This window comes from Paraburkholderia xenovorans LB400 (assembly GCF_000013645.1).
GTDB lineage: Bacteria > Pseudomonadota > Gammaproteobacteria > Burkholderiales > Burkholderiaceae > Paraburkholderia > Paraburkholderia xenovorans.
The window spans coordinates 2,641,827-2,872,512 of the sequence record NC_007952.1 but is presented as its reverse complement, the minus strand read 5'-3'; the positions used below and the strand labels follow the sequence as shown (position 1 = coordinate 2,872,512).

The window sequence follows — 230,686 nt, the reverse complement described above, 5'->3', positions numbered from 1 at the left end:
TCTATCCGATCCTGATCGTCGTTCTCGGTCTGAATCGCTGGCCGCTGGTGGGCATCGGCTTTCTGTTCGCAGTTGTTGCGATGGCGGTGAATACGCTCAACGGTCTGGAACGCGTCCCGCGCGTGCTGCTGCGCACGGCTCGCGTGTGCCGCCTGAATACCTTCGATGAAATCCGTTTGATCACGTTGCCGTCGAGCCTGCCGTTCGTTTTCACCGGTATCAAGCTCACGGTCGTCTATGCGTTCATTGCGGTGGTGGCGGGCGAATTCGTGCTGTCGGGCTCGGGCTTCGGTTATCAGATCGCCTTCGCCTACAACAACTTCGACAATCCGACCATGTACGGGTTGATGGTGCTGATGCTGGCGTTCGTCAGCTCGCTCAACGCGTTGCTGCGCACGGCGGAAGCGCGGCTATACCGGCGCATCCGCAGGGAGGTCGCATGAGCACGATCGTCGTTGCGCACACCGTCAAGCCGCGGCACACGCGACGCTGGCTGGACGGCGTCGTGCTGATCGTCGTGCTGGCCGTGCTGTGGCAGGTACTCAGCGAACTGCTCGGCCCGGACGCGATCACGACTCCGTGGCGCACGCTCGAACGTGCGGTGCATATCGTCAGCGATCCGGATTTTCCAGCGAGTCTCTACGTCACCGCATTCGCGTTCGGCTCCGCGTTCCTGATCTCGGCGATCGGCGGCGTATGTCTGGGCATGTTGCTCGGCGCGCGCAAACTTGCCGGCGATGTAATGGAGCCGCTGATGATGGGCTTCTACTCGATTCCCAAAGTCACGCTATATCCGGTCGTATTGCTCGCGTTCGGTCTGGGCCTGTGGGCCAAAATCGTGTTCGGCGTGATGCACGGGATCGTGCCGATCACGATCTTCACCATGAACGCCGTGCGCAATATGCCGCCGATCTATACGCGCGCGGCGCGGACCTATCGTCTGAGTCCTTTTGCGTTCGCGCGTCACGTGCTGCTGCCCGCGTGCGTGCCGGAAGTGGTCGCCGGCTTGCGCATCGGCTTTTCGCTGACGCTGCTCGGCACGCTGATTGGCGAAATGTTCGCGTCGCAAAGCGGCATCGGACACATGCTGATGATCGCGATGAACCGCAGCGAGACCAGCACGATCATGGCGCTCGCGCTGATGCTGTTTGTTTTCGCCACGCTCGTCAATCTGCTGTTGCTCGCGTGGCAGCGGCATCTTACCCATAGCACCTGAGCAGGAGAGTTCGATGAGCACTTCCGGGAAGCTGAAAGCGATTCTCAAGAGCGGGCGCTTCGTCGTCGCGCCCGGCGTATTCGATATGTTCTCGGCGCGGGTCGCCGACCGCCTGCCGTTCGAAGCGCTGTACATGACTGGATATGGCGTGTCCGGCTCATATCTCGGCGTCGCGGATGCGGGCCTCGTCAGCTACGCAGATATGGTGGGACGTGCGCGGCAAATTGCCGAGGGCACCGGCAAGCCGCTGATCGCGGACGCCGACACGGGTTTCGGCGGCTTGCTCAATGTGCGGCATACGGTGCGCGGTTACGAAGCCGCGGGCGTGCAGGCGATCCAGATGGAAGACCAGGTGATGCCGAAAAAATGCGGCCACACCCAGGGCCGCCAGGTGGTGCCGCTGAACGACATGCTGAAGAAAATCGAAGTCGCACTCGAAGCGCGCCGCAGCGACGACATGCTGATCATCGCCCGAACCGACTCGCGCACCACGCTCGGCCTCGACGAAGCGATCAGGCGCGGCAAGGCGTTCGCGCGTGCAGGCGCGGACATCGTGTTCGTCGAGTCGCCGGAAAGCGCCGAGGAATTCCAACGGATCGGCGGCGAGCTCGCCGACAGCGGCGCATGGGTATTCGCCAATATGGTGCCGACCGGGCGCTCGCCGGTCGTACCGAGCGGCACGCTGAAGGAATGGGGCTTCAATATCGCGATCTATCCTTCGATCGGCATGGCGGCGGCTACCGCTGCGCTGGATAGCGCCTATCGTCATCTGCTCGATCACGGCGACTCGCTCGAACTGCAGGTGCCGTCCTTCACGATGGACCAGCTGCATGAACTGGTCGGCTTTCCGGAGGTGTGGGAGTTCGAGAAGCGTCACGCACAGAGCAGCGAGACGGCATCATGAATGCGCCGCGCACGCTGTTCGACAAGCTGTGGGACAGCCACACGATTGCGAATCTGCCGGGCGGCGCCGATCTGTTGCAGGTGGATCGCAATCTGATGCATGAGTTGACCGGCGTCGAAGCGGTACGTGTACTCGAAGCCCGCCATTTGCCGGTCAGCAACCCCGAGTTGACGTTCGCGACGCTCGATCACGTGATCTCCACGCGCCCCGGCCGCGAGGCGGGGGATGCCGACTGGAGCACGACAATGGTCGACACGCTGCGCGAACAGGCGGCGCAGCACGCCATTCCCCTGTTCGATATTGGCACCGAAGGCAGGCAGGGCATTGTCCACGTGATCGGACCGGAGCTCGGTTTGTCGCTGCCGGGCACGCTGATCGTCTGCGCCGACAGCCATACCTGCACTCACGGGGCATTGGGTGCGCTCGCGTTCGGCATCGGTTCGACCGAACTGGTGCATGTGCTGGCGACGCAAACCGTACGCCAGAAGAAGCCCAAAACGATGCGCATACGGTTTAAAGGCAGCGTTGCCGAGGGCGTCACGGCCAAGGACATGATCCTTTACGTGATCGGCGCGCTCGGCGCCGGCGCGGGCACCGGCTACGCGGTCGAGTTCGCCGGCGAGGCGGTCGAAGCGCTCTCGATGGAAGCACGTTTGACGCTGTGCAATCTGACGATCGAACTCGGCGCCAAGTTCGGCCTCGTCGCGCCGGACGAGACGACCTTTGCCTATCTGCGCGGACGTCCGTATGCACCGCAAGGCGCGAGCTTCGAGGCGGCGCTGGAAGACTGGCGCCGCTTGCCGACGGATGACGGTGCGCACTTCGAGCGCGAAGTGGAGATCGACGCCGCGGCGATCGCGGTGCAGGTCACCTGGGGCACGAGCCCCGAACACGTGATCGCGATCGACGCTGCCGTACCGGACCCGGGCAACGAGTCCGATCCCGCGCGCCGTGAAGCGTTGCAACGGGCGCTCGATTACATGGGCGTGCATGCGGGGCAGCATCTGGATGAACTGGCGGTCGATCGCGTGTTCATCGGCTCGTGCACCAACAGCCGCATCGAAGACTTGCAGGCGGCCGCGCGCATCGTGGCGGGCCACCATGTCGCCGAGGGTGTGACCGCATGGGTGGTGCCGGGGTCGCTGAGCGTTGCGCGAGAGGCGGAGGCGCAGGGCCTTGCACAGATATTCCGCACGGCCGGCTTCGAATGGCGCGAGCCCGGCTGCTCGATGTGCGTCGGGGCGAACGGCGACGTGGTGGGGCGTGGCGAGCGTTGCGTATCGACATCGAATCGGAACTTCGTCGGCCGTCAGGGGCCGGGCGCGCGCACGCATCTGGCGAGTCCGGCCGTGGCTGCGGCCAGTGCGCTGGCTGGTCACATTGCCGCGCCGGTGTCGTACGCGGGAGCCGCATCATGAAAGCGTTCACGATGGTCAAAGGCCCGGCCGCGTCGTTACCGCGCAATAACGTCGACACGGACCTGATCATTCGCATCGAAAGGATTTCGCAACTTGTGCGAGGCCAGCTCGGCCCGTGGCTGTTCGAGACGCTGCGTTATCGCGAAGGCGGTCCGGAGCAGGGAGAACGCGAAGATTTCGTGCTCAACCAGCCGGCATTCCGGCACGCGTGCATTCTGCTCGGCGGTGTGAACTTCGGTTGCGGCAGTTCGCGCGAAATGGCCGTGTGGGCGCTCGAAGAGTTCGGCATCCGCTGCGTGATCGCGCCTTCATTCGGCGACATTTTCTTCGCCAACTGCCTGCAAAACGGGCTGCTGCCGATCTGTCTCGACGCTGCGTCGATCGGAACACTCGCTGCGGTCGCCGCTGACGGCACGCCGCTCGAAGTCGATCTGCGCACCCTGCAAATCCGCGCGGACGGACTTGAACCGATGCCGTTCGAGTTCGACGCCGCGCGCCGGGCGGTTCTGCTCGAAGGACTCGACGAGGTCGATCAGACGTTGCGTCTGGCCGACGATATCGACGCGTTTCGCCGCACGGACCGCGCCAAACGCGCGTGGGCTTACATGCCGCGATAGGCCGCCGCTTGCGCCGGACGCGAATGGTCGCCTTCGACGCGGACGTTGAAGATCGACCGATCTGACTTGACAGGGAGAAGCACTGTGAGCCGTTCTGCACGTTTCAGGGAGTTGTTGAAGTCGCCGCCTTTTGTTTGCCTCGGCGCGCACGATGCCGTGACCGCGATGCTCGCCGAACAGGCGGGCGCCAAAGCGATTTACGTGAGCGGGTTTGCTGCATCGGCAATCGTGGCCGGGCAGCCGGATGTCGGATTGTTGACGCAGACGGAGATGTTCGAGCATATCCGCCGTATTTGCCGGGTTACATCGCTGCCGGTATTCGCCGATGCCGACACCGGTTACGGCGGCATTCTCGACGTGCAGCGGACGATCCGCTTGTGGGAAGAAGCAGGCGCTTCGGTGCTGCATCTGGAAGATCAGGCGGTGCCGAAGAAGTGCGGCCACTTTGCCGGCAAGCAGGTGATTCCAAAAGAGGAGATGCAGGCGAAATTGCGGGCCATGCTCGCCGCGCGAACCGATCCCGACTTCTTCGTGGTCGCGCGAACCGATGCGATTGCCGTGACGGGTCTGAACGATGCGATCGAGCGGCTCGCGGCCTACGCCGAAGCCGGCGCCGATGGTTTGTATGCGGACGCGCCGGAAAGCATCGAGCAGATGCAGGAAATGGTGCGCAGGTTGAAGCCGCTCGGCAAGCCGATTCTGTTCAACATGGCACGCTCCGGCAAGAGTCCGTATCTGACGCTCGATCAGGTGTACAAACTCGGTTTCGACTATGCGCTGTGCCCCATCGAACCGATGTTTGCGATGCATAAAGCAGTCAAGGAGATGATGGAAATCTTCATGCGCGAAGGCTCGACCGATTCAGTCGCGGACCGGATGACTTCCTTCGAGGATTTCAACCGCTTTGTCGGCCTCGACGAAGCGGTGGCCGAAGAGGCGTCGTTCAACGTCGTGGCCGCACCACCTCGGAGTAAGGCCGACGCTGCCTGAAAATGGGTTGTACCGTCGGCAAGCACGCTTCTGCTTCTGTCAGACCATTCACCGCTTCAACTGAACAGGCCCTCTCCACGGCGACGTGAAGGGGGCCTGTTTCCAATTGCGGACATCTCGCGCGTCCTACAGGTAGGTCCCGCTAATCCGTCCTTCGAAGATGGCGGTGTTGATTTCAAAGTCGTCGACGTGCGCTTGCGAGCCGCCGTCGACAGTGACGACGACGGAACGGCCGCCGTGCACAGTTTCCATTTGCGCGGCAGTGAGCGTCGTTTCGTCATGGGTGTGATCCGCAGAGCGCGGCAGGTCTTTGACGACGAGTGAGGATTTCATGGCGTTACTCCTGAAGGTGAATGAGCGAGCACAGTGCGGTGCTCAGCCATTCTTCTGCAAGGGGTATGCCAATTTGCACGCGATGGGCGAGGAAATCGTATGCGGGGCGGCAACGCAAGACCAGCAAGGCAGAGACGTCATGCGTTCGCCGAACAGGACGCCCGGTCGACGTGACGTAGGACGGAAGTGTTCGGCGAGGTCCGACCAACCGCGTGCGGGTTGTCGGCTTGCACCGCTCCACGCGCCACGAAAGCAAACGGCACGCGTGCGTGACGCGTGCCGCTGCGGTGAATATGCGGCTCGTGAGCCGCGCGTGCTACGGTTTGCGCTGCATGGCCGCTCGGGCAATCGTCTGGTGCGCCGCGGGGAACCCGGGCGGATATTCGACGACGCGTGCCGAAGCCGGCACCAGCGGCACGGCCACATTCAGCCGCGCGCCGATACGAGCGCCGCCGACGATGGCCGCCATTGCCTGACGGTCGAGTTCCACACTGTCGGTGAGGTCCTTGATGATGAGCTTTGCCATAGTGACTCCAGGAAAGAAAGCGAGCGGCATGCTGGCGTGAATCGCCGGCTGCCGCCCGGGTATGTCGAGAAATGTGCTGAGGTCTCCTCGCACAATCAGTATAGGAAATCCGCGCGCCGCTCGCCGGCCGATGACGACCGGCCGGCCGTAGCGAGGCCCCCCGGCCCCCGCTACGTCGAGCGGTTACACGCTGGCGTAGTTGGCGCCCCAGAGCGACGGGCTGACGTTCAGGTGCAGCGGCACGAAACCCGCGCCGATCACGCCGACGTTGTTGAGCGCGGCGACGTTGACGTATTGCATCTGGTTGAGGTTCTGGTTGACCGAGACGTTGACGTTGGCGATGCCGCTGAGGCCAGCCACCGGGGGCAGGCCAGGCACGCTGCTGCCGGTGCCGCCGGCCACCGCCGACATGGCGCGGCGGTCGAGCTCGCGGGTGCCGGCCAGATCGCGAATCATGAGGGATGACATGGTGCTTCTCCAAAGGTGCGCGCAGGACGCGGGTAAGCGGCGGGAAGTGAGGCGCAGCGGGAAGCCGTGCGCCTCGCCGCGTCACGTATTACACGTGGATGTTGTTGCTCGTCGAGAGGTAGGGGTTGACCGTCGAGCTGATGCCGGAGGCGAACGCGACGTTGTTGCCGTTGGCGTTCTGGAGGTTCAGTTCGTTGTTGATGAGCTGGGTGGCGTCGACCTTCTTGCTGTTGTTCGGAGCGAAGACGGGGCTGAAGTTGTAATAGGAGGTGGAGGGGCCGAAACCGCCGCGCACGGCGCTCATGGCCTTGCTGTCGAGTTGTTCGGTGATGGACAGGTCTTTGATGGTCAGCGTGTTCATGGTGAATCTCCTGGAGGTAAGGGTCGGGGTGTTGAGGCTGGTTGCGAGCAACTTGTCTGCTCGGTAGTCACTAATGCACGGGCTGTGCCAGATTTATTCAAGGCTCCTGATAAATTTTCTGGAGGCTTTCTGCATAAGGCTTTCGGGGTACGGTGCCGGACTGCTGAAGACGTGATGCCTTGCCTGCGAGATGACCCGCTGACGGCTTGCGCCCGACAGACCACGGCACGCTGTTGGATATCACACGACACCCGTTCACAGCGCACGCAGCGGGCCAATCCTGGTTTGCGAAAGCACGGACCTGGAGCTAGTATCGAAGCGGCACATGTAACTGGTTACGACAGGTTCTCTATCGGCCGAAGAGGCTCGGGTCGCGTGCGATCCGGTCCAACGGCAGCGGCGGTGCTTCGCACAAATGGCTAGCCTTGCGCGTGTGATTCACGACTTTCAGAACGGCGAGCTGTCCCGTGACGAGTTCGTGGCTCAACTCGACAGCACGTTGACCACCGAAGGACTCGGCCCCACGCAGCTGCTGGACATGCTTGGCGCAGCACATCGCAAAGCGCCGCTACCCGACGATCTCTATGTGGAAGTGCGGCGGCGCATCGAGCAGTTGCGCGTCTCGAACGTGGCGGCGGGCGGCGAGGAAACCGGCATCCAGACCACGCTCGACATTCCGTCGCGGCGTGAGGCGAGCGCAGGCAGCGCACCCAATGCCAATGCGGCGGGATCCGACCAGATCAAAGGCACCGGCGATACATTGAACAACCGTTTCGTGCTCGAAGAATGCCTTGGCGTCGGCGGTATGGGCACGGTGTACAAGGCGCTCGACCTGCGCAAGCTCGAAGCCTCGGATCGCAAGCCATACCTAGCGATCAAGGTGCTCAACGTCCAGTTCCGCGGCAACCCGAATTCGCTCGTCGCATTACAGCGCGAGGCACGCAAGGCGCAGGTGCTCGCGCATCGCAACATCATCACGGTGTACGACTTCGACCGCGACGGGCCGATCGTTTATCTGACTATGGAGTACCTGTCCGGCAAGCCGCTCAGCCAGTTGCTGCGCACGCCGGGCTATCAGGGCATGCCGGTGCGCGCGGCACTGCCGATCGTGCGCGGCATGAGCAGCGCGCTTGCTTATGCCCACGAACGCGGCTTCGTGCATTGCGACTTCAAGCCCGCCAATGTGTTTCTCACAACGAATGCCGAAGTGAAGGTGATCGATTTCGGCATTGCTCGCGTGTTTCAGCGTCCGGAAGAGGAGAGCGACGCGACCGTCTTCGATCCCGGCAGCCTCGGCGCGTTGACGCCCGCCTACGCCAGCCCGGAAATGATCGAGCACCGCGAGCCGGACCCGCGCGACGATATCTATGCACTTGGCTGCATTACGTATGAGCTGCTGACGGGACATCATCCGTTCGACCGGTTGTCGGCGACGCAGGCCCGCAATGCCGATTTCAAGCCGCAGCGGCCCGCCAATCTTGACGCGAAACAATGGCGTGCGCTGCGTGCCGCGTTGTCGTTCGATCGCAATACGCGCATGCCGAGCGTGGAGCGCTTCATCGCCGAGTTCGATAACGAAGCTCGCGCGGAAAAGTCCGGCACGCTGGCGAAGGTGGGGCTCGCGAGTTTCGCGGTGGTGTGTGCCGCGGCAGTCGGCGTATTCGCGTTCCGCTCGGCGCCGAACCGGCAGCACGGGCCACAGGCTGAGGCGGGCGCTTCGCAGAGTCTGGCGGAGCAGGCGGCATCTTCGTCTTCGTCGCTGTCGTCTTCGGGTGACGCGGTGTCGGCGCCGGTTGCCGCGCAGCCTGCGACACCTCCGGCAAGTCCTGTTGCGGCGGCGTCCGCTATGCCACCTGCGCCGCCGCCCGTACCCAAGCCGGCGCTGACCCTCGCCGCCGTCATGCCTGCGCTAATGCAGGTGCCCTGCTCCGCTTTGGCCGCTTCGGTACAGGATCACTCGCTGACGGTGCGCGGTTACGTCTCGCAGCGCTACGGCGCGGCGCATCTGAAGGACACGCTGGCCGCGCTGCCCGGTGTCGATACGCTGACGCTGGCAGTCGAACCGCTCGCCGACGACAAGTGCGACACCATCAAAACGCTCGCGCCGTACTGGGTTGACAACATGCAGGCCGGCCACGTTGCGGCCTTGCACGTGAGGCCGCCTGGCGGTCAATTGAGCGACGGCGACCCGCTGGTCGTCGACGTCGCCACGCCGGGCTATGACTCGTATGTGAATTTGGACTACTACCAGCTCGACGGCAGCGTCGTGCACATGGTGCCGAGCCCGCGCGCGAAGGACAATCAGGCGCCGCCGCATTACACCGCCACCATCGGCAGTGCCGGCGACTGGATCATTTCAAAGCCGTTCGGATCGGAGATGGTCGTGCTGCTGATTACGCCTGCCCCGCTATTCGACAAGCCGCGGCCCGAAAGCGAATCGCGCGCCGATTATCTGCACGCGCTGGACACACGGCTCGCGCAGATCGGCAGCAAATATGGCCGCGATCATATCGTCGCCGATTTCGCGCCGATTACGACGAAGCCTCGCTTGCCTTGAGCGGGAGCGTGGAGCGTCGGCATGGTCTGCCGTGAGCCGGCGGCGGATCTGACGAGCCGCCGAGGTCACTTCAGGTCCTTGACGACCCGAAAGCCATCCTGCGACTGGCGCACGCCCGAGCTGTACTTGAAGCGTGTCGCGCTGAGCATATAGCCGCCGCCTTCGCGCCACGAACCGCCGCGAATCACGCGCATGTCGCAGCCAGGGTTGTCCCATGCGTGGCCATCGGCGGGCGCGCCCTGGTAGGAGTTGTGCCAGCAGTCGGCGGTCCATTCCCAGACGCTGCCGTTCATGTCGTACAGCCCGAGCGGATTCGGTGCGAACGAGCCGGCTGCCTCAGGTCCTTCCTTGTGCCACGGGTCGCCGCAGTCCTTGCAGTTGGCGTTGCCCTTGCGCATCTGGTCGCCCCACCAGTAGGCGGTCGTGGTGCCGCCGCGATCCGCGTATTCCCATTCCGCTTCGGTGGGCAGGCGGTACGGTTTGCCGGTGGTCCTGCTCAGCCATTTCACGTATTGCTGCGCGTCGTCCCAGCTGAGGTCGCGCGCCGGCGCGGCTTTGCTGGTGTTGCTTTCGGGCGTGAGCTTCTGGCAGGCATTGGCGGCGACGCACGCGTTCCACTGATCGACCGTCACTTCGTACTTGCCGATAGCGAACGGTGCGCCGATGGTCACGTGATGAACGGGCTTTTCGGAAGGATCGTCGGTACTGCTGCCCATCGAGAACGAACCGGCGGGCACGGCGATCATGATCGGACAGGTGGCGCAGTCGCGGCTTTCACCGGCAACCGGCGCATGCGTGACGGGCTTCTGCGCAACCGTCGCCGCGGGTGGCGTGGCCGGCGCGGGAGCGCTTGCGGTGGGTTTGAGCGCTGGTGCACTGGGCGGTGGCGTTGGCCGCGCGGCTTGTGGAGCCGGTGCAACTGACGGCGCAGCAGGCGTGGCCGCAGACGGCGCATTCGATGTGGCCGCCGCGCGTAAGCGGTCGATACGTGCATGAGCGAGCGTGGCAAAGCGGCCGTTCGGATAGGCCTTCAGATACGCTTCATAGTCGGCCGGGTAGTTGCTGTCCTTGATCGAATTCCAGAACGTGATTTCGTATTGTTCGCTGCTGTCTTTCGGCAGAATGCCCCGGCTATGCAGCGTGACAAGAGGATTATCACGAATGGCGGACGTTGCATCGGCCATCAGCAAGGACTGAGGAACGGAAGAAGTAAGCCACGGCGTTTGCTCACCGCCAGTCACGTCGCGCACCTGCGTCGCGACGCGTTGCAACAGATCCGCCAGGGTTTGCGAGGGAGCGCTGTAGAGCGCGTGCAGCCATGCATTCGTATAGACGCCATGAAGCGTGCCGTCTGCTGCAAAACCGCCCGGTGCGGTTGCGTACGCAACCACCGTATTGTCCGGAAGCGCTGACGTATCGCCGGTCACGTCCGCCGAAAACGGATTGTTCAGACAGGTATCGAGAATCACGAGATTGAGCCGGCTGTCGCGCGGCGCACGCATTGCCTGCAATATGGCGTTCAGATCGACGCCGTTGCTCACGACCGCAGCCGGCGAGCGAGCATCGATTCCTGCCGGGATGAGCAATGTTTGCGGGCCGATCCGCATGCCGTGCCCCGCGAAATAAAAGAGACCGACACCGCCGTGCTGCAAGCGCGCATGGAACTCGCCGATGACCTGCCGCATCTGCCGCGGCGTCGCATTCGTGCGCATGATGACGTCGAAGCCGAGCGTTTGCAGCCTGTCACGCATAGCTTCGGCATCGCGCGGGGCGTTCTCCCGCAGTGCATCCACCTGCGCGTCATTACGGTCCGTGCGGTTCGTACCATATGCGCCATTACCGATCACCAGCGCGATACGTGGAGAAAGCCGCTTGCCACGCTGTTCCGCGAACGGAGTGAGCGCCACAGCGCCCATCTTCTCCGCGCTCGCGCCTTGCCCGGCAGTATCACGTTGCGGCGCCGCATTCGCACTGCCCCAATGCGCCTGAATCGCCCCGGCCATGCACACCAGCATGAATATTCGCCACATCTTCACATCCTGTTTGTTCCGGACAGAACATAGGCATTCGAGGACCGCGCCACTCGCAGCAGTTGCCGGAGTCAATCGCGCGAAGCATCGAAGCCGCTATCGACCATCCATCTGCAACCTCTTAATAACGATAGCACGCGCTTTGCGCGTCACAACTGTCGGCGTGCCCCGAATGCGTCATACGGTTAACGAGTGTGGCGTATCTTTTTGGCAAGTTACGTCCTAAGCTAATTCACAAAGTGAGGCGGCGCGTCGTTTTAACCAAGGGCGGCCGTCCAACCGCGCGAGCGCCTGCGACACACAGCCGGAACGCCCGGCCTGCCTCGTGCAGCCGCGGTGGCCATGACCACTCTTCGGGAGAGTGCGCTATGCGAAGAAGAACCGTTACCCCCGTTGTTCTCGACGTGCATCATGAATCGAATGCGCATCGCGAGGCACGGCGCAAGGCGTTGCGCGCGACGCTCCTCCTCGTGGTCGGCAACATGTTGCCGGGCGCCTTCGCGCTCGCCGATCAAACGGCTTCGCCGCCGGGCGCCGAGGAGTACATCATCTGGCCGCCGGACGGCGCCGTGATTCACGGCGGCAAGCTGTGGGTTCGCATGGGACTGCGGAACATGGGCGTGTGCCCGAAGGGCGTCGTATTCCCGAACTCCGGCCATCACCATCTGTTGATCGACACCGATCTGCCGGCGCTCGACCAGGAAATCCCATCGGATCGCAATCACCTGCACTTCGGCGCGGGCGAGACGGACGCACGTATCGAATTGCCGCCGGGCAAGCACACGCTGCAACTGATTCTCGGCGATCACAACCACGTGCCGCATGTACCACCCGTGTATTCAAAAAAGATCACCATCACCGTGCTAAAAGACTAGCGCGATCCGTTCGTCCAAAGCGGGTCCGTGAGAACGGAGAGACCTTCATGTACAAGATCATCGCGGTCGCGGCGCTCGCCATCTCGGCGGCATGGGCTTCGCCGAATGGCGCCATTGCGGGTACGACACCGGCACCGGCGGGCGCCTATGCGTATATCGGCTATCCCAACGACGGCCAGGTCGTACCGGCCAACAAGCCATTCAAGGTGTGGTTCGGCCTGCGATACATGGGCGTGGCGCCCAAGGGCGTCAAGTATCCGAACACCGGCCACCATCATTTGCTGATCGACACTGACTTGCCGCCAATGGATCAGGAGATTCCGTCCGATCGCAATCATCTGCATTTCGGCGCGGGCGAAACAGAGACCATGATTCAACTTCCGCCAGGCAAGCACACGTTGCAGCTGTTGATGGGCGACGACATGCATGTCCCGCACAATCCGCCGGTGTACTCGAAGAAGATCACCGTCATTGCGCGATGACGCAACGCGCGGCGTGACGCTCCAGCGTCCCGGTGTTACGCCGCAACCAACAGCTTCGCGCGGTTTGTTGGCTGCGATCCACCATCTTCCGCGCGGCGTTTGACCGCTCCGTTTCAGATCCGTCCGCCCGCCAACCGTGTAACCCTTTATCTACAGCGCTCCGGAGAATTTCTTAGGATAGGAAAGCAACTCTGGCACAGCCCATGCATTAGTGACACTCGAGCAGACAAGTTGCTCGAACCCAACCGCAAACTGTGCAGTATTCCCTTCCAGGAGATTTACCATGAACACGCTGACCATCAAGGACCTGTCCATCACCGAACAACTCGACAGCAAGGCCATGAGCGCCGTGCGCGGCGGAACGGGCTTCCATCCGTCGTCGTCGTACTTCAACTTCATGCCGGTGTACGCGCCGAACAACAGCAAGACTGTCAACGCCACCCAGCTGATCAACACGCAGATGGACATCCAGAACGCCAATGGCAACAACGCAGCGTTCGTCGCCGGCGTCACGACCACGATCGATCCGCACGTGAACGCAAGCAACAACATCAGCGTGCACTGAACGGCGCAGGCCGCCGCGGAGGCCCTGGTGCCTCCGCGGCTCCCGAAGCCTGCTCGTGAAAAAGATTTCGCAGCCAATCGTTCTTTCCACGCGACCCCCGCGTCACCGCCCGATTCCCGCGCCGATCTTCCCGCATTGCTTCGATGGTGAAGCTGCGCCGGAGATGCTTTACTTGAAGGGCGCGTTCTCCTCGTGCAACGAAGTGGGCGTCATCGGAGACCATCGTGTCAGCGTTGCCTTCATCAGTTCGTCAGCGCCTGTTCCGCAAGACCTCGGCGCTGCGCTGCGTTTGCGCGGTTACGGCGTGCGTGCTCTCGCTGTCGGCCTGTATCGATGTCAGCATGCCCGACTACAAGCGTCCCGACACGCCAGCCAAGGCGTCCTGGTCGGATCAGAAGGGCGCACCCGTATCCGCCGCCGCGACGATCGAACCCGACTGGTGGAAAGGCTTCCACGATCCCTATCTCGACACGCTGATCGCCAAAGCGATTGCCGGCAACTTCGATATCAAGGTGCTGGCCGCGCGTATCGACGTGGCCGGCACGCAGATTGGCGAAGCCAAAGCGGGCGCGTTGCCGACGATGGATCTCGGTGCCGGCGCCGATTTCGAAAAGACCACGCATCAAACCTTCGCCAGGCAGTACAACGTGGCGACGCAGGTGAACTGGGATATCGATATCTGGGGCAAAGTCGAAAAAGGCGTGCAGGCGCAAAAGGCGGAATTTCACGCCAGCGAGGCCGACTGGCGCGCCGGTTACCTCGAACTGGTATCGAATGTTTCCAGCACCTATTTCCAGATTCTGCAATTCGACGACCAGATCGAGCAGCAGCAGAAAACACTCGAAACGAACCGCCAGATCCTCACGATTTACGACGGCCAGCGCCGCAACGGCCTCGTGCCGCAAACGCAGGTATTGCGCCAGCAGGCGGAGATCAACCGCCTGACCAATCAGTTGCTCGATCTGCGCCGTTCGCGCGCGCTCGCCAACAACGCGCTGTGCACGCTGATCGGCGTGCCGGCGGGCGAGTTCCAGATGCCCAAGGGGCATTTGCAGCAGCGCGTGCAACTGCCGCCCGTGCCAGATGGCCTGCCCGCGCAACTGCTGGCGCGGCGCCCCGACGTGGTGGCCGCCGAGTTCAGGGTGCTGGAGGCCTACGACCTTGTGGGCCAAGCCAAGCTTGCCCAACTGCCGAGTATCAGCCTGACAGGGCACGGCGGCACAGCGAGTTTCGCGCTGACCGATCTGCTGAAATCGTTCACGTACGGCTTCATGCCCAGCATCAACATCCCGCTGCTCGATCCCGGCGTGCGGGCGCATGTGAAAGTCACGCAAGCGCAGTCGACGGTCGCCGAACAGCAATATCGCGTGGCGGTGATGGGCGCGTTCGAGGAAGTGGAAAACGCACTCGTCAATGTGAATTCGCACAAGCAACAGCGCGTGGAGTTGCAGCAGGAGGTGTCGCGGTTGCAAATCGTGGCGGACCAGATCCAGTCGCAATTGCGGCTCGGCGTGGTGTCGCAACTGGAGGTCTTCGAAACCGAGCGGACCTTGCTGGATGCGCAGCAGGAACTGCTTGCCAACCATCAGCAGATTCTGTCCGACACGGTGCTGCTTTATAAGGCGCTGGGCGGCGGCTGGCCGAGCGTCAATGTTCAGGCAGAAGTAAAGGAACACTGAGCTAATCCGCAACGTGGCGCGCGGCAGGGGGTATTTCGGCTGTATCTGACGCACCCGTTGCCTTCATAACCGACGATCGGAAAATTGACACTCGCCATGCGTGACTTACAATCTTTAAGGAGCCCGCTCATGCACGGCTCACTCGAACAATATCTTTCCGCCGTAGTCCTTCGTCCCGTTTCCGCTGCGCATCCGGCGCAACGGGTAAACGCTTAGTGATCCAGATAAAATGGCCGCCGGCGAAGCTCCGATTGCTGAGATGCGCGCGACTGAAGACGCTGCGTTCGACGTGGTGTTGTCGCCGGCTGCGTCCGCGCAACGTCCCGCGCTCTACGCCATCCGGATCGTCGACAACCTGTTCGCAATCGGGCGCAGCGAGGCACCCTTTACCGACTATCCGGCGGAACAGATCGCCCGTCTGTCGCGCCGTCATGCGCGGATTTTCACGGAACACGGCGCGGTGTACGTGGCCGATCTCGGCAGCAAGAACGGCACGACGGTGAATGGCGTCGCGGTGCGGCAAACACCGGCACGCGTGCGCGCCGGCGATGAACTGTGCTTTGGCGGCGAACTCTGCTACCGGGTCAGCATCGAGCCGCGCGCGCGTATCGTCGCGGCCGCCGGCTCGCCCATCCCGCCGGGACTGCTGCTGGTGCCGCAGCGGGACGACCTCGGCCTGCAACCCATCGAGGTGCAGGCGTTTCCGTTTCTTGTCAGCAAGTCGGACGACGTGTTTTCGCGCTACAAGGACCGCTATCCGCATCAGGTCAATTACATTTCGCGGCGTCACGCGCATATCTTTCTGAAGGGCGGCGAGCTTTACGTCGAAGATCTGGGCAGCACCAACGGCACATTCGTCGGCGGAAAGCGGCTGGACGAATCCGCGCTGCCGCTCGTAGAGGGAGACGTCGTTGCATTTGGCGGAGATCACTTCGTCTACAGGGTGACGCTGCAGAAGCCCCCTGAAGTCGAGCCCACCGTGACCCAGCTATTCCTCAATCCGGCCGCCGCCGAAGCGGCCGATCCCGACAAGACCACGTTCGTCGGCGCCGCGCATTCCTTCCTCGATATCTTTTGCGTCGATCCCGGCTTGCAGCGCGAAGACGAAGTCAACGAGGCGGCGCAGCCTATTTCCGCGCATGCGAAACGCGATACGCCGACAGGTACGGAAAAAAGAGCGAACGGGACAAACGGTGCGAACGGTGCGAACGGAGCCGCACATGCGGGAGCGGCGAAACGCAGGCCGCGCCGTTGGCGTCTGGTCGCGGGCGAACTCGGCAAGGCCTTTGCGATCGGCGATCGCGCGAGCGTGCGGCGCATTGCGATTTGGGGCGGCGTCGGCGTGGTGGCGCTGATTGCAATTGCATCGACGCTATATATGCGTGGTTCGTCGGAGCGCGAGTTGAAGAACCTGCTGGCCAGCGGCGATTACAGCAGTGCGGTGGCCACGGCAACGGGTTATCTGGCGAGCCATCCCGCGGACACGAAAGTCAGCGCGCTCGCGAGTGAGGCGTTGTTGAAGGCGAAACTCCCCGACTGGCTGAACGCGCTGGAAAAGGCACAGTTCGATCAGGCCGATGCACTGCTCAAAGAAATGAAGTCGTTGAGCGCGAACAATGCGGATGCGGCGTCGCTGATTGGCGAATTGCAATGGGTCGGTGATCTGGAGCGCTTCGTGGCGGGACGCGGCGGCATGGATGCGCCGATTCGCATGTACACGGACGAGGGCACGATCGGCAACCTCCTGCAACGCTGGGAAGACGACGCGAAGAGTCACCAGCGCGCGCTCGACCGCATCGCTTCCTATGTACCCGTATTCGCCGACCCTTATGCGCAGGCGCTGAGCCATCTGCGCAAACTCGAAAGCGACGACTCGGTCTACCTCGCCGCGATCGATCGCCTGAACGGGACGATTCGCACCGAACTGGCGCGCGACAAACCCGACGCGCTGCCGCCCGTGCTCGACGATTACGCGCAGCGCTATCCGCGTCTCGCTGGCATTGACCGGGTGCGTCAGGATTTGCGCCAATACACGGACCTGCTGAATGCCGCGCTGAGCCGGCAATTGGCGCCGTTGCTCGCCATGCTGAAATCGGTGCATTTCGGCACGCCGCCTTTTCAGGCGCAGTTTCAACAACTGGCGGCCAGCCGTTTGCCTTCCGCTGATGTGATTGCGCGCCACGACGCGGTGACGGCGGCATGGCAGCGCGGCGACTCACAGCAGGCGCTGGCAGGTTTGCGGGCCATGCCCGCCGGGCCGTGGTCCGATGTGCTCGCCACCGAACTGGTGCGCAAGAAAGCCCTTCTCGATCAATACGCGAATCTGCAAAAGACGCGCGGCGACAAGGATTACGACCAGCGCCTGCTGTCGTTCTACGCGAGCCTCGATCCGGCAACGGACGTGTGGTTCCTGCAGTCGATCCAGAAAGACGTAGCCGCGTTGCACGACAAGGCACTGGCGCGTGCGCAAGATCTGCTGTTGCGCGCGCAGAGTCTGTGGAAACAATATCGCGCCGGTGGATCGATCGGCGGCACGCAACGTCTCGAAGGCGGTATTTCATCGGGATTTCGCAGCGAGGCGCGTCTGCTTTCCGATGCGCAAACGTCGGCGCAACAGGGCATGCGCATCTACACGCAACTGAAGGCCGATCATCCCGCCGACTTCGACCGTCTGCTTGCGGATATCGAAGCCGAAGCGAATTTGCAGCGCCGTTCGCTGACGGAACTGCGCATGGTGCTGGATCCCGGGCTTCTGAAAGCGAAGCTGGCATTGATCGGAGGCGAGCAGAGTGAAGCGCGACAGTCACCCTAGACCGTTGTCGGAGGCGCTGGAAGATCACAGCGTCGAGGGCATTGCGATTCTCACGGCGGAGCCGGTGAGGATTGCGCGCGCGCTGATCTGGGCGATGGTCGCGCTGGTCGTGGTCGGCCTGTTGTGGTCGTTCGTGGGGCGTGCGGATGTGATCGTCAGCGCGCAAGGCACCCTGTCGCCGGAATCGGAGGTGCGCCGGATCTATGCGCCGATCGACGGCGAGCTTGCCGATCTGTATATCGCCGAGGGGCAACCCGTATCGAAAGGCGATGTGCTGGCGCGGTTGAATGCGCGCGGTGCGATCGAGGCCGCCAGCAATGCATTGCAAGCGCAACTCAAGCTGGAAGACGCCGAGCGCGACTGGAAGCAGTTCCCCGAGAAGAAAGCGCTGATGGAGCGTAAGGCGGCCGCGCTCAAGGCGCAGATGGAGGTGGAAGCACGCCAGCACGAAAATCGCGTCTCCGAAGGCACGACCAAACTGGCGGAAGGGCAGAAAGCCGAACTCGACGAAGCGCGCAGCGTGCTCGACAATGCCCGTCGCACGCGTGAAGCGGCACGTCAGGAATTGGACCGCTATTCGCGGCTGTTCGCGCAGCCGGGCGGAGGCGGTATCGCCGAATTGCAGGTGGAGCAGAAACGCACTGCGGCGATGGAAGCGGATAACGCGTACCGTGTCGCGCAATCAAAACTCGCGGAGCTGGATTTCCGCCTGAGCCACGAATACGCACAGGCGAATGCGCAATTGGAAACCAGTGGCCAGCAGACCACCGACCTGCAGCTTCAATACGATTCGGCGGTGCGCGACATTACCGACGCGGAAGACAAGTTGCGCCTGCAACTGCAAAGCGCGCGGCTGGTGTCCGAGGCGGCCGCGCGGATTCGCTTCGAGAATATCGACAAGGACAATTTTCTGCTGATCCTCGCGCCGGTTTCGGGCGTCATTACCGACGTGACGTCGACGCAGCGCGGCGACAAGATTCAGGCGAACGCGCCGCTCGGCGGCATTGCGCCGAAAGACGCACGGCCCGTGCTGAAAATAGAAATTGCCGAACACGATCGGGCTTTCCTGCACGAAGGCCTGCCGGTCAAGCTGAAATTCAATGCGTTTCCCTATCAGCGCTATGGGCTGATCAACGGCACGCTGGCCTATATTTCGCCGGCCACCAAGCCGTCGTCGACGGACAAGCAGCCGGTCTACGAAGGCCGCGTCACGCTCGACAAGGATTACTACCAGATTGCCGACACGCGCTATCCGTTGCGCTACGGCATGACGGCAAGCGCCGAGATCGTGGTGCGCGAGCGCCGCCTGATCGACCTGGGTCTCGATCCGTTCAGGCAGGTGGCGGGTTGACCGCGCGGATCACACGTCAATTAAAGGAGCGGATGAAATGACCGCGATAGTGCGAATCGATGACGAAGTCGTGGACGTGGGCGAGTTCATTCGTCTTCTGAAACTGACCGGCCAGTTCGAAAGCCTGATCGAGCAGATCGTGCGCGACAAGCTCACGGTTCACGCGGCGAAGAAGCAGGGCATAACCGTGAGCGCCGACGAAATCCAGCAACGCGCCGATCAATTCCGCCGCGTGCGCGGCTTGCATCGCGCGACGGATATGAATCAGTACCTCGACGCGCTCAACGTCAGTCTCGACGAGTTCGAGGCTTTCATTACCGACGGGCTGTATCAGGAGAAGATGCTCGACGAGATCGGCAACGAGGCTGCGATCAAGGATTACTTCGCGCTGAATTCGCCGAAGTTCGACGCGATCGAGGTGAGTCATATCGTGCTCGACAGCGAGGGCAAGGCGAAGGAAATGATTTCGTATCTGCACGACGATCCCGACAGTTTCGCCGACATGGCGCGCGAGCACTCGATTGCGGACACGCGCGAGGCGGGCGGCGTGATCGGCAAGGTGCTGCGCGGCTCGTTGAAGCCCGATATTGAAGCGAAGATTTTCAACGCGGCGGTGGGCGACCTGCTGGGGCCCTTTCCATCGGCGGATCGCTCATGCTTCGAGATTTTCGCCGTCACGGCCAAATATCCCGCGACGCTGGACGCCGACGTAGCCGCAGAAGTCAGACGGCTGCTGCGCGAAAGCTGGCTGATCGCACGCGCGCAGGAACACGTGATCGAAGCGCGTTAGCCCCGTCGCGCGCCGCACGCCGCATTGAAACAACGCCACGACACGCCGATTCGAGGTCCGCAAGCACATGGATGCACCCCAGACCGCGCCTTCCGCAGCCGAGTTTCTGACCTCGGTGGAAATTCTTTCGCCGTTTTCGCGCGACGAGATCGAGCGCCTTGCCGACTATGCGCAAGCGCGCTTCTATTCGTTCGGCGAAACGGTCTGCTCCGCGGGTGAGACGGCCGACGGGCTATACGTGGTTCGCTCGGGCTCCGTGCGAATTTTCACGGAGGAGCACGGCAAGGAAACCAGCATGGGGGTGCGCAAATCGGGCGAGATCTTCGCCGATATCGCGATGTTGCGCGCCTATGTTCACGAAGCGTCGGTGCGGGCGTCGGCGAAAACCGAGTTGCTGTTCATTCCGCGCGCCGCGATCGAACCGGTGATCGCCGGCAATCAGGCCGCGCTGGCGTTCGTCGCCAGTTATGTGGCGATCAACTCGGCGGGCGGTTTCGTCGCGCAACTGTTCGATCTGCGCGGCAAGCTGAACAAGGCGGAACTCGAAGAGTATGTGCGCAGCGTTGGCGTGAAACGGGTTGCGGCGGGCAAGGAGATTCTCAAGCAGGACGGACGCGAGGACCGGCGGCTGTATGTGGTGCGGCAGGGCGAAGTGCGTATTGTCCGGCATGAGGAAGGTCATGACTACACGCTCGCCACGCTCGGCGAAGGCGAGATATTCGGCGAGAAAGCGTGCCTGATGCGCCAGGAGCAGATGGCCTCGGTTGTCGCGACGGCCGATACGCGGCTACTGGTGATTCCCGAGCGCACGGTCCATTTTATTCTCGAACGCAATCCGAAGCTGCGCGAAGTACTCGACGAGCGGATCCGTTACGGCGACCGTGAATTGCAGCGGCAAAAGCGGCTCGAACAACGGCGCAAGCTGCCGCTCATGCTCGATCTGCAGACCAAACCCGAGTTCGGCGAGAAGGTCATCAAACGCTTCGCGCTGGTGGAACAGGCCGAAGAAATGGATTGCGGCGCGGCGTGCCTTGCGATGATATGCCGCCACTACAGCATTCCGATGACGCTCGGCAAATTGCGCGAACTCGCCAACGTCACCACTCAGGGCGCCACGCTCGACAGTCTCGCGCGAGCGGGTGAATCGCTCGGCTTCACGGCGCGCGGCGTGCAATGCACGTTCGATTCGTTGCGCGGCTTCGATCTGCCGTTCATCGTGCACTGGGAGGGTTACCACTATGTGGTGGTATACGGGCTCTCCAAAGATTATGTGTGGGTGGCGGACCCGGCGGTCGGCTTCAGGAAGATGACCGTCGAAGATTTCGAACGCGGCTGGAGCGGCACCTGTCTGCTGTTTACCGGCGGGCCGAATCTGCTGCAAATGTCTGCCGCGCGTTCACCGTGGATTCGTTTTGTCGGCTACCTCACGCCGTACAAGAAGATTCTCGGCCACCTGTTTCTCGCCACCTTCGTGATTCAGGTATTGGGCGTGATTCCGCCGCTGATTATCCAGAACATTCTGGACGGCGTGATCGTGCATCAGAATGTCAGCCTGCTGCATCTGCTGATTGGCGGCTTGATTATTGCCAATGTCTTTTCGCAATTGATGTCGTCGATTCGCGCCTATCTGGCCAATTTCATGGTGCGCAATATGGACTTCGCGATGATGTCGCAGTTCTTCAAGCACACCCTGTCGCTGCCATTCTCGTTCTTTGCCAAGCGCAAGACCGGCGACATTTTCGCGCGCTTCCAGGAGAATCAGACGATCCGCGCTTTCCTGACCGAATCCACCGTCACCACGGCGCTGAACCTGCTGATGGTGTTCATCTACTTCACGATCATGTTCGTCTACAACGTGAAGATGACACTGGTGCTGATTGCGTTCATCATTCCGATCATGGCGCTGACCGCGATCGCCACGCCGAAGATCAAGGGCTATGCGCGCGAAGTGTTCACCGCGTCGACCGAATCGAAGTCGTTTCTGATGGAAGCCCTCGCCGGCGTGGAGACCATCAAGGGCATGGGTATCGAACGGCCGGTGCGCTTGCGTTGGGAGAAGAAGTACGCAAAGGCGCTCGAAGTGCAATATCGCGCGCATGCGTTCAACATTCTCGTGGGACTCGGCAGTCAGTTGCTGAATGCGGCGACGACGATTGCGATTCTCTGGGTCGGCGCGAATCTCGTGCTGGCGCGTGAAATGACGATTGGCCAATTGATCGCGTTCAACGCATTCATGGGCAGTGTACTGGGTCCGTTAATGGGCCTGGTCGGCTTGTGGAGCATGCTGAACGATGCGGGCGTGGCAATGGAACGCCTTGGCGATGTGCTCGATATCGAACCCGAGCAGAAGCCACAGGATTTGCCCTCGCGTGTGATGCTGCCCGAACTCCAGGGCGAAATCAGTCTGAGCGGCGTTTATTTCCGTTACGGCGAAAACGACTCGGCCTACGTGCTCGAAAACATCAGCTTCGACATCAAGCCGGGTGAACTGGTGGCGATCGTGGGGCGCAGCGGTTCGGGCAAGACCACGCTCGCCAAGTTGCTGGTCGGCTTCTACACGCCGACCGAGGGCAAGATGACGATAGACGGCTACGATCTCGGCGTGGTCGATAAAGCCTATTATCGCGCGCAGATCGGCTATGTGATGCAGAGCAACCTGCTGTTTTCCGGCACGATTGCCGAGAATATCGCGAGCGGCGACGATGCGCCCGATCGGCGCCGCATCGAGGAAGTGGCGAAGATGGCCGACGCGCACGCGTTCATCAGCAAGATGCCGCTTGGCTACGAGCAGATTGTCGGCGAGCGCGGAATCGGCTTGTCCGGCGGGCAGATCCAACGGTTGTGCATTGCGCGGGCGCTGTATCACGATCCGCGACTACTGGTATTCGACGAAGCGACTTCGGCACTGGACTCGCAATCGGAAAGCAATATTCTCGGCAATATGCACGACATTCTGAAAGGCCGCACGGCGGTGATCATTGCGCACCGGCTCAGCACGATCATGCGTGCGGACAAGATTCTCGTGCTGTACGAAGGGGCGATTGTGGAACAGGGCCGTCACGAAGAGCTGATTCAGCGCGGCGGCATGTATTACCAGCTGGTCCAGAAACAGTTGAGTGCGTGATGATGAAGATACTCGACCAGATTGAAGAGGCCAGCCCCGCGATTTCGTATGCGGGGCTGATCGAGCGGATCGAGATTTTGCGCTCCACGTTGCGCTGGTCGTCGCGGCTGGAGCGCGCGGACGTCGACAAACTGCTGCGGCAAGCCACCTCGCTGCGCGACGAAGTGATGCAACTATCGCACAAGGAGCGCTTCGTGCAGGCGGCAGTGGCCGCCGAGCCGCAGGAGCGCGTCGATCAATCGCGCGGTGCGCGGCGCAAAGCACTGCTCGAACGCAGCTTCATTTTCGAAGGGACGTTCGGCGACAATCCGCGTTTGCTCGAATCGCTCGAAATTGCCGAAAAAGCGGCGCCGACCGATCTACCCGTGCTGATCGACGGCGAAAGCGGCACCGGCAAGGAACTGATGGCGAAGGTGATTCACGCCAACGGCTCGCGTGCCGACAAACCGTTCATTTCCGTGAATTGCGGCGCGATTCCCGACAATCTGCTGGAGTCGGAACTGTTCGGGCATCGCAAAGGCGCGTTCACGGGGGCTTCAAACGACCGCAAGGGGAAATTCGAAAGCGCGCATACAGGTACCATTTTTCTCGACGAGATCGGCGAGTTGCCGCTCGCCGGCCAGGTGAAGCTGCTGCGCGTGCTGGAAGCGCATGAGATTCAGCGCGTCGGCTCAGACGAAACGATTGCGGTGGATACGCGCATCGTCGCGGCGACCAATCGCAATCTGCGGCAACTCAGCGAAGAGGGCAAGTTTCGCGAGGATCTGTTTTACCGGCTCAGCGTGATTCATGTCACGCTGCCGCCGCTGCGCGAGCGTCGCGATGAAATTCCATTGCTGATTGCGTGGTTCGGCGATGAAGCGGCCGGCACGTTGAAGCGCAGGCCTGTGCGGATGACGCCGCGTCTGCGGGACTTTCTGCTGAACTATGCATATCCGGGCAATATCCGCGAACTGCGCAACGTGATGTATCGCGTCTCGTGTCTGGCCGGCGATATGGCCGATATCGATCACTTGCCGCTGGACATGCGGCCGGCGGCGCCCGGCTCTGCCGCGTCGTTCAACGCACCGGGCGCAACCGGGCAGGAGCCAATCAGCGTGACGAACCTGATGTCGCTGAGCGACGCCAAGCGCGCCGCCAGCGACGACGCCGAAAAGGCCTTTCTCGAACGCGGCCTTCGCGAAGTGAGCGGCACGGTTGCGGAACTGGCCCGCCGTATCGACATGAACCGCTCGCATCTGCAGATGCTGCTGAAGAAGCATGGTCTGCATTCAAAGGATTTTCGCAACCGTAATCAGCCGGCCGCGACCAGGAACGGCGCGGACGATCACGACGACGAAGAAGGCGAGACGTAAGTCCGCAGCGCGAAGACGATGCGCTCAGGGTGCCGGGTTCAGCAGGGTTTTGTCAGATGCGTTGGGATCTTCGGCGCGCACGACCACGGCGGTGATGTTGTCGCGGCCGCCGCGCGCGAGCGCCAGGTCGACGAGTTCTTCAGAGGCGTTCGCGCACGCCGCGTTGCTCAGCACGGCGAGTATGTCTTCTTCGCTGACCTCGTTGCTCAGGCCGTCGCTGCAGAGAAGGAAGACGTCGCCGTCCACGACTTCGATGGCATCGTCGTCGAGCTCGAGCACGTCTGTCGCGCCTACAGCGCGCGTAATCATATGCTGCGCCGGATGGTGCCGCGCCTCTTCCTCTGTAATCACGCCGAGCGACTTGAGCGCTTCGACCTGACTGTGATCGCGTGTGAGCTGCCGCAAGCTGCCTTCGCGTAGCAGATACAGGCGGCTGTCGCCGGCCCACACATAGCCGCAGAAGCGGTCGCAGGCGAGCAGCACCACGACCGTGCTGCCAATCCTTTGCACCTGGCGGCGCGCGGCTTCTTCCCGCAGTTGACGATTGGCGCTTTGCAGGCGCGCGCGCGCGTCGGCGACGAAGGCCTTCATGCTGACCGGCGAGGTAAGCCGGCCGAGCGCATCGATCACCAGACGGCTCGCCAGATCTCCGACCGCGTGCCCGCCCATGCCGTCGGCGACGGCCCAGCGTCCTAGCCCGGACTGGTCGAGGCAGGCATCTTCGTTGATTTCGCGGACGCGTCCGGCGTCGGAACGCGCGGACGACGTCCAGCGAAATTGGCTCGCACAGGTCACAACATTTACACCGTATCGTTTCTGCTGCGTGCGTCGGGGGCGACAGTGATGTTCGAGTTCGCGCCGGCGTTGCGTACGTCGATGGACTGGAACGTGTTGATCATCTGGTTAGCATAGAAGTTGTTGGTCACGTCGTACAGGTTCACGACAGGTCCAATGCTCGGCGTATTGCGGACATAAGGCTGGATCCAGCCGTACACCCACGGTGCGCCACCGCCGCCGCGAATCGCTGTCATCGCTTTACGGTCCAGCGCGAGGTTCAGCGAGAGGTCGTTCACTGTGATAGAAGCCATGTCGTTCTCCGGTTGGCCGCGTGTGTAACGCGCGCGGTGACGCGCGGTTTGAATGAGTCTGGGCGATATGGTGCAAGTGCCATGCCAATTCGCGGACGATTCGCGCGGTTTGGCGTGAAGCCTTGATTGCCGGGCGATTCCGCGTGCTTGCATATCCCGCGCATGGTGAGGCGCGTAGTCATGGGTCGGCTGGCGCCCAACAAGCTCGGGATTGAACCGATACTGCGCCCAACACATGGAGGCGTTTCACCCGTCCTCTTTAATCGACGCGCTCCCACCTCGCGCAGCCGTGACGAATGAGCGCCCTACGCCAACACTTCGGCCGACATTCTGTCGGCTGGCAACGGACACTCATTGCATCCGCAACGATCCAATTTCCCGCGAAACCCTTTAAATAAAGGCTTCCGCGCGCATGGCCCGGATGATGCAAATAACCTCGCAGCAGTGTTGGAAATCGAAGCGAGGCCAGCCATGAACACAAACCCTCTTCAGACGAGCAGCGAAAGCAGCGAAGACCGCCGCGACGCCGCGTCCACCATCGACCTGCCGATCGGCGCACATCTCGTCACGCAACGTCGCGGTTACGAACACCACGGTATCTATGTGGGCAATGGCCGCGTGGTTCATTACGCGGGCTTTGCGAGTTCAGCGCATCGCGGCCCGGTTGAGGAAGTGGAACTGGAACGCTTCGCCGCCGGCCACCCGCTGTCGATCCGTCCGACTCCGTCCGCCCGCTACGTCGGCGATGAAGCCGTGCGGCGCGCCCGCTCCCGCCTCGGCGAAAACCACTATCGCCTGCTCACCAACAACTGCGAGCACTTCTGCTCGTGGTGTCTGCTCGGCGAAAGCCGTAGCGAACAGGTGCATTGCTGCCTGCGCCATCCGCGCACCGGAATGCATGCGCTGGTGTGCCTCGTGAAGGCTTTCGTGGAAAGCAGTGCGAAGGGCGCTCAGGGTTCCGTGCAGATGGCGTGAACGGGCATCCCCCTCATTTCAGTGATACAGGTATTCAAGGAGAACATCATGGCTGCCGCAGAAAAGAGCTTGCATTGGGCTGTGGATAAATGGCTCGCGCCAACCCCGTCGATGCCCGCACGTGTCGTGCAGTTCTGCCACCGCGCATCGCAACATCAGCGCTATGTGTGCGTGGAAGCGTTGCGGCCAGGCGGGCTGCTGTCGATCTTCTTCTTCCGTCATGACGACGGCTCGTGGAATGTGTTCCCGCCGCAAGCCGAACGGCCCGCAATGAACGGCCATCGCCGCACGGCGCTTTGCTAGCCGGTTAATTCGGCGCCTGGGCGGCCGCTTCCTTGATGATCCACTGATTGAACAGCAGCATCGCCGGCGTCATGGGTTTGCCCTTCAACCATGTCAGCCAGTAACTGCCGGCGTGAACCTCCACCTCGAACGGGCGCACCAGCCGGCCTGTGTTGATCTCGTGATCGAACATCAATGCGGGTGCAAGCGCGATACCCGCGCCCTGCATCGCCGCTTCCACCATCAATCGTGACGAATCGAATACCGGCCCGCGAATCGGCCGCGGTGGAATGCCGGCGGCCGCGAACCAGCTCATCCAGTCGTCGGCGCGATAGGAGCGCAGCAAGGTCTCGTTGGCGAGGTCCTCCGGCTTGGACAGACGCGCGGCGATCTCCGGCGTGCACAGCAGCGCGAGCGGCGCGTCGAGCAGGCGGCTCGCGAGCGAACCGGGCCACGTGCCGTCGCCGAAGCGGATCGCGAAGTCGAGGCCTTCGGTCGCGAGATCGACCAGATTGTTGTTCGTCAGCAGGCGCAGTTCCACGAACGGATGCGCGTCGCGAAACGACTTCAGGCGCGGCATCAGCCAGCCCACCGCGAACGTGCCCACTACGCCGACCGTCAGCACCTCGTGAAAGTGGCCGCCTTCGAATTGCTTGAGTACGGCTTCGATGCGATCGAACGCATCGGTCAGCACCGGACGCAGCGCGAGACCTTCATCGGTCATGGCAAGGCCGCGCGGCAGACGCTTGAAAAGCGCGGTGCCGAGGCGCTCCTCCAGGGTTCTGACCTGCTGGCTGACGGCGGCCTGGGTGACGTTCAGTTCGAGCGCCGCGCGCGTGAAACTCAGATGCCGCGCGGACGATTCGAAAGCGCGCAGCGCGTTCAGCGGAAGATACGGTCTCATGGCGAAGGCATAAGATTTTTTGTGAGTTGGCTAACTTATCATCGTTTGTCAGCGGCCGGCCGAATTCCGATAGCCTCGCTCCATCCGTTCCGCCGATCTAGCCGGCCCGTGAGATACGTGAGGCGGCCGGCGCCTGCGGTACGGGCCGCGAACCGGCGGCCGCGGTGACGATGGCGGGAATCAGCTTGCCGTGCACCAGCAAACCCAGCGTCTTCACCACCAGAATCGCGATGATCAGATTCGCCGCGACGAACAGAACCGGCGCGGCCCATTCGAGCGGACCCGTCGCGCCTCGTTCGACCATCCGAAGGACCATCGTCGGCAGTGCTGCCACGCCGAAGCTGAAGGCCCAGTAACCCGGCACGAAAGCCCGTTGGCGAATCCACGGCAGCAGACGCAACAGCAGAAGCGCCTGATACAGGCCGTAACCGAGCAGGGCCAGGGCGAACAGGTCGGGCGTGCCGCTGCTCAGGCTCAGATAGGTCACGCCGCCTACCACCGGCGGCGCGAGTTGCACGCCGAGCAACGGGCGCAATGCGTCGGGCAGCGGTTCATGCACGGCGGCGCGGTGCAGGATCAGCGATTCGATCGCCAGCCACGACAGCAAACCCGCACCGAAAAAAAGCCCGCCCAGTTGATGGAACCCGAAGGCGGCCGCAGCCGTGCCCGCCACGAAGCTCGGTGCCACGGTCGGCAGATAAATGGCAGGTGTCACCAGTTCGGGCTGGCGGCCGCCCTGCCAGAGCCGTCCATGCAAATACACGCCGAGCGCGAGTTGCGCGACTATGGCCACGCCGAACAGCGCGAGCGCCAAAGCATGCGCGTAGGGCTGGAGAAGCTGCGCGGCGAGCAGAGTCGAAACGGGGCCGAGCGCCGCAAACGACGACTGCACAGGATGCTGCATTTCCGTGCGGGCTTCGGCGGCATGCGTCAGCCACTTCTGGCCGTATGCGGCCAGAATCACCAGCCACACGACGAGTGCGGCCGCTGTCGTCAAGGTGCCGATGGCGGCCGGCAGATGCCAGAGCCTGATCGCTACGCGCCACAAGTTGGCGAACGCCAGCGCGCCCACCGCGATACCGAAGAAAGCAACTGGAATCGTCCCACGATTGCTGTTCATCACCGATCCTCCGAAAATTGCGTCGCGCTCCCGTGTTCCGGCTTCGCGCGATCGATGACGTACTGTAAAAGGCGGGGGTGGAACGCGGAACGCTGGGCGCGCTCAACAAATGGCGCGATCGTCTCAAGATGCCGGAAGCGGTATCGGCAGGAGGGTTTGCGCCGCGTTGCGTTGCGTTTGGTCGCGGCTTTCGGCGAGGTCCGGCGCCGCTTTATACGGCCATGCGCTGAAGCATCGCCAGCAGCGTGTCGAACGAAAGCGGCTTGCGTGCGTATTCGATGGTCGGATTCGGCTGCACGGGGATATCCGCGGCCGCGCTGCAAAGAATGATCGGAATGGTGCGCAGATCGGGATCGGCGTTCAGCGCCGCGCACAATTGCAGCCCCGACATGACCGGCATCATGCAGTCCGACACGATGATGTCGGGCCGGGTCTTGCGTATCTGTTCGAGTGCGGCTGCCCCGTTCGACGCGATCAGCACGGTGTAGCCGTGGCGCTCCAGCAGCAGCCGCCACACCGTGAGGATGTCGAACTCGTCGTCCACGACCAGGATGGTTTTCATGGGCGGCTACGTATTTCGCCGCGGTGGCAGCGTGGCCGACAGGCCTGTTGCCGGGTACGCGCCGGTGGGGCTCCCCAGGTTTTCGACCACGTCGAGACCGTGAGACGAAATCACGAGCTCTCGCAGGGAAGTGTCGTGGGCGCTTTCACGCTGCTTGACCACGGAAATCATGCGCCGCAGACCGGCCTCCGTTTCGGCGTAGCGCAGCAGCAGCAGATTTTCAGTCAGCGCGGAGACCCGCACGCTCTTCGCATGGCCGGGGTCGGCGTAAAGCGGCAGTTCTTCTGTCAGCAAGGTGGTGACGCAGGCTTCGCGAAGCTGATGCAGGAGTGCATTCAGGAACAGGCCGAAGCGCTCGGTGCGCAACGCCGAATCGCGGAAACCTTCCACGCCGTCAATGACGATGCGCGACGCGCCGATCTTCCTGACCGTGGCGAGCACGGTGGCCGCGAGTTCGTCGACGGCCAACTCGATGGCCGGCTGCCACTGGATCGCGAGCCGGCCGTCTTCATGCGCTTCGGCGAGCCTGATCGATACGGCGTCGGCTTTGCCGATCAACCGCTGGGGTCCTTCGTAAAAGCCGAGATACACACAGCGTTCGCCGCGCGCGATGCCGGCAGCGAGAAATTGCAGACATAGCAGCGTTTTGCCGACGCCCGACGGTCCTATCAGGGTAGTCGTGGAGCCTTGCGCAAAGCCGCCGCCGAGCAGGGCGTCGAGATGCGGCAGGCCGAAACCGAGGCGCGTTTTCAGATCCACCGGACCCGGCTGTCCCGCGCTTTGTGCTTCGATACGCGGGAACATCAGGAGCCCGCTTTCGGCAATGCGGAAGAAATGCTTGCCCATCAGGTGATTGCGCGCGCGCATCTTGTGGACTTCGATTTCGCGCGCGCGGCGCATGCCGTCGCTGTACCGGTTCAGCTCGATCAGGCCGTCGACCAGCGTATGTTCCGGATGCGGTTCGTTACCGGAGAGCGGGGCGAGCAGCAAGGTGGTGCAATCCATAGCCGCGACCAGCGCGTTCAGCTCATGAATGAACTTCGACAGCGACAACTCGGTTTCGCTGAATTCGCGCGCGCTGCGAAAGCCGTCGATGATCATCAGGCTCGGGCGGTAGTCGTAAATGCTCGAGGCGATCAGCTTGAGGAAGCCGTCGAGACCGTCCTGCATCAGTTCGTGATAGCCGGACACGAACAGCATCTGCTGTGCGACCGCGTTCTCGTCGAAGAAGCTCAGACCCTTGAGATGCCCGAGCAGCTTGTCGTGCGATTCGGCGATCAAGGTCATATACAGCACCTTCTCGCCCTGGCTTACACGATGAAAACCAATCTGGCTCGACAGAATCGTCTTGCCGGCGCCCGCCATGCCTTCCAGCAGGTAGACGCCGCCGCGGACCAGACCTCCGCCCAGGATCTCGTCGAAACCGGGGACGCCTGTTTCGACATTGGATCGGGAAGACGCCGGAGATTCGTGGATAGTCATTGTCGAAGTGTCATTCAAGGTGTGCAGAAGCGACCGTTCGTCCCCGAACCGTCTGTTGCTCAAACTACATACGCCAGCAATTCGCGTTCCTACTGCGGGACGGCAACGCCGCACATCGGCATGGATGCCGGGGATTCTACCTGGCGGCGGCCGGCTTGGCGAACGGCAATAACCGGGCGGCGCATGCGGGACGTGCGGCGAATGGGCGCGACGGCCCGAGCTGAGCGCCGGCATGCGGGCAAGTCTTTCAATCCACGTAAGGTGACGGGAAGAAGCGCCGCGCCGTATACAATGCGGCAGCGCCAGATTCGTGGCCGCTTTTCGCCAATCCTGACCTGATCCCATCCATGCCGAATCCGACCCGGGCCTTTCTTCTCGGCCCGCTCCTGAAAGGCGTTTCACGCTCCTTCTACCTCACGCTGCGCGTGCTGCCCGCCGGGATGCGCGACCCAATCGGACTTGCCTACCTGCTGGCGCGTGCGGCCGACACGATTGCGGATACCTCGCTGATCGCGCCGCAACGGCGGCTTACCCTGCTGCTGTCGCTGCGTGAACAGGTGAACGGCGCAACGGACGACGCCGCGCTGTTTCAGCGCATGGCCGCCGAAGTGGCGGGGCAGCAGGTCCAGTCGGATGAGAAAGTCCTGCTCGAATCGCTCGGCCCCGCGCTCGACGTGCTGTCGCAACTGAACGAATTCGACCGCAAGGCAGTGCGCGAGATCGTATCGACGCTGACCGAGGGCATGGAATTCGACCTTCGCACCTTCCCCGACGAACGTTCCGGCCAGATCGCGGCGCTGCGCGAATATGACGAACTCGACCGCTACACCTATCTGGTGGCGGGTTGCGTGGGCGAATTCTGGACCACGATGACATACGCGCACATGCCGGGCACGCTGAAGGAACGGGCCGACGTCATGGCGCGGCGCGGCGTGCGTTTCGGCAAGGCGCTGCAGATGACCAACGTGCTGCGTGATTGCGGCAAGGATTTGCGGATCGGCCGCTGCTACCTTCCACAAACCATGCTCGACCGATATGGTCTGAGCCCGCAAGACCTGCTGCGGCCGGACAACTCCGTGCGTGCCAGGCCGCTGATGATCGAGCTTCTGCGCAAGACCGTGGATCATTTCCGCGAGGCCCTCGACTATACGCTGGCCATTCCCGCGTCTGCCGTACGGCTGCGTCTCGCGAGCTTGTGGCCGATTCTGATCGGCCTGGAGACGCTGATCCTGCTGGCGGACAACGACGCCTGGCTCGATCCGCAGAAAGTGTCCAAGGTGCGGCGCAACAAGGTGTATCAGATCATCGCTTCGTCGCTGTTGCTGGTGCCTTCGAATGGACTGGTGCGCCACGCGGTCGAACGGAGAATCAGGCAGATCGAAGCGCGTTTCTGAACCTCGTTTCTGAACCTCGTGAACCGTTTGCGGCTCGATGAAAAGCCTTCGCCGTATCCCGACGGATAGTCCGTCTGTCTCATAGGCAATGTGGGCGAACGTACCGAATAAAAGCAGGGTGAGCCGTAGTTTGGTGGACAACTTCTCTGTCCAGTCCAGACTCACATGGCGCTCACCGGCAAACAGCATTGCGACACTTTGGACCTGATCCGCGCACTGGCGGCGGGCGCGGTATGCGTGAGTCATCTGCGCAATCTCATGTTCGTCGATTACCGTTCGAGTGCCGGAATCGGGCTGGCGGGCAAGGCGTTTTATTTCGTCAGCAACTACGGCCACACCGCGGTGATCGTGTTTTTCCTGCTGAGCGGATACTTCGTGGGCGGATCGGTGTTGCGCCAGGCCGAGGCCGGAACATGGAACTGGCAGCGCTATCTGACCGAGCGCATGTCGCGCTTGTGGATCGTGCTGATTCCCGCACTGCTGCTGACGATGTTCTGGGATCGCATGGGCATCGCGCTGGCAGGCGGACCTTTCTATCTCGGCACCGAAGGTACGTTCGATCAGCAGATCAACGTCGCGTCGCATCTCGGCGCGGCAACGCTGGCCTGCAATCTCGCGTTCCTGCAGACCCTGGCGTGCGGTACTTATGGCTCCAATGGGCCGCTGTGGAGCCTTGCCAACGAGTTCTGGTATTACCTCTGGTTTCCAGCGTGTTTCGTGCTATTGCGCCAGCGCCGCGGATTCGGCGCTTTCGCCGCGGCGGCATTCGCACTCGCCACGATGATTGCGTTTCCATCGCTTCTGAGCGGGTTCGGACTATGGCTGCTCGGCGTCGTCCTGGTGGTGCTGGAAAAGCGCTTTCCGGCGCGCCGCGCGCGTACGGGCTTGCCCTGGTTCACGCTCGCGAGCGGTGCAGTGTTTGTCGCGGCGCTGGTGTGCTCGCGTTTGTTCGTGTGGAGTAACGACTGGATCGTCGGCGTGCCGTGCTTCATCTTCCTGCGCTGCATTCTCTGGGAAAACGTCCGGCTGCATCCGGCGCCGCTGTCGCGTATCGCGATACGGTTTTCCGGGTTCTCGTATTCACTGTATCTGACGCATTTCTCGTTCATTCTATTCGTCGCGGCGGTCGGATTCGGGCAGCGGATCCAGTTCGATGCCCGTGGCGCACTGGTGCTGCTGGGCATGCTCGCCTTGTGCTACGTGTATGCCTATGCCGTTTATCTGCTATTCGAGCGGAACACCAAACGCGTGCAGCGGAGCATCCAGAAGTTCCGTTTTTTGCGCGCAACGCCGGCTCAGGTCGCTCCGCATGGCGGATCGCGCGGAAGCATTGGCTGATTTAATCTGCATCATGGAATAGCGTCCGATCGGGAAACCCCCAGGACCACGCATCCGGGGTTCGCGTTAGTCTGCTCAAAAGAGGAGGCGAACCATGAGACAAGCGTTCAATATTGCCGTCGTGCTGCTGCTCGGTTATCTGATGGCGGATAGGGCGTTGATGCGCGCGCAAGCGGGGGAAATGGGGACGATAACGTGCCATCAGGGCGCCGAGCTGGTCAAATCGGACGCGCTGAAAAAAGGCTTTGGAGACACTGGTGCCAGCAGTCAGGGCGAGAATTTCCTGTCGAGCTGTCTTGTCACCGGGCGCGGCCAGGTGGGCGATCTGGTCGCTCGTGACTGACGCGGTCCGCGGGCCCAATATCTGAAACGGGCCTGTCACCGCCTGTTGCCGAGGCCGTTGCGATATTCACGGAGGCGCCGCCAAACCGCACGCCAGGAAAAAGCGCCCGGACCGTGAAGGTCCAGGCGGAAGTCATCGGAAGCCCGATGACGGAGGTAAGGAATACACAACTGGCCCGCGATCGGGAACACTCGGTCGCGGGCCAGTTCTTTGAATCAGTGCGCGCATGGCATCTGCGCGCTGAGCGCCCTCGCCCTGCACAAGTCTTGGTGCCTGCGCGGGGCCGGGCCGCTGAACAGCAGGTGACGGCTGGGTTACCGCTTGATTACCTCATAGCCGCCGCCTCGTTGCCGCGTGGCCACTTTGCCGCTTAGTTGCCGCTTGGTTGCCGCTTAATTGCCAAAGTAGACCGATTTCGGGCCATTCGCGGGAACCGGGCGACCTGCTTGCGATGCGCCACTCACCACACCGCCGAAACCACTTTCCGCTGCCTGCGCAGTGCCGTTCTGAGCGGCGACGCGAGCTTCGGCAGCCTGAATGTCAGCCGGATAGTACGGGTCGTCGCGGCCCGGTTGATAGCCTGCCTTTTCGAGTTGAATCAATTCGGCGCGCACCTGAGCGCGGGTCACGGGCTGGTTGGACTGCGCAAACGAAGCCATAGGAGCGGCGAGCACAGCGGCGATAACAACAGCTTGAATGAGCGATTTCATGATGAACTACCTCCAGTTCGGTTTTTGTCGTGCTACGAGCGTTCTCGTTCGTAGTCAGTGATTGCATTCTAGTTTTGCGACCTGGAGAGAGTAATCACCGTTTCAGGTAATGTTTGTTGCTGGATCTGAGACAAAGCGACTTCAACAGACGATGCACACAGCGAGCCAATCCTCGCCGCGTGCATCGTCCGGACTGCGGAACGGCAGTCAGTTACCCGAAAAAATCGGACCCTGTGCACCCGGCGCGAACTGCTGGAACATCTCGGCATGCGACGGCGCGGGAGCCGCTTGTGAACGGGGTGCCGAAGTTGCGGGCTCGCGCAGCGTGACCGCGCTGTCCGGCGTAATGGGCACACTGGGCTTGGCGAGCAGTTCGGTCTTGCGCATCGATCCGATCGACGTGCCGAAGTAGTAACCGATGATGCTGATCCACGCCGTACCCAACGCGCCGACGATCACGTTGACGAGATCCTTGTTCGGCCCCGGCAGTGGCTGGAAGGCCATGAGCAGCAAAATACCGAAGAATCCCGCAGTCACCGCCATAGCAAGCACCTTGGGCACCCAGTCCTTGTTGGAGATTCCCATTGCGCGCGCGTCGGCCCGATCGGCGGCCTGGATGCGCGCCATGTCGCTTTCGTGTGCGAGGCCTGCCTGGGCGGCGGTCACCATCAACTGTTGCAACTGCAACGAGTTCGCGCTCTCTGCCTGGCGGATCTTCTCGAGCGCGCCAGGATCGTTCAACGCGGGCTCGACGAAAGTGGGATCGCTCGGCGTTCCGAGTGCGTGTGAAATGATCGACGCGGCGGCTGTCACGCCGAGGCCGACTGGACCACCCACGAGTCCGGCGAGAAGCGGGGCGGTGCTACCAATGTTCGAGGCTACTTTTGACCAGTCCATTATGCTGCTCCCAGGAGAAGATTCGAGGCCATTCTGTCTGTCCATCCACGGCTGAAATTGGGCCATGCATGCAGGTTGCGCAGGTAACGCAGGCGATAAGCGGCAAAGCGCATGACAAACTTCAGCGGGTCAGCGCTTTTGACCGCGTCCAGTGTGTCCGGGCCGAACTTGCCGTCTTCTTTCGCGCCGGACGCCTTTTGCATCCACAACACCACCAGGCCGCCGTTGTAATTGGCGTCGAATATCTGGAAGGCTACTCGCGCGTCGAGTTCGTCGAGGTGCAACGGATCCCAGTACTTCTGTTTGGCAATCTGTTTCGCGGTATCCAGAGGCAGATCTTTCATGGCGCCGGTATAACCCTGGCTGCGCGCCACGCGCGCCGTCACGCCCCACATGGTTTCACCGCCAGGGTCGTGCGGATTGAAGGAGTACCCACCTTCATTTCCGATCAGCGCCTTGAATGCATCATCGAAGTTGTCCATCGACCATCTCCTCTTCCACTGTGTGTACTACTGCGAAGGTAAAAGTGCTTGTGAGCCGGGCCATTTATGTGGCGGTCCATCCGGTACTGCCGACTGCTCTCAAGCGGTTTGAAACGGAAGTGCTGCGGGGGGATTCGAAACGGGTCTGACCTGTCCATCGGGTTTGGATGTGTCGGGGCGGTCGCCTTCCTGAACCGCCCTGGCGATCCGCGCCAGATGACTTTCCCGCGCCGAGACGCTCCCTGCGTCGAGTTGCTGCGCTTGCGCATATTTGCGCGAGGCGCCGAGCAGATCGCCTTTGCGATCCAGTGCCCGGCCCCATTCCGCGTATGAGGGCGCCAGATCGGGGCGCAGTGCGACCGCGCGGGAGAGCTTTTCGATCGCTTCGTCGTAGCGGCCCACGGTGACGAGCGCTTCGCCCCAATCGTGCAGGTTGTCGACGGAGTCCGGCTTCATGCTGCCCGCCTGCCTGAACGCGTCGAGTGCTTCGGAATAGCGATTCGCATGCAACAGCACGTCGCCGAGAAGACGCAGGTTTTCAGCCGTCTTCGACTTCTCGCTCGCACCCGCTCGTAATGCTGCGAGCGCGTCGTCGATGCGATGCTGCTGTTCGAGCGCAATGCCGAGGCTTGCGCGCAGCACCGCCGAATGCGTGTACACGGTCAGCGCTTCTCGGGTTTGCTGTTCGGCCTCTTTGGACAGGCCTTGATTGGCAAGCAACCACGCCTTGCCGGCCAGCGCCCATTCGCCTTGCTCGGAGGCGGGCAGTGCCAGCACCTCGTCATAGATCGAGACGATCTCGCCGTAATTGCACTGCGCGAGCGAGCACCTGGTTTTCTGCACTTGCGAATAGAGATGGCTGGCGAGAATATTCGGCTCGGCGAGGCGCATGGCTTTGACCGCAATGTCATGCACGAACTTTTCCAGATCGCGCCCTTCGAAAGGCACCATGCTTTCGCGGGAATTGAAGGGTCCGCCCTCTATCTGCACATGGGCTATGTAGGAGTCCGCGCTGTCGTTCACCTTGGTGATGCCGACGTGAACGACAACATCCGTGCGCTTGATGACGCCTTTGATGAAGCGCACCGTCGTCGCATACGACATTTCCTGACCGGGGATCTGTATGTCCGGTTGCGCATCGTTATCGGTCATGGTGTCGTGAGGAATCGACTCGGCGTCCTGGCCGATCGCTCTCATCGAAGACATGATGCGTTCCGCGAGAAAGTTCGACGTATAGCCGCGCTCCACCAGCGACTGCGGTGTTTCGACGGGCGGCACCAGCAATTGCCGCGTGAGTACGCCGCGCACGACGAGGCAGAGGAAACCGATGGTGAGTACCGCGAAGAACCACGGCAAAACATACGGCCACAATTGCTTCGGACCTCGCCCGATGAAACCGGCGGTCCGCAACCCGAGCGGCACGAATCCGGTCGCAAAGCGGCGGGTTCGAGTGCGATGCTTCGAACTGCTCTCCGCGGGAAAAGACCGGCTTCGCCAATTCACTGGCCGGCGCTGACTTTGCACACTCGACATGACGCACCTCGATTCACCTGATGTTGGTAAGTGCACGACTGGGTGGCGCTTATTACGCATCGACCGTGCCACTGCGCACAGTGCCTTGTGCGGCGGGGCTGTATGCTATTGCGGCGCGTGTGGGAGCGGAAATGTGTTGCGTGCGGACCAACGAACGGTGATTGCCAGTTTGTTGGTGGAAGACAGGCGGCGGGGAATTAAAGCTGCAGATCTGTCAGCTTCTGCGAAGCGCACCAGAGCTGTGCGTTCAACGTACTTCGTGTTTTTCTTTCCGTACAAAAAAATGCCGTTCAGCTTGTGACTGAACGGCATTCCATTTTCCCATAAGCCGGCTTCTACACGGCCTGGATAATCCGCTTAAACGGCAGCCGGCCTCCATTTCAACAACCGCTGTTCGACCGCGGTCAACAGATAGTCCGCCGCCAGTGCGACCACAGCCAGCACGATCATCGCCGCGAATACGCCACTCGCGTTGAATGCGCCCTGCGCGGTGGAAATGAGCAGACCGATACCCTGCTTCGAGCCGAGAAACTCGCCCACCACCGCACCGACCAACGCAAAACCGAAGCTCACGTGCAAGCTGGCGAGAATCCAGCTCAACGCTGAAGGAATCACCACCGAGGTCGTTACCTGACGGCGCGATGCGCCGAGAATCTGCGCATTCGCGATCATGTAGCGGTCGGCTTCACGCACGCCCTGGAAGGCATTGGCGAACACGACGAAGAACACCATCACCACTGCCAGTGCCACCTTCGACGCCATGCCCAGACCCAGCGCAATCACGAACACCGAGCCGAGCACCACGCGCGGAATGGAGTTGGCGATCTTGATGTAGAGACTGAATACGTCGGACAGCAGCTTGTTACGGCCGAGCACGATGCCGCAGAACACACCGGCCACCGAGCCGATAATGAAACCGAGGCCGGTTTCTTCGAGCGTGACCCACACCTGGGTGAGCAGCGGGCCTTGCGAGGTACCGTTCACAAACCAGTCGACGATCTGGTCGAAAATCGCACTCGGCATCGAGAAGAAGAACGGGTCGATCCACTTCAGGCGCGCGGATAGTTCCCACCCGCCGAGTACGACCACCAGCACGACGATACGCAACGTGATCACGAGCGCGTGGCGCTGGCGGATACGCTTTTGCGCCACGCGTTCGACTTGCGCGAGCGACGCGGCGTCGATGCCCGAAGGCATCATCTGTTGAGAGGTAGTAGACATGTTTGCCGTTCCTTGATTAACCAATCTGCACTTCTTCGCGCAGGTCGTGCCAGATGTCGCGCGAGATTTCGATGAAACGCGGGTCGTAGCGAACCTCCGATGTCACGCGCGGACGCGGCAGATCGATCTCGTACACTTTCTTCAACGTTGCCGGGCGCGCGGTCAGCACGAATACGCGGTCGGCGAGCGCAATCGCTTCTTCCAGATCGTGCGTGACGAATACCACCGAGCCGGCACCCCCCCACAATTGCAGAAGTTCGTCCTGCATCAACGTGCGTGTCTGCATGTCGAGCGCCGAAAACGGCTCGTCCATCAACAGGATTTCCGGCTTGTTGATGAAGGTTTGCGCAAGCGCCACGCGCTTTCTCATACCGCCGGACAGTTGATGCGGATAGTGCTTGCCGAACTTGTCGAGGCCTACGCGGCGCAACCATTCGTTGGCTTCGTCATACGCGGCCGATTTCGAGCGGCCGCGATACAGCGGGCCCGCTGCGACGTTGTCGAGCACCGAGCGCCACGGGAAAACGGCATCGGCCTGAAACACGAAGCCGATGCGCGGATCGATGCCGTCCACCGGCGCGCCCATCACGCGTACTTCGCCCGTGGTGGGCTTCAGCAGGCCGGTAATCATGCTGAGTGTGGTGGACTTGCCGCAACCCGTCGGGCCGACTACCGCGACGAATTCGCCGCGCGCCACGGACATGCTGAAGTCGCGCAACGCGATCGTCGCCTTGCCATCCGGAGAAATAAAACGGCACGATACGTTGCGCATCTCGATGGCTGGCGTATCGCGTGACATGGGTTGATTCATCGGCTGGTGCCTCGCTGTTCTCGTGACGTTGATTTAGGAGCGTTACTTCGCCGCGGTCCTGACCGCCGCCGACAGGTAGTCGTTGCTGTAGGTCTTGGCGAGATCGATATGCTTACCCTTCACTGAGGGATTGAACGCCGACAGCACCTTCAATACCGTGTCCGGACCGTCGGCGGGCATCTTGCCGTCTTTCGTGAACATCGGCAGCGACGCCTTCAGCGCGCCGACGTACAGGTCTTTATTGTTGCCGTAGTAGTCCTTCGGCATCTTCGCGGCGATTTCTTCCGCGCTGTGGGTCGCGATAAAGTTCAGCGTCTTCGCGAAAGCATGCGAGAGCTTCGCGGCCTCGTCCTTGTGCGACTCCGCCCACGCGCGTTGCACGTAGAAGCTCGAAGCCGGATAGGTGCCGCCGAGGGCGGCGCGCGTGCCTTCCAGCGTGCGCATGTCGACCAGCACTTTGGCGTCGCCGGTTTTCAGCAACTGCGAGACAGTCGGCTCGGTCGTCATGCCCGCCTCGATGCGGTTCTGCTTGATAGCCGCGATAAAGCTATTGTCCGCGCCAACCGGCAGCAGTGTGTATTGTGTGGACGGCACGCCCGCGCGTTGCGCGAGGTATTGCGTAAGGAAGCTGGTCGACGAGCCGAGTCCGGTCACGCCGAGCGTTTTACCCTTCGAGTCGGCCATGCTTTTGAAGGTATCGGCGGCTTTGGTGGAGACCATTTCCACTTCACCCGGCACCTGCCCGAACACCACCAGCGCCTGGACCTCCTTGCCCTTGCTCTGCAGGTCGATGGTGTGGTCGTAAAAGCCCACTACGCCTTGCACCGCGCCCGCGAGCAGTTCGTTTTCCGCGTCGACGCCGGCCGGTTGCGAGAGGATTTCGACGTCGAGGCCCTCGTCCTTGAAGTAGCCGAGTTGTTCCGTGAGTTTGGCGGGCAGATAGATGATCTTGGTGGCGCCGCCGACCATGATCGTGAGCTTTTCCGCGTGAGCGGCAGCCGAAGCGGCTGCAAGGGCAAACGCAACACCTGACACAACGGCAATCTGGCGCAAGGTACGCATGAAGCAGTCTCCTTAGGTTTGGTCGCCGCTGGGTGATGCATGCGGCGCTTTCTGGGTGAATGACGGCGATTATAGAAATTGGAAACCTTCTGGTAGCTTTCTGGGCCGGGGGCAAATCATGGGTGTTAACCCGAAACCTCGCCGCGACCTCGCCAAAATCTCACCCCAACGCCCGCCCCAAACTCCGCAACGTATGCCGCAAACCACAGAGGAAGCGCGCAAACCCCTTGTTTTACGGCACAATCGACGGCCTGACTTTTGCCGCTCCCGCCATGAAGCTGCTGCTTATCGAAGACAACCCCACGCTGGCGCACTGGCTCGCGAAGATGCTGGAGCAGGAGGCGTTCGCGCTCGACGCCGTGCAGGACGGCGACGCGGCCGACCAGTTGCTGCGCACCAACCACTACGATGTGATCCTGCTCGACCTGAATCTGCCCAAGCTGTCGGGCAAGAACGTGCTGCGCCGTTTGCGCCAGCGCGGCGATGCGACGCCGGTGCTGATTCTGACGGCGAGCGGCTCGATCGACGAAAAGGTGGAACTGCTCGGCGCCGGCGCGGACGATTACCTGGTCAAGCCGTTCGAAGTGCGCGAGCTGATCGCGCGGATCAAGGTGGCGATCCGGCGGCAGTCGCCCTCAAAGGCGAGCGAAGTAGTATGCGGCGATCTGGCGTTCGACATCGATACGCGGCAGTTCACACTCAAGGGCGCACCGCTGAACGTTACGCCGCGCGAGCGCTCGGTGCTCGAAACGCTGATTCTGCGACTGGGCAAAACCGTCACGAAGCCCGCGCTGGTCGACGCGATCTTCACGCTCGCAGACGAGCCGAGCGAAGACGCCGTGGAAATCTATATTTCGCGTCTGCGCAAGAAACTCGACGGCAGTTCCGCGGCTATCGTCACGCTGCGCGGGCTCGGCTATCTGCTGCGCAAGAAAGAAGATGACCAATAGCTTGCGCATGCGCCTGTTGTGGTGGCTGCTCGTGCCACTCGCGTTATATGTGTTCGTGACCGGCAAGGCCGAATACGACAACGCGCGGCGCACGGCGGATCTGGTGCAGGACAATCAGTTGATCTCATCGGCGCGCATGATCGCGGGCGAAGTGGAATGGGTAGATGGTTTCCTGCGCGTGGATGTGCCGCCCGCCGCGCTCGAAGTATTCGTATCGCCTTACCGCGACCAGGTGTTCTACAGCGTGAGTGTCGACGACGGGCGTCTGCTCGCCGGCACGCCTGATTTCCCGGTGCGTCCGGTGCAGGCACCGGACACACCGGATCATTACGACACGCATCTGCAGGGGCATTCCGTGCGCGCTGTCGGCCTCGTGCGCCTCATGTACGACAACGGCGCGACGCGCCGCGTGCGCGTGACGGTCGGCAAGACGGTGCGCTCGCGCGACGCGATGGCCCAGCAGTTGTGGCAACCGCAACTGGTGCGGCAGATCGAGATGATCGTGCTCGCGGTCGCCTTGGTCTGCATCGGCCTGACCTTCGAATTGCGACCGCTGATGAAGGTGAAAGAGGATGTGGCGGACCGCGATCCTATGCAGCTCGAGCCGATTCGTGTCGAGCGTCTGCATACGGAATTGCGGCCGATTGTCGAAGCGATCAATCAGTGCATTTCGCGGCTTGGTGTTCAGGTGGCTGCGCAGCGCCGCTTTATCGCCGACGCCGCGCACCAGTTGCGCACGCCGCTTACGCTGCTCGGCACGCAATTGCAGTTCGCGCGCCAGCAGGACGGTTTGAATCCCGCGCTCGATGAAGCACTGGCTGCGATGCACCGCAGTAACCGTTCTATGGTGGGGCTCACGAACAAGCTGCTATTGCTCGCGCAAGCCGAGGCCGCCGACACCACCCAACTCGCCGTGGAAACGGTGGACCTGGTGCCGCTTGCCCTGGAAGTAGTGGAAGATCTCGCGCTGCTTGCGCAGGCCCGCGACATCGATCTGGGGGCCGAACTGAACGGACCCGCACCGGTTGCGGGACATCGTGGCCTGCTTCAGGCGCTGATCGCGAACCTCGCCGAGAATGCGATCCGTTATACCAGCAGTGGCGGCCACGTCACTGTCGGCGTGGATGGCGACGGCGATACCGTCACCGTCTGTGTGCTGGACGACGGTCCCGGTATTCCGGCCGAATCGCGCAGCCGTGTATTCGAGCCGTTTTTCCGGGCGTCGACGGATACGGAAGGCACCGGGCTAGGCCTCGCCATCGTGCGCGAAATTGCGGACGCCCATCACGGCGAGATCACGCTGAAACCCGGCGCGGGCGGTAAAGGCGTGCATATCAGCGTGTCGTTTCCGCGAGTTGCGGTTGAGCAGCCGCAGATAGCTTAAAGCGATACGTGTTTGCGTGGGTACTCCAGTATTGGTTTCGCACGGTCGGCGCGAGCGTGCGAAACCTGTCAAACCGTATGCAGTATGTGACGGCGACAGATGCGGTTTCTTATGCGTCAGGACATTTCCAGTTTGATATGGCATCCGAAACAAATGGAAAAATGCCGATCAGAAACTCGACAATTCCTGACCGCACATTGGAAGAAGTTTATTCACCTGATCCAGCACTCCCGTCTTCTTCCAGGTCATATACCTAAGATAACAAGTTTGCTGTGGTGGAAAATTGGAAGGAAGCCGATGCCATTTCTCTTTCTTCTGCTGTACCCACAGTATCGCGTTGAGAATCTCGCGATCGCTGCGGCGGGGCCGCCCGCGCGTGGAACGAAGATCGGGAAAGAGACTCTGGACGCGAGCCCAATCGTCGTCAGAGAGAGGGATTTGTAGCATTGGCCACCCGGAAATACAGTGTGAGGAATGAGCAGTGTTGTCCGCCGCATTTTGTGTCGATACTAGTAAATCTTCTTTGAGCGGTCAAATTGTCTTGTTGCGTTGCGTCCCGGTAGATTGTTCTGCATTTCGCTGGCTCGACTATTGACTTGCCTGAATTGTCGAGCCGCGAAATCGTCAATCGGCATTCGCATGCGTTCGTGACGAATCGCGGGTGTGCGGTGCAACGTAACGTGATGTGGAATGCTACGTAACGCGCGGTATTGCGCAAACGTTTGGCAAAGAAAACCATCTTTCTCGAAGCGCCTATCTGATAGCCGCAACGCGGCGCAAGTCGGCTATTTCCGGCATTTCATCCTGTGTTTCACGCACTGGTCGAATCGCCTGGCACGGCATGTGCATAAAGCAACGGAATTAAAAGACGAATCTGTCATGCACACGCTCGACTATGCAAAACCTGAACTGCTCACCTTCACGAAATGCGACTTGCATCTCCCTCAAAACCGGCTGGATGCTGCCGGCAGCGCTTCTGTGGAATTGAATGAATCCGAAAGCCGAGTCCGGCAGGGGTTGAGCGCGGGTGAATTTCATCTCGTGTTTCAGGGCGCTTATCGCGCGGCAAGCGGGACCTTGGCGCGACTGGAAGCGCAACTTCGCTGGAAGCACCCGGATTATGGCCTGCTGCTTCCAGCCCTTTTCATGACGGCGCTCGGCCATCCGCAACTTGCGTTGGACATGGCCTTGTTCGTCGTGGATGGCGTATGCCGCGAGCTACGTGGCTGTCTCGCTGCGAATCTGCCATTGCCGCCGGTTGCGATCGCGATGCCGGCACACGTGGCACTGCACGAATCGTTCGCTGGCGAGGTCGCGCGCGTGGCCGACTCTTATGGCGTGCCGCCCCGGCTGTTTGAAATCGAAGTTTCAGACAGCGCGGAAGCGGCAAAGCTGCTTACCCTACGCACGCTGACTGAGAGTCTTCGAGATATCGGTGTCAGCATTACGCTCGGCAACTGGGGCAATGGCGGGTCGTCGATGGCGCTACTCGGCGGGCTCGATGTGGATACCGTCACGATCGCGCGTGAATTGATGGCGACAGTGCCACGTGATGCGCGTGCAGGCACTGTGATGACGGCGCTGATCGATCTGCTTCACGCGCTGGATGTGCGAGTAGTGGTGAGCGGTGTGGACACCGAAGAACAATTGCAGTGGTTGAGACGGTGGCCGGAGGTGTTGGTGCAGGGGGCTTTGGTGTCGCGGCCGCGAGTGGGGTTGGCGGGTGTGTTGGAGCCACGGCGTTGAGGCGACGTTCGCGGCGCAGCGGGGAACCAGTGAACCTCGTGTGTTCATAGCTTTCTGACCTTGCAACCTGATTTCCGCGCGTCTTTTCAGTGTTCGTCTTCCAACCGTTTAAATGTCGATTCGAAGCGTGCTCTCAGCAACATAAGTGCAAACCGGTTGTTTGTGACGAAATAGCGCTTCCACATGCGCCTCGGCTCCTGCGCAACCCGATAGGCCCATTCGAGGCCATTGCGTTGCATCCATTGCGGAGCCCGACGTACCTTGCCAGCAACGACATCAAAAGTGCCGCCAACACCCATCACGAAATCGACGCCGAGCCGATCCTGCCAGCGGTTGATAAAACTTTCCTTCTTTGGCGATGTGATTGCCACAAAGAGAAGCCTCGCACCGGATTTCCGGATCTTCTCAACTACCGTCTCCTCGTCATCCCAGAAATATCCGTGATGATAGCCGGCGATCAGCAAGCCAGGATGTCGCATTGTTGCAACGGTGGCAGTGTGTCCCACCACTTCCTCAGTCGCCCCCAGGAGAAATACGGGCAGACCTCGCATTGCTGCCAGTTGCAAGAGACGTTCGAAAAGATCAACTCCCGCTACTCGCTCCGGCACGGAATGGCCCAATAGTCGCGCTCCCCAAACGACGCCCATGCCATCGATGTTTACGATATCGCACGCGCGAACCGATGAATAAAGCACGCTGTCCGTCTGCATGTTGACCAGCTTTGCGACATTAACCACAACATGCTGCGTGAATTGTTGAGCCTCGATACGGTCGCCGATAACCCTGACGGTTTCCTGCATGGTGGCGATGTCCATCGGGCATCCAAAAAGCTCGATCCGTTTCATTGTGCGCACCCCTGAGAATATTCAATCGTCTCTTTGCCGCTTTCGACCTGAACCCTGTTTGCATAAGTTTCTATTGCATAGAACGCCCACGCCTGTGTCCACCGCAGATAGTTGATTCGATTTTTCGTCAGTCTTCCCCTTTGGTACATGAAGCGGCGCTCACGTGGCATATAGAGCGTTTCTACGGAGCGTTCAAAGACTTTAGTCGCCAATCGATGATCTTCATTGGATGCGCCCACTTTCAGCAGGGTGAGCAATGCTTGCGCGACCGAATGGGTATCGAGCGGCCAGACGGCGTGGTCGTAATATTTAACGGTGCCGTCTGGCAAGAAGAAATTCCGCCGGTAATAGTCCATACCGGCACGGATGGCGTTGTCGAACTCGTCAGTTCCGGCCGCTCGTTGTAGCGCCGACAATGCTTCCAGGTTGTAGCCGGTATGAAAACCATCCACGAACGAATGATGATCACGCGTACCGTATCGCCACGCGCCATCCTCACGCTGCATTGCCACCGAGAGGCGTGCAGCACTAAGCGCACGATGCATGAGCGTGTTGTCTCCCACTCGACTCGCGGTCTCTCCAACAACTGCGGCCGCCCAAAGGTTGGCGTTGTGCACGAAAGCGGGTTCACCAGGAATGTACGCATAATAGCCATCGCCTTTCCGGTAAAGCGAGTCTACGAAAAGACCAGCGTCTGTTGCCGCGTCTATGAACCGTTGATTACCTGTTCTATCTCCGAGTGCAGTAAGTCCTCGCGCGATATAGCAAGTGGTGATCGCATTGGGCGTGCCCCGAGGCACAAAAAAAGCACGCGCGGCCCAGTCAAAGTGATAACCCCAGGCATTGTGCCTCCATTCACTCCTGTCACAGCGCTGGCCTAAAAGCCATTCAGCAAGCCGAGCGGCTTCGGGAATTTCCCATCCGTCGCCTGTTCTTCGCTCACGCTCCAGAAGCCCAAGGATGATTAGCGCAATGCCTTTGGGGTTGCGGCGACGCGCGATGCCGGCAAGCGGGCGCAAGTTTACGGGGCTGCGTTTGTGAAGCTGCAACCAGGCGATCTTCGCAAACGGAAGAGAGCCTAGACCTAGCTTCTCAAACAGGACGCTGTTGAGGCCGTCGAAGGGGTCGTATCCTGCATAGTCGGTCGCCCGACATTGCATAATGAGTGCGTCAGCAAGCGAGCCGGCGTCGAGACGGGGAGTCATTGGTTCACCTTTCCACGCACGGAGATGGAGACAGGTCCATAGAACAGTCCAGTCTCGCTAACCTTCGAGCGAAAGGTTTGCCAACTTGGCTTATAGACACCAAGCTTCAAGTATGCGTGGCGTTCCTCGGGATACGCATTCTGGTGACCACGGGATGCAAATACTTGCTGACCGTTCTTCCATAATTCCGTTTTTGCTCGCTCTCCTGTCGAATCAGGTCGATAACATAGAAGCCAGTGCACCCATTTGCCGCGGTCCGCGTCCGCACCGTGCAAAAGAATGTTGTGGCTTTGCCTGGTATCGAGGCCACCGCGTTCGGAAAACAGGTAATCACTTCCTTGAAGCTGCAGCATGATGGGCGGGGAACCTACCCACGTATCCGTCTGGTGGATCTGCATAATGATCTGCATCTGCTCGTCGTCGAATACAAAATCGGCGGGTAACAGGGTTGACCATTCTATGCGGTACTCGTGTCCGGAAACGATTTCCGCGGCCCGAGCGAACACCAATTCACCGCGCGGAGTTCCATTCGCAACATGAGAGTAATCTTCGCCACGTTGGATGTTGACTTTGACCGCATGCCGATCTGGGGACAGCGGATCATTGACTACTACGAGGTCTCGCGCGTTCGAGCTTTGAATGTCGATCGCGGGATCGAAACCGTGCGCCCAATTGGTGGAAAACAAGGTGTGAAAAGCAGGAAGCCGTTGAGTTGGGATTTCACTGGTTTGCTCCACGGCGCAAGCTGAACATAAAGATAAAGCTGCTGTCAGCAGATAGCGTTTTACATTCATGGTTCACCTACCCCACGCGCAGCAATGTTTTGATAGCACTGAACGTATCGATCGACGATCAACGACGCTCGAAAACAGGTTTGAGCGCGTGTAAGTCCTGCACAACCCATATGGAGCGCACGCTCGGGATCGTCAACCAGTTTGCGGAGCGCCTCAGCAAGCGCCTGCGGATTGTGTGCGTCGACCAGATATCCGCTGACACCGTCCTCAACAAGGTCAAGAAAACCACCCAGGCGCGTGCCTACAACCGGCCGACCGCAAAACATCGCTTCGAGTGTAGCGATGCCGAACGATTCAAAGTGGCTTGGCATGCAGAACAGATGCGCGCCGCTATAAAACGCGAGTTTTGCGTTGCCGTTGAGCCATCCTTCGAAGATTACGCGGTCGGCTATCCCGTGCGCTGCGGCAATGCGCTTCCAGCGCTGCGTGTCACCGGTTCCAGCAATCCGGAGTTCGATATCCCGTCCTTTCCGGGTCAAGTCAGCAACGGCCCGAAACAGATCATCTAGCCCTTTCGCTTCGCTCAGGCGGCCGGCAAAAGCAATATACGGCCTCTGGTTTACAAGGAGGGGAGGTGCGGGGACGCTGTGCTCCGCATCAAGCGCCATATTCCCGAGGACATGGACCTTATCGGTGTGACGCCAGCGCTGTAGCCACCTCGCTATAGGTGTTGACACGGTGATAACACAGTCGGCCTTACGGATGAATGTTTCGGCTAACTGACGAGTCAACCAGTCCGATCGATTGAAGAAGCGCTCGAAGTTACCGGAATGAAGATGAAATACGGTGCGCTTGCCAGACAGCAGCGACACAAGGAAAAGCACGAATTTTCGATAGAACGATCCCCGTTCCGAGACGTGGAAATGCACGACATCGGCTCGGCTGGCGGCTCGCACAAAGCAAGGGACGTCAATCAGGCCGAACGCCAGCAACCCGCCGATACTTCGAAACGCGCGTGTTTCGAAGAATGAAATGAATATTCCCGCCCGCTCGAACTGGTTTCGCTGCGCTGCCAACTGGGAAAGCACTGACGCGATGCCGCCTTTCTGGCCATGCCCGGGCCCAACCTGAAGGATGTGAACATTCATCGCAAGGCCCCGTGACGATCTTGCACCATCAACGCAGTTCGATTGAGCGAGCGACTATTTTGTGAGAACAGATACATGAGCATCAACGCTGAGAAGACGTAAGATGCGGAAACGAACGACATCGAGAAGATATTGTCGAAGCAGAAAGCGCCGACCAAAAATAGCCAGATTCGCCTGCTTCGACTTACTTGCCCATAGAACACCATAAAAGCGAGCCACAAGACTGCGCCCAGTACGCCGAGCTCAACGAATAGATGTGGATAAAACGTGTCGGTGGTCGTGAGGGTATTTCCAAGGCCGTACCAGTTGAAGTGGTAGATGCTGTAAAGGGGGGAGTGATATTTGACAGAGGCCGGCCCGCCGAATGAGCCGAGACCTTCTCCGAAAACGTTGCCTTTCATCAAAGACTGGAACATGACGCGATATGACTCCGCTCGCGCCGAGTTACCCGCTACGACGTAGAACGATAGCTTGGTCATTGCGATCCTGACTAATGAATCAAGTAGTCCGGACATCAGCGCGAACAACAAGACGCCGATCCCGGACAAAGCCGCAATGACAGATCGCACGGTGAGCTTTCGTTGGACGACAAAATATACGGCGATCGTAGCAAAAATTTTAAAAGAGACACCCAGCAGTGCGAATGTCAGGAACACCCACGCCGCGCGCTTTGACCATCGCGTGGGCTGGTAGTGACGACATAGAAGAAACGCACAGAAGTTGATAAAACTGAATTCCGAAAAAAAACCTATCCATCCTTGCGCTCGCAAATACAAGCCAGAATCGAATTTCACCGGGAGAAACAGGGGAAGTTTTAGCGCATATGCTACATAAAAATAGCATTGGAACAGGTCGTTGCTTAGCACCACAGCAAAGAACATGAAGATTACCGGCGAAAGTCTGGCTCTATAGGCGAACATTGACACCGTGATCGCCATCGGCGCGAGAAATCGCAAAAACTCTTCTCCACCGGCGTTGATGTTAAAAGTGCGCCACATCGCTAGATACAGTGTTAGCAGGATGGGCAAAATCAATGCGATTAGCTTGTGAAAGCTCGGACGCAGCAGAATTGCAGTGGACAGCAAGGCGAACGCGCCCAGCTTGACGAACTGGGATCCGTCCATTTCGAGTGAAAGAAGCGTGTCGCTGATGCAAAACAGAAGGTAGGAGAACGATATCGCCCATGCACCAACGGAATGCCATCCGGTCAACTGCGAATTTCGATGTAACGACATTGATATCGTACTGGCGTTCATCGGGGCGCTCCATGGCTTTGCGGGTGTAACTGGCCGTTGGTATTGGGATCTGTTGCCAGTCTGCAAAAGTTCGAGTATTGGCGATAAACCACGCGGGCGCGATTTTGCACCAGCCAATTGCGCCATACTGTCACCGCGATCGCCGAGCAGAGAATCATCGTGAAGCCTGGTTGCCCACCGTATGCGTAACAGGCAACCACGAGCAATGCAAAAACCGACGTGGTGATGACGTTGATCTTCGCCGTCGCGGCACCCTGCTCGAACACCATCATGACGCTGCTGTTTGCGATGCCCATCATGCTGACTGCGCACTGCACTGTGAGCAGTAATCCCGCCACGACGGCGCCTGTCTGATGCGTAACACCGTGTATCTGCGCGGTGGCCAACAGCAGGACAAGAACGACGTTGCAGCCCAGCGTCGCTCCGTTGCACCAGCCAATGCTGCGGCTCATCATGCGAAGTGACTCGTCGAGGGAGGCAGCGGCTGCCTTGCGCTTGGCAAGGTCTGCCAGTTGCGTCATCGAAATCGCTCGCGGCAGAAGCATCCCAATCGCAGTGACCGAAGAAAGCAGGGAAAGCAGGCCGGCGAATGCCGCCCCACACATTACCGTCGCAGCCGGCACGAAGATCAACGCGATTCCGCCCGACAGTAAGTTCGTAAGACCGAACTGAAGCCCCTTACTGTCCAGTCTCCTTGGCAGCATCTGCAGCGCAGGCCGACCTATTCCCGCGAACATCGCAATCGCAATCGTGCCAAGGGCCGCAGCGAGCGCGCTCGCGGCAGAGAGGCCGCCGCGCTGACAGGCGGCCAGCATGACACCTGAGCCGACAATCAATGCGATGTCGAAAGCGATCGCGGCGCGATAACGTTTTAAGGCAACAAAGTAGTGACGTGCAACCTGATAAGCTGTCCAGCCCCACAGCAATGCTAGAAACGCGGGAAGATCAAACGGGATCACTTTGGACGTGGCAAACGCCAGGCCAAAAAGGGTGCAGACAACAGTCGTGACAAAACTCATGACAGCGACGCCATAGAACGCTGCAATGGCGCCGCGTTGGGTCGTAGCCGCGGGCACGCGCACTAATATCAGCGTCGCCCATCCGATTGCGGTGAAAAAGCAGACCATCTGCGCGATAGACATGCTTGACGCTGTCCGTCCGAGTTCCGCCAGCGAATAGACATGCTGAACCGCGAAGAAGACAACAACCCGGTACAGTCCGGGCAACCCGGTACAGATCAGGGCTTCAACGCGTTGAACCGATACGGCGCCGGCCAGAGCATCGATCCTGGGACGGCGGCGCATCGTGCTTGCCTTTGTATGCTCCGTCACGCGAAAAGCCCCCGCGTATCGACCAGAAGCTTCGACTGCAAGCGTCGCCGGTTGATATCCTTGAATTCGCGATGATCGACGAGGAGCAGGACGATATCCGCAGCCTCAATAGCGCTCGCGAGGCTGGTTAGCTCCACTTTGCCGCGAAGCGCGTCCGGAAGAACCGACACGTTGGGCTCGACCACGACAATATCCGCTACCTTCTCATCGGCGAGTTGATTGACGATGTCTATTGCCGGGCTTTCGCGCAAATCGTCGATATTGGCCTTGAATGCCAGTCCAAGGCAGGCAATCACGGGCGCCTTGAAGCGCGCGGCCAAACGCTTTGTCTGGTCGATCACGTAATGAGGTTTGCCGTCGTTCACGCCGCGAGCAGCCCGAATCAGTTTGGCCTCTTCAGGCGCTGAGTCGACGATGAACCACGGATCGACGGCAATGCAATGTCCTCCGACACCCGGACCAGGCTGGAGAATGCTCACGCGAGGGTGGCGATTGGCAAGTCGAATGAGCTCCCACACGTTGATATCGAGCCGATCGCAGATCATCGACAGTTCATTTGCGTACGCGATGTTGATGTCGCGAAATGCATTTTCGGAAAGTTTGCACATTTCAGCGGTGCGTGCGTCCGTCAGAATACAGTCGCCCTGAACGAAGATCTGGTAGAGCTCGCGAGCCAATTCGCCGCATCGGCGAGTCATGCCGCCGATCACACGGTCATTCTGTACCAACTCGCGGATAACGTGTCCCGGAAGCACGCGTTCCGGACAGTGTGCAATGCGGATGTCGGACTGCTCACCTGAATGCTGGGGAAAGGTCAGATCGGGGCGACATTCGGCAAGCCATGCGGACATCTTTTCGGTCGCTCCCACGGGCGAGGTCGACTCGAGCACGACAATATCGCCTTTTTTGAGCGCTGGCGCGATCGAACGACTCGCCGCCTCTATGTAGCTCAGATCAGGTTTATTCCCGTCGCAAAACGGTGTTGGAACAGCGATAAGAAATGCGTCGGCCGGTTCCGGCGTTTGGGTCGCGCGCAGATATCCCTGTGTCACGGCAGCGTGAACCAGCATGTCCAACTCTGGCTCGACGATATGGATCTCACCTTTGTTAATCGTATCGACCGCACGCTGCGATACGTCTACGCCGATAACCTTCTTTCGGCGTGCGGCAAATGCCGCAGCGGTCGGCAAACCAATGTAACCAAGTCCAATAATGGAAACGACATCGAATGGCATAGCGTTGGTCTCGTCGCTGGATAAGTTCTAATGGAAACAACTGCGGGCCCATGGTGGTCCGCCCGACACCCGGTGCTACCGATAAAGCGTCGGCGCTTTCCTCGCTTGCCGTGCCATTGCGCGACGGCACGCTTTGGCGTGACTTATGGCGAGGTGGCCGCTTATTTCATGTGTCAGTCGCGTTACTCAGGTACGCATAGCCGCCATAGTCTCCATACTGCGCGGAGCGCAGGCTTGGCCTGAAACCGTTAAAGACGATCCCGGTGATCTTCGCCCCGACACGCTCGATTCGTTTGGCGGATTCGAGAAGTTCGCCACCGCTGGTCATGCCCGAACGTGCTGCTAGAAGAACGATCCCCGCGAAGGGCGCGAAGACCGTCGCATCCGTGACCGGCAGTACCGGTGGTGCGTCGAGAAGAACGATGTCGTATCGGCTCGATACCTCTGCCAGAATATTGGCGATGCCGCCGGAAGACAGCAATTCGACCGGCTGCGCCATCAGCGGACCGGTAGCAAGCAAATCCACGTTCCGAGACACGTCTTTGATGATTGCCGCGTCCAGCGGCATGTCATCCCTGAGAACGTTGGAGAGGCCGACTTTGCCGGACACACCGAACTCGGCAGCCAGATGTCCGCGGCGCAGATCGACGTCCATCAACAGCACGCGCTTCTTTGACATTCCCAGCAGAGTTGCCAGATTCGCGGAGGTGAACGATTTACCAATGCCGACCGAAGGGCCGGTCATCAGAATGACGTTGTTCTTCGGGTTCTCCAGCAGCGCGAACTGCAACGCGGTGCAGAGACTTCGAATGGCTTCGACTGCCGGTTCCTGCGGTCGAGCCAATGCAAGGATCGACGGACCGCGCCGGCCGCCTCGCTCCCTGACTCGCGTCAACTGGCGCTGGGTGTCGCTTAGCGGAATAGTGGCAATGACGTCGAGAGACAGATCACGCTCGATATCCACGGGATCAGTCAGGCCGCCGAACAATGTTGAACGTGCCAGTGCAAATCCGACTCCGCCAAACAGGCCGATAACGGTTGCCAGGACAATAACAAGCGCTTTCTTTGGCTTCGTTGGTTTGTCGGCGACCAATGCGCGGTCGATCACGCGTACGTTTCCGATCTTGCTTGCGGTGGCGAGTTGCAGTTGTTGAACGCTGTTGAGCAATCCAACATACAGACTCGTTTGAACAGTTACGTCACGATTCAGCCGGACAATATTTTGCTGATCATCCGGTAGCCGCTGGATCGATTCGTTGAAGTTGTCGATATGCGCGCGCGCGGCGGCGATCTGTTGATCCAGTGCAAGCACGGCGGGATACTGGGCGCTGTAGATCGTTGCGAGTTCCTTACGCTTCTGCTCGAGCTGGAACAGACTGGATTGCGCCTCGACGGCCTGTCCCAACACGGCCTTTGCCTGCTCGCTGAGATCGACGACTTTATGGTGGTTCTGATACACATTGAGGCGGTCTTCGGCCAGCCGCAGGGTATGCTCTATTTCCGGAAGTTGACTCTTCAGAAAGACGAGAGACTTCTCTGCCGCCGCCGCCTTGCGGTCGGCATTTTGCGCGACGTAGTTTTCCGCGATCCTGTTCAAGACTGTGGCCGCTCGTACGGGATCCTCATCGTCATAAGTCACGCCAATGACGCCGGACTGATCCTTGCCCATTTCCGAAATCACGAGGTCTTTCCGCAGCTGTTCCAGGACCTGAATCCGGGAATAGCGCTTCAGCTCAAATTTCGCGTTCTCGCTGGCGTTCAACTGCGACACCAGTAGCTTGACTTGTCCAGAAGGAGTGTTCACTGCCAGGGGAACTCCGACTTCACCCGTGACATCGGCATCGAGATCGCTGCCCGAAAGCCGATATCGGTTGTTACCTAGCGCGGTGACGGAGAACTTGTCTTCTTCGAATTCGCGAGGCACGTCGAATTGATCGACCCCTATGGTTTCCGAGCCCCACGCATATCCGCCCAGACCAAATATCCCCGGGTGCGACAGCGAGTTTCTGTGCTTCGCGATAAATGCCCCGAAAAGGGGGAAATATTTAGGCTTCGCGTCGATGTAAAGGTGCAGCTCATCCACCATGTTTGCGGTGACAAGCCGTGAGTCGAGGATCTGCATTTCGCCGTCGTCGGTCGATTTGATGTCGAACAGGGAGGTCAATCCGCTCATCAGATTGCCGGCCGCTGCACCTGCCAGGTCAGAGTTATCTTCCACCTGAACCGTGATATCACCACGATAAATCGGCGTAGCCAGGAATGCGTACATGACTCCAAAAACCATGCACACGATGGTGACCGTGGCTATCAACTTCTTGTTCTTGAAAATGACATCGATAAGTGCACGGATGTCAATTTCGTCCTCGTCGCGGGAAAATTGATTTTTCATTTTGTTGTAGGTTCGTATTTCAGCGGTTTATTGGCGCGATTCAGGCACTCGTCATGTTATGTACGCTGACCCCGTGACAGGTCGGCAATGCGTCGCGTCCAATCCAGAACGCTTCGTTCAATCAATGTCATCGCCTGGTCGTATATGCGCGCTGACCGGCCAAACGGGTCTGGCACATCGACGTGCTCTGCCTCCGCCAATCGATAGACACGGCCGCGGGTAGTGGGGTAGAACTTTTCGATTGCCTGCTTCTGAGCCAATTCCATGACAAGGATCAGGTCGGCTGCGCCACACAATCGTTCGTTGAGACGCCGTGATGTGTGTGAGGACATATCGATCCCTCTATCTGAGAGCAGGTCTCGCGCGAAACGGTCGATCGGCGCACCTTTTGCGGCTGAAAGACCGGCCGACGTCACTTCGATGTCGGACAATTCCCGCTGTAAAAGACCTTGCGCCATCGGGCTGCGACAGAGATTGCCTTCACAGACTATGAGTACCGTATCGATCATTTCGTCACAATCGCCGTAGTTAGGCCAGCATTGATGGCGGGAAGCAGCAGACTCAACACGCGGCTGAAACGCACGAGGCCGTTGCCGTCGACGTACACAACGTCTTTCGGTTGCAATTCGAATTGATTTGCCAGGATCATTGATACGGGCGAGTGTGCGTCCAGATGAAAAACCTCCGCCTGCGAATCTGTCGCCCCTCGTATCACATACAGCTGCGCTGCGTCCGCACTGGCTGTGTTCAGACTGCCGGCCTGCGAAAGGGCGTCGCTTAACGTGAGCTTGCCGCTTTTCATCGGTACCGCCGTTACGGGCTTGTTGACTTCACCCATGACGAACACACCGTTGTCGTCGCGCGATACCACGCGAAGGAGATCTCCGTTCTTGAGCAGAATATTGGATGGGTTCTGATCGCTCTCGAGCATCTTTGAGAGGTTGAGACGATATGAAATTCCGTTGCGCACGAGAACCATCCGGCTTTGGTCGGCAGTCGTGCTAAAGCCGCCGGCACGATTGATTGCCTCATAGAGTGTCAACGGAATGTCGTTGACTGGCACAGCGCCAGGGGTCCTGACTTCGCCGTCCACATAAATTTGCTTGGCGCGAAATGACGTGACCCGAACGGTGAGTTGCGGTTTGATGAAGACTTTCGACAACTCTGCATAGACCGCTTGCTGGGCCTGTTCGACGCGAAGGCCGGCAACATGAATCGAACCGGCGTACGGAAACTGAATGTTTCCGCCGTTGTCGACAACAAATCCTTGGGCCGGATCGAATGGTCTGGAGTTATTCTGGTTCTGCGTTCCTAATGCGGCCGCCAATTCGGGGTGATCCCAGACGGTAATCTGCAGTACGTCTCCCGCGCCGAGCGTATACGGACCGGACTGTCCAGATAGTTCACGCGTCTGATCCGTGCTTGTCTGGTCAGAGGACTCGCGCAGCTTTCTGATCAGTGCGGTATTGATGTCGACGATCGGAATCTGCAGTTCCGTTTGCTGACCTTGGGTGTCGCTATTACCCGTTGGCAAGGTTGCGGATGTGGGCATCCGCATACCGGGAGCGGCCGCGCATGCCGCCAGCGCGCAGCAGAGTGCGACGCACAGGACTCCACGCGCGTACCTGTGATATCGGCGCCACGCGCTGTTTCCAGAAGATGTCTTCGAATGTCCCATAAGTTAAACCCTCGTACCTATCGATTATTTTTTCGGTGAGCTGGCTGGGCTCGCCGATGTACCAACTGACGTGATTCGCAAGACGCGCGAGTCGTTTGTGGTCGTTATTGCGCGGCTGGAATATGTCAGGTTCCATTAATACGCATTGCGATGTATCAACCCGCGTACTACGGTTGCCAGAACGATGCGCATGTCCAGCCCGAACGACCAGTTCGTCAGGTAATACAGGTCATGCTCGACGCGCTTCTGCATTTTCTCGACACGATCGGTTTCACCACGGAAACCGTTCACCTGTGCCCATCCTGTGATTCCCGGTTTGATCCGGTACCGGTGGATGTATCCGTGAACGATGGTCCGGTAGAGGTCGTCGTGTTCAATGGCATGTGGGCGTGGTCCGACTACCGACATGTCGCCTCTTAGCACATTGAGGAATTGCGGCAATTCGTCCAGACTCGTCCGCCGCAAGAAGGCGCCGATTCGGGTAATGCGTGGGTCGTTGCGTGATGCCTGCTTGATGACGCCAGGCTCGGACGCGTGCACTCGCATCGTCCGGAACTTATAGATCTTGAATACCCTTCCGTCGGCTCCCTTTCTCTTTTGAACGAAGAAGACGGGGCCGGGCGACGATAGCTTCACGGCGACTGCGACACAGATCATCAGAGGGGCGAGACAGAGCAACGCGGCGAGGGAAAATGCCCGATCGAATACCTCTTTCTTCAGTAACGCATGCGATGACAGAGGAGACGCGACGAGATTGATAGCCGGCACACCAATGAGATCGATGACGCTGCCATCGAACAGAGCAAGACTGCTCACATCTGGAAGGAAGCGAATGTTGACCAGATCGTCGCGGAATTCGTGCAGACAACGCGAAATCATGCTTTCTTCCGACAGCGGAAGCGCAAGCCAGATCTCCTGAATATTCTCGACTCGAACGAACCTGGAGAAATCGGTGAAATCATCGAACAGTTGTATGTTCGGGACGGGGCATTCGGCAGCTCGCTCAGCGCCTGGGTGCAGGTCGAATGCGGCCGCCACCCGGAAACCGCTAGCGCGCGCTGCGAGGATGCCGCGCATCACCTGCCGGCAATGCGATCCGCGGCCAACAACCGCAACACTACGCAAATTCAGTCCTGCATTGCGTACATGGCGCAGCAACGCATAAGTCGATGATCGGGCGACGATTAGCGCTGCGCCGGTCGTGCCGGTCCAGTAGGCGAACCAGAGTCGCGATATAAAATCCGTTCTATGCAGCGCAAACATCAGAACCAGCCCGCAGCCTTGCACGACTAGCCATGCGAGACAGATCTGGCCGATCATGCGAAGCATGGAGCGGCCTCGCCACGATTGATAGACACCAAATACTGGAAACAGCGCCAAAGCGAAGGCCGCGGCAAATGCGATGAAGCCGGTGTCGACGTGATCCCCAGTCAGATTCTCGAAACGGATCTGCGCCGCCGCGACTGCGCCGCCGACGATCAGCGAGGTGTCGAGGACTCGCGCCAGCAGCCCTTGGAAGCCGGCTGACTTCTTGTTCTCATATGCAATTGATATGGCGTCCATGCTATGCCCGTGTCCTATACGCTTTATTGGCGCACATCGCGCCCCCGGAAATAACCCGTCCCGTAAGGGGAGAGGTTTGTTTTTAGTATTCCTCTATTTAGGGAAACTGGATTGCCGGCAAAGTCGTGGATCTAAATAAATAATTCGCAGGGAATGGTTCGGTTGCTTGCTGATCGGTTACGCGATAGCGATAGCTCAGGAACAGCACGGTCCGTGCGCTGCGTGCCCGCGCAAAACGACGCCGCTCGTTGGTCGGAGGCGCGTTGCCTCGCTCGATGCTTTCCCTTGGCGCGAGTCGCTAGAGGACCGGCCCACCCCGAGCCGGATCGAGCTGTTGAAAGAGACAATCATTTTTGCTTCCCCCGTTTCCTTTAGCTTGTGTCTTTTGTGTAGCGATAGGGTTAAAGCAGCAAATATGCCAGGCGTCGGATCGCGTTCGGAAAGTTTTTCATCTTGTTGCGGATTCAAGCCCGGCAACGGATTCGGGATCGTGCGCGGTCATCGAAAATGGTCAAGGTCGTGGTTCTGGAGAGGCTGTAACGTAACGGCGCGCCGTAACGTCCCGGCTTTAAATCGGCCTTGAATCGACCTTGAAGCGGCAGACGAGAGCCGGCGGCTTCGCCGGCAATTGTGGTCCTGTTGAGGTGGCGAGACGCCCTTTGTGGCGTCCGCCGCATTACTTCGTCGTAGTACCTGTGCCGCCCGTGCCACCGGTTGCGCCGCCGCTGGCATTGCCGGGAAGGGGTGAAGCCGCGCCTGCCGAAACAGCCGCCGCGGCAAGTGATGCCACTGGCTGACCATCGCCGGTAATCGCGCCGGCTGCGAGTAAGGCGTCGAGGTCGGAGTCGGCGCCTGGCTGTCCTGGCGTAAAGGAAACGGTGAGGAACGACGACGATGAGAGAGTGATGCCGTACATCGTTTTCAACAGCTGAGCGACTTTTTCCTCGGCGTTTGCAATGACGGTCGAGTTGGTCAAGGCGGACTGGTACGAGGAATTTGACGTGATGCCGGCGAGGAGGCCATCCACAGTTGTTCCGAGCTGACCTGCAAGATAGCTCAAAAGCAACTGCGTCAACGGCGTCACATTGTATGTACCAGTGCCCGCAGCGAAGGAATGGATAGTGATTGCGCCGCTCGATGCCGTGATGGAACAGGGGCCGTCGAAATTGAATGCGGCCTTATACGCACCGTTCGCATTGGCGGTGGCGCTGCCTGTCCCATTCTTGCAAGCCAACTGGACGCTTGCGTTCGCCAGCGGTGCTCCGACAGCAGCAGTGCCGCTGACCGAGCCCAGCGCGGGGTTGCCTCCGCCACCGCAGGCGGTCAGGGCGGCAGCCGCCAGGAAAAGAGACCCGAAATGCAGAGTGGGCGACGTTGCAGCTTTAAGAAGTTTCATCGTTTTTCTCCAGAATGGAAATTACTCGTGACCAACTTGAGGTGCCCCTTGTCTTTCACCGGTGCCCTGCCCACTGCTCTCGTATCTGTCATGCAAAAGTGCGTTTTCAAAATACACACGCGAGATGTTGCTTCAGGAATGGGGTGCTTTTTGTGCCCTGTCGTCCGGGTTTGCATAGAGGAAGTAAGCGTCCCGCATTCTGTAGAGCTGGGTTGAGAAGTACTCGCCGCTAAAGCGACCTTGATTCAACAGATACTGCTGGGTGCTGTATGGGAAACTCAGATTTTGCGCGGCATTCGGCGACAGGTAATTAGTCGAGCCAACGCGCGACCGGAAATCCAGCGCAAACTGCTCCGAGCCGTACACTTGAGTGATCCCCGGCTTCATGCCCTGGCGTAGTGTCAATGGGAAGCTGACCGACGCACCGACGAAGCTGCCTTGACCGCTATGTTCTCCATGCACACTGACAGCAACGTCGTCGAACCATCGGGTGATGGTGATCATAGGACCCTTGTCACCACCGACGTACCTTGCTACGCCCGCTTCAACCCACAGGTTCCACGCCGGTTGCACCCATCGGTAAGTCAGCATGGCGTTCTTTTCGCCCGGCAGCGTGTCATGTCCGGGTTCGTGATGCAGATAGGCAAGCCTAAGGCGAACCAGGTCAGGCCGGCCCGGGACGAACAGAGTCGTCTCGTTCTGGATACCGAGATAATCGAAATCGAACTTTCCGACCGCCGCAACGTTCAAAACCCGTGGTGCAATCCAGAAGCTCTGACCCAGGGCTACCGTCGACAAGCCACCTCGCAAGCGGTAGTCGCTAAAGACGCGACCACTGTCCATATTCCTGGTGTTGTACAGCGGGGCGATATAGCTGGCGTAGAACTCGGCGCCACGCCATAACGGCACAAAGCCTTCTATATTGGCGCCTAGCGAGACGTCAAAGTTGCCGTACTCGGTGCCGTATACGTAGCTCGCAATCGGCTCGATCTGGATGCGAGTCAGTCCATGTTTGTGTTCGTCGCCTTGCCAGGTGATGGAATCGGCGTCGTAGGTTGGGTGCGTACGCATCGTCATTGATGCACTTGCGGCAATGACGGATCCGCCCTCGATGAACTGTGCGAATGCTGCGCGATCTACGGTCACCTCGCCCAGCGGTTCATCTGCTTTCTTGATTACCGCACGAATTTTCTGAATTCCCTGCGGCGCGTTGATGCTGGAAATGCCGAAGACAATGCCCAACGCGTCTGCCTCGTTCTGGTTATAGCGATGATTTTCATATTCCACGACCAGATCGCGGCCCGCAATACCCACACGCACTCGTTCAAGGCCCGCCGCAACCAGTTGTGCCGCGATTGAGTCGAGTGACGCGGTAGCCAACGAGTCAGAGAAAATATCCGCCTGCTTTATCGACCGAACGTCCGATATATCGCTTAGCAGGACGGATGCGTAAGCCTGCGGCGGTTGGGTATAGACGATCGGCGCCGCCGTGAGAGCGGTTTCCGTGTTGACAGGCGGGCGGTTCACCGGCCTCGGCGTATCGTCTCCAATGATCTCTTCACCATCGGTGTCCAACACGGTATCGCTGGCGAAGTTCTCCTGACTTTTGCAAAGGCCGCCGCCGCACCGCGCCGCATCGAATCGCTTGCCAAGAGGTATCTGCACTGCAATTGCAATCGACGTACGTGGCGACGCGCCGTCCGTGGAGCGAAGCGATCGCGTCACGGTGCCGATCAGATTGGCGTCGGCCAGCCAACCGATGCGCGGCGATTGGTAGCGCAGACCTGCATAGGGTGTTCTGGCATCGGTTTCGGCGAGTAGCGAGAAGCCAGTTTTCCAAAGCGACAACTGCAAGCCACCGAATACGCCGTCAAGTCTGTCACCCTGGCCATAGCCCACGGTCAACGTCGCCGGTCCAAACGCTTGCGAGACGACGCCATACTTTGAACGGAAATAATGAGTCTGGCCGCCTACGTCAGTTACGCCGAAAGCGATGGACGGCTGGTATTCAAAAAATTTCGGTACTTCCACTTTCACATCGGCTGTCAAATGCCGAAGAATCGTGTGCTCTCCGTGGCTAAATACGGCGCCACCGTCTGTCGGATAGTTTGCCAAACCGCCCGACACCTCCACGTATGGGAAGATGCCGATGGCCGCCCAGTAGACTTGCGATCCGGTTGCACGCTTGCCATATCGTGGATCGATGTAATCGTTATATTGAGCTTCCGCCATTCCACTGGGCAGTGTGAAAGCGTAAGGAATAACCAATCCTCCTGCTTGTCCAAGCGAGTTCAGCGCAGGCCCGGCGGCCTGCATAGATACCGAAAATGATAAAGACGCTGCGAATGCAATTGCATGCGGAAAGAAGCGGACTGCCTGCGAGCGCTGCGCGCGGGTCATTCGTCGCATTGCGCACGTTGTCCCTGGTTAGCGCCGCCCAGACTGCGCGCAGTTCTATGCTGCGCCGAATTCGCCGTGTTCATCCCTGATCCCCGTGTTGGTCTCTCGCGCCAAACGTTCCTATTGATTTGCTCGACTCGTGTCCGCTTGAACAACTCTGATCTCTCTTGTTGTATGGCTGCACTTTGTGCGCACTGCGAAAAAACGCCTGCTTGGGGACGCGATCTGGAATTCGCCTGCCCGGTGCGACCTACTCAAGACAGACCAGGCGGCGAACAACAATGGGCAGATGTGCAGCCGCGGCGCGTGCTTCTTCTATTGGTGCTACAGCAACTCGGCAGGACAAAAGATCTGGGTTTCAGATCGCACTGTTTTTGTGGTTGAAGAAGACCAAACCGATAACCCCGGTCGGGCTGGTCGTGATGCATAACTCGCTATCGTTTTTACGGCGGTGACGACAGTGCTGTGCACAGCGAACCATTAAGCAGCAAACATGCCAATTTATGGGCCGACTGCGGGGAGTATTTGGTGTGAGCCAATTAGCCCTCGGCAGGCAAGGCTTCGGCGGGTTCGGGGCGGGCCGGGAACGCGAGCGGGTGACGTGAGAAATGCCCGCTTTTTTGGGGACCGTTACGTTACGTGTGCCGTAACGACCCGCCCCGGCTGGCAACGGAAAAAGAAAGGTGGGTTGCGCTGTTTTCGCAAATGCTGGCGCTGCCGAACTCAAACAGAGCGGCGGATGAAGTGTTGATTCCGGTGCGCCTCAGTTTCGCGCCGTGCGAGGAAACAGCTTCGCAAACACCCCATTCCTCGCAATCCACGCCGCGTACTCCCGATAATCCGGATCATTCATCAAATGGCGTTCCTCAGTTCTTGCCCGCAGAAAATACAGCATATTCACCGCCAGAAGCGCGGCACAATGCGTCACTGCAACTTGCCAACCCAACGGCTCGACAAACGGTACGGTCACCATCCAGTAAGACAGATTCTTCGCGATATAAGCCGGATGTTTGGTGAACCGATAAGGTCCCGAGGTAACGATGCCGCGATTAGTCAAATTCGAAAACCGCAAGCCGAACGAGATGGTGGCGAGCGCATAGCACAGCAGCAACGCAATGATGACGGCACCCCAGACGATTCGCACAACAGGCATCGAAATAAGCCAGTTGTCCCAGAACACCGAGCCTTCGTAATGGATGTACTGGTTGGAAATGAGCGACCAGAACGGTTGATAACAAACCAGTGCGACAAGCCAGCCAAGCGTGGTCGGCTCCGCGCTACGTACGTGACTGTCGAGTATGCGCAGCGTGCACAGATAGCCTACCGTGCCGAACATCAGGTCCATCGCGAAACATAGGTCGTACATGAAGCGGAATGTCGCGAGCGAGAATGGCGCGCTTAGCGCGTTTGCCAGCGACGCATTGAGTTGGTCCGCATTCGTGGACAGGTAGACGATCATCAACGGCAGAAAGAATGCCTTCACCATCCAGCCGGCGAGCATCTCGCGGATGGGCCGCCAATTGACGGGACGTTCTCCGCGAAACAGCAGGCGTGCCCACATCAGATAGGCGTCGTCGACCTCGCGCTGATGCCTGTCCATCCACACGAAGTAGAACGGGGCTGCAATGAGCAGATAAGGTGCGAGCGCGCTGATCAACTTCCAGAACGGGTTATAGAACGCGCCGTGATATTCCGGCAAAAGCCAATAGAGCACGCCGATACCCGCATACACCGAGGCCAGCGCCGCGAGCCGCAAAGCGACGCGCGAGATGCTCAATGGCCGCACCGCGCGGCCGGCAATGCCGGCGCTCGGTCGCAAATAGACTCGCGCGACGAATAGCTCGTAAATCGCGATGGTCGCAATGATCGCAAGGCAGGCGGCAGTGCTGCGCGCCGCGCCGTCGAGCGCGGTGCTATCGCGCAGCAGATAGAGCGTGAGCAGTCCGACGGCAATTCCGAGCAGGCCGATCGAACAGGGCGTCGCCGAACGTGGCCGCGGATCGTGCGCGCGCGCGATGGTTTCTAAAGCGGAGTTCATGTCATCCCTCGTAGTCGTGACATTGAAGGCAGCCGGCTTGTTGATTTTTTTAACGTCCGGCCGCCGCACTTGCGTAACGCTTATTTGCCGGCCGCGGTAACGCCGCCGAGCAATCCGCCGACCAGGTTCGTCACCGGAGCGAGCGGGTTCTTGCCGGCTGAACCGCTGCTGCCTGTGCCGCTGGCGGAGCCACCGGTCAATCCGCTGATAACACCAGTCAGCGGATTGGCGGGCGTGCCACCTTGAGAGGCGCCGTTGACTGCGCCGGTCAGATTGCTCGCCAACGAGCCGACCAGGGTGACGACCGGCGAGAGCGGGCCGCTCGTGCCGGGTGTGCCGCCCACCGGGCCGACCTTGCCGAGGAGCCCCGCGATCGGCGCGAGCAGACCCGCGGCGCCGGCCGTACCACCGGAACCGCCAGTAGCGCCGCCCAGCGAGCCGAGGTTGCCGACCAGCCCGGTCAGCGGCGGGATCGAGATGCCGCCGCCCGTGCCGCCAGAGCCGCCTATGCCGCCGAGCGGTCCGAGCAGGCCCGTGATCGGCGCGAGCGGATTGGTGGTCGCGCCGGTGAGCAATCCTCCTGTGCTCGTAACGGTTTTGCCGAGTTGACTCACGATTGCGCCAACGTCGTTGCCGACCTGATCGCCGGTGGCGCCCGACACTTTGATTCCGGCTGCATTGACTCCGTTGCCGAGCGTGCCGAGCAGATTGTTTAGCGGTGCGCCCAATCCCGTTGCGTTGCCGACTGTCTGCGTCGTGTTGGAGACGGCGAGCGTGATCGGGTTGATCGCCGAACTGAGTTGCGTCTCGAGTTGCTGGACCGGCGCGCTGGAGAGCACGGTGTTCAGTCCCGAGCCGACTGAGGTGATACCGCCGCCGAGACCGTTGGTCACGCTGCTGAGCGTCGACGTCACCGGGGCAAGCGGTGCCAGCGGGCCGCTGGCGAGACTCGACACGACGCCGCCGAGTGCCTTGACGGCTGAGCCGGTATTGGAGACGACGCCCGCGGTGGAGTCGAGCGTCGGGCCGAGCGGATTGGCCGCGCTGCCCAGAGTGCCGAGACCGGCGGCGGTGCCGTTGCCCAGCACCTTGACGCCGGTGCCGAGGTCGGTGAGAGCTGCGCCGAGATTGGCGGTCGTTGCGCCGTTGACGCCGGGAACCGACGTGCCCGAGACCTTGGTGCCGGTGTCGGCGACTGTGGTGCCAACAGCCGTGATGAGGTTACTGGCCTGGGTGACGATGTTGCCGACTGGGGTGGAAGAGGTGCCTGAGGTACCCGAAGTACCCGAAGTACCCGAAGTACCCGAAGTACCCGAAGTACCCGAAGTACCCGAAGTACCCGAAGTACCCGAAGTACCCGAAGTACCCGAAGTACCCGAAGTACCCGAAGTACCCGAAGTACCCGAAGTACCCGAAGTACCCGAGGTGCCCGAAGTACCCGAGGTGCCCGAAGTACCCGAAGTACCCGAAGTACCCGAAGTACCCGAAGTACCCGAAGTACCCGAAGTCCCCGAAGTCCCCGAAGTCCCCGAAGTCCCCGAAGTCCCCGAAGTACCCGAAGTACCCGAAGTACCCGAAGTACCCGAAGTGCCCGAAGTGCCCGAAGTGCCCGAAGTGCCCGAAGTACCCGAAGTGCCCGAGGTGCCCGAGGTACCCGAAGTACCCGAAGTACCCGACCCCGAAGTCCCCCCTAGCCCGCCCCCGCCGATACTCGGAGTGTTAAGAGTCGACCCGCAACCGTAGAGCGCGAGCAAAGTGGATGTCGTAACAGCGACGGCTGTCCGACTGGCAAATTTCTTCATGTTGTCCCCGTTGAACGACTATTGACGGGGACGTCAATGCAAGTTGCACGCCAAACGCAGGTTATGACGAGATAATGAGATTAAATCGCATATTTAACTAATGAATTGTCAGTAAATTAAATTTACAACGACAAAACAGCAATTTTGCCATGAGGGTAGAGGCCATGTTCCATTCGCGTGCTACGTAACGCCGGAGCCCAACGTAACACCGCAAAGCCTGCGTCGATCCACACATAACAACCACCCGGCGCCGTCACAACCACCCGGCATGCGGAGCCCTCTGCTATGCCTTCCGAATCATCAGACAAAGCTATTGGAAATTGTAAGGTTATTCCAAATCTTGATTGAGAATGATTCGCGTTTGCGTTAAATTGGCGCCCTGTCCTTTGAGAAAGCGGAGCGAATCTATGGCTGAGGTGCTCGTCCGGCGAGAGCCTTCAACAGCGATGCCGATATCGGTTCTCAGCACCGGCGGCGCTTGTCCACCCGTTTCGCGGCGCGCTCGCGCCGACTCGCGTCCGGTCGATTGGGAGAAGGGCACGCTGCTCGACGTGCTGATCGACAACCGCCCGATGCTCGTCAATCTGGCGCGCGGTTTCGTGGGTTGCGCGAGCCTCGCGGAAGACGTGGTGCACGACGTCTTCATCAAGCTGATCGACTTTCCGGATCAGGACGCGGTGCGTCAACCGGTCGCGTACGTGACACGCATGGTGCGCAACGCGTCGATCGACGCCTTTCGCCGCCAGAGCCTGGAAAACACCTATCACGCCGACGAAGACGACGGCCTGCACGTGCCGTCGCCGGAACCTTCGCCGGAAGCCGCGCTGCTCGTGCGGGATACGCTCCGGCACGTCTACAACGCGCTCGACCAGTTGCCGCCGCGCAGCCGCGCCGCATTCGAAATGGTGCGGCTGCGCGAGGAAACGCTGCAAAGCACGGCACGCGCGCTCGACGTCTCGCAAACGCTGGTGCACTTCATGGTGCGCGACGCCGAGAAGCATTGCGCCGATTGCCTCGACGCCCGCAATCGTGGCGTCGCCGGTCCCGCGTTCTGCAACGGCCGCGCGCGCCGGCGGTAAAAAAGCGCGCGCATCAAACGTCAACTGAATAGAAGCGGTGCGCGCGGAATGCGGGCGCCGCCGTGCCGGACAGGCGAGCGCGCTGTCCCGGCGCTTCCTGACCTTTCATCGACAGAGCCTTTCATCATGACGCAAGCACAGCAGAGTTCCAGCACGGCAGCCGGCGAGGCGGACGATCTCGCCTACACGGTCGTCATCAACGACGAAGAGCAGTACTCGATCTGGCCGTCCTTCCGCGACGTGCCGGCCGGCTGGCGCGAAGTGGGCGTGCGCGGCCCGAAGGCCGAATGTCTCGCGCACATCGAGACTGTCTGGACCGATATGCGCCCGGCCAGCTTGCGCCGGCATATGGACGGCGCGGCCTGAAGCGCGCGCCGTGCAATCCGGCGGGCTCGGGCATGCGCCCGGCCACGCCGCTTCAGCAAAAGGATTCAGAGTATGACCATGCTTTCGACGCCGCAGCCCACGCTCGCCGATCTGGCGATCGAACCAGGCCTGCCGACTGTCGTCTCGCCGCGCGCGGGCGCGGCGATTTCATTGGAAGAAGCGGCACCGCTGCTGCGCGCGATCGTCGACGACACGCTCGAACGCGCGGGCGGTGTGCTGTTCACCGGTTTCCATGTAGCCTCGATCGACGCGTTTCAAAGCTTCGCGGGCTCGTTCGGCCATCCGCTGATCGGCTACGAATTCGCCTCGACGCCGCGCAGCCAGGTGGAAGGCGCGGTGTATACCTCGACGGAATATCCGCCGCATCGCTCGATTCCTTTGCATAACGAACAATCGTACACGCGAGAATGGCCGTTACGTATCTGGTTTCACTGCGCACTGGCCGCGCGTTCAGGCGGCGCGACGCCGATTGCCGATAGCCGCGCGATCTACCGTGCGCTTGATCCGGCGCTGGTCGATCGCTTTGCGAAGCGTGAGCTGCTGTACGTACGCAACTTCGGGCAAGGGCTCGATCTGCCGTGGGAGCAGGCGTTCGGCTCGGCGGACCCGCGCACGGTCGAGCGGATTTGCCGCGCGCGCGGCATCGAATGCGAATGGCGCGATAGCGAGGATGGCGAACTGCTGCTGCGCACGCGCGAACGCTGCCAGGCGGTGGCACGCCATCCGCGCACGGGCGAGCACGTCTGGTTCAATCAGGCGAACCTGTTCCACCTTTCGTCGCTCGATGAAGACATGCAGGAAGCGCTGATCGATTCGGTCGGCCTCGAAAACGTGCCGCGCAACGTCTATTACGGCGACGGCGAACCGCTCGAAGCGGACGCGCTCGCGGAAATCCGCGGCGTGCTCGATCAGCAGCGTATCGTGTTTCCGTGGCTGACCGGCGACGTGCTGATGCTCGACAACATGCTGAGCGCACATGCACGCGACCCGTTCGAAGGGCCGCGCAAGGTCGTGGTGGCGATGGCGCGAAGCTACAGCGAAGCCGAAGGCGAAAAACGGACGGCCGCGCCATGACGAAATCGCAGGGCGCGGCGCTCGCGGCGCATTCGCTGACGGTCGGCTATCGCGATCACGTCGTGCTCCACGGTCTGAACCTGAACATCGCGGCCGGCCGCGTCACGGCCTTGTGCGGACCGAACGGCTGCGGCAAAAGCACGCTGTTGCGCACGCTCGCCGGTTTGCAGCCGGCGCTGTCCGGCACCGTCGAGGTCAACGGCGTGCCGCTCGCTTCGCTCCGGCGGCGCGTGTTGGCGCGCACGCTGACCATGCTGGCGCAGTTCAACCAGATTCCTTCGGGACTCAGCGTGCGCGAACTGGTCGCGTACGGTCGTTACGCGCATGGCGGCTGGCTTCGCGGATTGTCGCGCGCCGACCATGCGGCAATCGACGAAGCGCTCGCCACCAGCGGCCTTGCCGCCGACGCCGCGCGCGACGTGGCCGCGCTTTCGGGCGGCGAACGGCAACGCGCGTGGATCGCAATGGCGCTCGCGCAGCAGGCGCCGATCGTGCTGCTCGACGAGCCGACTACCTACCTCGACATCCATCATCAACTGGACATACTGCGCGAGTTGCGGCGCCTGAATCGTGAGCGCGGCCTCACGATCGTGTGGGTGCTGCACGACCTGAACCAGGCAGCGGCCTACAGCGACGACATTGTGCTCATGCGCGCCGGCCGCATCGTCGCGCAAGGCTCGCCCGATGCGATGCTCGACCCGCGTCACCTGAACGAGACCTTCGGCGTGCCGATGCTCAAGATCGCGCACCCGCAAACAGGCGCGCCGATGTGCGTGCCGGCCTATGAAGGCGGCGCGGTGGATCTCGACACTGCCGCCGCCTCGCTTCACGAGGAAGCCACGAGCAAGGACCTCGCCGCATGACGACGCTTGCAGCGCGCAAACGCCTGCGCCGTAATGCACCGTCGGTGGACAGCGACAGCTACCGTGCGCCGGTCGAAAGCCGCGTTACGACAATCGGCGCCGCGCTGTCGGCGTTGATCGTGGTCGTAGCCATGCTGCGTCTTGCACCCGGTGTTCGCACCTGGCTCGCCGCGCCCGCACGCAGCGACGCCGCGCAGCTCGCCGGCATTCTGCTCTTCGACCTGAGCGTGCCGCGCATTCTGGCGGCATTGGTGGCGGGCGCCTGCCTCGCGGTGGCCGGCACCTTATTCCAGTCGCTGACGCGCAATCCTTTGGCTTCGCCGGATCTGCTCGGCATTACCGGCGGCGCGCAGCTCGGGTTGCTTGCCGCGATGCTGGTGCCTTCGCTGGCCGGCGTCGCGTCCGTGCCGCTGCTGTTCGCGTGCGGTCTCGGCGCGGCAGCGTGCGTGGCCGCGGCCGCCGGCGGCTGGCGCGCGACGCCGTTGCGGCTCATCCTCGCTGGCAGCGTTTGCATGCTGCTGTTTTCCGCGCTGACCACGCTGATTCTCGCGTTCTTCGAGCAGAGCATCGTCGGTGTGTCGTTGTGGGCGAGCGGCAGTCTTTATCAACCCGGCGCGGCCGGCTTGAAGACCGCCGCGTCGTGGCTCGTGTTGCCGCTGGTCGCGTTGCCCTTCGTGATTCGCCCGCTCGATCCGCTCGCGCTCGGCGACGACGCCGCAGCGGCGGCCGGCGTTCGTGTGGATGCCACGCGGCTCGCGGCGATGGTGGTGGCGGTGGGCTTCGCGAGCGTCGCTGTGAGTGTGGCTGGGCCGCTCTCGTATGTCGGCCTGATCGCACCGAACCTGCTGCGTCAGATGCGCGGCGCGAAGGCATCGCGGCTGGCCGCGCTCGTGCCCTTGTCGGCGCTCGTCGGCGGCGCGCTGGTGCTCGTCACCGACAGTGCCGTGCAGGCGCTCGATCTCGACGCGACACTTTCGACCGGCGTGGCGATTGCCTTCGTCGGCACACCGCTGATGCTCGCGATGATCCGCAGCGGCGCCGCATGGTCGGGCGCGTTGCACGCCGGCCAGGAGCGAGCTGCTGCGCGCGCGGGCTCGCGCTTCGTGCGCATGGTGGGCGCGTGGCCCTGGCCGCTGACGGCAAGCGCGCTGGTGCTGCTCGGTATCGTGATCGTGTGCGCGGGCGCCTCGTTCGGTCCGACGACGATCGGCGTGCAGCGCTGGCTCGCCGCATTCGATCACCGCGACGAGCTTGCGGGAATGCTGCTCGATCTGCGTCTGCCGCGCCTCATTTGCGCTCTGCTGGCGGGCGCATTGCTCGCCGCGAGCGGGGTGCTGATGCAAAGCATCGTGCGCAATCCGCTCGCGGGTCCGGAAGTGCTGGGCGTGACGCAAGGCGCGGGCCTCGCGACACTCGCGGCACTCGTGATGTGGCCGCTCGCCGCACATTCGACCCTGGCCGCCGCTTCGCTCGCGGGCGGCGGCATCACATTGGCCCTGACGCTCCTTCTGAATCGCCGCCATCGCTATGCGCCGCTCGCGGTTGCGCTGACGGGCATCGTGATCGGCACGCTGTGGACGACCCTGTCGCAATGGCTCATCACCCAGCAAAGCGTGCAGCCCGCGCGCTTCGTGGTGTGGCTGGTCGGCGGTACCTATGGGCGCAGTTGGGGCGAAGTGGCGACGCTGCTGCCGTGGTGCGTGCTGGCCGTGCCGGTGTTCGCGTTGCTCGCGCGGCCGCTCGATCTGCTTGCCCTGGGCGACGACCAGGCCGCCTCGCTGGGTTTGCCGATCGGCGTGTTGCGTCCGCTGGTGCTGACGGTAGCGACGCTGGCTGCGTGCGCCGCGGTGGCGGCGGTGGGGCCGGTCGGTTTTATCGGTTTGATGGCGCCGCATCTGGCGTCGATGCTCGGTGCGCGTGCTCATCGCACGCGTTTGTGGCTGGCGGCGGCGTGCGGAGCGCTGGTGCTGGTGGTGGCCGATATCGCGGCGCGCACGTTGCTGGCGCCACGTGAGATTCCGGCTGGCGTGCTGACCGCGCTGATCGGCGCGCCCTATCTGCTGGCACTGCTGATCGTGGAGGCTCGGCGCGAGAAGCGGGGCAAACGGTGATGCGGCAACCCGACCACGACGACGAGCGAGCGCAATGCTTCGCGGGTTTTGCGCCGGAGTCGATCGCGCATTATCTCGAACACGTGTGGCTCGGCACGCCGAACCCGGTCGAGGAACCCGCTCTCGCCGATGACCGGACTGCCTCGCTAGCCGTGATTCCCGTCAGCGAACTGGCCGGCCGTCGCACCGAATTGCTCGATGCGATGGTCACGCTCTACGGCGGCGAGCGCGAAACGCATGCACGCGCATTGCTGTCGCAATGGACCAAGTACTACTTCGGCTTCACGGCGACCGCCGGATTCGTCGCTGCAGCGTTGCTGCGCCGTCCGCTTGCCATGTCGCCGGATAACACGCATATCGTGCTGCGCGACGGTCTTCCTATTGCCGCATATTTCGCGCGCGATGCATTGCAGCCGGTCGAATGCGACCCGGCACGCCGCTATGCACCGCTCGTCGAACACCTGAATGCGGTGATCGAGATGCTGTGCACGATGACCCGAATCGCGCCGCGCGTGTTGTGGAGCAACGCCGGCAATCTGCTGGATTACCTGTTCGAACAATGCGCACCGCAATTCGATCTGAGCGAAGACATCGCGTGGCTGTTCGGCCCGCTCGCCGCCAACGGCGAGGCCAATCCGCTACGTCTGCCGGTGCGCCAGGCGAAGCCGCGCGCCGCGAGCCTGCCGAACCCTTTCAGCGCACGGCGCGTGTGCTGCGTACGTTATGAAATTCCCGGAGAGACGCAACTGTGTGGACGCTGCCCCCTGCTATTGACGATGAGCGATGCGGAAATCGCATTGCAGGCCGCGTCGCAATGACGAGATTACCAATATCGGCGCCACAGTCGCGCCGAACCAACAAAACCCCTTGTTTCAGGCAGCTTTGCGTTAGCGCTGCGCTGGCGGCCACGGTTTTCTCCGGTTCGTATGCATTCGCGCAAGGCAGTCAAAGCGTTGCACCCGCAGCGGGCACAAGTAATCCATCTCGCGCCGGCATCACGCAAGCGCAGCAGCAAACCTGCACACCGCTCGCGGACAACCCGATCGTCTCGCAAGCGAGTTCATCGCTACCCGCACGGCCCAGGCGCATCGTCGTGCTCGAATTCATGTTCGCCGAAGACCTCGCTGCGGTCGGCCTCACGCCGGTCGGCATGGCCGATCCCGAGTATTACCCGGTGTGGATCGGCTACGACAACGCGCGTCTCGCGTCGGTGCCCGACGTCGGCACGCGGCAGGAACCGAGTCTCGAAGCGATCGCGGCGACGAGGCCCGATCTGATTCTCGGCGTCGGCTTGCGGCATGCGCCGATTTTTGCGGCGCTCGAACGCATTGCGCCGACCGTGCTATTCAAATACGGCCCGAACTTTACCGAAGACGGCGCCCACGTCACGCAACTCGATTGGAGCCGCAAGATTCTGCGCACCATCGGCTGCCTGACGGGACGCGAAGAGGCGGCAAATGCCGTCGAGGCCAAAGTCGATGCAGGTTTCGCCCGCAATGCCCAGCGCCTGGCCGAAGCGGGCCGCCGCGGCGAACAGGTCGCGTGGCTGCAGGAATTGGGTTTGCCGGACCGCTACTGGGCATTCACCGGCAACAGCACGGCGGCGGGTGTCGCGCATGCGCTCGGGCTCAACCTGTGGCCGGCAGAAGCGACTCGAGAAGGCACGGCCTACGTGAGTTCTGAAGATCTGTTGAAGAAGCCGAAGCTGACCGTGCTGTTCGTCAGCGCGACGGACAAGGACGTTCCGCTCGCCACCAAACTCGATTCGCCGATCTGGCGTTTCGTGCCCGCTCGCAGTTCGGGGCGAGTCGGGCTTGTCGAACGGAATATCTGGGGTTTCGGCGGGCCGATGTCCGCATTGCGGCTCGCCGACACGATGACGGATACGTTGCTGTCCCTGCCGGCGCCTGTAGCAAAGAAGTAGGCGAGCCTCGCTTCAACAAGCCGAGCGCCGGAACAAACGGCGCCCAGCATGCGGAGCGCTCACCTCGTCAACCCATCGTACCGTTGGCCGCCGACGGGTTCTGCACCACTTGTGCCGAGCCATGCGTCTCGCTGACGATACTGCCGTTCTCCAGCTTCAGCACACGATCCGCGAGATGGAAATAGCGGTCGTCGTGACTGATCACGAGCACCGTCTTGCCGCGCGAACGCAGCTCCGGCAACAGTTGTTCATAAAACACCGCCTTGAACTGCGGATCCTGATCCGCAGCCCACTCGTCGAACAGATAGAACGGCCGGTCTTCCAGATACGCTACAACCAGCGCAAGGCGTTTGCGCTGACCGGTGGAAAGCGCTCGCGTCGAGAATGCGCCGTTCACGACCTGCACCTTGTGATCGAGCGCGAGCTTCGCCACCAGCGCGTTGGCGCGGGCGTCAGCCTGCGCGCGCGAGGCGTCGTTCGGATCGACGATGCCGAGCAGCGCGTCGAACAGATGAAAGTCGTTGAACACGGCCGTGAAGCGCTGACGATACGCGGCGCGTTCGGCGAGGCCGACCGGTTTGCCGTCCAGTTCAATGGTGCCGTCTTCGGGTTCATAGAGCCCGGTGAGCACTTTCGCGAGCGTCGTTTTGCCGCTGCCGTTGCCGCCGACGATAAACACCAGCTCGCCCGGCCTGAAAGTCAGATTGACCGGCCCGACGCGGAACATGCGCTCGTCGCGCTCGTGGAAGTACGAGTGCGTGACATTGCTGAGCGTGAGAGTGCGATACGGCGCATGCGAGGCGTTCTCGTCGGGCGGCGGCGAGGTGCGCAGCGCGCCGAATTCGCCCATCACCTTCTCGATGCGATCGAGCGAGACGCGTGCCGCGTTCAGCGTCGGCACGTTGTTGAGCAGACCGTCCAGCGGCAGCAGCATGAACAGGAACACGACCACGTAGCCCGATGCGGAAGGCGCGTCCGCATGCACGCCGAGTGCCGGCCAGAACGCCGCGACACCGAGAAACACGTAAAACAGGAACACGATCCAGCCGACCCCGACCGCATACGCGCTGAACGCCCGGCGCCGATGATCGCGCACTTCGTCGATGGCCGAGCCGAGCTGGCCGTCCACGAACTGGCGCGAGCGCGCCTGGTGCAGCTTCAGTTCCTTCGCGCCGGTGAAGAGCGCACCGAGATAGCCGAACAGTTTGTCCTGCGAACGGCCCGCGGCTTCGAGCGAGGCGATCGCGCGCTTGTCGCCGGCGTGATAGCCGAGCGAGCCGACCAGGATCGCGGCCACCGCGAGCAGACAGACCGGCCACGACAGCCACGCCAGATAGCCGAGGCAGCCGAACACGATCGAGCCGTGCATCACGAGATTGGGCAGCGCGAAGAACAGCATCGAAACATTGGTGGCGTCGTCGGTCAGCACGGACTGCACGGGCGCCGCGCCAATGCGCTCGACATCGCGCAATTCGGCTTCCGCGACGCGGCGCGCGACGTGTTCGCGCAACTGCGCCATCGTGTCCTGCGAGAGGCGCGCGAACAGCACGCCGGTAATCACACGCGTGACGAGCGCGACGATCGCGCACAGCGCAAAACGCATGGCGAGCGACATATCGGCGGCGCCCGGTTGCGACAGCGCGCGGCTCAAGGTCGCAACGAGCAGCACGCTGGCAATGCCGTTCAGCACGCACGCGCTCAGCGCGATCGCGAACGAGCCGCGCGAACGTTTGAGCAGCGCAACGATCAGGCGCATGGCGGGCTTGCCCGCGGGGTTGGTGGGAGAGGAGGAAGACGAGGGTGGCGCGTCGTAGCGCTCGTTGGCAGCGGTCATCGGCAAGGTGTCGCAGTGGGTCGCAATGGATCGGTGAATCGCAGCGCATGCGTGCATGCGGCCATTCAGCGGGGCGCGAAGAATCGCCCCTCGCCTGATAGACGAATGGGCGACGCAAACATTTACCGCGCGCGTTCGTCTGCCACATCAAAAAGATGCAGTCCAAATAAAAACGCTGCACGCGGTAAAGATTTGCGATCGCGGATCGTCACACCAATGAAGCGGCCCATTGCGGCCTGCGACTTGGCCAAGGCGGCCAGTTCTAACGGATTCCATGCCCATGACGAGCTTCCCGATTGCATTGCACCAGCAGATCCGCGCTATGGCGCGCATCGATCCCGATGCGCCCGCGCTGGCGTCATTCACGCCGTCTACCGTGCGGCTGACGCGCGGCGAACTGGATAGCCGCGCGGCGCGGCTCGCGGCACGGCTGCGCGCGGCAGGTGTGACGACTGAAGTGCGTGTGGGCGTATGCGTTGCACGGTCGTGCGATCTGTTCGTCGCGTTGCTTGCCGTATTGAAGGCGGGCGGCGTGTTCGTCGCACTCGATCCGCGCCATCCGCCAGCGCGCCTCGATTGGATCGCGCGGGATGCGGGACTCATGCACGGCATTGTCGACGATTCCGCCGATGCGGCGATGCGTGCGCGCTTCAGAGAATGCTTTCACGTGGAAAGCGCTGCCACCACAGACGCGGCAGCACCCTGTTTCGACGACGAAGACACGCCGGTTCATCCGCGAGCGGCGGCATACATGATCTACACGTCTGGCTCGACCGGCACGCCCAAAGCGGTGGCTGTCGAACACGGACCGCTTGCCGCGCATGGCGAGGCGCTTGCCGGGTCGTTGCCGATCGCGGCCGCCGACCGTGTGCTGCATTTTGCGTCGGTCAATTTCGATGTATCGATCGAAGCATGGTTAGTACCGCTTGCCGTCGGCGGCAGTGTGGTGATCAGCGATCCGCCGCCGTTCGCGCCTGAAACCACGCATGCCTTCATGCTGCGCGAAGGCATCACCAATACGACGCTGCCGCCCGCTTATGTGCGCGAGTTCGCGAACGTTTGCGAGCGCCTCGGCGTGCCGCCTTCGCTGCGCACGCTGTTGTTCGGCGGTGAAGCGATGTCGCAGGACAGTTTCGATGAAATCCGCCGCGTGTTCCCGTCGGTGCGTCTCGTTAACGGCTATGGGCCGACCGAGGCCGTGATCTCGCCGATGCTGTGGCCCGTCGATCCGGGAATGACGCCGGCGCTCGAAGAAGGCAACGGCTTTGCATCGCTGCCGATCGGCTGGCCGATCGGGCGGCGCGTGGCGCGCATCGACGGCGCGGCGCAACAGGGCGAAGCCGGCGAACTGCTGCTCGGCGGCGTGTGCCTCGCGCGCGGCTATCACGGCCGCGCGGCGCTGACGGCTGAACGTTTCCTGCCGGACCCGACCGGCGAGCCGGGCGAGCGGATCTACCGCACCGGCGACCTCGCGCGCGAACGCGCGGACGGCTCGTTCGATTATCTCGGCCGCATCGACGATCAGGTCCAGGTGCGTGGCGTACGCGTCGAACCCGGCGAAATCGCGGCTTGTCTGCTGACCCACCCGGCCGTGGCCGATGCGGGTGTGCTGGCCGAAGCGGCGGGAGGCCGCACGCAACTGATCGCCTGCGTCGTGCCGCAAGATGCGCTCGAACCCGATGATGCCGCGCTGCAAGCGCATCTCGCCGCGCATTTGCCGCAGGCCTGGATGCCGCATCGCTTCGTGCGCTTCGAGCGCCTGCCTTATACGTTGAACGGCAAGCTCGATCGCACGGCACTGCGCGACTTCGTTGCTACGCTGCCGGCCGTGATCGATTCGAATCATGTCGCGCCTCGGACCCTCACCGAAACGCGCCTTGCGGCGCTTTGGCAAAAGCTGTTGAACGATCCGGCGCCGATCGGCTGCAACGATCGCTTTTTCGCACGCGGCGGTGACTCGCTCGCGGCGATGCAATTGCAGGCGGCGATTCGGATCGAATGGCGCGTGAATCTGCGGCTCGACACGCTATTCGACGATCAACCGCTCGAAGCGTTGGCGCGTGTGATCGATGCCAGCGAGACTGAAACGTCGGCAGGTTCGCATTCAATCACGGTTGTGCGTACCGCTGACGCGCCGTTCGTCGATCGTGCGGCCTCGTTCGCGCAACAGCGGTTCTGGGTGCTCGCGCAAACACAGGACGCCGGCGCGGCCTACCACGTTGCGGTGCAATGGGACGTGCAGGGCACACTCGAGATCGGCACGTTGCAACGCGCGCTCGATTGTCTGATCGCGCGTCATCAGGCGTGGCGAACCACGCTGGTCGAGTCCGACGACGGCATTGTCGTGCAACGGATCCACGCCCGTTTGCCGGTGCCGATCGCGCAAATCGATCTGCGCGCGTGCTGCGAGGATGAGCGCGCATCGCGACTGGCGGCGTTGACGGAACAGCAGGTTGGCGCGGCTTTCGATCTGTCGCAAGGGCCGCTGGTGCGTGCCGCGCTCGTCACGCTTACTGACGACACGCAGCGTTGCCTCCTCACCACGCATCATTCGGTCAGCGACGGCTGGAGTTCGCGCTGCGCCTTCGACGAACTGCGAACCGCTTACGCTGCCTTTGCGATGGGACACGAGCCGCAGTTGCCCGCACTGACCGTCCAGTATGCCGACTACGCACAATGGCAACGCGACTGGCTCGCCGCAGGCGAGGGCGAAAGGCAACTGGCGTACTGGCGCGACGCGTTGCGCGATGCACCCGAAGCACTTGCCTTGCCGCTCGACCGGCCACGCTCACTGGAGCACGACTATCGCGGCGGCCGCCTCGCGCTGCGTTTGCCCGTAGCGCTCTCCGAGGCGGTGCGCGAAACGGCGCGACGCGCGCAGGCGTCGCCGTTCACGGTGCTGCTTGCCGCCTTCGACGCCTGGCTCTACCGATTGACGGGCGCGACCGATGTTGTCGTGGCTGCGCCGATTGCCCATCGGCAGCGGGCGGAGACCACGCCGCTGGTGGGCCTCTTCCTGAATACGCTGGCGCTGCGCGCGCGCGTTGCGCCGGATCAATCGTTCGCCGCGTTGCTCGACGGCGTGCGCCGGTCCACGTTCGATGCGTTCGCGCACCAGGATGTGCCGTTCGATCAGGTGCTCGACGCCGTCAAGCCGCCTGTACGGCGTGGCGACGCGTGGCTCAAGGTCAAGTTCGCGCAGCAGTTCGATCTGGAACTGACGGCTGAATTGCCGGGCGCCTCGGTGCGCATGTCGCCGGGCCTCGACCTTGCGGCCCGCTTCGATTACGCGCTCGATTTCACCGACGATCCACGCGGCATCGAACTGGTGGCCGCATATGCACTCGACGGTATCGACGAAGCGACCGCGCACGCCTGGCTGCATAGCTACGCCGCGCTCGTCGCCGATGCAGTGCGCGATCCACAACGCGCCGTTACCGAACTGGATTGTGCTGATAGCGCCGAATATCGATCCGCGCGACGTGGCCGCGAATTTCAACCGATGGCTGACAACGTGCTCGCGCGATTCGCGCGGCATGCGCGTGAAACGCCGCATCGCGTGGCGCTTGCGGATGCCGATACGCAGCTTACGTACGGCGAACTCGATGCGGCGTCGGACCGTATCGCGCTTGCCTTGCGGCGGCGCGGAGCGGGAGCGGCGGTAGCCGTAGGCGCGGAACAGCCGGTGGCTGTGTGCATCGAGCGTTCGGTGCGTTTTGCCGTTGCGCTGATCGGTGTGATGAAATCTGGTGCGTACGTGGTGCCGCTCGATCCTGCCGCGCCGCATGAACGCCTGGCTGCTTCCATCGATGCCTGTGGCGCGCGCTGGATTCTGACGGCGGATCAGGCACAACCGCTCGTCACGGCAGGTGGTGCGACCTCGATCGACCTGGACACGCTCACGCAAGAACCATCGTCTGCGAATGCCGAAGACCTGGACGCAGCCGCATCGCGTACGTCACCGTTGGCCGATCAAGCCGCCTATCTGATCTTCACCTCGGGATCGACCGGCACGCCCAAAGGCGTCATCAGCTCGCATGCCGCGCTGGCCGATTATGTCGAAGGCATGCTGGATGAACTGGCGTTTGCCCCGGACGCTTCAATGGCAATGGTCTCCACCGTTGCCGCCGACCTCGGCCATACCACGCTATTCGGCGCGCTCTGCTCGGGCCGTACGCTGCATCTGCTACCGGCGCAATGCGCGTTCGATCCCGATCGATTCGCTCACGAGATGCGCATGCGCAACGTCGGCATTCTGAAGATCGTGCCGAGCCACCTGCACGCGCTGCTCGACGCGCAGTATCCCGCCGACGTGCTTCCCGCGCACGCCCTGGTGACGGGCGGCGAAACGCTGCCGTGGTCGCTGGTCGAGCGGATCGCCGCGCTCAAGCCAGCCTGCCGCGTGATCAATCACTATGGCCCGACTGAAGCAACGGTCGGCGCATTGACGTGCGACACGTCCGCGCCGGCGCAAGCGGCATTGCGTGCGCTCAGCATGCGAACTGCGTACGCCGTGCCGCTCGGTATGCCGCTGCCGAACGCGTACGCGTGCGTACTCGACAGCTACGGCGCGAGTGTGCCGCCGGGCGCGATCGGCGAGTTGTATCTCGGCGGACCGGGTTTGGCGCGCGGTTATCTGAATCGCGCCGCCGCAACTGCCGAGCGTTTCGTACCGCATCCATTCGCGGCGGGCGAGCGACTCTATCGAACCGGCGACCGCGTGAGACTGCGCGCCGATCGTCGGCTGGATTTTCTGGGCCGGCTCGACGATCAGGTCAAGATTCGCGGCTACCGTGTCGAACCGGGCGAGGTCAGCGCCGCACTGCGCGCGTTCGATGGCATCGCTCAGGCCGAAACGCTTGCCGTTGAGCATGAAGGGCGTTTGCGTCTCGCGTCGTTCGTTACGTTGAGTAGCGGTGCGCGTTTCGACGAGGCCGCATTGCGCGCGGCGTTGAGCGCGCGCCTGCCGGATTACATGGTGCCGGCCGTGTTGCAGCACGTTGCCGCGTTGCCCGTGACCGCCAACGGCAAGGTGGATCGCGCGGCATTGCGGGCGCTCGCGGTTGCGCCGGCAGCGACCACGGCAGCAGGCGACGCGCCGCAAGGCGCCACCGAAGAAGCGCTCGCCGCTGTCTGGAAAGACGTGCTCAAAGCCGAACGCGTGGGCCGCGACGACAACTTCTTCGAGTTGGGCGGCGATTCGATCCTCGTGTTGCAGGTGATCGCCCGTTCACGCAAACGCGGTGTGCGCTTCACACCGAAGCAACTGTTCGACGCGCCGACGCTCGCGCAACTCGCGCGTGTCGCCACGACTGTGGATCTCGCCGCGCCGGCGGCAGAGGGCGCAGCGAAGGCGCATGCCGCGCCGTCCCCGATCGAGCAGGCCGTTACGCTCACGCCCGCACAGCTGCGTTTCTTCGCGCTGGATATTCCGCAACGCGGCCACTGGAATCAGTCCATCGAACTCGACACGCAGGCACCGTTCGACTTCGACGCTTTCGCGCGCGCTTTCGAAACGCTGCTGACGCACCACGAAATATTCCGCCAGCGCTTCGCGCCGCTTGGTTCGCAAGGCGAATGGCGACTCACGCTCGCTGCGCGCGCATTCGAAACGCTGCCGCTCGCGGCCCTCTCCGCACGCGACGAAGCCGACGCGCTCGCCCAGTTCGATGCATTGCAAAGCACGCTCGATCTGACGCATGGCCCGCTCGTTTGTGCGCTTGCCGCCCTGCTGCCCGACGGCGCGACGAAACTCTATCTGGCGATCCATCACGTCATCGTCGACGGCGTGTCGTGGCGTGTGCTGCTGGACGATCTCGACGCCGCCTATCGCGCCGCTTGCGAGCGCCGCAGCGTGCGTCTCGCGCCGACGGGAACGAGCGCGCAGGAATGGGCGGCACGGCTCGCACGCGCCGCACTCGACATAGCCAACTCGCCGTTTGCCGCCGAAATACCGTATTGGACCGCGCTCGCCGCGCCATACGACGATCTGCCGCTCGACCGTCCGCAAGCCCGCGCGACCAACGCCGACGCGCAATCCGTGATCCAGACCATCGGCGCCGATCTGACGCGCGCCGCGTTGACGGAAGCGAATGCCGCCTACCGCACGCAGATGATCGAACTGCTGATTGCGGCGCTGGCGCAGTCGCTAGGCTTGCCTGTGTGCCGCCTCGAACTGGAAGGCCACGGCCGCGAGGCATTATTCGACGACGTGGATGTGAGCCGCACGCCCGGCTGGCTCACCAGCCACTATCCGGTGCAATTCGCGCTCGAAAGCACGCCGGCGGCCACGCTCGGCGCGGTCAAGGACACGCTGCGCGGCGTGCCGAACAAAGGTCTCGGTTTCGGCGTGCTGCGCCACTACGGCGACACGGCAACGCGTGCGGCGCTCGCCGCCGTGCCGCGTCCGCATGTGACCTTCAACTATCTCGGCCAGTTCGATGCGCCGCGTGAAGCGGCGCTCGTGCCGCGTTTCGGCGGCGCGGGCCGCGAACGCGATCCGGCAGGTCCGCTCGGCAACGCATTGGCGATTCACGCCTATATCGACGGCGACGCCACGCGCACGCTCAAAGTCCACTGGGTCTACGGCGCGACGCAATTCGAGCGCGCCACCGTGGAAGCCATCGCGCAGCGCTTCGAAAGCGCGCTCGCGGAATTGATTGCCGCCTGCACCGAGCGTCTCGCGCAACACGGCGGCGGAGCGACACCCGGCGACTATCCGCTCGCGCGTGCAGGCGGCCTGACGCAAGCCGCGCTGGACCGTTTGCCGCTCGACTTGCGTACCGTCGACGACATCTATCCGCTTTCGCCGATGCAGCACGGCATTCTGTTTCACTCGCTGTTCGCGCCCGAGCAATCCACTTATGTGAATCAACTGGTCGCGACGTTGATCGAGCCGGACGTGGAGCGCTTGCGCGCGGCATTCGAAGCCGCCATGCCGCGCCACGACATTTTGCGCACCAGCTTCACGCCGCAAGAGGCGACACCGATGCAGATCGTGCACCGCCAGGCGCGCATGCCGGTCGAGGTTCTCGATTGGCGTGAGCGCGGCGCTGACGCGAATGATGCCTTCGAAACCTGGCTCAATGCCGACCGCGCTCGCGGTTTCGATCTCACGTCGCCACCGTTGATGCGCGTCGCGCTGATCCGCATCACGGACGACACGTGGCGTCTTGTCTGGACGCGTCATCATTTGCTGCTCGACGGTTGGAGCACCGCGCGTTTCTTCGCCGACGTGTTGCGCGACTACATCGAGCCGCCGCGTCCGCAGCCGTTCGCCGCGCCCGCGAAGACGCGTTATCGCGACTTCATCGCGTGGCTGGCCGCACGCGACGCCGAAAGCGAGCGCGCTTTCTTTCTGCAACGCCTCGCGCTGCTCGACGAACCGACGCTGGTTGCGGAGCGCACGCCGGTGAACCGCGGCCGCGAGCCGCGCCATCTCACGCGGCGTGAAACGATCGGCGCGGCCACGACGGCGCGTCTCACCGACGCCGCGCGCCGCCTGAAGGTCACGCTCAATACGATGGTGCAGGGCGCATGGGCGCTCGCGCTGCAACGAATGACGCATCACACGGCAATCGCGTTCGGTGCGACCGTCGCCGGCCGGCCCGACTCGCTGCCTGATGTCGACACCGTATTGGGTCTCTTCATCAACACGCTGCCGGTGATTACTGCGCCGTTGCCGCAGCGCCGCGCGTCGGCATGGCTGCACGATTTGCAGCGCGACAACGCCGCGGCCGCGGAGCATGCGCACACGCCGCTCTACGAAATCCAGCAGTGGGCGGGACAGGGCGGCGGCGCGTTGTTCGACACGCTGGTCGTGTTCGAAAACTATCCTGTGGACGAGGCATGGCAGGGGCGCGACGAGCGTGCGCTCAAGCTGCGTGAACTACGCAATATCGAAGCTACCGATTTCGCTCTTACGCTGGTGATCGAAGCGGGCACGACGCTGACCATCGATTACGGCTACGACGCCGCGAGACTCGACGAATCACGCATTGCGGCGTTGCATCGCGCGTTCGAAACGTGTCTTGTCGCTTTGATTGCAAATCCGGACGCACCGCTCGGCACGATTTCGATTGCCAGTGCGGACGATCTGACCAAACTGGCGCGCTTCAACTCGACTGCGCAAACCTGGCCGCCTGCGCAGCAGCAGGCGCTGCATCGGCAGTTCGAACTGAGGGCGCAGGCGTCGCCGGAAGCAATCGCTCTGGAATTCGCGGACGAGCAAGCACGCACGCGGCAGATGACCTATGGTGAGCTGGATGCGAATGCCGATCGCGTCGCCGCCGCGCTCATCGAAGCGGGCGTGCGCGCGGATACGGCGGTGGCGCTATGCGTCGAGCGTTCGTTCGACATGGTGGTGGCGCTGATCGGCGTGCTCAAAGCGGGCGCGGCCTATCTGCCGGTCGATCCCGACTATCCGGCGGACCGCATCGCGTATCTGCTGAACGACGCGAAACCGGCGGTGGTGCTGACGCAGCCGCATCTGCTGGAGCGCGTCACGCAAGCCGTCGATAGCGCTAACGTGAAAATCCTCACCATCGACGCATTGCGCGGCGCCGACTTCACGCTCAGCGCGCCTGTGGCAGTCGCGCCCGATCAGCTCGCTTACCTGATCTATACGTCCGGTTCGACGGGCAAGCCGAAGGGCGCGGGCAATACGCATCGCGCACTGGCGAACCGGATTGCGTGGATGCAGGACGCGTATCGCCTCGACGCGAGCGATGTCGTGCTGCACAAGACGCCGTTCGGTTTCGACGTTTCAGTGTGGGAGTTCGTGTGGCCGCTCGCTGTCGGCGCGAAGCTCGCGATTGCGGCGCCCGGCGATCACCGCGACCCCGCGCGGCTTGTCGCGAGCGTTGAAACGCACCGCGTCACGACGCTGCATTTCGTGCCGTCGATGCTCGCGGCCTTCGTCGCCCACCTGGAAGACTTCCATGCGGCGGCGCGCTGCGCGAGCATCGAGCGAATCGTCGCCAGCGGCGAAGCGCTTGCGCCGGAACTGGTGGCGCGCGTCGCGCAGCAATTGCCTCATGCGCGGCTTTACAACCTCTATGGCCCGACCGAAGCCGCTATCGACGTTTCGCACTGGACGTGCGATGCGCGTGATGCCGGCGCGGCTTCCGTGCCGATCGGCCATCCGATCGCAAATCTGCAACTGCACGTGCTCGATGCGGCGTTGCAACCGCTGCCGCAAGGCGCGATCGGCGAACTGTACCTGGGCGGCGCGGGACTTGCGCGCGGCTACCTCGGCCGGGCCGCGCTGACGGCGGAGCGCTTCATTCCCGATCCGTTTGCGCACGGTGCGCGGCTTTATCGAACCGGCGACCTGGCATGCCGTCGCGCGGACGGGGCGCTCGATTATCTCGGCCGCATGGATACGCAGGTGAAACTGCGTGGCCAGCGCATCGAACTGGGCGAAATCGAAGCCCTGTTGCGGGCGGCACCGGGCGTGCACGATGCGGTGGTGATCGTGCGTGACGAGCAGTTGATCGGCTACGTGGCGCGCGGCGCGGATAACGCGCTCGACACACAAACGCTGCTCAATGGCCTGCATGCGCAGTTGCCGTCGTACATGGTGCCTTCGCATCTGATCCAGATGGATGTGCTGCCGGTCACGCCGAACGGCAAATGCGATCGTCACGCGTTGCCGGCTCCCGTGCGCGGCGGCGCCGACGAACAGGCCGTCGCGTTGCCGGCCACCGGGACGGAGCGCGAACTCGCCGCGATCTGGAAACGCGTGCTGCGCGTCGACACGATTGGCCGCGACGACGACTTCTTCGCGCTGGGTGGCCACTCGCTGCTCGCGACGCAAGCCAACGCGCAGGCGAACCTGCACTGGACGTTGATTCTGCCGCTACGCACCTTATTCGACGAACGCACGTTGCAGCGCTGCGCCGCCGCGATCGATCGCGCGCTAGCCGGGCGCGATGCGCACGGCGCAGGCGATACCGCGAGCGCGATCGATGCACTGCTCGACGAATTCGAACTGCAATAACGAACCGTAGTGACGAATTGCAGCAAGCCACACATAGCGATCCATCGACCAGCCGACCCGTACTGAGACAACCCAGCATGACCACAGCCAAACCGGATCTGCTTTCCCTCGCGTCGCGCTTCGCACTGTTGCCGGATGCGCAGCGCAAAGCTTTTCTCACGAAGCTCGACGCCGCTGGCATCGACTTTCGCGTGCTGCCGATTCCGCCGCGCGCCGAGCGGACCGCGAGCGTGCCGGCTTCGTTCGCGCAGACGCGTTTGTGGCTGCATGCGCGGATGATCGACGAACCGGCCGCGTACCACATCACCGAACGCCTGCGGCTCGACGGCGCGCTCGATGCCAACGCGCTGCGGCTTTCGTGCGATGCGTTGATCGCCCGCCACGAAGCGCTGCGGACGACCTTCACCGAAAGTGCGGACGGCGTGTTGCAGACGGTCCATGCGCCGTCGCGCTGCCCGTGGCGCGCGAGCGACGTGAGCGCATTGCCCGCCGATCAGCGCGAAGCACGTGCCGCCGAGATTGCACGCACCGACGAAGCGAAGTCCTTCGATCTGTCCGTCGGGCCGCTGCTGCGCGCTCACCTGATTCGCCTCGACGCGACGACTCACTGGCTCGCGCTCACAACGCATCACATTGTCTCCGACGGCTGGTCCGCCGACGTGATGCTGGCGGAACTCGCTTCGTTCTATCGCGCCTATGCGAAAAGCGAAGCGGTGTCGCTTGCGCCGTTGCCGATCCAGTACGCCGATTTCGCGTTGTGGCAGCGCCGCTGGCTCGACGCGGGCGAGCGTGAACGTCAGTTGGCATTCTGGCGCGAGCGGCTGGACGCGAATCGCGACGTGCTGATGCTGCCTGGTGCGGCACCGCGTCCGGCTCAGCGTAGTGCGCGTGGCGCGCGGCATCGTTTCGTTCTCGATGCCGCGCTCGTTCAGCAGGTGAAGACGCTCGCCAATGCGCAGCGTGCCACGCCATTCGCCGTCTTGCTCGCGGCACTGAGCGCGTTGCTCGCGCGCTCTTCGGGTGACACGCAGATCCAGATCGGCGTGCCCGCGGCGAATCGCGAGCGCGGCGAAGTGGGCGGTCTCGTGGGCTTTTTCGTGAATACGCTCACGCTTGCCACGCCGGTGCCGCCGGCGCAGCCGTTTGCCGCGCTGGTCGGCGCGACGCAGCAAACGCTGATCGACGCGCAGTCGCATCAGGACGTGCCGTTCGAACAGGTAGTCGAAGCGCTCGGCGTGGTGCGCAGCGCAAGTCATCATCCGTTGTTTCAGGTGATGGCCGCTTATGGCGCGCGCCGCCGTCTGCCTTCGCTCGCAGAGGTGCGGATGACGGAGTTGCCATCGGGCGCACCGTTTGCCAAGTTCGATCTGACGCTGAGTTTCGAGGAGCGCGACGACGGTTCGATCGACGCGTATTTCATCTACCCGCTCGACCTGTTCGACGCCGATGCGATAGCACGCCTAGCCGCGCGATTCAGCGAGTTGCTGTCGAACGCGACGGCGACACCCGGCGCCGCGGTGGGAGATTTGCAATGGTTGCCCGAATCAGAGCGCGCGCAACTCGACGCATGGAATAGCACGAAGCTGCCGCGCGACACGGCGTTCAGGCCGGTGCATCAACGTGTGGCCGATCACGCCCGTGCGCAGCCGGAAGCCCGCGGCGTGGCCGATGTGAATCGCGCGCTCACGCGCGGCGAAGTGGACGCGCAGGCGACGCGTTTGGCACAACGTCTCGTCGCGGCGGGAGTGAGTGCGGAAATGCGGGTTGGCGTGGCGCTGAGCCGCTCGGTCGATCTGCTGGTCGGCCTGATTGCCGCGCTGAAATCGGGCGGCGCGTTCGTGCCGCTCGACCCGAGCCACCCGCGTGAGCGTCTCGCACAGATTCTCGACGACGCGCAGATCACGCACGTCATCACGGAACGCGCAAGTCTCGCGGCGTTACCGCAATCGGACCGCTTACGCCTGTGGCTGGTCGATGAGGAACCGCAACCCGAGGAGCACTCCGCAGCGAATATAGCGTTGCCGTCCGTGTCGCCGCATCAGGCCGCGTATGTCATCTATACGTCGGGCTCGACCGGCAAGCCGAAGGGCGTAGTGGTCGATCACGGCTCGTTCGCACTGCATTGCGCGGCGATTGCCGAGCGCTACGGTGCGGGCGAGCGTGACGTGTTCCTGCTGTTCCAGTCGGTCAATTTCGACGGCGCGCATGAAGGCTGGTTCTCGCAGTACATGTCCGGTGCAGCGGTCGCGATCACGGCGGACACGTTGTGGCCGCCCGCGCAAACCTGCCGCATGATGGTCCGCGAAGGCGTGACCATGACCTATGTGCCGCCTGGTTGTGCAACGCAACTCGCCGAGTGGGCGCTCGCGCATGGTGCGCCGCCCAGCTTGCGTTCGTTGACGGTGGGCGGAGAGGCCACGTCGCGCGAAGCGTTCGCGCTCATGCGCCGGGCGTTTCCGGAAGCGCGCATCGTCAACGGCTACGGGCCGACTGAAACCGTCATCACGCCGATGCTGTGGATGTTCTATCCGACCGACAGCACCGCGAAACTCGCGGACAGCGCCTATCTGCCGATCGGCACGCTGGTCGGCGCGCGTTCGGCGCATGTGCTCGATGCACGCCTGAATCCGCTGCCGGTCGGCGTGATCGGCGAGCTGTATCTGGGCGGCGAGGGCGTGGGTGTCGCGCGCGGGTATCTCGACCGGCCGGCGCTCACGGCGGAGCGTTTCGTGCCCGATCCGTTCGGCGCGTCGGGCGCTCGGCTCTATCGCACGGGCGACCTCGTCAAACGGCGCGCGGACGGTGTGTTCGACTTTATCGGCCGCGTCGATCATCAGGTGAAGCTGCGCGGCTTGCGGATCGAACTCGGTGAGATCGAAGCACAACTCGCCGCGCACGACGATGTGCGCGAAGCCGTGGCGGTCGTGCATGGCAAGGGTACGCACGCGGTACTAGTGGCCTATGTGGAACTGAGCGCCGAAGCGCGCGAGCGCAGCACGCGCGCGGACGCAGCCGAGCTCGACGCGCATCTGCGTCATACGTTGCCGGACTATATGGTGCCCGCGCATATCGTGGTGCTCGACGCATTGCCGCGCAATGCCAACAGCAAGGTGGACCGCGCGGCGTTGCCGGAACCGCAGCGTGTCGAGCGAGCCTATCAGGAGCCGGCGGCTGGACTCGAAACCGCGCTGGCGCAGATTTTCCGTGAGGTGCTGGATGTGGAGCGTGTTGGCCGCGCGGATCACTTCTTTGAACTCGGTGGGCATTCACTCGCGGCGGTTCGCGTGGCGACGCGCGTCGCCGAACGGCTGGCGCGCGAAGTGCCGGTGCGCACGCTCTTCGAAGCGCCGACGCTTGCGCAATACGCGCAGCGGGTCATGGCCTCCGCACGCAGCGAAACGGTCGCGGATATGGGCGATGAACCGTCGAATAGCGTTTCATCGCATTCACGTATTGCGCCGGACGCGAACGGTGTGCTGCCGCTCTCTTCCGCGCAATTGAGCTTGTGGTTCCTGTGGCGCTCGCAACCGGAGAGCGCGGCCTACAACATTCCTGTCGCGTTGCGTCTGCGTGGACCGCTCGATGTGGTTGCATTGCGTGAAGCGTTTGCTCAAGCCGCCGCGCGACATCCCGCGCTACGGGTGCGGCTCGTCGAGCGCGATGGGCAATTACCGGGCCAAAGAGTCGCCGGGCCGGGGCCGGTTGAATTGCCTGTGGTCGATCTTTCCGGCGATCCTTTGCGTACCGAACGCGAACGCGCCGCTATCGCGCTCACCGATCAGGACGCACTCACGCCGTTCCGCCTGCTCGACGATGCGCCGCTATGGCGCGTGCGTTTGTTGCGCGTTGCCGAGCAGGATCACGTGTTGTCGCTGGTGGTGCACCACATCGTATCGGACGGGCAGTCGATCGATCTGTGGCTCGAAGACGTACGCACCACGTATGTCGCGATCGTGCACGGCGCTTCGCCCGCGGCCTTCGCGACGGTAGCGCCTTCACATCAGGAGCTGGTCTTGCCGGTTGCCGCGCCGCGAGCGCGCCTGTCGTTCTGGCGCGATGCGTTGGCCGATGCGCCATCGCAAGTGTTGCCTTCGCCGCCATCGGGCCGGGCCGCGTCGCCGGGTTGGAGCGCCGGCCGTCATGCGTTCGAATTCAACCCGGCCCTCGTGCGCCGCGCTCGTTCGCTGGCGCTGGAAGTCCACGCCACGCTGCCCATGTTGCTGCATGCGGCGCTGAACGTCGCTTTTTATCGGGCGACGGGAGCCACGGATCAGCCCGTGGGCGTTCTCGCTTCGACGCGTGAACTGACCGGCGAAGCCGCGCGCCGCGCGCTCGGACTCTTCATCAATGCAGTCGTCGTGCGTACGCGGCTCGCCAGAACGGATACGCCCGTCACGCTGCTTGCCGAAGTCCGCGACGCCGCGCTTGCCGCTTATGCGCATGCGGACACGCCGTTCGCCGACGTGGTGGCGGCATTGCGCGCCACACGCACCGAAGCCGGCAATCCGCTCTTTTCGGTGATGTTCAACTACCTGCGGCCTGCGGGGACAGCGCAACGCGACTGGGCCGGTCTCACGCTCGACGATTTCAACGACGTGCGGCACCGGGTCGTGTTCGAGTTGGAACTGGATGTGGTCGAGCATGCCGACGGACGCATTACAGGTGCGTTTTCGTATGCGAACGAACTGGTGGACGGCGTTTTCGTCGAGGCGCTGAGCGACGATTATCTGAATGTCGTGCAGCAGTTCGTCGATGCGCCACACGAACAACTGGGCGTTGCATCAGCGCGCTTTCCGTTGGAGCCGGGAAGCGCTGCAACAAACGCGCGGCGGAACCCGACATCTCACGACGAAGCAACGCAGCGCGCCCAGGCGCTCGAACGCATCTGGAGCGCTCTCTTCGAAGGCAACACGCCCGCGCATCACGACGATCTGTTCGAAGCGGGCGCCAGTTCGTTCGACGTGGTGCGCTTTGTGGATGCGGCGCAAGCCACCGGTCACGCGCTGGAGATTGCCGACGTGTTCGCCGCGCCGACCTTTGCGCAACTGGGAGCGCGGCTCGTTGCGCGCGCATCGAACGTCGCCGAGTTGCGCGACGGCGCCTGAACGTCGGGCCGCGACGAAACCCGGCAAGAAAAAGCAGTGAATAAAAACCGCATCAATCACGAAAGATCTTTCGCCGGCCCGCGCATTCGGCGTGCCGGCTTCCACCGATAAGGACCTGCGACATGCACAGAGACACCGTATTTGATCTGATCGGAATCGGCTTCGGACCGTCGAATCTGGCGCTTGCCGTGCGCCTCGCCGAAGAGGCCGGCGTGCCGGACCTCGCGCATTGTTTTATCGAGCGTCAGCCGGAATTCGGCTGGCATCGCGGCATGCTGCTCGACGACTGCCGGATGCAGATCTCCTTCCTCAAGGACCTCGTGACGATGCGCGATCCGAAAAGCCGCTTCACGTTCATCAACTATCTGTTCGAACGCGGACGTCTGGCGGATTTCGTCAATCTGAAGAGCTTCTATCCGACGCGCGTGGAGTTCCACGATTACCTGGCGTGGGTGGCGGCGTCTTTCGACGATCGTGTGAACTACGGCCAGACCGTGACCGGTATCGAAGCGGTCAAAGCCACTGCCAGGACGAACGAAGTCGAAGCGCTGCGCGTTTTCTCACGCGATAGCGAAGGCCGCGAATGGCAGCGCGTGACACGGGCGCTCTCGGTGGGTATCGGCGGCGGCGCTCAGGTGCCGGAAGCCTTCGCCGCGCTCGGCACGCACAACATCGTGCATTCGTCGCAATACCTCACTTCGATCGATCGGGTGGTCGGGCCCGCGAGCAGCGCGCGCAAACGCGTGGCGGTGATCGGTGCGGGACAGAGCGCGGCCGAAGTGTTCGTCGATCTGACGCGCCGCTATCCGCACGTGGATGCGAGCCTGATCATCCGCTCGGGCGCACTGAAACCCGCCGACGACAGTCCGTTCGTCAACGAGATCTTCAGTCCCGCTTTCACCGACGTCGTCTACGCGCAGCCGCGCGACGGCCGGCGTGCGCTGATCGAGCGCTTTCGCGACACCAACTACGCGGTGGTCGACCGTCCGCTGATCGAGCAGATCTACGAGATGCTGTATCTGCAAAACGTCTGCGCCGAGCCGCGCCACCGGCTGCTGGCGAACACCGGCATCGAAACGGCGGTACGCACGGTCAACGGCCGGATTGAACTCACTTTGCGCGACCGTTTGAACGGCCACGCCCGCGCCGAGCAGTTCGACGCGCTCGTGCTCGCGACGGGATATCGCCGCGATACGCATCTGGACTTGCTGGAAGGGCTCGCGCCGCATCTGGGCGAGGCGCTCGCGCAAGGCAACGTCGAACGCGATTACCGGCTTGCCACGCCGGCGAGCTTCAAACCGCGCATTTATCTGCAAGGCTGTTGCGAAGACAGTCACGGACTTTCCGACACGCTGCTGTCGGTTCTCGCGCTGCGTTCCGACGAAATCGCCGCTTCGCTCGCGCATCACGCAGCGCAGGACCGGTCGGCGGGGCGGGCAGGAGAGGCGCAAGCAAACGCGACGGCCGCGAGCCGCATGGCCTTTGCTCTTTGATGGAAAGGGACGCAAAGACTCACACACATAGGAATCGACTATGCCGAAGAAAAAACTCGTCTATATCTGGTCACTGAGAAACGCGGCCGCCGACAAGGCCGGCCAGGACATTGCGTACAAGAATGGCACGCGCTACATGAAGTCGGTGCTGGAGTCGCTTGTCGAGGCGCTCAACGAAACCGGACTGGGCGACCAGTACTCGCTCGAAAAAGTCATCTATGACGACGACGCCGGCTCCAGCACGGACCGCGAGAAACTGAAGGAATATGGATTTGCCTACGAACCGGGCATGCGCTGGTTCTATCCGCCGAATTTGCGCGTGCAGGGCAAGCCGGTCAACGATCTGCTACTCGCCATTCCATCGACTTACCGGCGTGAGCCGCTCGGTGCGCCTGGACGCACGGCAGGCAAGAGCCGCTTTGAAAAGCACCTGCTCGATACGCTGGTGGAGTTGAAGGCGGATATCGTCGTGCTCGACGGTTTGCTGATCATTCTCGACGAGCTGGTTCGGCCGGGCGCCCCGTTCTATCGCAAGATCGTGAATATCCACCCTGGCGTGACGCGTGCCGAATCGCCCTATGAGCGGCGCGGCGCTTATGCGACGCTCGACGCGCTCTATGGCGCGCGTGGCAGGAAGGTAGTCAACTGGAAGACAATGGAGACCGTGGCGGTCGAGCCGTTGTATCTGACGGGCGCATCGTTTCACTATGTCGACAACGGAATCGATTCCGGCGAGGTGATTCACGACGTGCTGAATACCGAAATCGATAAGGACGATACGATCCTCGAACTCCGCTGGAACAATTTCAACCGCAGTCTTTTTCCGGCTTTGAACGAAGGACTCGCGATCATGGCCGGGCAGTCGGTGCAGGTCGAGGCCTGAGCTAAGGAGCGGCGCGTGCGCGCCGCTCCCGTTGGAGCATGCGCCGTCGTCGATCACGCACTGCTGTTCAGCACGCGTCGCAACGGCTTGCTTGCTGCGTTGCCGGCGCGTGCTTCTGGTGTTTCAGCCTTCGCGACGCGCTGCCGGAAATCACGAAGCCAAGCACGGCGAGCACCCATACGCCGACGCCGCCATAGACCATCACCCAGCCGAAACCCTGCATCAATGCAGCGTGCACGATGCTTCCAGACGAGTCGATTCGCGCTAACGCGGGAATTCCCGTTCTGACCGCTTCCCCATCCCCTGCTGCAATCTTCTCTGCCAGCCTGCCGAGCAATGCGGTGTCGAACGTCTTCGGCAAGCGCGTCTGCAGATTGAAGCGAATGCCGCCGACCAGGATCGCGCCCATCAACGCGATATTGATCGCGAGCGTAATCATCCGCGCACTCATGTCGATGCCGGACGCCATGCCCGCGCGTTCCGGGGCAACCGCGGCGGTCGTCGTATTGGTGACCGGCGTATTGGTGAGCCCGAGGCCCGCGCCGGCGACGACGCAACCGGGCAGCATGGTCCACACGTCCGCATGCGCGGCACTGCTGCCGTATCGCATCAGCAGGAAGCCGAGGCCGATCGTGAATAGCCCTGCGGGTATGGCGATTCCCGAGCCGTAGCGCAGCGCGAGACGCTCACCGAGCGGCGGAAACAGGAGGCTGGGCAGTGTGTAGGCGAGCAACGCAAGCCCGGCGCTCACGCTGTCATAGCCGAGGCCGATCTGGAAATAGATCGGCAAATAGATCATGAATGGCCAGAAGCTGAAATTCATACCCGCCGAGCCCATCAGTGCGCCGGAAAACTGCGGAATCCTGAAGACCGCGAAGTCGAACATGGGACGTGCGCTGAGCTTCTCGGCAAAGAGAAAGGCCGCGAAGGCGAGCAGTGCCGCCGCGATGATGAAGAGCGCACGCGGATCGCTGAAGCCGAGCGCCGGAACCTGCGTGATGAAATACACGAGGCCGAAAACCGCCAGCGAGAGCGTGACGATGCCGGCAATGTCGAGCGTATGCGCGTGCGGATCGCGCGATTCCTGCACGCCGCTGAAAACGAGCGTCAAGGTCACGGCGGCGAGTAGCGCGTGCACCCAGAAGACCCATTGCCAACTCGAAAGCGCCACGATCGTTCCGCCGATGACCGGCCCAAAGCCGAGCCCGATGCCGAAGATGATGCCCCACGCACTGAATGCGCGAGCGCGTTCGGGTCCCTCGCTGAACTGATGCGAGAGCACGGCCACCTGGCAGATCAGCATGGCGCCGCCGCTCGCGCCTTGCAGCAGGCGCGCGACGATCAGCGTCGGCACGCTCGGCGCGAGTCCGCAGATCAGCGAGGTGATGCCGAACAGCGCGATGCCGATCACGAAGACGCGCCGGCGGCCGAACCGGTCCGCCAGCGTGCCGGTCGCCATCAGAACCGTTGTTACCGCGAGCGTGTAGGCATTCATGATCCACTGCATGCCTTTGAAGTCGCCGTGCAGCACGCGTTCGAGCGTCGGCAGAATCACGGGAACGCTGGAAATTTCGAGGCCGAACATGAGCGACGCGAGACATACCGCGCCCAACGCCAAGGTGTTCTTGCGGCGCGAGAGGAAGGTGGCGGGTTGCGGAGTTTTGCTTGCGACAGTCCGTGCGATCGGATCATTGGACATGGATTTTCACCTCGATAGTCGGTGGGCGAGTCCACCGTGGACTGTGTAATATAGGGGGAATCGGCGTCCCTATTGACGAGCGAAAATCCCAGCAATGCGTCCCTTAAGGAACCAATGAGGCGAGCGTCATGAGCGACATCCTGGACGGCGTGACGACCTTCGTGCGCGTGGTGGAAACGGGCAGTTTTGCGCTCGCGGCAGAGCGCATGAACCTGACGCGCTCCGCGGTCGGCAAAGTGATCGTGAGGCTCGAGAAGCGGCTCGGCGTGCGCCTGCTGAATCGCACGACGCGCAGCCAGAGCCTCACCGAAGACGGGCAGGTCTACTACGACCGCTGCGTGCGCGCGCTGGCCGAACTGGAGGCCGCCGAAGCCGACCTGGATTCAGGGCGGCGCGAGCCCAAAGGGCGTTTGCGCGTGAGCGTGCCGCAGGCTTTCGGTCATCACTGCGTGGCGCCGGTGCTGCTCGGACTTGCGCGCAAGCATCCGCAATTGAAGATCGATATTTCGATCACCGACCGCTTTGTCGACGTGGTCGAAGAGGGTTTCGATTTCGTGGTGCGCGTGGGGCCGCTGGCCGACAGCGTGAGTCTCGCCGCGCGCAAGCTCGGCGTGCAGCACGCGAGTATCGGCGCGGCGCCCGCCTATCTGGCGAGGCACGGCACGCCGCGCAGCGTGGACGAATTGCGCGGGCACGCGGTGATCGCCTACTTGCGGGCAGGCTCGGCGCAACCGTGGGATGTGGTCGATGTCGACGGGCAGATCCGCCGCGCGCAGGTTCAGCCGCAGCTCGGTTTCGACGACATGCAGGGTATTGTCGACGCCGCGCTTGCCGGATTCGGCCTTGCGTGGCTGCCGAGCTGGCTGCTGGCCCGTTATGCGCAAACAGGCGAGCTGGTGACGGTGATGGAGAATTGTTTCCGGCCTTCTCAGGAGATCCACCTGGTGTGGCCGAAGAGCCGCTATCTACCGCTGAAAACGCGCTGCGCGATCGACGCGCTGGTTGCGCAGATTCCCGCAATGATCGGGGCGCCCGAGGCGGGCGCCCCTCGTTCAGGTCATGCCTAGAATTGCAGCGTCGCGCTGGCTACCGCAGTGCGCGTCGGCGACGGCGCCACGTAGTAACCCCACGCCGTGGTCCAGTAGCGGCGATTGAAGAGGTTGTTGATCCCCGCGCGGAACGTCACGTCCTTGCCGGCGATCTTCGTCTCATAGCGGCCGCTCAGATCGAACGTGGTGTATGCCGGCACGAACTGCGTGTTCTGCGCGTCCACCGCCTGGTTGCCGACGTACTTGCCGCCGAACGCCAGCGTCAGCGGACGCAGATACGACGGGTTGTATTCGATCCGGCCCGTCACGGTGAAACGCGGCGCGCCGTAAATGCGCTTGCCTTCCACGGTCGGATCGTTCACGTCCACGGCCTTCGTGTCGAGCCACATCACGCCGCCCATCACGCGCCATTCGCTCGTGAGCGCGAGCCAGCCGCTCGCGTCGAGGCCTTGATAGCGTTTGGTGCCGTCCTGCACGAAGATGTTGTCCACGTTCGTGTAGTTGTAACCCTGATCGACGCGGAACAGCGCGAGGTTGGCGCCCCACTTGGCGTGATCGGTCTTGAAGCCGACCTCGTACTGCTTGCTGCGCAGCGGGCCGAACGTGTCCGGGTAGTTGAGGTTGGTGTTCGACGCCGCGCCGCCCTGTTCCAGCGACTCCACATAGCTCGCGTACAGCGTGGAGTACGGATCGGTCTTGAACATCAGCGCGAAGGTCGGCGTGACCGGATCGGCGTCGTATTGCGACGAGACCGCACCGCTCGGGTCGTACACATGCTCGCGATATTGCGTATAGCGCACACCGACCAGCGCCGACAGACGAGACGTCAGTTGCACGGTGTCGCTCGCGTACACGGCGGCCTGCGTGGTGCGCTGCTGGCGGTACAGGTCCGAGCCGATGCTGACTTCGTCGTTGGTCAGCAACGTGCTGTTGTACAGATTGCCGTAGCCGAGGAAGTAACCCTCGTTCCAGCCCGTGCTGTTGCTGTACTCGGCGGTCTGCGTTTCGAAGCCCGCGCCTACCACCACGTCATGCTTGATGCTGCCGGTGTTGAAATGACCTTGCACCATGCCGTCTACGTTCTGATAGAAGTAGCGCGTCATGGCCGCATACAGCGTGTTCGAGTAGTTGCCCGCGGGGTCGGTGACGAACAGGAGACTGTCCGAGTTGGTGCGGTTCTCCTTGGCGAAGCGGTATTTCAGGCTTGCATGCCAGTTTTCGGAGATGCGGTAATCCAGGCCCGTGCCGAACGAGGCCATCTCGGTCTGGTAGTAGTTCTGCGGTTGCGTGAGCGCGTGGGTGACTTTGCTCGCGTCGGGAATGCCGCCGGCGTCGCCGCCGAACATCAGGCCGAACAGCGTGCCGTTGGTTCTGCGCTTCTGGTAGAACGCGTCGGCGCTCCACGTCAGGTCCGGCGTAATGCGGAAGTCGAACGCGAGCGAGGCCACCTGGCGGCGAATGTGGCCGTGGTCTTCGGCGGTATTGCCGTCTTCGTTGACGAGGTTCAGGCGATAGCCGAAACGGTCGTCATTGCCGAAGCGGCCGCCCAGATCGACCGCCTCGGTGAACACGCCGGCCGACCGGTAGCCGACCGTGACGCTGCGGTAGGGCGTGTCGGTGGGGCGTTTCAGCACGTAGTTGACGATGCCGCCCGGCGAGCCGAAGCCGTACATGAAGCCGGACAGACCCTTGAGCAACTCCACCTGCTCGAACGGTTCGAGCGAGAGGTCGGTATCCCACGACGGAAAGGTCTGGCCGTCCACCTTGATGCTGTTCAGTGTGTCGATCGGCATGCCGCGCACGGTGAACATCGAATTTTCGCTGATCGCGTTTTCGCTGGTGACCGACACGGCCGGGTCGTACTTGTACAGATCATTGGCGGTCGTCGCGAACAGGTCCTGCGCTTCGTCGCTCGTCACGACGTGGGTGGAGAACGGCGTGTCCACCTGCTTGCGCGAACCCAGCGCGCCCGCGCTGACCGTGTCGGCTTGCGCCACGCTGGTGTCTTTCGTTGCCGACACGCTCACGGCCGGCAAGGTCGCGGCCGTGTCGCTTGCCGCGACCTGCGCCCATCCCGAAGAGGACAGCGTGGAAAGCGTCAAACCGACGCTGGCCAGTAGCCCCGCGCTGAGCAGCGACGGGGTCCGACGTTGGCCGCGCGCAAAAGTTGGGCGGCCGGCGACAAATGAATTCTGCATGTTGTTTGAATTGGGCAGGTGGCGCAGCCGCGCACCAAAGCTGTGCGAAAACGGCGCCGTTCTAGCGAGTGATTGTCAGAAAAATGAGTGAAACTGAAAGGTGCGATCGAATAGTAATGCATCTGATTCGCATTAACAAATTATTTCGTACGTCAGGTCATCTATAAGACATCTGTCTTGCGGCCTAGGGCAAATGGCCGTAAGCCTTATCCAGCGGGGCTCGACCCCGTTGGACGCAGTTTCTGGATATGTTTGTTTCGCAGCGAATAGAGGAAAACACGCATATACTGACGTCCTGGCCGTAAAAAGTAGTGCCGAGCCTCGCGCTGCGTTTTGCTGCTTCGTCGCAACCTCGCCGGCTCAGCGCTACCAAACGCTCTGTCTATCACTTCACCTAGCAAAGCATCGAACATGTCCACATCGCCGAAGATCATCTACACCCTGACTGACGAAGCGCCTGCTCTGGCGACCTACTCGCTGCTGCCGATCGTCAAGGCGTTCACGCGCTCGTCCGACGTGATCGTTGAAACGCGCGATATTTCGCTCGCCGGCCGGATCATCGCTGCATTTCCCGACTATCTGAGCGCGGAACAGAAGGGTTCCGACGATCTGGCGGAACTGGGTGGACTCACCACGCGTCCGGAAGCGAACATCATCAAGCTGCCGAACATCAGCGCGTCGGTGCCGCAACTGAAGGCCGCGATCACGGAACTGCGCGACAAGGGCTACAAGTTGCCGGCCTATCCGGACGTCGCAACGACGGACGCTGAAAAAGACATCAAGGCCCGCTACGACAAGATCAAGGGCAGCGCGGTCAACCCGGTGCTGCGCGAAGGCAATTCGGATCGCCGCGCGCCGCTGTCGGTCAAGAACTACGCACGCAAGCATCCGCACAAGATGGGCGCCTGGAGCGCGGATTCGAAGTCGCACGTCTCGCACATGAGCGACGGCGATTTCTACGGCAGCGAAAAGTCGGCGCTGATCGCGGCAGCCGGCGCGGTGAAGATCGAACTGACGGCCGCGGACGGCTCGAAGACGGTCCTGAAAGAAAAGACGCCGGTGCTGGCGGGCGAGGTCATCGACGCTTCGGTGCTGTCCAAAAACGCGCTGCGCAGCTTCATCGAGGCGGAAATCGCCGACGCGAAGGCAAAGGGCGTGCTGTTCTCGGTGCACCTGAAAGCCACCATGATGAAGGTGTCGGATCCGATCATCTTCGGCCACGTGGTGTCGGTGTTCTACAAAGACGTGCTGACCAAGTACGCCGACGTGCTGGCGAAAGCCGGCTTCAATCCGAACAACGGTATCGGCGATCTGTACGCGCGCCTGAAAGACCTGCCGGCCGAAACGCGCGAAGCAATCGAAGCCGACATCAAGGCGCAATACGAACAGCGCCCGCCGCTGGCTATGGTCAATTCGGACAAGGGCATTACCAGCCTGCACGTGCCGAGCGACGTGATCGTCGACGCGTCCATGCCGGCCATGATTCGCGAGTCGGGCAAGATGTGGGGTGCCGACGGCGCGCTGCACGACGCCAAGGCTGTGATTCCGGACCGTTGCTACGCCGGTGTCTATCAGGCGGTGATCGAAGACTGCAAGAAGCACGGCGCGTTCGACCCGGTCACGATGGGCACGGTGCCTAACGTCGGCCTGATGGCGCAAGCTGCCGAAGAATACGGTTCACACGACAAGACGTTCCAGATCCCGGCAAACGGCGTGGTTCGCGTAACGGACGCAGCCGGCACGGTGCTGCTCGAACAGGCGGTTGAAGCGGGCGACATCTGGCGCATGTGCCAGACCAAAGACGCGCCGGTTCAGGACTGGGTCAAGCTCGCGGTCAACCGCGCTCGCGCCTCCAACACGCCCGCCGTGTTCTGGCTGGACCCGGTCCGCGCGCACGACGCCCAGATCATCAAAAAGGTCGAGCACTACCTGAAGGACCACGACACCAGCGGTCTGGACATCCGCATCATGACGCCGGTCGAAGCGACGAAGTTCTCGGTCGATCGTATCCGCGCGGGCAAGGACACCATTTCGGTCACCGGCAACGTGCTGCGCGACTACCTGACCGACCTGTTCCCGATCATGGAACTGGGTACCAGCGCGAAGATGCTGTCGATCGTCCCGCTGATGGCAGGTGGCGGCATGTTCGAAACCGGCGCGGGCGGTTCGGCGCCGAAGCACGTTCAGCAACTGGTCGAAGAAGGTTTCCTGCGTTGGGATTCGCTGGGTGAATTCCTGGCGCTGGCCGCGTCGCTCGAACATCTGGGCAATGCGTATCACAATCCGAAGGCGCTGATTCTGGCCAAAACGCTGGATCAGGCAACCGGCAAGTTCCTCGACAACGACAAGTCGCCGGCGCGCAAGGTTGGCGGTATCGACAACCGCGGCAGCCACTTCTACCTCGCGCTGTACTGGGCGGAAGCACTGGCCGCGCAAACCGAAGATGCGGCGTTGCAGGCACAGTTCGCCGGCGTGGCGAAGGCGCTGGCTGAGAACGAAGCGAAGATCGTCGAAGAACTGGGTGCGGCCCAGGGCAAGCCGGTAGACATTGGCGGTTACTATCGTCCGGATGTCGAACTGACGAGCAAGGCCATGCGCCCGAGCGCCACGCTGAACAAGATCGTGGACGCGATTGCTTAAGACGCTGAAGAAGCGTGCAGCATTGAAGTAAGTAGTAAGCATGACGATGGCGCTCGCGAGCGCCATCGTCATTTTTGTTTCCACGTGGGCAGCGGCCATACCTGCCATCACACGTGAACGATTTCCCAGTCGCTGAGCTTCTCTGGAATTTCGAGCGTCGCCGTGTCGTCGGCGTCCGGAAGGTGCGGGCAGATCAAGCCGCGTGCGAGGTCGTCTGCTGCCTGTTGCGGGCTCGCAAACTCGCCGAGCGTTTCGTTGCCGTAGGTGGCTTCCCAACCGTCCTGTCCCGGCAAAATGTAGAACGCTCCCTGATCCGAACCAAAGCGAAAGCCTTTCATTTTTAGTCTCCCAGTTGCCAATTAAAAACCGCGGTGCCGGGGCGGCTTCGTGCGCGAGGTTGGAGACCGTCAGACAATGTTTCCGTCTCGTCCACCCTGGCTCGCCTGCTGAAGCGCCGGCTCTTGTAAAAGAGTCTACGTCAGCAGGCAGCGGCGCAAGTGCTCGTTAGACGCTTCATTCGATCAAAAATTATCGTTTAAAAATAAAGACTTATCGTCTTTGTTTCGCGATGTGCAACGCGGGGCGACATTGCGAAATGCCGGATTTGTGCCACGCACCACGATTTTTTACGAAGCAGTCGATCATTCCGCATCGTGAAATTTTGGGAGTTCGGCGGGGTCCTGACGCTTGCGGTCAGACGGCAACGGATACGGCGAGGCCGCCGGCCGTTCAGCGGTGTCGTTCAGCCGCCAAGCCGGCGCAGGAAGTCGAGCATCACCTGATTGAATTGCGCCGGCCGTTGCAGCGGCGCGAAATGGCTCACGCCGGACAGCAGAATCAGTTCCGCGCCCGGAATGGTGCGAGCGAGATAATCGGCGTGTTCCGGCTCGATGAATTCGTCATGCTCGCTATGCACGATGGCGACCGGCACGCGGACTCGCGCCAGATCGTCGGCGCAATAGTTGGGCTCGGTTTTCATCATCGTGCTGACGGCGCCGACAAACGCTTCGAAGTCGTCCGGCGTTGCCGATAGCTGCGCGTAGTCTTTTGCATGGCGGCTGAAACAGCGCTCCACCGTCGGCGTCGGCGCGAACGTCTTCGTGCCGCTCGGATCCATGTTGCAGCCGAAGAAGAACACACCGGCCACCCGCTCCGCGGCGGTGATGCCCAATACCATCGCGACGCAGGCGCCGTCGCTCCAGCCCACCAGCGCGGCGCGTTCGAGTTGCAACGTGTCCATCACGGCCAGCACGTCGGACGCCATCAGCTCGTAGCGGTAGGGCCGCGCATCGCGGGTGCTGCGGCCGTGGCCGCGACTGTCGACAACCACCACGCGACGCCCCGCGCCGAGCAGCGCCGGCAACTGGTAGCCCCAATTGCCGCTGTGCCCGAGGCCGCCGTGCAGCAGAATCACCGGCACGCCGGCGCCGTACGACGCGTACCAGATTCGCGCGCCTTCATGCTCGACGTAACCTTCTTCGTTCGGGACCGGCAGCGGCGCCGCGCCGTGTGCTTCGAAACGTTCGAGGTTGTCGTCGTGCGCCTGGGGGTGGACGGTTCCATCGCCGTGGTCTCCGCTGCGTGGCAATTCGCCAGATTGCCAGCGTTGCGGGCGGCAGATCAACCGTCCTACGAGTTTCTGTGCCTGCGCACGACGCAATGAATAGCCCGTGCGATCCGAGCGGTTCTGATTTCTTCTTTATAGCGATCGCACGGGATCTGACGACAAAACACTCAGCTCGAAACGTATGCGACGTACGGGCCCGTCCCACCACCGCTCGATGCCCGGCCTGAAATGCCGTAATACACATGGCGACCATAGAAGAACGGCAGGCCGAAGTCGAACTGGTGAGTTATGTAGATGCCGAGATTGTTGAACGCATTGTTCCCCGATGCATTCAGCGTCGCGCCGTTTCCGATATTGAAGCCGAGCGTCACGCTCGCCGGATTGGTCCCCGCCAGCGTCGAGGTGCGGCCCACCGTCGTGGCCGGAATGTAGTAGCCGGACGACGCGTCGCGAGCGATCGTCGTGTCCGGAAAGAACAGCACCGTCGAGCCCGAGTCGAAGAACGTCTGGGTAAACACGCTCCCGTTATAGGTGGACGTAAAGTCGCCGTTCAGGTCGGTCCGCAGAATCGGGGCGCCGGTGCCGTTCAATACGTTATTGGTCTGAGTGTCGATGCCGAACACGAGCGTGCCTTGAGCCGTCGCGCTGCCGCTATCCGATACCTGCGCCATTTCCAGAATCACGCCGTTGTTATCCTGCGCGAAGAGCGAAACCGGATTCGTGATCTGTTTGCTCACGGGCACTGAAGTCGCGTTGCCGGCATTGGTGTAATAGAACTGCGGGCGCGCCGTCAGCTCGCACAATGAACCGCAGTCCGTCGGACTCACGCCGATGCCGAGAATGCCGTTTGCGCCGATATCGGCAGCGCTCGCCAGCGGCCGGCCCACCTGGCATTCGGCCGGCGCGGCCACGGTCAGTGCGGGATCGCCGATCACGTGAATCGGCACCGAGGCCGCAATCTCGCTCGATAGCGCCACGTCGGCGGTATGCACCGAACCCCATGCATAACCGCTGCCGAACAACGCGCATTCGGCGAGCGGCAGGCCGCTTGATTGATCCGTTTCGGCGGCGAGCGCGTTGAAGGTCGCGTTCGGGATCGCGGAGCGAACCAGGCGCAAGCCGAACGACGCTGTATCGACGATCACGTTCGGAATCGTCGCGCAGCTCGTGGCCGCGTTGGAGCCGCCCGCGCAGATCTTGACGCTGACCATCGGCTGATTGTGAATGCCCGTTCCGCTTACCGTCACCAGCATCGTATTGCCGGCGCCAACCGGCGTGGGCACGGCAGACGCGTCGACGGCGAGCACGTTGGGTGTCGAGTTGCTGGTAACGGGATTGGAGGTCGTACCGCCCGATGGCGCGGGCGTGTTCGTTGCGGCCGGCGTGCTGCTGCCACCGCCACCACCGCCGCAGCCGGCAAGATTGAGTGCCAACCCGAGCCCGAGCGCCGCGGCAATAATCCTTGCGATTTTGCGCACTGTTGTTCTCTCTCTAATGATTTTAATGAGTTATTTGATGTCGTCCGCGCTGACCCCTTGCGGCAGCGCTTGCGGTAAATAGGCGCGGCCCACGAAGGCGCCCATATGGCCGCCGGTCTCCACGACCAGCCCCGACTGGTGCACGACGGCGGGTCCGTAGCCGCCGCCCTGGGTGGCGTGGGCGTCGGTGAGGGCCTGGACGTAGGACGGGAAGTAGTTGGCGAGCAGCGTTTTGAGCGGCGGCATGGTCGGGCCTTGCCAGCTCAACGCGAACACGGTGTTACCCGCGCCGATGTACTCGCTGACCACGGTGCCGGATGGCAGCGTGGTCTGGCTCACCGTGTAGTTCGTGGAGGCAGCGCCGGCGCTGGCGGCGAAGCGTGCGACCGCCGCGCTATTCTGGCTGGCTGCCCCCGCGCTCGTGCTGCTGGCCGTTACCGGATAGGTCGGCGCGCCGCCCAATCCCGCGTGGGCGGGAATGGCTATCGCGAACGACGCTGCGGCGATTGCGAGCATTCGAAACTGACTCATTATCATTTTTTCGTTTTTGAAGTTTTGGAGAATACGCGCGAACGGTTTTTATCCTCGGGCTCGCGCAAAGGCGATATTAGCGCGAGCGCATTTGATTAAATCAGACGATTAATGGCGGGAATCGGGCTCTGTTTGAAAATGAAAGGCAGCGCGCATCGGGTTGGCGTTCAGCTTCAATCCACGCAGCGTTGTTCGATGAGCATCGCGACGAAAGTCTCCTCTTTGCGGCGCGCGGCAATGTCCTGCCGCGCTTCTCCATCCGCGCTGCATCGGAACGGGTACTTTGGTATTGCCAGCAGGATGCAACCGCATACAACCGCACGCATGACAGCCGCCCACCGCCCACTCTCAGTCGCCCGTTCTGCTTAACTCGTGGGCGCGGCGCAGCCGTTCGCGGCTATTGCTCAAATGCATGCGCATCGCGGCGCGTGCGTCGTCCGGGTCTTGCCGCTCGATTGCGCGATAGATCATCTGGTGCTCGCCGAGCACGCTACGCAGATGTTCGATATGGTCGAGTTCCGCGATCTTCGCCGAGCCGAGCCGAGCCGAGCCGCGTACGTGGACTCACCGCCCGGTCGAGTTGGCTGAGCACGTCGAAGAACTAGCGATTGACGCTCGCGCGTGCGATCTGCAAATGAAACTCGATGTCGAGCGCCAGCGTATCGATGCTGCCACGTTAGCGTCTGGTGGGAGACGGGCGGTTCGATTGCTGCCTCCCAGGTGTTTCGGGCAGAAGGATTTCGGGGTGCGTCTGCGGTATGCGACTGACCGCCTATTTTTGGTTGTAGGACGTCTTATTTCAGCATGCCGCTGCGATCATGCAAGTCGAAAGACACGTGGCACAGCCTTACAAACTGGACGTAAGCAGGGTAAACACCGCATTGGCTGGTTATATCCAATCAAAGTAGACTGTCATCGTACAACATATGGCATGCCGCAAGCCAGAATGCCTGTCGACCTGAATGCGCAGGTTGCATTCGATCAGACCGCCTGAACGGCCAAACCTGGAGACATCATGTCCGCGAAACCTTCCCAATCGAACGACACGCCGGTCGTCACCGAACTGCGCGTCGTGCCTGTCGCCGGCCGTGACAGCATGCTGCTCAATCTGAGCGGCGCGCATGGCCCGTTCTTCACGCGCAACATCGTCATCCTGCGCGACAGCGCTGGCCATACCGGCGTGGGCGAAGTGCCGGGCGGCGAGAGCATTCGCAAGACCATCGACGACGCGCGTGCGCTCGTCGTCGGTCAGTCGATCGGCAATCTGCAGGCAGTCCTGAACAAGGTGCGCACACAATTCGCCGAGCGCGACGCCGGCGGCCGCGGTTTGCAGACGTTCGATCTGCGCACCACCATTCACGCGGTGACCGCGCTCGAAGCCGCATTGCTCGACCTGCTCGGCCAGCATCTGGGCGTGCCAGTCGCCGCACTGCTCGGCGAAGGCCAGCAACGCGACGAAGTGGAAATGCTCGGTTATCTGTTCTATATCGGCGACCGCAACAAAACCGACCTGGACTATGCGAGCGGCGCCGATGCTCGCGACGACTGGGAACGCGTGCGCACCGAGCAGGCGCTGACGCCCGGGGCCGTCGTACGGCTCGCCGAGGCCGCGCAGGCGCGCTACGGCTTCAACGACTTCAAGCTCAAGGGCGGCGTGCTGACTGGCGACGCCGAAATCGAAGCGGTCACCGCGCTCGCCGAACGTTTTCCGAACGCGCGCGTGACGCTCGACCCGAACGGCGCCTGGTCGCTGGCCGAAGCAGTGCGCCTATGCCGCGACAAGCACGACGTGCTGGCCTATGCGGAAGATCCGTGCGGCGCCGAAAACGGCTATTCGGGCCGCGAGGTGATGGCCGAGTTCCGCCGCGCGACCGGCTTGCCGACGGCGACCAACATGATCGCGACCGACTGGCGCCAGATGGGCCACGCGATCCAGTTGCAGTCCGTGGATATCCCGCTGGCCGATCCGCACTTCTGGACCATGCAGGGCTCGGTGCGCGTCGCGCAGATGTGCAATGACTGGGGCCTCACGTGGGGCTCGCACTCGAACAACCACTTCGACATTTCGCTCGCCATGTTCACGCATGTCGCGGCCGCCGCGCCGGGCAGGATCACCGCGATCGACACGCACTGGATCTGGCAGGACGGCCAGCGGTTGACGCGCGAGCCGCTGCGGATCGTCGGCGGCAGGGTCAAGGTGCCGCAGGCCGCGGGGCTCGGCGTCGAACTGGACATGGATGAGATCGGCAAGGCGCACGCGCTGTATCAGCAGCATGGCCTGGGCGCGCGCGACGACGGCGTGGCCATGCAGTATCTGATCCCGAACTGGAAGTTTGATAACAGGCGCCCGTGCCTCGTGCGCTGAACCAGCGATGATCCGGCCGGCGCCTCAGCTCTTGCGAAACACCACATGCGAGATGCGCTGCACCAGCAGCGCGGCCGCCAGCGCCGCGACCGCCGTCAGCCACACGCCGATGTGAATGGACTGCACCAGCGCATCGCGCGCCGTATCGATCAACGCGAGCGTATTGAGCCCTGACGGCTTCATATCCGCGATCAGCTTCAGACGTGACGCTTCGTCGATCAGAATGCGCAGATCGACGAAGCGGGGCCGCCATTGCGAGGCGGCCGGCTCGCCGAGCACGCTCATGGTGCGCGTGACGACGTTGCGGTAATGATGCGACACCACGGTCGCGACAATGCTCGTGCCCAGCATCCCGCCCACCATGCGCGTGGATTGCAGCAGCGCCGTCGTGATGCCGAAGCGTTCGCGTCCGGCAATCTCCTGGCCGAACACGTTCAGATTGTTGAGGATGAAACCGAGGCCGATGCCGACCGCGGCCATCGGCAATTCGATCCACAGATGCGGCGTGTCCGGATTCGCAAACGCCAGCGCAATGGAAGCGAACAACAGCAGCGCGAAACCGATCGAGAGGATCCGCGTGGGCTTCTTCATGTGAATGACGATGCGCGTGTTCAGCAGACTGCCGAGCGCGATGCACGCGGCGATCGGCGTGGCGAGCAGTCCGGCCTGTTGCGGCGACAGGCCGAAGCCCCCTTGCAGCAGCAGCGGCGCGAAAAAGATCAGCGAGAACATCACGAAGCCCGACAGCATGCCGAGCGTGAACAGCGTGACGAGTTGCGGATCCCTGAACAGGTCAAGCGGAATGATCGGATGCGTGGCGCGTTTTTCGCATACCAGCAAAGCTATCGCGCCGGCGATCACGCAGACGGCCAGCGTGAGATTGGCGATGCTCAGGCCGTCTTTCGGCACGGCTTCGATGAACGCTTGCAGACCGCCGAGCACGGTGGCGACCAGCGCCGCGCCGAGCCAGTCGATTTTCACGTCGCCTTCATGCGGACGGAGAAAGCTCGGCAGATGCGCCCAGATGAAATAGAGCGCGGCCGCGCCGACCGGCAGATTGATCAGGAAGGTGGAGCGCCAACCCCAGTGTTCGCTCATCCACCCGCCGAGCGATGGCCCCGCCGCCGTGCCGATACCATACGCTGCCGCCATCACCACCTGCCAGCGCACACGCGCGCGCGGATCGGGAAAGAGATCGGGTATCGACGCGAACGCCGTGCCGACCATCATCCCGCCGCCGACACCTTGCAAGCCGCGCGCGATCACGAGAAACAGCATGTCGTTCGCGACGCCGCAAAGCACCGACGCCACCGTGAACGTAATGACCGCAGCGATCACGAAACGCTTGCGGCCGAAGTAATCGCCGAGCCGTCCGAACACCGGCACCGTCACCACGGAGGCCAGCAAATACGCGCTGGCGATCCACGCGTAATACTCGAAGCCGTGCAGTTCGGCGACGATGGAAGGCAGCGCGGTACTGACGACTGTCTGGTCGAGTGCGACCAGCATATTGACGAGCCCGATGCCGAGCATGGCGAACAGAGCGTTGCGAAAGGGCAGGGCAGTGGCAGTCGGATTCACGGATCTGGGAGAGAAGGCTTTTCAGGGTCGGCGCCGCGCGGCTGGCGCGGACCAGGGTCCTGACAACGGATGTCCTCTAGTTGTCTGACCTCTTGCGGGAATTATACGGGTTTCCCCTTATTCGAAACTATTCGCGCAAATTGTCGGCCGAAAAAAATGCCTTGCGCAGCGGCACGGCATGGCGGGTGAAGCGAGGCGCAGGCGAGCGGTTGCAGGGGCGCGCCGCTCAGCGTTGCTGCGTCGAGTCAGTGGTTATTCCACCACTCGGTTGCCTTCTGCTTGTCCCAGGCAGGCAGCACTTCACGTTCGATCGACGCATTGGTCAGTGCCGGGAAGTCTTTCCTGAACGCCGTCACGTCGTCGTCGAACTGGTCGGTCACGCTAATGTCCCACGTCCCGCCGCTGAAACCCGTGGCCGCCTGATCGATCAACGGAATGAGCGGTCCCGCGCGCAGTTCGCCGTCTTTACGTTCGACAACCGTAGCGTCGATATGGCCGAGATACACAATCGAATTCGGCTTGATTTCGACCACTTCGTGAAGCGGCGTGAAGAACATGCCGTGGAAAGGGAATATACCGCTTTGGCCGGTAATGCCGCGCATCACATATTTACCCGGCGCCAATGGCAGGCGAATGAAATAGTGATTACCCGTGTCGCTCGTGCTGGTGGCCTGATCGTCGAATTTGAAATTCAAGCGGTCTTCTCGCGAGTCTGCCGAACCGCGCTCCATGTTCACGACGATAGGACTCGGCTGATAACTGGTGTGATATGCGTTCTTGAGTGTCACCGTCATTAGCGCGTACGAGTTTTTCGTCGTGTCGACCGAACCCGTCGACGTGGTGGGCGACATGTTGGAAACCGTCGCACAGCCTGAAGTCAATAACGTGCCGGCAATGGCAAAGATTGCGATGCTTTTTTTCATTACGGATTGAAGGGAATGTGGTTTGTACTTGAGCCAGATTAGAGTTATTTATGCGGCGTGATTGATGTGGCACTCGGCGCATGCCGGGTAAACGGCGGAGGAGAAAAAAACTTTAGCGTCCGTTTGAACCTGTTGCAAGACTTGCCGGGACGCGAGCGGAAACCAGGCTGATGGTGGCGCCAATCATTGCCGGGGCGCGGAATCACCCCGGAATCACCCCGGAACCACCCCGGAATCACCCCGGAATCACCCCGGAACCACCCCGGAACCACCCCGGAACCACCCCGGAACCACCCCGGAACCACCCCGGAATCGGCCCGCACCCCGCAACCTCACTTGGGACGTCGCACGGCTCGCACCTTGCCGCTGCTTCCGCCGCCGCAAAAGAAGCGATCGCCGCCGTCGGATTCGAGTCCCGACACGCTGACGCCAGGCGGCATTTCAAGCCGCTCCTGAACTTCGCCGGTGCGCGGATCGAGTCGCCGCAAATCACTTTCGTCGCTCTCCCACGTGCCGTGCCAGAGCTCACCGTCGACCCAGGTGACGCCGGTCACGAAGCGGTTGGACTCGATCGTGCGCAGAATCGCGCCCGTCTGCGGATCGACCTGATGGATCTTGCGCTCCCGATACTGTCCGACCCAGAGCGTCCCTTCGGCCCAGGCGAGGCCCGAGTCGCCTCCGCCGCCCGGTGCGGGAATCGTGGCGAGTACGCGGCCGCTTTCGGGATCGATCTTCTGGATACGGTCTTCTGCGATCTGGAACAGGTGCTGGCCGTCGAAGGCCGTTCCCGCATGCGCGGCGACCTCGATCGAGCGGAGCGCCTTGCCGCTCTGCGGGTCGAACGCGTTCAACGTGTCTCCCGCCGCGAACCAGACATGCTGGCCGTCGTACGTTACGCCATGCACTTTTTCGACGCCCGGAAAAGGACCGTATTCGTCGATGATTTCGGCGGCTGATTGTTTCATGTTCGTTCCCTCCTGTTTTTCGTGTTGCCATCCTAATCAATCGGCAACGGCGCGGGGAGTAACAAGGTCGTCGTGAATCCGGGCATGGGCGGGGTCATCCAGCGACGCGCCCGCCCCCGGCCCAGCGACTGCACCTTGCCTTGCGCCGCGAGCGTATCGAGGTTCCGCTGCACGGTGCGCTGGCTCGCGCCAAGCGCAAGCGCGAGGGCCGAGCTCGACCACGACTCGCCGTCGGCGAGCAACGCGAGCACGGGCGCATGTCTGTCCTCGACCGGCCGCGCCAGCACCACCACCTGCTGCGCGTGTTGCGGCACGAGCATGAACCCGCGCCGCGTCGCGCTCACGCCGGCCACGGTGCGAAGCACCGAACGCAACCGCCCGAGTTCGACCCGCAGGCGCGCGCGGTGCGATTCATCGGCAGCCCTGGCCCGGAAGGCTCGCGCGACGAGCACGTCTCTCGGCACGTCATGCGGCCATGCTTCGGCCAGCACGCGGGCGAGCACGAACAACACCGGGCGGCTGGCGAGCGGGATTACCGTGCCCGCGCCGCGTATCACGTGACGGCATGCGTCGACGATCAATGCGTTCGATGCCAGTAACGTTTCCACCTCGTCGAGCAATAGCGGACGTTCGTCGCCACCCGCGAGCAGTCGCGCCGCGGGCGCGTTCAGAACGAGTGCGGCGTTCTCGACTTCCGCTATCAGTGCAGGAATGCCCGCGAGACGTGCCGCGCGTCCGGCCCGTTCGAGCGCGGCGCGTGCTGCGCGGGTCTGCAGGCGGCGCAGCGCGACGCCGGCCACCACCAGTTCATGCGCGGTCCTCAGGGGCGGCGGGAACGGTGTGGGATCGAGCCCGGCGAGCCCACGTTCTGCCTCGTCGAGGCGTCCGATCAGCAGCAGGCGCCGGACCGCGAGATAGCGCGCATGCGCGGCGTTGAGCCGGTCGCCGTGCGCTTCGAGCGTGGCGCGAGCGCTTTCCAGCGCTTTCGTCGGCCAGTTCAGATCGCGTGAGACGAGCGCGATCTCGGCCTCGGCGACGACACATCTCGCGCGCGCCACCGCCTCCCTTGCGCCGAACGCGCGTGCGGCGCTTCGCACGAGCGCCTTCGCCCGAACCAGATCGCCGAGCTGCGCCATCGCGATGCCGCGCAGCGCGAGCGCGGGCGCGTCGTTGCGCAAGGCGACCCGGTTCAGCGCGCCGAGCGGATCGCCCGCTGCGAGCGCGCGCGCCGCCGCCGTTACCAGCGAGTCCATGATCTACGCGAATCCCGCCACACTTGTCACTCCCGTGGTTCGAAGCCCGAGGCTAATCTAGCACGACCACCCCGCAGCACTTCGCATGGCGAACCAAGGAGAGAAGCATGGCGACGAAACACACCATCGGCACACGGCAAGCATGGCTTGCAGCGCGGCTCGAATTGCTCGAAGCCGAAAAGGCGCTGACGCGGCAGAGCGACGAACTGGCCCGGCAGCGGCAGGCTCTGCCCTGGGTCCGGATCGACAAGCCGTACCGATTCGAGACCGATGAAGGAAGCGTCTCGCTGGTCGGCCTCTTTGGAGGACGCTCGCAGCTGCTCGTCTATCACTTCATGTTCGGCCCCGACTACACGGCGGGATGTCCGTCGTGTTCGGCGGTTGCGGATGGGTTCGACGGCTCGGTCGTCCACCTGGCGAATCATGACGTCACGCTGACGGCGGTATCGCGCGCGCCGCTGGCAAAGCTGCAGGCCTACAAGCGGCGAATGGGATGGACGTTTCCGTGGGCCTCTTCGGCTGGCAGCGACTTCAACTTCGACGTCAACGTGTCGTTCACCGAGCAGCAGCAGCGCGAAGGAAGCGTCGAATACAACTACCAGCGCGGCGGCCATGCAATGGATGCCGAACCGGCTCCGGCGCCCGTCGTCGAATTCGCGAACGCCTGCGGAACGGACGCGCCGACGTATTCACTCGACAGGCCCGGCATGAGCGCATTCGTGCTCGAAGACGGTGTGGTGTACCACACGTATTCCACTTACGGGCGCGGCGTGGATGGGCTATGGAGCATGTACCAATGGCTCGACCGCGCGCCCAAAGGACGCAACGAAACAGGTGTCTGGTGGCGCCGCCATGACGAGTATGGGAAGCACTGACGCGCGTCGCATAGCCGCGCTGTCCGCTCAAGAGAACGAAGCCAAAAATTGCAATCCGGCTCAGGTCTGTTATGTTCGAAGCCGGACCCGCGAGCGGCCTGTCTGAACATGGCCGGTTATCGTTCCGGAAACACGCGTTGGATGTCACTCTGGAGGACTTCATCTGGTCGGTGCCACGAGATCTTCATTCAACGAGCCGCCACGAAAGTGCGCTGCGGTGGCACAGGTTGCCACCTGGCGTCGTCGTCTGGTCTGGTGCGTCGGCGGCGCGGCGCTGCTATGTTGCGCGCCGAGCCTCGCGGCACAGAGCGCGAGCACGGGCACGGGCTCCGTCACGCTATACGGCGTGCTGGACACCAGCCTCGAAATCACCGATCCCGGCTCCGGGTGGACACCGCGTCTGGACTCGGGTGCCTATCGCGGTTCGCGGATCGGCTTGCGCGGCAGCGAGCCGCTCGGCGCCGGCACCGATCTGGTGTTCACGCTGGAAAACGGCTTCAGTTCGACCGACGGCTCGCTTCAGAGTCCCGGTCTTCTGTTCAACCGCCAGGCGTGGGTGGGCGCCAGGGGCGCATGGGGCGAGATGCGTTTCGGCCGGCAATACTCGCCTATCTACATCCCGTTCAAGGGCGATCTCGACGCGTTCGGCGCCGGCACGATTGCGTCCGGACTCAACAACCTGTCGAAGATCACGCCTTACGCCAGTAACGCGATCACGTATCTTTCGCCGGTCGTCGGCGGGTTCAGCGGCACCGTCATGATGGCCACGCGCGATCCGGCCGAGAGCGACGGCAACGGCATCGACGGCTACTACGTTACCGCTTCGTATCAGATCGACGAGCTCAGGCTGCTATACGCGCGGCAGCAGACTCACGGCGCGGGCGCACTGCGCGCCAATCTCGGCGGCGCGACGTACGCGGTGAATAAAGTGCGCGTGTGGCTCGCCTTCTTCAATGGCGATGGCGGCATGCCGCTCTATCATGGCGCGGGCGGCGCGCTCTCGGCGCAATACAGCTTTTCTTCGGCCACGCGCGCGTCGGTGGGCTATGCGCACGTGCGCGACTTCACCGGCGCAGGCGCGAGCGCGGATCAGTTCAGCCTGGCATTCGAACACAACTTTTCTGCCACCTTGCTGTTCTATTTCAGCGCAGCCTATCTGTCGAATCACGATGGCGCCGGCTTCACCCTGCGCGGCGTCAACGTGACCGGGCTGCCGGTCGCCTATCCGGGCGCGCCGGTTGCGGGCGTGCAGTTCGGCGTGGTCGAGCGATTCTAGCGGCGCAGCGGACTGTGCCGCCCATTGCTGCGATTGCGACGGAATGCGTGGGGCCGATTGCCGGTCTTGTCCGCCGCCGCTCATCGCTATCCTGTTAGTGCGTATACCCCTAAAACCTCACGGCTTCATCCCAAGGGGGAATCGGCCGATAGTCGACCTTCGCTTTCAACTGGAGGGTTTGTCATGCGCGTCTTTGTTACTGGAGCGTCGGGATTCGTCGGCTCCGCCGTGGTTGCCGAACTCATAGCCGCCGGGCACACCGTGCTCGGCCTCGCGCGCTCGGAAGCCTCGGCCGGGTCGCTTGCCGAAGCCGGAGCGGAGGTCCACTACGGTTCGCTCGAGGATACGGGTAGCCTCAAGGCAGGAGCCGCCGCGGCGGACGGCGTCATTCACACGGCCTTCAATCACGACTTCTCCCGATTCGTGGAGAACTGCGAGCTGGACCGGCGCGCCATCGAAGCGCTCGGCGCCGCGCTCGCCGGCTCTGAGCGTCCGCTGCTGGTTACGTCCGGGGTCGCGCTGCTGGCGCCGGGCCGCCTCGCGACCGAGGACGATGCGCCGGTGGCGGACGCGTCCGCCTATCCGCGTGTGTCCGAAGCAACCGCGCTGTCGCTGGCGGTGCGTGGGGTGCGTGCGTCGGTGGTGCGCTTGCCGCCTTCGGTTCATGGCGACGGCGATCACGGTTTCGTGCCGCATCTGATCGGCGTGGCGCGAGAAAAGGGCGTTTCGGCCTACGTCGGCGAGGGCCAGAACCGCTGGCCCGCCGTACACCGGTTCGACGCCGCCCGCGTCTACCGGCTTGCGCTCGAACGTGGCGCCGCCGGCAGCCGGTATCACGCGATCGCCGAAGAAGGCGTGCCGTTCCAGCAGATCGCCAGTGTGATCGGCCGACGCCTGAACGTGCCCGTTGTCACGCAGTCCGTCGAACAGGCGGCCGGCCACTTCGGCTGGTTCGCGCTGTTCGCCGGGATCGATGCCCCGACTTCCAGCGTGCAGACGCGGGCGCTGCTGAACTGGGAGCCGGAACAGCCGGGACTGATTGCCGACCTCGACCGGCCGCGTTATTTCCAGACCTGAAGTCCGCCATGTCGAGGCGAGCGCGCTTATTTCGTCTTGAGTACCATCGCTCGACCGCTCTCATGCGCGTATCGCCCGACTTCTATGGAGGACTGCATCATGGATCGCAACGACGTCACGAAGAAAATCATCGCCGCGAAAGTCAGAAGCAAGCTGAGCTGGGGTGAGATCGCCACGAAAATCGGCCGGAGCAAGGAATGGACGACCGCGGCGATGCTCGGCCAGATGACGCTCGATGCAAAGCAGGCCGCCGTCGCGCGTGAACTGTTCGACCTGACCGACGAGGAAACCGCCTGGCTGCAAATCGTCCCATACAAGGGCTCGCTGCCGGGAGCGGTCCCAACCGATCCGCTGATCTATCGCTGGTACGAGATCGTGAGCGTATACGGCACGACGATCAAGGAGCTGATCCACGAGGAGTTCGGCGACGGCATCATGAGCGCGATCGATTTTTCGATGGATATCGAGCGTGAGCCGAACCCGAACGGCGACCGCGTCAAGGTGGTGCTCAGCGGCAAATTCCTGCCCTACAAATCATACTGATCGCACCCATCGGCTGACCTGGCACCGAGTCTGCAGAACCACCCGCAGTGGGGCTATGCTAGCGGCTTCGTCTACTTCGAGGAGCAACCGATGAAACAGTCAGCAGGTTCGATGATCACGTTCAGCCGCCCGGACGGCCAGCAGATCCAGGGCTATCTGGCCACGCCGCAGAAGCTGGAAGGTGCGCCCGGCATTGTCGTGATCCAGGAGTGGTGGGGCGTGAACGAGCAGATTCGCGGCGTGGCGGACCGGCTCGCGCAGGCCGGTTATCTGGCGCTGGTGCCCGATCTGTTTCGCGGCAAGACCACGGTGGAAGAAGCGGAGGCGCACCACCTGCTCGACGGGCTCGATTTCGGCGACGCGGCCACGCAGGATGTGCGCGGCGCCGTCCAGTATCTGAAGCAGCAAACGGCGAAGGTCGGCGTGACGGGCTTTTGCATGGGCGGCGCGCTGACCCTGCTCGCGCTGTGCAATGTGCCCGAAGTGTCGGCCGGCGTGGCCTGGTACGGCTTCCCTCCGCTGGAGTACATCGACGCATCGAAAATCAAGGTGCCGGTGATCGGTCATTGGGCCACGCAAGACGAGTTCTTCGCGGCAGAAACGGTCGATGCGCTGGAAAGCAAACTGAAGGACGCGAATGTCGATGTCGAGTTTTACCGCTATCTCGCGCACCACGGCTTCGCCAACGAAGAGGCCGTCGGCCCGGGCCGGATCGCGAGAACGCAGTTCGATCCGGTGTGGTCGCAACGGGCGTGGGATCGCACGCTGACGTTTTTCGGCCGCACTTTGTGGAAGTAGGCGGCGAGCCCGGCAACGGGCTCGCCTCGCCGGGTTCGCCTCGCAGGGTTCAGAGCTTCGACCCACCGTCGACATGCAAGGTCTCGCCGGTAATCCAGCGTGCGGCGTCCGAGGCGAGAAAGGCCACGGCGCCGCCAATATCATCCGGCTGCGCCACGCGCTTGAGCGCCTGCATGCCGAGCGTCACCTCGCGTCCCGCGTCGGTCTTCGTGAAGTTCGACATGTCCGTTTCAACGACGCCCGGCGCCACCGCATTCACGCGAATGTCACGTTCGCCGAGCGCGGCGGCGAAATGCTTCACGAGCGTATCGACCGCGCCCTTGGTCGCGGCATAGGCCGGCAGCGTGCCGACCGCGGCGCGCGCCGCGAGCGACGAGAGCAGCACCACGCTGCTGCCCTTGCACATCACCGGCAGCAACTGCTGCACGAGGAAGTAGGGTGCGCGCACGTTCACGGCGAACAGATCGTCGAAGTCTTCCACGGTCGTGTCCTCGATGCTGGCCGCCTTCGAAATCCCGGCGTTCGCCACCAGAATATCCAGCCGGTGGCCGATCACCGCGCGCACCTGCGCGGCCAGCTTGTGCGGGCCGTCGGCCTCGCGCAGATTCGCCGCGACTTTCTGCGCATTGCCGCCGGCCGCGCGAATTTCCGCGACCACGGCATCCGCTTCCTTCTCGCCACTGCTGTAGTGAACCAGCACCTGTGCGCCGGCCTCGGCGAGCGCGAGTGCGCTGGCGCGGCCGATGCCGCGTGAAGCGCCCGTGACGAGCGCGGTCTTGCCTGTGAGGTTGTTCATGGTGAAACTCCGTCGAGTTGAGATGAGTGTCGTGTGACTGCGGGCGTGGTGTATTCAGGCCGCCGCGTCGCTATCGGACAAAAACTGCGCGACGTGTGCGACGAATCGCTCCGGGTACTGATATAGCGAGCCGTGGTTCGCATCCGGATAGATGATGAGTTGCGCGTTCGGCAGGTTCTGCTGAAGGATCCACGAGTTGATCGAGTAGATGATCACGTCGTTGTCGCCGTTGACGACCAGCGTCGGCTGCCGGAGATCCTTCAGGTAGTCGAACGGGTTTTCGCGCGCAGCGCCCCACCTGGCGAGCGCGGCGAGTTGCGCCGGCGCGACCTTCTCGTTGGCTTCGGGATCGCGTCCTTCGCTGCGCAGGCGGAAGCGCTGCAGGAATCGGCGGCCGGCGGCCTGGCTCGCGTCCGACGGTGAAAAATGCACGCGCAGCCACAGATGATCCGGCTGCGCATACGTGGCGCTGAAAATGTCCTGCGCTTCGGGCGTGAGCGAAGCCATTGCTTCGCCGCCGCGCGGGCCGGTGCCGACCAGAATCAGACGGCGTACCAATACCGGCTCGGCGAGCGCCAGCGTTTGCGCGACGAGGCCGCCCATCGAAAAGCCCAATACGTCGACTTGCGGCAGACCGAGCGCCTTGATGAATGCGGCGGCGTTGGCGGCCATTTCTTCGATCGATTCCGGCACTTCGCCTGATGAACTGGAGATACCGGCGTTGTTGAAGAGGATCACTTCCCGATCCTGCGCGAGACCGTCGGTCACGGCCGGATCCCAATGGTCCATCGTGCCGGTGAAATGGATGTTGAACACGAGCGGCACGCCTCCCGTCTTGCCGAAGCGGCGATACGCGAAGCGGATGCCGTTCGCTTCGACATATCGGGTGGGGGCGGTCTGGTGCGTGTGGCGTGTCGCGGCGGCGTCGTTCGAAGCAACTGGCTGGGTCATTTTCGGTTCCTCGGCGATATAGATGAAAGGCATGGAGCGGGAGGCGGGCGTCAGTCCGGGGCTCCCCGGTTTGTCTTGCGCGTTGCTGCCTGATGGGTAATGTAGTGGGGGCTTGTGCAAAGGAAAAAGACTTTGTAGGCTGACGGGCATGCCTGTCAGGCATGCCGCGCCGGATAAGACGCAAACGGAATTCAAAGAGGATCTATGGAGCTTCGCCATTTGCGGTACTTCGTGGCCGTCGCCGAAACGGGCAGCCTGACGGTGGCGGCGGAACGGCGCCTGCACACGTCGCAGCCGTCGCTGAGCCGCCAGATTCGCGACCTGGAGGACGAAGTCGGCGCGGAGTTGTTCAACCGCAGCGCGCGTGGCGTCGAGTTGACGGCGGCGGGCAAGGCGTTTCTCGACCATGCGCGGCTCGCGCTCTCGCAGGTCGACGCCGCCATTGAAGCCGCGCGCCGTGCCGCGCGACCCTCAAAACAGGTTTTCGCGCTGGGGTTTCTGACCGGCCAGGAAATGACGTGGCTGCCGCGCGCGATGCAGGTGCTGCGCGAGGAACTGCCGAACATCGACGTCACGGTGTCGAGCCACTATTCGCCGGACCTTGCCGATGCGCTCGCGCGCGGCAAACTCGACCTTGCGTTTCTGCGTGCCGAACCCGGGTTCGATCTGGACTATCAGGTGGTGAGCAGCGAGAAGCTGATCGTGCTCATGCCGAGCGACCATCGCCTGACCGGGCGAAGCGCGATCCGCCCGGAAGATTTCGCCGGCGAGACTTTCATCATGGCGTCGAACAAGGCGCGCGTGCTGCACGACGTGATCCAGCGCTATCTGGACGACAACGGCATAGCGGTCACGCCCGGCCACGGCGTCGACAACCTGGCTATGGCGATGTCGCTCGTCGCGTCCACTCGGGGGCTCGCATTGATGCCGGAGTACGCGAACAACCTGCTGCCGTGGTCGGTGGTCAGCCGGCCGCTCGAAGGCGAGACGCCGACCATCGACCTCGTGATCGGCTATAGCAGGTCGAATACGTCGCCGGTGCTGAAGCTGTTTCTTTCGAGGGCAGAAGAGTTGCTGGCGCACGCGAAGGCCAACCGCTCGTCCTGATACCAACAAGCTGGAGCGTCACATGTCTGTAGCAATGCGAAACGCGGCCCTCGGGTTGCTGGCATGCATCACGTTGAACACGAGTGCCGCCGCGCAGGGCGGCTCCGGTTGTCACGAAGCGTGCAAGGCACGCGGCCAGCTTATCGAACGCCACGTCACGCTCATGCTGAGCGCGTCGGAATTTTCGACCTTGCTGGCGTCGAGCGCGGGCGGCCGGCAACTCGCGCGGATTGCCGGCGCGCCCACGTGCGGTATCGAGATCGTGAGCTTTCGCTACCGGACCATCGGCGGCGCGGGCGAGTCCACGAACGCGAGCGGCGCATTGATGATTCCGTCGGGGCCTTCGGCGGCATGTAGTGAAGCGCGTCCGCTGATGCTCTACGCGCACGGCACCACCGCGTACCGCAACTACAACCTCGCCGATATCACGCGAACGGATCCCGGCAACGGCGACGGCGCCGGGGAAGGCCTGAGCGTGGCCGCCATGTATGCGGCGCAGGGCTATATCGTCGTGGCGACCAACTATGCGGGCTATGCCGGCTCCGATTTGCCGTACCACCCGTATCTGAACGCCGACCAGCAATCGGCCGATATGGTCGACTCGCTGCAGGCGGCGCGCCTCGCGCTCGCCGAGGTGAAGCCGGACAGTGGAGCACACGAGAACGGCAAGCTATTCGTCACCGGCTATTCGCAGGGCGGCTTCGTTGCCCTGGCGACGCATCGCGCGTTGCAGGCGGCAGGCGTGAAAGTAACCGCGTCCGCGCCGGGTTCCGGTCCGTATGCGCTTGCCGCTATTGCCGACGCGCTCATCGAAGGCCAGGTCAACCTGGGTTCGACGCTCTTCGCGACGCTGATCGTGACGAGTTACCAGCGTGCTTATGGGGATATCTATCGTCGGGCCGGCGACTTCTTCGACGCCGCTTACGCATCTGGAATAGAGACGTTGCTGCCGGGCGCGCAGCCGCTCAACAAGTTGATCGCCGCAGGCAAACTGCCGTCGACGCAACTTTTTGACAGCACGCCGCCCGCGCCGCAGTTCGCCTCGATGACGCCACCCGCTATGCCGTCGTTGACGCCGCCGGTATTGACGCCGCTGTTCGCGGCGGGGTTCGGCAAGGCCAATCTCGTGCGCAATGCCTATCGCCTGACTCTTCTGGAAGACGCCGCCGCCAATCCCGACGGTGCATTTCCCCACGCGACGGCAGCGATGGAGCCGGCACCGAGTCCGCTGCATCCGTTGCGTCAGGCGTTCAGGCGCAACGACTTGCGCAACTGGTTGCCGCGTGCGCCGGTTCTTTTGTGCGGCGGCGAGGCTGATCCCACGGTGTTCTTTTTCAATGCGCGTATCGAGCAGGCGTACTGGCAGAACGCTCATGTGCCCGCAGGGCTTACGTCGGTGCTGGATGTGGATTCTGCCGTTGCCGGGCCTGGCGATCCGTACGCGCCCATCAAGCGCGGTTTCGCGAGCGCGAAGGCCGAGGTTGCGAGTCAGGCCGTGGCCGGCGGCGCGGCCGATGGCGGCGTGTCAGCGGTACTGCGGGCCTATCATGGCCAACTGGTCGCGTCGTCCTGCATGGTGGCGGCGCGGGCTTTCTTCGCCAGATTCTGAGTGTGCGTGTCAGGCCGACATCGCTGCCGCGACGCGAGGTCAGTGAAGTTTCAAGCGCCTGCGGCTATCATGCGCAGACAACGCAGCCGCCGGCGAAAACATTGACGACCGGATCCATGACGAGAGACGTGGCGCCCACGGCAGGCCTCTCTCAGCGCTTTAGTACGTACCACGAAGCGCCGCGTGCGAAGTTGGCCGCTTGTGGAATGTCACCAGGCCATGTGCGGACGCTGACCCGCCGCGCAATCACGCCCGCTAGCTAGCGTGAACCCACAATCAAAGGAGATGAACACGTGGTGAAGATCGATCCGGACCGGTTGCTAACCGATCTCAAACGGCTGCGCAGTTTCGGCGCCACGGGTCCGGGCGTCGTCCGGCTGGCGCTTTCGCCGGTTGATCTGGCGTCGCGCGAATGGCTGGCCGGCCGTATGGGGGAAGCGGGGCTCGACGCCGTTATCGACGGCGTGGGAGCCGTGTTCGGGCGCTCGCGCAAAAGCGGACCGGCGCTCGTGATCGGCTCCCATACCGACACGCAGCCGACCGGCGGCTGGCTCGACGGCGCGATGGGCGTGATCTACGGCCTGGAGATTGCACGGGCACTGGCGGAGCATGAGGCGACGAGCCATCTCGCGGTGGACGTGGCGTCGTGGATCGATGAAGAGGGCACGTTTTCCGGCCTGCTCGGTAGTCGCAGTTTTGTCGGCGATAGCGTGGACGAGTCGATCCGCGACGCCACGAACCGTCAAGGGCAACGGCTCGCGGACGTACTCGAAGCGGCGGGACTTGCCGGGCGGCCGCGTGTGCGTTTCGAGCCGGGCCGGCATGTCGCGTATCTCGAACCGCATATCGAGCAGGGCGGCCGGCTGGAGGCCGCTGGGAAGTCCATTGGTGTGGTCACCACCATCGTCGGGCTGCGCGAGTTGCGGTTGCGCTTCACGGGCCAGCGCAACCATGCCGGCACGACGCCCATGACGATCCGGCGCGACGCCGGTGCGGCGCTGGTGGCTTTTATCCCGAGAATGAACGAAGCGTTCGCGCGGCTCGCGGATGCCGATACCGTCTGGACGGTAGGCCGCATCGACCTCGACCCTGGCTCGCTCAGCGTGGTGCCGGGCGCGGCGGATATGTACCTGCAATTCCGCGATGCGAACGCCGCGCGTTTGCAGGCGATGCAGGACGCGCTCGCCGATCTGGTGCGCGATTTCAATGCACAAGGCCCGGTCAGCGTCGAACTGACGACGATCGACGAGCCGATGCAACCGGTGACCATGCACGCCGCGCTCGCGGACCATCTGGCGCGCGCCGCCGATGCGGTGGCGCCCGGCCAATGGATTCGCATGCCGAGCGGCGCCGCGCACGACGCGCAGGTTATTGCCCGCTGCATGCCGGCCTGCATGATGTTCGTGCCGAGCATTGGCGGCGTGAGCCACGATTTCATCGAAGATACGGCCGAGGCGCATATCGCCCTGGGCTGCCAGGTCGCGGCCACGGCAGCGGCGGCGATGCTTCAGGAAGAGTGGGCAAAACGATCATGACGAGCCTGAACCTGCTCGGCTGCTCGTAGCCCGATGGTGTTTTCGTAATGACATCGCCATCGGCGGCGTAAGCCGCGAACCGCAAGCCGCGAGCCGCAAGCCGCCGACGGCAACCCCTATTTCCATTTCGCGCCGAGTTTATCCAGCCCGGCTTTCATCAGGTCTTCCGGCAACATCGCAATGCGCACTTCGCAATCGGCGTTGAATTTCAGAAACCAAGGCTCCGCGAGAGCGGGAATCGACGATGCGCTGTCGATATCCACGACGAGCACTGCTCCGCGTCTTCCGTTCTGTTCGGTGAAGTAGACAGCCTCCGGTTTGATCTCTTCCAGTATCTGCCCGACCACCTGGCCGGCCGTGCCATCGCGTACCAAAGCGTTGAACGGTTCGTTCGGGATTCGTATGTTGAGAAGCATGCGCATGTCATCCTCCTGTTGACGCCCAAGGGGCTTCTTAAGGATAGGTGCTTTATGCGCACGTCAACGTGGCCTGTTACGAAGCGTTCAACATCACGCGGTGACGGCGGGCCGCGTGCGACCGCTCAGGTTCCGAACAGCGAACTTTGCGTGCCGCGCCTCGGCGCATGGCGTGCGGGTTTCGTCTGAGCTTCGGGCCTGGCTTGAGCTTCGACCTTCGCCTTGCCTTCTTCGGCAAACATGTCGGTCTGCCGGTCGGCTTGCGCTTCGAGCGACGTCTGCCCAGCCTCCAGCGACAGCAAAAACATCTTGTTCGCCAGGCCTCCGGCAAAGCCGGTCAAGTCGCCGGATGCGCCGATCACCCGGTGGCACGGCGCCACGATGGAGATCGGATTCCTGCCGTTCGCCGCGCCGGCCGCCCGCACCGCGTTGACGTTGCCGATCTGCACGGCGATTTCCGCGTAGCTGCGCGTCTGGCCGAACGGTATCGTCAACAGCGCGGCCCAGACCTGTTTCTGGAACTCCGTTCCCTGGAAGGCGAGCGGAAGGTCGAACTCGCGCCGCGTACCGGCAAAATACTCGTTCAGCTGCCGTTCGGTGTCGATCAGGACAGGCCGGTCATTTGCTTCGATCAATTCCCCCAGACGCACCCGGTTCGGCTTGTCGTTTTGCCACAGAATGGCGGCGAGGCGCTCGCCGTTCGCAACGAGTTTCAACTGGCCGACGGGCGAATCCATCAGCTTGTAGGCGTATGTCACCTGGCTTGCTCCTGACTGGTTGGCGGCACAGATGCTGCAAGGCGGGTCTGCGAATGCGCGCGGCAAGCGCGCCGATATACGACAGACAGTGTGAGCCTTGTTCGCTCTGAGGGCGCTGCGGATCTTGCTGTCCCGTTCCTCGTGAACGGCCTCCCATCACCGGGCTGCCTTCTTGAAGGGAACGCGGACGATGCGTCACTGTACAACCGTTTTCGCGCGAGGCGCGCGACTCAGTAGAATTGATACCTTCGATACGAAGCGCACCGGCAACCGGACCTCTCTCCACCACTGTGACGACGACACTTGAACAACTACGGGCCGGACAACTCGCGGGCGTGCGCCGCCTCAAACTGGCATGCGGCCTGAGCGAATTTCCACGCGAGATTTTCGATCTGGCCGACACGCTGGAAGTTCTCGACCTGTCGGGCAACGCGCTGTCGACGCTTCCCGACGATTTGCCACGACTGGTCAAGCTGCGCATTCTGTTCGCGTCGGACAATCCGTTCACCGAGTTGCCGGAAGTGCTGGGGCAGTGTCCGCAATTGAGCATGGTGGGCTTCAAGGCGAATCGCATTCGCCGGGTGTCCGGCAAAGCGCTGCCATTGCAACTGCGTTGGCTGATCCTCACCGACAACGAGATCGAAGCGCTGCCCGCCGACATCGGCAACTGTACGCAATTGCAAAAACTGATGCTGGCAGGCAACCGCCTGCGCGCGCTTCCCGAGGAACTTGCGGCCTGCTCGCGGCTCGAATTGCTGCGTCTCGCGGCGAACCGGCTCGGCGGATTGCCCGCGTGGCTGCTGCGTCTGCCGCGGCTCTCCTGGCTGGCGTACGCCGGCAATCCGTTCAGCGAAGCGCTCGAAGCGGCGGCGCTGATCGACGCGCCGACCGCAGCCATTGCGTGGCATGAGTTGAAACTCGAAAGGCAGTTGGGCGAAGGCGCCTCCGGTGTCATCTATCGCGCGGAGCTTGCGGGTCGTCGCGACGCGTCCCGCGCTGTCGCGGTGAAACTGTTCAAGGGCGCGGTCACGAGCGACGGTTTGCCGGACTGCGAGATGGCCGCCTGCATTCGCGCGGGCGATCACTCGAACCTGATCCCGGTGATCGGCAAGGTCAAGGATCATCCGGCGGGCACGCACGGCCTCGTGATGGAGCTGATCGATCCGCAATTCGGAAACCTCGCCGGCCCTCCCAGCCTCGAATCCTGCACGCGCGATATCTACGGCGCCGATACGCGTTTCGATGCGGCTTCCGCGTTGGGCGTTGCGTACGGAATGGCGTCGACGGCGCGTCATCTGCATGAACAGGGCATCATGCATGGCGATCTGTACGCACACAATATTCTGTATGGCGGACAAGGGCGTGCGTTGCTGGGCGATTTCGGCGCGGCCTCCTTCTATGCACCCGAAGACGGGAGCACCGCACTCGCGCTTCAACGTCTCGAAGTAAGGGCATATGGTTGTCTGCTGGAAGAGTTGCTCGAACGATGTGACTGGCCGCACTCGCAGGCGGACGCCGCCGCGCTATTGGTGGAGTTGAAGGACAATTGCCTGAGCGAGACGATCGAAAGCCGGCCGCTATTCGACGAAATCACGGCACGTTTGCTGGCGCTGAAGGGCGAACGGTGATCGGCGAAACGCGGCACGGCCACCTGCCTGCCCTTCCCGGAAGGAGAGATTCAATGACGCAGAAGACGCCCCGAAGGAAGCCCTCCTCGCGGATGCGCCGTCGCGTGTTGTTTGCCGGCGCGCTGGTCGCCGCCGGCATTGGCATTGGCGGCACGGCAGGCGCCGTGCCCGTGCAGGGCGGCAAGCTCAAAATCGCGCTCGTGCTGAAGTCGCAGACCGATCCGTTCACCGTGGCGATGGCGAACGCCGCGCGCGATTACCAGCAGCATTTCGCGTCGCAGTTCGGTTTGACGGTGCGTGCAACGGCCACCGAAAGCGATACCGCTGGCCAGATCCGCATGGTCGAAGAGATGATCAAGGCGAAGATGAACGCGATCGTCATCGCGCCGACTGATTCGAAGGCGTTGACCGCGGTGGTCGCGCGCGGGATCAAGGCGGGCATCGTCATGATCGCCATCGACAACCCGCTCGACGAGGCCGCCCAGGATGCGGCCGGGATTTCCGTGCCGTTCGTCGGGCCGAACAATCGCAAGGGCGCGCAGCAAGTCGGCAGTTATCTGGCGGGGCGACTCAATGCGGGCGATCAGGTGGGCGTCATCGAAGGCAGTCCGGCCGATCGCAATGCACAGCAGCGCACGGAAGGTTGCAGGGACGCGATGAATGCCGCAGGCATCAACATCGTCGCCGTTCAGTCCGGAGAGTGGGAATACGGCAAGGGGCGCGACATTGCCACGAAGATGCTCAACGATCATCCGCAGATACGCGGCCTGCTGTGCGGCAACGACAACATGGCAATGGGCGCGGTGGATGCGATTCGCGACGCGGGCCGAACGGGCGGCGTCTATGTCACCGGCTATAACGATATCGAGGCGATCAAGCCGTTGATCGCCGATGGCCGCGTGCTCGCCACGATCAATCAGTTCCCCGCGCGGCAAGCCATATTCGGTGTGGACGTGGCGTTGAAGGCGGTGATGGAGCAGAAGAAGCAGAGCGAACTGTCGAGGGTGATCGAAACGCCGCTGCAACTGGTTACGGCCGCGGATCGCTGAGTGCAGGTTGTGATGCGGCCGATGCGGGAGCGGGAGAACTCGCTCTCGCATCGTGCCTGTTCACGTCTGGTCAATCCGCCTTGACCTTGCGCGGCCGGGTCGCTTTTTCGAGCTTGTTGTACTCGAACTCCGGCACCGACTTCAGCGCATCTTTCGTTGCGCCGGCAAGGAACAGATTGCCGTCGCGGATCTGGAAGTGATCGACCGGAATCGCCACGTAGTGCTTGCCCATGCCGAGAAAGCCGCCTACCGATACGACGGCATACGTCGCCTTGCGGTCCGGCGCAATGATCACGTCATAGATGCTGCCGATCTTGTCGTTCAGATCGTTGTAGACGGGCTCGTCCACGAGCGCGCGGCGCACGCTCCAGCCCTTCAGCAGCGCGTTGGTTTGCTCGACCGTGCCGCCGAGCGGTTGCAGCCCGGCAATCTGCGCATAGGCGCCTTGTGACGCGCAGATGGCGGCGAGAGCGCTCGCGCAGATCAGTGTTCTTGCTTTCATTGTCGGCTCCTGGTTGTCTATCGAACAGTTAGCTTCGTACCAGGGTACGAGGAAGCACGCGACGTGCCCGGCTCCGGACGGCGGCGGCATTCGTGGCTCACGGTGATAGTCAGTTGCCGCATGCGGCCTGCTGCCGGTATTCGCCGGCCGTGCCGATCGTCAGGCGGCTGAGAGCCGCTGAAGGCGATGCTTCAGTCGGCGGCTCTGTTCGGCCGGCCACAGAATGCGCTGCGGCAACCATGCACAATCGGAGCGAGAGCCGGGCGGCGTCTGCGGTGCGACGGCGCCATGCACGCCCGGGCCGCCTGCCGGCGCGCACCGAAACGCGGCGGTGGTGATAACCCTCTGCCGCATTGGAGAAGCAATGGGTTGGAAAAGCCTGCTGATCGAAACGCCGGTCTGGATAATCGGCCGGTTCCATCGTCCACGGTTCGACCCGCATCGCGACACGCCGCGCGAGATTCTCGTGCTGCGCCCGAACGATTTCGGTGAACTGCTCACCACCACACCGCTCTTCGAAGCGCTGCGCAAGCGCTTTCCAACGACGCGCCTGATTGCGGGCGTGGGTAGCTGGGGGCGTCCGATTCTCGAGAACAATCCTTTCGTCGATGAGATCGTGGAGATCGACGCGCCCTGGAACAACAAACTGGTCGAGGACCGCTCGCACGGCAACGTGCTGCGCTTTCTGTGGAAGTCTCCGCAGGTCGCCGCACTGCGCGCGCGCGGCGGCTTCGACGTCGGTATCGACGTGCTCGGCAGCTACATGGGCGCGCTGCTGATGATGCGCACAGGCGTGCGTTATCGCGTCGGCGTGCGTGGTTATCGCGGCGGCTGGAGTGCGTGCCAGACGTACATCGAATTCGCCGCCCGGCAATGCGGCCGCGCCGCGCTCGCGCAGGGCGAACTGCTCGGCGCGACCGCGCTGCCGGAAGCGCGGCCCCAACTGTTCCTGACCGACGAAGAACGCGCCACGGCCGCGCAAATCTGGAAGGCGGGTGACGTGCCGGGCCGCCGCACGGTGCGGCTGATCGTCGGTGTCGGGGCCGGGGTTCCGAGCAAGGCCTGGGACGCTCGCCAGGTCGGCGCGGCGCTCGCTCAGATCGCGCAGACGCTCGACAAAGCCGGTGACGCCGGCGATTTCGTGATCGTCGGCAGCGCGGCGGATCGCACGCGCGCCGCCGAGGCGATCGCCGCAGCGGGTCCGGGCGTGCCGGTCCGCTCGGTAGCGGGCGAGGTGCCGATGCGCATCACGTTTGCTCTCACCGAACAGGCCGGCGTGGTGCTGACGAATTCGTCGATGCTGATGCACGTCGCGGCCGCGTTTCGCCGGCCGACTGTCGCGGTGATCGGCGGGAGCGTGACGAAACCGGACAGGCACGATGCGATATGGGGCTATCCGCCGCCGTATCGCAGCGTGTCGCCCGAGCGGTGTGTCGAGGGCGAACACGCGCGGAACTGGCCGGGCGTCGAGCGGGTCGTACAAGCGGTTCTGGAGGCCGTCGGTACGCAGCGCGCGCCGGTCGGCGCGAGCGCCTGACGCCGCTTCACCTCATGGGCAATTGCCGTGAACACGATCGAACTCGCCAACCTCTATCGCAGCTACATTGCCTGCCTGAATAAACAGGACTGGGCCGATCTGGGACGGTTCGTCGACGACGACGTGCACTACAACGGTCGGCGCATCGGCCTCTCCGGGTATCGCGAGATGCTGGAGAGGGATTTCCGTGAAATTCCGGACCTTCATTTCAACATTCAATTGTTGATGTCCGATCCGCCTCATATAGGTAGCCGGCTCGGCTTCGCCTGTACGCCAAAGGGGACGTTTCTTGGCCTCCCGGTCAACGGGAAGCGGGTCTCGTTCACGGAGAATGTGTTCTATCAATTCCGGGACGGCAAGATCCAGCAGGTCTGGTCGGTGATCGATAAGGCGGCCATCGAAGCACAGCTCGATTCCAATGGCACGGCTTGAGCCGTGGAATATCGAGCGGTTGACATCGTCTCAGTGGACTTCTGCCTTTGCGCCACGGCCGTGCCCGGCCGTAGCGTGTGGTTTCATCTTCAGCCGCGCTTCGGCAGCTTCCAGTCGGGCCGGACGAAGTGGCACGTGTATCCGTTGGGAATGCGTTCCAGATAGTCCTGATGTTCCGGCTCGGCTTCCCAGAACGGACCCGCGGGAGCGATCTCGGTGACGACCTTGCCGGGCCACAGATCGGATGCTTCGACGTCGGCGACGGTGTTCTCTGCCACGCGCTTCTGTTCGTCGTCGAGATAGAAAATTGCGGAGCGGTAGCTCGTTCCCACGTCGTTGCCCTGGCGGTTCTTCGTGGTCGGGTCGTGGATCTGGAAGAAAAACTCCAGGATCTGGCGATAGCTGATCTGGCGCGGGTCGAACACGACCTCGAGCGCCTCCGCGTGGGTGCCGTGGTTGCGGTATGTGGCGTTGGGCACGTCGCCGCCGGTGTAGCCCACGCGCGTGGACAGCACGCCGGGGTAGCGCCGCAACAGGTCCTGCATGCCCCAGAAGCAGCCGCCGGCCAGGAGGGCGGTTTCGGTTTGCGTCGTCATTTTCTCGATCCTTTTCGTCAGTGGCGCCGCGCCACGCGTTGGTGGTGAGGCCGCCGGTTGTCGGATGTTATTCCACAAGCATGCCAGAGATCGGCCTGGCCGGGTCGCGTAGCGGCGGCCACACCGGTCCGCGCCATTCCTTTCGCCTAGACTACGAGGTACCCCGATGCGACGCGCACAACGCCGAGAAGCGAAAGATGATCCTCGATGACGACGACAGGGAGGCCGGCACCGACGCGCACGATCGCGCGCCGGGCGCTGGCATTCGAGGTGAACCGAACGGCGAGGGCGAGCGCGGCGTCTCCAGATCGGTGACGGCATGGCTCGAACGGATCGACCCCGGCACGCATCGCCGGATCAAGGGTCTGCGGCTCGTCACTGCTTACGGTATCGCCGCCGCGCTCGGGGCTTTGCAGGACATTACGCACGGTCTGCCCGGCGCCACACTGGTCGGTTCGCTGGCCAGCAGCTTCGCACTGTGGGCCAGTGTCTCGGAAGCGCGCGTCTCGCGAGCCGAATCGAGCCGCGACCTCGCTCTCTTATGTGCCGCCGCTGCGTTCGGCGCGGCCATGTTCATCGGATTCGCCCCGCTCCTGCAGACCATCGGCAAGGCGGCTCCCGAACTGACGCTCGTGACGGGAGCCTTTCTCGTCGGCTACCTCAAGCGCTTCGGCATTCTGGGCGCGGGAGCCGGGTCCCAGATATACATTGGCCAGTTGCTGGCCTACGGTGCGCAGCTGACGCCGGTCGATCTGCCGGCGGTTGCGGTCGCGGGATTGATCGCCATGCTCGCGTCGATTGTTCCGCGCCTGCTCAGCGGCCCAGCGGAACGTCCGGCCACGACGATGCTTGCACCCGTCAATGTGCCGGGTCGCTGGAAACTCCCGGCTGAACTCATCATGGGCTTACAGGCGGCGAGCGGCTCGCTGGCCGTGGTCGCCTTGAACGAGGCGGTCGGGCTCAAGGAGTCTGCCTGGGCGATCACGGCGTGCACGTACGTGGTTGCGGGCTCGGCGAGCGGCACGGCGGAACGGGTGCGCCGGCGCATTATCGGCACCTTGATCGGTGTGCCGCTGGGGCTCGTCTGCCTGCCGCTCGTCGAGCACGCGCCGTTGCTCGCCTGGGCCGCTGCGGCAGTGGCGATGATCGTCTACGCGATGGCATTGCCCAATCGCTACGACATCGCCTGCGCGGCGTTTGCCTTTACGTTGATCGTGACGTTGGCGATCGGCGGCGTGCACTCCATTTCGCTTCTTGGCGCGCGCGCCTGGGAGACGCTCCTCGGCGGGGTATTCGGACTGATCGCGGCGAAGTTCATCTTTCCGCTGCGATCCTGATACCGGGACCATCGAGCGAACACCCGCATGCTTACGACCTCAGCCGGTAGTGGCCATATGGCGTCGGCATGCCGGTTCGCAGCACGCCGGCAGGCGCCCTGCTGTCCGGTCGCTGCTATGGACGAACAGTCTTGCGTGCTAGGTACAAATGGATTTCAGCGAGGGCCGGCCGCGTTATGTGCGGCGCTAACGCTGTCTACTTCCGGCTTTCCGCCGATGCCATCCTGAAGACCGAGATGCCCTCCATCGGGTCCAGTGTTTCGCGCCAGGGCGCGAGCTTCAGCAAGCGGGCCGTGTCCTCATAACCGGCGCGCCAGCGCCGCTCGATGCCCGCCGACGAAAAATCGATATCGCGGTTCAGGTCGTCGTTATCGAATGCCGGTGCGTCGAGTTCCAGCACTTGCATCGTCGTGCCGCAACCCCAGTCGAGGAGTTCCCGCACCGCCGGCGCATTGCGTTGTTCTTCGGGCAGATGCTGGCCGAGCTCGCGAATCACGTGACGAAGGCGGTGAATCTGCTTCTGTCGATCGAGATGGCTTTCCGCGCGGCTCGAATACTGAATGTCGCGTTGCCGGCTCATCACCTGCAGGATCGATTCGGGCTCCGGACCGCTGGAGGGCCACAACTGCACCGAAAAAATCACCGAGTCGCGCCGTGGCCGGTCGTCGAGTACGGCTTCGAGCGGCGTGTTCGAATAGATGCCACCGTCCCAGTACGATTCGGCTTCCAGTCGCACCGCCGGGAAGCCGGGCGGAAAAGCGGCGGGGGCCATTACGTGCTCGACGTCCAGCGGCGCGTCGCGATTGGTGAAGTACCGCATGCGTCCACTGCGGACATTGACTGTGCCCACCGTTTTGTGTAGTTAACGCGGTTGGTTAAAACGCGTGGTCACGCGCCGCGAGTGACCGGCTATCGGCACCACTCTCCACGTTCTTCGTCTTGCCCGAGCGGCAGGCGAACTGATCGGCAAGCGAACCTGCCTTCGAGAGCGCGCCTATTGCGGACGCGAAGCTGACGCGTCAGCGCAGTTTCAATAGCGTTGACAAGTGGTCCCGGAGTTCAAGGTTTCCGGAGCAGCCCAATTGCGTCTCGACGCCCGCGCCACACGGCCGCGGAGATTTGCCGACGGAGATCAGGATGACAGAACGGTCGCACGTCCTTGCCGCTTGCCTCGTACTGACAGCCTTCGCGACGCTAGCCGGGTGCCATGAAAAGCAGGCGCCCGAAGCCATGCGAGCACCGGTCAATGTCGACGTGGTCGACATTGCGTTGCGCGATGTGCCGGTCGTGTTCGACTACGTCGGCCAGACAGAAAGCTCGCAGCAGGTCGAGATACGCGCGCGCGTCAATGGTTTCCTGGAGAAGCGCGTCTATCAGGAAGGCTCGATGGTCCATCAAGGCGACGTGATGTTCGTGATGGATCGCAAACCTTTCGAAGCAAGTCTGGACGCCGCGCGTGCAGAGTTCGCCCAGCAGAAGGCCCGCCTCGATACCGCGCAGGCGAATCTCAACCGGGTGCGTCCGCTCGTCGCGAAGAACGCGCTGAGCCAGAAAGACCTCGACGATTCGATTGGCCAGCAGGAAGCTGCCGCCGCCGCGCTCGAACAGACACGCGCGAACGTCACGAGCGCGAACCTGAATCTCGATGCCGAGCGCAGTCTGTTCGCCGCGCAACTCCAGCAGTCGCAGTTGCAGGATCTGGAACTCGCGCAGATCGTCGCGCTATACAAGGCGCTCGGCTATGGCTGGAGCGTCGACACGGCTTCGCAGGCGCCGGCCGCCGGGTGATCCGTCCGCCTGAACATCCTGTTTTCCGGACCTCAGGCGTTACCGTGATCCCCTACGCCTTCGGCAGAGTCGATTTCCTGCCGCGATTGCGCGGCTTCGGTTCGACTCCCACGCGCGGGTCGCGTGCGAGCACCAGCGCCGTCAGTTTTTCGGCGACGGTTTCGAACGCCGGATCGTCTTGCGGTACGTAAAGCCATTTGCCGAGCACCGGATGCGGCCGCAAAGCAGGCATTTCAGCGATGAGCGCGGCGTGCCGGTCCTGCGATGTGCACACTAGCAGGCCGTTCCAGGGCGCGTCGCGATCGGCGGCAACCAGGCACAGGAGGCCGTCGATATAAGCGGCGTCGCTGCCGAACATGCGCTTGCTGAAGTAGGTCGAATCGCGCTCGAACGCGTCGAAGATCCAGACGAGCGAGTTGCGGACAGACGAGGGCATCGGCGCGAAATTCCAGGCGACATGATCGAAGAGAAGCGAAAAGCATAGCACCGTGGCACCGCGGCGCCGGGGCGCGCAGCGTCAACGCGTGCAGACCACCGCCGTCAGCAGCAACGGAATGACCATGTGCACCGTGGCGGTGCTGCCGGCGGCGCGCACGCGCTTCTCGACCGACTCGCTCGGCGCGGACAGCACGGCGCCGTACAGCGGGCCGGCGAGCGCCTGGCCGCGGCCTTTCTTGAACATCTCGTCGTCCGGTTCGTAGCCGAGCACGGCATAAACGCGAAAGCCAAACGCGGTGATGTCGCTGCCGTGCACGGGTCGAAACGCGTTGACCGAATTCGTGTCGATCCGCATGGGATTGGCTTCGATGTACTTGTCGTCGATGAGTTGCCCGATGAACTCGTGGGGATGCGCCTGGCAGTCGAATTGCGCGTCGAGCGCATACGCGTGCGACGTCAGCGGGTAGACGCCGATGCTTGACGCGAATAGGGCAGCAACTGCTCTGAGAGGACCGGATGCCATGACTAGCGTGCCTGAATTGCGGGCGTCGACAGGCTGGACGCGCGTTAGTCATCAGTTTCTCACGTCCTCGCCGTTAGCGTACGTGCGTCAGCGAACCATGCCGCCGCCGCGTTCCGGTTCGGGCCGATGTCCGGCGGTGCCTTGCTCGACCCGACGCCGGCCCTGGCCGCATGCCTTACGTGCGATTACGGAACAGTTCGTCGAGTTGCGAGCCGGGCGCCGCGCCGGCAAAGCCGTCGAAGCGACCTTGAGCCAGCGACTGCGCGGCCTGCATGAACCCGCCCCATGCCGCACGGGCCAGCGCCCCGCCCACGCTGATGCGCCGCACGCCGAGCGCGGCCACGTCATGCAGCGTGAACGCCGACGTTGAACCGATCAGCAGATTGACGGGCTTCGGCGCCACGGCGGCGACCACGGCTTCGATCTGCTCGCGCGTCTGAATGCCTGGCGCATACAGGCAGTCGGCGCCGCCCGCGGCATAGGCTTTGAGGCGCGCGATCGTATCGTCGAGATCGGGCGAGCCGGCGAAGAAGTTCTCCGCCCGGCCAACCAGCAGCGTCTCGCCGCCGGTTTCGTCGATGGCGCGGCGCGCCGCGCTGATCCGTTCAACGGCGACCTCGACAGGGAAAAGCGGCGCGGCGGGATTGCCGGTGGAGTCTTCGATCGACAGTCCGGCAACGCCGGTGTCGACGGCAAGCCTGACGCTCTCGGCGACTTCCGCCGGATCGCGCCCGAAGCCGTTCTCGAAGTCCGCGTTGACCGGCAGGTCGGTTGCTTCGACGATCTGGCGCAAATGCGCGAGGATGAGATTGCGCGGCAAGGTGTTGTCGGCGTGTCCGGTCGACCAGGCAAAGCCGGAACTGGTCGTGGCGAGGGCCTGGAAGCCGAGTGTCTGCAGATAGCGCGCGCTGCCGGCATCCCACGGATTAGGCAGCACGAAACAGCCGGAGGTGTGCAATGCCTTGAAAGCGGCGCGTTTCTCGGTGACGGTGCGGGACATGCGTATCTCCTGAAGCGGACGAGCCAAAGGCGCCCGTGTTGTTATGCGATAGCGAGGTCGATGGACTTTATCATCCGCGAAATCCGGCCGGTTGTGTGCGAGATACGTGGGTTCGGAAAGCCCATGCCGGCACGCGTCGAAATGGAAAATAAATTCCAGAATTATTTAGTTGGCAATTATTCTTGCAGACAGGCCGGATCATCTTCTATGCTGGACGTGAAGCGCAGCCGCAACGCGGCGCGGCTCACAGGAGACAGTCGTGGAGAGGATCGAAACACATGACGCGACGCCCGGCGTGGTGGTCGAGGCACTGACGCGTGGCCCCGGCGCGATCTGCATACGCGGGCTGTTCAGCGAAAGCCAGATTGCCGAAGCACGGCGCGTGGTGATGGCGCATTCGGAGGATCGCGCGCAAACCGTCACGCACTTCCAGGGGCAGGCCGCGGAGGAACAGCGGCTTCATCTGCAGCGGCGGGTGTGGAATCTGCTCGCCAAGGGCGGCGTTTTCTCCGAGATGTCGGAGCAGCCGGTGATCGTCGGCGCGATGCGGCGCTTTCTCGGCGACGACTTCATCATGGGCTCGATCGCGGCCAACCGCATTCTCCCCGGCGGGCCCGGCCAGGAACCGCACATCGATTATCCGTACTGGGATTACCACATGCCGGATACGTTTCCACTCGGCATCAACACGTCGTTTGCGCTCAACGCGCAGGTGACGATTCCGCTCGATCCCTTTACCGCCGAGACCGGCGCGACGGCTTTCGTGCCGCATACGCAGCACGAATTGCGCTACCCGGCCGAAGGCGACCGGTTCTTCGAGCGTTGCCAACGCATGACGGCCGAACCGGGCGATGCGATTGTGTTTTTCGGCGCAACCTGGCATTGCGCGATGCCCAATCGCAGCACGCAGGACCGCAGCGCCGTGCTGATCCAGTACCTGCCGAAGTTCGTGAAGCCGATGGAAGACCTGCGTGCGATGGTCGGCGAAGATTTCGTCAGGCGGGCCAGCCCGACAATGCGTCAGTTGCTCGGCCTCAACTTTCCCTACCCGCAGAATCTCGACGAGATTGCCGTGGCGACCAATGCCGAGGGCCGCAAGAACGCGATGCGTTGAGGCAGGCCGATTGCACCCGTTCATTACGCAATAACGCACCGCATTGGCGATCCAATGCGGACATAGGTCTATGCATTCTGATCGCCTTGGGTAGCTGAATCCGCGCGCAAGGACTTCTTCGCCGCGCGAACGAACGCGACAAAATTGGCCACCACGGGATCTTCGCGCGTGGCGTGCCACGCCAATCCGACTCGCCACCGGCCGGCGGGGTCACGCAATGGCAGCACTCTTGCGTCGCGCAACAGGTATTGCGCGCGCGACGGCAAAAACGCCGCGCCGACGCCCGCCGCCACGCCAACGAGTACCGACTGGATGTCGTCGGCCTGCTGGATCACATTGGGCACGAAGCCATGTTCACCGCACCAGTGGTCGATCTGCGCCGCCAGTCCGGGGCCGCGTCCGCGTGACAGTGCAATGAAGCCGGGCTCGTTCAACTCCTTCAGATTCGACGGAATGCGTTTCCAGCGGGCGTGCTGCGGTATCGCCAATGCCAGTGCCTCGTCGAGTATCGGCAACGTGGCGAGGCCCGCGTCGGCCGGTAAGCGCAGGAAGCCGACGTCGAGCTTGCCGGTGCGAAGCCGCCGGGTCTGCTCCGCCGAAGAAAGGTCGTTGAGGGTGACGCTGACATTCGGATGGAGCTTGCGGAATTGGGCGATCAGTTGCGGCACCTCGTTCAGGGTCGAGAGTCCGAGACCGACGCGCAGATAGCCGCGCGTTCCACTGCTCGCCTCGCGGGCACGCGCGAGAATGTTGTCCGCGTCGCGGACCAGCGCTTCTGCATCGGCAAGAAACGTTTCGCCGAAGACCGTCAGTTCCGCACCGTGCCGGCCACGTTCGAACAGGCGCGCGCCAAGGCTCGCTTCCAATGCCACGATCTGCTTGCTCAGAGCGGGCTGGCTGACGTAAAGCGCTTGCGCGGCATGGCCAAAGTGCCGGAGTTCAGCGACGCTCAGAAAGGCACGCAGTAGTTTGAGTTCCATTCCACGAAGTGATTGAACGCATAGAATTTTTCATTTTACTTATCGAAGTGCGGGCGGTCCAATGGAGTCGTTCCATCCATCCGGTCGTGAAGATGTCGCCCTCCGCTGTTTCATCGCTTCGCGTCGCCGCCGTCCCGCTCGTTTCACGCCCCGGCGATTCGCTGCATAACGTTGCGCGCATTGTGGATTGCCTCGCGCTTGCCGCGCAGCACGAGATCGTCCTCGCGGTGTTTCCGGAGACCTGTATCAGCGGCTATGCGAGCCTGACGAAGCTCCATCGCGCCGAGCTCGATGCGCTTGCGGAGCCGCTCGACGGACCGTCGGTCAGCGCGGTTGCCGACGCGGTCGAACGCTTTGGCGTGGCGGCAGGCGTCGGCTTTATCGAGCGGGCGGCCGACGGACAGCTGTTCAACAGCTACGCCGTTTGCCTGCCGGGCGGGGCGCGGCATTGTCACCGCAAGCTGCATGCGTTCGAGCATCGGCGGATCAGTAGCGGCGATCGGTTCACCGTGTTCGATACGGCGTGGGGCGTGCGCGTCGGCATCCTGATCGGCGGCGACAATTGTCTGGTGGAGAATATGCGCATGACGGCGCTGATGGGCGCGACGCTGCTGCTCGCGCCGCATTGCGGTGACGGCGTGAACCGTAGCGGAGATCGTTCGGCGCAGCCGGTTTCTGTGGAGCAATCGATCCGATACCGGTTGCCGGCGCGAGCCGCCGACAACGGCATGTTCGTTGTCTTCAGCGAAGGAGTGGAAGCCGCCGGCCCTGAACGGCCGGGTGGGGCAGGGATGATCGTCGATCCGTGCGGTCGCGTGCTCGCCGAAAGCGGTGCGCAGGACGCACTCGTTTCCGCCAGTCTTGAGACGGGCCTGATAGACGGCAGCGCGGGGCGGCAATGGCTGCTGGCCCGTCGGCCGGAACTCTATGGCTTGTTGACCCGATCCGGCCATCATGCGGCGGATTTCGAGCCACGCAGCGTCTCGTCCCGAGGCGGGATCGCGATCAGTTTCGCGCAGGTCAGGCGCGACCGGCCGATACGGTAGCGTTCTTCAAACCACGTTAGCGGAAAATCTCGGCGATGAGGTTGGCCACGGTCCGGATCCGTTCGCTGTCGCGCAAAGCCGGATGCAACACCATCCACACGTCTTGATCCAGCGCCTTGATGTGCTTCTCCACGCAGACGAGGTCGCTCGTCGTGTCGCCAGCCAGTTGCGCAAGGACGCCGAGCCCGGAGCCGCCCAGAACGCCGTCGAATACGCCCATGCCATAGCTGCTGCGAAGCGAAGGCGCCGGAGCGCCCGGCAGCGCTTTCAGCCATTGCGTGGCCGGATGGTCGGGCTGCCGGTCGTCATAGCCGACGAACGAGAGCTTGTCCCACTCCTTCTTCACGATCGCCGCCCTGTGGCGAAGATAGTAATCGCGCGAGCCGAATAGTCCGAAACGAATCCGCCCGATCCGCCGAACGTACAGATCGCCCTCTTCCGGGCACTCGGACCAGAGGGCGATGTCCGCCTCGCGCCGCGCAAGGCTGTAGGGGCGGCGCGAAGTCAGCACCTCGATTGCGAGGCCGGGCAGCCTGTCCTGAAACGAGCCGAGCAGCTTCAGCAGAATGTACGACGGCCACTCGACGGCGTTGATCCGCACGGTGCCGTGCGCGGCCGAGCCGTCGTTCACGTCCGCGGCGCGTTCAATCTGGTGAGCGAGATCTTCCATCTGCTCCGCCCAGGCCAGCACCCGCGCGCCGAATGCGGTCACGGTGCAACCCGACGGCACCCGGTCGATAAGTGGTTCGCCGAGCCGTCTTTCCAGCTCGGTGAGGCGGCGCGACAGGGTAGGCGCGCTCAGGTCGCACGCCGCCGCGGCCGATCGCATCGTTCCCTCACGGGCGATGGCCACCAGAATCCGAAGGTCGTCCCAATCGACGTGTTCCATTTTTGAAACGGGAGATTTTGAAATTTGGCATAGCATAACGCAGTTCGCGAGGATAGGATTGGATCTGGCCATACCTGCCCGGCATCACGCGAGAAGATCCGCAAGGTCCGGCAAGACCTGGCAAGTGCGGCATTCCTGCCCATCACACGACTCAACGGCTCTCAGTAGACCGAACGAGCGATACGGAGACAACAATGATTCGCCATTTCCAACCGGCGCGGCGTCGCGCCATCGTAGCCGGCGCGGCCTTCCTCGCCGCGTCGATTCTGCCGGTGCCCGCGGCATTCGCCCAGGCTGCCCATAAACCGAAAGTCGCGCTGGTCATGAAGTCGCTGGCGAACGAATTTTTCCTGACCATGGAAACGGGCGCCAAGGATTATCAGAAGCAGAATCCGGCGAAATTCGACCTGGTGACGAACGGCATCAAGGACGAGACCGACACCGCGAACCAGATCCGCATTGTCGAGCAGATGATCGTCTCGAAGGTCGATGCCCTGGTGATCGCACCGGCCGACTCCAAGGCACTGGTGCCGGTCCTGAAGAAAGCGGTCGACGCCGGCATCATCGTGGTCAATATCGACAACAAGCTGGACGACGAGGTCCTCAAGTCGAAAAGCCTGAATATCCCGTTCGTCGGGCCGGATAACGCGAAAGGCGCGCAGAAGGTCGGCGACTACCTGGCCAAACACCTGAAGTCGGGCGACAACGTCGGCATTATCGAAGGTGTCACCACCACGACCAACGCGCAGCAACGCACGGCGGGCTTCAGGCAGGCCATGCAGTCGAGCGGCATGAAGGTCGTCGCGCTGCAATCGGGCGAGTGGGAAATCGACAAGGGCAACGCCGTGGCCAGCCAGATCCTCAACGCGAACCCGGACGTCAAGGCCTTGCTGTGCGGCAACGACAACATGGCGATCGGCGCCGTGTCGGCGGTGCGCGCGGCGGGCAAGCAGGGCAAGGTGCAGGTGGTGGGCTACGACGATATCAACGCGATCAAGCCCATGCTCGCCGACGGCCGCGTGCTCGCCACCGCGAATCAGTATGCCGCGAAGCAGGCGGTGTTCGGCATCGACACCGCTTTGAAGGCGCTCTCCGAACACAAGAAGCAGTCTGAATTGTCCGGCGTCGTCGAAACACCAGTCGATCTGGTCACCAGGTGAGATTGGTGCAACGCGTGGCCCGCTTCGTCCAGGGGCCGCGCGCCTGATTTACGTCCAGCCTGATCATTCCGATGTCCACTCCCATTCCCTCCCTTGCTGACGCACCGCCCGTGCTGTGTGTTCACGGCATCGGCAAGACCTATGCCGAGCCCGTGCTCGCCGACGTGTCGCTGGAACTGCGCGCGGGCGAGGTGCTGGCGCTGACCGGCGAAAACGGCGCGGGCAAGAGCACCCTGTCCAAGATCGTCGGCGGCCTCGTCACGCCGACTACCGGTTCGATGACCCTCGGCGGCGCGGCCTACGCGCCGGCCAGCCGCAAGGACGCCGAGGCGCTCGGCGTGCGCATGGTCATGCAGGAACTGAACCTTCTGCCGACTCTCTCGGTGGCGGAAAACCTCTTTCTGAACCGTTTGCCGCGCAACCTGGTCGGCTGGATCGACCGCGCCAGGCTGCGCGAGAACGCGCGGCACGCGATGGCGCAGGTCGGTCTCGACGCAATCGATCCCGACACGCTGGTGGGCACGCTGGGTATCGGGCATCAACAGATGGTCGAGATCGCGCGGAATCTGATCGGCGACTGCCGCGTGCTGATTCTCGACGAACCCACCGCCATGCTGACCGCCCGCGAAGTCGATCTGCTGTTCGAGCAGGTCGAGCGGCTCAAAGCGCACGGTGTGGCGCTGGTGTACATCTCGCACCGGCTGGAAGAATTGAAGCGTATTGCGCGGCGTGCAGCCGTGTTGCGCGACGGCCGGCTCGTGCACGTCGACGAGATGGCTAACCTTTCCACCGACCGTCTCGTCACCCTGATGGTGGGGCGCGATATCGGCGACAGGATCGATCTCGGCGAGCGGCGTATCGGCGAGGTGGCGTTCAAGGTCAGCGGCATGACGCGCGAGCCGGTGGTGCGCGACGTGTCCTTCGAGGTCAGGGCCGGCGAGATTTTCGGCATCAGCGGATTGATCGGCGCGGGCCGCACGGAACTGATGCGGCTCATTTACGGCGCGGACCACGCGGACGCCGGCAGCGTCTCGCTCGGCCGTGGAGGGGCCGCACCTGAGCCAGTGACGATTGCCTCGCCGTCGGACGCCGTGCAGCACGGCATCGCGCTCATCACGGAAGATCGCAAAGGCGAGGGGCTTCTACTGACCCAGCCCATTGCCGCCAACATTTCGCTGGGACACTTGCGCGCGGTGTCGAACAAGGGCGTGGTGGACGGGCGTCGCGAGGCGGCGCTGGCGCGCCGGCAGATCGACGCCATGCGTATCCGCAGCGCGGGACCGTCACAACCCGTGTCGGAACTCTCGGGCGGGAACCAGCAGAAGGTGGTGATCGGGCGGTGGCTTGCGCGCGATTGCACGGTGCTGCTGTTCGATGAACCGACGCGCGGCATCGACGTCGGTGCGAAGTTCGATATCTATGCATTGATGGGCGCGCTGGCTCGCGAAGGCCGTGCTCTCGTGGTCGTATCGAGCGATCTGCGCGAATTGATGGCGATTTGCGACCGGATCGGGGTGATGTCGGCGGGACGGATGACGGGCCTGTTCGAGCGCGGCAACTGGACTCAGGACGCGCTGCTGGCCGCGGCGTTCGCAGGCTACGCGAAGCGCGATGACCTGCTGCACGAACCGATCGAACCCGACGCCAAAGCGCCCGACGAAAGCAAATTAGTGGAGTATTGAGCATGACCGTGGAAACCAGCCTGCCTTCGCTGCAGAACGAGCCGCCCAAAAACGCGAAGCCGCTCGGCACGCGCCTCGGATTTTCGAACTACCTCGGGCTGCTCGGCGCGCTCCTTGGAATGATCGTGCTGTTCTCGCTGCTGAGTTCGCACTTCCTGACCTACGAGACGTTCAGCACGATCGCGAACCAGATTCCCGATCTGGTGGTGATGTCGATCGGCATGACCTTCGTGCTGATCATTGCCGGCATCGACCTGTCGGTCGGCTCGGTGCTGGCGCTCGGCGCCGCGCTCACGAGCGTCGCGGCCTTGCAGTGGCATTGGCCGGCGTTGCCCGCGGCTTTGCTCGGCATGGCGGGCGCGACGCTGACCGGTTGCGTGACCGGTGCGATCACCGTGGCCTGGCGGATTCCGTCGTTCATCGTCTCGCTCGGTGTGCTCGAAGCGGCGCGCGGTCTCGCGTATCAGTTGACCAACTCGCGCACGGCTTATATCGGCGACGCGTTCGATTTCCTCTCCAATCCCATTGCGTTCGGCATCTCGCCGGCGTTCATCATTGCCATTGTGGTGATGGTCGCCGCGCAGTTCGTGTTGACGCGCACGGTTTTCGGCCGCTATCTGGTCGGTATTGGCACGAACGAGGAAGCGGTACGTCTTGCGGGTGTCAATCCGCGGCCCTACAAGATCGCGGTATTCGCGATGATGGGTCTGCTGGCCGGACTCGCTTCGCTGTTCCAGATTTCCCGGCTCGAAGCCGCGGACCCGAATGCCGGACAGGGTATCGAATTGCAGGTGATCGCGGCAGTGGTGATCGGCGGAACGAGTCTGATGGGCGGGCGCGGTTCGGTGACGAGTACCTTCTTTGGCGTGTTGATCATTTCGGTGCTCGCCGCTGGGCTCGCGCAGATCGGCGCGACGGAGCCCACCAAACGAATCATCACGGGAGCCGTCATTGTCGTGGCCGTGGTGCTGGATACGTATCGGAGCAGGCGTCGCGCCGGATAATTGGATTGGTGGCGTGAAGGGGTGGTGACAGGAGAAAATGAAAGTGTCGAAAGAAACGAAGCAGGGCCGGGTTCTGGTAGTGGGCAGCATCAATACGGACCTTGTGGCCCGCGCGCCGCATTTGCCGCGCCCGGGCGAGACGATTGGCGGACACGAGTTCTCGCAGGTTGCAGGGGGCAAGGGCGCGAACCAGGCTGTCGCGGCCGCGCGCATCGGTGCGCGGGTGGCCATGATCGGATGCGTCGGGAGCGACGCGAATGGTGCGCAGCGGGTCAAGGATCTGGAGGTGGAAGGCATCGATTGCAGCGGGGTCGAGGTCCATCCCACCCAACCGACCGGCGTTGCGATGGTCACAGTGTCGGACGACGGCCAGAATACGATCGTCGTGGTCGCAGGCAGCAACGGCGAACTCACGCCGCAGAGCGTGGCTCGCCATGAAGCGGCCATCAAGGCGTGCGACGTCGTGGTGTGCCAACTCGAAACACCTTGGGATTCCGTTCACGCGACGCTCGCGCTTGCCCGTCGGCTGGGCAAGATCACCGTGCTGAACCCGGCGCCGGCAACCGGGCCGCTGCCCGCGGAGTGGCTGCCGCTTGTCGACTACCTCGTGCCGAATGAAGTCGAGGCCGCCATTCTGGCCGGCCTGCCGGTCGAATCGCAAAGCGGCGCGCGGCGCGCGGCGACGGAGTTGCAACAAGGCGGCGCGCACAATGTGATCGTCACGCTTGGCGCGCAAGGGGCTTATCTTCTGGTGGAAGGTGGCGAGGGCAGGCATTTTCCCGCGCCGCAAGTGCACGCCGTCGATACCACGGCTGCGGGCGATACTTTTATCGGCGTTTTTGCCGCGCAACTCGCCTCGCGGCAACCGCTGGAAGGCGCGATCAATCTCGCGCAACGCGCGGCGGCGATTTCCGTGACGCGCGCCGGCGCGCAGCCTTCGATACCGACTCGCGCGGAAGTCGATAACGCCGCCTGACGCGGATGCCCGTTGTGACATGAGGCGGTTCGTATTGCCGCTTCCGGCGGCTCGACGTTGATTGACGCGGGGCCGCCCACCAACTTCGCCACTGCGATCACGAAGGCATAGGGGGTTGCCGATGCGGATGCATTCGCGAGCAATACGGATTTGTTCGACACGTTGACGATCGCTTACTTTCCTGATCCTGCGTATGCTACGCAGACGCAAAAGTGCGTACCTGGACAGCGATACTGCAAGTGGTGACGATCACTTATCTCACGCAGTTCGATAACAGCCGGGTTTTTTGGCCTTTATACCGATTTGCTGATGCCGCCTGTGCCGCTAATGGTGCAAACCCCGCCGCAACTGAATAGTCGTTATCCGCCACATGTCGGCATTTTCCCGGTTTATTGTTTGAGCGCTTGAATCGCATTAGCGCGGCCAATGGCGGCGGATTGCTAACTATCGGCTGATGTGCCCAGCGCGGGCTTCGCCTGGATGGACTGAAAGAGGTGGCAGAATATTAGTCATCCAGACGAAAAATAAAAAGGCGCGTGTCGCGGCTGTCTTTATTCATACTTAATCGTCGCGCTGAAAAATTGACAGGTAATTGCTTCGCTTCGTGTTTACCCGATGAAAATTAAACTAACGTAAAGATTGAGGATTTTCTAGACTGCTTTCTGTCGTTTCGTTCCACTGACATTCCAGGCTGGGAAATGGCGACGCAGAACGGAAAACAGGAGCGGGGAAAAGAAAAGCACGAGAAACCCGGCTGGAGGCATTTGCTCGGGCGCGCGGCTTTATCGGTGCTGTTGGGCCTTCTGCTTGCTCTCGTGGTGCCAACTCGCTTCACCGAAGAAATGGGCGCGCAAACGATGGCACGCTACGCGGCGCCATTCTCCGGTTACTGGTTCGACGTTGGCAGCGAGCACGAACGCGACCTCGACCGCGAGTCCGAAATCAGGCGCGAGCGCGGGAAGGTCAACGAGCATCCGCGGACGGTGTGGAATGACAAAGACATCACCGTCCTCGTAATCGATCGCGAAGCGCTTAAGGCGAAGCAGGAAGGCTGGCCTGCACGTTACCCGTTTTACACCTGGCTGCTTGGCGTTCTGAACGCGCATCCACCGGCGAGCGTATTTGTCGACGTGATTCTTTCGCAGCCTAAGGGCCCGGGATTCGACGACTTCAAGCGGTCGCTCGCAGAACTGATATCGAAGAAAACGGGCGTCTATCTGGCAGCCCGCAGAACAGAAGACAACAGGCTTGCCACCAACGACGACCTTGACGAGGATCAGGCGTTGAAGGCGGTGAAACGCGTGGGCATTGAATTTTCTGCCCATGCGGTGGACCGGCTGGCGTGGACTTATCCGCTCGTCTATGCAAAGGAAGAACACAACGGCGAGCAAACAATCGGCGTCAACCGGATTACGGACAAGGATATGAAATGGCGCAACCCTTCGCAAGGTAATTGCCCATTGAGTGCAGCGTTCGCGATTTACGAGGATGTGTACGGCAGGGGCGACCTGGAGGCGCAGTGCGATGAGCCCCGCTTAATGTCGGTTACCTGGCCGCTCGACACGGCTGAGGACGGTTTGCGATGGCTCGATTCCGATGACGAAGAGAGCGAGGCGCGCCGTGCGTTTTTGCTGCGAGTGGACACGGGCGATCACGACGAGCAGATGTATTGCACTTCGAGCGACAGCGAACTCAGGCTTCTGTGGCGCGCCGAGTCGCGCGCATTCTTACGCCCGACCAGTCGGCCGCTCTGTGTGCACTACCGCACTATCCACGCAAGTCAAATCGAACAGATGTCCGTTGACGAACAGGCCGCTGCGTTCCGGGATCGCATTGTGATGATCGGAACATCATTCGATTATTCGAACGACTTTGTCCTCTCGCCGCTGAATGACCGCATTCCGGGCGTGTTTCTGCATGCCGCCGCACTCGACAATCTTTTTAGTCATCGAGGTGGGCTGGATAACATCGAGGCGTGGGAGCCTCAACTCGACATGCCCGCTGTCAGGTGGGGCAAGCTTTTGTTCCTGAGTGTGATCGGCTTTGTTGCGATTTTCCTCATTGCCGGCGCCAAGAAATGGGTTCGGCAGGAATTCGCGCGTTTCTATCATGAGCGCCGGCATTGGAACAGGCGCTTTTCCTTGCACTGGTGGTGTGCAAAGGCGCTCACCGCCATTTTCAATATCGCGTTGTTCTGTCTGAGTGGATTTGCGCTCGTGGCATTTGGCGTGGGGATGATTGTGTTCGGTACGCACTTGCATATGCCGTTCCTGCTGATTGCCCATGTCCTCGCCTGCACTATCGCAGTTGAATGGCTCGAGTGGAGCGAACACCTGTTTAACTGGGTCACGGATAGCAAGGAGGATTGATCATGCAACAAGTTCGAGATACCCGGCAGCGGATCAAATACGCATTCCTGACCGTGACGGCGGCCATAGCGGTCAGTGCCGCAGCGAGCGGCACGGCCTCGGCTCAAGCCCCGACTTATGTCGATGCGCAGAAACCGGGCGGAACAGTGAAGCTCTACAGCGCTCCGGACATAAAAAGCAGTGCGATCGACGCTCCGACCTTGCCGCTTCTCGTACAAGGCGCGTCCCAACACGACTTCTACCCCGTGAAAGTCGACGGCAAGCCGTATTGGGTGGACGGCATGGATGTGAAGGTTGTTCGTAGTGCGCAGGCCCGCTGTAGCCAGTCTGCCGGCATTCAGGCAGCCGGCACGCTCGGTGCGGCCGCCAACCGGTGCCAATAATCATGCACAGCGGACGCCGATACTTCTGCAGTGCATGCGCAAGCCTTTTCCTCGGCGCATGCGCGGACGTCAAACTGCCGGGCAGCCTGTCGAATCTGAACATCGGCGGCGGTTCGCCGAAAGGCGCCGTGACGCTCGACACCGTCGGCTCCATTCCACCGCCGCCTGCTCGCGACTGGCCCGACATCAGGCTCGATTTGATGAACGCGCGCGCCGACGGCTGGGGTCTCGTGCCGATGCCCGAGATGGAGGCGTATCTGAACGGCCTGCTCGCGACGATCAAGAAGACCGCCGGCACACCGAACTACCCGGGCTCTGTGCATATCATCTCCGAGAATGGGCTGAACGCGAACTCGAGTCCGGGCGGCAACATCTTTGTGTCAGTCGGCTGGTTGCAGTCGGCTGAATCGGAAGACGAGATATTTGCGATCCTCTCTCACGAATTTGGTCATATCTACCTGAACCATCACGCGATTTTCGACGCGCGCACGGCCGGCGATACATCGCTCGCCATCGTGTCGCTCGCCTGGACGGTGACGAACAAATCGCCCACCTCCAACACATGGACCGGCGTGGACAATATCGCGGTGGTGCAGACACTCGGCACACGCGTGCTGTTTCCCGCCTGGCAACGCAGCGTCGAGGAACAGGCCGACCGGTTTGGTGCGACCATCAGCCTTCGTTGCGGCTACTCCTACGTCGACGGTTTCAAAGCTTTCTTCGAACGCGTGATTGCGTACGATCAGGACGCCAAAGCGCGGCGTCAGAAACTGCGCGAGAAGCAGCTTCAGGCGGGACGAGAGAAGGCCGGTCAACAGGCCGCGGCGCAGGCGCGTGCCCAGCCGGTCGCGCCTGCGGTAGGCGGCGGCGCAGCGCAAACGGTGAACCAGCTCAGCAGTATCGGCGAGCTGCGCGACGCGGTCGGGCAGTACACCTCCGTGCGTGCGGGTGCGCAGGCGAGCGTCGCGGAGAATCTCTTCGACGCGCGGGCGGTGATCGACGATCAGATCTCGGCTCAACTCGAAACGCTGCACGACGATCACGGCGATCCGGCCGCGCGCGAAGATAACCTGACCGAACTCGTGCGCCCCATGCTCGGAGACAAGCGGCCCGACCCGCGAATCGAACCGTGGAACGCAGCCCGAAAGCGCGGCTCCACTGCGCTCATTCTGGCCCACTACAAGGCCATATCCGACTTGCAGGATCTGCAGGCGGCAGGGAACTATCCGCAGGCGCTGCAAGTGGCGGGTACGGTCGCATCGGGTCCGACAGCGGACCATGCCTATCCCGTGTTTCTGCTGTCCAACCTGATGACGCTATCGCGTTCGGCGCCGTCCGATACACAGACGCAGGTGCTGCGGCGCAATCTGGGGTCGCGCGACCGCTCATGGGCGGTGCAGACCAATCTCGCCAACCGTATAGGACAGAGAGACGCGAAGCAGGGCGAGGCATTTTTGCTGCAGCAATTCGAATATTTTGGAAGGACAGCGGTGACCTGGCCGGGTGTCATCTCCTGGTATCGCGAGCATGGCGATGTCAACCGCGCGAAGCAACTGTCCCTTTCGTGCACGGCGGAACATCCTGAAATGCGCGCTGCGTGCGTCGCCGCCTCGCAGACGCCCGCGCAAAAGAAGAGCGACGATCAGGCAGGCGGATTCAGTAAAGCAGTCGACAAGATGCTCGATCAGGCGAAGGGGCTGTTACCGAAGTGAATGTCGAGGCGCGCGGCGACCGCTTTTCAGGCGGACAGGGCCGCCACGGGGCCGATGGCGTTGGCGAGCCGATTCTTGAGGTGTATCGTCGCCTTACCGATATGCGCGCCTTCGAGCGGGTTTCCACCGCTACCGCGAGGGCGTGGCGGGAATGATCTCGACGTGCTCGATCGCGGCATCCACGAGTTCTTCCGCGCTTCGTATGCCTTCGGCTGATGCGGCCAGGCCATTCAGGCGTCCGTCGATCATCAGCAACGCAAGCCCATGAACATAGGCCCAGCCCGCAGTCATGGCGATGGCCTGGGCGGCGCTGATCTGGCCGAACGCGGAGCCGTCGTGCCCCGCGGGTTCGGACGGCACGTCGAACACGCCGGCGAGGGCGCGCGCTGATACTTGCCGCGCCTGCACGAGGGACGGGCGCGTGTGGTCGAGCATTTCATTGCGCGACATCAGGTAAAACAGGTCCGGGTTGGCGACCGCGAAGCTCACATAGCCGCGGGCGATGGCCTTGCGCCGCGCCTGACCAGGCTCCGTACCCTCGGCCCTCTGCGCCATAGCGGCCGCCAGCCGGCGATGCCCGCTCGCGGCAAGTTCGCTCAGAACGCCGGCGGTGTCGCCGAAATGGTGCTGGGGCGCGGTATGCGACACGCCGGCCTCACGCGCAATAGCCCGCAACGTCAGGCCGCGAATGCCGTCGCGCCGCAGCACCAGTTCCGCGGCTTCAAGTAGCGCATGGGGCAGGGCGCCGTGATGATAAGGTTTGTCGCGTGCGGTGCGGTCGGCTTGGGTAGTGGCTTTTTGCGGCGCGGGCATTTTTCGGCGTGACGATGCTTCTTTCATGAAGGCGGATTGCAATCCGTATTTTTACGGTGAAAAGATATCTTGGCCGAGCGGCGCGGTGAAGTCAAAATTTTTTCCAATGGTGACGTGAAGGACATCACGTAGGTCGCACGACACGCGGCAGTAGATGCAGAAATTTGCCGCTTCTATACTGGAGCGGATATCAGTCAGGGAGTCGGCATGCGGCGCGTAATCGTTCGGCGTTCTTCAGTTCATGGCAAAGGCGTGTTCGCAATGCGTCCGCTCGCTGCGGGCGAGCGTGTGCTCGAGTACAAGGGCGAGATCACGGCGTGGCGCGATGCCGTTCGCCGGCACCGGCGTGAGGGCGTCGAAGGGCACACGTTCCTTTTCGGCCTCTCGGACGGACGCGTGATCGATGGCGGCCGGGGCGGCAACAGCGCGCGCTGGCTTAACCACGCATGCGCGCCTAACTGCGAAACCATCGAAGACGGCAACCGCATTTTCATTCACACACTCCGGCCGGTCCACGCGGGAGAAGAACTGTTCATTGAATATCTGCTGGCCATTGACGACCCTTCGGATGAAGAGGTTCGCGCCCAGTATGTGTGCAGATGCGCCGCAGCGGGCTGCCGTCAGTCGATGCTGGCGGACAGAGACAGCGATCAGACAGAAGCGCGCTCTCGTCTACGACGTTCTCGCTGATCTCCCGGAGTTGTGATGCCTGACTGCCCCATTCGTCTGTGTTCAAGGAGTAGCGACAGTTGCCGAAGGGCCGATCCGGGTTGGCACGACTTACGTCGGTGCCGGCACGATTCCGTTTCTTCTTGCGCTCGTTCAGATCGCGACGTGCATCATCCACCCGCCCGCCGCCATTGCCGCCTGACGGAGTGCCTCGGACCAGACCGGGTAGGGATGACAGATTCGCGCAAAGTCTTCGCAGATCATGGAGGCTTCCATCGCAATGGCTACTTGTGAAATCAGATCGGCTGCTCCCGGCCCTATGAGGTGAGCTCCCGCGATCAGATTCGTATCAGCGTCGACCAACAGTTTCACAAACCCCTCGGAGGTGCCGCAGATTGCGGCGCGTGGATTGGCCGCGAGCGGATAGTAGCCGACTCTATACGCTGCGCCGGTTCCCCGGAGTTCGTCCTCGGTCCTCCCAATCATGGCCACTTCCGGGCTGGTATGGAGAACATAGGGAATTGACGGATAGCTGACGAATCCGGGCAGGCCGGCGATCCGCTCGGCGCACGCTATCGCTTCTTCTTCGGCTTTGGACATCAGCATCGGACCAGGGCCTGCATCGCCGATCACCCATATTCCGGAGCCATTCGTCATGGATGTCACGGGTGTCGCCGGTCCCTGCTGAGACAATGTGCTCTTGTAGCCGGTTTGCATGCCGACGCTCGCGAGGTTCATCCCGGCAGTCGATGGCCGGCGGCCGATAGCGACGAGAACCCTGTCTGCGTCGATGTGGGTGATCTTACCGGATGCCGCGGCGCGGAGTTGGACAGAGACACTGTCGGAGTGCTTATCGAGTCCGACAACGTCGCTCGACACCCTGATGTCAATGCCTCGTTGCCTGAGCGATCGCTCCAGGGTCGCTGTCACATCGCGGTCGAGCCAATGGCAGATGCGATCGCAGCGCTCGATCAGCGTGATGCGCGAGCCAAGGCGCTGCCAGATCGAGCCCAACTCCACACCCACGGCGCCGGCGCCGATAATCGCCAGATGTCGCGGTACCTTGCCGAGTGACAACGCGTCAGCCGAATCGAGAATCCGCATGTGATCGAAAGCGGCGAACGGAAGCGGGATTGGCACGGAGCCCGTGGCAATTACAAGGGCTGTTCCGGACAGGGTTTGCTGCACCCCACCGGTTTTCCTGACGATGACCTGTCCCGCCGCGGCCAGCAGCGCGTCGCCATGAATGAGTGTCACGCCTTGCTTGCGTAGCAGTTTGTGAATACTGTTCGACATCTTTTCAACGGTCGATGCTTTATAGGCCATCATCTGCGTGAGGTCGAGCGTTGGTGCGCAGCCGATTCCCAAAGCAGCGTTTTTCCCCTTGTTCGCCAGGTCGTATATTTCAGAAGTATGAAGCAGCAATCGGGACGGAATGCAGCCGGTCCGCATACCGGTTCCACCGATATTCGACGCCCGTTCGACACACGCCACGGAAAGTCCGAGCTGGCTTGCCCGAATGGCGGTGTTGTAACCCCCCGCGCCGCACCCAATGACGACGACGTCGTAATGGTTCATCAGTCTTGTGCCCAGAGCGCCCACCAGGGAGGGGTAATGAACGGGATTGGCATCTGCTATCGCGGCGGTTCAGATCTGGCCGGATATCGAGAGGATGAGTCGAGCGTATCAGAGCAAACGAAAGCCGAATTGAACACTCGTGCGCGCCTTGGTCGATACTTGATGAGCAGAACTGGATTTCTATCTGTCTATCTATCGCGGGATCGTGCCTGGCTTTATGGTTGTGCGGAGTGGTTCGCTGCTATCTCGACCGGAATATTTTCGTGATAGCATTTCCGTTCGAGCTTGCCACTTCAATCGCAAAGAACCGGCCTATGTTCCGGGTGGAGAGCGGTGGTCAACGCTGACCCGGGCTTTCCCGCAGCGGGCAGATCTTGCACTGTGACATGTCAACGATTCAGCAAACCACCGATAAGCCTGTCACCATCGATGAGATCGTGCATGTCTTGTCGCATCGTCCCACGGCAACGACGCGTGAGCGCGAGTGGTCAGGCGTCACCGTGGACATGTACGCTCCGCTCCCCAACGTATCCGAGAGGTATCCTGCCCTCGATCACCACGTGATCTGTTATTGCCCCTACGGCAGCGCGCGTCTCGTTCAGGGTCGAGAGGGGACTGTCCACGAAAGTCTCATTTCCGCAGGCGTTTCGATGCTCATGCCGGCGGGCTACGACTCGCTTTGGGAGGGCAGCGCCTCCGCCACGGCGAGGTTGCGGATTCCGGCGGCGCTTATCGAATCCGCCGGCGAGCAGATTGGGCGTCACGCCACCTCGCGTGTCGAGATCCGGAATGTGTTCGAGACGCGAGATCCTGTGATCGAACACATTGCGCAGATCCTCATCGGGGAACTCGATCGCAAGCCTCACGCGGCGCAGACGCTCATTGTCGATCACGTGTCGTTCGCGCTCGCAGCGCATCTGCTTCGAAGCTACAACGTGTATGAGCCTGTTTTGCCGCCGGCGCTTCCGGCGCTGAGCAAAGTCGAACTGGCTCGCCTTACCAGATATATTGAAGACAATCTGGACAGTCCGATAGGACTCGTCGAACTCGCCGGCATTGTGAATGTGAGCCATTTTCACTTTACCCGTCTGTTCAAGCGAAGCACGGGTATGACGGCGATCAGCTTTGTCGAGCAATGCCGGATTCGTCGCGCTCAATCGCTAATCATGGAAACGGCAATTCCACTTGCAGAAATTGCACTCGTGACGGGTTTTGCGGATCAGAGTCACTTTACCAGGCGTTTTCACCGGCATGTTGGTTGCACGCCTGCTGCCTTCGCGCGCGAGCATGGTCGGCGGCGTGCGACGAAAGGCACGGGAAAGTGACGCATTAACGCTTGAGTCGGAACCGTATCTTCAGATTCGCGGATATGACCAGCGGCTTATCAGGCGATCCAGCGACAGTGGTCCAGGACCGAGCGCCATGATTCCCACGGCGAGCGACGCCCAATAGAGGTGGAAGTTCGCCCAGCCGTCAGGGAACACCAACTGGATCACCGCCGTCATTACGAGCAGGGCGAGAGCCGCAAACCGGGTTGCGAGTCCTGCCACGAGCAGAATGGGGAGTGTTATTTCCGCTACGGCGACGATAAATGCCACCGCGTCAGGCGCCGGAAAATTGTAGGCTGCGCCGAAGAGGTGAAGTTTGAATTGATTCTCGAACAGGAACAGCGTTGCCGGCGAAATGGACAGCAGGCCGTCCCACCGGGTAAGACCGGAACGGAAGAAAGGAAGCGCTAGAGCAATCCTCAGTATGGGCGGAGCGATAAGCTGACCGATTGCCTGGACTTGTTCCAGGGCCGCGCGAATCAGCGGTTCGAAGCGGCCTTTCGTGCGTGCGCCAGGCTGGTTCATGCGTACCTCGCAATCGGTTTGGAATCGAAACCTTCTCTCATGTTCCACCCGACGATCGCATTGATCGCGAATAGATCTCGAAGTGCGCCGGCCAGGTCGAAATCGGAATCGTCGCGAAGAGCAAGCGTTGTCGCATCGGCAACCGGCGCGCCGGCCGCGAGGGCCAGGATGAAACTCGCTGCGCCAGCAGGCACGCGGCGAACCTCGACCTCGGCAAGGGGACGTACGACAAGCGCGTTGTCGCCGCCGCTACAGATGTCCATCGCGGTGGGTACGCCGCCGTCGATGTTCATCAGCCATATCTGCACGATGGGAAAAGACGACCGCACCACGCGCAGCGAAGGATGCAACGTCAAACCAACCTGCGCAAGGCGCCGGGAATCGATCGTTGCGAACACAGCGGGGTGGGTTGGGGGCGCTTCTGCTGCGTGATACGCCTCTACCCACGCGCGCTCGAGTCGGGCCACATCGGGTAGATACGGCACACTCTTCGCCGCTTCGAACGTTCCGACGAAGTCCGGGAACGTTTCACCATAGTCGAGCATGATGGGTGACTTCGGCGGTTCGAGTGCGACATAGACGCGTGCCATCGCCGCGAAGAATTCATCGCCTACGATGCGGCACACAGCGGGAAAAGCCGCCTTCAACGCCTCGACAAGGCCAGCTACGACATTGTTCCGATAGACATTGAAGCGTTTTTCGGCTGGCTCCTGATCGGGGCCAATCAGGCCGACGGGGACCGGCATATCGGGCTCCAATAGCGCTGCAGCGAAGTTCCTCTGACGTTCGCACAGGCAATCAGGGTTCAAGCCGGTGCTGCCGGCGCTGCCGCGCGGCTGTGTGGCTGATGCTTGAGTTGGTTCCTGGTGTGCCATCGCGCGCTCACGACCGCAGCGGGCGTTGAACGACATTCGTCCACAGCTCGCGAAGACTGTCCACACCGCCGGCGGTTGAACTCCAGAGCGTGGTATCGCTAACCAGCAGGCTGCCGGCGAAAGTGTCCGGACGAGATTGCAGGAGGGCATCGAACGTCGCGCGGTCGAGCGTAAAGGGATGCGGCGCAGCGGTGAGATCGACTCGCTGACGGGCCAGGACATCGAGTTTGTGAACGGCATCGCCGAGACGTTCGAGTTGCGGCAGATGCGGGTGTCGATTGAAAGTGCTGACTTTATCAAGCAAGCCTAATCGATCGAGCGAGGGTGCGGCTTCTATGGGCGCGGGCGATCCGTCTGCTTCGGCCGCGGGCCGGAGTCCAAAGCGGTTTTCCACCGGTACGCCGAGCCCGGCGAGAAGCGAACGTGCGAAGCCACCGAAGCGTTGCCGCGGCGGAATCGTCGTGTCGCCGTGATGCTGGAACTCCACAATCTGACGCGGCAATTGCTCGCTTTCCGGGAGATCCGATACGTCGCCAATGTCGTGATGCGGACAGATGAAGGCGAGATGGTCGGGCTGCTCCAGGAATGTCTTGAGCGCTTCGATTTCCTCGCTTTCCGCATCCTGAGCCGTTCTAAGCGAGTCGAAGCTGATGACGATCAGTGTGTCGACGTCGCGGAGAAGGTGCGCGTCAAGTGGCGTGAGCAACCCGTCGTCCGCGACACGCTCGATCTCCATTACGCTCTGGCCAGTCAGCGTTGCCGCAAGATCGACGAAGGCGGTGAAGTTGCGCTTCATGATATGGTCGAGAAAACCGGTGATGCTCTGATCAAATTGACGCGAGTCCGAGAGTTCATGGAATCTCGGGAAAGCCATCCTGCGGCTTTCGAAGAGTGCCGGAAATCGGTCTTCTATTACATGAAGCGGCGCACTGTTTTCGCCAGGCCTGCTCCACGTGTAATAGACAAGGACTTGTCGCTTGATCATAGTGTCTGTGCCTCTTTAAGCCGGCGCCGCGTCATGTCGAACTGCGACCGAATCGTTACATGGTCGACACTTGCAGGTTGCGTGGCGGCCTGAACGACGGCGTCCGCCCGCCCGGCTTCCGCTTTGAGCGTTGGCCAGTCGGGTATGTTCGCGTCCCACTCGATCAACGTGGGAATTGGACCGGTTCCGCGGATCGCTCGGGCATAAAGGTCCCATACGACGTCTGCGACGTGACGGTCGTGACTGTCGATCAGCAGCGGGCGAGCTTTTTCGTCTGTCTCCTCTGCGTGACCGGCCAGATGGATCTCCTGCACGGCCGCGAGCGGGTACTCGTCGATATAAGCAAAAGGGTCCCACTGCTGGTTGATCGACGCAACGTACACGTTGTTGACGTCGAGCAGGAGACCGCAGCCGGTGCGCCGCACGACGGCGGCAATGAAGTCGATCTCCGGATAGGTGCTTTCCTCGAAGGCCAGGTAGGTAGAGGGGTTTTCCAGCAACATTTGCCGGCCGAGAACCTCCTGTACCTGATCGATGTGGTCCACGATACGCGTCAGGCTCTCCGCTGTGTATGGAACCGGCAACAGGTCGTTGAGAAAACCGCAGTCGTGGCTGGACCAGGCAAGGTGCTCGGAAAACAGCGCTGGCGAATAGCGTGCGATGAGTTCTTTTAGCCGTTGGAGGTGATCCCGGTCGAGAGGACGATCCGCGCCAATCGACAGGCCGACACCATGAAGCGATAGAGGGTAGGACTCGCGTATCGCCGACAGAAAGCGGTGTGGCGGGCCGCCCGCGCCCATGTAGTTTTCCGCATGAACCTCGAAGAAACCGATGTCCGGCTGCGATTCGAGAATCGTGCGGTAATGTTCGGCCTTAAGCCCAACCCCGGCGCGATAAGACGGGCTCCGTTGGGCATCCGGGGGGAGTGACTCTGACATAGCCAACCGTGATTGCGATTAGAACTACGAGGCCGGGCTTGACGGTGCCCGGCCGCTGATCGATCTCAGGCCTTGGGCGACAGGCTGCCGGATCCGTTCGGCGTGGAGATGGTGGTGCACGTTCCTTTGGGCACCAGCTTGAACGCGTTGCCCTGATAGTCGGTGCTGCTCGTTCCGGCGCAGGTTGTACCCGCACCCGCGTAGCAATCATTCTGCCCCTTCAGAGCCGTGCCGAAACAGGGCTCGACCTTGCCGGATTTGACGAGGGCTGTATGCTCGGCCTGAATCTTCTTCTGTGCCGCGGTGAATTCCTCGGCACTCGCGGGCGTGGCCGTCATCGCGGCAAGAGCCGCGGCGAATGCACCGGCGACGAAAGTGGTGGTTTTGTAGTCGGCCATACAATTTCTCCAACGTTAAGAGAGAGCAGCGCTCTGAATACCTGGCGATCAGGCTGGTACTCATGCCCAGCCCCGCCCTGGCAAGCTCGCGATGGTGAGTCGCAGCACAGCCAGCATACGGAATTGGAGTCGGCGGAAGATTGCATGGTCTTGTGCCATTTGGTATGGGATTGCTTCGGTCTTTGCTTTTAGTTCTCGCGTAGAAAGGCTGCTCACGGCAGTCGGGACAAACGCTCCGTGTGCGGTGCAGGAACGTCTAGCCAACGTACGGTTCAAATCCGTAAAGCCGCTCCGGGTTGTCGACCAGGATGGCTTGCTGGAGTGCCTCGTCTTCGACCCATGCGCCGAACTGATCGACGAGGTCGGTATCGTCGGGCATAGGCACCGCGATCGACGGATGAGGCCAATCCGTGCCCCATAAAAGCTGCCTCGGGTTCGCGTCGATCAACGCGTCGATGAAAGGCCGCGTATCGTCGTAGGGCGTGTTCGCCAAACCCGTGCTGCGGTAGAGCCCGGACAGCTTGACCCACGCGAGTCCTTCACGCACCAGCGCGAGCAGATTCTGGAAACCTGCATTGCGTGTGCCCTTATGCGCCGGCACGTGACCGAGATGATCGAACACCACCGGCACGCGCAGACGCTGCACGAGTCGGGGCAGATCGTCGATCGTGGATACGTCCGCAAGAAACTGCAAGTGCCAGTCCAGATCGCGGATGCGCCGCGCGAGCACATCTGCGGTTTCCACGGCGAGCCCGGCGCCGAACAGCAGATTCAGGCGCACGCCGCGCGCGCCGAGACGATGGTATTCGCCGAGTTCGGCGTCGCTGACGGTCGGCTCGACGACCAGCACGGCGCGCATCTCCAGCCGGCTGTCGGAGACGGCTTGCAGGCTGCGCCGGTTATCCATCCCGTACGGACTCGGCTGGATGATCACCGAGCGGCAAATGCCGAATGTCTGGGCAAGCCGCTCGTAATCGGCCAGCGTCGCATCAGGCGGTGTGTAGCTGCGGCCTGGCGCGTACGGCCATTCTTCGGCCGGTCCGAATACATGAAAATGGCAGTCGACAGTGCCGCGCGGCAACTTGCGCTTCGGCGCGCGCGAGAGGGGACGTGCGGGTGCGCACACGGGGATGGTCAAGATTAAAACCTCCATTCGGCCGGATAAAAAAGCCGGCATCGACCGGCGCCTCCTGACGCCGGTCCGGCAACCGGTCTCCGGTCCGGCCGAACCGGAGAGCAGATGCGTTTGCGCGGCGCCTGCTGAACCTGACAGGCCCGTTGGCTTACGGATGGACCGTCGCGGAGACCTTCGTCAGTTTGAACAGGTCGGCCGGAGCCTGGCAATGCTGACAGTTCACACCCGGCACATCCGGTGCCTGCCTGACGACGTTCGCGGGCAGCGGCTGGATCGTTGCGCCCGGAGTCGGAGTGCCATGCAGCGCCGAATTGAGCGAAAGCTCCGGCGTCAACACGGGATCGAACACTTCGGTATTGAACGAGTCGGGCACCTTGGTGGACGGGAACGCGTTGCACCCGTTGACGAACGTGTCGCCGGTGCACACCTTGACCTTGTCGGCCGGCACCCACGGCAGCGGGTATTCGATGTTATGCACCGCCACTTTGCGCTTGCCGGTCAGCTCTTCCATCATCAGCTTGAACGCGTAGCCAGACACGTTGATCGGGTCGCCCGACGAAATGCCGTCGAGACCGCGTTTTCTCAGATCGGCATTGGCGAGCGCGAGACGGAATCCGTTGGTGTTTTCGCCCGTCACCGGAACGAGTTTCTTCTGGCCGCTCGCGAGCATCGCGGCGACGATACCGTCCTCTCCGTTCTCGCCGAAAATCGCGTCGACGTCAGGGTGCGCGGCGAGCGCCTTGGCCGTTTCCTGCTGCGTGGTCTGGCTGTTCCACATGCCATAGTATTCGGCGACGATCTTGATCCCCGGGTACTTTCTGAACACGCTCATCGCGCCGTCGTAGTTCATCTTGTCGACGGAATTGCCTGCCACGCCGCGATCGATGAATACATTGCCCTTGCCGTTCAGCTTGTTCACGAGCCATTGCGCGGTGTTCGGCGCGAAGCCCGCCGTGATGTAGCTGACCGTGCGCGCACACGGCTCGGTTACCGTCGCGCTATACGTGTAGACCAGCACATGCTTTTCGCACGCTTCGTGGATAGCACGGTTCAGGCCGGTCGACGAGATCGGAAACGTGATGATGGCATCCGCGCCCGCCGACACCATGCTCTGGTACGCAGCGGCCTGCGCCTGCACGTCGGTGCCGGAGATGACGGTCTTCAGATCGACGAGCTTGTCGTACGGCGGCGTTGCCGCGAGCGCCTTGATCAGGTTCGACGTTTCGGTTTGATAGCCGTTGCCGCTGTAACTCATGCTCAGATAGATCTTGTACTTCTTGGGCGGCGTCTGGGCCTGGCTCTGCACGGCGGAGCCGGCCAGCATGGCAACGGTGGCGAGTGCAAATGCACAGGTCTTGAGGGATGTTCGAAACTTCATGTTTCCTCCGTATGTCGTCCGGGTGGTCCGGTCTCTAAGGTTGTTTTCTGCTGCTGGAACGACTGCGCCTGATGAGCAGCGCGAGGTCGTCGCGCAACAGCACCAGAGCCACAAAAATCACGGCGCCATAGATGATCGTGCGCCAGCCTTCCGCGATGCCGAGCGAAGACACGATGGTCGACAGCGTGGTCAGCAGGATCGCGCCGGCCGCGGCGCCGAGATAGATGCCGCGCCCGCCGACAATCGAGGTGCCGCCGATCACGACCGCCGCCACCGAAGGCAACAGATAGCTTTGGCCGAGCGTGAGCGTGACGCCGCGCACATAGCCGAGCATCAGGATGCCGGCGAGCCCCGCGCTCGCGCCGCTGATCGCGTAGGTCGCGATGGTGAGCCGATGCACCGGCAGTCCGGCGACATAGGCGGCGGTCGGATTGGTGCCGAGCGCGTAGAGCTTGCGGCCGAAACTCGTGCGCATCTGCAGGAAGCAGCCAACCGCGATCGCGGCCACCATCAGATACAGGATCGGCACGCCGGCCGCGGTACTCGCGAATAGCGCGGACAGCGCGGCGGAAGGCTGGCCGGTCGGCGTGCCTTGGGTGAAGCCGAGCGTGACGCCGTACAGGATCACGCCCATTGCCAGCGTCATGATGAACGGCGGAATTTTCACGAGGCTCACGCCAATGCCGCTGCATGCGCCGAGCGCGGCGGTGATCGCGAGGATCGCCGGCACACCCCACACGACGTTCGAGTCCGGGCCGCCGATCCACTTGAACGCGAGTACACCGCCGAGCGTCATCATCGAGGCGACGCTCAAGTCGAGGCCGCCGAGCAGAATCACCATCTGCTGGCCGAATGCGACCACCATCAGGAAGCTGGAGATCACGAGGATCGCCTTCATCTGCGCGAGGCTGCCGAAGTTGGGGCCGAGTACGCGTGAGGCGGCGATCAGCGCGACTGAAATGGCGAACAGCGCGATTGCGGTGCGTACGTCGCGGTCGAGCCGGGCAAACAGGCCCGATGCGGTGTCGCCGCTGCGCGTATCGGCGGGGCGGCCGCCGGTCAAGGGAGCTTGGGTCATGCGTGGACCTCCCCACGAGTGCTGACGCGAGCGAAGAACACCGCGACGACAACCGCCGCGATCATCACAACGCCCTGGAAAATCCCGGTGTAGAACGACGACACGCCGGTCGAAAACAGCACCTTCTGCAACAGCGTGAGCGTCAGCGCGCCGAGCATGGATCCGGCGACGCCGCCACGGCCGCCCGCGAACGAGGTGCCGCCGAGCGCGATCGCCGCGAACACCAGCAACAGGTACGGTTCGCCCGCGTTCGGCGTGCCGGTCGAAGTCAGTGCGGTCAGCATGAAGCCGGCGAGGCCGTAGCAAACGCCCGCCAGGATGTAGGCGATCAGCTTGACGCGCCTGACGGGCACGCCGGCGAGTACGGCGGCGGTTTCATCGGCACCGGTCGCATAGAGGCCGACGCCCCAGTCCGTGCGCCTCAATGCACGCCAGAGCAGATAGACGCAGACGGCGACCACGAGCGCGACTGGAACGATCTTGCCGAGGCGATCGGTCATCGTGTAGGTCATGAAGTCGGAGACGTTGCCGCCGGGCGCGTCGAGAATGAGCAGTGTGACGCCCGAGCAGACGATCATCGTCGCGAGCGTGAGCGCGATCGACTGCAGGTTCCAGTACGCAACCAGATAGCCATTGATGGCGCCGACCAGCGCCCCGGCGGCGACGGCGATCGCCGCACCCTCCAGGGCGCCCAGCGGACCGTCGCCACCGTGTACCGCGACCAGCACGTTGGTCAGCGACACCACGCCGGCGACCGAGAGGTCGAAGCCGCGCGTCAGCACGACGAGCGTGCCGCCGGCCGCCGCAAGCGCGAGCGGCAGGCTGTTGTTGAGAATGTCGGTGAGAACGCTCGCGCTCAGTGCATCGGATTGCGTCGCGGCGAAGATCACCGTGAGCACCGCGAGAATAGCGACGATGATCGTGGTGCCGTCGCCGAGCATGCGCCGATACCACGCGTCGGGCCGCAACGGAGCGTTCAAGCTGGAAGTTGAAGCGAAGGTGTTCATGAATCTGAGACTCCATGTCCTGCCGCGAGGGCGACGAGGCGCGGTTCGGAGAGGTCCGGACCGGACGCCTCGCCTGCGACGGTTCCGTGGTAGATGACCACGCATCGGTCCACCAGGTGGATCAGTTCGGCGAGTTCGGTGGAATACACCAGGGCCGAACCGCCTTGCGCGACGAAGTCGCGGATCACGTCGTAGATCACGGCCTTGGTGCCGACGTCGACGCCGCGCGTGGGATCGAATAGCACTAGGTGGCGTGCGCCCGACATCAGCACGCGGCCAATCAGCGCCTTTTGCTGGTTGCCGCCGGAGAGCGCGCCGATCTTCAGCTTCAGGTAGCGGCTCGCGAGGTCGACACGCCCGGCCTGCTGCTCGACAGCGGCTTTTTCGCGCGCTCCGTTGACGACACCGAAGCGGCCGAGCCGGCCGAGTATCGGCAGCGTCATGTTGCTGTCGGTGCGCAGGCCGAGGAACACGCCTTCGGTCTTGCGCTCCTCGGGGACGAAGCCGATGCCGGCTCGCGCCGCTTCAGCCGGACTCGAGAGATTCACGGTCTTGCCGTCGATGCGGATCTGCCCGCCGCGAACGGGCGTGAGACCCGCGAGCATACGGAACAGATCCCGCTGCCCCTGACCCTCCAGACCCGCAACCCCGACGATCTCACCCTTACCGACACTCAGCGTGATATCGGCCACCGTGCCGCCGGACAGGTTGGTCACGCCGAACGCTTCCGGGCGCGTTTGCTTCGCTGTACTGCGGGTTGCCTGGGTGTCGCGTGCGGCGGAGCCGACCATCATCTTGAAGATGCCCGCATCCGCAATGCCGGCGAGCGACACCGTCCCGATGCTTTCGCCGTTGCGCAGCACCGTGCCGCGGCGGCATAGCCGGCGCACTTCGGAAAGGCGGTGCGAGATATACAGCACACCGGTACCTGCCGCCGTGATGCGTTCGAGTATGTCGAACAGCCAGGTCGGGTCGGACAGCGCCGCGGTCGGTTCGTCGAGTACGAGCAGGCGCGGCTGCCGGGCGACGGCGCGCATGATTTCGATGCGCTGCTTTTCGGCGAGGGACAGCGAGCGTACATAGACGCCCGGATGAATGTGGCCGAGGCCGTATTCCGACAGCATGGCGGCGGCGCGTGCCTCGCTCTGCGCGACCGATACGAGACCGGCCTTGCCCTTTGCCTGGCGCGGCAGCATCAGGTTTTCCGCGACGCTCAGGTTGGGCAGCAGGCTCAGTTCCTGGAACGCAGTGGAGACGCCGGCGGCGCGTGCGGCCATCGGGTCGGCCGGCGCATAGTCGCGGCCGTCCAGCGTGAGCGTGCCGGTGTCCGGTATGACGATGCCGGAGAGCACCTTGACGATGGTCGATTTGCCGGCTCCGTTCTCGCCGAGCAGTGCGTGAATTTCGCCCGGCTCGATGTCGAACGAGACGCGGCGCACCGCGACCGTTGCGCCATATGACTTGGCGATGCCCTGGATGTCGAGAATCTTCGGTGCGCCCGCACCCGACGCCGCCGCAGACGTGGCGAGTGCGTCAGCCATTGTAGACACCGCCGTCGATGCCGAACGACTGCGCCGTCACGTACGCCGATTCGTCGGAGGCGAGGTAGACGAAGAGCGGCGCGATTTCCGTGGCGCTCGCCTGCCGGCCGAGCGGCACGAGCGACGCGATCTTCTTTTGCTGGGCGTCGGCGCCGCCCATGAAGTCGATTGCCGGCTGGTTGAACGCGGTATCGACCCAGCCTGGGCAGATCGCGTTCACGCGGATATTGTCGGGCGCGAGTTCGAGCGCGAGCGCGGTGGTGAACGCGATCACCGCGCCTTTCGACGCCGAATAAGCGACCAGACCCGGCCCGCCGCGCTTACCCGCCAGCGACGACATGTTGATGATCGAGCCCTTGCCCGAGCGCTGCAGATGCGGGATGGCGTGCTTGGCGCCGAAGAAATGGGCGCGCGCGTTGACCGCGAAGAGCGCATCCCAGTTGGCCTGTTCGAATCCGGCGATCGCGCCCGAGCGCTGCAAACCGGCGTTCTGTGCCAGCGCGTCGAGGCCGCCGAGCCATTCGACGCCGCGCGCGATCAGATTGGCGACGCTAGCCTCGCTGGTCACGTCGACCTGGACGAAGTGGGCGGCCGCGCCGAGTTCCGCGGCGACGGCGCGGCCAGCCTCTTCGGCAATATCGCCGATGACCACTCGCGCGCCTTCCGCGATGAAGCCGCGCGCCGCTTCCTTGCCGATGTTGCCGATTGCGCCCGTGATGATGATGCGTTTTCCGGAGAGACGACCTGCCATGAGGAACTCCTGAAGAAAGAGGTTACTGGTCGCTAGAGTGCGCGAGCAGAAAGCGTTCGAGCGCCGGATTGCACAGTTCCGGCCGCTCCATAGTGGGCATGTGCGCCGCTTCGGGCACCGTCAGCAAGGTGGCGGCGGGGATCGAATCGGCGATGTGTTCGAGGATGGGAAGCGGCGTCGAGGTATCGGCCTCGCCCGCGATGACCAGCGTGGGGACGCCGATGCGGCCGAGCACCGGCGCGAGTTCCATGTCGCGGATCGCGGCGGCGCTGCCCGCGTAGCCGTCGAGCGACGTGCCGAGCACCATGCGGCGCATCTGCTCCATCAGTTCCGGCTGCTCGCGCTTGAACGCGGGTGTGACCCAGCGGTCGACCGTCGCTTCGACGAGCGGCGCGATGCCGCGCGCGCGGGCTTCGTGTACGCGGGCGTCCCACGACGCTTTCGGCGCATTGCTGGTGGTCGCGCATAGCGTGAGGCTCGCAAGCCGCTCGCCGTGCCAGGCGCCGAGCTGCTGCCCGATCATGCCGCCCAGAGACAGGCCGACGTAATGCGCGCTGGCAATGCCGAGGCTATCCATGAGCGCGATGACGTCGTCTGCCAGCAGCGCGAGCGAGTAATCGCCAGGCGTGGCGCTGGTGCCGCCGTGGCCGCGGATGTCATAGCAGAGCACGGAGAAGGAGCGCGACAGCATATCGAGCTGTGGCGCCCACATCGACAGATCGGCGGCGAGCCCGTGGCTGAGGATGACCGTCGGCGCGCCGGCCTTGCCGGTCAACCGGTAGTGGGTCTGAATGCCGTTGAGGTCGGCCCGTCGATTCATGTCTCCGCATCCTTCTTGTGCCGTTCTGCAAGCCGCTTTTCTCGCGATCCAGAACCAATGGAAACGGAGTGTCGAATTTGGCGACAATTTTGTCAATTAAATTGGCGTAAAGGTAAACGCCAATACTGTAGCCATTCTGGCTCGGTAGAATGGCCCCCTATAAGCGGGCGTCCGCCCAATTTCCCGGCGTGTCCGGCAAGTGGACCGGCGCGCCCGGCGCAACTTTTTCAGGGAGCAGGTTTGGTCACGAAAACCGACGCACAGGCGGCGCAACTGATCGAAAGCATCAAGTCGGACATCATCATCGGCCGTCTGCGGCCGCATCAGCGACTCGTCGAAGAGGAGATCAGCGCCCAGTTCGGTGTGTCCCGGCATGTGTCGCGGGCGGCACTGGTGCATCTCGACCGGATGGGACTCGTCACCCGGCGGCCAAATCGTGGCGTGATAGTGCGCGACTTCTCGCTGCAGCAGGTCGAGCAGATTTACGAAGTCAGGATGATCCTGCAGCGCGAGGCCGCGAGCCGCGTGCCGATGCCGGCGAGACCCGAGGCGCTGGCGCAGATCGAGGCGATTCACGAAGAGTATTGCCGTGAACTCGACGCGGGCAATCTGTTGCAGGTCAACGTGCTGAACGACGCCTTTCACCGGCGCATCTGGGCAACCTGTCCGAATCAGTATCTGGCCGAGACGATCGAAAAACTTTGGGTCGAAACAACCGGCATCCGCTGGTATGGCGTGGGCGATCCGCATCTGCTGGCTCATTCGCGCGAGCATCACGCCACCATGATCGAGCAGTTGAGAAGCGGCGACCGCGCGGGATTCGTCGCGCTCGCCGTCGACCATATCTTGCCGCCGCTGGACGCGTTCCGGCGTGCCCACCGCGTCAGCACTACGTACGGTGCGGCGGCGCTACAGGAACGCGAGACCTCATGAAGCCAACCTACGAGATCCTGGTTCAAGGCAACAACCTGCGGCTCAAGCACGATTTTCTCGGCATCGCCAACGTCACGCTGATTCGCGGGCGGGACGGCTTGATGCTGTTCGACACTGGCGGCTATATCTCGCGGCTCGGTTTGCTGAAGGCGCTGCGCGATCGCGGCATTGCGCCCGCCGATATCAAAACCGTCTTCCTGTCGCATCTGCACTTCGACCATGCTCATAACGTCGATCTGTTCGCGCATGCGCGCTTCGTGGTGAGCGAGCGCGAGTGGGAATATTCGGCGCATCCGCATCCGGACGATCTGCTGATGCCGTGGGGTATCCGCGAGCAACTGTCGAAATCGAAAGTCGAATTTCTGAGCGGCGAGGGGCAGCTCGATCATGGCATTCATTTCTTCCCCGCTCCCGGTCATACGCCCGGCTGCTATGGACTCGAACTGGAAACCGAAGACCGTGGCCGCGTCATCATCGCGGGCGACGCGATCAAGTATGCGAAGGAAGCGATCCTGAAACGCTGCGACATGGCGTTCGACGAAGTGGACGTCGGCACGCGTACCATTCAGCGCATTCTCGACCGGGCCGATCGGATCGTGCCTGGCCATTTCCCGGAATTGATCCGCCAGCCGGACGGCAATTTCATCTGGGAAGAATCGGCGCCGTTCGAATTGCTGGTCCGCTAGCGCCTTTTGCTGCGCGGCAAAGGTCATTCACAAGTCGCGCTTCGCACACTCGGGCCAAACCACGCGAAAGCAATCTGGCGCGAGCGGGACCGGGCGCAAGCAAACCGGACACTACCCAGCCAGAATTTCCCTCACTGCACTGTCGATGAATCTGATGTCGACAGCATTGGCCGCGGGGCCGCCTGCAAAATGCCCCCAGACTGACTCGATAGGCCGCAACTGTGCGTTGGGCATTTTCGAAACCTCGTACTCGCTATCTTCCGGCGGAAAATACAGATCCGTGCGTCCGGGCATCACAATGGCCTTTGCAGTGATACTGCCCAACGCCCGATCGAAGTCTCCCTGATACAGAGGATTGGCGGAAATATCGCCGTATTGCCAACTCCACATCATCGACAGAATATTGTTCGCGTCCTTCTTCAGGAAATCGCCCTCCCAGAACTGGGTGATGAAGTCTTCAAGCGAGCCATATCCCATCGCTTCCATGTCGAGCCGCTGACGCAGGAACGCCTGCGAAAATCCCCAGCCGGCAAACACCCGTGCCGCCGCGCGCATTCCGCGCGTGGGCGGTGCGTCGTAGAAACCGTCCTTGAATTCCGGGTCCAGCAGCAGTGGTGCCTTGAGGCCTTCAATGAACACAAAATTGTGCCGCGAGCAGCGCGCGGCTCCGCAGAAGGGCAGAATGCGCTCGACCATCTGCGGATACATCGCGGCCCAATGGAACGCCTGCATCGCGCCCATCGACCAGCCGGTGACGAGCCTGAGCGATTCGATGCCGAACTTCTCCGTCACCAGGCGATGCTGCATTGCGACGTTGTCGTAGAGCGTGACGTGCGGAAAGCGGCCACGATCGTAAGGCGGCGGGTTGTTGCTCGGCGAACTCGATACGCCATTGCCGAACATGTTCGGCACAATGATGAAGTACTCACGCGGATCGAGCCCCATGTGCTCGCCGATCAGCCACTCGTTGTCGGCATGGCTGCCGCTATAAAACGTCGGATAGACAATCGCATTGTCGCGCGCTGCATTCAGCCGGCCATAGGTCTTGTAGCTGAGCAGCATGTCAGGCATCGTCGCGCCGGACTGCAACGCCACGCGGCCAAGGTTGAAAGTTTCGAAGTCCGTCATGTGAGCCTCATATTTAATTGGCGACGACGTTAAGGAATTTTCGGGTGCGCTCGTGAGTCGGGTTGTCGATGACCTGCTGCGGTGTCCCTTGCTCGATGACCTCGCCGCCATCCATGAAAACGACGCGGTCGGCGACATCGCGGGCAAAGCGGATTTCGTGCGTGACCACGATCATCGTCATGCCGGCATCGGCGAGCCCGCGCATCACGCCAAGCACTTCGCCGACAAGTTCCGGATCGAGCGCGGAGGTCGGTTCGTCGAAGAGCATCAACTTGGGCTTGATTGCGAGCGCACGCGCAATCGCCACCCGCTGCTGCTGTCCGCCCGATAACCGGTGCGGCAGAAAATCCGCATGCGCGGCAAGGCCCACGCTCTTCAACAGCTCGCGGCCGAGCGCTTCTGCTTCGGCGCGCGGCACGTCGTAGACCTGCCGCTGTGCTTCGACGATATTGTCCAGCGCACTCAAATGACTGAACAGGTTGAAATGCTGGAACACCATGCCCACGCGCGCTTCGGCGCGTGCGCGCGCGAGGTTGTGCAGAGGCCGCACCGTGCCGCCGCCGCCCGGTACTTCCCGATAACCCACATACTGTGAATCGACCTTGATCGTTCCCCAGTCGAGCGGTTCGAGATGGTTGATGAGCTTGAGCAGTGTGCTTTTGCCGGAGCCGCTCGGACCGAGGATCACGACCACTTCGCCGTGCGCGATCGACAGGTCGACGCCGCGCAGGATCTCGCGCTTGCCATACGATTTCCAGACGTTCCTGCACGCGACGAACGGTTCATCGCGATGCCGCGGCGTGCGGCTTTCTGCGGGCAGCAGCGTACCGATCCACGCGTGATCGTTCGTCTCCGGTTCCTGGATAGTGGCCGGCAAAACGACCCGTGCATCGAGCGGTTTTGCATCGGGCGTCGAAGCGCGCAGTCCGAACCACGAGAACGTGAGTTTCCGGTCGCGCTCGTGATCGAACATGCGTTCGAGCCATACCTGAAGCAACGAGATTCCGCTCGTCAGGAACAGATAGATCACCGCCGCCGCGCCGAACACGGTGAAGAACTTGAAGTTCTGGCCGACGACCTGTTGCGAGCGAAACGTGAGCTCGTTGACGAAGATCACCGAGGCGATCGACGTGAGCTTCAACATGCCGATGGTGTCGTTGGCGAGACCGGGGATCACCGCGCGCATGGATTGCGGCAGGATAATGCGGCGTAACGTCAGCAACGGTCCCATGCCGAGTGCGGCGGCCGCGATGGATTGCGAGCGGTTCACCGAGAGGATTCCGGCACGAAACAGTTCGGCGCTGAACGCCGCCTCGTTCAATGCAAAGCCGATAACCGCGGTCGTGACTTCATCGAAGCGCAAACCGATCAGCGGCAGCGCGTCGAAGATGAACACGAGTTGCAGCAGTTGCGGTGTGCCGCGCACGAACCAGATATAACCCCACGCCGCCGAGTTCAAGGTCCTGAATCGCGATAGCCGCATCAGCGCAAGCCCGAGCCCGAGCACCAGCCCGATCGACATTGCGATCAGCGTGATCTTCACCGCGATCCACGCGCCGCCGAGCAGGAACGGCGAGCCGACATAGCCCACGAGTTCCCTGAAACCGTCGAGCACCTGAACGCCATCCAGACCGGCGGCCATTGCCGGCTGAAAGACGAACATGGCGACCATGCCGAGCGCGCCGACGACGTTGTGTTTGATACGCAATGCCTTCATTTCAGAACCTGATTCATGACGCTGCCGGCACACGACACAGTGTGCCGCGCAGGCAGCCTTTATTGAGTAAGCAGTGTGGCCGGCATTTCCAGCGACGGATCCACGCCGTACTGCTGAAAGGTTTTCTTCTGCGTCTGATTGGCCTGCATGATCCTGAGTCCATCGGACACGGCGGCGATCATGTCGGCGTTGCCTTTCTTCACGCCCACGCCGATCTTCATGCCGCTCGTCACCATGAAGCCGCGGGTGTAGAGCTGCGGGTTCTGTTTCGCGAGACCGTCGACGAGCGCCAGGTCGTACATCATCACGTCGGCGCGATGACTGGCGACGAGGCGCGCGCCCGACGCGATATCGGCGGACGTCATGATGGTCACATCGGGTTTGCCTTCGGCTTTGCATTTGGTGGCTTGCGCTTGCGCCATTGTCAGCTCGACGGTGCCGATGCCTGCCGTGACCGTGAGGCCGCAGAGCTTCGAGATGTCATCGATCTTCTTGGGATTGCCGGCCGCCACCAGACCGCCGGTGCCGGCCTGCATATACGTGACGAAGGTCGTTTCCTTCGCGCGTTCCGGTGTGTAGTACAGCAGGTCCCACATCACGTCGATCTGTCCGGCGCGCAGCGCGGGCAGCAGCCCCGGCCAGCCAGCGGTGAAGAACTCCGTTTTCACGCCGGCGCAGTCGAACACGGCGCGAGCCATGTCGGCATCGGCGCCGATGATCTTGTTGAAATCCTTGCTGTCACGAAATGCATACGGCGGCGACTCGGGGTCCACGCCGATCTTGATGGTCTTGCCCGCAAGCGACGGATATTTCTGGGCCACTTTGGATGGTTCGCACGATTGCGCCGACGCGCCTTGTGCGAGGAGAAGGCCGGTAACGGCGCATAACAGCAGCTTGATTGCCTTTGACATGAACATGGCGAATCCCTATTGAGGTTGAAAACGGAATACGAGCGATAGAGGCGGTATTGCGAAATGAGAATGAAGTGAACTAATGGCCTAGAAAATCCATGTGGCTTGCAATAGAACCCGGCGTAGTGATGCAGATCCGGCCTTCGTCGCGCGCGCGGGCAATGTGTTCGAGTGCCCGCCGCAAGTGACACAAACGATGCGGCTGTCCCATCAGGTACGCATGCAATGCAATGCCCATCACCAGCGGTTCCCGCGCGGATTGCCGCAGCATTTCCTCGAAGTGGTCGATCACCAGATCGGCGAATGACTTGGCGTCCATCTGGCGCGCAAGGATCATCGGGATATCGTTGACTTCTTCCTGATACGGAATCGACCACAGCGGCTGACCGTTGCGCGTCAGCAGACGCGTGGGCTGATCGTCGTGACACCAGTTGAGCGTGTACTGGTAACCCGCTTCGGCCACCAGATCGCTGGTGACGTGACTCTCCGAGAGCCACGGCGATAACCAGCCCGCCGGCTGCTGCGCGCTCTCCGCGGCGATCCGCTCGCGACACGCCACGATCAGCGCACGTTCGTCGTCTTCGGTCAGCGTTCCTTGTCGTTCCGAATTCGTATGGCCGTGCGCGACGAGTTCATCGCCACGCTGCGCGAACGCGGCGACCAGATCGGGGCAATGATCGTAGAGCGCCGTATTGATGATGGCTGCGACCGGCAGCGCGAGGTCATCGAAGAGATCCAGACAGCGCCATGCGCCCACCCGCAATGCGTATTCGCGCCACGCGTGATTCAGCACATCGGGCTGCGGCATCACCGGACCGATAGTCGGCCCCAGTCCCTCGCCGAACGCAAAGTGCTCGATGTTGAAGCCGATATAGACCGCCAGCCGCGATCCGTCAGGCCAGCGGTAAAGCGGGCGGCCGTTGATCGGCGAATATTGAAAGCGCCCGTGGCCGGGCAGCGCGCGATGTGCGGGAGAATGCATGGTCCAGTGAGTCCTGTTGAACGGCGCGTACGCCTGTGTTCACGTCAGAACTCATGGTAGGGAAGCCAAAATCGCCGCATCGGGCTTGCTGCGAACAAACTCTTGTACGCACGCGCATTGAAGGCCAATACTCCTTATTTCACGCGGTGAAGAGCGACTTCCTGATGATCGCGTGCACGCCCCAGTTGCCGTCCACCACCTGTGTCACGCCGAAGTCGACTGCGACCGAGATCAGCGAGATCGCCTCGTCTTCGGAAAGGCCCTTGGTCGTCATCAGGAAGCGCCGCGTTTTGATGAACGCGTCGCGCATCGCGAGATCGAGAGTGGATTTTTCGTACACGGCGCTTTGCGCACTGGTGCCGAACTCGGCCAGATAGTTCGGATAGCTGAAGCCGTGAAGAACCCATTCCTCGGCGGTTTCGACCAGCGGATAGGTGAGGTCCGAAAATACCTGCGTGCCGAGCGTCTCTTTCTTGTGAAGCACCAGCTGGAAGTCGCCGGTGAGCGAGCACTCGATCGCGGTACCGCACAGTTCCGAGTCCCCTTGCGACGCATGCGGGTCGCCCACGGAGAGCAGTGCGCCGGGCACTCCGACTGGCAAGAACACGCTCGCTCCGCGCGTGACGCGCCAGTTGTCGAGATTTCCGCCGAACGTGGACGGCGGAATCGAATCGATCAGACCGTCCTGCTGCGGCGCGACGGTGATCACGCCGAAGTGCGGACGCACCGGAATCTGGACATTCTTCAGGATGTCGTGATTCTCGACTACCGTCGAATGATCGACTGGCACGCCGGGATAGTCGATCGTCGGATGCATGACGCCAAAGGGATCGCGCTGAGGTGTCCAGCGGAAGTTATAGACGGCGCGCGCGCAGGCGGTTTCGCCCGCCGTAGCGTCGGCGTCGAGTTCATAGATGGTGACGACCTCGCGCGGTTTCGGCTCGGTCAACAACTCGCGATAGTGGAAGCCCCACCAGGCAGCGGCATTGCTGCCGAACGCACGGCCGGCGAATTTCGGATTGGCGCAGCGGCGCGGGTGAATGTCGAGGATTCGCACCTCCAGCACGTCGCCGGGCTCCGCGCCGCGCACGGCAATCGGCCCGGTGCAGATATGCACGCCGAAGCCTTCTCCCGCGCCACGTCCGTAAATGGACGCGTCCATCGGGCCCGCGCCGCGGCGGTTGACGTTCTTGCGCGCGGCGGTCCAGTGGAACACGCTTTCGGCGCCGGGATCGCCCTGCACCATGCGCTCCCAGTCGTCCGACGCGTGTTGCGTGAGGGTTTCGATCGTCACCGTGTCGCCGCTGTTCAGTTCGAGCACGGGCTTCAGATCGTGACTGAAGTAACCCCAGTGAATCGTGTTGGCCGTCGCGCGCAACAGGTGGTGGCGCGGCTTGCCGGACTCGCGGGGCGGTGGCGGGGAAGGCGCCTCAGGTGGTTCTGCTGTGTCGGTCTCGTCCGCAATTTCATGAGCGGCTGCCTGCCCGGCGAGTTGTGCATGCACGAGCAGACTGCCGGCATTGACAGGCAGTCCGCGCGAGATTCGCCGCACCAGATGGCGCGCCAGTTCAAGGCTCGCTTCATGCCGGAAAGTGCGCGGCGACGCGCCATATTGCTCGCGAAATGCCCGGCTGAAATACGCGGGATCGTTGAAGCCCCAGCGGAAGCAGACATCCGCAATCGACAGCTTTTCATACAGGGGATTGACCAGATCCGCGCGGCAGCGCTCCAGTCTGCGTGAGCGCAAATAGGTCGAGAAATTCTGTCCGACCGCTTCGAACAGTTTCTGCATATAACGCGGCGAGACACGCTCGTCTTTGGCTATCGATGTCAGTCCGAGATCGGGGTCAGCGAGATTGCCTTCGATGGTTCGACATACGCGCGAAAAAAGCGCGGCCTGAGATGGCGTGAGCCCGCTGAAGCTGCCTTCCTTGTCGTGACCGACGAGGCTGGCGACCAGGAACTCCGCGAGCGCGAGTTCGAGGGGACGCAGATCGTCGAGTGACAACGTCTCCACGCTTTCGGCAATCGAGCGCAGAAAACCGGAGAACACGTGACCGATGCCGGCGTCTCCGGGCAAACGTCCGGCGCGCAGTGAGAACGGCGTAAGAAGGCGCGCGTTGATGGCGGCGCGGGGCACGCGGATCACGAACGCGCGGAAGTCGGAGGCGAACGACAGAAGCGCTTCCTCGCGCGAGGACGCATAAACAATGTCACCGGTCGCAACCCGCGTGCGTACACCGTCGGCGACGAGCGTCACGCCGCCGTCGAGATGCAGCATTATCACGAGGCTATCGGCACCGTCGACCTTGAGCTCGATGGTTTGCGCGAACGCGGCCAGCGAGATCAACTCGAAGCCGTTGCTCGACTTGCGCGATTTGATGGTTCCATGCGAGTGGCGCGCGGCCGTCTGAGGCGTGCCGCAACGCAGGCCAAGCCGGTCGAGCGCCTCGTTCCATGCGCGCAGGCGATCTACTTCGGCGTACGACTCGGTGGTGAAACGCAGTAAGTCCAACCGTGGCTCCCGGACCCTGACGAACGTCAGTCGACTGATTGAAAGGCAATGTCCGTGCCATCGGTAACAACACCGTTAGCGCTACCACGCCGCGCTAGGGCGGTGCGCTATCACGGTGCGTTTCCGCACAGTTGTGGCGCAGCGCCGCAGCAGTGCGGTTACGCGCTGCCGTAGCGCGCATGCACGGCTCACGCACGAGGCTTTTTCTTCGGAGGAAAGATGCTGCGGGGGATCTTGCAGTGAATGCCCTGGCGGCCGTCGACCACCTGGGTGACGGAGAAATCCGCGGCGACGCTCATTAGCGAATAGGCGTCGTCGCGCGAGAGGCCTTGCTGCCCGGTAAGCAGCAGCAACATGTCGCGTGAAGCGTTTTTGGTCGCGACGTCGAGGTCTTCGTCGAAGCCGTGCACGATCCAGTAGTCCGGCGTTTCCAGTAGCGGCGAGGGAAATGTGAAGTCGCGCCGCAGCACGATCTGGAACATCACGTTGAGCGACGCTTCGATCGCGGTGCCGCTGATTTCGCCGTCGCCTTGCGATACGTGCGGGTCGCCGATCGAGAACAAGCCGCCGTCCACGGCGACCGGGTAGTACATGGTGGAACCCGCGCCGATGCGCCAGTTATCGATATTGCCACCGTGCGCGCCCGGCGGCACGGTGCTCACGCGGCCCGCCACATCAGGCGCGACGCCTGCCGTGCCCAGATGAGGGCGCACCGGTACGCGAATGCCTTCGAGCGCGAGTTCGCGGCAGCAGTCGCGGATCTCCGAGCGCTTGCCCGGCACGAGATATTTGCCGGGATAGTCATACGCATACAGCGCGTGAGCCGTGTTCGATGCCTGATCGAGTTCGTAGATAGTGACGCGTTCCTTCTCGAAGTCGGTGAACAGATGACCCCAGTGTGCCGCGAGATTCGAGCCGTAGTTGAAGCGGGGAATCATTTGCAGATAGCGCACTTCGAGCAGATCGCCGGGCTTCGCGTCTTTCACGAAGATCGGCCCGGTCATCAGATGCACGCCGGGTTGGCGATCGGCTTCGGGAATCGTGTCGTAGAGCGCGCGCACCCTGTCGTCCATCATGAGCTCGGGGGCGTCGCCTGCATGATGCGTGACCGCTTCCGCGCGAACGAAGTCGCCGCTCTCCACGATCAGTGCGGGCGCTAGCGCCGCGTCAAAATATCCCCAGTGAACATTTTTCTCGATGGCCGGCAGTTCGTGCAGCATGCTTTCTAAGCTCCGTAAGAGTGTGCGATCGGTGGAACGCAACCGATGACAGATCGTACGAGCGACAGAATAGATACACTTGGGTGGCCGCGTACAAAAGCTTGTGCGTGGGCGAATGGGGGGGCATCAAGTGGCCGATACAGAAGCTGCTCGAAGCAAACATCGACGCACTGCACGCGGTGCCCCGTTCCCGATCTTCATGCCGGCGTCGGCACCGTGCCGGGAGAGGTCGCCGTGGTCATTGCAGCCATGCCGCCGCTCATCCGCTTCACGAATCCCGGTATCCGGATGGTCGATCACAAAATGGTCGAGGCTGACTGGAAGACCCAGAACAAGACGCAGTTCGACCAGTGGGTCCCGGTCGCGAGTCAGGCAAAGTGACTGCGTGACTCGCTTCGCGCAGATGGGTGCCATTCGGGTGTGAGCGGGTCTTACTGGACAGTCGGGTCCTTCACACACCGAAATCCCGCATACACATACTGGTAATGCGGCTGAAACCAGTTTCGGAAAGCCGGCCGCAACATGCACTGCGCGGTGCGCGCCGAACCGCCTTTGATCACATAATGCTGGCCGTCGAAAAAGTTGGCGGAATAGCCGGGATAGAATTCAAAGGCTTCGAAGCCGGGCAGCGCGTCGAATACCGTCGAGGTCCACTCCCAGCCATTGCCGAATTGACCTTCCACGCCGAACGCGCTGACGTTTTCCGGAAACGCGTCCACTGGTTGGGGGTTCCAGCTCCGAAAATCGAAATTACCCGACACGGCGTGCGGTGCGCCGTGTGCCGCACGTTGCCATTGCGCCTCGGTGGGTAGCGCTTTGCCGGCCCAGCGCGCGTAGGCGCTGGCTTCGGCGTGACTTACGTAGGCGGGCCAGTCGAGCGGCAGCGGGACTTCGTCGAACATGGTGCGCAGCGTCCATGCGCTGCTTTCATTGTCTTTGCCGTCTGTGCTGCGTGCGCCGCGCCGCGACCAGCAGGCGGGATGCTCGATATGCCCGGCCTCCCTCCAGGCCCAATCCTTCTCCGACCACCACTTCGGCTCGCGATAACCGCCTGCCTCGATGAACTCGCGAAACACGCCGTTCGTCACCATGTAGCGATCGATCTCGAAAGCGGGCACGTCCACATGCATTTCGCCGAACTCGTTGTCCCAACCGAAGCGGCCGGCGTCACGCGACATGCCGAGAACGGCCGTACCCGCCGGCACGCTGACCATCGACGACAACGCGTCGCGTGGTCCGGCGCGCGTCACGACGGGCTCGCGCAGTTCGGTGACTTTTTCCGCGAGAGGCAACTGATGCAGCATGTACGCCAGCGTTTCGGCATGCATTAACCGATGCTCGATTGCGACGTTCAGCAATTGCCCGGAGGCCTCGGCTCGCGCGCCGCCGCGGCCGAGTTGCGCAGCCTGCGTCAGCGCGTCGAGCTCGCGGTCGATCTGCTCGCGCGCGCGCTGCGCGTAGCCGCGAACGATGTCGAGCGACGGCCAGTCGCCGGGTTGGTCGGTTGGAAAACCACCATCCACAGGGTCGATGCCGAACGCAAAAAGCCGATCCAGATCCGGATCGAACGCAGGCAGGTCGCACAGGCGCTGATCGAAAAGATTACGGTCGAAAGCTTCCAGATGGCCGATGTAAAACACGATCCGGTGGCGTTCGCGGATCGGCCGCTCATACAGAAACTCGGGTTTGACGATGGAAAACAGGGCGTCGGTCACTTGACGCGCTTCGATCAGGCGCTGGACGAGCGGGTGATGCGGGGCGGGGTCGCGATTCATTCGCCGGGTCTCCTTGCGGGGGACGGGACTAAAGACTGTACCCGCTCGCAGGAGCCATGCCAAGACGAAAGCGCGTCAAAAAAGATGGGCGGGCGGCGCCGGCGGCGCGCCCGCCGGCGGTCTAGACTTGCCGCAAGCCTTCCAGATCGACGATCCGGATATGCTTGCCCTGTGTGTCGATCAGGCCGCGCTTTTGAAATCTTGACAGGGTGCGGCTCACGGTTTCAAGCGTCATGCCGAGGTAGCTGCCCATGTCTTCGCGGGTCATGCGCAGGTTGAATTCCGCGGACGAATACCCTCGCTGTGCATTGCGCTCCGACACGTCGAGCAGGAATGCCGCGACCCGTTCGTCTGCCGAGAGCGAGCCGAGCACCATCATCTGCGCGGCTTCCCGAACGATCTGCTCGCCCAGCAGCTTATGCATGCGCTCCTGCATCGAACCGATTTCGCGGCACAGCGACTTGAGTGCGGTGTAGGGCACGATGCACACGGTGCTGTCTTCGAGCGCGACGGCGCTGCAGGCGTGCAGGTCATCGCTGATGCCGTCGAGGCCGAGCGCTTCGCCGGCCAGGCGCAGACCCGTGACCTGCTCACGGCCGCCACGGTGCGCCATGACGGTTTTCATCGAACCGGAACGCACTGCGTAAATATTGTCGAAGCGGTCGCCGCTGCGATACAGCGCTTCGCCGCGCGGCACGGAGCGCGCGGAGCAAATGAGCGTTTCGAGCTTGCCCAGTTCGTCGGGCGACAGGCCATGAGGCATGCACAGTTGCCGCATGGCGCAACTCGAACAGCGGGCAGCGGTGCGCGTGCTTGCCCGTGACGACGCCGCACGGCGGCCGCCGCGTGCCGGCAGTGCATTTGCAACGGATGTGGCGGATTCGGGGGTTCCGTCGGTGCGCGTAACAGCAGTAGGAGTGAGCATGTTCTGCAGCCAATGGTCAGGTAATGAGGGATTGTCCCACCGGCCACACCGCCCGCTTAGCGACAAAATGACGCGTCGAGCAGTTAGGTATCTTGATCGATATCGCTGGCGGTGATTCGGGTTGAACTGCTGTTCATGGCGAGCAGACCGGACCTGCTCGCGCTTTTACGGCATGTCGCGCTTTACAGATCCGGCGCACGGGCGGCGAACACGCAGCACGCACTGTGTGCGCCGATGCGTTCAGTCCGCGTCGCCGGTCTTCGCTGCGGCGGACGGTACGAGGAGCACGGGCAAGCTCGCCTGCCGCACGCAGCGCTCGGCGACACTGCCGAGGATCAGACGCTGTACGCCGCGCCGTCCGTGCGTGCCCATGACCAGCAGGTCGGCCTTGAAATCGGCTGCGGCCTTGAGCACCACCGCCGAAACGTCGTCGAGCGACGATGCCTCGCCTATCGCGAGTTCGCCCTTCACGCCCTGGTCGAGCATGGCCTTGGCGAATTCGGCGCCGAGTTCCTTGCCTTCCTCGACGAGGCGGTTGCGCAATACCGACGGATCGTAGCCGGGCGCTTCGAAATAGAGCGGCGTGTTCTCGACGACATAGAACGGTTGCAGGACCGCGCCGTTGGATTTGGCGAGCGCAAGCGCTGCTTCGAACGCACGGCGCGAGGTATTGCTGCCGTCTACCGCTACAAGGATGCGTGTGTACATTTCAACTCCGCGTCTGAAAAAACTGGATGCCGCCGCCGTTTCGAATGGCTGGGCACACTTTATTGGCAATGCATGCATAAATGTTCGCTGAACAACATTCGCTCAACTTGGATGTAAATCAAGTTCCTGTCAAATTTCGCGGTAGAGCATCTTGCCCGATAAGCGCCGGGCAGCAAGCATGAGCGGCTTTGCTCCAATTCGGCAAGCCTATCCGTCATCAGGCCAGCGCCGGGTTTGCCTTACACTCGGAGCCGACTCAGACAAGCTGCTCTGGCCCGCCGATGATCGAGCGCATCTCGCGAACGCGCCCGAGCGAATGTTCGGGTGCTGTGTCTTCCGCGCCCCGGCGCTGCGCGCCCGGAACGAAGCGTCATGGCCACTGCTGGTCGGCGCGACCCTGGCACGACAGTCAAACCGCCCGCTCGCGGCTGCGAACGGGCGGCGAAACAAGACGGCGAGGCAGCGGTTACGCGGCAGCGGCCATCGGTCCGAACAGCGCGGTACGAGTCTTCGGGCTCACCGCGATGTCCAGCGCCACGGCCCGTTCAACGCCGATCTGCAACGGCGACCCGAGCCGGCTGATCTCGATACCGGTCTTGCGCAGCAGCCGCTCGATCGGCGTGGTGGTCACCGTGACGTAACGCGTGATGCCCATCCGGTCGGCGAACGTCACCAGCTCGTGAATGGCCTGCATCGTCAGGTCCGCGAAGCCGAACGACTGCTCTTCGCCGCCGGTTTCGATCGCGAAGCGGCTCAATTCCCAGATGTGCCGCCCAACCGGCGCCGCCGCGCCGTGCAGCAACTGCGGGAAAGTGTCCTTCAGCATGTTCGGGCCTTCGGTCGGCATCAGGCGCCAACAGCCGCGCACCTGCCCGTCGTCGCCCTGGATCAGCATGTAGTGCGGTCCGAGCGCATCGTAGCCGTCGATCTCCATGCCGGCGATGGTCGGAATGTCCCACCCGAGCCGCCCGTGAAAAACCCGGGCTCTCAGCCGATACATCTCGTTAATGTCCGCGTTGTTGAATTCCTGACGCATTCCAATCCGGATTGCTGTTTGCATGACGTTCTCCTGAACGTGTTGGGTACCCAATACGCAAGAAAACTTATGCATTTTGAATCGTTCCGCCACCTACCTACCTGGATAGGTGTGCATGCTTATCGGGTAAAGCAGAATTCGAGACAAGCACTGCCCTCAACCGACAGGACACGAAAATGGAACTTCTCGAAAATCATTGGCAACCGCAAACCGGCCTGCAGGCGCGCCCGGCGGAGCCTTCCACTGCGGTGGATCGCGTTCTGATCATTGCATACCGTAAAAAGAAAAAAGAGAGCCAGCGCCGCTTCTGGGCCCGCTTCGGCGTGACGCAGTCGCGTGGCAGCCGTTTCGAGTCGGGTGCCGAAATTCCGGCGCCGGTCGCGATCCTGCTCGGCCTGTACTTCACCAAAACCGTTTCCGACGCCGATCTGGGCCGCGCCGAGCGAGTGCTGTACAGCCGCGACGCCGCCGCCTTGCTCAACCCGGGTCAATAAGCCCGAGCTGGGTTGCAATCACGGCTGCCGCACGCCGCGAATTCACACCGAATTTGGTCCTGATGTTCTTCATGTGGAAGTTCACCACGGCTTCCGAACAGTTCAGGATGTGGGAGATTTCCCAGGTGGATTTGCCGCGTGCGGTCCATTTCAGGCATTCGCGCTCACGCGGCGTCAATTTGGGCAACAAGGTCTGAGCGTGCGTATTCAAATGCCGCTGGCTGGTATCGATTACCAGATCGCGCAGTAATACCAGATTCGGCAATGCCACGTTGATATGCTGCCAGAATTCGTCGTTGGGATTGCTGTCATTGACGAAGCACATCATGCCGGCTTCCTGGTTCGGCCCATGAATCGGCAGTGTCACGCCGGCGCGCAATCCGTGCGCGCGCGCTTCTTCGTACATGGATTGCTGGGGCGCAGTGGTGAAAATGTCCGGCGACCAGATTAGCGGGGTGGCGCGCGTCGCGCAGTGCGAGACCGTGGGATCGATGTGAACCAGTCCCTGCTCGTCGTAAGTACGGCGCCAGATGGGCGAGTACGTGCTGCGCACATACGCGTCTTCGAGGCGGATGGTCGGGCGCGGCAGCATCGCGATCAACAGCTTCTCGAAGCCCCATGTCTCGACGAGGCCCGCGATTGTACCGAACCATTCCGCTTCGTCGGCGGCGTTCAGTAGCGGTGCCATCTGCTCGATAAAATGTAGCGGCAATTTTTTACTCTCTCAGGCTCGCAAACATCCTGTTGCGGTTAATTGCGGTCGGCATTCCGTCCGGTGGTTTTCCGTCTGTACAATCTATCACCAAAATTTATTTCGCAAAGTCAGAAATGACTCTGGCAAACCGACTACGGCTGCCGCTTTGCGATAAATGGACTGTTTTTTTGGTCTGGATTTTCCTATCGGATTAACAGCTGCCGGTCGCGAATGCGGCAATTTTCTCGTCGCTACCTTTTGATACCAGTCATTGGCAGCATTATTGTGAAACCGTTCTAATTGGCGAGCCTTGCCAAAATATTGGTCACAATTCCACTAATTGCCGAAAACTATTGTGGGCGCCGCCAGTTTACGCAGCATGAATGTTGCCGGCAGCCTCTATTGTCATACAAAAGCGACGGTCGGTAGCCTGAGAACTTAACAACAGTGCGAAGAATTCGCACGGCGCGCGCGGGTCCCGGTTGTTTGACAACATTTCCAGCCGGGTGCTACCTTGAGCGCCCCACGCCATCTCACGTTCCTGGTGATGTCCGTGAGTGGATTCCCGGGCCGCGGCAGTGAGTTGCCATCATGGCAGTGCCGCAGCCAGCGCGCCACGCCGGCGCGACTACACGTTCGACGCCACCCGGGCATCGTGCGAAGATCAGCCAGGCCGCGCGGGCGCTGCTCGCTGGAGTACGAATTCGCGCAGGCAAACCCATATTTTGAACCGCCAGCATGATCGACAACAGCCGACGCTATCCCGACCCTTCCATCCGCGTGTTCGATCCGCGCTTCAAGCCGTTGATCCTCGCCTCGGCGTCCGTCGAGTGTCTGTATCAGGGCGCGCGCTGGTCCGAGGGCCCGGTCTGGTTCGGCGACGGCCGTTATCTGCTGTGGAGCGACATTCCGAACGACCGCATCCTGCGGTGGGATGAGCCGGGTGGCACGGTATCGACGTTTCGCCAGTCGTCGAACAATGCGAATGGCCATACGCGTGATCGCCAGGGGCACCTCGTCAGTTGCGAGCATCTGACACGCCGCGTCACACGCACCGAATACGACGGCTCGATCACCGTGCTGGCCGACCATTATCGCGGCAAGCGCTTCAATTCGCCGAACGACGTGGTCGTGAAATCGGACGGCTCGATCTGGTTCAGCGACCCGACCTTCGGTATCGACGGCTTCTATGAAGGCAAGCAGCAGGAGTCCGAACTACCGGCATGCGTGTATCGGGTCGACAGTCAGAGCGGCGAAGTCAGCGTCGTTGCCGACGACGTGCTGGGACCCAACGGCCTGGCGTTTTCGCCGGACGAGTCGGTTCTGTACATCGTCGAATCGCGTGGCGAGCCGCGCAAGATTCGCGCGTTCGATGTGGGCGGCAACGGCACCGCGCTGGCGAACAACCGTGTGCTGATCGACGCCGGCCCAGGCACGCCGGACGGCTTTCGCGTCGACGTGCAGGGCAATTTGTGGTGCGGCTGGGGCATGGGCACCGACGAGCTCGACGGCGTGCGCGTCTTCACGCCGCAAGGCGAGCCGCTCGGCCACATCGCGTTGCCTGAGCGCTGCGCGAATGTGTGCTTCGGCGGGCGGCATCGCAACCGGCTGTTCATGGCGGCAAGCCACGGGCTCTATTCGCTGTATGTGAACACGCAAGGCGTGCAGGGCGGCTAGCTGCCTGACAAGCGGTCGTAGGAGGTCCTGCCCGGCACTGGGTTTGCCTTTGGATGCGGCGCGCAAACCATTCGACGGCAAGGTTGACACTGAAAATCGCGGCTTTCTGAAGCCGGGAGCCGCCGCGAGCATTTGGTTGGCATCAGCCGTCGTACTTCGCTATGTTCCGTTGATGGAAAGACCCCGCCCGCAGCGCATCCGGCCGGCAAATTTCCATACCATGAAGCGAGGAGACGCAATGACTGTTTCAGACAGGTTGGCGCTCAGACCTGATTCTGATGGACGAGCCTCTGTCGAACCTCGATACGAAGCCGCGGATCGAAATGCGCGTTTCATGGGCTATCGCAACGTGGCCGAATTCGAGTTCGAAGGCACGCAGGGCGAAGGCGTATTGGTGAGTGCAAACGGCTGCGTCTGATCGGCGCGCCGATAGCCGGCGTCAACAGCAAACGCGTGAGCGTCGCGCTGCGTCCCGAGATATGGAGCGCGCCGCGCCCGGTGCGTCGAATGCGTTCGACGCGTTGGTGAGCGCCGTCGAATACGGTCGCCGCGATTCGTTGCTGCGTGTGAAGACCGCGTTCGGTGATATCTGGGCGCATCGGCGGAGAATTCGAAGAGGGCGAGCGAATCAGCCTGCGCGTGCTGCCGTCGCGCACGTTCGTCTACGAAGCGCAGGCAGCATGAACACGCGCACCCTGTCGCCGCCGCGGAGCGCGAATCCTTGTCGATCAATAACCCACGCGATATACGCGGCCGGTTTGCGCGCCTTCCACGCTGCGCAGATAAGCCATTGCCGCACGCTGAGCCGTCACCGGCTCGAAGCCGCGGAAGTAGGGCGCATAAGCGTCCATCGCTTCGGTGAGCACGGTCGGGCTCACTACGTTGATGCGAATGCCGCGCGGTAATTCGATCGCCGCGCCGCGCACGAAACCTTCGAGCGCCAGATTGACGGTGGTCGCGCTCGCGCCTTGCAGAATCGGCTCGTCGCCGATGATGCCGCTCGTCAGCGTGAACGAGCCGCCGTCGTTCACGTATTGCTGGGCCGCGAGCACCACGTTGATTTGTCCCATCAGCTTGTCGCGCAGGCCGACCCAGAACTGTTCGACGCTCATGTCGGGCAGCGGACCGAAATGCACCTTGCCGGTTGCGGTGACGATGCCGTCCACTTTGCCGATCTCGCGAAATAGCCGTTCGACGCTCGCCGGGTCGGTACTGTCGACGTGATACTGGCCGCGTGTCGCGCCCACTTCGATCACTTCGTGACGCGCCTTCAGTTCGGCGCTCACCGCCTGGCCCAGCGTGCCGGTGGCGCCGATCACGACAATTTTTTTCATCTGATGCTCCGTTGAGGGTTGACGTGCACCCGATTGTGCCGACTCTCGTCAGAGGGAAAAAGCTTCGCCGGCGCGTGGGTCCTGCAACCCTGAGTTTCTAATCAAAGTAAAAAGCGCGCATCGTGAATCAAACGATACGCGCTTCGCAATACCCGGACCAAGCGGGGCACGCACAGAAATTCAAACGCACACCCGGGCGCACAGCCAAACGCAGACGCAACGTAAAAGTTCTATTTCACCCGACGTAATTCGATCAGCCGGGTGGGCCGCAGATGATTGAGGGCGTAATGAATGCGCCCGCGGTCCTGGCGGCTGCCGACCGGCCGTGGATCGTCGTATTGATGGTCCGCCGAATACGCACCCTGCGGCGCGATCATGCCTTTGTCGATCACCGTATAGCCCGGCTCGAGCGCGAGCAGCAGATGATTGCCGCCAACCCGGCTATCGAAGCCGGCCATGCCGTCGAGCGCCTCGGGCACGCTGTTCGTGAGCGTGGCATTGCTCGTGGTGATTTCGTCCGGCGAGATCGGGCTGTGGCCCGCAATGCGCGCGGCTTCGAGATTCTTGCCGTCGGTGTCGACGGTGCTGTCGTGCGTGCGGTCGTTGTGCAACTCCGTCGAACTCGGACCGTGAGTGTCTGCTGGCTTGTTGATATCGCTGTTCATCATGCGTGCTCCTTTGAAGAGGACATGGTGTGACGTGCAGCAAAACCCGTTCCGCCTCGCACAAACCCTGATTCACTTTACGTTGCACCGCGCCTTTGCCGCTGCAGCATGAGAGGGTATTCTGCTGGCGATTGCGTCCCGGTTTCTTTTCGTTTTTTTTAATGGACGCGTATTTTCTACAGAGTATGATCTTACTCCGACGAGCGAAGCGCGGTTGAACTGACGACACAGGGCACGGCGGTTTCTTTATGGCCGGCAGCCCGTTGCGCGCTACTCAAAACATTTCACGGGGCCGTCAGGGCGGGTGACACATGCACTTCGATGCTGCATTCACACATCGCGGCTATTTGTTAAATTGCGCGCCCGCGCGCGCGGTAGATGGCACCTGGCAACCTTATGTGGTCATCTCCCGTTCGAGCGACGGCGAACTGGTCGCCAACCGTTTCTTTCCCACCGAGTTGCGCTTTCCCGAAGAAGCGGACGCCATTGCCCATGCGCGCGATTGGGCGGTGCGCTGGATCGACGCGAGCAGCGTGACCATCTGAGCGCCTTCTGCACGTGCCCGCATGTCGTCGCCTATGACGTGAACTCGCGGTGCTGCGCGAGCCGCCGCAAAACGCGGTAATCTCTCGGCATAATCACTTCGAACCGCGCTCATCGCGCGGCGCTGTCCTTTTATGCCTAATGTGCCTGCCCATAACTGGGGCCTCGAACAGATCGTCGCGGACCTGCGCGCGTCGCGTGAACAGTTGCATCGCACGCGGCATCCGCTCGGCATTCGCGAGCTGCCGTCGCGCGAAGCGGTAGTCAACATTGTTGCCGGCCTGCGCGCGGCGCTCTTTCCCACGCACTACGGTGCGCCTGATCTGACTGACGAAACCGTCGACTACTACGTCGGCCACACGCTTGAAAGCACGTTGCGCTTGCTCGCCGAACAGATTCGCCGCGCTCTGCGCTTTCTGCCCGAGTTCGGCGAAACACCGGATGCGGATCTGCAGGCGCGCGCGTTCGAAGTCGCGCGTGAATTCGGCACGCAACTGCCGGGCATTCGCGCGCTGCTGGTCAGCGACATTCAGGCGGCTTTTACCGGCGATCCGGCGGCGCAGCACATCACCGAAATCCTGCTCTGCTATCCTGGCGTGTGGGCGATGACGCATCATCGGCTTGCGCATGCGCTGCATCGGCTGGGTGTGCCGTTGCTCGCGCGTTTCATCAACGAGATCGCGCACTCTGCAACCGGCATTGATATTCATCCGGGCGCGACGATCGGGCCGAGCTTTTTTATCGACCACGGCACGGGTGTCGTGATCGGCGAGACCGCCATCATCGGCGAGCACGTGCGGGTGTATCAGGCCGTGACGCTCGGCGCAAAGAGTTTCGCCGCGGACCTCGACGGCGCGCTGATCAAGGGCAACGCGCGCCATCCGATCGTCGAGGACGACGTCGTGATCTACGCCGGCGCGACGATTCTCGGGCGCGTGACGATCGGGCGCGGCTCGGTGATCGGCGGCAACGTGTGGCTCACGCATAGCGTGCCGCCGGGCAGCAGCGTATCGCAAGGCAAGATCCGCGAAGGCGAGCGCACCGACGAGGGGCGGCAGTGAAACGCGGCCCGGCTCGCGCGGTCTCGCGTGTCCTCGCGCGCGAACTTCTCTTCAACTGCTGAGCGACGACCATGCCGCGCGGCCGCGTTCATATGCCTCGTTGCGCGATTGCCGGCGTGGAAGCAACGGTGGCCGAAACGGCGCACGCGTTTCCGCGGCATTCGCACGATCGCTTCGGCGTCGGCGTGATCGTCAGCGGCGGGCATCGGTCGGCGAGCGGACGCGGCCTCGTCGAAGCGCGGGCCAACGACGCGATCATGGTCAACCCCGGCGAAGTCCACGACGGCAGTCCACTCGACGAGCGCGGCCGCGCGTGGCGCATGTTGTATTTCGAACCGTCCATGTTCAGCGCCGCCGCGAGCGAGCTGACGGGCACGGCGGCGCGCGAAATCGAGCTCACGCAGCCGGTGGCGCGCGACCCGTTACTGAAGCGCCGGTTCGAGCGTCTGTTCGCCGTGGCGGTGGAAGCGCCATGCGTGCCGGACGATCTGGTGCGCGAAGAGGCGTTGCTCGACCTGTTCGGGCATCTGATCCGCGTTCATGCGACCCGGCCGGCACGCTCGAAGCCGCGTCAAGCATGGGGGCCGATCGCGCGAGCGAAAGCACGCATCGACGACGATCCTTCCGCTTCGCTTACGCTGACCGACCTCGCCGCCGAGGCCGGCATGAGCCGTTTCCAGTTGTTGCGCGGCTTCGCGCAGGAGACGGGACTGCCGCCGCACGCGTACCGGATGCAGCGCCGCGTGGCGCTCGCGAGGCAGTGGATCGCGCGGGGCGCCGTGCTTGCCGATGCAGCGGCCGCAGCGGGGTTTGCCGATCAGAGTCATATGACGCGAGCTTTCGTGCGCCTGCTCGGCGTGACGCCCGCGAACTACGCGGCAGCGCTGCGCTGACCTGACCTGACGTTTATCCGGTTCTCAAATGCTGCAGCAGGGATAGGCCATGCACGCCGTGCAACCAGACGTGCTGCCCGACGAACCATGCCGCCGCCCACGAAGCCGCCACCACGATCAGATCGCAGTGCCCGCTGTTCCAGAGATTTAACGAATGCCTGCCCGCAACCCAGGGCACCCCTAGCGGGTTCGGCCAATCGGCGAGCAGATGCATCAGGCCGCCGCAGGCGAATCCGAACGCCGGCGCCGCGTAGACCGAATGCCCCAGCCAGTGATACGACGCCGCCAGCAACGCGAGCCATCCCACGCCCCAATGCGTGAGCGTGCGATGCGTGATCCACAGACGCCGCGCCCGCGACCACCACGCCACTTCGAGCCAGTCCGGCGCCGTACTTCCGGCCACGCCGGCGATGAAACTCAACACCACGCCGGGATGCAACGAACCGCCACTGCCGCCGCTGCGCGCGACGATTGCCGCCGCGATGACGCCCGCCGCAAAACCGGTAGCGTGATGTGCTTTGCTGGATGCCATCGACACTCGCGGCGCGAGCGCCGCATGAAAGACAAAGGGCGGCTATGTTCGCAGATGCGCGGATAAAAAAATAGCCGGCACGCGAGTTAAAAAAATCGCGTACCGGCCTGGCGTTCAAAACGCGCGCGTATGACGAGGCTCAGGTCGCGCAGCGTGCAATGTCGAAGCGCATTTCCGGTTCCGGCGGATCGTCTGGTGCGTTCGCCGGGTGCATCACCTTGATGACCGAGCCCGCGTTAAAAGGCGTCAGCGTCACGAAATACGAGTTGTTGGAATCCGAGCCGACCGCGATCTCCGTCGCGCCGCCGACTCGCGACGTGCGCACGCGCGACAAACGGCTTTCGAGGCAATCGGCGATATAGGCAGGGGCGCGTTGCGAAGACACGTACATCATCGGCAGGGACGCGTCGTGGGCGGGGCCGCTGGAAGAACCGCAGCCGGAGAGAGCAGCAAGCGCGGCAGCAGCGGGGGCAAGCAGGAGAAGTCTTTTCATGGTCCGGTCGTCGGCGTCCCCGGTCGTACGCGGGAACTTGGGGCGCGGGCGAAGCGCAACGCGATTCAGCGCGACGTCATGCTTCGCGACGAAGCCGCCGTTCAACCGCGACGACATGCTGGCATTGCGGCAAGGAAGGCAGCCGGGCCCAGTATACCCACCGGGTGTGCGCGCCGTCACTATCCGCGGGCGCCCGCATTGTGTCCAAACGTAAGGCCATGAAAAAACCCGCGGCGTGATCGTGTCACGCGCGGGTTGACTGCGGAGCGAATCGATACACTCGCTCCGCACGTGCCACCTGAAACGCTTAGAAGCGGTGACGCAGGCCGACTGCCGCCGCGATCTGATTGCCGGTCGACGACGGCGCCAGCGTGTTGATCGCCGCGACGTTCGCGCCGAAGTTGCCGAGTTCGCCCGACGCATGCTGGTACACGCCTTCCACGTACACGTCGGTACGCTTGCTCAGCGAGTAGTCGCCTTGCAGCGAGACCGTGTGCCACTTCGGATCGCCCGAACCGTTGGAACCGGACATCTTGCCGTCCGTGAACGTGTACGACGCCGCGAGGCTCAGTGCCGGCGTCAGTGCATAGCGGCCGTTCACTTCGTAATTGTCCAGATGCAGGTTGGTGCCTGCTACGCCAGGCAGGGTCGTGCCGCCGACGTCCACGCCGCTGATGCCGTCCAGTTGCGTGTGCGTGTAGACGAAGCCGACCGTTGCCGGGCCGTACGTATAGTTGATGCCCGCGCCGAACGTGCGTTGCAGATCGGCTGCGACTGCCGCGGTGCCGTCACCCTGCGATACCGCGCCGCTCAGGTTCGAGCTGCCCGACTTGTTCAGTTGCAGGTAAGCCGCGGCCACGTTCAACGGACCGTTCTCGTACGAAGCACCGACGCTCCATGCGCGGTTGTTCGAGAAGTCGCCGGCCGAATTGCTGAAGCCATACAGGCCGCCGAACTTGAGGCCCGCGTAATTCGCGCTCGTGTACTTCACGGCGTTCTTGACCGAGAACGAGTTGTCCAGATTGTCGTTGTCGAGCGGGTGACCCGCGAGGTTGTTGCCGTAACCCGCGCCGGCTGCGGACAGCGGTGCCAGGTAGTCGACCACGGAGTCGTATTGACGGCCGAGCGTCAGCGCGCCGTACCTGTCGCTCTGCAGACCGACGAAAGCCTGACGATTGAACATCGTGTTGCTTTCCGAGTACTTGCCGTTGTTCAGGTTGAAGCCGCTTTCCAACGTGAAGATGGCGTGCAGACCGCCGCCCAGATCTTCATTGCCGCGCAGACCGAAGTACGTGTCCGATGCCACGCCGCTGCCTTGCTGCCAGTTGCTGTGGCCGCCCTGGTTGTTCGAGTACACGAGACCGGCGTCCAGCGTACCGTACAACGTCACGCTGCTCTGCGCGTGGGCGGTGATGGCAACCGCGCCCAGGAGGCCTGCTGCGATGAGGGTTTTTTTCATGATTAGATAACTCCGAAACAGTGCGTAGAGAATCGCATCCCAGTGCTTACCGCCGATTCCGCCGGCTGCCTGACGATCCGGTGCGAAGTGTAGTCCCGTTATTCCTATCTTGAATTGCAAATGGCGCAACAATCAGTTTTCAAATTCGTAATAGCGGCAAATTAATTGGATAAGTGCGGATAAATAAAGAAAAAATTCTGTGCGATGATAAATTCATTCTGGTCTTGTCAGTCCTTACGATGTCGCCTGACTGCGACGTCGCGTCGCAACCCATGAGCAGTAAGGGTTCTCGTTATTTAGAGATAGATTGAGATTCACTCTGTTTTTCGCAATGTACTCTTCCAGTTCATACAGTCTATTCCGGAGAATTACAGTTCTACAATCCGTCTCGCCCCTTGACCAAGGGTGTCTTTTTCATCTTTATACGCGGCCCCACGGGCCGCGTTTTTTTATGTTTTTTATAATTGGGCTATAAGTTCACCGCGAATGGCGGCATTGATGATTTCAATGACAATTACGCCGCCGCGGCTTATCCGTTCGTCAGGGCGCCGCGTTCGCCGCGCGCGGGGCGGGTAGAATTGCGTGCTCGAGAGTGTTTCCGCCCCCCGCGAACGTGAGTGAACCTGCAATGACCGATACACCCCTTCCATCGTCCGACCCCGCTGAAGCTTTCACGACGGAAGGCTCGCCCGAACCGGGCGAAACCGTGCACGAGGCGCGGCTGTGGCGCGACGACGGCTGGACCGCGCGCGTCATCAAGAATGAAGACGACGAAGGCTGGGCCGTCGAAATGATCAAGGATGGTGAAGCGGAACCCGCGCTCGTCGGACCGTGGACGATGGGTCGCAACAAAAAAGATCCGAAGCCGCTGGACACGTCCGCGTTCAATACGCTGGTGAAGACGGCGTCTGAAGTGCTGCGCCGTCATGAGCAGCAACTGCGCGCGCAACTGCATAAAGAAGTGCGAGTCGCGAGCGCGGATGGCTGCGACGAACTCGACATCACGCTCGACATCGTTCCCGACGAAGACGAGCCGTATGCGGTACTGACCGCGCTCGACACATTCGGCGAACAGCTCGCGCAAGTGCAGGTGGCGCCCAATTTCAAGCTCAGCAAGGCGAGCGCTACAGCGTGGGTCGAGAACGGGTTTCGCCGGCCGGGTTAGACATCGCGCCTGCCTGCGGCAGGATTGGGTTAGCGGGTTGCTGACTGCCGGCTGAATAAAACATTACCAAAGCCTGTCAATATACTTTCACATTCACTTCATAGAATCCTCGCGTCATAGCGGCGCGAGCGTGAGCCATGTGTTTGGGTCCGAGCGCGTGCCGGCTGTGCGTTCACCCACGCTACCCAAACACTGGATCACGACAACATGGCTGAGCCGTTCGACCTTTCCCGCCGCAAGGCCCTGAAACTACTCGCGGGCGCGCCGATGCTACCGCTCGGCGGACTCGCCACGGCCTCGATGCTGACTGCTTGCGGCGGCAGCAACGATCTGGCGACGCCGGTAAAGCCGGCCGCCAACTTCGTTTCCGCGGCGTTCGCCAGCATGGCGGCACCGAGCCTGGCCGATCCGGCCGCGATGGCGAAGACCACGGTCGGCTCGACCCTGACGGTGCAATTGAGCGACGGCAGCAGTCGCGCGTTCAAGCTGGCGTACCAGCCGTTCTTCATCACCGGCGACAGCGTGCCCAACGTCAAAGGCGGGACGATCCTCGCGGGCGGTTACTTCGACATCAACAACCAGCCGATCGTCGACAGGTCGGTGGCGGGCAAGGAGCGGCAGTTCTATTCGGATTGCCCGGACGGCAGCTCGCTGATTCGCCTCGACAATCCCGCGGTGAAGGGCCTCAAAGGCAACGCGGTGTTCGCCGTCGTGCAGTTCGAATACGCCACGCGCGATCAGAACCTGACCTCGATGTACGGCCAGCTGCCTTCGCCGATCGCCGTGCTGACGCTCGACCAGGACCCGGCCACCGGCAAGCTCACGCTGGCGGGCTATTCGAATGTCGATACGTCGAAGGCGCATGGTTTGTGGATTACCTGCGGCGCGAGCCTGTCGCCGTGGAACACGCATCTGTCGAGCGAAGAGTACGAGCCGGACGCCACGACGATTGCCGGCAATAGCCAGTTCAAGGGCTTCAGCCGCAGCCTGTACGGCGACGAAACCAGCGCGAACCCCTATCACTACGGCCATCTGCCGGAGGTGACGGTCAATCCGGACGGCACCGGCTCGATCAGGAAGCACTACTGCCTCGGCCGCATCTCGCACGAGCTGATTCAGGTGATGCCGGACAAGCGCACCGTCCTGATGGGCGACGACGCGACCAACGGCGGTCTGTTCATGTTCATTGCGGATCGCGAAGCCGATCTGTCGGCGGGCACGCTGTACGTGGCGAAGTGGACGCAGGTGTCCGCAAGCGGCGCGGGCGCGGCAACGCTGTCGTGGATCAGCCTGGGCCACGCGACCAGCGACGAGATCGAGGCGCTTGCCGACCGGCTGCGCGCGAGCGACATCATGGACGTTTCGACCACGGATCCACGCGATCCGACCTACACGAAGATCAATTACAACGGCACGTTCAACTGGGTGCGCGTCAAGTCCGGCATGACGCAGGCCGCGACCTTCCTCGAAACACACCGCTATGCGGCGCTGGCCGGCGGCAGCATGGGCTTCACGAAGCTCGAAGGCACGACGGTCAATATCAAGGACAAGGTGCTGTATTCGGCCATGTCGCGGATCGAGAAGTCGATGGTGCGCGGCAATGCCGCTTCCACCGACGTGGCCGTCGACAGGACGATCAACGCCGGCGCGGTCTACGCGCTGAACATGAAGGGCGGCCAGCGCGACCGCAGCGGCGGCGCGATCGACAGCGAATGGGTGCCGGTGGACATGGCCGCGCCCGCGGCGCTGGTCGGCGAAGACCTGTCGACGCCCGACGCGCTCGGCAACACGGCGAATCCTGAGCGCATTGCGAACCCGGACAACCTCAAGTTCTCGGAGAAGCTGCGCACGCTCTTTATCGGCGAGGACAGCGGCATGCACGTGAACAATTTCCTGTGGGCGTACAACGTCGATACGAAGACGCTCTCGCGGGTGCTCTCGTGCCCGGCGGGCGCCGAGTCGACAGGCCTGCATGCCGTCGACGAAATCAACGGCTGGACTTACGTGATGAGCAACTTCCAGCACGTCGGCGACTGGGAAAGTCCGTTGCACGACAAAATCAAATCGACGCTCGATCCGCTCGTGCGGGCGAACTATAAGGACCGCTTCGGCGCGACGGTGGGGTATCTGACGGCGGATCCGGCGGGGATCAAGCTATAAGGGAGCGACGGCGGATCTGGACTGTCTTGGACCGCCCCACCAGGGAGCCTCGTCACTTCGCGGGCGCGCTTGGCCGGTGTAAACCGACTTATAACCAGCGCGGCTGGACCCTGTTTGACAGGAGGCAGATAGACGCCCTTGCAGGCCCCGGAAAATCCATCTGCTGCGATTATTGCGCGTGGAACGTGGTCTTCCTGTCTACCTATTGGCCATTTCAGCCGGCGCGTCTCGCCACCTGGCCTCAATTCCGCTTGCAGAAAATCGCGGTAATCAGCGGCGCCACCCGATGCACGATCGCCGTGCTGTCAGACGCGGCGACAGCTTTCTGCACCTTCGCCTCGCCGCCGACCACCACGACGCCATAGGCCGAACGCGCGACCGGCTCGCCATCGCCGACCCGGAACATCGGGTCGTCTTTTTCGTAACCGACCACCGCGAACACGTGAAAGCCGTATGCCGTCAGATCCGCGCCGGGCATGGGCGAGAAGGCGTTGATCGAGTTGCTCTCCACACGCGTGGGCTTTGGATCGATCAACTGTTGCTGCGCGAGATCGGCAATGAACTGATGGCCGCTTTCATTGCAGGCGAGCGGCGCGTCGAGCGCGGTGGCGTAACTGGTGATCGGCAGCGCAGCGGCGCCGAGAGTAAGCAGCACGGACAAAAAAAAGCGTTTCATAAGCGTGGACGGCGGCCCGATTCGATGTAGTGTGTTCGCAACGGGCGGGCGCGAGATCGAAAACCCGGAAGACTTTGCGCATCGAAATGTACCCGCGCGGCAGGCGCAACTGGTTGGCACTTTATCGCGATTCGGCAAATCTTGCTGTGCAGCGGACACAAATCGGCAACGAACGAAGCGCAAAGAAACGCGCGGGAAGAAAGCAATCTTTTTCGATCCCGTATATATTTCCGGGTTATGAATTCGCGACCCCCAACTCCAATTAACGTTCCGCCGCCCAGAACATGGGACGCGCGGCTCGCTCGCCGGCTCGTGACTCCGCTCGTGAACACGTGGGTCACGCCGAACCATCTGACCACGCTGCGCCTGCTGATCGGGCTGGCAGGCGCGCTCTGCCTTGCTCACGGCGAATTTGCCTGGGCCAATGCCGGTGCCTTCCTGATCGTGCTGTCGAACTTCGTCGACCATACGGACGGCGAGCTTGCGCGCATCGGCGGAAAGTCGAGCCGGATCGGTCATTTTTACGACCTCGCCTGCGACGCGCTCGTGACCGTGATGCTGTTCGTCGGCATGGGCATCGGCGTGGGCGCCGCACACGTCGGCGGATTGAAAGTTGCGCCGGGCGTGCTCGGTGCCGTGGCCGGCGTGGCAGTCGCCCTGATCTTCTTCCTGCGCATGCGCATCGAGGAGATGGCCGGCAAGGCGGGCACGAAGCAGGCGTCCGTCGGCGGCTTCGAAACCGAAGACGTGCTGTATCTGCTGCCCATCGTCACGCTGACGAGCGTCGTCATGCCCTTTGTCGTGGTCGCGTCGATCGGGGCGCCGCTGTTCGCCGTCTGGGTGGTGATCGACTATTGGCGGGTCGCACGCCGCGCCGCCCGTCCCGCGCCCGTTGCCGCCAAGGCCTCCGAAACCAGCCAGATGTGGGCCAGCGAATGAGTACGCACGCCGAAGACGACGTGATCACGCCAGTTCCCGCAGCAGGTTCGCCGGCCGCACCGCCCGCGCCGAATGCCGACCGCGCGATCGCGAGCCGCACGCGCGGGTTCGACAACCCGCGTCTGCGCAAGGATTTCGCCGAACAGGACGCGTTTCTTTATCTGGAAGACTTTCTCGCGCCCGAAGTCACGGCGCAGCTCGTCCACAGCGCGCGTTCGCTGCTAGAGGAAGTGAACCGCAACTATCTGCCGGGCCATAAGCAGGGCGGCAGCGTCAGCCGCCATACGATCGACCGCCTCGCGCCGTTCATCGCCGAGCTGTACCGCTCGAAGGAGTTGATCGGCTGGCTCGAACAGCTGAGCGGCGACAAGCTGCAGCTCTCGCCCGCCGACGATCCGCACGCTTACGCGCTGTACTACTACACGCGGCCGGGCGACCACATCGGCTGGCACTACGATACTTCGTACTATGACGGACGCCGCTACACGCTGCTGCTCGGCGTGATCGACGAATCGTCGTGCCGGCTCGACTACGAATTGCACACGCGCAATCCCGATGTCGCGGATCAACCGGGCTCGGTGCAGATTCCGCCGGGCGGCCTCGTGTTCTTCGACGGCGACAAGCTGCGCCATCGCATCACCCCGGCCGGCGCGAACGAAATGCGCGTCTCGCTCACTTTCGAGTACGTGACGGATCCCAACATGCGGCCGTGGCGTCGCTTCATCTCGAACATGAAGGACGCGATCGCGTACTTCGGCTTTCGCCAGGTGTTCCGCCAGATGACCCGCCGCGCGAAGGACCACGCATGAACCGCGCGGCCCTGATACTGCTGTCGATCGGGACGGCGCTGTTTGTCGGCCTGCTTGCGTGGCAGGGTTTCGGCTCGGTGGCTTCGACACTGCTTACGGCAGGCTGGGGGCTCGCGCTCGTCGCGGCGTTCCACCTCGTGCCGCTCATGGTCGACGCCGGCGCGATCTCGGTGCTGTTCCGGCGCCGCCGTGACGGTGTGCATCACGACCTGTCGTTGCGCGACGCGCTGTTCTCGCGCTGGATCGGCGAATCCGTGAACAGCCTGTTGCCGGCCGGCCAGATCGGCGGGCCGGTGGTCATGGTGCGGCAATTGTCCCAGCGCGGCATGCGCCTGCGCGACGCCGCCGCCGCGATCACGGTCAGCACGACCGCGCAGGCGCTCGCGCAAATCGTCTTCGCACTGGGCGGCCTGCTGCTGTTCGGCGCTTACGCCGCGCACGGCGCGCTGCACGACCTGCGAACCGCCACGCTGATCGCCACCGGCGTGCTGGGCGCGATGATCGTTGGGTTTTACTATGCGCAGCGGCGCGGTCTGTTCGGCCGGTTGCTCGGCGTGGTCTCGAAGATGTTCGGCAAGCGCGACTGGTCTTCGTTGATGACGCGCGCCGAAGCCGTCGACGCCGCCGTGCAGGCCACGTACCGCGAACGCGGCCGCGTGGCGGCGAGCTTCGTGATGAGTCTCGTAGGCTGGATCATCGGCACGGTGGAGGTGTGGCTCGCGCTGCGCTTTCTCGGCCATCCCGTGGACTGGGTCGACGCACTGCTGCTCGAAAGTCTGGGGCAAGCCATTCGTGGCGCCGCGTTCATGATTCCGGGCTCGCTCGGCGTGCAGGAGGGCGGCTATCTGTTGCTCGCGCCATTGGTGGGTTTGCCGCCGGACGCCGCGTTGGCGTTGTCGCTCGCCAAGCGCGCGCGCGAAATCCTGCTAGGCTTGCCGGGTCTGCTGGTGTTGCACTTCAGCGAACGAAGCTGGCAACGGCGCCGTGCCTTGGGGCGCGTGCCGGCTGTCGATTAAACTCCGTATTTTTTCAAAGGACCGCGCATGCGTGCCATCATCCTCGCAGCGGGCCTCGGCCTGCGTCTCCAGCAACCGCCGCAAGCGCAGTTCCCGAAGTGTCTGCTGCAGTTCGACGGCATGAGCCTGCTCGAACGGCATCTGCAAATGCTCGAAAACGCCGGCGTGACCGACGTCGTGCTGGCGCTCGGCTTTCAGCCGGAATCGGTGCAGGCGGAACTGGAGCGCATCAACTGGCCGCACAAGGTGGAAACGGCGTTGAACACGCGTTACGACCTGGGCAGCGTGCTGACGGTGCACACGGTGGCCGAGGCGCTCACGCGCGGCGGCGACGTGCTGTTGATGGACGCCGACGTGCTCTACGACGAGCGCATTCTGAATGCGCTGGTGGCGGGCGAGACGGTCAACCGCCTGCTGATCGACCGTGATTTCGAAGCCGGCGACGAGCCAGTCAAGCTGTGTCTGAAAGATGATGTGCCGGTCGAACTGCGCAAGCAGCTCGCCGTCAATCTCGAGTACGACACCATTGGCGAATCGGTCGGCTTCTTCCGCTTCCGTCAGGAAACCGCGCAGCGCTTCGCGGAGATCGTGGCCGGCTACGTGGAGAGCGGCCGGGCCAACATGCCGCACGAAGAAGCGGTGCGCGACCTGCTGCTGGAGCGCAGCCAGGTGTTTCATACCGCCGACGTGACCGGCGCGCCCTGGATCGAAATCGATTTCCCGAACGACGTGGTTCGCGCGAGCACTGAGATCCTGCCGCAGTTGCAGCCGCTGGTCAGCGCATCGCGCTAAGTCTTGCCGCCGCATCTTCGCTGACGTAGACGTATAGAGCCTGGGCCGGCTGAATGCCGGCCCAGGCTTTTTCCGCTTGGCCCTCGCAGCTTCGCGTGCCCTGCGGCTTCGTTGCGCGTGCTCAATCAGCACGTACGCACACCTCTGAAATGACCTCGCGCAACAACATCTGTTGCCGATGCGATGCCATAATCGACGCTTTACGCCGACGGCCTTGCAACCCGTCGTCCTGCCAATGCCTCTTGCCTTAGGCACTTTCATTGTTCCGCTGATCGTCGCGTGCGCCATGTTCATGGAGAATGTGGACGGCACGGTCATCGTGACGTCGCTGCCGGTTCTGGCGCGCGATCTCGGCCAGGATCCCATCACACTCAAGCTCGCTGTAACGGCCTATGTCATTGGCCTCGGCGTCTTCATTCCTATCTGCGGCTGGGTGGCTGACCGTTTCGGTTCGCGTACGGTGTTCCGCACGGCCATCGGCGTTTTCATGGCCGGCTCGCTGATGTGCGCGGCCTCCACGTCTCTCGGCACCTTCGTGGTGGCGCGCTTCGTGCAAGGCATCGGTGGCGCGATGATGGTGCCGGTGGGCCGCATCATCATTTTCCGTTCAGTGCCGAAATCCGACTTTATCCGCGCGGTCAACTATCTGACCGTGCCGGCTTTGCTCGGGCCCGTGGTCGGGCCGCCGCTGGGCGGCTTCATCACCACGTATCTGCATTGGCGTCTGATCTTCTTCATCAATATCCCGATCGGCCTGCTGGGAATCTGGTTGGCGAACAGGCATATTGCCAACGTGCGCGAAGCGCATCCGGGCCGGCTCGACTGGACCGGCTTCGCGTTGTCTGCGAGCGGAGCGTCGCTATTCATGCTCGGGCTTTCGCTGGTGGGCGGCGAGTTGGTGTCGAACACGGTGTCGGTCGGCATGTGCGTGGCCGGCTTGGTGTTACTCGCGCTGTACGTGCTGTACGCGAACCGTGTCGACTTGCCCGTGCTCGATCTGCGCCTGCTGCGCATTCCGAGTTTTCACGCGAGCGTGGTGGGCGGCTCGCTGTTCCGTATCGGTCTCGGAGCCGTGCCGTTTCTGCTGCCGCTCGCGTTGCAGGAAGGCCTCGGCATGACCGCGTTCAAGTCGGGAGCGATCACCTGTGCGTCTGCGTTCGGCTCGATCTTCATGAAGGCGGCGGCATCGCGCATTCTCGAACGGTTCGGTTTCCGTACCGTGCTGATGTTCAACGCGGGCTGCGCGGGTCTCGCCATTGCCGTGTACGGTCTGTTCTTTCCCGGCACACCGCACTGGCTGATCTGGTGTGTGGTGCTGTTCGGCGGCGTCTTTCCGTCGCTTCAGTTCACGTCGTTGAATACGCTCGCGTACGCGGACATTCCGAGTCGCGACGTTGGCCGTGCGACGAGCGTGGCGAGCGTGATCCAGCAGATTTCGCTGGGCCTCGGCGTGACGATCGCGGGCATCGTGCTGCAGATTTCGCATAACGTGCAGGGTCATTCCGCTATCGTGTTCTCGGACTTCTGGCCGGCTTTTCTCGTGGTCGGCCTGTTCTCGTTCATGTCGATTCCCGTCACCGCGCGGCTGCCGCACGGCGCCGGCGACGAGATTGCGCGCGGCAGTCGCGGCCGCGCGTGAAGCGCGCATGCTGCGCTTCGCCGCGCGGCATGCGTCTTGCTGAACACGCCTGTCTCGGGCGTTTCGGGCGAGATTTTCCATGCCGCCGAACCGGCGGTTTTTGTGTGCCGCAACATGAAGCCTACGACAAGTAGCGGCTTCGCAAGCAAGCGGTTCACGTGCTATAAGCCCCAGACAGAGCCTGTAATCATCAGATGAACGTCGTCCTGGGGGATTGGCAATGAAGTTGTTTCGCAACGCCAGATCGTCGGTCAGCGGATTCGCGCTGGTCGCACTCGTCTCTGTTTCAAGCGCTTTTCTCGAGTCCACGCCCGCACTCGCGAAGCCGCCCGCGAAAACGCAGCCCGCGGTACTCACCGCTTCCGCGATCGCGGTGGCCGACAAATACAGCGCCGATGCCGCCGAGCAGATCTTCAAGGAAGGCGGCAACGCCGTCGACGCAGCCGTAGCGATTGCCTTCACGCTTGCCGTGACCTATCCGGAAGCGGGCAACATCGGCGGCGGCGGGTTCATGACGCTCTACGTGGACGGCAAACCGTATTTTCTCGACTACCGCGAGCGCGCTCCGCTGGCCGCCACCAGAAACATGTATCTCGACGACAAGGGCGAAGTCATCAAGGGCATGAGCCTGTACGGCTACCGCGCAGTGGGCGTGCCGGGCACCGTCGACGGCATGTGGCAGGCGCAGCGCCGCTTCGGCAAGCTCAAGTGGAAGCAGGTACTCGCGCCGGCCATCCACTACGCGCGCGACGGATTCGAGGTCAGCCAGCAACTGCAGGAACGCCGCGACGCCGCGGCGAAAGACTTCGCCGGCAAGACCAACTTCGATACCTACTTCGGCAATCTGAAGCAGGGCGTCGACTTCAAACAACCGGATCTTGCCGGTGTGCTGCAGCGCATTTCCGATCAAGGCGCCAAAGACTTCTATCAGGGCAAGACGGCCGATCTGATCGCCGCTTCCATGCGCGGTCACGGTCTCATCACCAAGGCCGATCTGCAGCAGTACAAAGCAGTCTGGCGTGAACCGGTCGAGGCCGACTGGAACGGCTATCGCGTCTACACGGCGCCGCCGCCGACCTCGGGTGGTATCGGTCTCGTGCAACTGCTGAAAATGAAGGCCGATCTTGCGCCCGACTTCAAGGACGTCCCGCTGAATTCCGCGCAATACGTGCATCTGATCGCGGAAATCGAAAAGCGCGTGTTCGCCGATCGCGCGCAGTATCTCGGCGACCCCGACTTCTACAAGGTGCCGGTTGCCCAGCTGACCGACGACGCATACATTGCCAAACGCGCCGCCGAAGTGAATCCGACCGCGCCTTCGGACACGAAGACCGTTCAGGCCGGCCTTGGCACGTCGATGCCGGAGAAAGCGGAGACCACGCACTTTTCGGTGATCGACAAGTGGGGTAACGCCGTGTCGAACACGTACACCATCAACGGCTATTTCGGTTCGGGCGTGGTGGCCGACCGTACGGGCATCGTGCTGAACGACGAGATGGACGACTTCTCCGCGAAGCCGGGCGTGGCGAATATGTTCGGCGTGGTGGGCAGCGATGCGAACTCGATCGAACCGAAGAAGCGGCCGCTCTCCTCGATGAGCCCGACCATTCTGACGAAGGACGGCAAGGTATCGCTCGTGATCGGCACGCCGGGCGGCTCGCGCATCTTCACGTCGATCTTCCAGGTGATCAACAACATCTACGACTACAACATGCCGCTGCCGCAGGCCGTTGCGGCGATGCGCTTCCATCATCAACTGTTGCCGCCGGACACGATTTTCTGGGAACCGTACAAGCCGATCGACGGCGAACTCGCCAAACAGATCGAAGCCAAGGGTTACACGCTGAAGGGGCAGGATTTCAGCGGCGATATCCAGGCGATCAAGGTCAACGGCGATACGCCGGAAGCCGCAGCCGATCCGCGTGGCCGCGGTGTGACGCGTGTGATCCAGTAAGCGCGTTTGTCGGGAGTCGGGCGGCGCTTCTCGTGTCGCCCCGGAGAAGCGCCGCTGTCGACAGAAAACAGGAAGCCTCGCGTTCAACCGGACGCGAGGCTTTTTTCTGCTCCCGAAGCACGCCCCATTGCCGTTACATCAGCTGGCTTGCTCGACCGGCGTCAGCGTCAATTCGAGCCGCTGCGCGCCGCGCAGTACCGTCACATTGACCGGCTTGTCGATACGCGACGCGTCCAGCGTGCGTTGCAGACCGTCCACGTCCTGCACGGCCTGCGTATCGATCGCGATGATCGTATCGTCGGTGCGCAAGCCGCCGAGCGCCGCTGGGCTGCCTTTGACGATCTCCATGACGCGCACGCCGCTTTGCGAGCTCAAGCCGAAATAGCGCTGCACACGGCGCGACAGTGGCGTAGTGGTGCCTGCCACGCCGATATAGGCGCGCCGCACGCGGCCATGCGCGAAGAGCTGCATGATGACCCACTTGGCCGTGTCGATGGCCGTGGCAAAGCAGATGGCCTGCGCGCCGGGAATGATCGCGGTGTTCACGCCGATCACCTGGCCCGCCGAATTGATCAGCGGACCGCCCGAATTGCCGGGATTGAGCGCCGCGTCGGTCTGGATCACGTCGTAGATCATGCGGCCGGAATTCGAACGCAGCGAGCGGCCGAGCGCCGAGACCACGCCCGTCGTCACGGTTTGCGCGAGGCCGAGCGGATTGCCGACCGCAATCGCGATCTGCCCGACGCGCAGCTTCGAGGACTCGCCGAGTTCGACGTGCGGCAACGGCTCCGGAGAGCCGATCCGCAAGACGGCCAGATCGCTGCCGGGATCGTCGCCGACCAGATCGGCGTCGAATTTCGCGCCGTCGGCGAGCGTCACCTCGATATGGGTGGCGCCGTGCACGACGTGGCTATTGGTCAGCAGGTAGCCGTCGGGCGTGAACAGAAAGCCCGAGCCGGTGCCGCCGCGCGTGCCGCGTGCGTGGCCGGACGGGGCGCCGGGCAGCCGGCGTTCGACGGAAATGAAGGCGACGGCCTGCTGAACCCGTTCCAGCGCGCCGATCACGGTGCGGGAATAGGCGTCGAGCAGGGCGTCGTCGGCTAAGGGATTGAGTATTTCGGGCCCGGGGGCGTCGGATGCGGCGCGCGACAGGTCATCGATGAAGCGTGGGCGGCTTCCCATGGCGATGCTCCGGATAAACGGAACCGCAGATGCGGGGCACCGCCAAAGTTTTCAAGTGCCGTGGGCCGGGCGGGTTGGCGCGGCGCGGGCTGTGAGACACTTTCTGAAGCCAGCGCCAGCGCCAGCGCCAGCGCCAGCGCCAGCGCCAGCGCCAGCGCCAACGCCAACGCCAACGCCAACGCCAACGCCAACGCCAACGCCAACGCCGACGCCAACGCCAACGCCAGCGCCAACGCCAACGCCAACGCCACCTAGCCCGGCGCGCGGCGGCGCCTTCCAAAGCGCGGCATACGCCGTGCTGGACACGTAGACGCCCGTCATGCCAAGGAGACAGCCGCCATGAACTCACCCGCCACGTCAGCCTCCGCGAACGGGCCCACCGAACCGCGCATCGAGTCGATCAGCGCCATCACGCTTGCCACCCACGATATGCCGCGCGCCGTGCTGTTCTATGAAGCGCTTGGCTTCCCGATAAAGTTCGGCGGCCCGCAGGAGGCGTTCACATCGTTTGCCTTTGGCGATTCGTATCTGAACCTGATCGTGGATGCGCGCGCGCCGGTTGCCTGGTGGGGCCGCGTGATCCTCTATGTATCCGATGTCGATGCGCTTTACCGCAAGGCGCTGGCGGCGGGCCTGAAGCCGTCGTTCGAGCCGTCCGACGCGCCGTGGGGCGAGCGCTACTTCCACATCACGGATCCGGACGGCCACGAAATCAGCTTCGCGAAACCGTTGCGCTAGTGCCGGGCGGCCGCCGGGTGGTTCCATAAACTCGCTATCATGGACGTCGAAAGGCGCGGGCCGTGCCGGTAACACGGCTGACACCTGCCGCTTCGATAATCGAGCGGGTCCGCGTCGCGCTTTTCGCCGCGCGCCTAACCATTTCCGTTGCCAGGAGAGCCGCAATGAAAGAGCAGGATCCGAGACCTGAAGCCGAACTGATGGCAGAGCGGCAGCGCCGTTTCGAAGAGGACCTGATCGACGCCTATGACGAAGAACTCGAAATGGAGGTCGACGACCGCATCATCGACGGCGCGGAGGGTTTTACGCCTGAGCATCGCGAGGCTCGCAAGATGTACTTCCGCGAGCTGTTCCGGCTCCAGGGCGAACTCGTCAAGCTGCAGGACTGGATCGTGCAGACCGGCCACCGCCTCGTGGTCATTTTCGAGGGGCGCGATGCGGCCGGCAAGGGCGGCGCGATCAAACGCATCACGCAACGGCTCAATCCGCGGGTATGCCGCGTGGCGGCGCTGCCCGCGCCGAACAATCGCGAACGCACGCAATGGTATTTCCAGCGTTACGTGTCGCATCTGCCGGCTGGCGGCGAAATGGTGCTGTTCGATCGCAGCTGGTACAACCGCGCGGGCGTGGAGCGCGTGATGAATTTTTGCAGCGACGAAGAGTACGAAGAGTTCTTCCGCTCGGTGCCTGAATTCGAAAAAATGCTGGCGCGCAGCGGCGTGCAGATTCTCAAGTACTGGTTTTCGATTACCGACGAAGAGCAGGAAATCCGCTTTCAGAACCGTATTCACGACCCGCTGAAGCAGTGGAAGCTGAGCCCGATGGATCTTGAAAGCCGGCGCCGCTGGGAAGCCTATACGCAGGCCAAGGAAGTGATGCTGCAGCGCTCGCACATTCCCGAAGCGCCGTGGTGGGTGGTGCAGGCGGTCGACAAGAAACGCGCGCGCCTGAACTGCATTCACCACTTGCTGAGCCAGGTGCCGTATCACGAGATCGAGCACCCGCAGATCGAATTGCCCGCGCGCGTCTATCACGACGAATACAGCCGCCAGCCGGTGCCGTCGTCGATGATCGTGCCTGAGGTGTATTGAGCGGCCGCCTTACTATGGCCCGGTGAAAAAAAAGCGCGGCCACGAGCCGCGCTTTTTCGTGCCGCGGCCAGTGCTGGAACCGGCCGCCGCGCAGACTTAGAACACCGCCCGGAACACCCAGTACAAGCCGGCCGCCAGCGCGATGGAAGCCGGCAACGTCAGCACCCACGCGAGGACCAGGCTGCGCACGGTGCCCCATTGCAGGCCGGAGCCGTTGGCCGCCATCGCGCCCGCCACGCCCGACGACAGCACGTGCGTCGTGGAAACCGGCAGGCCGTACATGTCGGCGGCGCCGATCGTCAGCATCGCCACCACTTCAGCCGATGCACCCTGTCCGTATGTCAGATGCTGCTTGCCGATCTTTTCGCCGACCGTCACGACAATGCGCTTCCATCCCACCATCGTGCCGAGACCGAGCGCAATGGCCACCGCGACCTTGACCCACGTGGGAATGAACTTGGTGGCGTGATCCGTTTGCGCCTTGAAGTTGGCGATCGCCTTGCCGTCGTCCGCCGAGAAAGCCGGCTGTTTGGCTTTCTCCATCAGACGGATCGCTTCGGAAGCCACGTACTGACGTTGCCCGCGAATTTCGGATCCCTTAGCTGAGTGAGATTATGCCACCCGTTGGTTCTGGGCAGCGTACCAGTCCCGCTCGAACTGCATCGGACTGACGTAGCCCAACGTCGAGTGCAAGCGCGAATGATTGTAGAAGCTCAACCAGTCGATTACCTCGTCCATCGCTTCCCGACGCGTTGCAAAGCGCTGGCCAAGGATGCGTGCTCGCTTGAGCGATCCCCACAAGCTCTCGGTCGGCGCGTTGTCCCAACAATTTCCTCGACGGCTCATCGAGCTGCGCATGCCGTAGCCCTTAAGCAGGTCCTGGAAGTCACGACTGCAATACTGGCTACCGCGGTCGCTATGGACGATCAGGCCCGCTTCCGGCCGGCGGCGAAACCACGCCATACGCAGCGCGTCAGACACCAGCTCCGTGCGCATGTGCGGCTGCATCGACCAGCCCACCACCTGACGGCTGAACAGGTCGAGGATGACGGTCAGAAACAGCCAACCCTCGTCCGTCCAGATGTACGTGATGTCCGTAGTCCAGACCTGATCTGGACGCGCGGGAGAGAAGTCTCGTTGCAGCAGGTCCGGCGCGACCGGCAGGCTGTGGTTGCTGTCGGTCGTGACCTTGAACCGGCGTTTGGTCTTCGCCCTGATGCCGTGCAGCTTCATGAGCTGTTGGACACGATCCTTGCTGACGCGAATGCCCTGGGCCAGCAACTTCTTCCACACGCGCGGCCAGCCGTACTCGCCTTTGGATTCAGCGTGCACGGCCTTGATGTGCACCAGCAGAGCGTCGTTGCTGATGCGTCGGCGCGCTCGGTCAGTATCGACATCCCGCGCCTTGCGCGCGTGGTAACCGCTGGGGCTGACACCCAGCACCTGGCAGGTCAGGGACACCGGCCATTGTCGGCTGTGAAGCTCGATCCAGGCGTACTTCATGCCGACACCTTTGCAAAGTACGCCGTGGCTTTTTCCAATATGTCGCGCTCCATTTTCACGCGTGCCAACTCCGCGCGCAGCCGGGCAATCTCCATCTGTTCAGGAGAAACCTGTTTGCCTGCGCCGTTCAGCTTCCCAGCGGCATCGGCCTTAACCCAGTTGTGCAGCGTCTTCGGGCTGATACCCAGTATCTTCGCCACCGCCGCCATGCTCTGGCCGCCGCGGACCATGCGCACGGCTTCCAGCATGAATTCCCGCGTATATCGGGCTCTCGGATTACCCATCTTTCCTTCCTCCTTGCGTGAGTTTTACACACTCAGCAAGGGATCCATTTTTTGCGGGCAAGCTCATACATGTTGTTGCGCACGTTGTCGACGAGGCCCTGCGGCACGGCAGCCATCGATCCGGACGCGCCCACCTGGCCGGCAATGATCTCGGTCAGTTGCTGCAGGGCCGGCAACGTGGCGGGCGTGAGCTGGTGAGTACGGACATAGGTCTCGACATCGGCGCGCGGATTGGCGGACGGTGCGGCGCCCTGGGTGTATTTGGCGAGCGTCGCCGAGGTCTGATGCGCGACCGCGAGGAAGGTTTGCGTTTCCGCCGGCGTCACTGCCTTGTTCAGCGCGTAGGCCGTGGGCACCGTGCCGATCAGGATCAGCATGATGAGGCCCATGCCTTTCTGGCCGTCGTTCGAGCCGTGCGCGAACGAAACGCCCGTGCAGGTCAGGATCAGCAGGCTGCGGATCCAGAAGGGCGGCGGCTCCTTGCCCTTCGGTTCGGCATACAGCGCGGGAATGCGCACCACGGCTTTCAGGATCAGCAGCAGCAAACCTGCCGCGAGAAAGCCCACCAGCGGCGAAAACAGCAACGACTTGCCGACGCCGAGCGCCTGATTCCAGTCCACACCGCTCGTGCCGTTGCTGCCGTGTATCAATTGATTCATCAGGCCGACGCCGATAATCGAGCCGATCAGCGTGTGCGAGCTCGACGACGGCAGTCCGAAATACCAGGTGCCGAGATTCCAGATGATCGCGGCGATCAGCAACGCGAAGACCATCGCGAAACCGGCGCTGCTCCCCACCTGCAAGATCAGCTCGACGGGCAGCAACTGCAGAATGCCGAAGGCAACGGCGCCGCTCGACGTGAGCACGCCGAGAAAATTCCATCCGCCCGACCACACCACGGCCAGGTTCGGCGCAAGCGAATGCGTGTAGATGACGGTCGCGACCGCGTTCGCCGTATCGTGAAAGCCATTGACGAATTCGAAACCCAGCGCGATCAGCAGCGCAACACCGAGCAGCAGATAAGGCAGAGCCGAGCTTTCGCGGACCGGCTGTAAATCATCCAGTAAGTGCACGGCGCAATAAACGGCGCCGACCAGAATCACCGCGAGAAAGATGATGAGGCCGATATTGCGCCCCTTTCCGCTAGCAGTGCCTGATTGTGGATACGAAAGTTCCGGCATGGCGTGAGCCCCAAAGTTTGTCGCGGAGCTTCCGATCCTGCGGGGACTGTGTGTCGTAATGATGACAGGGGCGTGGCGCCGAGGTGCACGGCCGTTGGCCGTGCACCGCTTCGGAACACGGTTTGCAAAATTGTCCGATCCGGATGCTCAGATGTCCGAAAAGAACGCCGAAAAGAGCGCAGATGAGAACGCCGAAAAAAACGCCGAAACGTCGACGGTCACGTGGCCGAGATCACTTGCAGGTCATCGTCGCAGGTGTCAAAGATAGTCGCTGCACGGCGTGCCGGCCATGAATTGCGGAGTGCATACCCGTTAGGTCCTTTTTTTGCTAGGCTGTCAGGACGGTGTATCCAGGGATCTTCAATGAAACGCGCGAGCCGCAAAGCCGATAAACGACCCGTCAGCAGTGATCCAGCCGCTGCCGCGCCTTCTGCGCAAGCGGCCTTCGCATCCTATGCGGCGCCGCTCGTCGGCGAGGCGATCGAATACGCGAATGCGGTGCGCGAAGACGCCTCGCCGGAAGCGCTGCACAAACTGCGCGTCTCGCTGCGGCGTTTGCGTTCCCTGTGGTGGGCGTTCGAGCCGTTGCTGGAAAAAGGCGAAAATACGCGGCAACGTGCCCTCTATAAGTATCTGGCCGCGGCCGCCGGCAAAACGCGCGACTGGGACATCCTGATCGAATTGCTGACGAAAGAAGGCAACGGCGCGCGCGACATGGTGCCGAAGCTCCAAGACGCTCGCGTCGGCGCGCTGGCAACGAGCCGCGAAACGCTCTCGAACGCCGACGTCAAACATCTGCTGCGCGAAGCGTTGTCCAGTGCGTCCAAAGAACTGAATACGGCCCATGAGCGCATGCCGCTGCGCAAGTTCGCCACTCGGCGTGTGGCGGCTTCGGAGCGTTCATTGAAGAAGCGGATGAAACGCGCGCGTGGTGCGAAGCGATCCAACTACGCGGCCTTTCACAACGTCAGGAAGGCGGGAAAGAAACTGCGCTATCTGCTTGAGTTTTTCGAACCCGTCCTGAGCGGCGGGCGCAAACGTACCCTCAAACGTTTGAAACAGATCCAGAAACGATTCGGTACGCTGAACGACGTGGTCGCGAGCGAGATGTTGCTGCGGGACAATATTGCCCTGCTCGCCGGTGCCGGCGTCGGCGATACCGACGCGGCGCTTCAATGGCTCAGGAAAGAGCGCAAACGGCGGATGCGCGCGGCGGCGGGACTGCTGCGCAAACTATGATGCAGCGCGCATCTCGTGCGTATGCGCGAACCAAACGGCACAGGTGGCATCCGAATAACAACGTTGGCTGCGCATCCGCATAAGCGGGAGGCATGCGGATCAACTGCGAAGGAGGCGAGGCGCACGTGGTACATCAAAGGCTTTCGCTGCGCCGGCGCTTGCACAAGAAATTACGCGCCTATGGCGCCGGCGTGTCGCGATACGTGGGCAACCAGCCGTTTTTTGTCGGCGTGGCCGGCACGCTGGTCGCCGTGTCGATGGCGGGCTTGACGCTGCTCACGCTCAGCAGTGGCCGGGCCGATGCGCTCGATCACGCGCGCGAGACCTCGCGAAACCTCGTCGCGATCATTTCCACGGAGCTCGAACGCAACGTGGAAATCTGCGACCTGTCATTGCAGGCAATGGCCGACGGGGCGCGCAACCCGGCTTCGTGGAAGTTGCCCGCGGACGTGCGGCGCGCGGTGCTGTTCGACGGCGCGACAACCGCGGCTTACCTGGGCGGCGCCTATGTGATCGATCGCGAGGGCCGGGTCGTCGCCTCGCAGAAGAGCGACGTCAATACCGCGGTCAGCCTCGCGGACCGCGACTATTTTCTGGTCCATCAACGCAGCCCCGCCGTGGGCCTGTATTTCTCTCATCCGTTCCATTCGCGGCTGCGCGACGGCAAACTCTCCATCGGTCTCACGCGGCGCATCGACGAAATCGACGGTAGCTTCGACGGTGTCGCGTTGCTGGCTATTCGCATCGAATATTTTCAGCATCTGCTGGATCGGATCAGCACGGGCCGATTGGGGTCGGTGTTCATCGTGATGGACGACGGCACCCTGCTGGCGCGCAAACCGTTATCCCCGCGCGATATCGGTTCGAGCATCGCGAAATCGCCCACCTTCCAGATCATGGCCGCGCATAACGCGGGCACGTATGTGGCGAATTCGGCCGTGGACGGTGTGCGGCGCATGTTCACCTACGCACGCGTGCCGGGCACGCCGCTGATCGCCGTGGTCGCGCCTTCCGTGGACGAAGTGCTGGCGCCGTGGTGGCACCGCAACTGGATTACCGCTGTGCTGACGCTCACGTTCGGCGCGGTATTCGTGATGGTCTCCTGGCTGTTGTCGTTGGCGTTGCGTGACAAACTGCGCGCGCAGGCCGCGCTGGTGCGTCTTGCGGCGACCGACCCGCTCACCGGCCTCGGCAACCGCCGCGTGCTCGATACCCGGCTCGACGAAGAATGGCGGCGAGCGCGGCGCAGCGGGCAACCGCTGTCTGCGCTGTTCATCGACATCGATCACTTCAAGCAGTTCAACGACGCTTATGGCCATGCGAGCGGCGACGAAGCCCTGGTCGCGGTGGCCGAATGCATCTCGGCGGCGGTGCGCCGTTGGGTCGACGTGGTGGCGCGGTACGGCGGCGAGGAGTTCGCCGTGATCTTGCCGGACACCTCGGCCGAGGGCGCGCTCAAGGTGGCGGAGAAGATTCGCCGCAAGGTGCAGGGGCAGGATGTCATCCACGGCGATGGCGAGTCGGCTACGGTCACGGTGAGCGTGGGTTGCGCGACCTGTGTGCCGGCCGAGGGCGCCAATGCGCTCGATCTGCTGGCCGCGGCAGACCGGCAGCTTTACGTCGCGAAGGCGGCCGGACGCAATCGCGTCAGTTCGGACATGCTGACGGAGCGTCCCATGCCGCAGGACTCGCCGTCTTAGGTGGCGGCTCCGGCCAGAGCGCGCACGGTGCGGTTCAGGTGCTTTGACCGCTGCGCGGCGCGAAGCCGCGCAACGTGATCGCGCCGCGCGCGTCGCCGCGCGGTTGCGGGGCACGTTTGCCGGTGCTCAGTTCGTCGGCCGGTGCAAGCGGTTCGACCGGAAAGCCGCGCCGCTGCCAGGCGTCGAGGCCACCCCTCAGCGCGCGAATTCTCGTATAGCCGTTGTGCCGCATGCGTTGCGTGATGTCGACCGCGGTCGCGCTGTCCGGGCAAATGCAATAGATCACCATGTCGTGCGCCCGCAGGGCGCCGTCGATCTGCTCCGGCGAGTGCGGGTCGAGCGCGAGCGCGCCCGGAATGCGGCGCGGCGCTTCGAGCGAAGGCGTTTGCGGACGGGCGTCGAGTACCTTGGGCGGCGCGATGCGGCGCCATCCGCCGCCACCGGCCTCGGCGGCTGCAACGGCGGCGGCATCCGCGAAACGGCGGCGCTCGCGGCGCCGTTGCTGCAAACGGAAGGCGAGATAAACCAGAGCGGCGGCGAGCAGAACGTCGATCACCGTGCCGCCGCGGGCTTTGACGAAATCGAGCAGCATATGCAACTGCCGTTCCGCCGCGGCGCCGCCAAGCAGCCAGAAGCTGCCCCATGCGAGAGCGCTGGCCAGATCCCAGGCCGCGTAGATGCGGGCATCCACGGCGGTCGTGCCCATTAGCGGCGGGGTGATGAGCGCGAGTCCGGGGACGAACTTCGAGATCGACACGAGCGGCACGCCGAAGCGCTCGAATAGCGCGCGCGCCTTGTTCACCTTGGGATCGATGGCCGGCGAGAGCCGGCTCAGCGCGGCGATCAGCTTGCGGCCGTACAGGCGGCCGGCCGTAAACCAGGCGCCGTCGCCGATCAGCGCGCCGAGCACGGCGGCGCCGAGGATCGGCCAGAAAGACAGCGTGCCGGCAGCGATCGCGGAGCCCGCGAAAAGCAGCACCGGAACCGCGGGGATCGGCACGCCGAGCCGCGTCAACAGGACGTTGAGGAACACGACCGCGCCGCCCCAGGTCGATACCGCCGAAGACGGAAATTCTACCAATTGAGGGACTCCTGTTTTTTTGCGGTTGAGCCGGCTTGCCTCGGGTTTCTTCGTGCGGATGCAAAGTGTGTACCCGAGGGCCCCGTTTCGGTGTTTCTGGTCGAGCGCCATTCCGCTCCCGCTCGCTCAGGATACTCGATGGATCTGGCGCCGGGCCAGCGTCGGCGGCGGCGCCGTGAGCGCGCTGAGTCGAGTCGGCGACACGCTTTTCCGCTGCAATTTCGTTCAAGACCGTCAGTCGGCATGCCGCTAATCTTCGTGCTCGTTCCAACGGACAGGACAGCACCATGAATTCGCGTCATGCCGGATATCTGTTTTGCGCGCTGGCGATGGTCGGGGTCGGCAGCACGGTGGTGGTCAGTAAATCCATCGCGGCAGGACTGCCGCCGTTCAGCGCCACCGCGCTGCGTTTCGCGATTGCCTTTCCCCTGTTCGTACTGGCGATGCGCTGGCGCGGCATGCGCTGGCCGCGCCTCGAGCGGCGCGATACCTTGCTCGTGATCGCCCAGGCCGGTGCGGGCAGCGTCGGCTATACGGTGTTGCTGATCAGCGGCATGAAACTCGCCTCGGCTGCCGATGCCGGCGTGATTGCCGGCACCTTGCCCGCCGTCTCGGCCGCGGTCGCCATGCTCGCGCTCGGCGAGCGCCCCGCGCCCGCGCTGCTCGGCGCGATCGTGCTCGCCACGGCGGGCGTGCTGATCTGCACCGTGCATCCCGGTGAGTTCGTCGCGCCGCATGCGGCGAGTTCGCTGGCGGGCAACGCGCTCGTGTTTCTCGCGATTGTCTGCGAGGCGCTGTTCATCCTGCTCAATCGCAAGCTGCGCACGGCGGTTGCGCCGCTGCCGCTGTCGGCGTTGATGTGCGGCATTGGCTTCGCGGTCGCGCTCGTGCCCGCCTGCTTCGAAAAGCCGTGGGCCTTGCCGGTCAGTGCGAGCGCGCTCGGCGGCGTGCTGTATTACGCGCTGGTGCCGACCGTGGCGGGCTTCGTGCTCTGGTACGCGGGCGCCGCGCGGATCAGCGGCGCGGAGGCGGGGTTGATGACCGCGCTCGTGCCGGTGAGCGCGGTGGCGTTGGCCGCGGTGGTATTGCGCGAACCCGTCAGCGCGGCGCAACTGGCCGGTGTCGCGTGCGTGCTGGGCGCGGTGTTGCTGGCCACCTTCGGACAGATGCGCACGAGGCGCGGCGCGGCATGAGGTGCCGATGTCTAGAGGCCGGGCCGTGCCTACGTATTGGAGACCGCCACTACGCCCGGATTACCGACGATCGACAGAAACTCGCGACGCGTGGACGGATCCGTGCGGAACGTGCCGAGCATGCGCGAGGTGACCATCGTCACGCCTGCCTTGTGCACGCCGCGTGTCGACATGCATTGATGCGCGGCTTCGAGAATCACGCCGACGCCCGCCGGTTGCAGCACTTCGTTCAAGGTGTCGGCGATCTGCACCGTCATCTTTTCCTGGATCTGCAGGCGCTTGGCGAATGCATCCACGAGACGCGCCAGCTTGGAGATGCCCACCACGCGATGCTCCGGCAGATACGCCACGTGCGCGCGCCCGATGATCGGCACCATGTGATGTTCGCAATAGCTTTCGAAGCGGATGTCTTTCAGCACGATCATCTCGTCGTAGCCGTCCACTTCGGAGAAGGTGCGGGCAAGGATCTCGCGCGGGTCGACCTGGTAGCCGGCATAAAACTCCTCGTACGAGCGCACCACGCGCGCCGGCGTGTCGATCAGGCCTTCACGCGCCGGATCGTCGCCGGCCCAGCGCAGCAGCACGCGAACAGCTGCTTCGGCTTCCTCGCGGCTCGGACGCTCCGCCGTGGTTATGAGTCTGGTTTTTTTTGCCTTGCTGCTGGTCATCCGTCGCTCCTCCGGGATCGCGCGTCGATCCTGTCTGGAGCGCGCGGGTTCAATGAGTGCGGCCATTGTTCCATGTTTTATGCCAAGTCGGGTCGATGTCCCCTTTGGCTGTCGGGCCGCGCTGGTCGGGCAACGCTCATTTCGGCCACTCGTCCATCGCGTCGTTGAACAGTTCGGCGACCACGCCGCGCAGCCAGCTCGTGCGCGGATCGTTATGAAACTTGCGATGCCAGTGCTGCCGCAGATCGAAGTGCGGCAACGGCAGCGGCGGCTCGACCAGCGTGATCGACGCGTGCTCCGATACATACGCGAAGCCGATCGCGTGCGGCACCGTCGCAAGCAGATCGGTGCGCGCGAGGATGAACGGCAGGCTCATGAAGTGAGGCGTTTCGAGCACCGCGCGCCGCTTGATGCGTTTCTTCTCCAGGTAGTGTTCGAGGACTTCCTGGCTGCGTCCTTCGGCGCGCACCACGGCATGCCCCGACGCCACATATTGCGCCAGCGTGAGCGGCGCCTTCGACAGCGGATGGCCCGTGCGCATCAGGCAGATGAATCGATGGGTGAAGAGCCGCTGCTGGAAGAAGTTATTGCCCGACAGATCGGGGAAGTAGCCGACGGCGAGGTCGACGTCGCCCGATTCGAGCCCGCGTTCCACCTGCGAGGGCGAAAGCGTCACCGAGCGCAGATTCGCGAACGGCGCGCGTTCGGCGAAAAGTTGCAGAAGCCGCGGCAGAAACACGATTTCGCCGACATCGGAAAGCGCAATCGAGAACGTGCGCGTGCTGGCGGCCGGGTTGAATTCCTGCACGTCGAGCATGCCTTTCTCGATGCGCAGCAGCGCGTCGCGCGCGGCGGGCAGGATGGCGAGCGCACGCGGCGTGGGCTCCATGCCCTTCGACGTGCGCACGAAAAGCGGATCCTCGAAATACTCGCGCAATTTTCCCAGCGCGGTGCTCACGCGCGGCTGGCTCACGCCGAGTTGCTCGGCCGCGCGGCTGACATTGCGCGTGTCTTCCATCGCGACCAGGTAAGGGATCAGGTTCAGATCCAGGTTTGTTTCAGACATGCGTGCATGACCTGTGAGGCGAACGCGGAGTATGCGGTACGTGGATAGAGGTTAGCCGAATAATCGACCTCAAGCATAGTGCGACGAGTTCTCCGCCATCCCGCGACCTTGCGGCGAACCTGCACGGCGCGCGGCAAAACCTATGCTTAAGGGGAATCCCCTGCCTTGACAAGCGGCCCGGAGGACAACCATAATCGCCAGAACGTTCGCTAAACGAATCCATGTTCATATAACGAACAAATTCAGCGCGAGCCAACCGGCGGCGCCAGCCCGCATCACCATTCGGCAGGCCATCGCCGGCATCGGCCCGGAGACCGTTCCGCCCAGCGCTGTCCTCAACGCGGCCAGCCCGGCGGCACGCAGCGCCCCAAAAGGAAATTCGACATGATCAACAAGATTTTCGAGTCACTTCAATCGGCCGTTGCCGATGTGCACGACGGCGCGACCGTCATGATCGGCGGGTTCGGCACGGCCGGCATGCCGTCGGAGTTGATCGACGCGCTCATCGAACAGGGCGCGCGCGATCTGACCATCGTCAACAACAATGCCGGTAACGGTGACATCGGCCTCGCGGCGCTGCTCAAGGCGAAGCGCGTGCGCAAGATCATCTGCTCGTTTCCGCGCCAAACCGATTCATACGTATTCGACGCGTTGTATCGCGCCGGAGAGATCGAACTCGAACTGGTGCCGCAGGGCAATCTCGCGGAGCGCATTCGTGCGGCAGGCGCGGGTATCGGCGGCTTCTTCACGCCGACCGGCTATGGCACGAGGCTCGCGCAAGGCAAGGAAACCCGTCTGATCGACGGCCGGCACTATGTGCTGGAGTCGCCGCTGCATGCGGACTTCGCGTTGATCAAGGCGTATAAGGGCGATCGCTGGGGTAATCTCACCTATCGCAAGACGGCTCGCAATTTCGGACCGATCATGGCCAGCGCGGCAAAGACCGCGATCGTGCAGGTGTCGCAAGTCGTGCCGCTCGGCGCGCTCGATCCCGAAGTGATCATCACGCCCGGCATATTCGTGCAGCGCGTGATCGAAGTGCCGCAAGCGGCGCACCAAACCGCCGCCACCGCCACGGCAGCCTGAACCGGAGACCGACATGAAAAAACTGACTCGCGATGAAATGGCCCGGCGCGTTGCGCAGGACATTCCCGAAGGCGCCTATGTGAACCTCGGCATCGGCGTGCCGACGCTGGTGGCCAATCACCTCGCCGCCGACAAGGAAATTTTCCTGCACAGCGAAAACGGTTTGCTCGGCATGGGCCCGGCGCCCGCCAAAGGCGAGGAAGACGACGAACTGATCAACGCCGGCAAGCAGCACGTCACGCTGCTCACGGGCGGCGCCTATTTCCACCACGCCGATTCGTTCGCGATGATGCGCGGCGGCCATCTGGATTTTTGCGTGCTCGGCGCTTTCCAGGTATCGGCCGGCGGCGATCTGGCGAACTGGCACACCGGCGCGCCGGACGCGATTCCGGCCGTGGGCGGTGCGATGGATCTGGCCATCGGCGCGAAGCAGGTCTATGTCATGATGGAGCATCTGACCAAGCAGGGCGAGAGCAAGATCGCCGCCGAATGCACCTACCCGGTAACGGGCGTGGGTTGCGTCGACCGCATCTACACGGACCTTGCGATGATCGATGTCACGGATCAGGGCCTCGTGGTGCGCGAGATTTTTTCGGACATCGATTTCGATGCATTGCACAAGCTGACCGGCGTGCCGCTGATCGACGGCACGCAAGCGGCGCGCGCGGCCTGACGCGCGGCGGGCGCTTTCACTTTCGATACCTCAGGTTATCCACGTCATCATGCTCGACTCCAGCGCCCGTCTGACCGGCCTTCTTTGCGGCACGCAGCCCATGAACGACATCTGGGCGCCGCGTGCCACGCTGCAACGCATGCTCGACGTGGAAGCGGCGCTCGCGCGTGCTTCAGCCACGCATCACGTGATTCCGCCTACGGCGGTGGCCGCGATCGAGGCCGCCTGCCAGGCCGATCAGCTCGACGCGGACGCGCTCGCACGCGACGCCGCGCTCGGCGGTAATCTCGCGATTCCGCTCGTCAAGCAACTCACCGCGCGCGTCAAGGCGGCCGACGCCGAAGCGTCGAAATACGTGCACTGGGGCGCCACCAGCCAGGACATCATCGACACGGCGACCGTGCTGCAATTGCGCGACACCTTCGATCTGCTCGACCGCGGCCTGCAAGCCACCTGTCACGCCGTGGCGAAACTCGCGGCCGCGCATCGCGCCACGCCGATGATCGGCCGCACCTGGCTGCAGCAGGCGCTGCCCATCACGCTCGGCCTCAAATTCGCGCAATGGCTCGACGCGTTGCTGCGTCATCGCGAGCGGCTCGATGCGTTGCGCAGTCGCGTGCTGGTGCTGCAATTCGGCGGCGCAGCGGGCACGCTGGCGAGCCTGCGCGAGGCCGCGCCGCAAGTCACGCAATCGCTCGCAGAGGAACTCGGCCTTGCCGTGCCGACGCTGCCGTGGCACACACAGCGCGATCGCATTGCCGAAACGGCGGCGCTGTTCGGCATGCTGATCGGCACGCTCGGCAAGATCGCGCGCGACATCTCGCTGCAGATGCAAACCGAAATCGACGAACTGGCCGAACCGGCCGCAGCCGGCAAGGGCGGTTCGTCGACCATGCCGCACAAGCGCAACCCGGTCGGCTGCGCGGCGGTGCTGACGGCCGCCACCCGCGCGCCCGGGCTGGTCGCCACGGTGTTTGCCGGCATGGTGCAGGAGCACGAACGCGCGCTCGGCGGCTGGCAAGCCGAGTGGGATGCGCTGCCGGATCTCGCGCGTCTCGCGGGCGGCGCGCTCGCCAACATCGAACAGATCGCCGCGGGGCTGAACGTGAACGTGGCGCGCCTCGCCGCCAATCTCGACATTACGCACGGCCTGATTCTCGGTGAAGCGGTGATGCTCGCGCTCGGCGACAGCATCGGCCGGCTCGACGCGCATCATCGGGTGGAGCGCGCGTCGAAAGCCGCGATCCGCGACGGCCGGACGCTCTTCGACGTGCTTGCCGAAGACCCGGCTGTGACCGAACATCTTCCGCTCGAGCGTCTGAAGCAACTGCTCGATCCGGCTCAATACGTCGGCCAGGCGCACGCTTATGTGGATGCCGCGCTGGCCCTTCACACCACGCGCTCGCAGCGCGACCATTCCAGGGAGTAACGGGCATGCCATACGCCGCAGTCAACGGCACCGAGCTTCACTATCGAATCGACGGCGAGCGCCACGGCAACGCGCCGTGGATCGTCCTGTCGAATTCGCTCGGCACCGATCTGTCCATGTGGGCGCCGCAAGTCGCGGCGCTGTCGAAACACTTTCGCGTGCTGCGCTACGACACGCGCGGCCACGGCCACTCGGAAGCGCCGAAAGGCCCGTACACGATCGAGCAACTGACCGGCGACGTGCTCGGCCTGATGGATACGCTGAAGATCGCCCGCGCGAATTTCTGCGGACTGTCGATGGGCGGCCTGACCGGCGTTGCGTTGGCCGCGCGCCACGCGGATCGGATCGAGCGCGTCGCGCTGTGCAATACGGCCGCGCGCATCGGCTCGCCGGAAGTGTGGGTGCCGCGCGCCGTGAAGGCGCGCACCGAAGGCATGCACGCGCTGGCCGATGCCGTCCTGCCGCGCTGGTTCACGGCGGACTACATGGAACGCGAACCGGTGGTGCTGGCCATGATTCGCGACGTGTTCGTGCATACCGACAAGGAAGGCTACGCCTCCAACTGCGAAGCCATCGACGCCGCCGACCTGCGTCCCGAGGCGCCCGGCATCAAGGTGCCGGCGCTGGTGATCAGCGGCACGCACGATCTGGCCGCGACGCCGGCGCAAGGCCGCGAACTGGCGCAGGCGATCGCGGGCGCGCGCTACGTGGAACTGGATGCCTCGCACATTTCCAACATCGAGAGAGCCGACGCTTTCACGAAGACCGTGGTCGACTTCCTGACGGAGCAGAAATGAACGACGAAGACCGTTACGAAGCCGGACTCGGAGTGCGCCGCGCGGTGCTGGGTAGTGCGCACGTCGACCGGTCGCTCGCGAACCGCACTGAGCTGACGGAAGAGTTTCAGAATTTCATCACCCGCTATGCATGGGGCGAAATCTGGACGCGCGAGGGCTTGCCGCGTCACACGCGCAGCCTGCTGACCATCGCGATGATGGTCGCGCTCAACCGCGGCGAAGAACTCGCACTGCATCTGCGCGCCGCGAAGAACAACGGTGTGACGCGTGAGCAGATCAAGGAAGTGCTGCTGCAAAGCGCGATCTATTGCGGTGTGCCGGCGGCCAATTCGGCGTTTCATCTGGCCGATAAGCTGTTTCGCGAAGACGACGCGGCGGTGCAGAAGTAATCGTTGCGATAGAGGTTGCGGTAGGGTGTCGGGCAGCGCGCGGGTGCGCGCTGCCGTGCCTTGAAACATCAATGGTGTCTGGTTTTGATCCGGCCTGCAATGGGCCGCGATGCGGATAGCTCGTATCCGCTGGCGTTTGACTTGGGTGTGCACGGGTGCTGCCGCGCTGCGTGACATCAGCGCGGTTCATCAGCGCGGTTCTCACGAGCGCTGTGATCGTTGCTGAAAATTCCGCTCGCCAAATGAATTTTCCTCGCGATCAGATCGGAAATTATCCCCCTGCTGATCAGCATTTTCGCCCCATTCCTCCGGTCGCATTGGCCTTAAGATCGCATCCAGTTTCTGGCGTATGAACATACGCGATCGGTCGTGCCATTTCGAAGATTCGAATACTTAATAAGGTATCCGAATCTATAACCGGACTCGAAAATGAAAAAAATTGCGGTGGTTTTCGGAACACGCCCGGAGGCGATCAAGATGGCGCCCGTGATCCGCGCGCTGAAGGCTTCGTCCACACTTCAGCCGGTCGTGATCGCAACGGCACAACATCGCGAGATGCTCGATCAGGTGATGGACGTGTTCGACATCGGGTCGGACTACGATCTTGATCTGATGCGCCCAGATCAAACGCTGTCCGGAATAACGTCGCGTCTCATTACGTCGCTCGACGACGTATTGCGTGATGTCAAGCCGTCGGCGACCCTCGTGCAGGGCGACACGACTACCGTACTCGCCGCGTCGCTTGTTTCGTTCTACAACCATATTCCGGTCGGGCACGTCGAGGCGGGGTTGCGTACGCGAGATTTGCGGAATCCATTTCCAGAGGAAATGAACCGTGTCGTTACCGGGCGCCTTGCGAAATGGCACTTTGCTCCAACCCAGGCATCAGCCCAGAACCTGCTGGATGAGGGCGTCTCATCCGACACCGTATTCATGACCGGGAATACGGTCATTGACGCATTACTGGAAGCCCGCCGGCACGCCAGCAAGATGCCATGCCATGTCGCCGATGGTCGTCGTCTCCTCCTGGTAACCACGCACCGCCGTGAGAATTTTGGCGAACCACTCAAGCGCATCTGTTCAGCCGTGCTCGAATTGCTGGCGCGCCACGATTCACTAGACATCATGTTTCCGGTTCATCCGAATCCGAATGTTTCCGTCGTGGTTCATAGCTTGTTGGGAAACCACCCGCGGGTTGTGCTTTGCAAGCCTTTGGACTACCTGAGTTTCATCGCTGCAATGGAGGCAGCGCACATCATTATCAGCGACTCAGGCGGCGTGCAGGAGGAGGCGCCGGCGCTCGGCAAACCAGTCCTCGTGTTGCGAGACGAAACCGAGCGGCCGGAGGCGGTGTCGTCTGGCGTCGCCGCGCTCGTTGGAACGGAGACCGCGCGCATTGTCGAGAGCGTCGAGCGGCTGCTGCTGGATCGAAGCGAATACGCACGAATGGCAAAGGGCGCTTCACCGTATGGCGACGGGCTTTCTGCAAAACGCATCGTGGCGATTCTGGAAGACTCTCTGTTGGGCTATCGCTCGTCCATGAATTCAGTACCGCCGCTTGCTCGAACGGCGCTGCAGCTATGAGCGCGCAGGAAATCACTAGTGCAGACAGGAACGGCCTGATCTATTTTTCTTCGGTTCCGTTTGATAGCTACGCGCAGCGTCCGCACTTCATGGTCTCGGCGTTTGCAGATCATGGCTTCGGCAAGATTTTGTGGATCGATCCGTACCCGACCCGCTTGCCCAATTTTGCCGATCTCAGGCGGATAGGCTCTCATCCGGCTTCGCTGACTCATAACAATGACATGCGCATCCGCGTGTTACGTCCTTCGGCGCTTCCCATCGAGCCGCTGCCATTGGCAGGTTTCATTAACCGTGTGGTCGCGTGGAAGCCTGTGCTCGCGCGCATGACGGAGTTCGCGCACGACACGGAGCACTGCGTGCTGGCTATTGGGCGCCCGAGCAGGCTTGCCGAGTGGGCGCTGGCTCACATCCCGCATCAGCGGTCTTTCGCGGATATCCTGGGCAATTTCCCCGCGTTTTACCGGGGAGTTTCGCGATTTGCGATGAACGCCAGAATGAGCGCGATCTGTCGGAAGGTTACCGACGTGTATTGCTCGTCGGCGCAACTGGCGCAGGATCTGAGCCGGATAAGACGGGACGCCGTTGTCGTGTTGAATGGTTATTGCACGGAAAACCTGCCACCGCCGTCCTCGCCTGTGTCGAGAAAGTATATCGGCTACGTCGGTACGATCGGGGAATGGTTCGATTGGCCGCTTGTGCGTTCAATCGCATCAGCATTGCCCACTGTGCCGATACGGCTGATCGGACCTGAGTTCGTCGCCCGTCCTCCGGATCTTCCGGCAAACATCGAATGCATTGGCGAACAACCGCACGAGCAGATGGCCGCGCTCGTAAGCGAATTCGCTGTGGGACTGATTCCGTTCCGGATCAACGATCTGACCGCAGGAGTAGATCCGATCAAATTCTATGAATATCGGTCGATGGGCGTGCCGGTATGGTCCACCGAATTTGGAGAAATGCGCTCAAGAGCCGCCGCTGACGGTGTAAGCCTGATTTGCCACGAATCGTCCTGGGAGCATCTTTGGGACGCCGTTAATCGAAGTCATTGCGATTTCGAGAATGTGGCCAGGTTTCGGGCAGATGTGTGCTGGAGCAAGCGTTTCGAGCCGATTCTCACGCGCGTGCGCAGGCCCGCTGAAGAGGCGGCCCGATCTGAGTTCTGTGGAGAAACGTCACGCACGTCCCTGGACCTGTCCGCCGTTCGACGTAGTCACTCCACCCAACTTGTCCAATTCAATGGCAGAAAGTAGTTTTATAAAAGATGGCGCGGAATTCAGTCATCGGTCCGCGCCCGGCTTTATCGTTGCCGATTTGTTCGATCATCGTCATCTGCTTTTTCAGCTGGTGCGTCGCGATATTCTCGGTCGTTATCGCGGCTCCGTGTTTGGCGTATTCTGGGCATTTCTCAATCCCCTATTGATGCTGTCCGTCTATACGATCGTGTTCGGCGTGTTCCTACGCACTCGCTGGGCCGGCACGAGTAATAGTCTCCAGTTTTCGGTCGTATTGTTCGCCGGGCTGATTGTTTTCAATTTTTTCTCTGAGTGTGTCAACCGCGCGCCCGCGTTAATCGTCAGCAACGTCAATTTCGTGAAGAAAGTCGTATTTCCGCTTGAACTTCTGCCGTGGGTGATGGTTGGAACGGCTCTCTTTCATGCGTGTATCAGTCTTCTGGTCTGGGTAGTGTTCTCGATGTTCGTGTATGGCACGGTGCAATGGACAATGGTGTTTCTGCCGTTGGTCTTCATTCCACTTATTTTCATAGTACTTGGATTGAGCTGGATCATCAGCTCGCTCGGCGTCTATTTGCGCGACATCGGACAAGTCATCGGCGTGTTGACGTCTATAGTCATGTTCCTGTCGCCAATTTTTTATGCAACCGAGTCGCTGCCCAAACCGTTCCAGGCGCTGCTACTCGCCAATCCTCTAACCTCGATTGTTGAGCAGGCGCGTCGGGTCATGATTCGGGGCGCTATGCCGGACTTTGCATGGCTGGCCGTCTCGACTGTCGTCAGCATGGTGTTCGCGTGGCTCTCGCTGCGTTGGTTCCAGAAAGCACGGGACGGGTTCGCGGATGTGCTCTGACCATATCAGGCTACCAGCACAACTGGCCGCCGGCGACGTTGCGATACGCGTCGAAAACCTGTCCAAGCGCTTTGCTGTCTACCACACCAGGCTGGAACGCTTGAAGCACATCGTCGCACCGCGTCGAACAAAAGGTTTCGCCGAATTCTGGGCACTCGACCATGTCGATCTGACTATCGGTCGCGGTGAAGCCTGCGCAATCATCGGTCGCAATGGATCAGGCAAGTCCACGTTGCTGCAGATTCTCTGCGGGACTTTGCGCGCTACGTCTGGCCGGGTTGCGGTCAACGGGCGCGTTGCCGCACTTCTGGAACTGGGCGCGGGCTTCAACGCCGACTTTACCGGCCGGGAGAATGTCTACCTCAACGGCGCGGTACTGGGGCTGTCGCATACGGAGATCAACGAGCGCTTTGTGGAGATTGAAGCCTTTGCGGAAGTGGGCGATTTCATAGACCAACCGGTCAAGACTTACTCGAGTGGTATGTATGTGCGTCTGGCGTTCGCTATTGCGATTCACGTCGATCCGCAGATCCTGATCGTTGACGAAGCGCTCGCCGTTGGGGACGCACGCTTTCAGGCGAAGTGTCTTAACCGGATCAAGAAGATGCAGGCCGATGGCGTCACGCTGTTGTTCGTGTCGCACGACGTCAGTGCGGTTCGCACACTATGCGACCGGGCGCTGTGGCTCGATTGTGGAAAGGTCAAAATGCTCGCCGACGCATTTTCAGTTACTGCGCAATACAGCCAGTTCCTGTTCGAGGGCGAAGACTACGCGGTTGCCGGGAACGGCTCGGGCAGTCCGCAGGACTCATCCGGCGCGCTGCAAAGCGCTGCTTCTCAGGATATCTCGCCATCGGCGCACCCGGAAGAAGCGAATCAGTCTCGCGCTGGCGCTTGCGGCGAGGAACTGATGGCCATGCATCGTCCGATCAACCATTGGGGCAGCCATGTCGGCTCAATCGTTCAGGCGGGAATTTACAACGCCCGTGGAGAGCGGGCGTCGACCTTTGTCGCCGGCGAGCCTATCGAGGTCAGGGTGATCTTCCGGCCGCCGTTGAACGCCGATCGGAAAACGATGAGCGTTGCATTTTCGCTGAAGGACTTGCGCGGCACGGACCTGATCGTCTCGACGACATGGGACCAGCGGCGGCTCGACTTTGAACAGGCCGGTGGCGAGGCGTGCATCCGGTTCCGGCTCAGGAATCAACTGAACAGAGGCAGTTATCTGCTTGCCGTTGCGCTGGAAGACCGGGCCGGCGTCGCGCCCCAATACTATGAGTACATCGAGGGCGCGCATTATTTCACGTCTCTCGTCGAAGACACCCTGTTCGGATCTTTTGTCGTCGACGTCGAGCAAACGATCGAGCCGGGACATAGCCTATATGCGAATGCACGGGTAAGCGTATGAGACAGAACATCATCAATAGCAACACCTATTGGGACCAGCGTTTCCGTCAAGATTGGGAAAGCAACGGCGGCAGGGAGCAAAGCCGTTTTTTTGCCGAAGTGGCGATCGGCGCAATGCCGCAGTGGCTCGCGAACGAGATCAAATGGAACAAACTGACGGTGTGCGATTGGGGTTGTGCGCAGGGCGACGGCACGGAAACGTTGGCGCAGTTTTTGTCATGGGACATAACCGGCGTCGACTTCTCCAGATCTGCCATTGAAGCCGCACAGCAACGCTACGGGCGAATCAGGTTCCTGCAGGAAAACCTGCTGGATAAGCCGATGCGCCCGAGGTTCGACGTCCTGTTCTCATCGAACACACTTGAACATTTCGCCAATCCGTGGGAAGTCTTTGAACAGGTCGCGGAGTACGCGGCCCGCTTTGTCGTATTGCTACTGCCTTACCGCGAGGTCGCCCGGCATGCGGAGCATGAGGTCTCGTTCGACAGCCGGAATATTCCTGTCGCACCCAATCCGGCATGGTCTCTGGTGTATCACTCGGTGGTCGATACCCGGCGCTGGGAACCCAGCTTTTGGCCCGGTGAACAGATATTGCTGGTATTCGCCCGTACCGGGTGGCTTGCCCAGCGCCGCTTTTCGCTTGCGGACCTGACGTTGTACCAGATGCGGCAACCAGGCAGTGCAACGACCGTCGATACGCCGCAAAACTCGCCCGGGAGCGAAGCGTATACACAGCACGTCAACGAACGACTCCACGCGGTGCTTTCCACAAAGGAGGCACGACATGCGCGCGAGCTTGAAATCGCGTGCGATGAACTGATGCGTGAAAAGGCGCGCGCTGACGAACTCGACATTCAACTGAATGGCGAGCGAATCCGCGGCGCGGCGGCGGACCAGCGTGCGGAGGCGGCAGAACATCAGGCCACGGCTCGGCAAGAGCAACTGGCGGAGCTGCAACTCCGGATGAGTGCGCAGCAAACGCAACTAGACGCCGCCCGCGATCAGGCGAAACTCGTCGTCGCGCTGCAAGATGCGGTTGATCACGAGCGGGAGAACGGACGACAACTGGAAGAAGAAAAGGCAAGAGTTGTTGCAACAGCGCAGCAAGTCGAGGAACGGTTGCACTTTCTTCAGTACCGCGAGCGCGCGTTGACAACCGAAATCCAGACGCTGCTCGCGACCAGGAGCTGGCGCTTGACCGCGCCATTGCGCGTGCTTCGTGGCTCGCCGAACTGGATGAAAAATCGGCTGCGCGACGTGAACTACGCCTATGTGCATGGCGGTGTGCGTCATGTTGTCGGCCGGTGCGCCGGCTATTTTTTCAAACACTTTAAATCGCCGGTCCGGCTGCCGGCTTTTTCGGGCGTTCCGCCGACGGTCTCTTCCGGCGTCGCGGAGATAACACCCGTTTCCATTGCCGCCGATCTGCCGCCGCAGTTTCATAGGCCTGCCGCAGAGCGAGCGCTCGCAGATGTTTTCGTATTCAGCATTATCGACTGGCACTTCAGGATTCAGCGTCCGCAGCACCTGGCGCGTGAGTTTGCGCGTGCAGGACATCGCGTCTACTTCTTTTCGAATCATTTCGTGGATGCGAAGGAACCCGGGTTTTCGGTCGAGCACCTCGACCCTTCTCTGCCGCTATATCAGATCAAGCTAAAGGTGAGTGGAGCCCCGGCGATATATTTCTCCGTGCCCGGGCAGCAGGCGATTGAACAGATTCTGGAAGGACTCCGGCTGTTTCGGGAATGGAACGGTGGCGGCCGCTCCTATGCTCTGGTTCAGCACGGTTACTGGATGCCCGTTGCCACGCGTTTGCAGGCGGATTGCGTGACTTACGATTGCATGGATCACCACGAGGGATTCGGTAATGTACCGCGCGAACTGCTTGAGATGGAAGAAGCGATGATGAAGCGCGCGGACCTGCTCGTGGCCACGTCATCATGGCTCGAAGGCCATGCTCGCCGATACAACCCTCGTGTCGAGGTGATCCGCAATGCCGGGCAGTACGAGGATTTCTGCCATCCGCCCGGCGAATGTTTTGCCGACCCTCAGGGCCGCCGCGTGATCGGCTACTACGGCGCGATCGCCGAATGGTTCGACGTGGAACTCGTGGCGCGCGTTGCGGAGGCTTTTCCCGACGCGTTGGTGCTTCTGGTGGGGGCGGATACAGCCGGTGTCGGAACAAAGCTGCGCTCATTCGCGAACGTCGAAATGACCGGCGAGGTTCCGTATGCGCGATTGCCTTATTACCTGTACGGATTCGACATCTGTATGTTGCCATTCAGGGTGATGCCGCTCACGCTGGCAACTAATCCCGTCAAGGTCTATGAATATCTGGGTGCGGGCCGTTCCGTTGTGTCGGTGGATTTGCCGGAGATGACGCAATTCGGCGACCTTGTGAGGGTTGCTGGCACGCCTGAGGCTTTCCTTGAACAGATCAGATCTGCGATTGAGGCATTGCCCGACAGTGAGGAAGAGACCAGCCGGCGCAAGGCGTTTGCCGCGGGGCAAACCTGGGGACATCGCGTCGCGAGTTTTCGCAGTGCCATAGAGGCGCTCCCGCGCGCCAAGGTCAGCGTGATCGTACTGACCTACAACAACCTGGCGTTGACCAAGGACTGCCTGGAGAGTCTCGAACAGCACAGCAATGGCGTCGATCTGGAAATAGTCGTTGTCGACAATGCTTCGACCGATGGGTCCGGCGAATACCTCTCGTCGTGGGCAGCATCGCGTCCTGCCGCGAAAGTCATCCTGAACGCAGAGAACCTCGGGTTTGCCGGCGGCAATAACGCTGGCCTCGCTGCGGCCACGGGCGACTACCTGGTCATTTTGAATAACGACACCGTGGTCACTCGAGATTGGGCGCGGCGCATGGTTAACCACTTCAGGAATCATCCGCGCCTGGGGATTCTCGGTCCCTTGACGAACAACATCGGCAACGAGGCCAAGGTGCAAACGCACTACACGAACCTTGAGTCAATGCATTCCGAAGCAGCGCTACTTACCGGCCCAAATTTGGGGGCGCTGTTCGAACTGGATACGGTCGCCTTCTTCTGCGCGATGTTGCCGCGCTCAACCTATGAATTGTGCGGATCGTTGTGCGAGGACTACGGCCGTGGATTCTTTGAAGACGACGACTATTGCCGGCGTGTGCAAGCTGCCGGTCTCGTGGTGGCTTGCGCGGAAGACGTCTTCGTCCATCATCATTTGTCGGCGTCGTTCAACAAGTTGGGTGAGGAGCGCAAGCGTGCACTGCTGGAAACGAATCGTGCAATTTACGAGGCCAAATGGGGACCGTGGAGGCCGCACCAATACCGGAGTCAGCGCGCGCGGCGCAATTGGCGGACATTCGCATGAGTTATGCCACATGAGTTATGCTACATGAGTTATGCCACATGAGTTACGCCACATGAGTTACGCCACATGAGTTACGCCGCACGTGTCCCGGCGTGACGAGGGGCGCGCGCCGGCAATACGGCGCGCTCGGGTTCTACGCGGCGCCGCGCTCGCGTTCCCGTTCGGCCTCGCCCGGGTCCCCCCGGGCCACCGACAAATTCACTTTCACCGCGCGCAGCACCGTGTCCTTGATAACCTCGCGCCAATGCTCAAGCGCCGTCTTTTCCATCAGCGGCTCGCCAAGAAACGCGCCCAACGTATATTGATTGGCGTTATAAAAATACCCAAGCGAAGCGATCATCAAATACACATCGCGCGCTTTGACATCCTCACGAAAAACCTGCTGCGCCTGGCCCGCATCCAATAACTTTTGCACCACCGAAATCGCATAGCCCGAAATCTCCTTCAGCTTCACGGATTTCTTCGCGTGTTTGCCCTGGTGCAGATTCTCGCTGGAAAGCAGCGTGACGAACTCGGGATGATCGAGGTAGTACTGCCAGACGAATTCGACCATCTGTTCGAGCCCATGCACGGGGTCGGCCAGATCGAGATCGAGTTTGCTTTCCGCCTCGTTGAACTGCGTGTAGATCGTTTCCAGAACTTCGACGAACAACTGTTCCTTGCTGCCGAAATAGTAGTAAATCATGCGGTCGTGCGAGCGCGCCGCCTTTGAAATACTTTCCACTCGGCCGCTCGCATAGCCTTGCTTCGCAAAGACCTTGATGGCCGCTTTCAGAATCTTGGCGCGCGTGTCCTGCGCCTGTTTCGCACGGATGCCGGTAGCGCCCGGCTTGCGGGCGGCGGTGGGACTCATGGCGGTCTCGGCTCTCTTGTTGGCGTCAGGTTGAATGGCATGCGCCGCCGCCTGCCAGGCACGGGCGCGCCTTCATCATACAACCCGCATGAGCTGCTGCGGCGCTCGCTGCGCGATCATTCACTTCGGCGTAGATTGAAGCGTGATTCGCGCGGCGATGTGGCGGTGCACCAATCGTGCGCACGCCGGTAAATACGTTGCACAGACTAAATTGATCGAGTAGATTTCTAACGAGTTTGGTGTAGCGGATACTACACGAACGGTGAGTGGCCGCAACATGGAAATCGGCGGGTCACGCGAAAGTGCCTTTAAACAAGGGCTATTCGTCAGCCGGAGCGGGACCGATTGTAATGTCGTCGTATGGAAACCCCACCATGACAGAACATACGAAGGTCGATTTCGGTGCGGAAAGCGTCGAGCGCGAAACCGCCTCGACGCCGGGTCCGACCGTGCTCGAGAAGGCGGCGCCGCGCAGCGAGCGAATGGCGTCGAACAAGATTGAATGCAATGCGTGCCCGGTGCTGTGTCAGATCTCCGAAGGGCGCACCGGCGCGTGCGATCGCTATGCCAATTCGGATGGACGGCTGATTCGTGTCGATCCGGTGGTGTTTCTCTCGCGTGACCGTTTAACGTCCGATGCTGACGCCGGCAGCGAGAACGCCACGATTGAATTTGGCGCATCTTCTGAAATGCAGGACGCCGCGGCCGAACAGGCATTGTTCGTGACCGGCGTCGGCGCCTCCTCCACGTATCCCGACTACAAGCCCGCGCCTTTTATCGTCGCCTCGAAGCTCGACGATGTCGACATGATTACGGTGGTCACCGAAGGCATTTTCAGCTATTGCAGTTTCAAGGTGAAGATCGATACCGACCGCTTCCTCGGACCGGAGCAGTCGAACGTGCGCTGCCACGGCGAGATCGTCGGCCATGTGACGACGGCCGAGTACGGCTCGCAGATGCTGAGTCTCGGCGGCGTGCATCATCTGACCGGCGGCAGCAAGAAAGAAGGCCGCGTGACGTGCGACATGATGCTCGCGCTCGGCAACAAGGAGGCGGTGGAGCTGAGCATAGACGGCGGCGCGAGTCTGGTGATTCGCGCGGGCGCGGCGCCGATCGTCGACGGCGTGGAGGAGCAACGCATGCGTGTGGGCTGCGGGTCGGCCACCATCGGCATCTTTGCGAAGCAATGGTTCGGCCACGCCGACGAAGTGGTAGTCGTGGACGATCACATTACCGGCGTGCTCACCGAACATCAGGCCGGGCGCTGCCTCGGCATGGCGCGCTCAGGTCTGAAGATTCGCGGACGCAAGTCGACGCCGGGCCGCTATTTTCAGGTGGCGAATCCCGGCACCGGCTGGGGCGGGACCGATATCCAGGATCCGCTCGCGATTGTCGAAGGCTTCGACCCTGCCGTCGCGAGGCCGGGTATGCGCCTGCTGATGGTATCGACTACCGGCGAGCATGCGCAGTGGTACGAACTCGATCACGATCTCGTGCCGCGCATTGCGGCGATGCCGGAGGCCGTGCGCCGCACGGTCGAACGGATCGGCGAGAACTGTGAGCCCTCGCTTGCCACCGTGCTGTTTCTCGGCGGCGCGGGCGGCAGCTTGCGAGCGGGCGCCACGGAGAACCCGGTGCTGCTCACGCGCGCGATCAAGCAGAAACTGGTCAACGTGACTTGCGGCGGTGCGCCGGCTTACGTATGGCCGGGCGGCGGCATTACGGTGATGGTCGATGTCTCGCGCATGCCGGACCGTTCGTTCGGCACGGTGCCGACGCCCGCGATTGTCGCGCCGATCGAATTCACCATGACGTACGACGCGTATCGCGATCTCGGCGGCCATCTCGACGCGGTGCGTTCGCTGGCGAGCGTGTTGGCGAACGGACCGGAACACACAGAGGGCGCGCCGCTTGCGCGCCGCACCCTGGCGCGCAATCCCGACAACCCGTGGCCGCCCGCCATGCCGCCGATGCTCGGCTGACAGCGCCCGACAGCGCCAACGTGAAGAACGCAACGGACACGATGAACCCCACCCGCACCCGACTCGACGCGAGCCGCTGGCATTGGCAGCATGGGCCGATCGACCTGATCCTCAGCGCGGACGGCACGCCTTCGGCGCTGCAGGCCGCATATGAGGCGTGCTGGGCGCGCTTTGTCGACGTGTTGCCGGAACTGGCCGGCGAGTTGAAACAGCTCCGGCAACCGGTGCCGGCCGAAGCCGCGTTGAAAGACGACACGCAGTTGCAAGGGCCGGTTGCCCGCCGCATGTGGTCGGCCTGTCACCCTCACCGCGCGCGCTACATCACGCCGATGGCCGCGGTGGCGGGCAGCGTCGCCGATGAACTGATCACGGCGTTCGCGCGCGAAGGCATATCGCGCGCCTTCATCAACAACGGCGGCGACATTGCACTTTATTTGACCGAGGGGCGGCAATACCGTGTTGGCGTGTTCGCCGATCTGGCATCGTTCTCGCCCGCGCGGCTCTCGCGCGATCAGGCGCTCGACGCCAGCCTGACGCTCGACGCCGGCCTCGCCGTTCGCGGCATTGCAACGAGCGGCTGGCGCGGCCGCAGTTTCAGCCTCGGGATTGCCGACAGCGTCACCGTGCTCGCGCGCAACGCCGCCACCGCGGACGCCGCTGCGACGATGATCGCGAACGCCGTCGACCTGGACCACCCGGGCATTTTGCGGCGTCCGGCTGCGTCGTTGAAAGACGATACCGACCTCGGCGACAGGCTCGTCACCGTGGACGTGCCATCTCTACCGCAGCCGCTGATCGATTTCGCGCTGGCGCGGGGCGTCGAAACCGCACAGCGTTTGCTCGACCAGGGTTTGATCGAAGGCGCCGCGCTATTCCTGCAAGGGCGGGTGCGCGTTGCCGGCATTCATCACACAGGCGGGTTGCTCACGCAGCGCGCGCAGATAACAACGGAGGCGCCGTGTTCGAAATACGCCGCGTGCTGACGCACGTCGAAGACATCTTTCACGAGTTCGGTCCCGCGCCCGCGCAGCCGCTCAGACGCGGCGCGATTGCCGCGGTGATGACCAACCCGTTCGCCGGGCGCTACGAAGCGAAAATCGAGCACGCAATGGAAGCGCTCAAACCTATCGGCTTCGACATGGCGCAGCGGCTGCTGGCGGCGATGGCGGTGCCGCATGCGTCGATCGAAGGTTACGGCAAGGGCGCGATTGTGGGCTCGCGCGGCGAACTGGAGCATGGCGCGCTGTGGCATGTGCCGGGCGGCTATGCGATGCGCGAGCTGCTGGAGAAAAACGGTGTGCCTACCAACGCCATCGTGCCGTCCACCAAGAAGGTCGGCGCACCGTCCACCGCGCTCGACGTGCCGCTCACGCACGTCAACGCGAGCTATGTGCGCAGCCATTTCGACGCGATCGAAGTGCGCGTGCCCGGCGCGCCCGCCGCGGACGAGCTGGTGTATATCCTCGCGATGAGCACAGGGCAGCGCGTGCATGCGCGCGTGGGCGGCCTCGCGAAAGAGGCGATCGTGGGCAAGGACGGTTTGCGCTGAGCGGCGCCCGGTTGGCGCATTGAAATAACGCGGAACAGGCATCGAAACTCGGAGAGCGAAATGGCAATCAAGCTTCGCAAGCTGGTCGTGCAAGTGGATGAAACACGCATTGAAATGGGGCAGGCGGTCAATCCGCCGGCACGCCGCGCGGTCGCGATTGCGGTGATCGAGAATCCCTATGCGGGCCGCTACGAAGCAAAACTCGACGCGCTGATCGAGGCCGGCGAAGAGTTGGGCGCATTGCTCGGCAGCAAGTGCGTCGAAGCGCTCGGCATCGCGCCGGGCGAGGCGCAAAGCTATGGCAAGGCCGCGATTGTCGGCGAGGCGGGCGAACTGGAGCATGCCGCCGCGATCCTGCATCCGAAGCTCGGTGCGCCGCTGCGAGTGGCGGTGGAGAAGGGCGCGGCGCTGGTGCCGTCGGCGAAGAAGATGGGCACGCTCGGCACCGCGATCGACGTGCCGCTCGGCCACAAGGACGCGGCCTTCGTGCGCAGTCATTTCGACGCGATCGAGGCGCGCGTATCCGACGCGCCGCGCGCGAACGAGATCGTGGTGGCCGTCGCGGTGACGGCGTCGGGCCGGCCGTTGCCGCGCATCGGCGGCCTGCAGGTAAGCGAGATCAAAGGCGAAGACGGTCTGCGCTGAGTTTGCATCCGGTTATTGGGCTGTTACTGTCCTGCCGTTGACGCGTGCGCGCATGGTGCCGCACGCGCTGCAACGTCTGCTGGTCGGGTCGAATGCGCCACTGCTGCGCGCTCGCCGTTCAGCAAGCTGCCGAGGGTCGCGATGTTTTCGAATTTGCTGGTACAGCTGGTCAATGGACTCGCCGACGCGTCGACGCTGTTTCTCGTCGCCGCCGGTTTGTCGCTGATCTTCGGCGTGACACGCATCGTCAACTTTGCGCACGGCTCGTTCTATATGTTCGGCATCTATGTCGCGTATAGCATCGCGAGCCGCTTCGGACACACGGCGGGCGGCTTCTGGTTCTCCGTGCTCGCCGCGGCGCTGGTGGTCGCGGTGCTGGGCGCGCTGGTCGAGATGCTGGTGCTGCGGCGCATCTACCAGGCGCCCGAACTGTTTCATCTGCTCGCCACGTTCGCGCTGGTGCTGATCTTTCGCGACGCCGCGCTGTGGCTGTGGGGTCCGGAAGACCTGTTCGGACCGCGTGCGCCGCATCTGGCGGGCGCGGTCGATTTCCTCGGCCATCCGCTGCCTACCTACGACATCGCCTTGATCGTGATCGGTCCCGTCGTGTTGCTGCTGCTCTGGTACGCGTTGACACGCACACGCTGGGGCACGCTGGTGCGCGCCGCCACGCAGGACCGCGAGATGCTCGGCGCGCTCGGCATCAATCAGGCCTGGCTGTTTACCGGGGTGTTTTTCGTCGGCGCGTTTCTCGCCGGGTTGGGCGGCGCGCTGCAAGGGCCGCGCATGTCGGCGAATCTGTCGCTGGATCTGGAGACGATCGGCAACGCGTTCGTCGTGGTGGTGGTCGGAGGCATGGGGTCGATTCCGGGGGCGTTCATTGCCGCGCTGATCATCGCGGAGATCAAGGCGCTGTGCATCGGCATCGGCCATGTGACGATCTTCGGCGTCGGTCTTTCGTTGAGCCGCTTCACGCTGGTGGCCGAATTCGTGGTGATGGCGGTGGTGCTGGTGGTGCGTCCGTGGGGATTGCTCGGCCGCGCGAGCGCCGCGGTGCGCGGCATGGCGGCCCCGGAGACGCCTTTGCGTCCGGCGGGCAAACGGCTCAAGTGGCTGGCGGCCATCGCTTTGCTGGTGCTCGTGCTTGCGCCGCTCGCGGCCAACGCATTTCCATACATGCCCGTGTTGCTGGTGGAGATCCTGATCGCCGTGCTGTTCGCCACCAGCCTGCATTTCATCATGGGACCGGGCGGCATGCATTCGTTCGGCCACGCCGCGTACTTCGGACTGGGCGCATACGGCGCCGCGCTGTTCCTCAAAGTGCTCGATCTGCCGATGGAAGCCGCGTTGCTGCTCGGCCCGCTGTTGGCCGTGGCCGGCGCGCTGGTGTTCGGCTGGTTCTGCGTGCGCCTCTCCGGCGTCTATCTCGCGATGCTCACGCTCGCGTTCGCACAGATCGTCTGGTCGGTGGTGTTCCAGTGGGACGACGTGACGGGCGGCAGCAACGGCATTCTCGGTTTGTGGCCGTCGAACTGGCTGTCTTCGCCGGTGGCTTTTTATTATCTGACGCTCGCCTGCGTCGTGGTCGGCGTGTGGCTGTTGCGCAAGATGCTGTTCTCGCCATTGGGCTACGCCATGCGTGCGTCGCGTGATTCCATGCTGCGCGCCGAGGCGATCGGTATCGACGTGAAGCGCGTGCAATGGGCCGCGTTCGTGATCGCGTCGTTGTTCTGCGGACTCGCCGGCTCGCTCTATGCGTTCTCCAAGGGCACGATTTCGCCGGAGGTGATCAGCGTGAGCCGTTCGGTGGACGGCCTCGTGATGGTGCTGCTCGGCGGCTTGCAGACGCTCACCGGGCCGATTGTGGGCGCGGCCGTGTTCACGTGGCTGCAGGACACCGTTGCACGGCAGACCGACTACTGGCAAGCG

The 230,686-nt window shown here is 62.5% G+C and carries 191 protein-coding genes and 7 pseudogenes (2 of these 198 only partly in view); 101 read left to right on the top strand and 97 right to left on the bottom strand.

Annotation, left to right across the window (positions count from 1 at the left end):
* The 6 genes from BXE_RS34605 to BXE_RS34580 form a co-directional block, all read left to right on the top strand.
* Positions 1-443, top strand: the 3' portion of a protein-coding gene (locus BXE_RS34605; RefSeq protein ID WP_011492772.1) for an ABC transporter permease. It extends 316 nt beyond the left edge of the window; 443 of the gene's 759 nt are visible here — the last part of the coding sequence; its start codon lies off the left edge, out of view; the stop codon is at positions 441-443.
* Positions 440-1,216, top strand: coding sequence for an ABC transporter permease (locus BXE_RS34600; protein ID WP_011492771.1), 777 nt, complete (start codon positions 440-442; stop codon positions 1,214-1,216). The genes BXE_RS34605 and BXE_RS34600 overlap by 4 nt, the downstream gene beginning before the upstream one ends.
* Positions 1,217-1,229: 13 nt before the next feature.
* Complete coding sequence (locus BXE_RS34595; protein ID WP_011492770.1) at positions 1,230-2,120, top strand: isocitrate lyase/PEP mutase family protein; 891 nt, start codon at positions 1,230-1,232, stop codon at positions 2,118-2,120.
* Positions 2,117-3,538, top strand: coding sequence for a 3-isopropylmalate dehydratase large subunit (leuC, locus tag BXE_RS34590; RefSeq protein ID WP_011492769.1), 1,422 nt, complete (start codon positions 2,117-2,119; stop codon positions 3,536-3,538). Before BXE_RS34595 ends, leuC begins: the two co-directional genes overlap by 4 nt.
* Entirely contained in the window at positions 3,535-4,155 is a 621-nt protein-coding gene (gene leuD, locus BXE_RS34585) for a 3-isopropylmalate dehydratase small subunit (RefSeq protein ID WP_011492768.1), read from the top strand. Before leuC ends, leuD begins: the two co-directional genes overlap by 4 nt.
* Before the next feature lie 84 nt (positions 4,156-4,239).
* Complete coding sequence (locus BXE_RS34580) at positions 4,240-5,145, top strand: isocitrate lyase/PEP mutase family protein (protein ID WP_011492767.1); 906 nt, start codon at positions 4,240-4,242, stop codon at positions 5,143-5,145.
* Between the two features lie 126 nt (positions 5,146-5,271).
* Here BXE_RS34580 and BXE_RS34575 read toward each other — a convergent pair whose 3' ends face one another.
* From BXE_RS34575 to BXE_RS34560, 4 genes are all read right to left on the bottom strand, one after another.
* Positions 5,272-5,478, bottom strand: a complete 207-nt coding sequence (locus tag BXE_RS34575; RefSeq protein ID WP_040124377.1) for a hypothetical protein — start codon at positions 5,476-5,478, stop codon at positions 5,272-5,274.
* Between the two features lie 316 nt (positions 5,479-5,794).
* Positions 5,795-6,004 carry a hypothetical protein gene (locus BXE_RS34570; RefSeq protein ID WP_040124379.1) on the bottom strand — a complete coding sequence of 70 codons (210 nt, stop codon included), beginning with the start codon at positions 6,002-6,004 and terminating at the stop codon, positions 5,795-5,797.
* 183 nt (positions 6,005-6,187) lie between these two features.
* Positions 6,188-6,472, bottom strand: a complete 285-nt coding sequence (locus BXE_RS34565) for a hypothetical protein (protein ID WP_011492764.1) — start codon at positions 6,470-6,472, stop codon at positions 6,188-6,190.
* Positions 6,473-6,560: 88 nt separating this feature from the next.
* Positions 6,561-6,833 carry a hypothetical protein gene (locus tag BXE_RS34560; protein ID WP_007178265.1) on the bottom strand — a complete coding sequence of 91 codons (273 nt, stop codon included), beginning with the start codon at positions 6,831-6,833 and terminating at the stop codon, positions 6,561-6,563.
* 415 nt (positions 6,834-7,248) lie between these two features.
* Here BXE_RS34560 and BXE_RS34555 point away from each other — a divergent pair, with 415 nt between their 5' ends.
* Positions 7,249-9,390 (top strand): serine/threonine protein kinase, encoded by a 2,142-nt coding sequence (locus BXE_RS34555; RefSeq protein ID WP_011492763.1) that lies wholly within the window; start codon positions 7,249-7,251, stop codon positions 9,388-9,390.
* 65 nt (positions 9,391-9,455) lie between these two features.
* Here BXE_RS34555 and BXE_RS34550 read toward each other — a convergent pair whose 3' ends face one another.
* The gene (locus BXE_RS34550) at positions 9,456-11,420 is read right to left on the bottom strand and encodes an SUMF1/EgtB/PvdO family nonheme iron enzyme (protein ID WP_011492762.1); all 1,965 of its coding nucleotides are present in this window, start codon (positions 11,418-11,420) and stop codon (positions 9,456-9,458) included.
* Between the two features lie 368 nt (positions 11,421-11,788).
* Here BXE_RS34550 and BXE_RS34545 point away from each other — a divergent pair, with 368 nt between their 5' ends.
* From BXE_RS34545 to BXE_RS34505, 9 genes are all read left to right on the top strand, one after another.
* Positions 11,789-12,295: a DUF4399 domain-containing protein gene (locus tag BXE_RS34545; RefSeq protein ID WP_011492761.1), complete on the top strand. Its 507-nt coding sequence runs from the start codon at positions 11,789-11,791 to the stop codon at positions 12,293-12,295.
* A gap of 47 nt (positions 12,296-12,342) precedes the next feature.
* The gene (locus BXE_RS34540) at positions 12,343-12,777 is read left to right on the top strand and encodes a DUF4399 domain-containing protein (RefSeq protein ID WP_011492760.1); all 435 of its coding nucleotides are present in this window, start codon (positions 12,343-12,345) and stop codon (positions 12,775-12,777) included.
* 283 nt (positions 12,778-13,060) lie between these two features.
* Complete coding sequence (locus tag BXE_RS34535; RefSeq protein ID WP_011492759.1) at positions 13,061-13,342, top strand: hypothetical protein; 282 nt, start codon at positions 13,061-13,063, stop codon at positions 13,340-13,342.
* 224 nt (positions 13,343-13,566) lie between these two features.
* Complete coding sequence (locus tag BXE_RS34530) at positions 13,567-15,021, top strand: efflux transporter outer membrane subunit (protein ID WP_011492758.1); 1,455 nt, start codon at positions 13,567-13,569, stop codon at positions 15,019-15,021.
* Positions 15,022-15,250: 229 nt separating this feature from the next.
* The gene (locus BXE_RS34525; RefSeq protein ID WP_011492757.1) at positions 15,251-17,833 is read left to right on the top strand and encodes an FHA domain-containing protein; all 2,583 of its coding nucleotides are present in this window, start codon (positions 15,251-15,253) and stop codon (positions 17,831-17,833) included.
* Entirely contained in the window at positions 17,811-19,184 is a 1,374-nt protein-coding gene (locus tag BXE_RS34520) for an HlyD family efflux transporter periplasmic adaptor subunit (protein ID WP_011492756.1), read from the top strand. Before BXE_RS34525 ends, BXE_RS34520 begins: the two co-directional genes overlap by 23 nt.
* A 37-nt stretch (positions 19,185-19,221) precedes the next feature.
* Positions 19,222-19,974: a peptidylprolyl isomerase gene (locus tag BXE_RS34515; RefSeq protein ID WP_011492755.1), complete on the top strand. Its 753-nt coding sequence runs from the start codon at positions 19,222-19,224 to the stop codon at positions 19,972-19,974.
* Between the two features lie 67 nt (positions 19,975-20,041).
* Positions 20,042-23,098, top strand: a complete 3,057-nt coding sequence (locus tag BXE_RS34510) for a peptidase domain-containing ABC transporter (RefSeq protein ID WP_011492754.1) — start codon at positions 20,042-20,044, stop codon at positions 23,096-23,098.
* Entirely contained in the window at positions 23,098-24,453 is a 1,356-nt protein-coding gene (locus tag BXE_RS34505) for a sigma-54 interaction domain-containing protein (RefSeq protein ID WP_011492753.1), read from the top strand. Before BXE_RS34510 ends, BXE_RS34505 begins: the two co-directional genes overlap by 1 nt.
* Before the next feature lie 24 nt (positions 24,454-24,477).
* Here the strand turns inward: BXE_RS34505 and BXE_RS34500 are convergent, their stop codons facing one another.
* The gene (locus tag BXE_RS34500; protein WP_011492752.1) at positions 24,478-25,248 is read right to left on the bottom strand and encodes a PP2C family protein-serine/threonine phosphatase; all 771 of its coding nucleotides are present in this window, start codon (positions 25,246-25,248) and stop codon (positions 24,478-24,480) included.
* Between the two features lie 5 nt (positions 25,249-25,253).
* Entirely contained in the window at positions 25,254-25,541 is a 288-nt protein-coding gene (locus BXE_RS34495) for a hypothetical protein (protein WP_040125171.1), read from the bottom strand.
* Between the two features lie 471 nt (positions 25,542-26,012).
* Here BXE_RS34495 and BXE_RS34490 point away from each other — a divergent pair, with 471 nt between their 5' ends.
* Positions 26,013-26,516, top strand: a complete 504-nt coding sequence (locus BXE_RS34490; RefSeq protein WP_011492750.1) for a lecithin retinol acyltransferase family protein — start codon at positions 26,013-26,015, stop codon at positions 26,514-26,516.
* A gap of 48 nt (positions 26,517-26,564) precedes the next feature.
* Complete coding sequence (locus BXE_RS34485) at positions 26,565-26,819, top strand: hypothetical protein (RefSeq protein ID WP_011492749.1); 255 nt, start codon at positions 26,565-26,567, stop codon at positions 26,817-26,819.
* A gap of 4 nt (positions 26,820-26,823) precedes the next feature.
* On the opposite strand, the gene BXE_RS34480 is transcribed toward BXE_RS34485, so the two are convergent.
* From BXE_RS34480 to BXE_RS34465, 4 genes are all read right to left on the bottom strand, one after another.
* Positions 26,824-27,702 carry a LysR family transcriptional regulator gene (locus BXE_RS34480; protein WP_011492748.1) on the bottom strand — a complete coding sequence of 293 codons (879 nt, stop codon included), beginning with the start codon at positions 27,700-27,702 and terminating at the stop codon, positions 26,824-26,826.
* Positions 27,703-27,799: 97 nt separating this feature from the next.
* Positions 27,800-28,822: a dicarboxylate transporter/tellurite-resistance protein TehA gene (gene tehA / locus BXE_RS34475; RefSeq protein WP_011492747.1), complete on the bottom strand. Its 1,023-nt coding sequence runs from the start codon at positions 28,820-28,822 to the stop codon at positions 27,800-27,802.
* Positions 28,823-29,033: 211 nt separating this feature from the next.
* Entirely contained in the window at positions 29,034-29,384 is a 351-nt protein-coding gene (locus BXE_RS34470; RefSeq protein ID WP_011492746.1) for a response regulator, read from the bottom strand.
* A gap of 6 nt (positions 29,385-29,390) precedes the next feature.
* Positions 29,391-30,866 carry an ATPase domain-containing protein gene (locus BXE_RS34465; RefSeq protein WP_011492745.1) on the bottom strand — a complete coding sequence of 492 codons (1,476 nt, stop codon included), beginning with the start codon at positions 30,864-30,866 and terminating at the stop codon, positions 29,391-29,393.
* A 347-nt stretch (positions 30,867-31,213) separates the two neighbouring features.
* Here BXE_RS34465 and BXE_RS34460 point away from each other — a divergent pair, with 347 nt between their 5' ends.
* The 3 genes from BXE_RS34460 to BXE_RS34450 all read left to right on the top strand — a co-directional run bounded on the left by BXE_RS34460 (position 31,214) and on the right by BXE_RS34450 (position 33,941).
* Positions 31,214-32,260 carry a phytoene/squalene synthase family protein gene (locus BXE_RS34460; RefSeq protein WP_011492744.1) on the top strand — a complete coding sequence of 349 codons (1,047 nt, stop codon included), beginning with the start codon at positions 31,214-31,216 and terminating at the stop codon, positions 32,258-32,260.
* Between the two features lie 165 nt (positions 32,261-32,425).
* Positions 32,426-33,598: an acyltransferase family protein gene (locus BXE_RS34455; protein WP_011492743.1), complete on the top strand. Its 1,173-nt coding sequence runs from the start codon at positions 32,426-32,428 to the stop codon at positions 33,596-33,598.
* 94 nt (positions 33,599-33,692) lie between these two features.
* Entirely contained in the window at positions 33,693-33,941 is a 249-nt protein-coding gene (locus tag BXE_RS34450; RefSeq protein ID WP_007178243.1) for a hypothetical protein, read from the top strand.
* Between the two features lie 392 nt (positions 33,942-34,333).
* Here the strand turns inward: BXE_RS34450 and BXE_RS34440 are convergent, their stop codons facing one another.
* From BXE_RS34440 to BXE_RS34410, 7 genes are all read right to left on the bottom strand, one after another.
* Positions 34,334-34,651: a DUF4148 domain-containing protein gene (locus BXE_RS34440; RefSeq protein WP_011492741.1), complete on the bottom strand. Its 318-nt coding sequence runs from the start codon at positions 34,649-34,651 to the stop codon at positions 34,334-34,336.
* A gap of 207 nt (positions 34,652-34,858) precedes the next feature.
* The gene (locus tag BXE_RS34435; protein ID WP_011492740.1) at positions 34,859-35,548 is read right to left on the bottom strand and encodes a hypothetical protein; all 690 of its coding nucleotides are present in this window, start codon (positions 35,546-35,548) and stop codon (positions 34,859-34,861) included.
* On the bottom strand, positions 35,548-36,030 hold the full coding sequence (locus BXE_RS34430) for a glycoside hydrolase family 108 protein (RefSeq protein WP_007178240.1): 483 nt from the start codon (positions 36,028-36,030) through the stop codon (positions 35,548-35,550). The genes BXE_RS34435 and BXE_RS34430 overlap by 1 nt, the downstream gene beginning before the upstream one ends.
* A 99-nt stretch (positions 36,031-36,129) precedes the next feature.
* Positions 36,130-37,563 carry a tetratricopeptide repeat protein gene (locus tag BXE_RS34425; protein WP_011492739.1) on the bottom strand — a complete coding sequence of 478 codons (1,434 nt, stop codon included), beginning with the start codon at positions 37,561-37,563 and terminating at the stop codon, positions 36,130-36,132.
* 357 nt (positions 37,564-37,920) lie between these two features.
* The gene (locus BXE_RS34420) at positions 37,921-38,784 is read right to left on the bottom strand and encodes an ABC transporter permease (RefSeq protein ID WP_007178238.1); all 864 of its coding nucleotides are present in this window, start codon (positions 38,782-38,784) and stop codon (positions 37,921-37,923) included.
* Positions 38,785-38,800: 16 nt separating this feature from the next.
* Positions 38,801-39,595 (bottom strand): ABC transporter ATP-binding protein, encoded by a 795-nt coding sequence (locus tag BXE_RS34415; RefSeq protein ID WP_007178237.1) that lies wholly within the window; start codon positions 39,593-39,595, stop codon positions 38,801-38,803.
* Between the two features lie 42 nt (positions 39,596-39,637).
* Positions 39,638-40,657 (bottom strand): ABC transporter substrate-binding protein, encoded by a 1,020-nt coding sequence (locus BXE_RS34410; RefSeq protein WP_011492738.1) that lies wholly within the window; start codon positions 40,655-40,657, stop codon positions 39,638-39,640.
* 272 nt (positions 40,658-40,929) lie between these two features.
* On the opposite strand from BXE_RS34410, the gene BXE_RS34405 reads away from it, so the two are divergent.
* On the top strand, positions 40,930-41,607 hold the full coding sequence (locus BXE_RS34405) for a response regulator (RefSeq protein ID WP_011492737.1): 678 nt from the start codon (positions 40,930-40,932) through the stop codon (positions 41,605-41,607).
* Entirely contained in the window at positions 41,597-42,991 is a 1,395-nt protein-coding gene (locus BXE_RS34400; RefSeq protein WP_011492736.1) for a sensor histidine kinase, read from the top strand. The genes BXE_RS34405 and BXE_RS34400 overlap by 11 nt, the downstream gene beginning before the upstream one ends.
* Before the next feature lie 168 nt (positions 42,992-43,159).
* On the opposite strand, the gene BXE_RS48295 is transcribed toward BXE_RS34400, so the two are convergent.
* On the bottom strand, positions 43,160-43,438 hold the full coding sequence (locus tag BXE_RS48295; protein ID WP_085953635.1) for a transposase: 279 nt from the start codon (positions 43,436-43,438) through the stop codon (positions 43,160-43,162).
* Between the two features lie 243 nt (positions 43,439-43,681).
* Here BXE_RS48295 and BXE_RS34395 point away from each other — a divergent pair, with 243 nt between their 5' ends.
* Entirely contained in the window at positions 43,682-44,737 is a 1,056-nt protein-coding gene (locus BXE_RS34395) for an EAL domain-containing protein (RefSeq protein WP_011492734.1), read from the top strand.
* Between the two features lie 86 nt (positions 44,738-44,823).
* Here the strand turns inward: BXE_RS34395 and BXE_RS34390 are convergent, their stop codons facing one another.
* From BXE_RS34390 to BXE_RS34315, 15 genes are all read right to left on the bottom strand, one after another.
* Positions 44,824-45,582: a WecB/TagA/CpsF family glycosyltransferase gene (locus BXE_RS34390; protein WP_011492733.1), complete on the bottom strand. Its 759-nt coding sequence runs from the start codon at positions 45,580-45,582 to the stop codon at positions 44,824-44,826.
* Positions 45,579-46,787 carry a hypothetical protein gene (locus BXE_RS34385; RefSeq protein ID WP_011492732.1) on the bottom strand — a complete coding sequence of 403 codons (1,209 nt, stop codon included), beginning with the start codon at positions 46,785-46,787 and terminating at the stop codon, positions 45,579-45,581. Before BXE_RS34385 ends, BXE_RS34390 begins: the two co-directional genes overlap by 4 nt.
* Complete coding sequence (locus BXE_RS43685; protein ID WP_040124390.1) at positions 46,784-47,581, bottom strand: heparin lyase I family protein; 798 nt, start codon at positions 47,579-47,581, stop codon at positions 46,784-46,786. The genes BXE_RS34385 and BXE_RS43685 overlap by 4 nt, the downstream gene beginning before the upstream one ends.
* On the bottom strand, positions 47,578-48,669 hold the full coding sequence (locus BXE_RS44760; protein WP_011492730.1) for a glycosyltransferase family 4 protein: 1,092 nt from the start codon (positions 48,667-48,669) through the stop codon (positions 47,578-47,580). Before BXE_RS44760 ends, BXE_RS43685 begins: the two co-directional genes overlap by 4 nt.
* Positions 48,666-49,925 (bottom strand): hypothetical protein, encoded by a 1,260-nt coding sequence (locus tag BXE_RS34370; protein WP_011492729.1) that lies wholly within the window; start codon positions 49,923-49,925, stop codon positions 48,666-48,668. Before BXE_RS34370 ends, BXE_RS44760 begins: the two co-directional genes overlap by 4 nt.
* A complete protein-coding gene (locus tag BXE_RS34365) occupies positions 49,922-51,229 on the bottom strand; it encodes a hypothetical protein (protein ID WP_011492728.1) in 1,308 nt (435 codons plus the stop codon). Before BXE_RS34365 ends, BXE_RS34370 begins: the two co-directional genes overlap by 4 nt.
* Positions 51,230-51,252: 23 nt before the next feature.
* Complete coding sequence (wecC, locus tag BXE_RS34360; protein WP_011492727.1) at positions 51,253-52,491, bottom strand: UDP-N-acetyl-D-mannosamine dehydrogenase; 1,239 nt, start codon at positions 52,489-52,491, stop codon at positions 51,253-51,255.
* A gap of 166 nt (positions 52,492-52,657) precedes the next feature.
* Positions 52,658-54,880, bottom strand: a complete 2,223-nt coding sequence (locus BXE_RS34355; RefSeq protein ID WP_011492726.1) for a polysaccharide biosynthesis tyrosine autokinase — start codon at positions 54,878-54,880, stop codon at positions 52,658-52,660.
* Between the two features lie 56 nt (positions 54,881-54,936).
* Complete coding sequence (locus BXE_RS34350; RefSeq protein WP_011492725.1) at positions 54,937-55,389, bottom strand: protein-tyrosine-phosphatase; 453 nt, start codon at positions 55,387-55,389, stop codon at positions 54,937-54,939.
* On the bottom strand, positions 55,386-56,438 hold the full coding sequence (locus tag BXE_RS34345) for a polysaccharide biosynthesis/export family protein (RefSeq protein ID WP_011492724.1): 1,053 nt from the start codon (positions 56,436-56,438) through the stop codon (positions 55,386-55,388). Before BXE_RS34345 ends, BXE_RS34350 begins: the two co-directional genes overlap by 4 nt.
* A gap of 255 nt (positions 56,439-56,693) precedes the next feature.
* Complete coding sequence (locus tag BXE_RS34335; RefSeq protein WP_011492723.1) at positions 56,694-58,121, bottom strand: undecaprenyl-phosphate glucose phosphotransferase; 1,428 nt, start codon at positions 58,119-58,121, stop codon at positions 56,694-56,696.
* 676 nt (positions 58,122-58,797) lie between these two features.
* The gene (locus BXE_RS34330; protein ID WP_011492721.1) at positions 58,798-59,517 is read right to left on the bottom strand and encodes a hypothetical protein; all 720 of its coding nucleotides are present in this window, start codon (positions 59,515-59,517) and stop codon (positions 58,798-58,800) included.
* A gap of 132 nt (positions 59,518-59,649) precedes the next feature.
* Complete coding sequence (locus BXE_RS34325; RefSeq protein ID WP_148223076.1) at positions 59,650-61,917, bottom strand: YjbH domain-containing protein; 2,268 nt, start codon at positions 61,915-61,917, stop codon at positions 59,650-59,652.
* A 763-nt stretch (positions 61,918-62,680) separates the two neighbouring features.
* Entirely contained in the window at positions 62,681-63,955 is a 1,275-nt protein-coding gene (locus tag BXE_RS34320; RefSeq protein ID WP_011492718.1) for a methyltransferase family protein, read from the bottom strand.
* An 80-nt stretch (positions 63,956-64,035) separates the two neighbouring features.
* Entirely contained in the window at positions 64,036-65,757 is a 1,722-nt protein-coding gene (locus BXE_RS34315; RefSeq protein ID WP_011492717.1) for a collagen-like triple helix repeat-containing protein, read from the bottom strand.
* 407 nt (positions 65,758-66,164) lie between these two features.
* On the opposite strand from BXE_RS34315, the gene BXE_RS34310 reads away from it, so the two are divergent.
* From BXE_RS34310 to BXE_RS34280, 7 genes are all read left to right on the top strand, one after another.
* Positions 66,165-66,836: an RNA polymerase factor sigma-70 gene (locus BXE_RS34310; RefSeq protein ID WP_011492716.1), complete on the top strand. Its 672-nt coding sequence runs from the start codon at positions 66,165-66,167 to the stop codon at positions 66,834-66,836.
* 126 nt (positions 66,837-66,962) lie between these two features.
* Positions 66,963-67,202 (top strand): MbtH family protein, encoded by a 240-nt coding sequence (locus BXE_RS34305; RefSeq protein WP_040124400.1) that lies wholly within the window; start codon positions 66,963-66,965, stop codon positions 67,200-67,202.
* A gap of 72 nt (positions 67,203-67,274) precedes the next feature.
* Positions 67,275-68,297 (top strand): TauD/TfdA family dioxygenase, encoded by a 1,023-nt coding sequence (locus BXE_RS34300; protein WP_011492714.1) that lies wholly within the window; start codon positions 67,275-67,277, stop codon positions 68,295-68,297.
* Positions 68,294-69,160: an ABC transporter ATP-binding protein gene (locus tag BXE_RS34295; RefSeq protein WP_011492713.1), complete on the top strand. Its 867-nt coding sequence runs from the start codon at positions 68,294-68,296 to the stop codon at positions 69,158-69,160. Before BXE_RS34300 ends, BXE_RS34295 begins: the two co-directional genes overlap by 4 nt.
* The gene (gene fhuB, locus BXE_RS34290; protein ID WP_011492712.1) at positions 69,157-71,271 is read left to right on the top strand and encodes a Fe(3+)-hydroxamate ABC transporter permease FhuB; all 2,115 of its coding nucleotides are present in this window, start codon (positions 69,157-69,159) and stop codon (positions 71,269-71,271) included. The genes BXE_RS34295 and fhuB overlap by 4 nt, the downstream gene beginning before the upstream one ends.
* Entirely contained in the window at positions 71,271-72,089 is an 819-nt protein-coding gene (gene fhuF / locus BXE_RS34285; RefSeq protein ID WP_011492711.1) for a siderophore-iron reductase FhuF, read from the top strand. Before fhuB ends, fhuF begins: the two co-directional genes overlap by 1 nt.
* Positions 72,086-73,195, top strand: coding sequence for an ABC transporter substrate-binding protein (locus BXE_RS34280; protein WP_040124403.1), 1,110 nt, complete (start codon positions 72,086-72,088; stop codon positions 73,193-73,195). The genes fhuF and BXE_RS34280 overlap by 4 nt, the downstream gene beginning before the upstream one ends.
* A gap of 67 nt (positions 73,196-73,262) precedes the next feature.
* Here the strand turns inward: BXE_RS34280 and BXE_RS34275 are convergent, their stop codons facing one another.
* The gene (locus tag BXE_RS34275) at positions 73,263-75,029 is read right to left on the bottom strand and encodes a cyclic peptide export ABC transporter (protein ID WP_040124411.1); all 1,767 of its coding nucleotides are present in this window, start codon (positions 75,027-75,029) and stop codon (positions 73,263-73,265) included.
* A gap of 280 nt (positions 75,030-75,309) precedes the next feature.
* On the opposite strand from BXE_RS34275, the gene BXE_RS34270 reads away from it, so the two are divergent.
* The 4 genes from BXE_RS34270 (at position 75,310) to BXE_RS34255 (ending at position 92,510) form a co-directional block, all read left to right on the top strand.
* On the top strand, positions 75,310-85,029 hold the full coding sequence (locus BXE_RS34270) for a non-ribosomal peptide synthetase (RefSeq protein WP_040124413.1): 9,720 nt from the start codon (positions 75,310-75,312) through the stop codon (positions 85,027-85,029).
* Between the two features lie 77 nt (positions 85,030-85,106).
* On the top strand, positions 85,107-90,134 hold the full coding sequence (locus tag BXE_RS34265; RefSeq protein ID WP_011492707.1) for a non-ribosomal peptide synthetase: 5,028 nt from the start codon (positions 85,107-85,109) through the stop codon (positions 90,132-90,134).
* A 122-nt stretch (positions 90,135-90,256) separates the two neighbouring features.
* A complete protein-coding gene (locus BXE_RS34260) occupies positions 90,257-91,627 on the top strand; it encodes a lysine N(6)-hydroxylase/L-ornithine N(5)-oxygenase family protein (protein ID WP_011492706.1) in 1,371 nt (456 codons plus the stop codon).
* A 40-nt stretch (positions 91,628-91,667) separates the two neighbouring features.
* Positions 91,668-92,510, top strand: coding sequence for a hypothetical protein (locus BXE_RS34255; protein WP_011492705.1), 843 nt, complete (start codon positions 91,668-91,670; stop codon positions 92,508-92,510).
* 67 nt (positions 92,511-92,577) lie between these two features.
* Here BXE_RS34255 and BXE_RS34250 read toward each other — a convergent pair whose 3' ends face one another.
* Positions 92,578-94,209 carry an MFS transporter gene (locus tag BXE_RS34250; RefSeq protein WP_011492704.1) on the bottom strand — a complete coding sequence of 544 codons (1,632 nt, stop codon included), beginning with the start codon at positions 94,207-94,209 and terminating at the stop codon, positions 92,578-92,580.
* A 128-nt stretch (positions 94,210-94,337) separates the two neighbouring features.
* Here BXE_RS34250 and BXE_RS34245 point away from each other — a divergent pair, with 128 nt between their 5' ends.
* Positions 94,338-95,276 (top strand): LysR family transcriptional regulator, encoded by a 939-nt coding sequence (locus BXE_RS34245; protein WP_011492703.1) that lies wholly within the window; start codon positions 94,338-94,340, stop codon positions 95,274-95,276.
* Here the strand turns inward: BXE_RS34245 and BXE_RS34240 are convergent.
* Entirely contained in the window at positions 95,273-97,456 is a 2,184-nt protein-coding gene (locus BXE_RS34240) for a TonB-dependent siderophore receptor (protein WP_011492702.1), read from the bottom strand. The genes BXE_RS34245 and BXE_RS34240 overlap by 4 nt on opposite strands.
* 411 nt (positions 97,457-97,867) lie before the next feature.
* On the opposite strand from BXE_RS34240, the gene BXE_RS34235 reads away from it, so the two are divergent.
* Positions 97,868-100,096, top strand: a complete 2,229-nt coding sequence (locus tag BXE_RS34235; RefSeq protein WP_011492701.1) for an NADP-dependent isocitrate dehydrogenase — start codon at positions 97,868-97,870, stop codon at positions 100,094-100,096.
* A 107-nt stretch (positions 100,097-100,203) separates the two neighbouring features.
* On the opposite strand, the gene BXE_RS34230 is transcribed toward BXE_RS34235, so the two are convergent.
* From BXE_RS34230 to BXE_RS34210, 5 genes and pseudogenes are all read right to left on the bottom strand, one after another.
* Positions 100,204-100,434: a hypothetical protein gene (locus BXE_RS34230; protein ID WP_007178197.1), complete on the bottom strand. Its 231-nt coding sequence runs from the start codon at positions 100,432-100,434 to the stop codon at positions 100,204-100,206.
* Between the two features lie 404 nt (positions 100,435-100,838).
* Positions 100,839-101,684, bottom strand: coding sequence for an alpha/beta fold hydrolase (locus tag BXE_RS34225; protein ID WP_011492700.1), 846 nt, complete (start codon positions 101,682-101,684; stop codon positions 100,839-100,841).
* 146 nt (positions 101,685-101,830) lie between these two features.
* A complete protein-coding gene (locus BXE_RS34220) occupies positions 101,831-103,141 on the bottom strand; it encodes a DUF3443 domain-containing protein (protein WP_011492699.1) in 1,311 nt (436 codons plus the stop codon).
* A gap of 30 nt (positions 103,142-103,171) precedes the next feature.
* The gene (locus tag BXE_RS34215; RefSeq protein WP_011492698.1) at positions 103,172-103,678 is read right to left on the bottom strand and encodes a DUF2844 domain-containing protein; all 507 of its coding nucleotides are present in this window, start codon (positions 103,676-103,678) and stop codon (positions 103,172-103,174) included.
* Between the two features lie 342 nt (positions 103,679-104,020).
* Positions 104,021-104,348: pseudogene (locus BXE_RS34210) on the bottom strand (FadR/GntR family transcriptional regulator); the annotation flags it as partial.
* A 339-nt stretch (positions 104,349-104,687) separates the two neighbouring features.
* Here BXE_RS34210 and gudD point away from each other — a divergent pair.
* Complete coding sequence (gene gudD / locus BXE_RS34205) at positions 104,688-106,037, top strand: glucarate dehydratase (RefSeq protein ID WP_011492696.1); 1,350 nt, start codon at positions 104,688-104,690, stop codon at positions 106,035-106,037.
* Between the two features lie 24 nt (positions 106,038-106,061).
* Here gudD and BXE_RS34200 read toward each other — a convergent pair whose 3' ends face one another.
* From BXE_RS34200 to BXE_RS34185, 4 genes are all read right to left on the bottom strand, one after another.
* Positions 106,062-107,570, bottom strand: coding sequence for an MFS transporter (locus BXE_RS34200; protein WP_011492695.1), 1,509 nt, complete (start codon positions 107,568-107,570; stop codon positions 106,062-106,064).
* Between the two features lie 293 nt (positions 107,571-107,863).
* Positions 107,864-108,541, bottom strand: a complete 678-nt coding sequence (locus BXE_RS34195; protein ID WP_011492694.1) for a hypothetical protein — start codon at positions 108,539-108,541, stop codon at positions 107,864-107,866.
* Positions 108,542-108,873: 332 nt separating this feature from the next.
* Complete coding sequence (locus BXE_RS34190; protein ID WP_011492693.1) at positions 108,874-109,506, bottom strand: Vgb family protein; 633 nt, start codon at positions 109,504-109,506, stop codon at positions 108,874-108,876.
* Between the two features lie 32 nt (positions 109,507-109,538).
* Positions 109,539-110,759, bottom strand: a complete 1,221-nt coding sequence (locus BXE_RS34185) for a hypothetical protein (protein ID WP_011492692.1) — start codon at positions 110,757-110,759, stop codon at positions 109,539-109,541.
* Between the two features lie 107 nt (positions 110,760-110,866).
* Here BXE_RS34185 and BXE_RS34180 point away from each other — a divergent pair, with 107 nt between their 5' ends.
* From BXE_RS34180 to BXE_RS34160, 5 genes are all read left to right on the top strand, one after another.
* A complete protein-coding gene (locus tag BXE_RS34180) occupies positions 110,867-111,634 on the top strand; it encodes a DUF899 domain-containing protein (RefSeq protein WP_011492691.1) in 768 nt (255 codons plus the stop codon).
* A 217-nt stretch (positions 111,635-111,851) separates the two neighbouring features.
* Complete coding sequence (locus tag BXE_RS34175) at positions 111,852-112,910, top strand: porin (RefSeq protein WP_011492690.1); 1,059 nt, start codon at positions 111,852-111,854, stop codon at positions 112,908-112,910.
* 183 nt (positions 112,911-113,093) lie between these two features.
* A complete protein-coding gene (locus BXE_RS34170; protein ID WP_011492689.1) occupies positions 113,094-113,987 on the top strand; it encodes an SDR family oxidoreductase in 894 nt (297 codons plus the stop codon).
* A gap of 99 nt (positions 113,988-114,086) precedes the next feature.
* Positions 114,087-114,530 carry a cyanase gene (cynS, locus tag BXE_RS34165; RefSeq protein ID WP_011492688.1) on the top strand — a complete coding sequence of 148 codons (444 nt, stop codon included), beginning with the start codon at positions 114,087-114,089 and terminating at the stop codon, positions 114,528-114,530.
* Positions 114,531-114,620: 90 nt separating this feature from the next.
* Positions 114,621-115,328: a dienelactone hydrolase family protein gene (locus tag BXE_RS34160; RefSeq protein ID WP_011492687.1), complete on the top strand. Its 708-nt coding sequence runs from the start codon at positions 114,621-114,623 to the stop codon at positions 115,326-115,328.
* 49 nt (positions 115,329-115,377) lie between these two features.
* On the opposite strand, the gene BXE_RS34155 is transcribed toward BXE_RS34160, so the two are convergent.
* Positions 115,378-116,124, bottom strand: coding sequence for an SDR family NAD(P)-dependent oxidoreductase (locus tag BXE_RS34155; protein ID WP_011492686.1), 747 nt, complete (start codon positions 116,122-116,124; stop codon positions 115,378-115,380).
* Between the two features lie 54 nt (positions 116,125-116,178).
* A complete protein-coding gene (locus BXE_RS34150) occupies positions 116,179-117,075 on the bottom strand; it encodes an alpha/beta fold hydrolase (RefSeq protein ID WP_011492685.1) in 897 nt (298 codons plus the stop codon).
* 204 nt (positions 117,076-117,279) lie between these two features.
* Between BXE_RS34150 and BXE_RS34145 the strand changes: the two genes are divergently transcribed.
* From BXE_RS34145 to BXE_RS34135, 3 genes are all read left to right on the top strand, one after another.
* Positions 117,280-118,182 carry a LysR substrate-binding domain-containing protein gene (locus BXE_RS34145; protein WP_011492684.1) on the top strand — a complete coding sequence of 301 codons (903 nt, stop codon included), beginning with the start codon at positions 117,280-117,282 and terminating at the stop codon, positions 118,180-118,182.
* 22 nt (positions 118,183-118,204) lie between these two features.
* Positions 118,205-119,791 (top strand): alpha/beta hydrolase family protein, encoded by a 1,587-nt coding sequence (locus tag BXE_RS34140; protein WP_011492683.1) that lies wholly within the window; start codon positions 118,205-118,207, stop codon positions 119,789-119,791.
* A gap of 293 nt (positions 119,792-120,084) precedes the next feature.
* The gene (locus tag BXE_RS34135) at positions 120,085-121,326 is read left to right on the top strand and encodes a Zn-dependent hydrolase (RefSeq protein ID WP_011492681.1); all 1,242 of its coding nucleotides are present in this window, start codon (positions 120,085-120,087) and stop codon (positions 121,324-121,326) included.
* A gap of 116 nt (positions 121,327-121,442) precedes the next feature.
* Here the strand turns inward: BXE_RS34135 and BXE_RS34130 are convergent, their stop codons facing one another.
* Complete coding sequence (locus BXE_RS34130) at positions 121,443-121,748, bottom strand: hypothetical protein (RefSeq protein ID WP_011492680.1); 306 nt, start codon at positions 121,746-121,748, stop codon at positions 121,443-121,445.
* A gap of 119 nt (positions 121,749-121,867) precedes the next feature.
* Positions 121,868-122,500: a methylated-DNA--[protein]-cysteine S-methyltransferase gene (locus BXE_RS34125; protein WP_011492679.1), complete on the bottom strand. Its 633-nt coding sequence runs from the start codon at positions 122,498-122,500 to the stop codon at positions 121,868-121,870.
* A 290-nt stretch (positions 122,501-122,790) separates the two neighbouring features.
* Here BXE_RS34125 and BXE_RS34120 point away from each other — a divergent pair, with 290 nt between their 5' ends.
* Both BXE_RS34120 and BXE_RS34115 read left to right on the top strand, forming a co-directional pair.
* Positions 122,791-124,128, top strand: coding sequence for a leucine-rich repeat-containing protein kinase family protein (locus BXE_RS34120; protein WP_011492678.1), 1,338 nt, complete (start codon positions 122,791-122,793; stop codon positions 124,126-124,128).
* A 53-nt stretch (positions 124,129-124,181) separates the two neighbouring features.
* Entirely contained in the window at positions 124,182-125,177 is a 996-nt protein-coding gene (locus tag BXE_RS34115) for a substrate-binding domain-containing protein (RefSeq protein ID WP_011492677.1), read from the top strand.
* Positions 125,178-125,247: 70 nt separating this feature from the next.
* On the opposite strand, the gene BXE_RS34110 is transcribed toward BXE_RS34115, so the two are convergent.
* Positions 125,248-125,679 (bottom strand): PRC-barrel domain-containing protein, encoded by a 432-nt coding sequence (locus BXE_RS34110; protein WP_011492676.1) that lies wholly within the window; start codon positions 125,677-125,679, stop codon positions 125,248-125,250.
* Positions 125,680-126,043: 364 nt separating this feature from the next.
* Here BXE_RS34110 and BXE_RS34105 point away from each other — a divergent pair, with 364 nt between their 5' ends.
* Both BXE_RS34105 and BXE_RS34100 read left to right on the top strand, forming a co-directional pair.
* A complete protein-coding gene (locus tag BXE_RS34105) occupies positions 126,044-127,216 on the top strand; it encodes a glycosyltransferase family 9 protein (protein ID WP_011492675.1) in 1,173 nt (390 codons plus the stop codon).
* Between the two features lie 27 nt (positions 127,217-127,243).
* Complete coding sequence (locus tag BXE_RS34100; protein ID WP_011492674.1) at positions 127,244-127,648, top strand: ester cyclase; 405 nt, start codon at positions 127,244-127,246, stop codon at positions 127,646-127,648.
* A gap of 89 nt (positions 127,649-127,737) precedes the next feature.
* Here BXE_RS34100 and msrA read toward each other — a convergent pair whose 3' ends face one another.
* Positions 127,738-128,244, bottom strand: coding sequence for a peptide-methionine (S)-S-oxide reductase MsrA (gene msrA / locus BXE_RS34095; protein ID WP_007178168.1), 507 nt, complete (start codon positions 128,242-128,244; stop codon positions 127,738-127,740).
* A gap of 197 nt (positions 128,245-128,441) precedes the next feature.
* Here msrA and BXE_RS34090 point away from each other — a divergent pair, with 197 nt between their 5' ends.
* A complete protein-coding gene (locus BXE_RS34090) occupies positions 128,442-129,581 on the top strand; it encodes an FUSC family protein (RefSeq protein ID WP_011492673.1) in 1,140 nt (379 codons plus the stop codon).
* Between the two features lie 196 nt (positions 129,582-129,777).
* Here the strand turns inward: BXE_RS34090 and BXE_RS34085 are convergent.
* Positions 129,778-130,434 (bottom strand): annotated as a pseudogene (locus BXE_RS34085) (DUF3734 domain-containing protein); the annotation flags it as partial.
* Positions 130,435-130,718: 284 nt separating this feature from the next.
* Between BXE_RS34085 and BXE_RS34080 the strand changes: the two are divergent.
* Positions 130,719-131,225: pseudogene (locus tag BXE_RS34080) on the top strand (efflux RND transporter periplasmic adaptor subunit); the annotation flags it as partial.
* A 196-nt stretch (positions 131,226-131,421) separates the two neighbouring features.
* Here the strand turns inward: BXE_RS34080 and BXE_RS34075 are convergent.
* The 3 genes from BXE_RS34075 to BXE_RS34065 form a co-directional block, all read right to left on the bottom strand.
* On the bottom strand, positions 131,422-131,805 hold the full coding sequence (locus BXE_RS34075; RefSeq protein WP_011492672.1) for a hypothetical protein: 384 nt from the start codon (positions 131,803-131,805) through the stop codon (positions 131,422-131,424).
* Positions 131,806-131,886: 81 nt separating this feature from the next.
* Entirely contained in the window at positions 131,887-132,330 is a 444-nt protein-coding gene (locus BXE_RS34070; RefSeq protein WP_011492671.1) for a hypothetical protein, read from the bottom strand.
* 175 nt (positions 132,331-132,505) lie between these two features.
* Positions 132,506-133,330 (bottom strand): isocitrate lyase/PEP mutase family protein, encoded by an 825-nt coding sequence (locus tag BXE_RS34065; protein ID WP_011492670.1) that lies wholly within the window; start codon positions 133,328-133,330, stop codon positions 132,506-132,508.
* Positions 133,331-133,390: 60 nt separating this feature from the next.
* Here BXE_RS34065 and BXE_RS46730 point away from each other — a divergent pair, with 60 nt between their 5' ends.
* Positions 133,391-133,612, top strand: coding sequence for a hypothetical protein (locus BXE_RS46730; RefSeq protein WP_148311805.1), 222 nt, complete (start codon positions 133,391-133,393; stop codon positions 133,610-133,612).
* Positions 133,590-134,444, top strand: coding sequence for a phytanoyl-CoA dioxygenase family protein (locus BXE_RS34060; RefSeq protein WP_011492669.1), 855 nt, complete (start codon positions 133,590-133,592; stop codon positions 134,442-134,444). Before BXE_RS46730 ends, BXE_RS34060 begins: the two co-directional genes overlap by 23 nt.
* 68 nt (positions 134,445-134,512) lie before the next feature.
* Here BXE_RS34060 and BXE_RS34055 read toward each other — a convergent pair whose 3' ends face one another.
* Positions 134,513-135,424 (bottom strand): LysR family transcriptional regulator, encoded by a 912-nt coding sequence (locus BXE_RS34055; RefSeq protein ID WP_011492668.1) that lies wholly within the window; start codon positions 135,422-135,424, stop codon positions 134,513-134,515.
* Positions 135,425-135,516: 92 nt separating this feature from the next.
* Here BXE_RS34055 and BXE_RS34050 point away from each other — a divergent pair, with 92 nt between their 5' ends.
* The gene (locus BXE_RS34050; protein WP_011492667.1) at positions 135,517-136,470 is read left to right on the top strand and encodes a nitrilase-related carbon-nitrogen hydrolase; all 954 of its coding nucleotides are present in this window, start codon (positions 135,517-135,519) and stop codon (positions 136,468-136,470) included.
* 16 nt (positions 136,471-136,486) lie between these two features.
* Here the strand turns inward: BXE_RS34050 and BXE_RS34045 are convergent, their stop codons facing one another.
* Positions 136,487-137,359: a LysR family transcriptional regulator gene (locus BXE_RS34045; RefSeq protein WP_040124429.1), complete on the bottom strand. Its 873-nt coding sequence runs from the start codon at positions 137,357-137,359 to the stop codon at positions 136,487-136,489.
* A 194-nt stretch (positions 137,360-137,553) separates the two neighbouring features.
* On the opposite strand from BXE_RS34045, the gene BXE_RS34040 reads away from it, so the two are divergent.
* The 7 genes from BXE_RS34040 (at position 137,554) to BXE_RS34010 (ending at position 146,645) form a co-directional block, all read left to right on the top strand.
* Positions 137,554-138,519, top strand: a complete 966-nt coding sequence (locus tag BXE_RS34040; RefSeq protein WP_011492665.1) for a sugar ABC transporter substrate-binding protein — start codon at positions 137,554-137,556, stop codon at positions 138,517-138,519.
* 71 nt (positions 138,520-138,590) lie between these two features.
* Positions 138,591-140,201 (top strand): sugar ABC transporter ATP-binding protein, encoded by a 1,611-nt coding sequence (locus BXE_RS34035; protein ID WP_011492664.1) that lies wholly within the window; start codon positions 138,591-138,593, stop codon positions 140,199-140,201.
* A gap of 2 nt (positions 140,202-140,203) precedes the next feature.
* A complete protein-coding gene (locus BXE_RS34030) occupies positions 140,204-141,205 on the top strand; it encodes an ABC transporter permease (protein ID WP_011492663.1) in 1,002 nt (333 codons plus the stop codon).
* Between the two features lie 43 nt (positions 141,206-141,248).
* A complete protein-coding gene (rbsK, locus tag BXE_RS34025) occupies positions 141,249-142,181 on the top strand; it encodes a ribokinase (RefSeq protein ID WP_407668645.1) in 933 nt (310 codons plus the stop codon).
* 698 nt (positions 142,182-142,879) lie between these two features.
* Complete coding sequence (locus tag BXE_RS34020; RefSeq protein ID WP_011492661.1) at positions 142,880-144,550, top strand: CHASE2 domain-containing protein; 1,671 nt, start codon at positions 142,880-142,882, stop codon at positions 144,548-144,550.
* A 2-nt stretch (positions 144,551-144,552) separates the two neighbouring features.
* Positions 144,553-144,933 (top strand): hypothetical protein, encoded by a 381-nt coding sequence (locus tag BXE_RS34015; RefSeq protein ID WP_040124431.1) that lies wholly within the window; start codon positions 144,553-144,555, stop codon positions 144,931-144,933.
* 2 nt (positions 144,934-144,935) lie between these two features.
* Complete coding sequence (locus BXE_RS34010) at positions 144,936-146,645, top strand: M48 family metallopeptidase (RefSeq protein ID WP_011492659.1); 1,710 nt, start codon at positions 144,936-144,938, stop codon at positions 146,643-146,645.
* Positions 146,646-146,774: 129 nt separating this feature from the next.
* Here the strand turns inward: BXE_RS34010 and BXE_RS34005 are convergent, their stop codons facing one another.
* The gene (locus tag BXE_RS34005) at positions 146,775-147,485 is read right to left on the bottom strand and encodes a TetR/AcrR family transcriptional regulator (protein WP_011492658.1); all 711 of its coding nucleotides are present in this window, start codon (positions 147,483-147,485) and stop codon (positions 146,775-146,777) included.
* 180 nt (positions 147,486-147,665) lie between these two features.
* Between BXE_RS34005 and BXE_RS34000 the strand changes: the two genes are divergently transcribed.
* Positions 147,666-148,148, top strand: a complete 483-nt coding sequence (locus BXE_RS34000; RefSeq protein WP_011492657.1) for an SET domain-containing protein — start codon at positions 147,666-147,668, stop codon at positions 148,146-148,148.
* A 132-nt stretch (positions 148,149-148,280) separates the two neighbouring features.
* On the opposite strand, the gene BXE_RS33995 is transcribed toward BXE_RS34000, so the two are convergent.
* The gene (locus BXE_RS33995; RefSeq protein WP_011492656.1) at positions 148,281-149,705 is read right to left on the bottom strand and encodes a dihydrolipoyl dehydrogenase family protein; all 1,425 of its coding nucleotides are present in this window, start codon (positions 149,703-149,705) and stop codon (positions 148,281-148,283) included.
* 386 nt (positions 149,706-150,091) lie between these two features.
* On the opposite strand from BXE_RS33995, the gene BXE_RS33990 reads away from it, so the two are divergent.
* Complete coding sequence (locus tag BXE_RS33990; RefSeq protein WP_011492655.1) at positions 150,092-151,030, top strand: helix-turn-helix domain-containing protein; 939 nt, start codon at positions 150,092-150,094, stop codon at positions 151,028-151,030.
* A 30-nt stretch (positions 151,031-151,060) separates the two neighbouring features.
* On the opposite strand, the gene BXE_RS33985 is transcribed toward BXE_RS33990, so the two are convergent.
* The 12 genes from BXE_RS33985 to pcaD (BXE_RS33930) all read right to left on the bottom strand — a co-directional run bounded on the left by BXE_RS33985 (position 151,061) and on the right by pcaD (BXE_RS33930) (position 162,464).
* Complete coding sequence (locus tag BXE_RS33985; RefSeq protein WP_011492654.1) at positions 151,061-151,558, bottom strand: DoxX family protein; 498 nt, start codon at positions 151,556-151,558, stop codon at positions 151,061-151,063.
* Positions 151,555-152,469 carry an HvfC/BufC N-terminal domain-containing protein gene (locus BXE_RS33980; protein WP_148223036.1) on the bottom strand — a complete coding sequence of 305 codons (915 nt, stop codon included), beginning with the start codon at positions 152,467-152,469 and terminating at the stop codon, positions 151,555-151,557. Before BXE_RS33980 ends, BXE_RS33985 begins: the two co-directional genes overlap by 4 nt.
* Entirely contained in the window at positions 152,441-153,229 is a 789-nt protein-coding gene (locus BXE_RS33975; protein ID WP_237712044.1) for a hypothetical protein, read from the bottom strand. Before BXE_RS33975 ends, BXE_RS33980 begins: the two co-directional genes overlap by 29 nt.
* 185 nt (positions 153,230-153,414) lie before the next feature.
* Positions 153,415-154,356 carry an MNIO family bufferin maturase gene (locus BXE_RS33970; RefSeq protein WP_011492651.1) on the bottom strand — a complete coding sequence of 314 codons (942 nt, stop codon included), beginning with the start codon at positions 154,354-154,356 and terminating at the stop codon, positions 153,415-153,417.
* Positions 154,357-154,421: 65 nt separating this feature from the next.
* The gene (locus tag BXE_RS33965; protein WP_011492650.1) at positions 154,422-154,754 is read right to left on the bottom strand and encodes a BufA1 family periplasmic bufferin-type metallophore; all 333 of its coding nucleotides are present in this window, start codon (positions 154,752-154,754) and stop codon (positions 154,422-154,424) included.
* Positions 154,755-155,010: 256 nt separating this feature from the next.
* The gene (locus BXE_RS33960; RefSeq protein ID WP_233519002.1) at positions 155,011-155,892 is read right to left on the bottom strand and encodes an amidohydrolase family protein; all 882 of its coding nucleotides are present in this window, start codon (positions 155,890-155,892) and stop codon (positions 155,011-155,013) included.
* A gap of 145 nt (positions 155,893-156,037) precedes the next feature.
* On the bottom strand, positions 156,038-157,267 hold the full coding sequence (locus BXE_RS33955; RefSeq protein WP_011492648.1) for a sugar ABC transporter substrate-binding protein: 1,230 nt from the start codon (positions 157,265-157,267) through the stop codon (positions 156,038-156,040).
* A gap of 34 nt (positions 157,268-157,301) precedes the next feature.
* Entirely contained in the window at positions 157,302-158,345 is a 1,044-nt protein-coding gene (locus BXE_RS33950) for an ABC transporter permease (RefSeq protein WP_011492647.1), read from the bottom strand.
* Positions 158,342-159,352, bottom strand: a complete 1,011-nt coding sequence (locus BXE_RS33945) for an ABC transporter permease (RefSeq protein WP_011492646.1) — start codon at positions 159,350-159,352, stop codon at positions 158,342-158,344. Before BXE_RS33945 ends, BXE_RS33950 begins: the two co-directional genes overlap by 4 nt.
* The gene (locus BXE_RS33940) at positions 159,349-160,893 is read right to left on the bottom strand and encodes a sugar ABC transporter ATP-binding protein (protein ID WP_011492645.1); all 1,545 of its coding nucleotides are present in this window, start codon (positions 160,891-160,893) and stop codon (positions 159,349-159,351) included. Before BXE_RS33940 ends, BXE_RS33945 begins: the two co-directional genes overlap by 4 nt.
* Positions 160,886-161,644, bottom strand: a complete 759-nt coding sequence (locus BXE_RS33935; RefSeq protein ID WP_011492644.1) for an SDR family NAD(P)-dependent oxidoreductase — start codon at positions 161,642-161,644, stop codon at positions 160,886-160,888. The genes BXE_RS33940 and BXE_RS33935 overlap by 8 nt, the downstream gene beginning before the upstream one ends.
* A gap of 22 nt (positions 161,645-161,666) precedes the next feature.
* Positions 161,667-162,464: a 3-oxoadipate enol-lactonase gene (pcaD, locus tag BXE_RS33930; RefSeq protein ID WP_011492643.1), complete on the bottom strand. Its 798-nt coding sequence runs from the start codon at positions 162,462-162,464 to the stop codon at positions 161,667-161,669.
* A gap of 240 nt (positions 162,465-162,704) precedes the next feature.
* Between pcaD (BXE_RS33930) and BXE_RS33925 the strand changes: the two genes are divergently transcribed.
* Together BXE_RS33925 and BXE_RS33920 are read left to right on the top strand one after the other, a co-directional pair.
* The gene (locus BXE_RS33925; RefSeq protein ID WP_011492642.1) at positions 162,705-163,397 is read left to right on the top strand and encodes a GntR family transcriptional regulator; all 693 of its coding nucleotides are present in this window, start codon (positions 162,705-162,707) and stop codon (positions 163,395-163,397) included.
* Complete coding sequence (locus BXE_RS33920; protein ID WP_007178122.1) at positions 163,394-164,083, top strand: MBL fold metallo-hydrolase; 690 nt, start codon at positions 163,394-163,396, stop codon at positions 164,081-164,083. Before BXE_RS33925 ends, BXE_RS33920 begins: the two co-directional genes overlap by 4 nt.
* 111 nt (positions 164,084-164,194) lie before the next feature.
* Here the strand turns inward: BXE_RS33920 and BXE_RS33915 are convergent, their stop codons facing one another.
* From BXE_RS33915 to BXE_RS33890, 6 genes are all read right to left on the bottom strand, one after another.
* Complete coding sequence (locus tag BXE_RS33915) at positions 164,195-165,211, bottom strand: alpha/beta fold hydrolase (protein WP_011492641.1); 1,017 nt, start codon at positions 165,209-165,211, stop codon at positions 164,195-164,197.
* A 13-nt stretch (positions 165,212-165,224) separates the two neighbouring features.
* Entirely contained in the window at positions 165,225-166,928 is a 1,704-nt protein-coding gene (locus BXE_RS47955; RefSeq protein WP_011492640.1) for an amino acid ABC transporter permease/ATP-binding protein, read from the bottom strand.
* Between the two features lie 59 nt (positions 166,929-166,987).
* Complete coding sequence (locus tag BXE_RS33905; protein ID WP_011492639.1) at positions 166,988-167,845, bottom strand: ABC transporter substrate-binding protein; 858 nt, start codon at positions 167,843-167,845, stop codon at positions 166,988-166,990.
* A gap of 73 nt (positions 167,846-167,918) precedes the next feature.
* Complete coding sequence (locus tag BXE_RS33900) at positions 167,919-168,821, bottom strand: polysaccharide deacetylase family protein (RefSeq protein ID WP_011492638.1); 903 nt, start codon at positions 168,819-168,821, stop codon at positions 167,919-167,921.
* 139 nt (positions 168,822-168,960) lie between these two features.
* Entirely contained in the window at positions 168,961-171,336 is a 2,376-nt protein-coding gene (locus BXE_RS33895) for an acetamidase/formamidase family protein (RefSeq protein ID WP_011492637.1), read from the bottom strand.
* A gap of 188 nt (positions 171,337-171,524) precedes the next feature.
* On the bottom strand, positions 171,525-172,556 hold the full coding sequence (locus tag BXE_RS33890; protein WP_007178116.1) for an acetamidase/formamidase family protein: 1,032 nt from the start codon (positions 172,554-172,556) through the stop codon (positions 171,525-171,527).
* 204 nt (positions 172,557-172,760) lie between these two features.
* Here BXE_RS33890 and BXE_RS48075 point away from each other — a divergent pair.
* Positions 172,761-172,871: pseudogene (locus BXE_RS48075) on the top strand (proline/glycine betaine ABC transporter permease); the annotation flags it as partial.
* Positions 172,872-172,987: 116 nt separating this feature from the next.
* Here the strand turns inward: BXE_RS48075 and BXE_RS33885 are convergent.
* The 4 genes from BXE_RS33885 to BXE_RS33870 all read right to left on the bottom strand — a co-directional run bounded on the left by BXE_RS33885 (position 172,988) and on the right by BXE_RS33870 (position 177,024).
* The gene (locus tag BXE_RS33885; RefSeq protein ID WP_011492636.1) at positions 172,988-174,331 is read right to left on the bottom strand and encodes an SUMF1/EgtB/PvdO family nonheme iron enzyme; all 1,344 of its coding nucleotides are present in this window, start codon (positions 174,329-174,331) and stop codon (positions 172,988-172,990) included.
* A 121-nt stretch (positions 174,332-174,452) separates the two neighbouring features.
* The gene (locus BXE_RS33880) at positions 174,453-175,109 is read right to left on the bottom strand and encodes a helix-turn-helix domain-containing protein (RefSeq protein WP_040124437.1); all 657 of its coding nucleotides are present in this window, start codon (positions 175,107-175,109) and stop codon (positions 174,453-174,455) included.
* Between the two features lie 387 nt (positions 175,110-175,496).
* Complete coding sequence (locus BXE_RS33875) at positions 175,497-175,964, bottom strand: universal stress protein (RefSeq protein ID WP_011492634.1); 468 nt, start codon at positions 175,962-175,964, stop codon at positions 175,497-175,499.
* A gap of 466 nt (positions 175,965-176,430) precedes the next feature.
* Positions 176,431-177,024: an acyl-homoserine-lactone synthase gene (locus BXE_RS33870; protein ID WP_011492633.1), complete on the bottom strand. Its 594-nt coding sequence runs from the start codon at positions 177,022-177,024 to the stop codon at positions 176,431-176,433.
* Positions 177,025-177,176: 152 nt separating this feature from the next.
* Here BXE_RS33870 and BXE_RS33865 point away from each other — a divergent pair, with 152 nt between their 5' ends.
* A complete protein-coding gene (locus BXE_RS33865) occupies positions 177,177-177,494 on the top strand; it encodes a hypothetical protein (RefSeq protein ID WP_011492632.1) in 318 nt (105 codons plus the stop codon).
* On the opposite strand, the gene BXE_RS33860 is transcribed toward BXE_RS33865, so the two are convergent.
* Positions 177,478-178,182: a helix-turn-helix transcriptional regulator gene (locus BXE_RS33860; protein WP_011492631.1), complete on the bottom strand. Its 705-nt coding sequence runs from the start codon at positions 178,180-178,182 to the stop codon at positions 177,478-177,480. The two genes, BXE_RS33865 and BXE_RS33860, sit on opposite strands and share 17 nt — an antisense overlap.
* Before the next feature lie 744 nt (positions 178,183-178,926).
* Here BXE_RS33860 and BXE_RS33855 point away from each other — a divergent pair.
* Together BXE_RS33855 and BXE_RS48290 are read left to right on the top strand one after the other, a co-directional pair.
* Positions 178,927-179,865 carry an SMP-30/gluconolactonase/LRE family protein gene (locus tag BXE_RS33855; RefSeq protein ID WP_011492630.1) on the top strand — a complete coding sequence of 313 codons (939 nt, stop codon included), beginning with the start codon at positions 178,927-178,929 and terminating at the stop codon, positions 179,863-179,865.
* 325 nt (positions 179,866-180,190) lie between these two features.
* Positions 180,191-180,549: pseudogene (locus tag BXE_RS48290) on the top strand (spermidine/putrescine ABC transporter ATP-binding protein); the annotation flags it as partial.
* A 44-nt stretch (positions 180,550-180,593) separates the two neighbouring features.
* On the opposite strand, the gene BXE_RS33845 reads toward BXE_RS48290, so the two are convergent.
* The gene (locus BXE_RS33845; RefSeq protein WP_011492628.1) at positions 180,594-181,199 is read right to left on the bottom strand and encodes a short chain dehydrogenase; all 606 of its coding nucleotides are present in this window, start codon (positions 181,197-181,199) and stop codon (positions 180,594-180,596) included.
* A gap of 230 nt (positions 181,200-181,429) precedes the next feature.
* Positions 181,430-181,864 (bottom strand): DUF3005 domain-containing protein, encoded by a 435-nt coding sequence (locus BXE_RS33840; protein WP_040125194.1) that lies wholly within the window; start codon positions 181,862-181,864, stop codon positions 181,430-181,432.
* Positions 181,865-182,175: 311 nt separating this feature from the next.
* Here BXE_RS33840 and BXE_RS33835 point away from each other — a divergent pair, with 311 nt between their 5' ends.
* The 3 genes from BXE_RS33835 (at position 182,176) to BXE_RS33825 (ending at position 184,361) form a co-directional block, all read left to right on the top strand.
* Positions 182,176-182,409 carry a hypothetical protein gene (locus BXE_RS33835; RefSeq protein ID WP_011492626.1) on the top strand — a complete coding sequence of 78 codons (234 nt, stop codon included), beginning with the start codon at positions 182,176-182,178 and terminating at the stop codon, positions 182,407-182,409.
* 132 nt (positions 182,410-182,541) lie between these two features.
* Positions 182,542-183,468, top strand: coding sequence for a serine O-acetyltransferase EpsC (gene epsC, locus BXE_RS33830; RefSeq protein ID WP_011492625.1), 927 nt, complete (start codon positions 182,542-182,544; stop codon positions 183,466-183,468).
* A 71-nt stretch (positions 183,469-183,539) separates the two neighbouring features.
* Complete coding sequence (locus BXE_RS33825) at positions 183,540-184,361, top strand: AraC family transcriptional regulator (RefSeq protein ID WP_011492624.1); 822 nt, start codon at positions 183,540-183,542, stop codon at positions 184,359-184,361.
* A 13-nt stretch (positions 184,362-184,374) separates the two neighbouring features.
* Here the strand turns inward: BXE_RS33825 and BXE_RS33820 are convergent, their stop codons facing one another.
* The 3 genes from BXE_RS33820 to BXE_RS33810 all read right to left on the bottom strand — a co-directional run bounded on the left by BXE_RS33820 (position 184,375) and on the right by BXE_RS33810 (position 186,845).
* Positions 184,375-184,893: a metal-dependent hydrolase gene (locus BXE_RS33820; protein WP_011492623.1), complete on the bottom strand. Its 519-nt coding sequence runs from the start codon at positions 184,891-184,893 to the stop codon at positions 184,375-184,377.
* Between the two features lie 139 nt (positions 184,894-185,032).
* Positions 185,033-185,503, bottom strand: coding sequence for a hypothetical protein (locus BXE_RS33815; protein ID WP_049782312.1), 471 nt, complete (start codon positions 185,501-185,503; stop codon positions 185,033-185,035).
* A gap of 190 nt (positions 185,504-185,693) precedes the next feature.
* Complete coding sequence (locus BXE_RS33810) at positions 185,694-186,845, bottom strand: porin (RefSeq protein ID WP_011492621.1); 1,152 nt, start codon at positions 186,843-186,845, stop codon at positions 185,694-185,696.
* A 628-nt stretch (positions 186,846-187,473) separates the two neighbouring features.
* On the opposite strand from BXE_RS33810, the gene BXE_RS33805 reads away from it, so the two are divergent.
* Positions 187,474-188,010 carry a hypothetical protein gene (locus BXE_RS33805; RefSeq protein WP_011492620.1) on the top strand — a complete coding sequence of 179 codons (537 nt, stop codon included), beginning with the start codon at positions 187,474-187,476 and terminating at the stop codon, positions 188,008-188,010.
* 207 nt (positions 188,011-188,217) lie between these two features.
* Positions 188,218-190,170: a PhoX family protein gene (locus BXE_RS33800; protein WP_011492619.1), complete on the top strand. Its 1,953-nt coding sequence runs from the start codon at positions 188,218-188,220 to the stop codon at positions 190,168-190,170.
* A 241-nt stretch (positions 190,171-190,411) separates the two neighbouring features.
* Here BXE_RS33800 and BXE_RS33795 read toward each other — a convergent pair whose 3' ends face one another.
* Complete coding sequence (locus BXE_RS33795) at positions 190,412-190,846, bottom strand: hypothetical protein (RefSeq protein WP_040124441.1); 435 nt, start codon at positions 190,844-190,846, stop codon at positions 190,412-190,414.
* A gap of 237 nt (positions 190,847-191,083) precedes the next feature.
* Between BXE_RS33795 and BXE_RS33790 the strand changes: the two genes are divergently transcribed.
* The 6 genes from BXE_RS33790 (at position 191,084) to ggt (ending at position 197,995) form a co-directional block, all read left to right on the top strand.
* The gene (locus BXE_RS33790; RefSeq protein WP_011492617.1) at positions 191,084-191,785 is read left to right on the top strand and encodes a CDP-alcohol phosphatidyltransferase family protein; all 702 of its coding nucleotides are present in this window, start codon (positions 191,084-191,086) and stop codon (positions 191,783-191,785) included.
* On the top strand, positions 191,782-192,594 hold the full coding sequence (locus BXE_RS33785; protein WP_011492616.1) for a HalD/BesD family halogenase: 813 nt from the start codon (positions 191,782-191,784) through the stop codon (positions 192,592-192,594). Before BXE_RS33790 ends, BXE_RS33785 begins: the two co-directional genes overlap by 4 nt.
* On the top strand, positions 192,591-193,610 hold the full coding sequence (locus BXE_RS33780) for a lysylphosphatidylglycerol synthase domain-containing protein (RefSeq protein WP_011492615.1): 1,020 nt from the start codon (positions 192,591-192,593) through the stop codon (positions 193,608-193,610). The genes BXE_RS33785 and BXE_RS33780 overlap by 4 nt, the downstream gene beginning before the upstream one ends.
* A 27-nt stretch (positions 193,611-193,637) precedes the next feature.
* Positions 193,638-194,402, top strand: a complete 765-nt coding sequence (locus BXE_RS33775) for an NTP transferase domain-containing protein (protein ID WP_011492614.1) — start codon at positions 193,638-193,640, stop codon at positions 194,400-194,402.
* 235 nt (positions 194,403-194,637) lie between these two features.
* Positions 194,638-196,041: an MFS transporter gene (locus BXE_RS33770; protein ID WP_011492613.1), complete on the top strand. Its 1,404-nt coding sequence runs from the start codon at positions 194,638-194,640 to the stop codon at positions 196,039-196,041.
* A 220-nt stretch (positions 196,042-196,261) separates the two neighbouring features.
* Positions 196,262-197,995 carry a gamma-glutamyltransferase gene (gene ggt / locus BXE_RS33765; protein ID WP_011492612.1) on the top strand — a complete coding sequence of 578 codons (1,734 nt, stop codon included), beginning with the start codon at positions 196,262-196,264 and terminating at the stop codon, positions 197,993-197,995.
* Between the two features lie 138 nt (positions 197,996-198,133).
* Here ggt and BXE_RS33760 read toward each other — a convergent pair whose 3' ends face one another.
* A complete protein-coding gene (locus BXE_RS33760) occupies positions 198,134-199,177 on the bottom strand; it encodes a S1C family serine protease (protein WP_011492611.1) in 1,044 nt (347 codons plus the stop codon).
* 339 nt (positions 199,178-199,516) lie between these two features.
* Between BXE_RS33760 and BXE_RS33750 the strand changes: the two genes are divergently transcribed.
* Positions 199,517-199,915 (top strand): VOC family protein, encoded by a 399-nt coding sequence (locus BXE_RS33750; RefSeq protein ID WP_011492610.1) that lies wholly within the window; start codon positions 199,517-199,519, stop codon positions 199,913-199,915.
* 164 nt (positions 199,916-200,079) lie between these two features.
* Entirely contained in the window at positions 200,080-201,006 is a 927-nt protein-coding gene (ppk2, locus tag BXE_RS33745; protein WP_011492609.1) for a polyphosphate kinase 2, read from the top strand.
* Between the two features lie 96 nt (positions 201,007-201,102).
* Here ppk2 and BXE_RS33740 read toward each other — a convergent pair.
* The 3 genes and pseudogenes from BXE_RS33740 to BXE_RS33725 form a co-directional block, all read right to left on the bottom strand.
* Positions 201,103-201,576: pseudogene (locus tag BXE_RS33740) on the bottom strand (inorganic phosphate transporter); the annotation flags it as partial.
* Positions 201,577-201,618: 42 nt separating this feature from the next.
* A protein-coding gene (locus tag BXE_RS33735) for an IS3-like element ISBxe1 family transposase (protein ID WP_085953580.1) occupies positions 201,619-202,793 on the bottom strand; the annotation gives its coding sequence in 2 pieces (ribosomal slippage) (positions 201,619-202,538 and positions 202,538-202,793; 1,176 coding nt in all).
* 65 nt (positions 202,794-202,858) lie between these two features.
* Positions 202,859-203,974 (bottom strand): annotated as a pseudogene (locus BXE_RS33725) (inorganic phosphate transporter); the annotation flags it as partial.
* A gap of 363 nt (positions 203,975-204,337) precedes the next feature.
* Here BXE_RS33725 and BXE_RS33720 point away from each other — a divergent pair.
* Both BXE_RS33720 and BXE_RS33715 read left to right on the top strand, forming a co-directional pair.
* On the top strand, positions 204,338-205,213 hold the full coding sequence (locus BXE_RS33720; protein ID WP_011492608.1) for a CHAD domain-containing protein: 876 nt from the start codon (positions 204,338-204,340) through the stop codon (positions 205,211-205,213).
* Positions 205,214-205,338: 125 nt separating this feature from the next.
* Positions 205,339-206,913 carry a sensor domain-containing diguanylate cyclase gene (locus BXE_RS33715; RefSeq protein ID WP_011492607.1) on the top strand — a complete coding sequence of 525 codons (1,575 nt, stop codon included), beginning with the start codon at positions 205,339-205,341 and terminating at the stop codon, positions 206,911-206,913.
* Positions 206,914-206,947: 34 nt separating this feature from the next.
* Here the strand turns inward: BXE_RS33715 and BXE_RS33710 are convergent, their stop codons facing one another.
* Positions 206,948-207,994, bottom strand: a complete 1,047-nt coding sequence (locus BXE_RS33710) for a VTT domain-containing protein (RefSeq protein WP_040124450.1) — start codon at positions 207,992-207,994, stop codon at positions 206,948-206,950.
* A 287-nt stretch (positions 207,995-208,281) separates the two neighbouring features.
* Here BXE_RS33710 and BXE_RS33705 point away from each other — a divergent pair, with 287 nt between their 5' ends.
* Positions 208,282-209,187: a DMT family transporter gene (locus tag BXE_RS33705; protein WP_011492605.1), complete on the top strand. Its 906-nt coding sequence runs from the start codon at positions 208,282-208,284 to the stop codon at positions 209,185-209,187.
* Between the two features lie 29 nt (positions 209,188-209,216).
* Here BXE_RS33705 and folE read toward each other — a convergent pair whose 3' ends face one another.
* Both folE and BXE_RS33695 read right to left on the bottom strand, forming a co-directional pair.
* On the bottom strand, positions 209,217-209,855 hold the full coding sequence (folE, locus tag BXE_RS33700; protein WP_011492604.1) for a GTP cyclohydrolase I FolE: 639 nt from the start codon (positions 209,853-209,855) through the stop codon (positions 209,217-209,219).
* A 136-nt stretch (positions 209,856-209,991) separates the two neighbouring features.
* A complete protein-coding gene (locus tag BXE_RS33695; RefSeq protein WP_011492603.1) occupies positions 209,992-210,921 on the bottom strand; it encodes a LysR family transcriptional regulator in 930 nt (309 codons plus the stop codon).
* Between the two features lie 384 nt (positions 210,922-211,305).
* Here BXE_RS33695 and BXE_RS33690 point away from each other — a divergent pair, with 384 nt between their 5' ends.
* The 10 genes from BXE_RS33690 to BXE_RS33645 all read left to right on the top strand — a co-directional run bounded on the left by BXE_RS33690 (position 211,306) and on the right by BXE_RS33645 (position 223,728).
* The gene (locus tag BXE_RS33690) at positions 211,306-212,007 is read left to right on the top strand and encodes a 3-oxoacid CoA-transferase subunit A (protein WP_011492602.1); all 702 of its coding nucleotides are present in this window, start codon (positions 211,306-211,308) and stop codon (positions 212,005-212,007) included.
* A gap of 13 nt (positions 212,008-212,020) precedes the next feature.
* Positions 212,021-212,680 (top strand): 3-oxoacid CoA-transferase subunit B, encoded by a 660-nt coding sequence (locus tag BXE_RS33685; protein WP_011492601.1) that lies wholly within the window; start codon positions 212,021-212,023, stop codon positions 212,678-212,680.
* A gap of 49 nt (positions 212,681-212,729) precedes the next feature.
* Complete coding sequence (locus BXE_RS33680; RefSeq protein WP_011492600.1) at positions 212,730-214,109, top strand: 3-carboxy-cis,cis-muconate cycloisomerase; 1,380 nt, start codon at positions 212,730-212,732, stop codon at positions 214,107-214,109.
* Between the two features lie 5 nt (positions 214,110-214,114).
* Positions 214,115-214,906 (top strand): 3-oxoadipate enol-lactonase, encoded by a 792-nt coding sequence (gene pcaD, locus BXE_RS33675; RefSeq protein WP_011492599.1) that lies wholly within the window; start codon positions 214,115-214,117, stop codon positions 214,904-214,906.
* On the top strand, positions 214,903-215,295 hold the full coding sequence (pcaC, locus tag BXE_RS33670; RefSeq protein ID WP_011492598.1) for a 4-carboxymuconolactone decarboxylase: 393 nt from the start codon (positions 214,903-214,905) through the stop codon (positions 215,293-215,295). The genes pcaD (BXE_RS33675) and pcaC overlap by 4 nt, the downstream gene beginning before the upstream one ends.
* Before the next feature lie 429 nt (positions 215,296-215,724).
* Positions 215,725-216,879: a non-hydrolyzing UDP-N-acetylglucosamine 2-epimerase gene (gene wecB, locus BXE_RS33665; RefSeq protein WP_011492597.1), complete on the top strand. Its 1,155-nt coding sequence runs from the start codon at positions 215,725-215,727 to the stop codon at positions 216,877-216,879.
* Positions 216,876-218,129 (top strand): putative glycosyltransferase, encoded by a 1,254-nt coding sequence (locus tag BXE_RS33660; protein ID WP_011492596.1) that lies wholly within the window; start codon positions 216,876-216,878, stop codon positions 218,127-218,129. The genes wecB and BXE_RS33660 overlap by 4 nt, the downstream gene beginning before the upstream one ends.
* Positions 218,116-218,964: an ABC transporter permease gene (locus BXE_RS33655; RefSeq protein ID WP_040124452.1), complete on the top strand. Its 849-nt coding sequence runs from the start codon at positions 218,116-218,118 to the stop codon at positions 218,962-218,964. Before BXE_RS33660 ends, BXE_RS33655 begins: the two co-directional genes overlap by 14 nt.
* Positions 218,954-220,372 (top strand): ABC transporter ATP-binding protein, encoded by a 1,419-nt coding sequence (locus tag BXE_RS33650; RefSeq protein ID WP_011492594.1) that lies wholly within the window; start codon positions 218,954-218,956, stop codon positions 220,370-220,372. Before BXE_RS33655 ends, BXE_RS33650 begins: the two co-directional genes overlap by 11 nt.
* Entirely contained in the window at positions 220,369-223,728 is a 3,360-nt protein-coding gene (locus BXE_RS33645; RefSeq protein ID WP_011492593.1) for a glycosyltransferase, read from the top strand. Before BXE_RS33650 ends, BXE_RS33645 begins: the two co-directional genes overlap by 4 nt.
* Positions 223,729-223,861: 133 nt before the next feature.
* Here BXE_RS33645 and BXE_RS33640 read toward each other — a convergent pair whose 3' ends face one another.
* The gene (locus BXE_RS33640) at positions 223,862-224,581 is read right to left on the bottom strand and encodes a TetR/AcrR family transcriptional regulator (protein WP_011492592.1); all 720 of its coding nucleotides are present in this window, start codon (positions 224,579-224,581) and stop codon (positions 223,862-223,864) included.
* Positions 224,582-224,955: 374 nt separating this feature from the next.
* Between BXE_RS33640 and BXE_RS33635 the strand changes: the two genes are divergently transcribed.
* The 5 genes from BXE_RS33635 to BXE_RS33615 all read left to right on the top strand — a co-directional run.
* Positions 224,956-226,563, top strand: coding sequence for a hypothetical protein (locus tag BXE_RS33635; protein ID WP_040124455.1), 1,608 nt, complete (start codon positions 224,956-224,958; stop codon positions 226,561-226,563).
* Positions 226,564-226,604: 41 nt separating this feature from the next.
* Positions 226,605-227,546, top strand: a complete 942-nt coding sequence (locus BXE_RS33630; protein ID WP_011492590.1) for a UPF0280 family protein — start codon at positions 226,605-226,607, stop codon at positions 227,544-227,546.
* Positions 227,522-228,112 (top strand): amino acid synthesis family protein, encoded by a 591-nt coding sequence (locus BXE_RS33625; RefSeq protein WP_011492589.1) that lies wholly within the window; start codon positions 227,522-227,524, stop codon positions 228,110-228,112. The genes BXE_RS33630 and BXE_RS33625 overlap by 25 nt, the downstream gene beginning before the upstream one ends.
* A gap of 60 nt (positions 228,113-228,172) precedes the next feature.
* A complete protein-coding gene (locus tag BXE_RS33620; protein ID WP_011492588.1) occupies positions 228,173-228,757 on the top strand; it encodes an amino acid synthesis family protein in 585 nt (194 codons plus the stop codon).
* Positions 228,758-228,898: 141 nt separating this feature from the next.
* On the top strand, positions 228,899-230,686 hold the 5' portion of the coding sequence (locus BXE_RS33615; RefSeq protein WP_011492587.1) for an ABC transporter permease. Its footprint extends 153 nt past the window's final position; 1,788 of the gene's 1,941 nt are visible here — the first part of the coding sequence; it begins with the start codon at positions 228,899-228,901; the stop codon falls past the right edge of the window.

Bases quoted from the DNA above. Each gene is read 5' to 3' on its own strand.
- BXE_RS34600 (WP_011492771.1), top strand. From the start codon at position 440: ATGAGCACGATCGTCGTTGCGCACACCGTCAAGCCGCGGCACACGCGA.
- BXE_RS34595 (WP_011492770.1), top strand. From the start codon at position 1,230: ATGAGCACTTCCGGGAAGCTGAAAGCGATTCTCAAGAGCGGGCGCTTC.
- leuC (WP_011492769.1), top strand. From the start codon at position 2,117: ATGAATGCGCCGCGCACGCTGTTCGACAAGCTGTGGGACAGCCACACG.
- leuD (WP_011492768.1), top strand. From the start codon at position 3,535: ATGAAAGCGTTCACGATGGTCAAAGGCCCGGCCGCGTCGTTACCGCGC.
- BXE_RS34575 (WP_040124377.1), bottom strand. From the start codon at position 5,478: ATGAAATCCTCACTCGTCGTCAAAGACCTGCCGCGCTCTGCGGATCAC.
- BXE_RS34570 (WP_040124379.1), bottom strand. From the start codon at position 6,004: ATGGCAAAGCTCATCATCAAGGACCTCACCGACAGTGTGGAACTCGAC.
- BXE_RS34565 (WP_011492764.1), bottom strand. From the start codon at position 6,472: ATGTCATCCCTCATGATTCGCGATCTGGCCGGCACCCGCGAGCTCGAC.
- BXE_RS34560 (WP_007178265.1), bottom strand. From the start codon at position 6,833: ATGAACACGCTGACCATCAAAGACCTGTCCATCACCGAACAACTCGAC.
- BXE_RS34555 (WP_011492763.1), top strand. From the start codon at position 7,249: ATGGCTAGCCTTGCGCGTGTGATTCACGACTTTCAGAACGGCGAGCTG.
- BXE_RS34550 (WP_011492762.1), bottom strand. From the start codon at position 11,420: ATGTGGCGAATATTCATGCTGGTGTGCATGGCCGGGGCGATTCAGGCG.
- BXE_RS34545 (WP_011492761.1), top strand. From the start codon at position 11,789: ATGCGAAGAAGAACCGTTACCCCCGTTGTTCTCGACGTGCATCATGAA.
- BXE_RS34540 (WP_011492760.1), top strand. From the start codon at position 12,343: ATGTACAAGATCATCGCGGTCGCGGCGCTCGCCATCTCGGCGGCATGG.
- BXE_RS34535 (WP_011492759.1), top strand. From the start codon at position 13,061: ATGAACACGCTGACCATCAAGGACCTGTCCATCACCGAACAACTCGAC.
- BXE_RS34525 (WP_011492757.1), top strand. From the start codon at position 15,251: ATGGCCGCCGGCGAAGCTCCGATTGCTGAGATGCGCGCGACTGAAGAC.
- BXE_RS34515 (WP_011492755.1), top strand. From the start codon at position 19,222: ATGACCGCGATAGTGCGAATCGATGACGAAGTCGTGGACGTGGGCGAG.
- BXE_RS34510 (WP_011492754.1), top strand. From the start codon at position 20,042: ATGGATGCACCCCAGACCGCGCCTTCCGCAGCCGAGTTTCTGACCTCG.
- BXE_RS34505 (WP_011492753.1), top strand. From the start codon at position 23,098: ATGATGAAGATACTCGACCAGATTGAAGAGGCCAGCCCCGCGATTTCG.
- BXE_RS34495 (WP_040125171.1), bottom strand. From the start codon at position 25,541: ATGGCTTCTATCACAGTGAACGACCTCTCGCTGAACCTCGCGCTGGAC.
- BXE_RS34490 (WP_011492750.1), top strand. From the start codon at position 26,013: ATGAACACAAACCCTCTTCAGACGAGCAGCGAAAGCAGCGAAGACCGC.
- BXE_RS34485 (WP_011492749.1), top strand. From the start codon at position 26,565: ATGGCTGCCGCAGAAAAGAGCTTGCATTGGGCTGTGGATAAATGGCTC.
- BXE_RS34480 (WP_011492748.1), bottom strand. From the start codon at position 27,702: ATGAGACCGTATCTTCCGCTGAACGCGCTGCGCGCTTTCGAATCGTCC.
- tehA (WP_011492747.1), bottom strand. From the start codon at position 28,822: ATGAACAGCAATCGTGGGACGATTCCAGTTGCTTTCTTCGGTATCGCG.
- BXE_RS34470 (WP_011492746.1), bottom strand. From the start codon at position 29,384: ATGAAAACCATCCTGGTCGTGGACGACGAGTTCGACATCCTCACGGTG.
- BXE_RS34465 (WP_011492745.1), bottom strand. From the start codon at position 30,866: ATGACTATCCACGAATCTCCGGCGTCTTCCCGATCCAATGTCGAAACA.
- BXE_RS34460 (WP_011492744.1), top strand. From the start codon at position 31,214: ATGCCGAATCCGACCCGGGCCTTTCTTCTCGGCCCGCTCCTGAAAGGC.
- BXE_RS34455 (WP_011492743.1), top strand. From the start codon at position 32,426: ATGGCGCTCACCGGCAAACAGCATTGCGACACTTTGGACCTGATCCGC.
- BXE_RS34450 (WP_007178243.1), top strand. From the start codon at position 33,693: ATGAGACAAGCGTTCAATATTGCCGTCGTGCTGCTGCTCGGTTATCTG.
- BXE_RS34440 (WP_011492741.1), bottom strand. From the start codon at position 34,651: ATGAAATCGCTCATTCAAGCTGTTGTTATCGCCGCTGTGCTCGCCGCT.
- BXE_RS34435 (WP_011492740.1), bottom strand. From the start codon at position 35,548: ATGGACTGGTCAAAAGTAGCCTCGAACATTGGTAGCACCGCCCCGCTT.
- BXE_RS34430 (WP_007178240.1), bottom strand. From the start codon at position 36,030: ATGGACAACTTCGATGATGCATTCAAGGCGCTGATCGGAAATGAAGGT.
- BXE_RS34425 (WP_011492739.1), bottom strand. From the start codon at position 37,563: ATGTCGAGTGTGCAAAGTCAGCGCCGGCCAGTGAATTGGCGAAGCCGG.
- BXE_RS34420 (WP_007178238.1), bottom strand. From the start codon at position 38,784: ATGTCTACTACCTCTCAACAGATGATGCCTTCGGGCATCGACGCCGCG.
- BXE_RS34415 (WP_007178237.1), bottom strand. From the start codon at position 39,595: ATGAATCAACCCATGTCACGCGATACGCCAGCCATCGAGATGCGCAAC.
- BXE_RS34410 (WP_011492738.1), bottom strand. From the start codon at position 40,657: ATGCGTACCTTGCGCCAGATTGCCGTTGTGTCAGGTGTTGCGTTTGCC.
- BXE_RS34405 (WP_011492737.1), top strand. From the start codon at position 40,930: ATGAAGCTGCTGCTTATCGAAGACAACCCCACGCTGGCGCACTGGCTC.
- BXE_RS34400 (WP_011492736.1), top strand. From the start codon at position 41,597: ATGACCAATAGCTTGCGCATGCGCCTGTTGTGGTGGCTGCTCGTGCCA.
- BXE_RS48295 (WP_085953635.1), bottom strand. From the start codon at position 43,438: ATGCTACAAATCCCTCTCTCTGACGACGATTGGGCTCGCGTCCAGAGT.
- BXE_RS34395 (WP_011492734.1), top strand. From the start codon at position 43,682: ATGCTACGTAACGCGCGGTATTGCGCAAACGTTTGGCAAAGAAAACCA.
- BXE_RS34390 (WP_011492733.1), bottom strand. From the start codon at position 45,582: ATGAAACGGATCGAGCTTTTTGGATGCCCGATGGACATCGCCACCATG.
- BXE_RS34385 (WP_011492732.1), bottom strand. From the start codon at position 46,787: ATGACTCCCCGTCTCGACGCCGGCTCGCTTGCTGACGCACTCATTATG.
- BXE_RS43685 (WP_040124390.1), bottom strand. From the start codon at position 47,581: ATGAATGTAAAACGCTATCTGCTGACAGCAGCTTTATCTTTATGTTCA.
- BXE_RS44760 (WP_011492730.1), bottom strand. From the start codon at position 48,669: ATGAATGTTCACATCCTTCAGGTTGGGCCCGGGCATGGCCAGAAAGGC.
- BXE_RS34370 (WP_011492729.1), bottom strand. From the start codon at position 49,925: ATGAACGCCAGTACGATATCAATGTCGTTACATCGAAATTCGCAGTTG.
- BXE_RS34365 (WP_011492728.1), bottom strand. From the start codon at position 51,229: ATGCGCCGCCGTCCCAGGATCGATGCTCTGGCCGGCGCCGTATCGGTT.
- wecC (WP_011492727.1), bottom strand. From the start codon at position 52,491: ATGCCATTCGATGTCGTTTCCATTATTGGACTTGGTTACATTGGTTTG.
- BXE_RS34355 (WP_011492726.1), bottom strand. From the start codon at position 54,880: ATGAAAAATCAATTTTCCCGCGACGAGGACGAAATTGACATCCGTGCA.
- BXE_RS34350 (WP_011492725.1), bottom strand. From the start codon at position 55,389: ATGATCGATACGGTACTCATAGTCTGTGAAGGCAATCTCTGTCGCAGC.
- BXE_RS34345 (WP_011492724.1), bottom strand. From the start codon at position 56,438: ATGCGGATGCCCACATCCGCAACCTTGCCAACGGGTAATAGCGACACC.
- BXE_RS34335 (WP_011492723.1), bottom strand. From the start codon at position 58,121: ATGGACGCCATATCAATTGCATATGAGAACAAGAAGTCAGCCGGCTTC.
- BXE_RS34330 (WP_011492721.1), bottom strand. From the start codon at position 59,517: ATGAAACTTCTTAAAGCTGCAACGTCGCCCACTCTGCATTTCGGGTCT.
- BXE_RS34325 (WP_148223076.1), bottom strand. From the start codon at position 61,917: ATGACCCGCGCGCAGCGCTCGCAGGCAGTCCGCTTCTTTCCGCATGCA.
- BXE_RS34320 (WP_011492718.1), bottom strand. From the start codon at position 63,955: ATGAACTCCGCTTTAGAAACCATCGCGCGCGCGCACGATCCGCGGCCA.
- BXE_RS34315 (WP_011492717.1), bottom strand. From the start codon at position 65,757: ATGAAGAAATTTGCCAGTCGGACAGCCGTCGCTGTTACGACATCCACT.
- BXE_RS34310 (WP_011492716.1), top strand. From the start codon at position 66,165: ATGGCTGAGGTGCTCGTCCGGCGAGAGCCTTCAACAGCGATGCCGATA.
- BXE_RS34305 (WP_040124400.1), top strand. From the start codon at position 66,963: ATGACGCAAGCACAGCAGAGTTCCAGCACGGCAGCCGGCGAGGCGGAC.
- BXE_RS34300 (WP_011492714.1), top strand. From the start codon at position 67,275: ATGACCATGCTTTCGACGCCGCAGCCCACGCTCGCCGATCTGGCGATC.
- BXE_RS34295 (WP_011492713.1), top strand. From the start codon at position 68,294: ATGACGAAATCGCAGGGCGCGGCGCTCGCGGCGCATTCGCTGACGGTC.
- fhuB (WP_011492712.1), top strand. From the start codon at position 69,157: ATGACGACGCTTGCAGCGCGCAAACGCCTGCGCCGTAATGCACCGTCG.
- fhuF (WP_011492711.1), top strand. From the start codon at position 71,271: ATGCGGCAACCCGACCACGACGACGAGCGAGCGCAATGCTTCGCGGGT.
- BXE_RS34280 (WP_040124403.1), top strand. From the start codon at position 72,086: ATGACGAGATTACCAATATCGGCGCCACAGTCGCGCCGAACCAACAAA.
- BXE_RS34275 (WP_040124411.1), bottom strand. From the start codon at position 75,029: ATGACCGCTGCCAACGAGCGCTACGACGCGCCACCCTCGTCTTCCTCC.
- BXE_RS34270 (WP_040124413.1), top strand. From the start codon at position 75,310: ATGACGAGCTTCCCGATTGCATTGCACCAGCAGATCCGCGCTATGGCG.
- BXE_RS34265 (WP_011492707.1), top strand. From the start codon at position 85,107: ATGACCACAGCCAAACCGGATCTGCTTTCCCTCGCGTCGCGCTTCGCA.
- BXE_RS34260 (WP_011492706.1), top strand. From the start codon at position 90,257: ATGCACAGAGACACCGTATTTGATCTGATCGGAATCGGCTTCGGACCG.
- BXE_RS34255 (WP_011492705.1), top strand. From the start codon at position 91,668: ATGCCGAAGAAAAAACTCGTCTATATCTGGTCACTGAGAAACGCGGCC.
- BXE_RS34250 (WP_011492704.1), bottom strand. From the start codon at position 94,209: ATGTCCAATGATCCGATCGCACGGACTGTCGCAAGCAAAACTCCGCAA.
- BXE_RS34245 (WP_011492703.1), top strand. From the start codon at position 94,338: ATGAGCGACATCCTGGACGGCGTGACGACCTTCGTGCGCGTGGTGGAA.
- BXE_RS34240 (WP_011492702.1), bottom strand. From the start codon at position 97,456: ATGCAGAATTCATTTGTCGCCGGCCGCCCAACTTTTGCGCGCGGCCAA.
- BXE_RS34235 (WP_011492701.1), top strand. From the start codon at position 97,868: ATGTCCACATCGCCGAAGATCATCTACACCCTGACTGACGAAGCGCCT.
- BXE_RS34230 (WP_007178197.1), bottom strand. From the start codon at position 100,434: ATGAAAGGCTTTCGCTTTGGTTCGGATCAGGGAGCGTTCTACATTTTG.
- BXE_RS34215 (WP_011492698.1), bottom strand. From the start codon at position 103,678: ATGATAATGAGTCAGTTTCGAATGCTCGCAATCGCCGCAGCGTCGTTC.
- gudD (WP_011492696.1), top strand. From the start codon at position 104,688: ATGTCCGCGAAACCTTCCCAATCGAACGACACGCCGGTCGTCACCGAA.
- BXE_RS34200 (WP_011492695.1), bottom strand. From the start codon at position 107,570: ATGCTCGGCATCGGGCTCGTCAATATGCTGGTCGCACTCGACCAGACA.
- BXE_RS34195 (WP_011492694.1), bottom strand. From the start codon at position 108,541: ATGAAAAAAAGCATCGCAATCTTTGCCATTGCCGGCACGTTATTGACT.
- BXE_RS34190 (WP_011492693.1), bottom strand. From the start codon at position 109,506: ATGAAACAATCAGCCGCCGAAATCATCGACGAATACGGTCCTTTTCCG.
- BXE_RS34185 (WP_011492692.1), bottom strand. From the start codon at position 110,759: ATGGACTCGCTGGTAACGGCGGCGGCGCGCGCGCTCGCAGCGGGCGAT.
- BXE_RS34180 (WP_011492691.1), top strand. From the start codon at position 110,867: ATGGCGACGAAACACACCATCGGCACACGGCAAGCATGGCTTGCAGCG.
- BXE_RS34170 (WP_011492689.1), top strand. From the start codon at position 113,094: ATGCGCGTCTTTGTTACTGGAGCGTCGGGATTCGTCGGCTCCGCCGTG.
- cynS (WP_011492688.1), top strand. From the start codon at position 114,087: ATGGATCGCAACGACGTCACGAAGAAAATCATCGCCGCGAAAGTCAGA.
- BXE_RS34160 (WP_011492687.1), top strand. From the start codon at position 114,621: ATGAAACAGTCAGCAGGTTCGATGATCACGTTCAGCCGCCCGGACGGC.
- BXE_RS34155 (WP_011492686.1), bottom strand. From the start codon at position 116,124: ATGAACAACCTCACAGGCAAGACCGCGCTCGTCACGGGCGCTTCACGC.
- BXE_RS34150 (WP_011492685.1), bottom strand. From the start codon at position 117,075: ATGACCCAGCCAGTTGCTTCGAACGACGCCGCCGCGACACGCCACACG.
- BXE_RS34145 (WP_011492684.1), top strand. From the start codon at position 117,280: ATGGAGCTTCGCCATTTGCGGTACTTCGTGGCCGTCGCCGAAACGGGC.
- BXE_RS34140 (WP_011492683.1), top strand. From the start codon at position 118,205: ATGTCTGTAGCAATGCGAAACGCGGCCCTCGGGTTGCTGGCATGCATC.
- BXE_RS34130 (WP_011492680.1), bottom strand. From the start codon at position 121,748: ATGCGCATGCTTCTCAACATACGAATCCCGAACGAACCGTTCAACGCT.
- BXE_RS34115 (WP_011492677.1), top strand. From the start codon at position 124,182: ATGACGCAGAAGACGCCCCGAAGGAAGCCCTCCTCGCGGATGCGCCGT.
- BXE_RS34110 (WP_011492676.1), bottom strand. From the start codon at position 125,679: ATGAAAGCAAGAACACTGATCTGCGCGAGCGCTCTCGCCGCCATCTGC.
- BXE_RS34105 (WP_011492675.1), top strand. From the start codon at position 126,044: ATGGGTTGGAAAAGCCTGCTGATCGAAACGCCGGTCTGGATAATCGGC.
- msrA (WP_007178168.1), bottom strand. From the start codon at position 128,244: ATGACGACGCAAACCGAAACCGCCCTCCTGGCCGGCGGCTGCTTCTGG.
- BXE_RS34090 (WP_011492673.1), top strand. From the start codon at position 128,442: ATGATCCTCGATGACGACGACAGGGAGGCCGGCACCGACGCGCACGAT.
- BXE_RS34075 (WP_011492672.1), bottom strand. From the start codon at position 131,805: ATGCCCTCGTCTGTCCGCAACTCGCTCGTCTGGATCTTCGACGCGTTC.
- BXE_RS34070 (WP_011492671.1), bottom strand. From the start codon at position 132,330: ATGGCATCCGGTCCTCTCAGAGCAGTTGCTGCCCTATTCGCGTCAAGC.
- BXE_RS34065 (WP_011492670.1), bottom strand. From the start codon at position 133,330: ATGTCCCGCACCGTCACCGAGAAACGCGCCGCTTTCAAGGCATTGCAC.
- BXE_RS46730 (WP_148311805.1), top strand. From the start codon at position 133,391: ATGGACTTTATCATCCGCGAAATCCGGCCGGTTGTGTGCGAGATACGT.
- BXE_RS34055 (WP_011492668.1), bottom strand. From the start codon at position 135,424: ATGGAACTCAAACTACTGCGTGCCTTTCTGAGCGTCGCTGAACTCCGG.
- BXE_RS34050 (WP_011492667.1), top strand. From the start codon at position 135,517: ATGTCGCCCTCCGCTGTTTCATCGCTTCGCGTCGCCGCCGTCCCGCTC.
- BXE_RS34045 (WP_040124429.1), bottom strand. From the start codon at position 137,359: ATGGAACACGTCGATTGGGACGACCTTCGGATTCTGGTGGCCATCGCC.
- BXE_RS34040 (WP_011492665.1), top strand. From the start codon at position 137,554: ATGATTCGCCATTTCCAACCGGCGCGGCGTCGCGCCATCGTAGCCGGC.
- BXE_RS34035 (WP_011492664.1), top strand. From the start codon at position 138,591: ATGTCCACTCCCATTCCCTCCCTTGCTGACGCACCGCCCGTGCTGTGT.
- BXE_RS34030 (WP_011492663.1), top strand. From the start codon at position 140,204: ATGACCGTGGAAACCAGCCTGCCTTCGCTGCAGAACGAGCCGCCCAAA.
- BXE_RS34020 (WP_011492661.1), top strand. From the start codon at position 142,880: ATGGCGACGCAGAACGGAAAACAGGAGCGGGGAAAAGAAAAGCACGAG.
- BXE_RS34015 (WP_040124431.1), top strand. From the start codon at position 144,553: ATGCAACAAGTTCGAGATACCCGGCAGCGGATCAAATACGCATTCCTG.
- BXE_RS34010 (WP_011492659.1), top strand. From the start codon at position 144,936: ATGCACAGCGGACGCCGATACTTCTGCAGTGCATGCGCAAGCCTTTTC.
- BXE_RS34005 (WP_011492658.1), bottom strand. From the start codon at position 147,485: ATGAAAGAAGCATCGTCACGCCGAAAAATGCCCGCGCCGCAAAAAGCC.
- BXE_RS34000 (WP_011492657.1), top strand. From the start codon at position 147,666: ATGCGGCGCGTAATCGTTCGGCGTTCTTCAGTTCATGGCAAAGGCGTG.
- BXE_RS33995 (WP_011492656.1), bottom strand. From the start codon at position 149,705: ATGAACCATTACGACGTCGTCGTCATTGGGTGCGGCGCGGGGGGTTAC.
- BXE_RS33990 (WP_011492655.1), top strand. From the start codon at position 150,092: ATGTCAACGATTCAGCAAACCACCGATAAGCCTGTCACCATCGATGAG.
- BXE_RS33985 (WP_011492654.1), bottom strand. From the start codon at position 151,558: ATGAACCAGCCTGGCGCACGCACGAAAGGCCGCTTCGAACCGCTGATT.
- BXE_RS33980 (WP_148223036.1), bottom strand. From the start codon at position 152,469: ATGTCGTTCAACGCCCGCTGCGGTCGTGAGCGCGCGATGGCACACCAG.
- BXE_RS33975 (WP_237712044.1), bottom strand. From the start codon at position 153,229: ATGAAGCGCAACTTCACCGCCTTCGTCGATCTTGCGGCAACGCTGACT.
- BXE_RS33970 (WP_011492651.1), bottom strand. From the start codon at position 154,356: ATGTCAGAGTCACTCCCCCCGGATGCCCAACGGAGCCCGTCTTATCGC.
- BXE_RS33965 (WP_011492650.1), bottom strand. From the start codon at position 154,754: ATGGCCGACTACAAAACCACCACTTTCGTCGCCGGTGCATTCGCCGCG.
- BXE_RS33955 (WP_011492648.1), bottom strand. From the start codon at position 157,267: ATGAAGTTTCGAACATCCCTCAAGACCTGTGCATTTGCACTCGCCACC.
- BXE_RS33950 (WP_011492647.1), bottom strand. From the start codon at position 158,345: ATGACCCAAGCTCCCTTGACCGGCGGCCGCCCCGCCGATACGCGCAGC.
- BXE_RS33945 (WP_011492646.1), bottom strand. From the start codon at position 159,352: ATGAACACCTTCGCTTCAACTTCCAGCTTGAACGCTCCGTTGCGGCCC.
- BXE_RS33940 (WP_011492645.1), bottom strand. From the start codon at position 160,893: ATGGCTGACGCACTCGCCACGTCTGCGGCGGCGTCGGGTGCGGGCGCA.
- BXE_RS33935 (WP_011492644.1), bottom strand. From the start codon at position 161,644: ATGGCAGGTCGTCTCTCCGGAAAACGCATCATCATCACGGGCGCAATC.
- pcaD (WP_011492643.1), bottom strand. From the start codon at position 162,464: ATGAATCGACGGGCCGACCTCAACGGCATTCAGACCCACTACCGGTTG.
- BXE_RS33920 (WP_007178122.1), top strand. From the start codon at position 163,394: ATGAAGCCAACCTACGAGATCCTGGTTCAAGGCAACAACCTGCGGCTC.
- BXE_RS33915 (WP_011492641.1), bottom strand. From the start codon at position 165,211: ATGACGGACTTCGAAACTTTCAACCTTGGCCGCGTGGCGTTGCAGTCC.
- BXE_RS47955 (WP_011492640.1), bottom strand. From the start codon at position 166,928: ATGAAGGCATTGCGTATCAAACACAACGTCGTCGGCGCGCTCGGCATG.
- BXE_RS33905 (WP_011492639.1), bottom strand. From the start codon at position 167,845: ATGTTCATGTCAAAGGCAATCAAGCTGCTGTTATGCGCCGTTACCGGC.
- BXE_RS33900 (WP_011492638.1), bottom strand. From the start codon at position 168,821: ATGCATTCTCCCGCACATCGCGCGCTGCCCGGCCACGGGCGCTTTCAA.
- BXE_RS33890 (WP_007178116.1), bottom strand. From the start codon at position 172,556: ATGCTGCACGAACTGCCGGCCATCGAGAAAAATGTTCACTGGGGATAT.
- BXE_RS33885 (WP_011492636.1), bottom strand. From the start codon at position 174,331: ATGAATCGCGACCCCGCCCCGCATCACCCGCTCGTCCAGCGCCTGATC.
- BXE_RS33880 (WP_040124437.1), bottom strand. From the start codon at position 175,109: ATGCGGCAACTGTGCATGCCTCATGGCCTGTCGCCCGACGAACTGGGC.
- BXE_RS33875 (WP_011492634.1), bottom strand. From the start codon at position 175,964: ATGTACACACGCATCCTTGTAGCGGTAGACGGCAGCAATACCTCGCGC.
- BXE_RS33870 (WP_011492633.1), bottom strand. From the start codon at position 177,024: ATGCAAACAGCAATCCGGATTGGAATGCGTCAGGAATTCAACAACGCG.
- BXE_RS33865 (WP_011492632.1), top strand. From the start codon at position 177,177: ATGGAACTTCTCGAAAATCATTGGCAACCGCAAACCGGCCTGCAGGCG.
- BXE_RS33860 (WP_011492631.1), bottom strand. From the start codon at position 178,182: ATGGCACCGCTACTGAACGCCGCCGACGAAGCGGAATGGTTCGGTACA.
- BXE_RS33855 (WP_011492630.1), top strand. From the start codon at position 178,927: ATGATCGACAACAGCCGACGCTATCCCGACCCTTCCATCCGCGTGTTC.
- BXE_RS33845 (WP_011492628.1), bottom strand. From the start codon at position 181,199: ATGAAAAAAATTGTCGTGATCGGCGCCACCGGCACGCTGGGCCAGGCG.
- BXE_RS33840 (WP_040125194.1), bottom strand. From the start codon at position 181,864: ATGAACAGCGATATCAACAAGCCAGCAGACACTCACGGTCCGAGTTCG.
- BXE_RS33835 (WP_011492626.1), top strand. From the start codon at position 182,176: ATGCACTTCGATGCTGCATTCACACATCGCGGCTATTTGTTAAATTGC.
- epsC (WP_011492625.1), top strand. From the start codon at position 182,542: ATGCCTAATGTGCCTGCCCATAACTGGGGCCTCGAACAGATCGTCGCG.
- BXE_RS33825 (WP_011492624.1), top strand. From the start codon at position 183,540: ATGCCGCGCGGCCGCGTTCATATGCCTCGTTGCGCGATTGCCGGCGTG.
- BXE_RS33820 (WP_011492623.1), bottom strand. From the start codon at position 184,893: ATGGCATCCAGCAAAGCACATCACGCTACCGGTTTTGCGGCGGGCGTC.
- BXE_RS33815 (WP_049782312.1), bottom strand. From the start codon at position 185,503: ATGTCGTCGCGGTTGAACGGCGGCTTCGTCGCGAAGCATGACGTCGCG.
- BXE_RS33810 (WP_011492621.1), bottom strand. From the start codon at position 186,845: ATGAAAAAAACCCTCATCGCAGCAGGCCTCCTGGGCGCGGTTGCCATC.
- BXE_RS33805 (WP_011492620.1), top strand. From the start codon at position 187,474: ATGACCGATACACCCCTTCCATCGTCCGACCCCGCTGAAGCTTTCACG.
- BXE_RS33800 (WP_011492619.1), top strand. From the start codon at position 188,218: ATGGCTGAGCCGTTCGACCTTTCCCGCCGCAAGGCCCTGAAACTACTC.
- BXE_RS33795 (WP_040124441.1), bottom strand. From the start codon at position 190,846: ATGAAACGCTTTTTTTTGTCCGTGCTGCTTACTCTCGGCGCCGCTGCG.
- BXE_RS33790 (WP_011492617.1), top strand. From the start codon at position 191,084: ATGAATTCGCGACCCCCAACTCCAATTAACGTTCCGCCGCCCAGAACA.
- BXE_RS33785 (WP_011492616.1), top strand. From the start codon at position 191,782: ATGAGTACGCACGCCGAAGACGACGTGATCACGCCAGTTCCCGCAGCA.
- BXE_RS33780 (WP_011492615.1), top strand. From the start codon at position 192,591: ATGAACCGCGCGGCCCTGATACTGCTGTCGATCGGGACGGCGCTGTTT.
- BXE_RS33775 (WP_011492614.1), top strand. From the start codon at position 193,638: ATGCGTGCCATCATCCTCGCAGCGGGCCTCGGCCTGCGTCTCCAGCAA.
- BXE_RS33770 (WP_011492613.1), top strand. From the start codon at position 194,638: ATGCCTCTTGCCTTAGGCACTTTCATTGTTCCGCTGATCGTCGCGTGC.
- ggt (WP_011492612.1), top strand. From the start codon at position 196,262: ATGAAGTTGTTTCGCAACGCCAGATCGTCGGTCAGCGGATTCGCGCTG.
- BXE_RS33760 (WP_011492611.1), bottom strand. From the start codon at position 199,177: ATGGGAAGCCGCCCACGCTTCATCGATGACCTGTCGCGCGCCGCATCC.
- BXE_RS33750 (WP_011492610.1), top strand. From the start codon at position 199,517: ATGAACTCACCCGCCACGTCAGCCTCCGCGAACGGGCCCACCGAACCG.
- ppk2 (WP_011492609.1), top strand. From the start codon at position 200,080: ATGAAAGAGCAGGATCCGAGACCTGAAGCCGAACTGATGGCAGAGCGG.
- BXE_RS33720 (WP_011492608.1), top strand. From the start codon at position 204,338: ATGAAACGCGCGAGCCGCAAAGCCGATAAACGACCCGTCAGCAGTGAT.
- BXE_RS33705 (WP_011492605.1), top strand. From the start codon at position 208,282: ATGAATTCGCGTCATGCCGGATATCTGTTTTGCGCGCTGGCGATGGTC.
- folE (WP_011492604.1), bottom strand. From the start codon at position 209,855: ATGACCAGCAGCAAGGCAAAAAAAACCAGACTCATAACCACGGCGGAG.
- BXE_RS33695 (WP_011492603.1), bottom strand. From the start codon at position 210,921: ATGTCTGAAACAAACCTGGATCTGAACCTGATCCCTTACCTGGTCGCG.
- BXE_RS33690 (WP_011492602.1), top strand. From the start codon at position 211,306: ATGATCAACAAGATTTTCGAGTCACTTCAATCGGCCGTTGCCGATGTG.
- BXE_RS33685 (WP_011492601.1), top strand. From the start codon at position 212,021: ATGAAAAAACTGACTCGCGATGAAATGGCCCGGCGCGTTGCGCAGGAC.
- BXE_RS33680 (WP_011492600.1), top strand. From the start codon at position 212,730: ATGCTCGACTCCAGCGCCCGTCTGACCGGCCTTCTTTGCGGCACGCAG.
- pcaD (WP_011492599.1), top strand. From the start codon at position 214,115: ATGCCATACGCCGCAGTCAACGGCACCGAGCTTCACTATCGAATCGAC.
- pcaC (WP_011492598.1), top strand. From the start codon at position 214,903: ATGAACGACGAAGACCGTTACGAAGCCGGACTCGGAGTGCGCCGCGCG.
- wecB (WP_011492597.1), top strand. From the start codon at position 215,725: ATGAAAAAAATTGCGGTGGTTTTCGGAACACGCCCGGAGGCGATCAAG.
- BXE_RS33660 (WP_011492596.1), top strand. From the start codon at position 216,876: ATGAGCGCGCAGGAAATCACTAGTGCAGACAGGAACGGCCTGATCTAT.
- BXE_RS33655 (WP_040124452.1), top strand. From the start codon at position 218,116: ATGGCAGAAAGTAGTTTTATAAAAGATGGCGCGGAATTCAGTCATCGG.
- BXE_RS33650 (WP_011492594.1), top strand. From the start codon at position 218,954: ATGTGCTCTGACCATATCAGGCTACCAGCACAACTGGCCGCCGGCGAC.
- BXE_RS33645 (WP_011492593.1), top strand. From the start codon at position 220,369: ATGAGACAGAACATCATCAATAGCAACACCTATTGGGACCAGCGTTTC.
- BXE_RS33640 (WP_011492592.1), bottom strand. From the start codon at position 224,581: ATGAGTCCCACCGCCGCCCGCAAGCCGGGCGCTACCGGCATCCGTGCG.
- BXE_RS33635 (WP_040124455.1), top strand. From the start codon at position 224,956: ATGACAGAACATACGAAGGTCGATTTCGGTGCGGAAAGCGTCGAGCGC.
- BXE_RS33630 (WP_011492590.1), top strand. From the start codon at position 226,605: ATGAACCCCACCCGCACCCGACTCGACGCGAGCCGCTGGCATTGGCAG.
- BXE_RS33620 (WP_011492588.1), top strand. From the start codon at position 228,173: ATGGCAATCAAGCTTCGCAAGCTGGTCGTGCAAGTGGATGAAACACGC.